At 71.9% G+C, this 225,719-nt stretch carries 198 protein-coding genes, 4 tRNA genes and 13 pseudogenes (1 of these 215 cut by a window edge); 113 read left to right on the top strand and 102 right to left on the bottom strand.

Annotated elements, in window-relative coordinates; all coding sequences use genetic code 11:
- Positions 1-352: 352 nt before the first annotated feature.
- Positions 353-1,771: an IS4 family transposase gene (locus ACXKR8_RS17275; protein WP_458267007.1), complete on the top strand. Its 1,419-nt coding sequence runs from the start codon at positions 353-355 to the stop codon at positions 1,769-1,771.
- A 261-nt stretch (positions 1,772-2,032) separates the two neighbouring features.
- Here ACXKR8_RS17275 and ACXKR8_RS17280 read toward each other — a convergent pair whose 3' ends face one another.
- The 4 genes from ACXKR8_RS17280 to ACXKR8_RS17295 all read right to left on the bottom strand — a co-directional run bounded on the left by ACXKR8_RS17280 (position 2,033) and on the right by ACXKR8_RS17295 (position 6,564).
- Positions 2,033-3,973, bottom strand: a complete 1,941-nt coding sequence (locus ACXKR8_RS17280) for an AAA family ATPase (protein ID WP_458273795.1) — start codon at positions 3,971-3,973, stop codon at positions 2,033-2,035.
- On the bottom strand, positions 3,970-4,293 hold the full coding sequence (locus ACXKR8_RS17285; protein WP_458273796.1) for a hypothetical protein: 324 nt from the start codon (positions 4,291-4,293) through the stop codon (positions 3,970-3,972). Before ACXKR8_RS17285 ends, ACXKR8_RS17280 begins: the two co-directional genes overlap by 4 nt.
- Before the next feature lie 97 nt (positions 4,294-4,390).
- On the bottom strand, positions 4,391-4,582 hold the full coding sequence (locus tag ACXKR8_RS17290; RefSeq protein WP_458273797.1) for a hypothetical protein: 192 nt from the start codon (positions 4,580-4,582) through the stop codon (positions 4,391-4,393).
- Positions 4,583-5,349: 767 nt separating this feature from the next.
- Positions 5,350-6,564: an IS4 family transposase gene (locus tag ACXKR8_RS17295; protein ID WP_458267222.1), complete on the bottom strand. Its 1,215-nt coding sequence runs from the start codon at positions 6,562-6,564 to the stop codon at positions 5,350-5,352.
- A gap of 22 nt (positions 6,565-6,586) precedes the next feature.
- On the opposite strand from ACXKR8_RS17295, the gene ACXKR8_RS17300 reads away from it, so the two are divergent.
- From ACXKR8_RS17300 to ACXKR8_RS17315, 4 genes are read left to right on the top strand one after another with little or no spacing between them, the layout of a single operon-like run.
- Entirely contained in the window at positions 6,587-7,420 is an 834-nt protein-coding gene (locus ACXKR8_RS17300; protein WP_458273798.1) for a hypothetical protein, read from the top strand.
- Positions 7,417-7,689 carry a hypothetical protein gene (locus ACXKR8_RS17305; RefSeq protein ID WP_458273799.1) on the top strand — a complete coding sequence of 91 codons (273 nt, stop codon included), beginning with the start codon at positions 7,417-7,419 and terminating at the stop codon, positions 7,687-7,689. Before ACXKR8_RS17300 ends, ACXKR8_RS17305 begins: the two co-directional genes overlap by 4 nt.
- On the top strand, positions 7,689-8,021 hold the full coding sequence (locus tag ACXKR8_RS17310; protein ID WP_458273800.1) for a hypothetical protein: 333 nt from the start codon (positions 7,689-7,691) through the stop codon (positions 8,019-8,021). Before ACXKR8_RS17305 ends, ACXKR8_RS17310 begins: the two co-directional genes overlap by 1 nt.
- Entirely contained in the window at positions 8,021-10,792 is a 2,772-nt protein-coding gene (locus ACXKR8_RS17315; protein WP_458273801.1) for a hypothetical protein, read from the top strand. Before ACXKR8_RS17310 ends, ACXKR8_RS17315 begins: the two co-directional genes overlap by 1 nt.
- 66 nt (positions 10,793-10,858) lie before the next feature.
- Here ACXKR8_RS17315 and ACXKR8_RS17320 read toward each other — a convergent pair whose 3' ends face one another.
- Positions 10,859-11,443, bottom strand: a complete 585-nt coding sequence (locus tag ACXKR8_RS17320) for a DUF5919 domain-containing protein (RefSeq protein ID WP_458273802.1) — start codon at positions 11,441-11,443, stop codon at positions 10,859-10,861.
- A 450-nt stretch (positions 11,444-11,893) separates the two neighbouring features.
- Between ACXKR8_RS17320 and ACXKR8_RS17325 the strand changes: the two genes are divergently transcribed.
- On the top strand, positions 11,894-12,067 hold the full coding sequence (locus ACXKR8_RS17325; protein WP_458273803.1) for a hypothetical protein: 174 nt from the start codon (positions 11,894-11,896) through the stop codon (positions 12,065-12,067).
- A gap of 59 nt (positions 12,068-12,126) precedes the next feature.
- Positions 12,127-12,441 carry a hypothetical protein gene (locus ACXKR8_RS17330; protein ID WP_458273804.1) on the top strand — a complete coding sequence of 105 codons (315 nt, stop codon included), beginning with the start codon at positions 12,127-12,129 and terminating at the stop codon, positions 12,439-12,441.
- Between the two features lie 67 nt (positions 12,442-12,508).
- Here the strand turns inward: ACXKR8_RS17330 and ACXKR8_RS17335 are convergent, their stop codons facing one another.
- The 4 genes from ACXKR8_RS17335 to ACXKR8_RS17350 are packed head-to-tail and all read right to left on the bottom strand — an operon-like array spanning position 12,509 to position 15,493.
- Positions 12,509-12,664 (bottom strand): hypothetical protein, encoded by a 156-nt coding sequence (locus tag ACXKR8_RS17335; protein WP_458273805.1) that lies wholly within the window; start codon positions 12,662-12,664, stop codon positions 12,509-12,511.
- Positions 12,665-12,666: 2 nt separating this feature from the next.
- Positions 12,667-13,602, bottom strand: coding sequence for a hypothetical protein (locus ACXKR8_RS17340; protein ID WP_458273806.1), 936 nt, complete (start codon positions 13,600-13,602; stop codon positions 12,667-12,669).
- A 2-nt stretch (positions 13,603-13,604) separates the two neighbouring features.
- A complete protein-coding gene (locus ACXKR8_RS17345) occupies positions 13,605-15,344 on the bottom strand; it encodes a helix-turn-helix domain-containing protein (RefSeq protein WP_458273807.1) in 1,740 nt (579 codons plus the stop codon).
- A complete protein-coding gene (locus ACXKR8_RS17350) occupies positions 15,341-15,493 on the bottom strand; it encodes a hypothetical protein (RefSeq protein WP_458273808.1) in 153 nt (50 codons plus the stop codon). Before ACXKR8_RS17350 ends, ACXKR8_RS17345 begins: the two co-directional genes overlap by 4 nt.
- A 795-nt stretch (positions 15,494-16,288) precedes the next feature.
- Between ACXKR8_RS17350 and ettA the strand changes: the two genes are divergently transcribed.
- The 4 genes from ettA to ACXKR8_RS17370 all read left to right on the top strand — a co-directional run bounded on the left by ettA (position 16,289) and on the right by ACXKR8_RS17370 (position 20,489).
- Positions 16,289-17,953, top strand: coding sequence for an energy-dependent translational throttle protein EttA (gene ettA, locus ACXKR8_RS17355; RefSeq protein ID WP_458273809.1), 1,665 nt, complete (start codon positions 16,289-16,291; stop codon positions 17,951-17,953).
- A gap of 118 nt (positions 17,954-18,071) precedes the next feature.
- Positions 18,072-18,494, top strand: a complete 423-nt coding sequence (locus ACXKR8_RS17360; RefSeq protein WP_458273810.1) for an acyl-CoA thioesterase — start codon at positions 18,072-18,074, stop codon at positions 18,492-18,494.
- Positions 18,495-18,499: 5 nt separating this feature from the next.
- Positions 18,500-19,180, top strand: a complete 681-nt coding sequence (locus tag ACXKR8_RS17365) for a serine/threonine-protein kinase (protein WP_458275006.1) — start codon at positions 18,500-18,502, stop codon at positions 19,178-19,180.
- A gap of 187 nt (positions 19,181-19,367) precedes the next feature.
- Positions 19,368-20,489 (top strand): DNA polymerase III subunit beta family protein, encoded by a 1,122-nt coding sequence (locus tag ACXKR8_RS17370; protein ID WP_458275007.1) that lies wholly within the window; start codon positions 19,368-19,370, stop codon positions 20,487-20,489.
- 471 nt (positions 20,490-20,960) lie between these two features.
- Here ACXKR8_RS17370 and ACXKR8_RS17375 read toward each other — a convergent pair whose 3' ends face one another.
- The 5 genes from ACXKR8_RS17375 to ACXKR8_RS17395 all read right to left on the bottom strand — a co-directional run bounded on the left by ACXKR8_RS17375 (position 20,961) and on the right by ACXKR8_RS17395 (position 26,644).
- Positions 20,961-22,616 (bottom strand): bifunctional aspartate transaminase/aspartate 4-decarboxylase, encoded by a 1,656-nt coding sequence (locus ACXKR8_RS17375; protein WP_458273811.1) that lies wholly within the window; start codon positions 22,614-22,616, stop codon positions 20,961-20,963.
- A gap of 96 nt (positions 22,617-22,712) precedes the next feature.
- A complete protein-coding gene (aspT, locus tag ACXKR8_RS17380; protein ID WP_458273812.1) occupies positions 22,713-24,416 on the bottom strand; it encodes an aspartate-alanine antiporter in 1,704 nt (567 codons plus the stop codon).
- Positions 24,417-24,491: 75 nt separating this feature from the next.
- Positions 24,492-25,472: a DMT family transporter gene (locus tag ACXKR8_RS17385; RefSeq protein ID WP_462100552.1), complete on the bottom strand. Its 981-nt coding sequence runs from the start codon at positions 25,470-25,472 to the stop codon at positions 24,492-24,494.
- A 216-nt stretch (positions 25,473-25,688) separates the two neighbouring features.
- Positions 25,689-26,144: a MarR family winged helix-turn-helix transcriptional regulator gene (locus ACXKR8_RS17390; RefSeq protein ID WP_458273814.1), complete on the bottom strand. Its 456-nt coding sequence runs from the start codon at positions 26,142-26,144 to the stop codon at positions 25,689-25,691.
- Between the two features lie 8 nt (positions 26,145-26,152).
- The gene (locus ACXKR8_RS17395) at positions 26,153-26,644 is read right to left on the bottom strand and encodes an SRPBCC family protein (protein WP_458273815.1); all 492 of its coding nucleotides are present in this window, start codon (positions 26,642-26,644) and stop codon (positions 26,153-26,155) included.
- A gap of 203 nt (positions 26,645-26,847) precedes the next feature.
- On the opposite strand from ACXKR8_RS17395, the gene ACXKR8_RS17400 reads away from it, so the two are divergent.
- The 3 genes from ACXKR8_RS17400 to ACXKR8_RS17410 all read left to right on the top strand — a co-directional run bounded on the left by ACXKR8_RS17400 (position 26,848) and on the right by ACXKR8_RS17410 (position 31,706).
- The gene (locus tag ACXKR8_RS17400; protein WP_458273816.1) at positions 26,848-27,912 is read left to right on the top strand and encodes an AAA family ATPase; all 1,065 of its coding nucleotides are present in this window, start codon (positions 26,848-26,850) and stop codon (positions 27,910-27,912) included.
- A gap of 10 nt (positions 27,913-27,922) precedes the next feature.
- Entirely contained in the window at positions 27,923-29,794 is a 1,872-nt protein-coding gene (locus tag ACXKR8_RS17405) for a vWA domain-containing protein (protein ID WP_458273817.1), read from the top strand.
- A 166-nt stretch (positions 29,795-29,960) separates the two neighbouring features.
- Positions 29,961-31,706: a bifunctional 3'-5' exonuclease/DNA polymerase gene (locus tag ACXKR8_RS17410; RefSeq protein ID WP_458273818.1), complete on the top strand. Its 1,746-nt coding sequence runs from the start codon at positions 29,961-29,963 to the stop codon at positions 31,704-31,706.
- A 45-nt stretch (positions 31,707-31,751) separates the two neighbouring features.
- On the opposite strand, the gene ACXKR8_RS17415 is transcribed toward ACXKR8_RS17410, so the two are convergent.
- Positions 31,752-32,075, bottom strand: coding sequence for an ArsR/SmtB family transcription factor (locus ACXKR8_RS17415; protein ID WP_458273819.1), 324 nt, complete (start codon positions 32,073-32,075; stop codon positions 31,752-31,754).
- 94 nt (positions 32,076-32,169) lie between these two features.
- Between ACXKR8_RS17415 and ACXKR8_RS17420 the strand changes: the two genes are divergently transcribed.
- The 4 genes from ACXKR8_RS17420 to hrpA all read left to right on the top strand — a co-directional run bounded on the left by ACXKR8_RS17420 (position 32,170) and on the right by hrpA (position 38,612).
- The gene (locus ACXKR8_RS17420; RefSeq protein ID WP_458273820.1) at positions 32,170-33,147 is read left to right on the top strand and encodes a quinone oxidoreductase family protein; all 978 of its coding nucleotides are present in this window, start codon (positions 32,170-32,172) and stop codon (positions 33,145-33,147) included.
- Positions 33,148-33,265: 118 nt separating this feature from the next.
- Positions 33,266-33,604, top strand: coding sequence for a DUF4190 domain-containing protein (locus tag ACXKR8_RS17425; RefSeq protein WP_458273821.1), 339 nt, complete (start codon positions 33,266-33,268; stop codon positions 33,602-33,604).
- Positions 33,605-33,633: 29 nt separating this feature from the next.
- Complete coding sequence (locus ACXKR8_RS17430) at positions 33,634-34,116, top strand: GNAT family N-acetyltransferase (RefSeq protein WP_458273822.1); 483 nt, start codon at positions 33,634-33,636, stop codon at positions 34,114-34,116.
- A 557-nt stretch (positions 34,117-34,673) separates the two neighbouring features.
- On the top strand, positions 34,674-38,612 hold the full coding sequence (gene hrpA / locus ACXKR8_RS17435; RefSeq protein WP_462100685.1) for an ATP-dependent RNA helicase HrpA: 3,939 nt from the start codon (positions 34,674-34,676) through the stop codon (positions 38,610-38,612).
- Positions 38,613-38,634: 22 nt separating this feature from the next.
- On the opposite strand, the gene ACXKR8_RS17440 is transcribed toward hrpA, so the two are convergent.
- Positions 38,635-39,090: a MarR family winged helix-turn-helix transcriptional regulator gene (locus tag ACXKR8_RS17440; protein WP_458273824.1), complete on the bottom strand. Its 456-nt coding sequence runs from the start codon at positions 39,088-39,090 to the stop codon at positions 38,635-38,637.
- Between the two features lie 143 nt (positions 39,091-39,233).
- On the opposite strand from ACXKR8_RS17440, the gene ACXKR8_RS17445 reads away from it, so the two are divergent.
- The 3 genes from ACXKR8_RS17445 (at position 39,234) to ACXKR8_RS17455 (ending at position 42,319) form a co-directional block, all read left to right on the top strand.
- Positions 39,234-40,304 carry a hypothetical protein gene (locus ACXKR8_RS17445; RefSeq protein ID WP_458273825.1) on the top strand — a complete coding sequence of 357 codons (1,071 nt, stop codon included), beginning with the start codon at positions 39,234-39,236 and terminating at the stop codon, positions 40,302-40,304.
- A gap of 84 nt (positions 40,305-40,388) precedes the next feature.
- Entirely contained in the window at positions 40,389-41,246 is an 858-nt protein-coding gene (locus tag ACXKR8_RS17450) for a MerR family transcriptional regulator (protein ID WP_458273826.1), read from the top strand.
- A gap of 92 nt (positions 41,247-41,338) precedes the next feature.
- Positions 41,339-42,319 carry an aldo/keto reductase gene (locus ACXKR8_RS17455; RefSeq protein ID WP_458273827.1) on the top strand — a complete coding sequence of 327 codons (981 nt, stop codon included), beginning with the start codon at positions 41,339-41,341 and terminating at the stop codon, positions 42,317-42,319.
- 58 nt (positions 42,320-42,377) lie between these two features.
- Here ACXKR8_RS17455 and ACXKR8_RS17460 read toward each other — a convergent pair whose 3' ends face one another.
- A complete protein-coding gene (locus tag ACXKR8_RS17460; protein ID WP_458273828.1) occupies positions 42,378-42,662 on the bottom strand; it encodes a GlsB/YeaQ/YmgE family stress response membrane protein in 285 nt (94 codons plus the stop codon).
- A 69-nt stretch (positions 42,663-42,731) separates the two neighbouring features.
- Positions 42,732-43,970 (bottom strand): PP2C family protein-serine/threonine phosphatase, encoded by a 1,239-nt coding sequence (locus tag ACXKR8_RS17465; protein ID WP_462100553.1) that lies wholly within the window; start codon positions 43,968-43,970, stop codon positions 42,732-42,734.
- Between the two features lie 104 nt (positions 43,971-44,074).
- Between ACXKR8_RS17465 and ACXKR8_RS17470 the strand changes: the two genes are divergently transcribed.
- The 4 genes from ACXKR8_RS17470 (at position 44,075) to ACXKR8_RS17485 (ending at position 48,661) form a co-directional block, all read left to right on the top strand.
- A complete protein-coding gene (locus ACXKR8_RS17470) occupies positions 44,075-45,004 on the top strand; it encodes a PrsW family intramembrane metalloprotease (RefSeq protein ID WP_458273830.1) in 930 nt (309 codons plus the stop codon).
- A 94-nt stretch (positions 45,005-45,098) separates the two neighbouring features.
- A complete protein-coding gene (locus ACXKR8_RS17475) occupies positions 45,099-45,914 on the top strand; it encodes an SGNH/GDSL hydrolase family protein (protein WP_458273831.1) in 816 nt (271 codons plus the stop codon).
- Between the two features lie 105 nt (positions 45,915-46,019).
- Positions 46,020-46,283 carry a heavy-metal-associated domain-containing protein gene (locus ACXKR8_RS17480; RefSeq protein WP_458273832.1) on the top strand — a complete coding sequence of 88 codons (264 nt, stop codon included), beginning with the start codon at positions 46,020-46,022 and terminating at the stop codon, positions 46,281-46,283.
- A gap of 74 nt (positions 46,284-46,357) precedes the next feature.
- Entirely contained in the window at positions 46,358-48,661 is a 2,304-nt protein-coding gene (locus ACXKR8_RS17485; RefSeq protein WP_458273833.1) for a heavy metal translocating P-type ATPase, read from the top strand.
- Positions 48,662-48,914: 253 nt separating this feature from the next.
- Here the strand turns inward: ACXKR8_RS17485 and ACXKR8_RS17490 are convergent.
- Both ACXKR8_RS17490 and recD2 read right to left on the bottom strand, forming a co-directional pair.
- Positions 48,915-50,205 (bottom strand): annotated as a pseudogene (locus tag ACXKR8_RS17490) (citrate synthase).
- A 176-nt stretch (positions 50,206-50,381) separates the two neighbouring features.
- Entirely contained in the window at positions 50,382-52,616 is a 2,235-nt protein-coding gene (gene recD2 / locus ACXKR8_RS17495) for an SF1B family DNA helicase RecD2 (RefSeq protein ID WP_458273835.1), read from the bottom strand.
- A gap of 495 nt (positions 52,617-53,111) precedes the next feature.
- Here recD2 and ACXKR8_RS17500 point away from each other — a divergent pair, with 495 nt between their 5' ends.
- From ACXKR8_RS17500 to ACXKR8_RS17510, 3 genes are all read left to right on the top strand, one after another.
- Positions 53,112-53,567, top strand: a complete 456-nt coding sequence (locus tag ACXKR8_RS17500; RefSeq protein ID WP_462100554.1) for a VOC family protein — start codon at positions 53,112-53,114, stop codon at positions 53,565-53,567.
- Positions 53,568-53,683: 116 nt separating this feature from the next.
- The gene (locus ACXKR8_RS17505) at positions 53,684-54,172 is read left to right on the top strand and encodes a glutathione peroxidase (RefSeq protein ID WP_458273837.1); all 489 of its coding nucleotides are present in this window, start codon (positions 53,684-53,686) and stop codon (positions 54,170-54,172) included.
- Positions 54,169-54,624: a GNAT family N-acetyltransferase gene (locus tag ACXKR8_RS17510; RefSeq protein ID WP_458273838.1), complete on the top strand. Its 456-nt coding sequence runs from the start codon at positions 54,169-54,171 to the stop codon at positions 54,622-54,624. The genes ACXKR8_RS17505 and ACXKR8_RS17510 overlap by 4 nt, the downstream gene beginning before the upstream one ends.
- An 18-nt stretch (positions 54,625-54,642) precedes the next feature.
- Here the strand turns inward: ACXKR8_RS17510 and ACXKR8_RS17515 are convergent, their stop codons facing one another.
- The gene (locus ACXKR8_RS17515; RefSeq protein WP_458273839.1) at positions 54,643-54,999 is read right to left on the bottom strand and encodes a DUF2218 domain-containing protein; all 357 of its coding nucleotides are present in this window, start codon (positions 54,997-54,999) and stop codon (positions 54,643-54,645) included.
- A 93-nt stretch (positions 55,000-55,092) separates the two neighbouring features.
- Here ACXKR8_RS17515 and ACXKR8_RS17520 point away from each other — a divergent pair, with 93 nt between their 5' ends.
- Complete coding sequence (locus tag ACXKR8_RS17520; protein ID WP_462100555.1) at positions 55,093-55,626, top strand: MarR family winged helix-turn-helix transcriptional regulator; 534 nt, start codon at positions 55,093-55,095, stop codon at positions 55,624-55,626.
- Here ACXKR8_RS17520 and ACXKR8_RS17525 read toward each other — a convergent pair.
- Positions 55,598-56,483, bottom strand: a pseudogene (locus tag ACXKR8_RS17525) (EamA family transporter); the annotation flags it as partial. The gene ACXKR8_RS17520 and the pseudogene ACXKR8_RS17525 overlap by 29 nt on opposite strands.
- 163 nt (positions 56,484-56,646) lie before the next feature.
- On the opposite strand from ACXKR8_RS17525, the gene ACXKR8_RS17530 reads away from it, so the two are divergent.
- On the top strand, positions 56,647-57,414 hold the full coding sequence (locus ACXKR8_RS17530; protein ID WP_458273840.1) for a trypsin-like serine peptidase: 768 nt from the start codon (positions 56,647-56,649) through the stop codon (positions 57,412-57,414).
- Between the two features lie 35 nt (positions 57,415-57,449).
- Positions 57,450-58,376 (top strand): LysR family transcriptional regulator, encoded by a 927-nt coding sequence (locus ACXKR8_RS17535; protein WP_458273841.1) that lies wholly within the window; start codon positions 57,450-57,452, stop codon positions 58,374-58,376.
- 39 nt (positions 58,377-58,415) lie between these two features.
- Here the strand turns inward: ACXKR8_RS17535 and ACXKR8_RS17540 are convergent, their stop codons facing one another.
- Positions 58,416-58,979, bottom strand: coding sequence for a ZIP family metal transporter (locus ACXKR8_RS17540; protein ID WP_462100556.1), 564 nt, complete (start codon positions 58,977-58,979; stop codon positions 58,416-58,418).
- A gap of 882 nt (positions 58,980-59,861) precedes the next feature.
- Between ACXKR8_RS17540 and ACXKR8_RS17545 the strand changes: the two genes are divergently transcribed.
- Positions 59,862-60,437: a hypothetical protein gene (locus ACXKR8_RS17545; RefSeq protein ID WP_462100557.1), complete on the top strand. Its 576-nt coding sequence runs from the start codon at positions 59,862-59,864 to the stop codon at positions 60,435-60,437.
- Between the two features lie 15 nt (positions 60,438-60,452).
- On the opposite strand, the gene ACXKR8_RS17550 is transcribed toward ACXKR8_RS17545, so the two are convergent.
- The 3 genes from ACXKR8_RS17550 to ACXKR8_RS17560 all read right to left on the bottom strand — a co-directional run bounded on the left by ACXKR8_RS17550 (position 60,453) and on the right by ACXKR8_RS17560 (position 63,230).
- Entirely contained in the window at positions 60,453-60,896 is a 444-nt protein-coding gene (locus ACXKR8_RS17550; protein WP_458273844.1) for a DUF6278 family protein, read from the bottom strand.
- A gap of 29 nt (positions 60,897-60,925) precedes the next feature.
- Positions 60,926-62,371: a restriction endonuclease gene (locus ACXKR8_RS17555; protein WP_458273845.1), complete on the bottom strand. Its 1,446-nt coding sequence runs from the start codon at positions 62,369-62,371 to the stop codon at positions 60,926-60,928.
- Positions 62,372-62,603: 232 nt separating this feature from the next.
- Positions 62,604-63,230 carry an ArsR/SmtB family transcription factor gene (locus tag ACXKR8_RS17560; protein ID WP_458273846.1) on the bottom strand — a complete coding sequence of 209 codons (627 nt, stop codon included), beginning with the start codon at positions 63,228-63,230 and terminating at the stop codon, positions 62,604-62,606.
- Positions 63,231-63,327: 97 nt separating this feature from the next.
- Between ACXKR8_RS17560 and ACXKR8_RS17565 the strand changes: the two genes are divergently transcribed.
- Entirely contained in the window at positions 63,328-64,584 is a 1,257-nt protein-coding gene (locus ACXKR8_RS17565; protein ID WP_458273847.1) for an MFS transporter, read from the top strand.
- Positions 64,585-65,114: 530 nt separating this feature from the next.
- Here ACXKR8_RS17565 and ACXKR8_RS17570 read toward each other — a convergent pair.
- Positions 65,115-65,918: pseudogene (locus ACXKR8_RS17570) on the bottom strand (hypothetical protein); the annotation flags it as partial.
- 241 nt (positions 65,919-66,159) lie between these two features.
- On the opposite strand from ACXKR8_RS17570, the gene ACXKR8_RS17575 reads away from it, so the two are divergent.
- Positions 66,160-66,756 carry an HD domain-containing protein gene (locus tag ACXKR8_RS17575; RefSeq protein ID WP_458273848.1) on the top strand — a complete coding sequence of 199 codons (597 nt, stop codon included), beginning with the start codon at positions 66,160-66,162 and terminating at the stop codon, positions 66,754-66,756.
- Here the strand turns inward: ACXKR8_RS17575 and ACXKR8_RS17580 are convergent.
- The 4 genes and pseudogenes from ACXKR8_RS17580 to ACXKR8_RS17595 all read right to left on the bottom strand — a co-directional run bounded on the left by ACXKR8_RS17580 (position 66,747) and on the right by ACXKR8_RS17595 (position 72,657).
- Entirely contained in the window at positions 66,747-67,322 is a 576-nt protein-coding gene (locus ACXKR8_RS17580) for a DUF6461 domain-containing protein (RefSeq protein ID WP_458273849.1), read from the bottom strand. The two genes, ACXKR8_RS17575 and ACXKR8_RS17580, sit on opposite strands and share 10 nt — an antisense overlap.
- A 94-nt stretch (positions 67,323-67,416) precedes the next feature.
- Positions 67,417-71,371, bottom strand: a pseudogene (locus ACXKR8_RS17585) (ABC transporter ATP-binding protein).
- 61 nt (positions 71,372-71,432) lie between these two features.
- Positions 71,433-71,834 (bottom strand): PPOX class F420-dependent oxidoreductase, encoded by a 402-nt coding sequence (locus ACXKR8_RS17590; protein ID WP_462100686.1) that lies wholly within the window; start codon positions 71,832-71,834, stop codon positions 71,433-71,435.
- 238 nt (positions 71,835-72,072) lie between these two features.
- Positions 72,073-72,657 carry an SACE_7040 family transcriptional regulator gene (locus ACXKR8_RS17595; RefSeq protein WP_458273851.1) on the bottom strand — a complete coding sequence of 195 codons (585 nt, stop codon included), beginning with the start codon at positions 72,655-72,657 and terminating at the stop codon, positions 72,073-72,075.
- An 88-nt stretch (positions 72,658-72,745) separates the two neighbouring features.
- On the opposite strand from ACXKR8_RS17595, the gene ACXKR8_RS17600 reads away from it, so the two are divergent.
- The 4 genes from ACXKR8_RS17600 to ACXKR8_RS17615 are packed head-to-tail and all read left to right on the top strand — an operon-like array spanning position 72,746 to position 78,758.
- On the top strand, positions 72,746-74,377 hold the full coding sequence (locus tag ACXKR8_RS17600; RefSeq protein ID WP_458273852.1) for a carboxyl transferase domain-containing protein: 1,632 nt from the start codon (positions 72,746-72,748) through the stop codon (positions 74,375-74,377).
- A gap of 15 nt (positions 74,378-74,392) precedes the next feature.
- Positions 74,393-76,561, top strand: coding sequence for an acetyl/propionyl/methylcrotonyl-CoA carboxylase subunit alpha (locus tag ACXKR8_RS17605; protein ID WP_458273853.1), 2,169 nt, complete (start codon positions 74,393-74,395; stop codon positions 76,559-76,561).
- Complete coding sequence (locus ACXKR8_RS17610; protein ID WP_458273854.1) at positions 76,561-77,556, top strand: hydroxymethylglutaryl-CoA lyase; 996 nt, start codon at positions 76,561-76,563, stop codon at positions 77,554-77,556. The genes ACXKR8_RS17605 and ACXKR8_RS17610 overlap by 1 nt, the downstream gene beginning before the upstream one ends.
- Before the next feature lie 14 nt (positions 77,557-77,570).
- On the top strand, positions 77,571-78,758 hold the full coding sequence (locus ACXKR8_RS17615) for an acyl-CoA dehydrogenase family protein (protein ID WP_458273855.1): 1,188 nt from the start codon (positions 77,571-77,573) through the stop codon (positions 78,756-78,758).
- 76 nt (positions 78,759-78,834) lie between these two features.
- Here ACXKR8_RS17615 and ACXKR8_RS17620 read toward each other — a convergent pair.
- Positions 78,835-79,272, bottom strand: a pseudogene (locus ACXKR8_RS17620) (universal stress protein); the annotation flags it as partial.
- A gap of 536 nt (positions 79,273-79,808) precedes the next feature.
- On the opposite strand from ACXKR8_RS17620, the gene ACXKR8_RS17625 reads away from it, so the two are divergent.
- Complete coding sequence (locus ACXKR8_RS17625) at positions 79,809-80,573, top strand: HAD family hydrolase (RefSeq protein ID WP_458273856.1); 765 nt, start codon at positions 79,809-79,811, stop codon at positions 80,571-80,573.
- Here ACXKR8_RS17625 and ACXKR8_RS17630 read toward each other — a convergent pair.
- Complete coding sequence (locus ACXKR8_RS17630; protein WP_458273857.1) at positions 80,546-81,424, bottom strand: GNAT family N-acetyltransferase; 879 nt, start codon at positions 81,422-81,424, stop codon at positions 80,546-80,548. The two genes, ACXKR8_RS17625 and ACXKR8_RS17630, sit on opposite strands and share 28 nt — an antisense overlap.
- 659 nt (positions 81,425-82,083) lie before the next feature.
- On the opposite strand from ACXKR8_RS17630, the gene ACXKR8_RS17635 reads away from it, so the two are divergent.
- The 3 genes from ACXKR8_RS17635 to ACXKR8_RS17645 all read left to right on the top strand — a co-directional run bounded on the left by ACXKR8_RS17635 (position 82,084) and on the right by ACXKR8_RS17645 (position 84,551).
- The gene (locus tag ACXKR8_RS17635) at positions 82,084-83,502 is read left to right on the top strand and encodes a GlxA family transcriptional regulator (protein ID WP_458273858.1); all 1,419 of its coding nucleotides are present in this window, start codon (positions 82,084-82,086) and stop codon (positions 83,500-83,502) included.
- Positions 83,503-83,704: 202 nt separating this feature from the next.
- Entirely contained in the window at positions 83,705-84,307 is a 603-nt protein-coding gene (gene orn / locus ACXKR8_RS17640) for an oligoribonuclease (protein WP_458273859.1), read from the top strand.
- 168 nt (positions 84,308-84,475) lie between these two features.
- A tRNA-His gene (locus tag ACXKR8_RS17645) sits at positions 84,476-84,551 on the top strand.
- Positions 84,552-84,672: 121 nt separating this feature from the next.
- On the opposite strand, the gene ACXKR8_RS17650 is transcribed toward ACXKR8_RS17645, so the two are convergent.
- Entirely contained in the window at positions 84,673-85,428 is a 756-nt protein-coding gene (locus ACXKR8_RS17650) for a GntR family transcriptional regulator (RefSeq protein WP_458273860.1), read from the bottom strand.
- Between the two features lie 144 nt (positions 85,429-85,572).
- Between ACXKR8_RS17650 and ACXKR8_RS17655 the strand changes: the two genes are divergently transcribed.
- The 3 genes from ACXKR8_RS17655 to ACXKR8_RS17665 are packed head-to-tail and all read left to right on the top strand — an operon-like array spanning position 85,573 to position 86,215.
- Positions 85,573-85,833: a hypothetical protein gene (locus ACXKR8_RS17655; RefSeq protein ID WP_458273861.1), complete on the top strand. Its 261-nt coding sequence runs from the start codon at positions 85,573-85,575 to the stop codon at positions 85,831-85,833.
- A complete protein-coding gene (locus tag ACXKR8_RS17660) occupies positions 85,830-86,018 on the top strand; it encodes a hypothetical protein (RefSeq protein ID WP_458273862.1) in 189 nt (62 codons plus the stop codon). The genes ACXKR8_RS17655 and ACXKR8_RS17660 overlap by 4 nt, the downstream gene beginning before the upstream one ends.
- On the top strand, positions 86,015-86,215 hold the full coding sequence (locus ACXKR8_RS17665; RefSeq protein WP_458273863.1) for a hypothetical protein: 201 nt from the start codon (positions 86,015-86,017) through the stop codon (positions 86,213-86,215). The genes ACXKR8_RS17660 and ACXKR8_RS17665 overlap by 4 nt, the downstream gene beginning before the upstream one ends.
- A gap of 77 nt (positions 86,216-86,292) precedes the next feature.
- On the opposite strand, the gene ACXKR8_RS17670 is transcribed toward ACXKR8_RS17665, so the two are convergent.
- Both ACXKR8_RS17670 and ACXKR8_RS17675 read right to left on the bottom strand, forming a co-directional pair.
- Positions 86,293-87,267 carry a slipin family protein gene (locus tag ACXKR8_RS17670; protein WP_458273864.1) on the bottom strand — a complete coding sequence of 325 codons (975 nt, stop codon included), beginning with the start codon at positions 87,265-87,267 and terminating at the stop codon, positions 86,293-86,295.
- A gap of 173 nt (positions 87,268-87,440) precedes the next feature.
- Positions 87,441-88,483 (bottom strand): annotated as a pseudogene (locus ACXKR8_RS17675) (LacI family DNA-binding transcriptional regulator).
- 389 nt (positions 88,484-88,872) lie between these two features.
- On the opposite strand from ACXKR8_RS17675, the gene ACXKR8_RS17680 reads away from it, so the two are divergent.
- The 9 genes from ACXKR8_RS17680 to ACXKR8_RS17720 all read left to right on the top strand — a co-directional run bounded on the left by ACXKR8_RS17680 (position 88,873) and on the right by ACXKR8_RS17720 (position 98,653).
- Positions 88,873-90,396, top strand: coding sequence for a GH1 family beta-glucosidase (locus ACXKR8_RS17680; protein ID WP_458273866.1), 1,524 nt, complete (start codon positions 88,873-88,875; stop codon positions 90,394-90,396).
- 185 nt (positions 90,397-90,581) lie between these two features.
- Complete coding sequence (locus ACXKR8_RS17685) at positions 90,582-90,842, top strand: hypothetical protein (RefSeq protein WP_458273867.1); 261 nt, start codon at positions 90,582-90,584, stop codon at positions 90,840-90,842.
- A 297-nt stretch (positions 90,843-91,139) separates the two neighbouring features.
- The gene (locus ACXKR8_RS17690; RefSeq protein WP_458273868.1) at positions 91,140-92,267 is read left to right on the top strand and encodes a LacI family DNA-binding transcriptional regulator; all 1,128 of its coding nucleotides are present in this window, start codon (positions 91,140-91,142) and stop codon (positions 92,265-92,267) included.
- 12 nt (positions 92,268-92,279) lie between these two features.
- Positions 92,280-93,269 (top strand): ABC transporter permease, encoded by a 990-nt coding sequence (locus tag ACXKR8_RS17695; protein WP_458273869.1) that lies wholly within the window; start codon positions 92,280-92,282, stop codon positions 93,267-93,269.
- Between the two features lie 47 nt (positions 93,270-93,316).
- Complete coding sequence (locus ACXKR8_RS17700; RefSeq protein ID WP_462100558.1) at positions 93,317-94,402, top strand: ABC transporter permease; 1,086 nt, start codon at positions 93,317-93,319, stop codon at positions 94,400-94,402.
- Between the two features lie 55 nt (positions 94,403-94,457).
- Positions 94,458-95,588, top strand: a complete 1,131-nt coding sequence (locus ACXKR8_RS17705; protein WP_462100559.1) for an ABC transporter ATP-binding protein — start codon at positions 94,458-94,460, stop codon at positions 95,586-95,588.
- Positions 95,585-96,796: an ABC transporter ATP-binding protein gene (locus ACXKR8_RS17710; protein ID WP_462100560.1), complete on the top strand. Its 1,212-nt coding sequence runs from the start codon at positions 95,585-95,587 to the stop codon at positions 96,794-96,796. Before ACXKR8_RS17705 ends, ACXKR8_RS17710 begins: the two co-directional genes overlap by 4 nt.
- A 133-nt stretch (positions 96,797-96,929) precedes the next feature.
- The gene (locus tag ACXKR8_RS17715; protein ID WP_462100561.1) at positions 96,930-98,468 is read left to right on the top strand and encodes an ABC transporter substrate-binding protein; all 1,539 of its coding nucleotides are present in this window, start codon (positions 96,930-96,932) and stop codon (positions 98,466-98,468) included.
- A 17-nt stretch (positions 98,469-98,485) separates the two neighbouring features.
- Entirely contained in the window at positions 98,486-98,653 is a 168-nt protein-coding gene (locus tag ACXKR8_RS17720) for a hypothetical protein (RefSeq protein WP_462100562.1), read from the top strand.
- Between the two features lie 65 nt (positions 98,654-98,718).
- Here the strand turns inward: ACXKR8_RS17720 and ACXKR8_RS17725 are convergent.
- A pseudogene (locus tag ACXKR8_RS17725) lies at positions 98,719-99,527 on the bottom strand (spermidine synthase).
- 768 nt (positions 99,528-100,295) lie between these two features.
- Between ACXKR8_RS17725 and ACXKR8_RS17730 the strand changes: the two are divergent.
- Positions 100,296-101,653 (top strand): annotated as a pseudogene (locus ACXKR8_RS17730) (tetratricopeptide repeat protein).
- A gap of 43 nt (positions 101,654-101,696) precedes the next feature.
- Here the strand turns inward: ACXKR8_RS17730 and ACXKR8_RS17735 are convergent.
- From ACXKR8_RS17735 to ACXKR8_RS17770, 8 genes and pseudogenes are all read right to left on the bottom strand, one after another.
- On the bottom strand, positions 101,697-102,587 hold the full coding sequence (locus ACXKR8_RS17735; protein WP_458273876.1) for a carbohydrate ABC transporter permease: 891 nt from the start codon (positions 102,585-102,587) through the stop codon (positions 101,697-101,699).
- Between the two features lie 1,007 nt (positions 102,588-103,594).
- On the bottom strand, positions 103,595-104,923 hold the full coding sequence (locus ACXKR8_RS17740; protein WP_458273878.1) for an ABC transporter substrate-binding protein: 1,329 nt from the start codon (positions 104,921-104,923) through the stop codon (positions 103,595-103,597).
- A 304-nt stretch (positions 104,924-105,227) separates the two neighbouring features.
- A complete protein-coding gene (locus tag ACXKR8_RS17745; protein WP_458273879.1) occupies positions 105,228-105,935 on the bottom strand; it encodes a ThuA domain-containing protein in 708 nt (235 codons plus the stop codon).
- On the bottom strand, positions 105,905-107,338 hold the full coding sequence (locus ACXKR8_RS17750) for an aldehyde dehydrogenase family protein (protein ID WP_458273880.1): 1,434 nt from the start codon (positions 107,336-107,338) through the stop codon (positions 105,905-105,907). Before ACXKR8_RS17750 ends, ACXKR8_RS17745 begins: the two co-directional genes overlap by 31 nt.
- 176 nt (positions 107,339-107,514) lie before the next feature.
- Positions 107,515-108,741 carry an ROK family transcriptional regulator gene (locus ACXKR8_RS17755; protein ID WP_458273881.1) on the bottom strand — a complete coding sequence of 409 codons (1,227 nt, stop codon included), beginning with the start codon at positions 108,739-108,741 and terminating at the stop codon, positions 107,515-107,517.
- A gap of 133 nt (positions 108,742-108,874) precedes the next feature.
- Positions 108,875-109,513: a histidine phosphatase family protein gene (locus ACXKR8_RS17760; protein WP_458273882.1), complete on the bottom strand. Its 639-nt coding sequence runs from the start codon at positions 109,511-109,513 to the stop codon at positions 108,875-108,877.
- A 469-nt stretch (positions 109,514-109,982) separates the two neighbouring features.
- A pseudogene (locus ACXKR8_RS17765) lies at positions 109,983-111,020 on the bottom strand (IS4 family transposase); the annotation flags it as partial.
- 257 nt (positions 111,021-111,277) lie between these two features.
- A complete protein-coding gene (locus ACXKR8_RS17770) occupies positions 111,278-111,958 on the bottom strand; it encodes a TetR/AcrR family transcriptional regulator (protein WP_458273883.1) in 681 nt (226 codons plus the stop codon).
- A gap of 203 nt (positions 111,959-112,161) precedes the next feature.
- Here ACXKR8_RS17770 and ACXKR8_RS17775 point away from each other — a divergent pair, with 203 nt between their 5' ends.
- The 8 genes from ACXKR8_RS17775 (at position 112,162) to ACXKR8_RS17810 (ending at position 120,165) form a co-directional block, all read left to right on the top strand.
- Positions 112,162-113,073 carry a phosphatase PAP2 family protein gene (locus ACXKR8_RS17775; protein WP_458273884.1) on the top strand — a complete coding sequence of 304 codons (912 nt, stop codon included), beginning with the start codon at positions 112,162-112,164 and terminating at the stop codon, positions 113,071-113,073.
- A 58-nt stretch (positions 113,074-113,131) separates the two neighbouring features.
- The gene (locus ACXKR8_RS17780) at positions 113,132-114,349 is read left to right on the top strand and encodes a hypothetical protein (protein ID WP_458273885.1); all 1,218 of its coding nucleotides are present in this window, start codon (positions 113,132-113,134) and stop codon (positions 114,347-114,349) included.
- Entirely contained in the window at positions 114,346-115,917 is a 1,572-nt protein-coding gene (locus ACXKR8_RS17785; RefSeq protein WP_458273886.1) for a hypothetical protein, read from the top strand. The genes ACXKR8_RS17780 and ACXKR8_RS17785 overlap by 4 nt, the downstream gene beginning before the upstream one ends.
- A gap of 3 nt (positions 115,918-115,920) precedes the next feature.
- A complete protein-coding gene (locus ACXKR8_RS17790; RefSeq protein WP_458273887.1) occupies positions 115,921-117,258 on the top strand; it encodes an AAA family ATPase in 1,338 nt (445 codons plus the stop codon).
- Between the two features lie 132 nt (positions 117,259-117,390).
- On the top strand, positions 117,391-117,741 hold the full coding sequence (locus tag ACXKR8_RS17795; RefSeq protein WP_458273888.1) for a hypothetical protein: 351 nt from the start codon (positions 117,391-117,393) through the stop codon (positions 117,739-117,741).
- A gap of 144 nt (positions 117,742-117,885) precedes the next feature.
- Positions 117,886-118,512: a bifunctional DNA primase/polymerase gene (locus ACXKR8_RS17800; protein WP_458273889.1), complete on the top strand. Its 627-nt coding sequence runs from the start codon at positions 117,886-117,888 to the stop codon at positions 118,510-118,512.
- 51 nt (positions 118,513-118,563) lie between these two features.
- Positions 118,564-118,636, top strand: a tRNA-Lys gene (locus tag ACXKR8_RS17805).
- Positions 118,637-119,295: 659 nt separating this feature from the next.
- Entirely contained in the window at positions 119,296-120,165 is an 870-nt protein-coding gene (locus ACXKR8_RS17810) for a hypothetical protein (RefSeq protein ID WP_462100563.1), read from the top strand.
- An 80-nt stretch (positions 120,166-120,245) separates the two neighbouring features.
- Here ACXKR8_RS17810 and ACXKR8_RS17815 read toward each other — a convergent pair whose 3' ends face one another.
- From ACXKR8_RS17815 to ACXKR8_RS17825, 3 genes are all read right to left on the bottom strand, one after another.
- On the bottom strand, positions 120,246-122,222 hold the full coding sequence (locus ACXKR8_RS17815; protein ID WP_458273891.1) for a S53 family peptidase: 1,977 nt from the start codon (positions 122,220-122,222) through the stop codon (positions 120,246-120,248).
- Between the two features lie 174 nt (positions 122,223-122,396).
- Positions 122,397-123,518 (bottom strand): non-hydrolyzing UDP-N-acetylglucosamine 2-epimerase, encoded by a 1,122-nt coding sequence (wecB, locus tag ACXKR8_RS17820; RefSeq protein WP_458273892.1) that lies wholly within the window; start codon positions 123,516-123,518, stop codon positions 122,397-122,399.
- 4 nt (positions 123,519-123,522) lie between these two features.
- The gene (locus ACXKR8_RS17825) at positions 123,523-124,896 is read right to left on the bottom strand and encodes a hypothetical protein (protein WP_458273893.1); all 1,374 of its coding nucleotides are present in this window, start codon (positions 124,894-124,896) and stop codon (positions 123,523-123,525) included.
- A 205-nt stretch (positions 124,897-125,101) separates the two neighbouring features.
- On the opposite strand from ACXKR8_RS17825, the gene ACXKR8_RS17830 reads away from it, so the two are divergent.
- Together ACXKR8_RS17830 and ACXKR8_RS17835 are read left to right on the top strand one after the other, a co-directional pair.
- Positions 125,102-126,112: a hypothetical protein gene (locus tag ACXKR8_RS17830; RefSeq protein ID WP_462100564.1), complete on the top strand. Its 1,011-nt coding sequence runs from the start codon at positions 125,102-125,104 to the stop codon at positions 126,110-126,112.
- Positions 126,051-128,234 (top strand): Ig-like domain-containing protein, encoded by a 2,184-nt coding sequence (locus tag ACXKR8_RS17835; protein WP_462100565.1) that lies wholly within the window; start codon positions 126,051-126,053, stop codon positions 128,232-128,234. Before ACXKR8_RS17830 ends, ACXKR8_RS17835 begins: the two co-directional genes overlap by 62 nt.
- 98 nt (positions 128,235-128,332) lie before the next feature.
- On the opposite strand, the gene ACXKR8_RS17840 is transcribed toward ACXKR8_RS17835, so the two are convergent.
- Entirely contained in the window at positions 128,333-128,641 is a 309-nt protein-coding gene (locus ACXKR8_RS17840; protein ID WP_462100566.1) for a YkvA family protein, read from the bottom strand.
- Between the two features lie 219 nt (positions 128,642-128,860).
- Here ACXKR8_RS17840 and ACXKR8_RS17845 point away from each other — a divergent pair, with 219 nt between their 5' ends.
- Positions 128,861-130,225, top strand: coding sequence for a hypothetical protein (locus ACXKR8_RS17845; protein ID WP_458273896.1), 1,365 nt, complete (start codon positions 128,861-128,863; stop codon positions 130,223-130,225).
- Between the two features lie 32 nt (positions 130,226-130,257).
- On the opposite strand, the gene ACXKR8_RS17850 is transcribed toward ACXKR8_RS17845, so the two are convergent.
- A complete protein-coding gene (locus ACXKR8_RS17850) occupies positions 130,258-130,689 on the bottom strand; it encodes a hypothetical protein (RefSeq protein ID WP_458273897.1) in 432 nt (143 codons plus the stop codon).
- Between the two features lie 156 nt (positions 130,690-130,845).
- Here ACXKR8_RS17850 and ACXKR8_RS17855 point away from each other — a divergent pair, with 156 nt between their 5' ends.
- Positions 130,846-131,280, top strand: a complete 435-nt coding sequence (locus ACXKR8_RS17855; RefSeq protein WP_458273898.1) for a cupin domain-containing protein — start codon at positions 130,846-130,848, stop codon at positions 131,278-131,280.
- An 84-nt stretch (positions 131,281-131,364) separates the two neighbouring features.
- Entirely contained in the window at positions 131,365-133,134 is a 1,770-nt protein-coding gene (locus tag ACXKR8_RS17860) for an oleate hydratase (protein WP_458273899.1), read from the top strand.
- 31 nt (positions 133,135-133,165) lie between these two features.
- On the opposite strand, the gene ACXKR8_RS17865 is transcribed toward ACXKR8_RS17860, so the two are convergent.
- Entirely contained in the window at positions 133,166-133,531 is a 366-nt protein-coding gene (locus ACXKR8_RS17865; protein ID WP_458273900.1) for a chorismate mutase, read from the bottom strand.
- Between the two features lie 112 nt (positions 133,532-133,643).
- Here ACXKR8_RS17865 and ACXKR8_RS17870 point away from each other — a divergent pair.
- Positions 133,644-133,717, top strand: a tRNA-Lys gene (locus ACXKR8_RS17870).
- A gap of 120 nt (positions 133,718-133,837) precedes the next feature.
- Here ACXKR8_RS17870 and ACXKR8_RS17875 read toward each other — a convergent pair.
- The 4 genes from ACXKR8_RS17875 to ACXKR8_RS17890 form a co-directional block, all read right to left on the bottom strand.
- Positions 133,838-134,578 (bottom strand): hypothetical protein, encoded by a 741-nt coding sequence (locus tag ACXKR8_RS17875; RefSeq protein ID WP_458273901.1) that lies wholly within the window; start codon positions 134,576-134,578, stop codon positions 133,838-133,840.
- 121 nt (positions 134,579-134,699) lie between these two features.
- Positions 134,700-135,374: a response regulator gene (locus ACXKR8_RS17880; protein ID WP_458273902.1), complete on the bottom strand. Its 675-nt coding sequence runs from the start codon at positions 135,372-135,374 to the stop codon at positions 134,700-134,702.
- The gene (locus ACXKR8_RS17885; RefSeq protein ID WP_462100567.1) at positions 135,371-136,390 is read right to left on the bottom strand and encodes a sensor histidine kinase; all 1,020 of its coding nucleotides are present in this window, start codon (positions 136,388-136,390) and stop codon (positions 135,371-135,373) included. Before ACXKR8_RS17885 ends, ACXKR8_RS17880 begins: the two co-directional genes overlap by 4 nt.
- 62 nt (positions 136,391-136,452) lie before the next feature.
- Positions 136,453-137,139 (bottom strand): sensor histidine kinase, encoded by a 687-nt coding sequence (locus ACXKR8_RS17890; RefSeq protein WP_462100568.1) that lies wholly within the window; start codon positions 137,137-137,139, stop codon positions 136,453-136,455.
- Between the two features lie 123 nt (positions 137,140-137,262).
- Here ACXKR8_RS17890 and dctA point away from each other — a divergent pair, with 123 nt between their 5' ends.
- From dctA to ACXKR8_RS17915, 5 genes are all read left to right on the top strand, one after another.
- Positions 137,263-138,591, top strand: a complete 1,329-nt coding sequence (gene dctA, locus ACXKR8_RS17895; RefSeq protein ID WP_458273904.1) for a C4-dicarboxylate transporter DctA — start codon at positions 137,263-137,265, stop codon at positions 138,589-138,591.
- Between the two features lie 191 nt (positions 138,592-138,782).
- Positions 138,783-139,682 (top strand): ABC transporter ATP-binding protein, encoded by a 900-nt coding sequence (locus ACXKR8_RS17900; protein ID WP_458273905.1) that lies wholly within the window; start codon positions 138,783-138,785, stop codon positions 139,680-139,682.
- Entirely contained in the window at positions 139,679-140,566 is an 888-nt protein-coding gene (locus ACXKR8_RS17905; RefSeq protein ID WP_458273906.1) for an ABC transporter permease, read from the top strand. The genes ACXKR8_RS17900 and ACXKR8_RS17905 overlap by 4 nt, the downstream gene beginning before the upstream one ends.
- 10 nt (positions 140,567-140,576) lie before the next feature.
- On the top strand, positions 140,577-141,728 hold the full coding sequence (locus ACXKR8_RS17910) for a sensor histidine kinase (protein ID WP_458273907.1): 1,152 nt from the start codon (positions 140,577-140,579) through the stop codon (positions 141,726-141,728).
- On the top strand, positions 141,725-142,384 hold the full coding sequence (locus ACXKR8_RS17915; RefSeq protein ID WP_458273908.1) for a response regulator: 660 nt from the start codon (positions 141,725-141,727) through the stop codon (positions 142,382-142,384). The genes ACXKR8_RS17910 and ACXKR8_RS17915 overlap by 4 nt, the downstream gene beginning before the upstream one ends.
- Here the strand turns inward: ACXKR8_RS17915 and ACXKR8_RS17920 are convergent.
- The 3 genes and pseudogenes from ACXKR8_RS17920 to ACXKR8_RS17930 form a co-directional block, all read right to left on the bottom strand.
- Positions 142,341-144,143, bottom strand: coding sequence for a putative bifunctional diguanylate cyclase/phosphodiesterase (locus ACXKR8_RS17920; protein ID WP_458273909.1), 1,803 nt, complete (start codon positions 144,141-144,143; stop codon positions 142,341-142,343). The genes ACXKR8_RS17915 and ACXKR8_RS17920 overlap by 44 nt on opposite strands.
- A 165-nt stretch (positions 144,144-144,308) precedes the next feature.
- Positions 144,309-144,733: pseudogene (locus ACXKR8_RS17925) on the bottom strand (OsmC family protein).
- Positions 144,734-144,818: 85 nt separating this feature from the next.
- On the bottom strand, positions 144,819-145,247 hold the full coding sequence (locus ACXKR8_RS17930; protein WP_462100569.1) for a GNAT family N-acetyltransferase: 429 nt from the start codon (positions 145,245-145,247) through the stop codon (positions 144,819-144,821).
- Between the two features lie 345 nt (positions 145,248-145,592).
- Here ACXKR8_RS17930 and ACXKR8_RS17935 point away from each other — a divergent pair, with 345 nt between their 5' ends.
- From ACXKR8_RS17935 to ACXKR8_RS17945, 3 genes are all read left to right on the top strand, one after another.
- The gene (locus ACXKR8_RS17935; RefSeq protein ID WP_458273912.1) at positions 145,593-146,447 is read left to right on the top strand and encodes an SAM-dependent methyltransferase; all 855 of its coding nucleotides are present in this window, start codon (positions 145,593-145,595) and stop codon (positions 146,445-146,447) included.
- Between the two features lie 12 nt (positions 146,448-146,459).
- Positions 146,460-147,257 carry an SAM-dependent methyltransferase gene (locus ACXKR8_RS17940; RefSeq protein WP_458273913.1) on the top strand — a complete coding sequence of 266 codons (798 nt, stop codon included), beginning with the start codon at positions 146,460-146,462 and terminating at the stop codon, positions 147,255-147,257.
- A gap of 75 nt (positions 147,258-147,332) precedes the next feature.
- On the top strand, positions 147,333-148,256 hold the full coding sequence (locus ACXKR8_RS17945) for an LLM class F420-dependent oxidoreductase (protein WP_458273914.1): 924 nt from the start codon (positions 147,333-147,335) through the stop codon (positions 148,254-148,256).
- 231 nt (positions 148,257-148,487) lie between these two features.
- Here the strand turns inward: ACXKR8_RS17945 and ACXKR8_RS17950 are convergent, their stop codons facing one another.
- The 3 genes from ACXKR8_RS17950 to ACXKR8_RS17960 all read right to left on the bottom strand — a co-directional run bounded on the left by ACXKR8_RS17950 (position 148,488) and on the right by ACXKR8_RS17960 (position 151,876).
- A complete protein-coding gene (locus ACXKR8_RS17950; RefSeq protein ID WP_458273915.1) occupies positions 148,488-148,934 on the bottom strand; it encodes a DUF779 domain-containing protein in 447 nt (148 codons plus the stop codon).
- A 2-nt stretch (positions 148,935-148,936) separates the two neighbouring features.
- Entirely contained in the window at positions 148,937-150,460 is a 1,524-nt protein-coding gene (exaC, locus tag ACXKR8_RS17955; protein WP_458273916.1) for an acetaldehyde dehydrogenase ExaC, read from the bottom strand.
- Positions 150,461-150,568: 108 nt separating this feature from the next.
- On the bottom strand, positions 150,569-151,876 hold the full coding sequence (locus ACXKR8_RS17960) for a helix-turn-helix domain-containing protein (RefSeq protein WP_458273917.1): 1,308 nt from the start codon (positions 151,874-151,876) through the stop codon (positions 150,569-150,571).
- A 414-nt stretch (positions 151,877-152,290) separates the two neighbouring features.
- Here ACXKR8_RS17960 and ACXKR8_RS17965 point away from each other — a divergent pair, with 414 nt between their 5' ends.
- A complete protein-coding gene (locus tag ACXKR8_RS17965) occupies positions 152,291-154,186 on the top strand; it encodes a coagulation factor 5/8 type domain-containing protein (protein WP_458273918.1) in 1,896 nt (631 codons plus the stop codon).
- A 115-nt stretch (positions 154,187-154,301) separates the two neighbouring features.
- Here the strand turns inward: ACXKR8_RS17965 and ACXKR8_RS17970 are convergent, their stop codons facing one another.
- The 3 genes from ACXKR8_RS17970 to ACXKR8_RS17980 all read right to left on the bottom strand — a co-directional run bounded on the left by ACXKR8_RS17970 (position 154,302) and on the right by ACXKR8_RS17980 (position 156,005).
- The gene (locus ACXKR8_RS17970) at positions 154,302-154,484 is read right to left on the bottom strand and encodes a hypothetical protein (protein ID WP_458273919.1); all 183 of its coding nucleotides are present in this window, start codon (positions 154,482-154,484) and stop codon (positions 154,302-154,304) included.
- A gap of 106 nt (positions 154,485-154,590) precedes the next feature.
- Positions 154,591-155,355, bottom strand: coding sequence for a hypothetical protein (locus ACXKR8_RS17975; protein WP_458273920.1), 765 nt, complete (start codon positions 155,353-155,355; stop codon positions 154,591-154,593).
- Positions 155,352-156,005: a hypothetical protein gene (locus tag ACXKR8_RS17980; RefSeq protein WP_458273921.1), complete on the bottom strand. Its 654-nt coding sequence runs from the start codon at positions 156,003-156,005 to the stop codon at positions 155,352-155,354. The genes ACXKR8_RS17975 and ACXKR8_RS17980 overlap by 4 nt, the downstream gene beginning before the upstream one ends.
- 580 nt (positions 156,006-156,585) lie before the next feature.
- Here ACXKR8_RS17980 and ACXKR8_RS17985 point away from each other — a divergent pair.
- Entirely contained in the window at positions 156,586-157,905 is a 1,320-nt protein-coding gene (locus ACXKR8_RS17985) for a sensor histidine kinase (protein WP_458273922.1), read from the top strand.
- Positions 157,869-158,512, top strand: a pseudogene (locus ACXKR8_RS17990) (response regulator). Before ACXKR8_RS17985 ends, ACXKR8_RS17990 begins: the two are co-directional and overlap by 37 nt.
- Positions 158,513-158,540: 28 nt before the next feature.
- Here the strand turns inward: ACXKR8_RS17990 and ACXKR8_RS17995 are convergent.
- Positions 158,541-159,098 carry a TetR/AcrR family transcriptional regulator gene (locus ACXKR8_RS17995; RefSeq protein WP_458273924.1) on the bottom strand — a complete coding sequence of 186 codons (558 nt, stop codon included), beginning with the start codon at positions 159,096-159,098 and terminating at the stop codon, positions 158,541-158,543.
- 83 nt (positions 159,099-159,181) lie between these two features.
- Between ACXKR8_RS17995 and ACXKR8_RS18000 the strand changes: the two genes are divergently transcribed.
- From ACXKR8_RS18000 to ACXKR8_RS18010, 3 genes are all read left to right on the top strand, one after another.
- Positions 159,182-159,625, top strand: coding sequence for a nuclear transport factor 2 family protein (locus ACXKR8_RS18000; RefSeq protein WP_458273925.1), 444 nt, complete (start codon positions 159,182-159,184; stop codon positions 159,623-159,625).
- 60 nt (positions 159,626-159,685) lie between these two features.
- Positions 159,686-159,976 carry a hypothetical protein gene (locus ACXKR8_RS18005; protein ID WP_458273926.1) on the top strand — a complete coding sequence of 97 codons (291 nt, stop codon included), beginning with the start codon at positions 159,686-159,688 and terminating at the stop codon, positions 159,974-159,976.
- 103 nt (positions 159,977-160,079) lie between these two features.
- Positions 160,080-161,294 carry an FHA domain-containing protein gene (locus ACXKR8_RS18010; protein ID WP_458273927.1) on the top strand — a complete coding sequence of 405 codons (1,215 nt, stop codon included), beginning with the start codon at positions 160,080-160,082 and terminating at the stop codon, positions 161,292-161,294.
- A 12-nt stretch (positions 161,295-161,306) separates the two neighbouring features.
- Here the strand turns inward: ACXKR8_RS18010 and ACXKR8_RS18015 are convergent, their stop codons facing one another.
- From ACXKR8_RS18015 to ACXKR8_RS18025, 3 genes are all read right to left on the bottom strand, one after another.
- Complete coding sequence (locus tag ACXKR8_RS18015) at positions 161,307-162,104, bottom strand: hypothetical protein (RefSeq protein WP_458273928.1); 798 nt, start codon at positions 162,102-162,104, stop codon at positions 161,307-161,309.
- 71 nt (positions 162,105-162,175) lie between these two features.
- Positions 162,176-162,949, bottom strand: coding sequence for an SDR family NAD(P)-dependent oxidoreductase (locus tag ACXKR8_RS18020; protein WP_458273929.1), 774 nt, complete (start codon positions 162,947-162,949; stop codon positions 162,176-162,178).
- A complete protein-coding gene (locus tag ACXKR8_RS18025) occupies positions 162,946-163,650 on the bottom strand; it encodes a DUF4386 domain-containing protein (RefSeq protein ID WP_458273930.1) in 705 nt (234 codons plus the stop codon). The genes ACXKR8_RS18020 and ACXKR8_RS18025 overlap by 4 nt, the downstream gene beginning before the upstream one ends.
- 77 nt (positions 163,651-163,727) lie before the next feature.
- On the opposite strand from ACXKR8_RS18025, the gene ACXKR8_RS18030 reads away from it, so the two are divergent.
- From ACXKR8_RS18030 to ACXKR8_RS18055, 6 genes and pseudogenes are all read left to right on the top strand, one after another.
- Positions 163,728-164,207: a MarR family winged helix-turn-helix transcriptional regulator gene (locus tag ACXKR8_RS18030; protein ID WP_458273931.1), complete on the top strand. Its 480-nt coding sequence runs from the start codon at positions 163,728-163,730 to the stop codon at positions 164,205-164,207.
- Between the two features lie 200 nt (positions 164,208-164,407).
- A complete protein-coding gene (locus tag ACXKR8_RS18035) occupies positions 164,408-167,584 on the top strand; it encodes a chitobiase/beta-hexosaminidase C-terminal domain-containing protein (protein WP_462100570.1) in 3,177 nt (1,058 codons plus the stop codon).
- A gap of 140 nt (positions 167,585-167,724) precedes the next feature.
- Positions 167,725-169,475: pseudogene (locus tag ACXKR8_RS18040) on the top strand (RNA ligase family protein).
- Complete coding sequence (locus tag ACXKR8_RS18045) at positions 169,475-171,727, top strand: poly(A) polymerase (RefSeq protein WP_458273934.1); 2,253 nt, start codon at positions 169,475-169,477, stop codon at positions 171,725-171,727. Before ACXKR8_RS18040 ends, ACXKR8_RS18045 begins: the two are co-directional and overlap by 1 nt.
- A 43-nt stretch (positions 171,728-171,770) precedes the next feature.
- Positions 171,771-172,634: a patatin-like phospholipase family protein gene (locus ACXKR8_RS18050; protein ID WP_458273935.1), complete on the top strand. Its 864-nt coding sequence runs from the start codon at positions 171,771-171,773 to the stop codon at positions 172,632-172,634.
- 11 nt (positions 172,635-172,645) lie between these two features.
- Positions 172,646-173,719 (top strand): 1-acyl-sn-glycerol-3-phosphate acyltransferase, encoded by a 1,074-nt coding sequence (locus ACXKR8_RS18055; protein ID WP_462100571.1) that lies wholly within the window; start codon positions 172,646-172,648, stop codon positions 173,717-173,719.
- Here the strand turns inward: ACXKR8_RS18055 and ACXKR8_RS18060 are convergent.
- The 5 genes from ACXKR8_RS18060 to ACXKR8_RS18080 form a co-directional block, all read right to left on the bottom strand.
- Positions 173,703-175,205 (bottom strand): WGR domain-containing protein, encoded by a 1,503-nt coding sequence (locus tag ACXKR8_RS18060; protein WP_458273937.1) that lies wholly within the window; start codon positions 175,203-175,205, stop codon positions 173,703-173,705. The two genes, ACXKR8_RS18055 and ACXKR8_RS18060, sit on opposite strands and share 17 nt — an antisense overlap.
- Positions 175,206-175,240: 35 nt before the next feature.
- Entirely contained in the window at positions 175,241-175,795 is a 555-nt protein-coding gene (locus ACXKR8_RS18065; RefSeq protein ID WP_458273938.1) for an ATP/GTP-binding protein, read from the bottom strand.
- A 31-nt stretch (positions 175,796-175,826) separates the two neighbouring features.
- Positions 175,827-176,798: a transglycosylase SLT domain-containing protein gene (locus ACXKR8_RS18070; RefSeq protein WP_458273939.1), complete on the bottom strand. Its 972-nt coding sequence runs from the start codon at positions 176,796-176,798 to the stop codon at positions 175,827-175,829.
- A gap of 73 nt (positions 176,799-176,871) precedes the next feature.
- Complete coding sequence (locus tag ACXKR8_RS18075) at positions 176,872-177,108, bottom strand: hypothetical protein (protein ID WP_458273940.1); 237 nt, start codon at positions 177,106-177,108, stop codon at positions 176,872-176,874.
- A 109-nt stretch (positions 177,109-177,217) separates the two neighbouring features.
- Entirely contained in the window at positions 177,218-177,421 is a 204-nt protein-coding gene (locus ACXKR8_RS18080) for a cold-shock protein (RefSeq protein ID WP_380505530.1), read from the bottom strand.
- A gap of 338 nt (positions 177,422-177,759) precedes the next feature.
- Here ACXKR8_RS18080 and ACXKR8_RS18085 point away from each other — a divergent pair, with 338 nt between their 5' ends.
- Complete coding sequence (locus tag ACXKR8_RS18085) at positions 177,760-177,978, top strand: hypothetical protein (protein ID WP_458273941.1); 219 nt, start codon at positions 177,760-177,762, stop codon at positions 177,976-177,978.
- An 82-nt stretch (positions 177,979-178,060) separates the two neighbouring features.
- On the opposite strand, the gene ACXKR8_RS18090 is transcribed toward ACXKR8_RS18085, so the two are convergent.
- From ACXKR8_RS18090 to ACXKR8_RS18130, 9 genes are all read right to left on the bottom strand, one after another.
- A complete protein-coding gene (locus ACXKR8_RS18090; RefSeq protein ID WP_458273942.1) occupies positions 178,061-178,750 on the bottom strand; it encodes a LysM peptidoglycan-binding domain-containing protein in 690 nt (229 codons plus the stop codon).
- Between the two features lie 522 nt (positions 178,751-179,272).
- Entirely contained in the window at positions 179,273-179,659 is a 387-nt protein-coding gene (locus ACXKR8_RS18095; protein ID WP_458273943.1) for a hypothetical protein, read from the bottom strand.
- Between the two features lie 377 nt (positions 179,660-180,036).
- Positions 180,037-180,360 (bottom strand): DUF6968 family protein, encoded by a 324-nt coding sequence (locus tag ACXKR8_RS18100; protein WP_458273944.1) that lies wholly within the window; start codon positions 180,358-180,360, stop codon positions 180,037-180,039.
- A 126-nt stretch (positions 180,361-180,486) separates the two neighbouring features.
- Complete coding sequence (locus ACXKR8_RS18105) at positions 180,487-180,714, bottom strand: hypothetical protein (protein ID WP_458273945.1); 228 nt, start codon at positions 180,712-180,714, stop codon at positions 180,487-180,489.
- Positions 180,715-180,726: 12 nt separating this feature from the next.
- Positions 180,727-180,906: a YegP family protein gene (locus ACXKR8_RS18110; RefSeq protein WP_458273946.1), complete on the bottom strand. Its 180-nt coding sequence runs from the start codon at positions 180,904-180,906 to the stop codon at positions 180,727-180,729.
- Between the two features lie 252 nt (positions 180,907-181,158).
- A complete protein-coding gene (locus ACXKR8_RS18115) occupies positions 181,159-182,709 on the bottom strand; it encodes a cellulose binding domain-containing protein (protein ID WP_458273947.1) in 1,551 nt (516 codons plus the stop codon).
- Positions 182,710-182,967: 258 nt separating this feature from the next.
- Positions 182,968-184,212: an FG-GAP-like repeat-containing protein gene (locus ACXKR8_RS18120; protein ID WP_458273948.1), complete on the bottom strand. Its 1,245-nt coding sequence runs from the start codon at positions 184,210-184,212 to the stop codon at positions 182,968-182,970.
- 66 nt (positions 184,213-184,278) lie between these two features.
- Entirely contained in the window at positions 184,279-184,944 is a 666-nt protein-coding gene (locus ACXKR8_RS18125; protein ID WP_458273949.1) for an SCO2400 family protein, read from the bottom strand.
- A gap of 164 nt (positions 184,945-185,108) precedes the next feature.
- A complete protein-coding gene (locus tag ACXKR8_RS18130) occupies positions 185,109-185,987 on the bottom strand; it encodes a LamG domain-containing protein (protein ID WP_458273950.1) in 879 nt (292 codons plus the stop codon).
- A 202-nt stretch (positions 185,988-186,189) separates the two neighbouring features.
- On the opposite strand from ACXKR8_RS18130, the gene ACXKR8_RS18135 reads away from it, so the two are divergent.
- Genes ACXKR8_RS18135 through ACXKR8_RS18145 form a run of 3 tightly spaced genes read left to right on the top strand, consistent with a single transcriptional unit; the run spans position 186,190 to position 188,580 of the window.
- Complete coding sequence (locus ACXKR8_RS18135) at positions 186,190-186,636, top strand: nitroreductase family deazaflavin-dependent oxidoreductase (protein ID WP_458273951.1); 447 nt, start codon at positions 186,190-186,192, stop codon at positions 186,634-186,636.
- A 10-nt stretch (positions 186,637-186,646) separates the two neighbouring features.
- Entirely contained in the window at positions 186,647-187,288 is a 642-nt protein-coding gene (locus ACXKR8_RS18140) for a hypothetical protein (protein WP_458273952.1), read from the top strand.
- The gene (locus ACXKR8_RS18145) at positions 187,285-188,580 is read left to right on the top strand and encodes a nucleotidyl transferase AbiEii/AbiGii toxin family protein (protein ID WP_458273953.1); all 1,296 of its coding nucleotides are present in this window, start codon (positions 187,285-187,287) and stop codon (positions 188,578-188,580) included. The genes ACXKR8_RS18140 and ACXKR8_RS18145 overlap by 4 nt, the downstream gene beginning before the upstream one ends.
- Before the next feature lie 62 nt (positions 188,581-188,642).
- Here ACXKR8_RS18145 and ACXKR8_RS18150 read toward each other — a convergent pair whose 3' ends face one another.
- On the bottom strand, positions 188,643-190,853 hold the full coding sequence (locus tag ACXKR8_RS18150) for a hypothetical protein (protein WP_462100572.1): 2,211 nt from the start codon (positions 190,851-190,853) through the stop codon (positions 188,643-188,645).
- 42 nt (positions 190,854-190,895) lie between these two features.
- Positions 190,896-192,374 carry an arginine--tRNA ligase gene (argS, locus tag ACXKR8_RS18155; protein WP_458273955.1) on the bottom strand — a complete coding sequence of 493 codons (1,479 nt, stop codon included), beginning with the start codon at positions 192,372-192,374 and terminating at the stop codon, positions 190,896-190,898.
- Positions 192,375-192,390: 16 nt separating this feature from the next.
- Here argS and ACXKR8_RS18160 point away from each other — a divergent pair, with 16 nt between their 5' ends.
- Together ACXKR8_RS18160 and ACXKR8_RS18165 are read left to right on the top strand one after the other, a co-directional pair.
- On the top strand, positions 192,391-192,732 hold the full coding sequence (locus ACXKR8_RS18160) for a hypothetical protein (protein ID WP_462100573.1): 342 nt from the start codon (positions 192,391-192,393) through the stop codon (positions 192,730-192,732).
- Positions 192,733-192,817: 85 nt separating this feature from the next.
- Complete coding sequence (locus ACXKR8_RS18165; RefSeq protein ID WP_458273956.1) at positions 192,818-193,492, top strand: hypothetical protein; 675 nt, start codon at positions 192,818-192,820, stop codon at positions 193,490-193,492.
- A 97-nt stretch (positions 193,493-193,589) separates the two neighbouring features.
- Here the strand turns inward: ACXKR8_RS18165 and ACXKR8_RS18170 are convergent.
- From ACXKR8_RS18170 to ACXKR8_RS18180, 3 genes are all read right to left on the bottom strand, one after another.
- Positions 193,590-193,663: transfer RNA gene (locus tag ACXKR8_RS18170), tRNA-Lys, on the bottom strand.
- Between the two features lie 100 nt (positions 193,664-193,763).
- The gene (locus ACXKR8_RS18175) at positions 193,764-193,913 is read right to left on the bottom strand and encodes a hypothetical protein (RefSeq protein WP_462100574.1); all 150 of its coding nucleotides are present in this window, start codon (positions 193,911-193,913) and stop codon (positions 193,764-193,766) included.
- Positions 193,910-194,440 carry a GOLPH3/VPS74 family protein gene (locus ACXKR8_RS18180; protein ID WP_462100575.1) on the bottom strand — a complete coding sequence of 177 codons (531 nt, stop codon included), beginning with the start codon at positions 194,438-194,440 and terminating at the stop codon, positions 193,910-193,912. The genes ACXKR8_RS18175 and ACXKR8_RS18180 overlap by 4 nt, the downstream gene beginning before the upstream one ends.
- 181 nt (positions 194,441-194,621) lie before the next feature.
- Between ACXKR8_RS18180 and ACXKR8_RS18185 the strand changes: the two genes are divergently transcribed.
- The 3 genes from ACXKR8_RS18185 to ACXKR8_RS18195 all read left to right on the top strand — a co-directional run bounded on the left by ACXKR8_RS18185 (position 194,622) and on the right by ACXKR8_RS18195 (position 197,973).
- The gene (locus ACXKR8_RS18185) at positions 194,622-195,689 is read left to right on the top strand and encodes an LLM class flavin-dependent oxidoreductase (RefSeq protein ID WP_458275011.1); all 1,068 of its coding nucleotides are present in this window, start codon (positions 194,622-194,624) and stop codon (positions 195,687-195,689) included.
- Positions 195,686-196,579 (top strand): 1-aminocyclopropane-1-carboxylate deaminase/D-cysteine desulfhydrase, encoded by an 894-nt coding sequence (locus ACXKR8_RS18190; RefSeq protein WP_458273958.1) that lies wholly within the window; start codon positions 195,686-195,688, stop codon positions 196,577-196,579. The genes ACXKR8_RS18185 and ACXKR8_RS18190 overlap by 4 nt, the downstream gene beginning before the upstream one ends.
- Positions 196,580-196,713: 134 nt before the next feature.
- Positions 196,714-197,973, top strand: a complete 1,260-nt coding sequence (locus ACXKR8_RS18195; protein ID WP_458273959.1) for a carbohydrate-binding protein — start codon at positions 196,714-196,716, stop codon at positions 197,971-197,973.
- A 101-nt stretch (positions 197,974-198,074) separates the two neighbouring features.
- On the opposite strand, the gene ACXKR8_RS18200 is transcribed toward ACXKR8_RS18195, so the two are convergent.
- Together ACXKR8_RS18200 and ACXKR8_RS18205 are read right to left on the bottom strand one after the other, a co-directional pair.
- Positions 198,075-198,302: an acyl-CoA carboxylase epsilon subunit gene (locus ACXKR8_RS18200; RefSeq protein ID WP_458273960.1), complete on the bottom strand. Its 228-nt coding sequence runs from the start codon at positions 198,300-198,302 to the stop codon at positions 198,075-198,077.
- A gap of 15 nt (positions 198,303-198,317) precedes the next feature.
- A complete protein-coding gene (locus ACXKR8_RS18205) occupies positions 198,318-199,955 on the bottom strand; it encodes an acyl-CoA carboxylase subunit beta (protein WP_458273961.1) in 1,638 nt (545 codons plus the stop codon).
- Between the two features lie 267 nt (positions 199,956-200,222).
- Between ACXKR8_RS18205 and ACXKR8_RS18210 the strand changes: the two genes are divergently transcribed.
- Entirely contained in the window at positions 200,223-200,882 is a 660-nt protein-coding gene (locus tag ACXKR8_RS18210) for a hypothetical protein (protein ID WP_458273962.1), read from the top strand.
- A gap of 160 nt (positions 200,883-201,042) precedes the next feature.
- Positions 201,043-201,732 (top strand): thiol:disulfide interchange protein DsbA/DsbL, encoded by a 690-nt coding sequence (locus tag ACXKR8_RS18215; protein ID WP_462100576.1) that lies wholly within the window; start codon positions 201,043-201,045, stop codon positions 201,730-201,732.
- Between the two features lie 31 nt (positions 201,733-201,763).
- Here ACXKR8_RS18215 and ACXKR8_RS18220 read toward each other — a convergent pair whose 3' ends face one another.
- Positions 201,764-203,425 carry an MFS transporter gene (locus ACXKR8_RS18220; protein ID WP_458273964.1) on the bottom strand — a complete coding sequence of 554 codons (1,662 nt, stop codon included), beginning with the start codon at positions 203,423-203,425 and terminating at the stop codon, positions 201,764-201,766.
- 118 nt (positions 203,426-203,543) lie between these two features.
- On the bottom strand, positions 203,544-204,947 hold the full coding sequence (locus ACXKR8_RS18225; RefSeq protein ID WP_458273965.1) for a hypothetical protein: 1,404 nt from the start codon (positions 204,945-204,947) through the stop codon (positions 203,544-203,546).
- A 249-nt stretch (positions 204,948-205,196) separates the two neighbouring features.
- On the opposite strand from ACXKR8_RS18225, the gene ACXKR8_RS18230 reads away from it, so the two are divergent.
- On the top strand, positions 205,197-205,811 hold the full coding sequence (locus tag ACXKR8_RS18230; RefSeq protein ID WP_458273966.1) for a DedA family protein: 615 nt from the start codon (positions 205,197-205,199) through the stop codon (positions 205,809-205,811).
- Between the two features lie 36 nt (positions 205,812-205,847).
- Here the strand turns inward: ACXKR8_RS18230 and ung are convergent, their stop codons facing one another.
- The 10 genes from ung to ACXKR8_RS18280 all read right to left on the bottom strand — a co-directional run bounded on the left by ung (position 205,848) and on the right by ACXKR8_RS18280 (position 214,724).
- A complete protein-coding gene (gene ung / locus ACXKR8_RS18235; protein ID WP_458273967.1) occupies positions 205,848-206,540 on the bottom strand; it encodes a uracil-DNA glycosylase in 693 nt (230 codons plus the stop codon).
- Positions 206,541-206,602: 62 nt separating this feature from the next.
- Positions 206,603-207,379, bottom strand: a complete 777-nt coding sequence (locus ACXKR8_RS18240) for a TetR/AcrR family transcriptional regulator (RefSeq protein WP_458273968.1) — start codon at positions 207,377-207,379, stop codon at positions 206,603-206,605.
- Between the two features lie 90 nt (positions 207,380-207,469).
- Entirely contained in the window at positions 207,470-208,306 is an 837-nt protein-coding gene (locus tag ACXKR8_RS18245; RefSeq protein ID WP_458273969.1) for a class F sortase, read from the bottom strand.
- Complete coding sequence (locus ACXKR8_RS18250; RefSeq protein WP_458273970.1) at positions 208,299-209,018, bottom strand: hypothetical protein; 720 nt, start codon at positions 209,016-209,018, stop codon at positions 208,299-208,301. Before ACXKR8_RS18250 ends, ACXKR8_RS18245 begins: the two co-directional genes overlap by 8 nt.
- Before the next feature lie 199 nt (positions 209,019-209,217).
- Positions 209,218-209,997 carry an HAD-IIA family hydrolase gene (locus ACXKR8_RS18255; RefSeq protein WP_458275012.1) on the bottom strand — a complete coding sequence of 260 codons (780 nt, stop codon included), beginning with the start codon at positions 209,995-209,997 and terminating at the stop codon, positions 209,218-209,220.
- Between the two features lie 89 nt (positions 209,998-210,086).
- Positions 210,087-210,791, bottom strand: coding sequence for a phosphonatase-like hydrolase (locus ACXKR8_RS18260; RefSeq protein WP_458273971.1), 705 nt, complete (start codon positions 210,789-210,791; stop codon positions 210,087-210,089).
- 2 nt (positions 210,792-210,793) lie between these two features.
- A complete protein-coding gene (locus tag ACXKR8_RS18265; protein WP_458273972.1) occupies positions 210,794-211,915 on the bottom strand; it encodes a TIGR03364 family FAD-dependent oxidoreductase in 1,122 nt (373 codons plus the stop codon).
- 130 nt (positions 211,916-212,045) lie between these two features.
- Positions 212,046-212,822 carry a GntR family transcriptional regulator gene (locus tag ACXKR8_RS18270; protein WP_458273973.1) on the bottom strand — a complete coding sequence of 259 codons (777 nt, stop codon included), beginning with the start codon at positions 212,820-212,822 and terminating at the stop codon, positions 212,046-212,048.
- Positions 212,823-212,908: 86 nt separating this feature from the next.
- The gene (locus ACXKR8_RS18275) at positions 212,909-213,661 is read right to left on the bottom strand and encodes a class E sortase (RefSeq protein WP_458273974.1); all 753 of its coding nucleotides are present in this window, start codon (positions 213,659-213,661) and stop codon (positions 212,909-212,911) included.
- Between the two features lie 61 nt (positions 213,662-213,722).
- Positions 213,723-214,724: an adenosine deaminase gene (locus ACXKR8_RS18280; protein ID WP_458275013.1), complete on the bottom strand. Its 1,002-nt coding sequence runs from the start codon at positions 214,722-214,724 to the stop codon at positions 213,723-213,725.
- Positions 214,725-215,055: 331 nt separating this feature from the next.
- Here ACXKR8_RS18280 and ACXKR8_RS18285 point away from each other — a divergent pair.
- The 7 genes and pseudogenes from ACXKR8_RS18285 to ACXKR8_RS18315 all read left to right on the top strand — a co-directional run.
- A pseudogene (locus tag ACXKR8_RS18285) lies at positions 215,056-215,901 on the top strand (RNA-guided endonuclease InsQ/TnpB family protein); the annotation flags it as partial.
- Positions 215,902-215,962: 61 nt separating this feature from the next.
- Positions 215,963-216,328 carry a zinc ribbon domain-containing protein gene (locus ACXKR8_RS18290; RefSeq protein WP_462100687.1) on the top strand — a complete coding sequence of 122 codons (366 nt, stop codon included), beginning with the start codon at positions 215,963-215,965 and terminating at the stop codon, positions 216,326-216,328.
- A 111-nt stretch (positions 216,329-216,439) separates the two neighbouring features.
- Entirely contained in the window at positions 216,440-216,802 is a 363-nt protein-coding gene (locus tag ACXKR8_RS18295) for a hypothetical protein (protein ID WP_458273976.1), read from the top strand.
- A complete protein-coding gene (locus ACXKR8_RS18300) occupies positions 216,799-218,058 on the top strand; it encodes a hypothetical protein (protein ID WP_458273977.1) in 1,260 nt (419 codons plus the stop codon). The genes ACXKR8_RS18295 and ACXKR8_RS18300 overlap by 4 nt, the downstream gene beginning before the upstream one ends.
- Positions 218,055-218,687, top strand: a complete 633-nt coding sequence (locus tag ACXKR8_RS18305; protein WP_462100577.1) for a hypothetical protein — start codon at positions 218,055-218,057, stop codon at positions 218,685-218,687. Before ACXKR8_RS18300 ends, ACXKR8_RS18305 begins: the two co-directional genes overlap by 4 nt.
- Positions 218,684-218,806 carry a hypothetical protein gene (locus ACXKR8_RS18310; RefSeq protein WP_462100578.1) on the top strand — a complete coding sequence of 41 codons (123 nt, stop codon included), beginning with the start codon at positions 218,684-218,686 and terminating at the stop codon, positions 218,804-218,806. Before ACXKR8_RS18305 ends, ACXKR8_RS18310 begins: the two co-directional genes overlap by 4 nt.
- Positions 218,807-218,839: 33 nt before the next feature.
- A complete protein-coding gene (locus ACXKR8_RS18315; RefSeq protein ID WP_458273979.1) occupies positions 218,840-219,352 on the top strand; it encodes a hypothetical protein in 513 nt (170 codons plus the stop codon).
- Between the two features lie 21 nt (positions 219,353-219,373).
- Here ACXKR8_RS18315 and ACXKR8_RS18320 read toward each other — a convergent pair whose 3' ends face one another.
- On the bottom strand, positions 219,374-220,735 hold the full coding sequence (locus ACXKR8_RS18320) for a DUF445 domain-containing protein (RefSeq protein ID WP_462100579.1): 1,362 nt from the start codon (positions 220,733-220,735) through the stop codon (positions 219,374-219,376).
- A gap of 48 nt (positions 220,736-220,783) precedes the next feature.
- On the opposite strand from ACXKR8_RS18320, the gene ACXKR8_RS18325 reads away from it, so the two are divergent.
- The 5 genes from ACXKR8_RS18325 to ACXKR8_RS18345 all read left to right on the top strand — a co-directional run.
- Complete coding sequence (locus ACXKR8_RS18325) at positions 220,784-221,932, top strand: aminotransferase class V-fold PLP-dependent enzyme (RefSeq protein WP_458273981.1); 1,149 nt, start codon at positions 220,784-220,786, stop codon at positions 221,930-221,932.
- Between the two features lie 158 nt (positions 221,933-222,090).
- Complete coding sequence (fxsA, locus tag ACXKR8_RS18330) at positions 222,091-222,306, top strand: FxSxx-COOH cyclophane-containing RiPP peptide (RefSeq protein ID WP_458273982.1); 216 nt, start codon at positions 222,091-222,093, stop codon at positions 222,304-222,306.
- A gap of 8 nt (positions 222,307-222,314) precedes the next feature.
- The gene (locus ACXKR8_RS18335; RefSeq protein WP_458273983.1) at positions 222,315-223,556 is read left to right on the top strand and encodes an FxsB family cyclophane-forming radical SAM/SPASM peptide maturase; all 1,242 of its coding nucleotides are present in this window, start codon (positions 222,315-222,317) and stop codon (positions 223,554-223,556) included.
- Positions 223,557-223,863: 307 nt separating this feature from the next.
- Positions 223,864-224,682 (top strand): aKG-HExxH-type peptide beta-hydroxylase, encoded by an 819-nt coding sequence (locus tag ACXKR8_RS18340; RefSeq protein ID WP_462100580.1) that lies wholly within the window; start codon positions 223,864-223,866, stop codon positions 224,680-224,682.
- A 74-nt stretch (positions 224,683-224,756) separates the two neighbouring features.
- On the top strand, positions 224,757-225,719 hold the 5' portion of the coding sequence (locus ACXKR8_RS18345) for a TIR-like protein FxsC (protein ID WP_458273985.1). It continues 303 nt past the right edge of the window; the window shows 963 of its 1,266 coding nt (coding positions 1-963); its start codon is at positions 224,757-224,759; its stop codon lies off the right edge, out of view.

Below are 225,719 nucleotides of genomic sequence, written 5' to 3' on the forward strand. Positions count from 1 at the left end.
CCCCGGGCGTGCAGCCGGGACAGGTACATGCACAGCCGCTCCGGGGTGCCGTGGTAGATCACCCGCCTGTCGTTGGCCCAGGCGTGGTGCCTCCAGCGGTCCGACCCGGCCAGCCAGGTGCGGAAGGTCAGCGGAGGGATCTCCGCCGCGACGGCGACAGGGCACGCAAAATGATGTGCTCGACGGTTCGTGGACCGGGCGCGACACAGGCCGCCGCCAAGGCAGACGGGCGGTCGTTCGCAACACCAGTGCGTTAAGCCTGTGACCTGCGGCGCAACCCCGGCGTGAACGTCGAACGGGACTCCTGATAGATCATCTTGCTGCCAAGCTCGGATGATCATCGGGAGTCCCGTTGCGCGATCAGTCTGCCACCACGCCCGCCATGCAGGTGATCCCGGGGGTCTACGCGCCGGGCCACTTGGGCGAGTTGACCCAGATCGTGGATTTTGCCCTGGTGGACGCCGTGCTGGAGGAGACCGGGGCGCGGGAGAAGCGGCTGCGGCTGCTGCCCGCCCGCGTGATGGTGTACTTCGTCCTGGCTCTCGCGCTGTTCGAGCACGCCTCGTACCGGGCGGTGTGGGGAAAGCTGACCGCGCACCTGCCCGCGGCCGTGATCGTCCGGCCAGCCGTCTCCTCGCTCGCCCGGGCGAGGCGCCGCCTGGGTGCCCGCCCCCTCAAGGTGCTGTTCGAGACGCTGGCGGGTCCTGTCGGCGAGCGCCACCGCCCCGGCTCCTTCTACCGGGGGCTGCGCACAGTGGCCGTCGACGGCACCAGTCTGCACGTGCCCGAAGACGCGCAGGTCACCTGGCTCTATCCCAAACGGGTCGGCGAGAAGAGGGAGTTCGGCTACCCGCTGCTACGCCTGCTGGTGATCGTCGAGTGCGGCACCCGGGCTCTGCTGGGCGCGGCCTTCGGCCCCGAGGCAACCGGTGAACTACCCTACGCCACACGCCTGTTGCACGTGCTAGACGCGTCGATGCTGCTGCTGGCCGACGCGGGCTTCGACGCCGTGCACTTCCTGGCCGACACCGCCGCGACCGGCGCCCACTTCCTGGTGCGCTCGGGCGCCAGCCGCTGCCCCACCGCCCTTCAACACCTCGCAGACGGCTCCTACCTGGCCCGCCTGCGCGCCCCCTACCGGGCCGGCCTGGGCTACTCGCCCCTGCCGGTGCGCGTGATCGAGGCCGAGGTCACCGTGACTCTGTCCGACGGCACCGTACGCACCGAGCAGTGGCGCCTGCTCACCAGCCTCCTCGACCACACCACCCACCCCGCAAGCGAACTCCTGCACCTCTACCACGAGCGATGGCAGGCGGAGACCGCCTATTTTTCGATCAAGGCCAGCATCCTGGACGGCCGCGTCCTACGCTCGCGCAGCATCGACGGCCTCGACCAGGAGGTCTGGGCACTGCTGACCGCCTACCAGGTGCTGATTCGCGCCGCTGCCGACGCGATCACCGACCAGCCCGCCCTGGATATGGACCGCCTCAGCTTCACCGTGCTGCTGCAGGCCGCCGCAGACACCGTCCTGACCGCCGCCGGCACCACGATCCAGGACAAGGCCGACCTGGTGGGAAGGATCGGCGCAGCGATCCTCGCCGACCTGTGGCCCGCGCACCGCCGACAGCGCGTCAAGGCCCGCAGCAAGAAGAACACCACCAGCAAATACGCCCCGAACGCGGGCAAGCACCCCCAGAGCGCACCCACCTACACCTTCAGCGCCAAGATCGGAATGCTGGAGAACGGACTCACTGCCCGCCCACGACGCTGACAGCCACGCAGGCCACGGTTGCACCGCAGGTCAACGCCCTAACGCACTGGTGTTGCGGTCGTTCGGAGGTGGGGATCATGATCAGTTCCTTCCTGGATTGAAGATCCACAGGTGTCCGATGGGGTGTCCGATGGGGGGTGTCCGATCGGGTGTCCATCGGACACCTACTCCCATCGGACTCCGTCGGACTTTTGCTGGTCAGAGGGTGTCCGATGGGAGTCCGATGGAAATGATCAGCAAAAGTCCGACGACCCCCCTCCCTTAGGGGGTCGGACTGCCGGACTCGAACGACAGAAGGGAAGTCGGCGGACCCACCCGAACGCCCCCGGTGCCGCCGGGCTGTGCGTCCTCCGGGCTGCGCACCTTGAACTTCTGGGTGGGCCTGCCGTCCGCGTCCACGATCCGCAGGAGCAGCTTTTCGGCCTCCAGCGCGGACCATGCTTCGTAGAACGTGGACTTGCTCATGGGCGCGGGCACGCGCTTGCCGTCCTGGGTCACTCCGGTGATGGCGACGCTCTTGGCCTCCGCCTTGGTGGCACCGTTGCCGTCCGCCCACAGCCGGTGGAAGATCTCCACCAGTTTGCGCTGGCTGCCCAGCTCCAGGTCCGGGAGGAGGTCCTGCGTCTCCTGCGCGGTGTCCGCGTCCTCCTGGACCAGCACGACGGACGTATGGGGCGGCGGGCAGAACGGGTCCCGGCTATCCCCGTTGGCGGAGAGTGTGACGACCTCCAGGACGAACGTCTTGGAGGTGCCCTCCGGGCCGTCCTTCTCCTTGGTGTTCTCCAGGACGTAGCGGGTGGTCCCGTTCTTCTTCTTGGTCATCATGAACTCCGTGTTCAGAGCCCCCATGACCGCGCCGCCGCCGCTGCCACCCTCCCCGCCCTTCGGGGTGTGGTGGACCAGCATCACGCACGCCCCGGTGGCCCGGCGCAGGTCGTCCAGGCGCTCAATGACCGCCCCCAGCTCCGTGTTGTCGTTCTCCGTGACGCCCACGGTGACCCGGCGCTGGGTGTCCAGCACGACGAACACGGCCCCCAGTCGCTTGCACACCTCCGTGTACGCGGCCCACTCCTGGCCCATGACCTGGAGCGGCCGGGGCAGGAACCTGACGCCCGTCATGCGCTTGCCGTGGTGCTGCTCCCATGCCTGCTTCCGCAGCTTGAAGCCCTCCGCGCCCTCCGCGACGATGTAGACCACCGGCCCCTTGGTGACCGGCTGCCCGTGCCACGGCGTCCCGGTGCCGATGCACCCGGCCATGTCCAGGGCCACCAGCGACTTGCCGGACGCCGGCTCCCCGTTGATCCGGTCCAGGGTGTTCAACGTCAGCACGCCCTGGATCAGCGGCTCCGGGTCCGGCAGGTCGTCCAGCCCTTCGGAGTCCAGGAGTTCGGCCAGCAGCGCGTCCACGGGATCCACGGCCAGGGCAACCGGTACCCCGGCGTCCACGGACCAGCCAGCGGCCAGGTGGTCGTATACGTCGTCCAGTCCGTCGCGGGCTTTGACGATCCTGTGCGGGATGCCCAGTGCCTTCAGCGACGCGGCCACGTCCTCCGCATGCTCCCGGCCGGGCTCCCCGGCGTCGGCCCAGACGGTGACCATCGACGCGCCCCGGAGGTCCTCCGCGAACCCGGGGTCCCACTTGCCCGCGCCGCCGCTGTTGGTGGTCGCGGTCACTCCGGCGAAGATCAGCGCGCCTGCGCACTTCTCCCCTTCGGCGATGTGCACCTCTCCACCGGCCGCGCACTCCTTCCTGACGTCGGGCAGGTGCCAGGGGACGCGGCGGATGCCGGCGACGGACCAGGACCCGTCAGGGGCCTTCTGGCGGATCTTCTTTCGCCCGTCCGCGCCGACGGTACGGACGACGGTGAACAGCAGCTCCCCGTGCTCATCCGTGTAGTCGGCGTTGAACTCCTCCGGGAACGAGGACACCCAGTCGGGCACCGGTCCAGGGGTCGGCTCCCCCTGGCCCGCCGGACCGTCGAACAGCGCGCTCATGGGCAGCCGCAGGGCGTCGGCCACGTCGCGGGTGCTGCACCCGGCGTGGCAGTGGATCAGCGTGCGGTCTTCCTTCCGGGTGACCGCCAGGGCGTGGCCGCCGTGCTTGGGGCACTCCCACCGGCCGCTGCCGTCCGTGGTGCACCCGGCGGCGGTCAGGGCCTGCTCAACGGTCAGGTGGCCGTTCTGTTCTGAGGTGATCGTCATCGCGCACCCCCGAGGTGGGCGCTGATCTCGCCCATGAAGTCGTCCATCGCGTCGGCGGTGACCAGGGCGTTGATCGGGTCCCGTGCATGGCACCCGCAGACCGCGCAGTTGAGCAGGTCGTCATCGGGCTCAGGGAGGCGGTGCCAGTAGCCGGCGTAGCCGCACTCACCGCAGGCCAGGTCCGGGAACTCCGTGCCGGGGGTGCGGTGCCGGGCGTCCCGCGCGTACTGCTCATCCCGGGCGGCGCGCTCCTCCGGGGATGCCTCTCCGATGGGAACGAATCCTCGGGACCTGCCGTCGAACGGGTCAGTAGTCGTCATCGCGTACCTCCGCCGGACCCGGTACCGTTGCAGGTGGCGAACCAGTTCTGAGGGGTCCCCAGGTGTCCAGGCCGGGGGGCCCTTTCGCTTGTGTCGGTCACTCTGACGCACCCCCGGCCGGCCGGAGCAGCCTGGCCAGCTTGGCCCGCTGCTCATCCGTCAGGGGCGGGGCCTTGGCCACCAGCCTGTTGATCAGGGAGTCCACCGACTGCGCGGCAGCGGTGCCCTTGGCCGCATTGGCGGCCAAAGACTCGCGCCCGGCCGCAGACAGGGTGTAGGTGCGTGCCATGTCGAAGATCCCCACTGTGGGTTCCTCGGCTGCCGGGAGACCTTGCGGGGTCCGGCTTCTCACGTGGCCTGACGGGGTGGGCGACGCCTCGCCCCCGGGCTCTCCCCGGACTGCCCCGCTCACCGTGATGGAACCGGCGAGAGTAGATCTTGTGCGTCGGCATCTGCGGGGAGCCGTCCCCGCTGCCTTTTGCGACCCATCCGGGGTCACGCCATAAATGTAGGTCCTACATTCCTCGGCTGTCCATCAATCCCGGCCGCCGGAGTGTGAAGATTTCGTGTGGCCGATTTAATTAAACCACTCTAGGCGCACTGCCTCTGACCTGGTGATTTAGTTAAATCAGATGCCTCCAGGATATCGGCTCCGCATTTCTGGACAATGCTTTCAAAGAGCCTACTCTGAGTTTATGGAATCTCTTTCGGTCGCGGAAGCGGCCACTTCGCTGGGCATGACGACCCAGGCAATTTACGACGCGATACGCAGGGGCGAGCTCAACGTCGCTTGGCTAGGCCGCGGCGGTGAAGTGTTCGAGTGTTCGTGATTGTTCGTCAAGGTTGTTGTGGGTGCAGAGGGTGACGACGGTTGCCGGGTTGCCGGGTCGGTGTGCCTGGGGGAAGAGCTGCAGCTTGACGGTGTGTGTGACGCGGGTGGTGGCGGGCTCGTCGGGTTTCAGGGTGCGGTATCCGGTGCCGCTGCGCTTGGCGGCACGGGGTGCGGCGCGTCCGGGTCGGGGTGTGACGGCCTGGCGGATGAGGTCGGCGCGGACGTCACGGGCCTTGGCGGCCAGCTGGCGAGGGGGGAAAAGCCGTCCCGACGGTGCGTCGGACGGCGGCGAGGGTGTTCTTGAAGCTGATCTCCGCGGCGGGAACGTGGGCCTGCTCGGCGGAGTCGAGGGCCAGCTCGTGGACTGCCTGGTAGACGCAGAGCATCGCCCACAGTTCCTGCTCGACCATGGCGGGGCTGTTCGAGCGCAGGGTGGCGGTGCGCCCGCCGCGCTGTTCGATCTTGATGTGCTTGAAGATCGTCTCGCTGGTCCAGCGGGACGTGTAGAGCTCGGCCAGCTCCTGTGCGGGCGCGGTGACGGGGTCGAGCAGGGTTGTGATCAGGCAAAACAGCTCCGAGGTCTCCTCCGTGGTCCCGTCGGGGCCCCAGGTGGTCGTGGTCACGGTGTACTCGATGACCCGCACCGGCATCCGCTCGCCCTTGCGTCGCCCGCGCAGTTCGCTCAGGTAGGTGCCGTCGGGCAGCACCTGGACCAGCGGCAGGGCGAACGACTGCGAGACGCGCCACAGGAGTTGGGCCCCGGTGGCCGCGGTGTCGGTGCACAGGCCGTAGGCGGGGAAGCCCCGGTCTGCCAGCAGCAGCATCTCTGGCCCCAGCAGGGGCAGCAGCCGCAGCGCCAGGGTCCGCTCGCCGACCGCGAAGGAGTCGAAGACGGCCCCGATCATCGCCTTGGTGCCGCACTCCACCAGGGCCAGCAGTCGTACCTGCGGATACGGCCCCGGGCCGGCGGCGTTCGAGGAGCGCGTGTACGCGGCGGTGTTCTTCTCGCTGTCGGGGACGTCGACCAGGGTTCCGTCCATGGAGGCCAGGCGCAGTCCGCGCCAGAACGCCCCCGGTGTGGCGGGCGTCCCCCTGGCGCCGGCGACCCGGTCGAACAGCAGCCGCAGCGGACCGGGCCCCACCCGCGCCCGCGCCTCGGTCAGGGCTCCCGTGGTCGCCGGCCGCCAGGTCTCGCCCGCACGGCGCGGCCAGTTCTCCACCAGCTCGCGCAGCACCAGCCCGTAGCCGTAGCCGGTGAACAGCCACATCGTCAGAACGAAGTTGACCATCAGCGACGAGGGCAGGGACTTGGTCCGCTCCTCCCGCGCCCCGGCCTCATCGACGACGAAGTCGACCAACTCGGGCGTAAAGGTGCGCGACAGCAGCCCCATCCGCAGCCGCTCCGGGTAGCTCTCACCAGCTATGTGATCACGTGGCACAAGATCCAGACCTTAGCCGATCATGAGCTTCCCAAGCGACGTTGGGGGCGAGCTGGCCCGCGTGGACGGCCCCGGGCCGATCCAGGTGGCCGCCGCCAGTGTCCGAACAGTCCAGCTGGCCCGCAGCCGGGACGCGGCGGCCCAGGTGCCGCAGGGCGTCACCTCGTTCGCCGGGTACATCCGGGACCGCCTCCGGCCTCCGGCCTTCCACACCGTCACGCTGTCCGACGGGAGGACGGAGCCGGCCGGTGCCCAAGCAGCCGGCCGCCGGGGGCAGGACGTGCCCATGGCCCTGTCCGGCCTGCCCCGTGAGGCCTCCGAAATCTGGGGCCGGTCCGTCCTCCTGGCCGCCGCCGTGCCCGTCTCTGCCGGCGTCTGCCGCTGGTGCATCGCACGCATGAACGCCCACGTCAGCGGAGACCTGCCGCCCCGGAACGACCAGGCGACCCGGGTCCTGCTCGGCAGTCCGCCCTGTGCCAAGGACGCGGCGGTCCTGGTGGACGAGCGTGCGCAGCACAGGGCGCGCCTGGCCGCCCTGGCGCAGCAGGAGGAGCGGGCGCGCAGGGCGCGGACGGACGCCATCGTGGCTGCCGCCATCGGCCCCTCGCGGATGCGCAGCCCCGCCAGGCCGGCCGTGGCGCAGGTGAAGGCGGGCCGGGCGGCCCCGGACAACTCCCTGGCGAGCCGTGTCCTGGCCGCTGTGGACCGCGCCGGGGCCATCAGTCCCAAGACGGTCCGGGCAGCTCTCCACCTGCCGCCGGGCTCCGCCAAGAACACACTGGACAGCCTGGTCAGGATGGGCGTGCTCCGCCGCCGCGACGGCGACGGCCTGTACGTGCGGGCCGGTGCCCGGTGAACGCGCCGAAGCCGGTGCCGCCTGCCGGAGTTGTCCGCCGCCGGGTCCGTGTCCGTCCCGCTCTCCCCCTGCCGCTCACCGACTCCGCCAAGGTCCTGGCCGTGGTGTCCGCGTCCGGCCACGGGCTCACGGCCGGCGTCGTCGCTGCACGGACCGGCCTGGCCCCCGGCCGGGCTCTGGTCGTGCTCCAGGCGCTGGTGACACGGGGCCTCCTGGTGGACCTCGGTGGCTACAGCGGCTACGCGATTCCCAGGACGGAGGCCGCCTGATGGACCACCAGGAGCTGCTGGAGCAGGCCCGGGAGGCACTGGCCGGGCTGACGGCCGATCACGATGCCGCTGTGGCCCAGGTCGTCGCGTTCGTCCGGGAGCAGACCGGGGAGACGATCGCCGTCCGCAAGCCCGGCGTCATGGACGCCAGCCTGAGTGACCTCTTTTCCATGGAAAATCAGGCCCGGAGCTACCTGGAGGCGATGAAAGCTATCCGCCGCTGGGTCATGCCCGGTGACCCCAGGCCGCTGGGGAACCGGCTCAAGGTCATCCCGCCGGAGGAGGCGGAGCTGATCACCGGCCATCTGCGGGACGCCGGGGTGCTGGGCTGATGGCGCTGGGCAGCCTGATCGGCGCGGCGTTCGTGCGGGTCTCCGCCGACACCGCGCCGGGCGAGAAAGCGATCCGGGGACTCAGCGCCATCGGGTCCACCGCGCTGACCACGGCGCTGCTCCCGGCCGCCAACGTGGTGGCCGTCGGAGTGGGCGCCATCGCTACGTCCTTCATCGGCGCGGGAGTCGCGGCCGGGGCGTTCGGCGCGGCCGTGCTGCCCCAGCTGAAGGCCGTCCAGGCCGCCGTGGCGCTGAGGACTGCCGCCACGGCGGCCCAGCAGAAGGCGGACGCGGCGGCAGCCCAGGCCCATGGCCTGGCGACCGGTCAGGGCGTGGCCTACGAACGCGCCCTCACTGCTGCTGCGCAGGCCCAGCAGCGCGTCCAGGCCCTGGCGGCGGCCGGGTCCAAGGGAACGGCCCAGGCCCGCAGGGACGCGGCCCAGGCCACGCTGAACGCCAACGCCCTGGCGGCCGGCGGCGGGAAGCAGTACACCGACGCCCTGGCCAAGGCCAAGACGGCCACCGCCGCCGCCAAGACGGCCCAGGACACCTACAACGAATCGTTGGGCGGACTGCCCCCGGCGAGCAAGCAGGTGGCCGATGCGCTGACCGGGCTCCAGGACGCCAGCAAGAACTGGTCGGCGTCCCTGGCCGGGAGCACCATGCCGATCTTCACCCTGGGCATTCAGAAGATCCAGGCGCTGCTCCCCAAGCTGACCCCGATCGTCCAGAGCACGTCCGGGGTCCTCATGTCCTTCCTTAGCAACCTGGGGGCGGGCACCGCCGGGCAGGTGTTCGACCATTTCGGCAGGGATATCGCCGCGATCTCCAGCGGGTCCCTGGGGGACTTCCTGACGATCATCAAGAACGTGGCTACCGGATTCGTGGGGCTACTGGACTCCTTCACCCCGATGGCTTCCAAGGTCACCGGGGGGCTGGTCCAGCTCACGGCCAGGTTCTCCGACTGGGGAGCGACCGCCGGCAGCAACTCGGGGGTGCAGTCGTTCTTCGCCAGCGCCAAAAAGGACGCACCGATCGTCGGCCACGCTCTGGAGCAGATCGCCGCCGCCGCCGGACACGTGGCCGGGGGGATCGGACCGCTGTCCGGGATCGGGCTGAAAGTCGCTGAGACGTTCGCCAAGATGGTCAACGCCCTGCCGGTACCGGTGCTGAACCAGGTGATCAACGCGATCGTGGCGCTGAAACTGGCGATGCAGGGGTACGCGGTCGTGACCGGGATAGCCGGGACGGCCACCTGGCTGTTCTCCACCGCGACCGGTGCCAGCCGGGTGCAGATGGCGCTTCTCCGGGTGCAGATGGCGCTGGTGGGTATCCAGTACAAGCTCCAGGCCGCGTGGACCGCGATCGTGACGGCGGCCACCTGGTTGTGGAACACGTCCCTGGTGACCAGCCTGGTGTCCCTGGTCACCAGCACCGCGTCCATGATCGCCCGGAACGTGGTCCTGGCAGCCTCCGCTGTCGTGACCGGGATCGTGACCGCTGCCACCTGGCTGTGGACCGCTGCCCTGGGCCTGGGCCCCCTGATCGCCAGTACCGCCGCCCTGGTCGCGCGGAACGTGGTCATGGCCGCGTCCGCCGTGGGTGTCGGCCTGATGACCGCCGCCACGTTCCTCTGGACGGTCGCCCTGGGACCGGCCATCGCTGCCATCTGGGCCATGACTGCCGCCCTGCTGCTCTCGCCGATCACCTGGATCGTGCTGGCCATCGGCCTGCTGATCGCGGGCGTCGTCCTGATCGCCACCAAGACGACGTGGTTCCGGGACCTCTGGGCCTCGCAGTGGCTGCTGCTGCGGACCACGGGGACGACCACCTGGGGGTGGATCTCCGCCGCCCTGATCGCCATCGGCAAGGCGGCCGGATTCCTCTGGACCGGCGTCCTGCGCCCGTTCTTCCGCACCTTGCTGGACGGCTTCCTGGCCACACTGATTGTGCTGGTCAAGGCCGCCGTGGACGCGCTGGGCTGGATCCCGTTCGTGGGCTCCGGGCTGAAGCGGGCGCTGGCGGAGATCGACAAGTTCCGCGACGACGTGAACCGGGCCCTGAACGGGATCGGGTCCATGAAGCCGGTGACGGTCGTCGTCCGCTTCGGCAACGGGCCTGCCCAGGGCACCGTGACCGGCCACACCTACACCTCGACCACCGGCTACACATACGCCCGGGGTGGAGGCGTGGGACCGGGCGGTGAGCCGATCCGGGAGCAGCCGTCCGGCTATGCCGACAGCGGGTCGTCCCCAGCTCTCCGGCTGCTCCCGGGCACCGGCTCCCCTGCCGAACCCGGCCGGCATCCGTTCGCAGCAACGGCGTTGGCGTTCCCAGCCTTCACGCTCCCGGCGCTGGCCCTGGCGCGCCTACAGGTGCTGGTCCGGCTGTCGGTCGCGGCGGCGGCAGCCCGGCGGCAGGCCAGCGCCCGCACCCTGCTGGCGGCAGCCTCCGCCGCCGGGAGCAGCAGCAACCGGGCAGCCGCAGCCGCTCCCGGGCTGCGGCTGGTCACCTCCGCCCCGTCCACAGCGGCCCCGGCGGAGATCACGGCCGGGATGCCCGCCGCCAACGGCGTGGACCGGTGGCTGTCCGCCGCTCCGCCACGGTCCCGTACGCGATCCGGGCGACCGGCTGGGGCCGCCGCCCGCGCAGCCGGTCCCGCCGCACCCGCTCCGCGCACGGTGAATCTGACGCTCACGCTCACGGGCGTGATCCAGAGTCAGCGCGAGCTGGCCCAGGCCCTGGACGACGCCCTGGCCAGCATCGCCTGAGCAGCGCGACGCCCCGGCCTACGTGGTACCCGGCCGGGGCGTCGCGCTGCTGGACGTCCTGCGGGACTACTCGGGGACGACCGGCCGGCCGCGCTCCCAAAGTTCTTCAGCGTGGGCGGCGAAGCGGTCGAACATGCCATCGGCGTCACGCCTGCGCAGGTGCATCATCGGGCTGTCATGGCCGACCAGACGGGCAAGGTGGGGCGTCACCAGGGCCTGGGAGTCGAACCGGAAGACCGACAGGCTGACGTGGTTCGGACCATCCTCCGGAGCGCTGTAGCGGGCCTCTACGGCACCCAGGTCCCGCAGCTTGGCCAGGTTCTCCAGGGTGATCCGGATACGGGTAGACACGCTCAGGGCCGTGTCCTCGATCGCCTCGCGCTGGTGGGTCGTCTCGCTGTCGGGATCCCCCAGCAGGAAGCGGACACGGCACCCGGCCTCCGCCTTCCGCCGCAGCGTGGCCAGGAAGTTGGGCTGCTCCAGCCAGACGAAGTAGTTGGTGTATCCGGCGAACAGGAGGTCGGCCCCCGCATCGGCGACCAGCTGGCCCCAGACCGTAGCCGGGCAGGCCGACCGGTACGGGTAGACGGCCTGGATCTCCCGGTCCGCGCCCGTCTTGACCGCTGATCGCACGACGTTCGGCCAGAGCATCTGTTCGTCCACTCCCAGCAGCTCGCTTACGTCGGCCCGGTTCCTAGGGTGCGGCAACAGGGCCTCATCCGTGATCCACCTTTCCACCGTTTTCGGAGCCACACCCACGCGGGTGGCCACCTGGCGGGGGGTGAGGTGACGATCACTCATAGCGGAACGTAAGGCCGTGTTCAAGGTGTTCCCCCGGGACGTTTGGGCGTTCTCCGACGGTAGCGCCCTCACGGTCCAGCTGTCCGCCCGTCGGTCCGGATTCATCTGCCGCTGACCAGAACGATTGACGTCAGGACTGGCAACGCGGGAGGTCAAAGTGTGGTGGTACACGTCAACAGCGCAGAGATGCAGCGGCTGCGGCCGGACGGATGCGATGGTCAGGGCGACGACGCGGCGGTGCCCGCCCTGCGACGGCCTCCGGGCCCTGCTCCCCGCCCTCCCGGCGACGGAGGCGGACCGGTGACGGCGGAGGAGCGGCCGGGGCCGTGCGGGGAGTGCGCCCGGCTGCGGGAGCAGGCACGGGCCGCCGTGCTGACCGGGGACCGCTCCCGGCTGACCGACGTGCGAGTCCTCCAGCGGCGGCACAGCGTCTCCGGCCACGGGCAGGCGGAGGCGGCCCGCGCGACAGCCTGACCCCGGACAGCAGGAAGCCCCCGCAGGCGCGATGACCTGCGGGGGTTCACGCTTGTGCCATGGACCGCCACATCTCGCGCCGGGTCGTCGGTGCGCTCACCATGGCCGCCTCCGACATCCCCGTGGACGACGCGGTCTTGGAGGGCCTACTGCACGACCTGTTCGAGGCCGACATCTCCGTTCCGGAGCCGCACACCGTTCAGGACGTGGCTGACGCGCTGGCGGACGCCATGCGGGCCCCGCTGGGACAGATGGTCGTGGCGTTCTGCGTCGCGTTCGTGGCCCTCGCGCAGATCAACGATGCGGGAGTGACTGCCATGTCGTCGGAGGACCTGCTCCAGTCAATCGCGCTTACCTGGGAGAGGGACGGCTGAGCGCCGTACCGTGGCAGCACGAAGCCCCCTGCCTCATTCACCTAGGCAGGGGGCTTCGTGCTGCGGGTCAGGCTCCGAACGCGGCCAGGACGGCCGCCAGGGCGGTGCCCCAGCCGACCACCAGCGCCATCCCGGCGATGGCGAGGCCGACGGGGACGAGGTGCTTGCGCCCGGTCAGGGCGGCGACGCCCAGCAGGATCAAACCGACTCCGGCGATGGTCATTTTCAGATCTCCTTCGTGGTGGTGGTGCGGATCAGGCGGCGGATGTACTCGGAGCTGGGAGCGGCGAACCCGGCGTCCTGCACCAGGCTGCGGAGTTCCGGAACCTCGGTGGTGCCGGTGCCGATCAGGTTCCGGAGCAGTTCCGTGCGGCCGGTGACGTCGGTGCCGAAGTGCTGCGCCACCGGAACCAGGGCCGGAACAGGTTCCGAACCCGGGCCGACCTGCGCGGGAGCCGTTTCGACGTCGCTCCAGTCGATGGCCGGCGGAACCTGGTTCGGAACCAAGGCCGGAACCTGTTCCGCCGTGACGACCGGCGTGTCCGGAAGGACCGATGCCCGACGGGCGTCCGCGTAGGCCTGCGCCCTGGCCGTCTGCGCGTCCAGGTCGGCCTTCCGCTTCGCCCGCGCGGCCTTGGACAGGTCGGCTGCGACGTCCACCCTGTCCTGCTCGGACAGCTTCGGCTCGAAGCACCTCATAACCACGACCCACAGCACCTTCGCGACGGCGGACACCAGCGCCCCGCCCACGGCGAGAGCCCAGTCACCCGTCTGCGCGCCACGCCAGAACAGCACGCCCATCGTGGCCGCCAGCAGTGCCCAGCCCACCCGGCGCACCAGCGCGAGGTTCTCGTCATCGTGCAGGACCAGCGGTTCGACCAGCAGGCACGTGGCCCACGACAGGTCGAACACCACGGCCGCGCCGTAGCCGAAGCCGCCGTGCAGCACCAGGCCGATGGTGTGCGTGGACCAGATCACGGAGGCGGACGTCAGCAGCAGCACCAGGGCGACGACCGCGCGCAGGCCCACGGCCCGCCAGTCGGTCGGCGGGACCGGGCGCGGCTCGAAGCGCTGCCACTGCTCGACCGAGTAGGGGTTGCCCTCGTCGGTGAACGCGGTGGTGTCGGGGAGCCGGACCGGCTTCGGGGTGTAGGTCTTCATGGTCAGTTCTCCTCTGTGGCGTTGATGCTGGTCAGGGCGGTGTATTTGCCTGCCTCCTGGAGGACCAGGCCGTCGGCCACAAGGCGCTTGCAGGCCTGGCCGGTGGACGACTTCGGAGCGTCCAGGGCGTGTGCCAGCTCGGTGACACCCAGCGGGGTGCCGAACGTCTCCAGGGCGTCCAGCACCCGGTCCGCCAGGGTGCGCCGGACAGGCGTCTGCGGGGCCGGGACGGCCGGCGCGTAGGTGGGCATCGGCGGGACATCCGCTGCCTTGGACAGCGGCACCGTGGCGGCGGCAGGGACAGCCACCGACCGACCGGGAACGACCGTGCGGAACACGTCCTCCGGCAGCCAGTACGCCTGCGACTCCTCCGGGCTGGTGTGCCTGGCCGACTTGATCAGGAGCGCGCCGTCACCGGCCAGGGTGTGCGGTGCCCAGCCGTTGCCCACGTCCTCCTTGAACACCACCGCTGCCTCCTCCGAACTGATGAGCTGGAGGCAGATGCGGACGTTCAACTGGGAGCGCAGCGCGGTCGGCAGGTTGGACGCCTTGGGGAACTGGGTGCTCCACACCAGGTAGACACCCAGCGCCCGGCCCTGTTCCGCCACGGTCAGGAAGCGGTCCCACTGCGCGGCCGTGAAGCCGCGCACCAGGACGTTGCCCTCGTCCACCAAGAGCACCAGGGCGGGATCCTGCGCCGTCTCGCGCCAGGTGGACGTCCCCTGATCACGCATCCGGTCCGCGCGCCGGGGGAACTCCGTCTCCAGCAGCCAGTCCACCCGCGCCACCGCGTCGGGCACGGTGGTGACCCGGTGGGCCTTGCCCGCGTAGTGCTGGCTTTCAAGGCCCTGCTTGAGGTCCCAGACGTCCAGGTCAGCGTCCACGGCCGCGATGACGTGCGCTCCGATCAGGCGCTGCACGCAGCTCTTTCCGGAGCCCGACGTGCCGAAGACGCCGATGCGCTGGCGCACGTCCAGGGTGATCTCATCGCCGTACACGGTCTGGGACAGCCGCATCGGGTCGGCCAGGCGGACCGGGCCGCGCGGGGCGGTCCACGGCAGCATCCTGGCCACCGCGTTGAACCGGACGTGCAGGTACAACCGGTCGTCCCGGCCGCCGGGCTGGAGCCGGATCTTGGTGCCGGTCGGCTGTCCCAGGTGCGCCTGGATCGTCGGCAGCTGCTTGCGGACGGCCGCCGGGCTGGACCCGGCCGGGACGCGAAGGGCGATCCGCGCTCCGCCGGCCACGCGCCGCACCTGGCGGCGGCGCAGGTACCCGCCGTCCGACCGCGTGGTGGCGTCCTTCGAGAGCGCGGCGTTGCGGGCCATCGCGTCCCACCGGGACGACTCCAGGCGGATGGCCAGCAGCCGGTACCGGGGATGGAACCGGAAGGCAGCCCACAGCCGCAGCATCCCGGCCGTGCGGCGCAGCCGGGCCGCTCCCAGCCGCAGGCCCTTCGCGGCTGCGGCACGGGCGGCCGGCGACTTGGCCAGGACACAGGCGCAGCCGACGCCCACCACGGCCAGGACGACCATGGGTGCAGCGGAGGCGAGCGTGGCCGCATGGTGGGCCGTCTGTCCGTCCGTCCGTAGTGCCGGAGTCGCGTGTGCGCCCCCGCTGATCTGCGCGGACGGGTACGGACGGACAGGCGTACGGACGGACGCGGACGGACGCGCGAGCTTGGACGCCAGCGCGTGCAGCTCCGCGCGCCAGTCGGTCGGGCCGGGCGTCGGCGCGGTCATCGCGCGGCCTCCGCTTCGATCAGCTCGCGCAGCTTCCGGGCGGCAGCGTTCAGAAGGTCGGTCTCGTCGGTCAGCCGCGCGGCGGCGGCCTCCAGCTCGCGGATCACCAAGCCGTCATCGCGCGGCGGATCCGGGGGGATGATGTCCATGTGATCAGGGCCCTTCCCTGGTCAGGAGGCCGCTGGGGATTCGAGCCCCGGCGGCCTCCGCCGTGCGCCAGCGATTTAGGTTCTCGCGTTCGGTGCTGGCGCTGGCTGGCGGAGAACGTCCTCAGCTCGGTCGGCCGGGGTGATCCGCTGCTGCTGACCGGGCGGATGCGGGTCAGGGAGTGGGACAACGGGGAGGGGAACCCGCGGGGCGTCGCGGCAGAGATCGAGGCGACGGCGATCGGGCACGACCTTTCCCGGGGTACCTCCGCCTTCCGGCGGTCGGTACGGGGGCGTCCCGAGCTGGTGGCCAGGGCTTCGTCCCGAGCCGTCGACGACGGGACGGGGCCGGACCGCCCGGCCGGCAGCCCGGGAGACCGCGAAAGGGAGCGCGAGCGGGAGAGGGGCGGGGCGGGGATCTTGACCCCGAGCGGGGCGGAGAACGGGGCGGGGAGCAGGGCGGAGAACGCGATGGGGAACGGGGCGGGGAGCGGGGTCGGGGGCCCGGTGAAGGGCCGCTGGTCGAGCCGGGCCAGGTGCCGGTTCCGGGCCAGGTGCAGTTCCAGGTCCCGGCCCGGGCGGCGGGTCCGACCCAGGCTCCGCCCCTGGCCCAGGCCCCCGCTCCGCCATCGGTTCCGGTGCTGGTCGGGGCCCAGGTGGGGGCGCCGGCGAAGGCCGAGGACGGCTCCGACCGGAGTGGCTGACGCTCCCTGCCGCACCGGGATTCGGGCGGTGGGCCCCGGTGCGGCACAATGGAAGGCTGTAACCAAAACCCCCTACGACGCCGGACGGTTCCTCTTGGCTGAGTACATCTACACCATGCGCAAGACCCGGAAGGCCCACGGCGACAAGGTCATCCTTGACGACGTGACGTTGAGCTTCCTGCCTGGCGCGAAGATCGGCGTCGTGGGCCCCAACGGCGCGGGCAAGTCCACCGTGCTGAAAATCATGGCCGGACTTGAGCAGCCCTCCAATGGCGAGGCCTTCCTCTCCCCCGGTTACTCCGTCGGCATGCTCCTGCAGGAGCCCCCGCTGGACGAGACCAAGACCGTCCTGGAGAACGTCGAGGACGGTGTCAGGGAGATCAAGGCGAAGCTCAACCGCTTCAACGAGATCGCCGTACTGATGGAGACCGAGTACTCGGACGCCCTGCTCGACGAGATGGGCAATCTCCAGGAGGATCTGGACCACTCCAACGCCTGGGACCTCGACGCCCAGCTGGAGCAGGCCATGGACGCCCTCGGCTGCCCTCCCGGCGACTGGGCGGTGACCACCCTCTCCGGTGGTGAGAAGCGCCGTGTCGCCCTCTGCAAGCTGCTGCTCGAGGCACCTGACCTGCTGCTGCTGGACGAGCCCACCAACCATCTGGACGCCGAGTCCGTCAACTGGCTGGAGCAGCACCTCGCCAAGTACGCCGGCACCGTGGTCGCCGTGACCCACGACCGGTACTTCCTGGACAACGTCGCCCAGTGGATCCTGGAGCTCGACCGCGGTCGCGCCCTGGCCTACGAGGGCAACTACTCCACCTACCTGGACACCAAGGCGACCCGCCTCAAGGTCGAGGGCCAGAAGGACGCCAAGCGCGCCAAGCGCCTGCGCGAGGAGCTGGAGTGGGTCCGCTCCAACGCCAAGGGCCGTCAGGTCAAGTCCAAGGCCCGGCTCGCCCGGTACGAGGAGATGGCGGCCGAGGCCGACAAGATGCGGAAGCTGGACTTCGAGGAGATCCAGATCCCGCCGGGCCCGCGTCTCGGCAACATCGTGGTCGAGGTCACCAACCTCTCCAAGTCCTTCGGCGACAAGCTGCTGATCGACGACCTCAGCTTCACCCTGCCCCGCAACGGCATCGTCGGCGTGATCGGCCCCAACGGCGCCGGTAAGACCACCCTGTTCAAGATGCTGCTGGACCAGGAGAAGCCGGACTCCGGCACGGTCCGCATCGGCGACACCGTCAAGGTGTCCTACGTCGACCAGAGCCGCGCCAACATCGACCCCAAGAAGACGCTGTGGGCCGTCGTATCCGACGAGCTGGACTACATCAACGTCGGACAGGTCGAGATGCCGTCCCGCGCCTATGTCTCGGCCTTCGGCTTCAAGGGCCCGGACCAGCAGAAGCCCGCCGGGATCCTCTCCGGCGGTGAGCGGAACCGCCTCAACCTGGCGCTGACGCTCAAGGAGGGCGGCAACCTGCTGCTCCTCGACGAGCCCACCAACGACCTGGACGTCGAGACCCTCGGCTCGCTGGAGAACGCGCTGCTGGAGTTCCCCGGCTGCGCCGTGGTCATCTCCCACGACCGGTGGTTCCTGGACAGGGTCACCACGCACATCCTCGCCTACGAGGGCGAGTCCAAGTGGTATTGGTTCGAGGGCAACTTCGAGTCCTACGAGAAGAACAAGATCGAGCGTCTCGGCGCCGATGCGGCCCGCCCGCACCGCGCGACGTACAAGAAGCTCACTCGCGGCTGACCAGCGCGACACCTGTCCGCAACACCGCCGGGGCAGGCTTGCGAGCAGGATCCTCTGCTCCACTCCCTGCCCGACCCACCGCAAGCCCGCCCCGGTCCCCTGTCTCTGGAGAACTCCCGTGTCCCGCCACATATACGCTTGTCCGCTGCGCTGGTCCGACATGGACGCGTTCGGACATGTCAACAACGTGGTCTTTCTGCGCTACCTCGAGGAGGCGCGGATCGACTTCACCTTCACCAGCGCCGGCGAGGTCGGGGAGAAGGCGTTCTCCGAGGGGTCCGTGGTGGCCCGCCATGAGATCGACTACCTCCGGCCGCTGGTCTACCGGCCCGAGCCGATCACCATCGAGACCTGGCTGACCCGCCTCGGCCACGCCTCCTTCACCGTGGCCTACGAGATCAAGGACGTGGACACCGTCTACGTCCGGGCCTCGACGATCGTGGTTCCCTACGACCTGGCGGCGGCCCGTCCGCGGCGGCTCACCGCGGGCGAGCGCGCCTTCCTGGCCGACTACCTGGAAACCGCCACGGTGGCTGCGTGACCACGATGACCGCGCTGCAGCTGGCCGACCCCAGGGACGCCGCCGAGATCAGCGCGTTCCTGGCCAGGCTGCTGCGGTACGACAAGGCCGCCGCCGTCCGACTGCGGACGGCGAACGGCGCGCTGGCGGTGTTCGCCCGGCTGCCACTGGGTGAGAGCGGCCCGCTGGTGATCCGCACGGCAGCGCTGGCAAGCCCCGGGCCGGCAACATCCGCGTCGACACCCGAGGGACGCGAGGACGTCGGCCAGCTGGATCTGACCGTGTCGGCGGGCCAGTTGCTGGACGGGATCGACGAGGCTGCCGCCGAGACGCTCCCGCTGCCCGCAGCGATCACCGGTCCGGCCTGGGCCGGGCTGCTGCCGCCGCGTACCTCCTGGGAGCATGTGGACGACCTGGCCACCGCCCCGCTGACCGCGGCGGTGCAGGCGGCGGTGACCGAGTTCCGGCGTGAGAGCACTGATCCCGACGGCCTGGCCGAGGCCATCTGGTCCCGCCAGGTGCACGCCAGCGGGCTGACCCTGCGCGCCCTGCATGCCGCCCACCTGGTCGGCCTGCTACGGCAGTCCGAGACGGTGGCCCTGCACCGGCACCCGGCCTGGCTACGGCTGACCGCACCGCGCGGATCCGTGATCATCCGCCGGGCCCCGGCCATCGGTTCCGGGCTCGGGCTGACGCCTACACGCTGAGCACCGCCCGCTGAGCACCACCCGCTGAGCCCCAACACCGGGCCCCACCCACCGGGCCCCGACGTACGACCAGAGCGCGCGACTCCGACGCGCTGAGCTGCGGCGATAACGTCCTGCTTGACCCTCGACCTGGTCGAGGCCCGAGAGTCCAGGACGTGGAGAGCACGTGGTGAGCGAGAACGAGAAGATGGACAGCATCGGCGAGATGGCCCGTGACAGCGGGCTGACGATCAGCGCCCTGAGGTTCTACGACGGCGCCGGCATCCTCGTCCCGGAGTGGGTCGATCCGGACAGCGGCTACCGCTGGTACGCGCCCGGGCAGCGGCAGGAGGCCCGGCTGCTGGCCAGGCTGCGCCGGGTGAGTATGCCGCTGGCGGACATCCGACTGGTACTGGCCGGCTGGTCCGGCCCTGACACCGCCCTGGTCGGCAAGCTGCTGGACGCCCATCTGCTGCGCCTCGAGGACGGTCTCGACGACGCCCGCCGCGAACTCTCCGCAGTCCGAGCACTACTCGCGCTGAGGGAGCACCCCATGACCACCACCAGTACCACTGCACCGAGCCCGACCCTGCGCCTCGCCTTCCCCGCCCTCGAACTGGCCGCCGCCCTCGACACGGTCCGCTTCGCGGTCAGCAGCGACCCGGAGCTGCCCATGCTCGGCGGTGTCCACATCGACGTGGACGGCGCGGAGCAGGCCCTGCGCCTGGTCGCCACCGACCGCTACCGGCTGGCCGTGGCACAGCTGAAGGTCGAGACCACGCCGGACACCACGAAGCAGGTCATCGTCCCCGTCGCCCTGGTCGACGCGATGCGGGCGCTGCTGACGGCCGCGGGCGAGGCGGCGCTGACCCTGGACGGGGACACGATCGCCTTGGAGGTCGGCGGAAGCCGGGCCGCCGGGGTCTGCCTGGACCACGACTTCCCCGACTACCGCAGGCTCACCCGGCTCCCCGCGGGGCGGCGGGTCGCCGTGGATGTGGCCGCGCTGCGCGAGTCGCTGGTCAGCGGCCCCACCGTTCCCGACCCGGACAGCAGGGGTGGCGCGGGCGGCACGGACGGCGCGGACACCGAGGTCTCGCTGCTGGTGCTCACCGCCGACGGTTCGCTGACGGTCGCCCAAGCCCAGACACAGGCTCAGCCCGGCGTCGGCGTCAACCGCGAGTTCCTGCTCGACGCGCTCGCCGCCTCGGCCCGGGACCAGCTGGTCCTGGAGCTGGGCAGTCCGATCGCCCCGCTGGCCGTGCGCCTCCCCGAGGGTGAGGACCAGAACAGCTTCTCGCTGCTGATGCCGGTCCGCCTCGACGGCTGACCGCCGTCGACGGGGGTGAGGGGGTGAGGCTGGGCTCGGGGGCTGGCAGGTGGGGAGGCGGGCTGAGGGCAGGGGGCACCGGACGGGGGCACCGGCAGGGGGCACCGGCAGGGGGCACCGGCAGGGGGCGCGGGCAGGGGGCGCGGGCTGAGGGCGCGGGCTGAGGGCCGGGGGCTGAGGGCCGGGCGCGCTGGCCGGGCCGGCGGTCAGCCCCCGCGCCGCACGGCCCGTCCCCGCCGAGTCGCAGAGCTGGTGAACGTCGCGGACAAGAACCGGCGCGACCTCTCGGCGTTGGCGGGACACGTCCGGCGGCGCGGCGGGGTTGACCACCAACCCCGCCGCGCCGCCAGCCCCGCCGTCAAGCCAGACCCTCCGTCAGCCAAGCCCCACCGCCAGCCCCACCGTCAAGCCAGACCCGCCCTCAGGCCGGCCCGCCGCCAGCCAGGCCCCGCCCTCAAAACCCAGCCCCCGTCACCCCGCGACCGACACCCGCCACTCCTCCTGGTAGTCCGCGAAGATCTCCTTCAGGTGATGGCCGATCTTCAGGTAGTCCAGGTCGTCCAGGTTCGCCAGCGACACCCGCACCGACCACTCGGGTCCGTCGAAGCCGCCGCCGTTGAGCAGTACCACGCCGGTCTGCTCGGCCAGCCGGAACAGCGGTTCCACCGGCTCGTACGTGGCCAGCAGGTAGTCCGCGAAGGCCTTGCCGCCGACTCGCTCGGCCTCGGCCAGCAGGTCCAGCTCGATGTAGTAGCCGGCCCGCTGCGGGTCCTCGGCGATGCGCATGCCGGAGCCCTCCATCAGCAGTTCGAGCCGCTGCCGGACCACGGCCTGCACCTTGGCCTTGTACTCCTTGCCCTCGGGCAGCAGCGCGAACAGCGAGAACAGCATCATCTGCACCTGCTGCGGCAGGCTCAGCCCGGCGGTGTGGTTCAGCGCGACCTGCCGCGAGTCGGCCACCAGCCGGTCGATGAAGCGGATGTTGTCGGGCTCCAGCGTCAGCGTCCCGTAGCGCTTGCGCAGCCGCTGCCGCTCGCTGTCCGGCAGCGCCTTGATCTGCTCGTCGATGACGTTGTCCCGGTGCAGGCCGATCACGCCGAGCCGGTGCCCGGTGCAGCCGTAGTGCTTGGAGTAGGAGTACACCAGCAGGGTGTTCCGCGGCAGCTCAGCGGCGATGGTGCGGAAGCCGTCGACGAAGGTCCCGTAGACGTCGTCGGTGACGATCAGCAGGCCGGGGTTGGTGGTCTCGACGATGGTCTTGATCTGCTGGGTCACCCGGGCCGAGAGCGCCAGCGACGGCGGGTTGCTGGGGTTGACGATGCAGACCAGTCGGACCGCGGGGTCGGCCAGCTTGGCGACCTCCTCCTCCGGGTAGCGCCACTCGCGGACGCCGGTCTCGGTGAAGTTGGACGCCTCCACCTTCACCACCTCGAACTCGAAGGTGTCGAGCTCCGGGATCTCGATGTAGGGGGTGAACACCGGCACCATCAGGGCGATCTTGTCGCCCTTCTTGAGCACGCCGTTCTTCATCAGCGAGTCGAAGATGTAGCACATCGCGGCGGTGCCGCCCTCGGTGGCGAACAGGTCGAGCTCGGCCCCGGCCGGCGGCCGGGCGTCCATCAGCTCCTCCTGCAGGTAGCCGCGGACGATCTGCTCGCCGTGCACCAGCATCCGGTCCGGCACCGGGTAGTTGTCGCCGATGATGCCGTCGGTCAGCTCGTGCAGCCAGGCGTCGCGCTCGAAGCCGAAGCGGGTGGTGGCCAGCTCCAGGCAGTCCTTGAGCAGGGTGATCCCGGGCAGCTCCGGGTGCGCGGCGGCGTACGCGTCGAAGCGCGCGGCGGTGCCGTGCAGCTCGGGCATGCCGCCGAGGTTGTCGGCGGTCCAGACCCGGCGGCTCTCGGTGAGGGCGAACGCGCCGAGCGCGAAGTACGCCTCGCGCGGCCCGGTGGCGATCCAGTTGGGGTTGCCGCGACCGGCGTTGAGCATGGCCTTGGTGCCACGGCCCTTCTGCACGGGCTGTCCGGCCTGGTACTTCTCGGCGAGGGCGATGAACTCGCCCTTGAGCTCGAACGGGCTGAGCTGGGAGAGGCGCTGCATCTCCGCGCGGCTCACACTGGTCTTGGGCACAGGGATCTCCAACGGGGTGTCGACCGAAATATCGAACGAGATGTCGAACGAGGAGGGGAAGCGAAGAACTGCGGAAAGCGAGGAACTGACCGAAGGTCAGGCCAGCAGGGCGACGATGATCGCGCCCCAGATCGTCAGCAGCACGTTCCCGACGGCGTACGGGATGGTGTAGCCGAGCGTCGGCACCTGCGACTCCGCCGCCTCGCCGACCGCGCCGATGGCCGCCGTCGTGGTCTGCGACCCGGCGATCACGCCCATCAGGATCGGCGTGCGGATCTTCAGCACGAAGTGCCCGAACAGCAGTCCGACGATCAACGGGATCACCGTCGCGACCGCTCCCCACAGCAGCAGGCTCCAGCCCGCCGTCGCCAGTCCGCTGCTGAAGCCGGGGCCGGCGTTGATACCGACGATGGCGACGAACATGCAGAGCCCGAGGGTGTCCATGAACCACTGCGCGCCGGGCGGGACATTGCCGTAGGTCGGGTAGCGGCCGCGGATCCAGCCGAAGACCAGGCCCATGATCAGCGCGCCGCCGGAGGTGGACAGGCTGATCGGGACGCCGCCGATGGTGAGCGCGGGAATACCGATGCAGCCGCCGAGGAAGATGCCGAGGCCGACCCAGATCATGTCGGTGGCGAAGCTGGTCGGCACCGGCTTGCCGATGGCCTGTCCGGCCGGGTCCACCAGCCGCTTGGGCCCGGTCAGCACCAGCGTGTCGCCGCGGTCGATCTGCGAGTTCAGGCGGTAGGGGAACTCGCTCCCGGAGCGGTACACCTTCTCGATGAAGACGCCGACCATCATCGGCTCGGCCCGCAGCTCGGCGATGGTGCGTCCGATCTGCTCCTTCTCGGACACCACCACGTGCAGCGTCTCGGTCTGGTAGCCGAGCAGTTGGATGTCGTCGGTCTCCGGGCCGATGTGACCGACCGGGTCGAAGGTGACCAGGTCCTCGCGCAGCGCGCTGACCGCCAGGACGTCCCCGTCGGCGATCACGGTCTGCTGGTCGTGGTCCAGGATGCTGCCGGCGCGGCGGACCCGGGTGATGTAGATCCGCCGGCCCAGCTGCTTCTGCTGGTCCTCGAAGTCGTCGATGGTGCGGCCGACGATGCCGGACACCGCGACGGTGAAGGCCCGCAGCACCACCTCGTAGTAGCCCTCGCCGAGGTCGGGGTTGCCGGTGGGGACGTCCAGTTCCTTGGCCAGGATCGCGCTGTCGCGCTTGAGGTCGCTCTTGAGCAGCCGAGGGGCGATGTTGGCCAGCAGGACCGCGCAGAGGATGGTGCCCAGCGGGTAGGTGACGGCGTAGGCGACCGGGACCAGGTTCTGCTGGGCGCTGATCTGATCGTGGGTCAGTCCCGGCAGGTTGCCGATGGCGTCCTGGGCGACGCCGATGACGGCGGACTGGGTGAGCGCGCCGCCGAGCAGCCCCGCGCCAAGACCGGTGCCGTAGCCGAGCATGGTGGCGAAGCCCCAGCAGACCAGCAGGCCGGTGACGCAGACCACCAGGGCGACGGCGGCCTGCGGCAGCCCGTCCTTCTTCAGTCCGCGGAAGAACTGCGGGCCGACCTTGTAGCCCAGGGCGAACAGAAACATGATGAAGAAGACCGACTTGACCGTGCCGTTGACGGCCACATCGGTGGCCCAGCCGGTGAAGAGCCCGGCGACGAGGCAGCCGGTGACAACGCCGAGGCCGATGGCCTTCCAGTGCAATTTCCCGAGGAGGAAGCCGATCGCCACCGTGAGGAAGATCAGCAGCTCTGGATAGGGCTTGAAGATGTGGTTGGTGAGCCAATGCACCACAGGAGTCGGCCACCCTCTCTTGTCGCATGGGGCTCCTGCCTGGATGCCCTGTTCGACAATAAGCGGCCTTATGTCTTATATGTCCGCATTGATGGCCGTTGGAGTGACCGTGGCGTCCACGCCACCACCGCCGTCCGTCGCCCCGTCACCACCGTGGCGCCCCGCCGCCGTACGTCCCCAGGTCGTGCCGACCAGGACCAGCACCGCGCCCACCGCGCCGAGCGCCCCCAGCTTGTCGCCGCCGACCTCCACGCCGATCACCGCGGCCCACAGCGGCTCGGTCCCCAGCAGCAGGCTGACCCGCGAGGGCGAGGTCCGCCGCACCGCCCACATCTGCACGAAGAACGCGAAGACCGTGCACACCAGCCCCAGGTAGAGCAGGTCCGCCCACTGGCCGCCGTCGAACGAGGCCGCCAGCCGCCAGGGCGCGGGGCCGGAGAAGGGCGAGATCAGCAGGAACATCACCAGGCAGGTGGCCAGCTGAACAAAGGTCAGCGCACCGGACTCGGTCTCCCGCACCGACTTCATCCGGTGCATCACCACCACATGCAGCGCGCGGATGATCGCCACGCAGAACACCAGCAGGTCGCCGAGCCCAGGGCGCTGGAACCCGGCCCCCTGGGTCAGCAGCGCCACGCCGACCACCGAGAGCGTGGCGGCGCAGACAAAGGCCGGGGACGGACGGGTCCGGGCGAGCGCGCTCTCCGCGAGCGGGGTGAACACCATCGTCAGACTGATGATCAGACCGGCATTGGTGGCCGAGGTGTGCACCACCCCGACCGTCTCCACCAGGAAGATCGTGCCCAGGATCAGCCCCAGCACCACCCCGCCGCGCACCTCGGGCCAGGTCAGCCGGCGCAGCCGCGGTGCGACCAGCACGGCCATCGGCAGCAGCGCGACCAGGAACCGCAGCACCAGCAGCGGAACGACGGTCGGTCCGGTGGCGATGGTCTTGACCGAGAGGTAGCTGGACCCCCAGATCGCGGCGACCAGCAGCACTGGCAGGTCGATCATCCAGAGGCGGGGAGTGCGCGACGGCGTGGACATGAGCGCCATCCTGGGGGTACGAAGCACCCGCGCGCCGGTATTTTCATCATCCAGTCGGATCAACCCATCCCCGGGGTTCCGACCAGGGTTCCGACCAGGGTTCCGACCAGGGTTCCGACCGGGGTTCTGATCTGGACTCCGATCCAACTCGATCGACATGACCCCACTCCCATCGACCTCGACCCGTCCGCATCGACACAGCCCCGGGCCCGCGACAACCGGGGCCTACTCCCCCGCCCAGCGCTCCCCCGCCAGCGGCCGCAGCACCGCCAGCGCCTCCGCCCGCGGCACCTCCGCGAAGAACAGGGTGTCCGCGTCCTCCACCGCCGGCTGCGCCAGCGCCAGTACCGCCCGTCCCGACTCGGTGATCCCGACCAGCTTGGCCCGGCTGTCCTTGGGATCGGGCAGCCGTTCGACCAGGCCCTTGGCTTCCAGCGCCCGGACCACCTGACTGGTCGTCATCGGGTCGGTACCGGTCTGATCGGCCAGCGTCCGCTGGCTTGGCGGCCGCTCGCCCGCAGAGCAGAGCCATCCGGTGGAGGCGAGCAGCACGAACTGCACATGCGTCAGATCGAGCGGACGCAACACCGCAGCGATCCCCCGCTGCCAGGCCAGTGTCGCCCGCCACAGCAGAAACCCCGGACTGTCCCCGGGTCCTGCTGGCCGCCCGTCGACCGCCATGGCGCCACCTAGTCCTTTCCAGTCGACGCGGAAGCCGTCTGCAGCTCCGCGCCTTCGGCCTGCGCACCCTCGGCGAGGGTGCGTTCGGCGAGTTCGGCGAGTTCCGCGAGCCGCCGCATCGCCTGCGGCAGCCCCGCCGCGACATTCTTCCCGATCACCCTGGCGAACAGCGGCGACAGCAGTCCGGTGATCTCCACCCGGTGCACCAGGGTGGCGGTGTCGCCCGCCGTCTCGATCCGGTGCGAGAAGCGCAGCTTCGCCAGCGGCAGCCGGGTGACATCGATGAAGGACACCTCCTCGGTGACCTCCTCCAGCCGGAACTTCGTCCTCGGCCCGCCGACCGGCTTGAGCGTCCCGGTCGTTCCGGCGGCGAAGACGCCGTCCACGCGGGCGTACTCGGTGCCCTCGTCCCAGGTCGGCCAGGAGGCCGGGTCGGTGTAGTGCGCCCACAGCTGGGCGGGGGTGGCGGTGGTGGTCTGGGTGTGCTGGAACTCCCACATGGCGGTCTCCTTGTGCCCGGAGCAGCTGCTCCGGCCCGGTTTTACTAAGTGTATTTACTATATGCGCGCTTACTATCTCCTGTCCAGCCCCCGCCCCACCCGGATCCGAACGAAAACCAGGTGCGTCCCACCACCCCCGCCCGGACACTGGGATCTCCGCCCCCCACCAATCGCCCCACCGACCACCCCACCGAAGGAGTCCCGTGCAGGGAGCCGTCACCGTGTCGCCCGCCCAGGTCCCCGAGCTGCTGCTCGGCCTGGCGACGGTCCGCCCGGTCTTCCTCTGGGGCGCCCCCGGCATCGGCAAGTCCTCCCTGGTCCGGCAGTTCGCCGACTCCCTGGGCCTGCACTGCGTCAGCCTGATCGGCACCCAGCTCGCCCCCGAGGACCTGATCGGGGTCCCGCAGATCACCCCCGAGGGCCGCTCCCGGTTCTGCCCGCCGGAGTCGATCGCCCGCGACGAGCCCTACTGCCTGTTCCTGGACGAGCTCAACGCCGCCACCCCGGACGTCCAGAAGGCCTTCTACTCGCTGATCCTGGACCGCCGGATCGGCTCCTACGAGCTGCCGCCCGGCAGCATCGTGATCGGCGCCGGCAACCGCGCCACCGACGGCGCGCTGGCCCGCCCGATGGCGTCCGCGCTGGTCAACCGGCTGGCCCACATCCATCTGCGGGCCAGTGTCGGCGACTGGATGACCTGGGCGGCCGGCAGCGGCATCCACCCCTGGATCACCGACTACCTGGTCGACCGCCCGGACCACCTCTGGTCCGCGCCGCCGAAGACCGAGGAGCCGTTCTCCACCCCGCGCGCCTGGCACATGCTCTCCGACGCGCTGCACTCCTTCGGCCCGACCCTGGACGAGGCCACCCTCAAGGTGCTCGCCCACGGCATGCTGACCCCGGCCCACGCCGTGTCCTTCTGCGGCTACGCGAAGATCGTCCGGCACTCCTTCGGCCTTGAGGCGATCCTCAAGGGCGACGCCTCCTGGCCGAACCGGGTCGAGGACCGCGACCTGCTCTACTACCTCGCCGACGCCTTCCGGGGCCGCCTGGTCAAGGAGCTCCCGGCCAGCAAGGAGCACGCCTCGGCGAGCGTCCGGCAGACCGCCTACCGGTCCAAGTCGCTGCTGGTGCAGCTGGCCGAGATCTCGGTCGAGGTCGCCCAGACCGTGATCGCGGACGGCCCGGACGGCAACCCGGTGCTGCCGTCCTGGTTCCTGATCGAGGCCGCCCGCGACCTGCCCCGGCTGGTCGAGGCACGCCGATGAGCGGACGCCGATGAGCGGACGCCAGGCGCGGGACGAGCGGGCGGACCCGGCGGCGGTCGCCTTCGTCGCCGGGATCGCCCTGCTCAAGCGCAACCCGGCGCTCGCCGCCGTCCCCTTCGAGATCTGCACCGTCAGGGACACCCACACCAAGGACGCCCACGGCAGGGACACCCACGGCAGGCAGGCCGTCGCCGTCGCCGTCGCACCCTGCGAGCACCACCCGGCCGACGGCTGGGCCGTGATCAGCTCCAACGGCCTGCTGCACCACAACCGGCGCCGCCGCGCCGAGCCCGAGGAGTGGGCCTGGGCGCTGGCGCACAGCGTGCTGCACCTCGGCTTCGGGCACGTCCCCGCGGCCCGGGGCCCGCGCGACCAGCCGGACGCCTGCGAGCTGGCGGCGCGCTGCGCCGTGGTCAACCGCTTCCTGGCCACCTTCAGCATCGGCCGCGCCCCGGACGACCTGCCGGCCCAGTACCCCGGCGACGACGAGGAGCGGCTCGCCGCCCGCTGGCGCCGCGACGGCATCCCCGCCGCCTACGAGCGGTGCGGGGTCGGCGGCAGCGGGCCGGACCAGCTGCTGCGCCCCTGGGCGCGTTTCGGGCACGACCCCGAGGACTGGACCGCCGCCTTCGCCCACGCCCTCACCCGTACCGTCTCCGCCGCGATGGACGTCGCCGCGGGCCGCCGGGAGGAGCTGACCGGCGCGCGACTGCCTCAGCGGCCCTGGGAGCGCGCGCTGAACTGGTTCGTCTCCTCCTACCCGCTGCTCGGCGGGCTGGCCGCCGGAATGACCCTGGTCGCGGACGCCGAGCTGTGCCGGGCCCATGACATCTCCATCGCCGCCGTCAACGCCGAGGCCGGGGAGATCTACGTCAACCCGCTGCGGCGCCACAGCGACGAGGAGTGGCGTTTCATCCTGGCCCACGAGATGCTGCACGCCGCGCTGCGGCACGGCGGGCGCACCGGCGGCCGGGACCCGTACCTCTTCAATGTCGCCGCCGACTACGTGATCAACGGCTGGCTGCTGGAGATGGGCGTCGGCGAGATGCCCGAGGGGCTGCTGCACGACCCCGAGCTGCACGGACTCTCGGCCGAGGAGGTGTACGACCGGATCGTCCGGGACCAGCGGCGGATGCGGCGGCTGGCCACCCTGCGCGGCAAGGGCATCGGCGACATCCTCGGCGAGCCGCTGCACCGGCTGCCCAACGGTGGATTTGTCGACCTGGACGAGTTCTACCGGCGCGGACTGCAGCAGGGCTTCGAGCTGCACACCCGTAGTCGCGGGCTGCTGCCGGCCGGGCTGGTCGAGGAGATCCGCGCGCTGGCCCAGCCGCCGCTGCCCTGGGATGCCCGGCTGGCCCGCTGGTTCGACGAGTTCGTGCCCCGTCCCGAGCCGGTGCGCTCCTACGCGCGCCCCTCGCGCCGGCAGGCGTCCACGCCGGACATCCCCCGCGCCGGACGCTACTTCCCGCCGGAGGAGGTCGCCCGCTGCACCTTCGGGGTGCTGCTGGACACCTCAGGGTCGATGAGCCGGATCCTGCTCGGCAAGGCGCTGGGCGCGATCGCCTCGTACGCGGCCTCCCGCGACGTTCCGGCCGCCCGGCTGGTGATGTGCGACGCGGCCGCCTTTGACGCCGGCTACCTGCCGGTCGACGAGATCGCCGGGCGGGTACGGGTTCGCGGGCGCGGCGGCACGGTGCTGCAGCCCGGTGTGGACCTGCTGCAGCGGGCCCAGGACTTCCCGGCCGCCGCGCCGCTGCTGATCATCACCGACACCGACTGCGACACCCTCCGGGTCCCGCGCCGCGAGCACGCCTACCTCGTCCCGCGCGGCGCGACCCTGCCGTTCACCCCGCGCGGCCCGGTCTTCCACCTGAGCTGAGCCGAAGCCGTCCCGTGGAACCCGTCCCGTGGAACCCGTCCCGCCCCTCGGCCTCCCGCCCCTCGGCCTCCCGCCCCTCGGCCCCCGGCCCGCTGTCGGTGCTCAGTGGTACGTTCCGCAGAACAGACCCACGGACATACCCAGGAACAGCAGGAGAGGACGGCAGGTGGCGGAACGGGTCGCGGTCGCGGCGGACCAGGACGGCCCCGGCGGGCGGTGGCAACCGCTCAGCGAGAGCGGTGCTCCGCTCGGCGAACCGGTCAGGGTCCGCGATCTGGCCGCCGCCCTGGCCGAGGGCGAGGCCGCCGCGTCCCCGCGCTGGGTCTGGGCCGCCACCGACGAGGTGTACGGGCGGCTGCTGCCCCGGCTGCCCGCGTCCCGGCTGGCCCGCTGCCACGACGTGAAGCTGGTCGAGCCGCTGCTGCTCGGTATGGAGGACCGCTACGGCCAGCCGCGCTCGCTCGGCGCGGCCTGGGCCAGGCTGCACCACCAGCCGGTCCCGGCCGACCTGCCGGAGGGCTCGGCCACGTCCGACGAGGACACCCTGTTCGCCCCGGACCGCACCCGGCTGCCCCCCGGCGTCGACCCGCTGAACGCCCTGGTCGAGGTGCACGCCGAGCAGCAGCGCCGGATCACCGCCGCCGCCGAACCGGGGCGCACCCGGCTGCTCTGCGCGGCGGAGTCGGCCGGCGGGCTGGTCGCCGCCGAGATGGCCTTCGACGGCCTGCCCTGGAGCGCCCAGGTGCACGACGAGCTGCTCTACGACCTGCTGGGCTCCCGCCCGCGCGGCGGCGCGCTGCCCGCCAAGCTCGCCGCCCTCTCCTACGACCTCCAGCAGGCGCTGGGCGGCAAGCCACTGAACCCCGACTCCCCCGGCCAGGTGATCCGGGCCTTCGCCGAGCAGGGCGTCAGCCTCACCACCACCCGCAACTGGGTGCTGCGCGACCTGGACCACCCGGCCGCGCCGCTGCTGCTGCGCTACAAGGAGCTGTCCCGGATCCACGCCGCCCACGGCTGGGCCTGGCGCGAGACCTGGGCCCGCGACGGCCGGTTCCGGCCCGAGTACGTGGTCGGCGGCGTGGTGTCGGGGCGCTGGGCCAGCCGCGGCGGCGGCGCGCTGCAGATCCCGCGGATCCTGCGCGGCGCGGTGGTCGCCGACCCCGGCTGGCGGCTGGTGGTCGCGGACGCGGGCCAGCTGGAACCGCGGGTGCTGGCGGCCATGTCCAACGACCCCGGCATGATCCGCGCGGGCGCGGCCGGGGACCTCTACGCGGGCCTGGCCGCCGAGGCCTTCCACGGCGACCGGGCCCGCGCCAAGCTGGGCCTGCTCGGCGCGATGTACGGGCAGACCAGCGGCGAGACCGGCCAGCTGGTCGCGGTGCTACGGCGGCGCTTCCCGCAGGCCATGGGCCTGGTGGAGGCCGCGGCCAGGACCGGCGAGGCGGGCGGCGTGGTGCGCTCCCAGCTGGGACGGGTCTGCCCGCCGCCGTCCGCGAGCTGGCTGGACCTCACCGAGGGGGCCGGGCCGGCCACCGACGCGGGCGACGACAGCGCCGCCCGGGACACCCGCTCGCGGGGCCGCTTCACCCGCAACTTCGTGATCCAGGCCAGCGCCGCGGACTGGGCCCTGGCCCTGATCGCCGGGCTGCGCCGCCGCCTCGCCGCGATCCCGGTCGCGACCGACGGCGACCGTCCCCGGCTGGTGTTCTTCCAGCACGACGAGGTGATCGTGCACACCCCGGCCCAGCTCGCCGACGCCGTCCGCGAGGCCGTGGCCGGGGCCGGGGAGGAGGCCCGGCGGCTGGTCTTCGGCGCGACCCCGGTGCACTTCCCGCTGGACACCCATGTCGCCAACAGCTACCTCGACGCCAAGGGCGGCACCGACGACGAGGACGAGGACCCGGACGCCTGACCCGGCGTCAGCGGCTCGACGTCAGCGGCCTTCAGCGGCCTGGCGTCAGCGTTGCGGCGTCAGCGGCATGACCAGCGCCCACAGCCCGGGGAAGCTCGCCTCCACCTCGGCCCGGCGCAGCCGGTTCACCCGCCGCGCCCCGGCGTCCCGCTGCTCGACCAGGCCCGCCTCGCGCAGCACCGTGAAGTGGTGGCTCAGACCCGCCTTCCCCACCGGCACGTCGAAGCTGCCGCAGGCCCGGGACCAGTCCTCGCTGCCCGCGAGCTGGCGGACGATGGCCAACCGCACCGGGTCGGCGAGCGCGGCGAACACCGCCTCGACCGGTACGTCGTGCGGATCGTTGTGCCGCGGCGCGGTGCGCTGGCCCATGACGCCCCTCCCGGAAGTCCCTTGAAGTGTTCGATCAAATGCGTACACTCGCTAGTGTTCGCAATTCATCGAACAGTCTAGCCGGGAGTCAGCCATGCGCGCAGTAGTCGTCGAGGAGTTCGGGACGCCGGAGGTGCTGCGGCTCCGCGAGGTCCCGGAGCCGGTGCCGGGCCCGGGACAGGTCGCCATCACCACCGCCTACGCCGGAATCAACTTCGCCGAGATCCAGGCCCGCTCCAGCGGCTACCGGGTCAGCGGGCTGCCCTTCGTCCCGGGCCTGGAGGCGGCGGGCCAGGTCCGCGCCGTGGGCGCGGGCGTGACGGAGCTTCAGGTCGGGCAGCCGGTCGTCGCGCTGCTGGCCGGCGGCGGCTACGCCGAGGTCGCCCTCGCCGAAGCCACGCAGACCCTTCCGGTCCCCGACGGGCTGAGCCTGCGCGAGGCCGCCGCGCTGCCCTCCGTCCTGCCCACCGCCTATGCGCTGATCCACCACGCCGGGCGGCTCCGCGCGGGCGAGAGCGTGCTGGTCCAGGGCGCGGCCGGCGGCGTCGGCAGCGCGCTGGGCCAGGTCGCCAGAATCGCCGGGGCGGGCAGGATCTACGGCGTGGTCTCGCACCAGGACAAGGTGAAGTACGCCCTGGAGCTCGGCTACGACGAGGTCTTCGTCGGCGACGACTTCGACCGGCAGCTGGCGACGGCCACCGGCGGCCGGGGCGTGGACCTCGCCCTGGACCCGGTCGGCGGCGACACCTGGCAGCGCAGCGTGGCCTCGCTGGCCCGCTACGGCCGCGCGGTCGCCTTCGGCAACGCGGGCGGGGCCGCGCCCTGGACGGCGTCCTTCGCCGACCTCGCGCCGCGGGCCCTGAGCGTGTCCGCCTTCAGCATCCTCGGCCTGGCCGCCGCCGACCCGGCGGCGCTCCGCGCCCTGACCACCGCCGCGTTCGCCCTGGCCGCGAACGAGGGCGTCCGGCTCCCGGTCACTGCCGAGTTCCCGCTCGCCGCGGTGGCCGAGGCCCACCGCCTGGTCGAAAGCCGAGCCAGCACCGGCAAGCTGCTGCTCGCGGTGAACCCCTGACGAAGCCGGCCCCGGCCGAGCCGGTCCCGAGCGGGCGGGGCATGGTCCGGGCCGCCGGGGGCAGCCGAAGGTCAGTACCGGCCAGCCGCGGCCGGTGCCCGACCGGAAGGCTCCGTCCATGCCCCGCCTCGACCGACCCTGGCAGCAGCGGATGCAGCAGCAGATGCAGCAACGCCCCCGCAGCGCCATGTTCAGCAATGTGCAGGTCTCCGAGGACACCGCCCGCGGGCTCTCGATCGCGAGCATGGTCTGCGGCATCCTGGCGATCTTCGCGGCCCCCTACCTGCTCGGCCCGATCGCCCTGGCCCTCGGCGGCATCGCGCTCCAGGGCGCGCCCGGCCTGAGCGGCAACCACCGCGGAATGGCTATCTGCGGCTTCATCCTGGGCGCCGTCGCCATCGTGCTGTTCGTGCTGTCGCTGATCTTCGGCCTGTTCAATTTCGGCATGGGCTGGTAGCCGATAGCCGGGACGGCATAATCCCCTGCGTGATCTCCACCGGCCGACTCCGCCTCGAACCAGCCTCCGCAGAAGCCGCGGGGCAGCTCGCGTACGGGGGCGACGGCGGCTGGACCTGGCTCGGCGGCGGCCCCGAGGAGGGGACCCGGGGCATGGCCGGGATCGTCGCCCGAGCCGCCGAGGTCGGCTGGCACCGGCCGCCGTGGGGGCTCTACGTGGTGGTGCACCCGGCGGACGGCCTCGCCGTCGGCAGCGTGGGCTTCCACGGGCCTCCCGACGCGAACGGCGCGGTGGAGATCGGCTACGACCTGGTGCCGCAGGCCAGGGGTTTCGGCCTCGCCACCGAGGCCGCCCAGGCGCTGACCCGGTACGCCTTCACCCACCCCGCCGTCCGCAGCGTCCTCGCGGTGACCAGGCCGGACAACCTGCCGTCGCAGCGGGTGCTGCTGCGCGCGGGATTCGTCCGGACGCCGGACCTGGAGGGGCTGCGGCGATATCGGGTCGACAGGTGAGGGGGCTGCTTGCGTAGGGTGGGGAGTGCAATGGGTACCCCGCAGAGCTCCGCAGCCGTCGACTCCTCGCCAGTCGCCCCCCTCCCCCCCGTCTCGTCCGACGCCCCCGCCGCCCCGGACGGCCCCGGGACCAGCGCCCCGGCGCCGACGCACGCCCGGACGCCCCGGACCCGGCGCGGCCGCGCCGCGCGCGAGGTGGACGCGGACGCCGAGGCGGTGGTCGTGGCGACGCGACCCGCACCCCCGCCGAGGCCGGCGCAGGCCCGGAGCCCACCGCCGGTGGTTCCGCCGAGCCCACCCCTGATGGTTCCGCCGTGCACTCCGCAGGCAGGGAGCGCGGTGCACGCGCCGAGCGCGCAGAAGGCACCCGTACCGCCGCCGAAGGCACCCGCGCCCGCGGCCGTGGGCGTGGCCGAACCCGCGCCGCCACCGCCGACGCACCCGCCGACGCCGCCACCGCCACCGCCACCGCCACCGCCGACGCCACCGCCCCCGCCCCCACCCCCACCCCCGCGACGGACCCCGCGCCGCAGGGCACGGCCACCCCCCTCTCCGACCTGGTAGCCCGCCTGCAGACGCTCACCCTCCGCGACGAGGAACGCCTGGGCCGCCGCCTCGAAGGCCTGCGCAAGCTGCGCGAGCCGGAAAAACGCGACCGCGCCCAAGCGGCCCTCGCCGCCGAGATCGAGGCCGCCGAGCTCCGGGTCGAGAACCGCCGCGCCTCGATCCCGACCCCGACCTACCCGGAGTCGCTGCCGGTCAGCGCCCGCCGCGAGGACATCCTGGCCGCGATCAGGGACCACCAGGTCGTGATCATCGCCGGTGAGACCGGGTCGGGAAAGACCACCCAGATCCCCAAGATCTGCCTGGAGCTGGGCCGCGGCGTCCGCGGCCTGATCGGGCACACCCAGCCCCGCCGGATCGCCGCCCGTACCGTCGCCGAGCGCGTCGCGGAGGAGCTGGGCACCGAGCTGGGCGAGACCGTCGGCTGGAAGGTCCGCTTCACCGACCAGGTCGGCCCGGACACGGCCGTCAAGGTGATGACCGACGGCATCCTCCTCGCCGAGATCCAGAACGACCGGCGGCTGCGCCAGTACGACACGCTGATCATCGACGAGGCGCACGAGCGCAGCCTCAACATCGACTTCATCCTCGGCTACCTCAAGCAGCTGCTGCCGAAGCGTCCCGACCTCAAGCTGGTGATCACCTCCGCGACCATCGACCCGGAGCGCTTCGCCGAGCACTTCACCGACGCCCGCAGCGGCGAGGCCGCCCCGATCATCGAGGTGTCCGGACGGACCTTCCCGGTCGAGGTCCGCTACCGCCCGGTGATCGAGGAAGGCGAGGAGGGCGCGGAGGAGCCGGACGCGATCGACCGCGACCGCGACCAGGTGCAGGCCATCTGCGACGCGGTCGACGAGCTGAGCAAGGAGGGCACCGGCGACATCCTGGTGTTCCTCTCCGGCGAGCGCGAGATCCGGGACACCGCCGACGCGCTGGAGAAGCAGAACCTCCGCCTCACCGAGGTGATCCCGCTCTACGCCCGGCTCTCCTCCGCCGAGCAGCACCGCGTCTTCCAGTCCCACACCGGCCGCCGGATCGTCCTGGCCACCAACGTCGCCGAGACCAGTCTCACCGTCCCCGGCATCCGCTACGTGATCGACCCCGGCACCGCCCGCATCTCCCGCTACAGCCATCGCACCAAGGTCCAGCGGCTGCCGATCGAGGCGGTCTCGCAGGCCAGCGCCAACCAGCGGAAGGGCCGCTGCGGCCGTACGTCCGACGGCATCTGCATCCGGCTGTACTCGGAGGAGGACTTCCTCTCCCGTCCCGAGTTCACCGACCCGGAGATCCTGCGCACCAACCTGGCCTCGGTCATCCTGCAGATGACCGCCGCCGGGCTCGGCGACATCGGCGCGTTCCCGTTCCTGGAGCCGCCGGACCGCCGCAACGTCAAGGACGGCGTGGACCTGCTCCAGGAGCTCGGCGCGCTGGTGACCAACACCAAGGTCAACACGCTCACCCCGCTCGGCCGCAAGCTCTCCGCGCTCCCGGTGGACCCGCGCCTCGCCCGGATGGTGCTGGAGGCCGAGAAGCACGGCGTGGTCCGCGAAGTGATGGTGATCACCGCCGCACTGTCGATCCAGGACCCGCGCGAGCGCCCGGTCGAGAAGCGGGCGCACGCCGACCAGCTGCACGCCCGCTTCACCGATCCGACCTCGGACTTCCTCACCTACCTCAACCTCTGGCGCTATCTGAAGGACCAGCAGAAGGAGCTGTCCTCCAGCCAGTTCCGCCGGATGTGCAAGTCGGAGTTCCTGAACTACCTGCGGATACGCGAATGGCAGGACATCGACGCGCAGCTGCGCCAGGTGGCCAAGTCGCTCGACATCAATATCGGCCACCCCGCCGACGAGGTGGACGGCGACGCCGTGCACCGCTCGCTGCTGGCCGGGCTGCTGTCGCACATCGGCCTCAAGGACGCCGAGAAGCAGGAGTACTTCGGCGCCCGCAGCGCCAAGTTCGCGATCTTCCCGGGCTCCGCGCTCTTCAAGAAGACGCCGCGCTGGGTGATCGCCGCCGAGCTGGTGGAGACCTCCCGGCTGTGGGCCAGGATCGCCGCCAAGGTCGAGCCCGAGTGGATCGAGGAGCAGGCCGCCCACCTGCTGAAACGCAGCTACAGCGAGCCGCACTGGGAGAAGGACCGGGGCCAGGTCGTCGCCTTCGAGAAGGTCACCCTCTACGGGGTGACCCTGGTCGCCCAGCGCAAGGTCGGCTATGGCGCGATCGATCCGGAGCTGTCCCGCGAGCTGTTCATCCGGCGCGCCCTGGTCGAGGGCGAGTGGCGCACCCACCACCGCTTCTTCCATGACAACCGCAAGCTGCTGGACGAGGTCGAGGAGCTGGAGAACCGGGCCCGCCGCCGCGACATCCTGGTCGACGAGGAGACCCTGTTCGACTTCTACGACCAGCGGATCGCCTCCGACATCGTCTCCGGCGCGCACTTCGACAGCTGGTGGAAGAAGACCCACCGCACCCGCCCCGAGCTGCTGACCTTCACCCCCGAGCTGCTGGTCAACGACAACGCGGCGACGGTCACCGAACGCGACTACCCCTCGGTCTGGCGGCAGGGCGACATCGAGCTGCCGCTGACGTACCAGTTCGAACCGGGCGCGGAGGCCGACGGGGTAACCGTCCACATCCCGCTGGCCCTGCTGAACCAGGTCCGGGCGACCGGCTTCGACTGGCAGATCCCCGGCCTGCGCGAGGACCTGGTGACGGCGCTGATCCGGTCGCTGCCCAAGGCGCTGCGCCGCAACTTCGTACCGGCGCCCGACTACGCCAAGCGGCTGATGCAGGGCCTGGGCCAGCGCGACCCCGCCACCGCGTCCACCGAGGACAAACCGCTGGTGGAGCTGCTGGAGTGGCAGCTGCACCGGCTCCGCGGCATCCCGGTCCCGCGCGACAGCTGGGCCCTGGACGCCGTCCCGGACCACCTGCGGATCACCTTCCGGGTGGTGGACGACAAGAACCGCAAGCTGGGCGAGTCCAAGGATCTGGACACGCTCAAGCTGGACCTCAAGACCCGGACCCAGGCCGCGATCGCCGAGGCGGCCGGCGGCCTGGAGAAGCGCGGCCTGACCGACTGGACCATCGGCGAGCTGCCGGACGTCTTCGCGCAGAAGCGCGGCACCCAGACCGTGAAGGGCTATCCGGCGCTGGTGGACGACGGCGCGACCGTCTCGGTCCGGCTGCTGGACACCCCGCGGGCGCAGCAGCGGGCGATGCTCGCCGGGACCAGGCGACTGCTGCTGCTCGGCCTCCCCTCCCCGATCAACTCGATCCAGGGACGCCTCGGCAACGGCGCCAAGCTCGCCCTGGCCGCCAGCCCGCACGGCAGCACCGAGGCGCTGTTCGCGGACTGCCTGACGGCGGCGGCCGACAAACTGATCGCCGACGCGGGCGGCCCGGTCTGGGACGAGGCGTCGTACCGGCGGCTGCGCGACGCGGTCCGCGCCGACCTCTACGACGTCACCGCCGACACCGTGGTGAAGACCGCCAACATCCTGGCGGTGAACCACCGGGTGGCCGAGCGGCTGAAGACCATCGGCAACAGCCTGGCCATGCTCACCGGCATCACCGATGTCCGGGCCCAGCTGGCCGAGCTGATCCACCCGGGCTTCGTCGCCGAGACGGGCCACCGCCGGCTGCCGGACCTGCTGCGCTACCTCAAGGCGATCGAACGCCGGCTGGTGAAGCTCCCGGACGACCCGCACCGCGACCGCGACCGCACCAGCGTGATGCTGCGGATGCGGGACGCCTACGACGAGCTGCTGGCGGTGCTGCCGCCGGACCGGATGGACGAGGAGGGCACCGTCCAGATCCGCTGGATGCTGGAGGAGCTGCGGGTCAGCCTCTGGGCGCAGCCGCTGGGCACCCCCTACGCGGTGTCCGAGCAGCGCATCCTGCGGGCGATCGACGCGATCAAGGGCTGACGGGCCCAGGTGCTCAGTGGGATCAGCGCTCGGCCGGTGCCTCCAGCACCGGCCGCAGCCGCGTCAGCAGCCCGAACAGCACCACCCGCTCCTCGTCGCTGAGCAGGTCCAGCGCCTGGTGCGTGGTCTGCATGTCGGCGCGGACGGCGCGGATCGCGGCCTCGCCGGCCTCGGTCGCCAGGACGATCTTGATCCGCCGGTCGCTGGCGCTGACCTCGCGCCGGACCAGGCCGCGGACCTCGAGACGGTCCACCAGACCGGTCACATTGGAGGCGTCGCAGACCAGCTGCTCGGCGATCCCGCGCATCGGCAGCGGCTTGCGCACCAGCACCGCGAGCGCCTTGGCCTGCACGGACGTCAGTCCGTGCCGCGCGGCGACGGCGGCGAAGTCCTGGAAGTAGGCGTTCCCGATGGCGGCGAACTCCTCGATGAGGCTCGCCTTGCTCGGCACGACGGCGGACGCGGGAATGCTGTTCATACCGCCGAGCCTACTGCAACAACTTGACATCATCAATGATTTAGGTCGACGCGGAACCGGAGGCCGAACCCCTGCCCGCCGTGTGCATGCCCGGCACCGGACCGATAATCTCCCTGCACCATCAACGGTGGGGGGAGCCTGACGTGGGAAGCAGCTGGAACGTGATCACCGTCGGCCGGGGCCGCCGGCGGCGGCAACTGGGCTGGGCCGGCACCGTCACCCTGATCGCCATCGGGGTGGTGATCTTCCTCCCGGCCACCGGCGACAGCCCCACCGGCACCCTCTCCCTGGTCTCCGCGCTCCCGTTCTGGCTGCTGGCCCTCAGCTGGCCGGTCTGGCGCGCCCCGGCCTCCGCCCTGCCGGAGGGCCTGCGCCGACGCCGCCGGCACCGCCGGATCTGCTGGCGGGCCTCGATCGTGCTGCTGTTCCTCTCCTCCTTCGCGCTGATCACCTGCGCCTACTGGGGCTGGCGGCGGGACCACGGGCCGGTCCTGCAGGCCGCCCTCTACTCGAACACGGCCGACCTCTGCGGCAACGTCACCCTCTGGCTGTTCCTGCTCGCGCCGATCCCCGGACTGCTGGACGTCCCGCTCTGGCGGCTGTATCCGGCCCCGATCCGGCGCAGCGCCCTGCTCGGCGCGATGGAGGAGGCGCTGGCCCGGCCCAGGCGCTTCCGGCGCACCCCCGAGGACCAGCGCCCCGCGCCCGGCTACGATCCCGACGCGGGCTGGCTCGGCCGCCCCCGCCCGGTGTTCGCCCGCATGCCCGACCCGCTGCCGGGCGAGCCGCTGACGATCCGTCCGGTCTCGCCGACCCGCGGCCGGGGCATCCGGTCCGAGGCCCGCGCCGAACCCCGGTTCCCCGGCTGGCAGGAGCACGGCGCCATCAGCTGGGACGGCCGGGCCCTGTTCTTCACCGACGCCCGCCGCCGCCACCTCCGGGTGCCGATCGAGGACGCCGCCGAGCTGGTGCAGGTGGCGGAGAGCCGCGAGTACGGCCCGCTGGATGTGCTGATGCTGCTGGACGCCCAGGGGAAGTACCTGGTCAAGCTGCCCGCGACCGGCTTCAGGCGGCATGAGGTGGCCGCGCTGGCCGCCGCCGCGGGGCTGCCCTTCGCTTGCTACGACCTCGGCAGCTCCGACGAGAGCGGCGCCAGCCTCCACCTCGCCCTCTTCCCGGCCAGGCGCGGGGCGCCCACCCTCCGCCTGCGCTGAACGACTGAACAACTCACTTCGGCCCTTGACCCTGTCCCTGGGGCAGGCCCGAGGCTGGGGCCACGACAGGAAGGCGCAAGCACCATGCACCCCACTCCGCCGCCCCGGCCGGGGGAACCGCTGCTCAGCATCGGCGTGTTCGCCCGCCGCTCCCGGCTCTCCCAGAAGGCCCTGCGGCTGTACGACCGGCAGGGGCTGCTGGTCCCGGCCGATGTGGACCCCGACAGCGGCTACCGCCGCTACCGGGAGGGCCAGCTCGCGACGGCACGGCTGATCGCGAGGCTGCGGCGGCTGGACATGCCGCTGACCCAGGTCGCGGCGATCACCGCCGCCCCGGCGGCGGAGGCGGCGGGGCTGGTACGGGCGTACTGGGACAGCGTGGAACGGCGGACCGCCGGGCAGCGCTGGCTGGCGCTGCACCTGTCGGCGCAACTGTCCGGCAACCCAGCAGAAGCAGGAGAATCCAAGATGTTCACCATCGAGGTACGAGACGTCCCGGCCCAGCAGGTCCTGACCGAGCAGCGCCATGTCGGCGTCGCCGACCTGCCGCGCTTCATCAGCGAGGCGATGGGCCGGCTGATCACGACCGCCGAGCGGTTCGGCGGCATGGCGGGCCCCGGTCTGGCGATCTACCACGGCGAGGTCAACGAGGACAGCGACGGCCCGGTGGAGATCTGCGTCCCGGTCAACCTCCCGGCTGGCGCGGACACCGCCCAGGTGGCGCTGCGCGAGGAGCCCGCCCACCGCGAGGCGTACACCAGGATCAGCAAGGCCCAGGTCGAGTTCCCGCAGATCCTCTCCGCCTTTGACGCGGTCGGCCAGTGGCTCGCCGGCCAGGGCAAGCAGGGCAGCGACTCCCCGCGCGAGGTCTACTTCACCGACTGGGACACGGCGGGCCCGAACGACGAGGTCTGCGACATCGCCTTCCCGTTCGCGCAATAAGAGGGTCCTCCAAGCCGCGGCTTGACTTCGAGCGCACTCCAAGGGGCAGGGTGTAGCTGTCAGGCGAGCACCGACCAGGGAGAGCAGCGACCATGCGCACCACCACACTCGGCAGCAAGGGCCCGCAGGTCGGCGCCATCGGACTCGGCTGCATGGGGATGACCCATGCCTACGACCCGGAGGGCCGGGACGACGCGGTGTCCGCCGACGTCGTGCGGCAGGCGGTCGACCTCGGCGTGACGCTGATCGACACCTCCGACGTCTACGGCCCGTTCACCAATGAGGAACTGGTCGGCAGGGCGCTGGCCGAGGCCCCGGGCGGCAGTCTGCGCGACCGCGTGGTGCTGGCGACCAAGGTCGGGCTGACCTTCGACGGCGGCACCCTCAGCTCCGGCGCCGAGCTGGTCAGGAACGGCCGCCCCGAGCATGTCCGCGCGGCCATCGACGCCAGCCTGGGCCGGCTCCGCACCGATCGGGTGGACCTCTACCAGCTGCACCGGGTGGATCCGGACGTCCCGATCGAGGAGACCTGGGGCGCGCTGGCCGAGGCCGTGACGGCTGGAAAGGCGCTGCAGATCGGCCTGTCCGAGGTGTCGGTCGAGGAGATTGCCCGGGCCCAGGCGGTGCACCTGGTGGCCTCGGTCCAGTCCGAGCTGTCGCTGTGGACCAGGGACGCGCTGGCCGAGGTGCTGCCGTACTGCGAGCGCGAGGGCATCGCCTTCCTGCCGTTCTCGCCGCTCGGACGGGGCTTCCTGACCGGCAGCATCAGCTCCGTCGACGACCTCCCGGCCGACGACTGGCGCCGCACCCTGCCCCGGTTCCAGGCCGACGCGCTGGCCGCCAACCAGGCCCTGGTGCAGGCGGTCCGCACGATCGCCGAGCGGCACGGCGCGACCCCGGCCCAGATCGCCCTGGCCTGGGTGCTGGCGCAGGGCCGGTACGTGGTGCCGATCCCGGGCACCAAGACGCCGAAGTACCTGGTCGACAACGCCGGCGCGGCCGAGGTGGCGCTGACCGCGGACGACCTGGCGCAGCTGGACGCCCTCCCGGCGCCCACCGGCACCAGGTACTGAGCCTGAGCCGGTCAGGGCCAGGTGCGGAGCTGCTCCGCACCGGGCCCTGACGTGTGGGTCAGCTCCGGCCGGCGGTGCTGCCGCCGCGCACCTTCGGCCAGACCGCCGCGCCCGCGCCCACCACCACCAGTGCGCCGATCAGCTGCAGCAGGTGCCGGATCCAGTCGATGCCGCTGGTGTGGCGGACGCCGATGACCGAGGAGAGGTAGTTGCCGAGCAGCGCGCCCAGCACACCGCAGATGACGGTCAGCCAGATCGGGATGGCCTGCTTGCCGGGCAGCAGCATCTTCGCGATGACGCCCAGCACGGCACCCACGATCAAAATCCAGATGATCTGAAACATGTAGGACTCCTTGGCTAGACGTTGGGCCAAGCCTCGGTCCGCATCATCGGGAGCGCACCCCGGCGCACCCTATTCGGGTGAGTGCGCCTCACCGTCGCCCACGCCCACGCCCGCGCCACCGCCCACACCACCGCCCGCGCCCGCGCCCTCCCCCGCGCCCCCGCGCGCCAGCAGCAGCAGCAGGACCGCGTCGTCCCGCAGCCCGCCGCCGGTGTGCCGGAGCAGGTCGGCGTAGACCCGGGCCACCGCCGCCTCCGGATCGGCCGCGCTGCCCGCGACCAGCCCGGGCGCCCGCTCGGTCAGCGGGTAGAACGGGCCCTCGCCGCCGCGCCTGGCCTCGATCACCCCGTCCGTGCAGAGCAGCAGCACATCGCCCTCGGTGAACGGCACGCTCCAGCTGGTCGGCGCGCCCTCGGCCAGGTGGGCCAGACCGAGCGGGACCCAGGGGTCGGGCGGGTCGAGCACCGCCGCCGTCCCGTCCGCGCGGATCCGCAGCGGCGCGACATGGCCGCAGTGCAGCAGTTCGACCCGGCCGGGCTCGCGGAAGCCGACCAGCAGCGCGGTGGTGAACTCGCCGCTGGGGACGTGCCGCAGCACGCTCGCCTCCAGCCTGCGGGCGACCCCGGCCAGATCGTGCTCGTCGTAGGCGGCCTCCCGGAACGCGCCCAGCACCACGGCGGCTGCCTGGACCGCTGCCAGGCCCTTGCCGCGGACGTCGCCGACGATCGCGCGTACGCCGAACGGGGTGTCGAGCACCCCGTAGAGGTCGCCGCCGATCTTCGCGGAGTCGGCGGCGGAGACATAGTGCGCGGCCAGCCGGATGTCGCCGACCTGCGGCCCCGGTGGGCGCAGCAGGGCCATCTGGGCGGCCTCGGCGACGGTGCTGACGGCGACCAGGTGCCTGGTCCTGATGATCCGCAGCCGCGAGATCACCACACTGGCGGCGGAGAGCGCGATGAAGGCGATCAGGGTGCCGTAGTAGAGCCGGGCGTCGGCGGGCTCGTCCAGGCCGTCGTAGCGGCTGAGGCCGATCAGCACGCCGAAGCCCAGCAGGCTGGTCGCCACCACCTCCAGCGGATAGAGCGTCAGCGCGGCCAGCGGCGGGACCACCGAGATCAGCGAGGCCAGATAGGTCTGCCGCCCGGCGAACACGTCCGCCACGGCGATCAGCAGGGTGGCGCCGATCGGGGCGATCATCCGGACCCACAGCCGGGCCTGCAGCAGTGCGGCGGAGTCGTACCTGATGGCGGGACTGGACGTGGCACCGCTGCCGCGGTGTGCCGCCCGGTCGCCGTACCGCCATCTCACAGCTGCGAATCTATCGGAATCACCAGATATCCGACATATAAGTGATGAACCATGACATAGTGCTGGCGCGTCACCCCGCCATGCCTGCAGGAGGGCCCACCGCCATGTCCCGTCCCCTCGCCGACCGGGCCCGCACCCGGCACTGGCGGACCTGGTTCTTCAGCGGTCTCGGGCTGTGGGCCGCGACCGTGCTGATCACCTACTGGACCGGCAACTCCAACCTGGTGCCCACCATCGTGCTGCTCGGCAGCTTCCTGGTGCCGGGCAGCTTCGTGGTGTGGGCCTACGAGCGCTACGGCACCGACCTCGGCGAGAGCCGGATCATCACCTGCTTCGCGGTCGGCGGGATCATCGGGGTGCTCGGCGCCTCGCTGCTGGAGTACTACCTGCTGGACTCGTCCGTGTGGGTCTATGTCGGCGTCGGCCTGATCGAGGAGGCGGTGAAGCTCTGGGCGCTGATCCTGATCACCCGGCGGGTGCCGGCCACCGGGCTGCGGCACGGGCTGGTGCTCGGGGCGACGGTGGGCTTCGGCTTCGCCGCGTTCGAGACGGCCGGCTACTCCTTCAACGCCGTCCTCACCGTGCACGGCATGTCGCTGCGCGACCTGGTCTCCACCGAGATCCTGCGCGGGGTGCTGGCGCCGGTCGGCCACGGGCTGTGGACCGCGATCCTGGGCGGGGTGCTGTTCCGGGAGCGCAAGGACGGCCGGTTCCGCTTCAACGCCCCGGTCATCGCCACCTACCTGGGCGTCTCCGCGCTGCACGCGCTCTGGGACAGCTCGCACAGCCTGGCGGTCTGGATCGTGGCCAAGGCGACCTCCGACAACCGGCAGCGGTCGCTGTTCCGGCTCGGCTACCTGTCGGATCCGACCCAGCACCAGGTCGACCTGTTCGCGGTGTTCTCCACCCTGGGCCTGGTCATCACCGCCGGTCTCGGGCTGCTCTGGCTGCGGGTGCTGATCGTCAGCGCCCGCCGGGCCGGCCACACCACCGGACCGCAGCCGCCGCCGGGCTGGGCGGCCTACCGGCCCTGAACTCCTATTCCCGGCCGCCCCGTGGCCCATCTCACCACCGCCGGGGGTGACCTACGGTCGCGTAGGTCACTTCATGAGGTGAAGTATTTCCGCCATGCCTGCGCAGACACCCTTTCCGATACCCGGCTCCTACGTCGCTCTCGGCGACAGCTTCACCGAGGGCCTCAACGACCCCGCCCCGGACGGCGGTTACGCCGGCTGGGCGGACCGGCTGGCCCAGCTGCTGGCACAACGCGGCGCGGGCGACGCGGGCGAGCAGGACGGCGAGGACGGGCAGCCAGGCTTCCGCTACGCCAATCTGGCCGTGCGCGGGCGGCTGCTGGACCAGATCGTCGCCGAGCAGGTGCCGGTGGTCGCCCGGATGCGTCCCGACCTGGTCAGTTTCACCGCGGGCGGCAATGACATGCTGCGGCCCGGCAGCGACCCGGACGAGGTGGCCGAGCGGTTCGAGGCGGCCGTGGTCCGGCTCCGCGAGTCCGCCGGGACGGTGCTGATCTGCACCGGCTTCGACACCCGGGACACCCCGGTGCTGAAGCATCTGCGCGGCCGGATCGCGACCTACAACTCCCATCTGCGCGCCATCGCCGACCGCCACGACCTCGCCGTCGCCGACATCTGGGCGCTCCGGGCCACCCGGGACCGGCAGGCCTGGAGCCCGGACCGGCTGCACCTGTCGTCCGAGGGGCACCGGCGGGTCGCGCTGCTCGCCGCCCGCGCCCTCGGCCTGCCGACCGAGGACCCGGAGGCGCCGTGGCCGGACGCCCCCGCGTACACGGCCGCCGAGCTGCGCCGGGAGAACCTGCACTGGGCCAGGGAGCACCTGCTGCCCTGGGTCGGCCGCAGGCTGCGCGGGGAGTCCTCCGGCGACCACCAGGAGGCCAAGCGCCCGGATCTGCTGCCGCTGCGTTGAGCTTGACGGCGTTTCCCGGGGACGAATGGCGGCATATCGCTCCTTGCTCGTTACTCTCTGTACCGTCATGCTCTGCCTCATCCCGGGGGAATACCCCCTAGGGGTATGATGTTGTCAGAGCAGCAACGCCATGCAACGACCCTCCTGGAGGAAGTCATGTCCACCGCCGTCTTCACCGTCTCCGGCATGAGCTGCGGCCACTGCGAGAAGTCGGTGAGCGAGGAGCTCACCGCCCTCCCCGGCGTCACCGCGGTCAGCGCGGACGCCAAGGCCGGCACGGTCACCGTCGCCTCCGACCAGCCGCTCCCCGACGACGCCGTCCGCGCCGCCGTGGACGAGGCCGGCTACCAGCTGGTGGGCCGGGCCTGACGGTCCCCACAAGGCCCGGCCCCTCCCTGCCGCCGGTACCGGGCAGGGGAAACCGCACGGAGGAGAGCAGAGCCATGAGCAGCACCGCCACCCCCGCCACCGCAGGCTCGGCCACCGCACGACCTGGCGCCGCGCCCGCCCGGGTCGAGCTGGCCATCGGCGGGATGACCTGCGCCTCCTGCGCCGCGCGGATCGAGAAGAAGCTCAACCGGATGGACGGCGTCGAGGCCACCGTCAACTACGCCACCGAGAAGGCCAGCGTCAGCTACGCCCCCGGGCTGACCGTGGACGATCTGATCGCCACCGTCGAGCGGACCGGCTACACCGCCGAGGCCCCGCGTCCCGAGCCGGCGGCCGACGCGGCGACCGACCCGGCGGCGGCGGACGCCCCCGACGAGCCGGCCGGGCTGCGGCAGCGGCTGCTGGTGACTGCGGTGCTCAGCGTCCCGGTGGTGCTGCTGGCCATGGTCCCGGCGTTCCAGTTCCGCGACTGGCAGTGGCTGTCCTTCGCGCTGACCGGGCCAGTGGTGGCCTACGGCGGGCTGCCGTTCCACCGCGCCGCCTGGACCAACCTCCGGCACGGCGCGGCCACCATGGACACCCTGGTCTCGCTCGGCACCCTGGCCGCCTTCGGCTGGTCCACCTGGGCGCTGTTCCTGGGCAGCGCGGGGATGCCGGGGATGACCCACGGCTTCTCCTTCACCCTCAGCCCCGCCGACGCCGGCTCCACGCTCTACCTGGAGACCGCCGCCGGGGTCACCGCCTTTCTGCTGCTCGGCCGCTATCTGGAGGCCAGGGCCAAGCGCAGTGCCGGGGCCGCGCTGCACGCGCTGCTGTCCCTGGGCGCCAAGGAGGCCGTGCTGCTGCGGGACGGGCGCGAGGTCAGCGTGCCGGTCTCGGCGCTGGCCGTGGGCGATCTGTTCGTGGTCCGCCCGGGCGAGAAGATCGCCACCGACGGGGTGGTCGCCGAGGGCAGTTCGGCGGTGGACACCTCGCTGCTCACCGGCGAGTCGGTGCCCACCGAGGTCTCCCCCGGCGATCCGGTGACCGGCGCGACCGTCAACTCCGGCGGCCGGCTGGTGGTCCGGGCCACCGGTGTCGGCGCGGACACCCAACTGGCGCGGATGGCGCGGCTGGTGGAGCAGGCCCAGCACGGCAAGGCGGCCGTGCAACGGCTGGCGGACCGGATCTCCGCGGTCTTCGTCCCGGTGGTCCTGGTCATCTCCCTTGGCACGCTGCTGACCTGGCTGCTCGTCAGCGGCAGCGCCACCGAGGCGTTCACCGCCGCCGTGGCGGTGCTGATCATCGCCTGCCCGTGCGCGCTGGGCCTGGCCACCCCGACCGCGCTGATGGTCGGCACCGGGCGCGGCGCCCAGCTGGGCATCCTGATCCGCGGCCCCGAGGTGCTGGAGTCCACCCGCGCGGTGGACACGGTGGTGCTGGACAAGACCGGCACGGTGACGACCGGTCAGATGGCGCTGCTGTCGGTGCACACCGTCGCCGGCACCCCGGCGGCCGCCGCCGAGGCGCTGCGGCTGGCCGGGGCGCTGGAGCACGCCTCCGAGCACCCGATCGCCCGCGCCGTCGCCGAGGCCGCCGCGGCGGCCGCCGAGGACGGGCTGCTGCCGCCGGTCGAGGACTTCCGGAACATCCCCGGACGCGGCGTCCAGGGCGTGGTCGAGGGCCGCGCCGTGCTGGCCGGACGGGAGCAGTTGCTGGCCGACCACGCGCAGCACCTGCCGGGGCCGCTGCAGGCCGCCTGGGAGGCCGCTGAGGCTGCTGGGCGCACCGCTGTCGCCGTGGGCTGGGACGGGGCCGCACAGGCCGTCCTGGTGGTCTCCGACACGGTTCGGCCGAGCAGCGCCGAGGCGGTCCGCCGGCTGCGCGCGCTGGGGCTCACCCCGGTGCTGCTGACCGGGGACAACCGGGCGGCGGCGGCGGGCGTGGCCCGCGAGGTCGGCATCGACCCGGAGCGGGTGATCGCCGGGGTGCTGCCGGAGCAGAAGGCGGCCGAGGTGCGCCGGCTCCAGGCCGAGGGCCGGACCGTCGCGATGGTCGGCGACGGGGTCAACGACGCCGCCGCGCTGGCGCAGGCGGACCTCGGTCTGGCGATGGGCACCGGCACCGACGCGGCGATCGAGGCCGCGGATCTGACACTGGTCCGCGGAGATCTGCTGACGGCGGCAGATGCGATCCGACTGGCCCGACGGACCCTCGGGATCATCAGGGGGAACCTGTTCTGGGCCTTCGGCTACAACGTCGCGGCGCTGCCGCTGGCGGCGTTCGGGCTGCTCAACCCCATGATCGCGGGAGCGGCGATGGCCTTCTCCTCGGTCTTCGTGGTGAGCAACAGCCTGCGTCTACGGCGCTTCCGGTGACGTCACGTCAGCACTACTCTGCGACATGAGAGCGGAGTCACAGGGGACCGGCGTCACTTCACTCCCCCAGTTATGTGTTACAACACGTGAACCGGGGTTCCGGCGGACCCCGCGAGTCGGCCTCCGTCGCTGGGTGGCCGACAAGCGCACGGCGCGGCCGGGGGGTGGTTGAGCGGCCTCCCCCTACGGTCCGCGCCGTGCGTCTTTTCCGCCGGTCCCGAGCGCCCGCTGAAGGCCGGTCGGGAGCCTGGATTCAGCGCTGGGCGAGGGCGACGTAGTCGCGGGTGTCGATGCCGGTGTAGATCTGCCGCGGGCGACTGATCTTGTTGCCCGGGTCCGTGATCATCTCCTGCCAGTGGGCGATCCAGCCCGGCAGCCGACCGAGCGCGAACAGCACGGTGAACATGCTGGTCGGGAAGCCCATGGCGCGGTAGATCAGGCCGGTGTAGAAGTCCACGTTGGGGTAGAGCTTGCGCGAGATGAAGTAGTCGTCGGTGAGCGCGTGCTCCTCGAGCTTCAGCGCGATGTCGAGAAGTTCGTCGCTCTTGCCCAGCTGGGCCAGGACCTCGTGGGCGGCGCCCTTGATGATCTGGGCGCGCGGGTCGAAGCTCTTGTTAGACGCGGTGGCCGAAGCCCATCAGCTTCACCCCGTCCTCCTTGTTCTTCACCTTGCGGATGAAGGCGTCGACGTCGCCGCCGTCGTTCTTGATCGCGGTGAGCATCTCCAGCACCGCCTGGTTGGCGCCGCCGTGCAGCGGGCCCCAGAGCGCGTTGATGCCGGCCGAGATGCTGGCGAACAGGTTGGCCTGCGAGGAGCCGACCATGCGCACGGTGGAGGTGGAGCAGTTCTGCTCGTGGTCCGCGTGCAGGATCAGCAGCTTCTCCAGGGCGTTGACCACGACCGGGTTCAGCTCGTAGTCCTCGGCCGGCACCGCGAAGGTCATCCGCAGGAAGTTCTCGACGTAGCCGAGGTCGTTGCGCGGGTAGACGAAGGGGTGGCCCTGGGCCTTCTTGAACGCGTAGGCCGCGATGGTCGGCAGCTTGGCGATCAGCCTTATGGCCGACAGGTCGCGCTGCTCGGCGTCGAAGGGGTTGTGGCTGTCCTGGTAGAACGTGGACAGCGCGCTGACCACGGACGACAGCATCGCCATGGGGTGGGCGTCGCGCGGGAAGCCCTGGTAGAACCGCTTGACGTCCTCGTGCAGCAGGGTGTGCTGGGAGACGTCGCGCTGGAACGCGGTCAGCTCCGCGGCGTTCGGGAGCTCGCCCTTGATCAGCAGGTGGGCGGTCTCCAGGAAGGTGCCCTGCTCGGCGATCTGCTCGATCGGGTACCCGCGGTAGCGCAGGATCCCCTTGTCGCCGTCGATGTAGGTGATCGCCGATTTACAGGCCGCGGTGTTGCCGAAGCCGTTGTCGAGCGTGGTCAGACCGGTCTGGCTGAGCAGCTTCGAGATGTCGAAGCCCGCGTTGCCGACGGTGGCGTCCACCACCGGGTACTCGTACTCGTCGCCGTGGTAGCTGAGTACTACAGAGTTGTCGCTCACGTATTCCCTCACCAGCGAAATGAACCTCTTCAAGGGGTGCCCTGACTCCCTACACTGTCCCCCATTTGCCGTACAAAGGTGCAGGCAGGGTGCTCCAAAAGAGCCGGGACCCACCAAAATCGGGCCTTCGAGCGTTCACTTCTTGACAGCGGATCGACAGCGGAGCCATGGCGGGGTCAGCCGGAGCGCAGCCGGTGATCCAAAGCCGTATGCCTACGACCTGCGGAAACAGCGCGGACCGCCTGAGCGAGCGCGCGCCGCGATCCCACCAGCACCACGAGTTTCCTGGCCCTGGTGACAGCGGTGTAGAGCAGGTTCCTTTGGAGCATCATCCAGGCGCTGGTGGTGACCGGAATCACCACGCAGGGATACTCGCTGCCTTGGGAGCGGTGGATGGTGACCGCGTAGGCGTGCGCCAGCTCGTCCAACTCGTCGAAGTCGTACGGGACCTCCTCGTCCTCGTCGGTGAGCACGGTGAGCCGCTGCTCCTCCAGATTCAGCGCGGTGACCACGCCGACCGTGCCGTTGAAGACGCCATTAACCCCTTTGTCATAGTTGTTGCGGATCTGGGTCACCTTGTCGCCGACCCGGAAGGTACGGCCGCCGAAGCGCCGCTCCGGCACGTCCGGGCGGGACGGGGTGACCGCGGCCTGGAGCAGGGTGTTGAGGTTCCCCGCCCCGGCCGGGCCGCGGTGCATCGGGGCCAGCACCTGGATGTCCCGGCGCGGGTCGATCCCGAAGCGGGCCGGGATCCGGCGGGCCACCACGTCCACGGTGAGCCCGGCGGCCAGCTCGGTGTCCTCCTCGGGGAAGAGGAAGAAGTCGGCCAGGCCCTCGGTGATCGGCTGCACCCCCTCGTTGATCCGGTGCGCGTTGGTGACCACGCCGGACTGCTGGGCCTGCCGGAAGATCCTGGTCAGCCGGACCGCGGGGACCGGGCTGCCGGGCGCCAGCAGATCCCGCAGCACCTCCCCCGCGCCGACCGAGGGCAGCTGGTCCACATCGCCGACCAGCAGCAGGTGCGCGCCCGGTGCGACCGCCTTGGCCAGCTTGTTGGCCAGCAGCAGGTCCAGCATCGACGCCTCGTCCACCACCACCAGGTCCGCGTCCAGCGGCCGGTCCCGGTCGTAGGCGGCGTCACCGCCCGGCTTCAGCTCCAGCAGCCGGTGCACCGTGGACGCCTCGCAGCCGGTCAGCTCGGCCAGCCGCTTGGCGGCCCGGCCGGTCGGCGCGGCCAGCACGATCTTCGCCTGGCGGGCCTTGGCCAGGGTGACGATGGAGCGGACCGTGAAGGACTTGCCGCAGCCGGGGCCGCCGGTGAGCACCGCGACCCGCTCGGTCAGCGCCAGCTTCACCGACTGCTCCTGCTCGGGCGCCAGATCGGCCCCGGTCTGGCCGCGGAGCCAGGTCAGCGCCCGGGTCCAGTCGACCGAGGCGAAGGCGGAGAGCCGGTCCTCGGGCGTCCGCAGCAGCCGGAGCAGCTGGCCGGCCAGGCTGATCTCGGCCCGGTGGAACGGCACCAGGTAGACCGCGGTGACCGGCTCGCCGCCGTCCACCTCGGGCGGGACGGTCTCGCGGACCACCCCCTCCTCGGTGACCAGCTCGGCCAGGCACTCGATCACCAGGCCGATCTCCACCGCGAGCAGCTTCACCGAGTCCGAGATCAGCTGCTCCTCGGGCAGGAAGCAGTGGCCCTGGTCGGAGCTCTGCGACAGCGCGTACTGCAGCCCGGCCTTCACCCGCTGCGGGCTGTCGTGCGGGATGCCGACGGCCTGGGCGATCCGGTCGGCAGTGAGGAAGCCGATGCCCCAGACGTCGGAGGCGAGCTTGTAGGGCTCCTCCTTGACCACGCCGATGGAGCCGTCGCCGTACTTCTTGTAGATCCGGACGGCGAGCGAGGTGGAGACGCCGACGCTCTGCAGGAAGATCATCACTTCCTTGATCGCCTTCTGCTCCTCCCAGGCGGCGGCGATCATCTTGGTCCGCTTGGGGCCGAGCTTGGGGACCTCGATCAGCCGCTCCGGCTGCTGCTCGATCACGTCCAGGGTGTCCACCCCGAAGTGCTCCACGATCCGGTCCGCCAGCCGCGGGCCGATGCCCTTGATCAGTCCGGAGCCCAGGTAGCGGCGGATGCCCTGGACCGTGGCCGGCAGCACGGTGGTGTAGTTCTCGACGGTGAACTGCTTGCCGTACTGGGAGTGGTTGCCCCAGCGGCCCTGCAGCCGCAGGCTCTCGCCGACCTGGGCCCCGAGCAGCGCGCCGACCACGGTGAGCAGATCGCCGGCGCCGCGGCCCGTGTCGACCCGGGCGACGGTGTAGCCGGTCTCCTCGTTGGAGTAGGTGATCCGCTCCAGGACGCCGGTGACCTCGGCGAGTTGGATCTGCGGAGCGTTCGCCTGCGGACCCGCCATACCGCGTCCCCCCTTTTACGCCTGGTTGTGCTGGAACCGTACCGCCGGGGTCCGACAGGCGGGGACCGGCCGCCCTTGGGACGATCGGAACCGACCTCCGCGGCACTTGTCAGTGGCGGGGGCAAGACTGATGCCGCACCCGCTCGTCCCCTCCGCCGAGAGACCCAAGGAGCACAGCGTGATCAGCACCTCCTTCACCCCCGGAGCACCCATCTGGCTCGACCTCAGCAGCACCGACGTCGACGCCACCACCGCCTTCTACACCGGCCTCTTCGGCTGGACCACCGCCTCGGCCGGCCCCGACACCGGCGGCTACGGCTTCTTCGAGCAGGACGGCCTGATGGTGGCCGGCTTCGGCCCGTCGATGGACCCGGGCGACCCCGGCGCCTGGACCCGTTCTTCGGCACCGCCGACGTCGAGGCCACCACCAAGTCGGTCGAGCAGGCCGGCGGCGAGGTCCGGCTGCCGCCGATGGACGTCATGGAGTTCGGTCGGATGGCCCAGTACACCGACCCGACCGGCGGCAAGTTCGCCGCCTGGCAGCCCGGGACGAACAGCGGCTTCGGCGTCACCGACGTGCCCGGCAGCGTCTCCTGGGTCGAGCTGCACACCACCGACGGGCCGGCCGCGATCAGCTTCTACCAGCAGGCCCTGGGCTGGTTCGTCAAGGAGCAGCAGATGGGCCCCGGCATGGTCTACCACGTGGCCTCCGTCACCAGCGACGGCGAAGGCTTCGGCGGGATCATGGCCCTGGACCAGTTCCCGGCGGTGCTGTGGCGGCCCTACTTCGAGGTCGCCGACTGCGACGCGGTGCTGGACCGGGCGGTCGAGCTCGGCGCCACGCCGATGATGGCGGCGGAGACCGTGCCCGGGGTCGGCCGGATGGCCGAGCTGGTCGACCCGAAGGGTTCACGCTTCGCGATCATCGCCAGCGAGGCTCCCGCTGCCTGAGCCTGCCGGGCCTGCCGGGCCCGCCTGAGCCCGGGCGGGCCCGCCGGGCGGGAAGATCTCGTGATGGGGCACTGTTGTCGCGGACGCACACCTGTGTCCCATCACGGAGGTCCCGCATGAGCCTGTACGACATCCCGCTGCGCACCCTGTCCGACGAGCCGACCACCCTGGGCGCCTACCAGGGCAAGGCCGTGCTGCTGGTCAACGTCGCCTCCAAGTGCGGCCTGACCCCGCAGTACGCCGGCCTGGAGCGGCTGCAGCAGCAGTACGCCGCGCGCGGCTTCACCGTGCTCGGGGTGCCCAGCAACCAGTTCGCCGGGCAGGAGCCGGGCACCGCCGAGGAGATCGCCACCTTCTGCTCGGCCAGCTACGGCGTCTCCTTCCCGCTGCTGGAGAAGACCGACGTCAACGGCGACGCCCGGCACCCGCTCTACGCCGAGCTGACCAAGGCCGCCGACGCCGAGGGCGAGGCCGGGGACATCACCTGGAACTTCGAGAAGTTCCTGCTCTCCCCCAAGGGCGAGGTCGTCGGCCGCTTCCGCCCGCGCACCGAGCCGGAGGCGGCGGAGGTCGTCGCCGCGATCGAGGCGCAGCTCCCGGCATGACCGACCTGCTCTTCCGGCGGGCAGGCAGCGACGACCTGCCCGCGATCGTGGCCCTGCTCGCCGACGACGCGCTCGGCGCGACCCGGGAGACGCCGGGCGATCTGACGCCCTATCGGGCCGCCTTCGCCCGCATCGCCGCCGATCCGCAGCAGCGGCTGCTGGTCGCGGAGCGGGACGGCGAGGTGGTCGGGACGCTGCAGCTGACGCTGATCCCGGGGCTCTCGCTGCAGGGCGCGACCCGGGCCCAGATCGAGGCGGTCCGGGTCCGCGCCGACGAACGCGGCAGCGGGCTGGGCACCCGGCTGATCGAGCACGCGGTCGAGGAGTCCCGCAGGCTGGGCGCGGCCCTGGTCCAGCTGACCTCCAACGCTGGCCGGACCGACGCCCACCGCTTCTACAAGCGGCTCGGCTTCACCGGCTCCCACCTGGGCTACAAGCTGGACCTGCGGTAGCCCGGCGGCTGCTCCCGGCTACGCCTCGCTGCCCGGGGCGTGGGCCGGGACCTCCTCCTCGTTGCGCTGGACGGTGCCGGCCTCGCCGCTGTCGCGGTGCCACTCGGCGACCAGCTCGTCCTTGGTGCCGAAGCGGACCAGATGGCGGCCGACCACGCCCTCCAGGTTCTCGATGTTCTCGGGCTCGCCCTCGACGGTGAGCAGCAGGACGCCGGGCTGGGCGGCGAGGACGGCGGTGCCCGTGGAGAAGACGAGCGAGCCGAGCCCGGTCTCCTCGTCCCAGGTGGTCTCGAGCTTGCGGCCGAAGTGGGAGGCGAGCTGCTTGGCGTAGCGGTGCGGGCGTTCGGTGCTGACGCGGGCTTCCGAGCGGGACATGGCTGACCTCCAGTAGAGTCTGACTTAGGTCAGCCTAACGGAAAATGTGAGCTTGGCTCTCTATTTTTCGACCTCATCCCCACAGGAGCCCCCGTGAGCAGCCCCGTCCCCGCCGAGGTCGAGCTCGCCGACGCCGTCCTACGGGCGGCCAAGCGGATCCGCCGGGGGACGTTCCACCAGCTGGCGCCGTACGGCATCAACCCCTCGCAGGGGCGTGCGCTGGAGGTCCTCGCGCGGGGCGCGCAGCACGGCGACCGGATGATCCGACTGAACCAGCTCGCCGACCGGCTGCACATCGCCCCGCGCTCGGTGACCACGGTGGTGGACGCGCTGGAGGCGGCCGGGCTGGTCGAGCGGGTGCAGGACCCGCAGGACCGGCGGGCGATCCTGCTCCGGCTGACCGCGGCGGGCGAGCAGACCGTCGACCGGATCGGCCAGGTCAGGCAGCAGGTCGCCGAGGAGTACTTCGGGGCAGTCGGCCCCGAGGACCGGGCCGCCCTGCTGCGGCTGCTGCGATCGACGGACGAGGCGTACGAGCAGACCCATCCCCGTCATCCGCACGGGCACCACCACCCGCACGAGCACCCGCACCAGCCCCACCAGCCGCACGAGCCGCACCAGGGCTGAACGAGGCCAGGCCGATGCCCGCGATCACCAGCACCGCGGCGCAGCCGGCCAGCGGCGTGATCGGCTCGTCCAGCAGCAGCCAGGCCGAGGACATCCCGAACACCGGCACCAGCAGCGAGAACGGCGCGACCACCGAGGCCGGGTGGTGCCGCATCAGATACCCCCAGGCGCCGAAGCCGAAGAGGGTCGAGATCCAGGCGACATAGAGCAGCGAGCCGACCCCGGCCAGGTCCAGCGACCGCAGTGCGGCCAGGTCGGCGTGACCGCCCTCGAACAGCAGCGAGAGCACCAGCAGCGGCAGCGGCGGGACCGCGCTGACCCAGACCATCCAGCGGAACACGTCCGGCGGGGCGGCCCGACGGGTGATCACATTGGACAGCCCCCAGGCCACGGCAGCCGCGACCACCAGCGCGAACGCCCCCATCGGCCCGCTGCCGCCGGCGCCGGAGCCGGCCTGGTCCAGCGCCGCCACGGCGATGCCGGCCACCCCGATTGCCGAGCCCCAGCAGCCGGCGGCCGCCCACCCGCTCCCCCAGCAGCAGCGCCGCGAAGACCGCGGTGAACACCGCCTGGCTCTGCAGCACCAGCGAGCTGAGCCCGGCCGGCATCCCAGCCTGCATCCCGATGAACAGCAGCCCGAACTTCACCACGCCAAGCACGATCCCGACCGCGACCACGTACTTCCAGGCCACCCTCGGCGGCCCGACGAAGAAGATCGCGGGTACCGCTGCCACGGTGAACCGCAGCGCGGAGAACAGCAGCGGCGGAAAGTGGGCCAGGCCGACGTCGATGACGGTGAAGTTGACGCCCCAGACCGCGGCGACGGCGACGGCCAGGGCGAGGTGACGGGGCGGCAGGGCGGAGAGGTGCTTGGGCATGCAGCGATCATCGCGGCCGCCATTGTTCAGCACCAGCAAATTGTTCTTCAGCCATCCATTCAGCGTTGCTGAACAATGGTCCGTCACCCGCTTGCCCCCGGTCGGTGGCGACGGAGGGCAGTCTGCCCAAGAGTATGTACATATGACGCATCGTTCGCTTGCGCTTGCCGCCCTCGTCAGCGCGGGGCTCGGCCTGGCCGCCTTCTCGGTTCCCGCGGCCTCCGCCGCCATCCGTCCCGCCTCCACCCCCTTCACCGGCACGCCCAGGGTCGGCGCCCTGTTCAGCACCGTCGGCGGGAAGCTCAACAGGCACTTCTGCTCCGCCTCGGTGGTGGACAGCCCCGGCCACGACCTGCTGGTCACCGCCGCGCACTGCGTGGTCACGCCGGGCAGCGGCCGGGTCGGCCGCGGCCTGGTCTTCGTCCCCGGCTACCACAACGGCCTCCAGCCCTACGGGCAGTGGACGGTGACCCGGGTGACCGCCGACGCCAAGTGGTCGGTCCACGGCGACCCCAACTTCGACGTGGCCTTTCTGACGGTCGCTCCGGGCGCAGGCGGGGTGAAGCTGCAGGACACCGTCGGTTCCGAGGCCATCGGCTTCAACACCCCCCGCAGCGGCCCCGCCGTCGCCGTCGGCTACCCCAGCCGGACCGATCAGCCGGTCCGCTGCGCCAGCGCCCTGCGCGGCTTCGGCGCGGCGCAGCTGGAGTTCGACTGCCCCGGGATGCCCGGCGGCACCAGCGGCGGCCCGCTGCTCACCGGGGTCGGCGCGACCGCGAACGAGCGCGGCACGGTGGTCGGGATCATCGGCGGCTACCAGGAGGGCGGGCTGACCCCGGACATCTCCTACTCCCCGTACTTCAACGCAGGCATCGCCGCCGTCTACCGGGCAGCGGTCAACCAGGGGTAGGTCGTCAGCCGACCCGACCGCATAGCATCGCCCGCATGATGGATCTCGGGCGCCTGCGCGCACTGCACGCCGTCTCGGTGCACGGCTCGGTCGGCGCGGCCGCGGCGGCCCTCGGCTTCACCCCGTCCGCCGTGTCCCAGCAGATCACCAAGCTGGAGCGGGAGACCAGGACCACCCTGCTGGAGAAGCGCGGCCGGGGGGTGGTGCTCACCGACGCCGCCCAGGAGCTGGCCGGGGCCGCCCAGCGGGTGCTGGCCCTGGTCGAGCAGGCCGAGGTGTCGCTGGAGCAGCGCCGGGGCGCGGTGTCGGGACGGCTGTCGCTGGCGGCCTTCGCGACCGCCGCGCGCGGCCTGCTGCCCGGCGTGCTGGCGGGGCTCGCGGCCCGGCATCCGGAGCTGGAGCTGCGGCTGCTGGAGAGCGACCCCTATCTGATGGCCGATCTGGTCGCCAGGGGCGAGGTCGACCTGGCCGTGGTCCAGGACTGGCCCAACACCCCGCTGTCGGTGCCCGAGGGCGTCGCCAGGCTCTCCCTCGGCGAGGACCCGGTGGACGTCCTGCTGCACGCCGACGACCCGCTGGCCGCGCTGCCGGTGCTGCAGGTGAAGGACCTGGCCGGGCGGCCCTGGACCAGCGTCCCGGCCGGGAACATCTGCCACGACTGGCTGATCAGGACCATGCGGGAGGCCGGGGAGGAGCCGGACATCCGCTACCAGGTCGGCGAGTTCGATACCCAGATCGCGCTGATCGCGGCCGGGCTCGGGCTCGGCCTGGTCCCCCGGCTCGGCCGGGGGACGCTGCCGCCGCAGGTGGTGGCCCGGCCGGTGCTCCCGGCGCCGACCCGGCGGGTCTTCGCGCTGTGGCGGGAGCACGCCTCCCGGCGGCCGGCGATCGCGGCGGCGCTGGAGGCGCTGCGGGAGCAGTGGCCGCACCGCGACTCCGCGCCGGAGCCGGGCGGCCGCTGACGCGGGGGGCTGCTGATGCGGGGGCTGCTTGACCAGGGGTCAGTGGGCCAGGCCGATGACCAGCCACATGAAACCGGTCCCGGCGATGGTGCAGAGCAGGGTGGAGCGGGACGGGTGCGGGCTGTGCGCCTCGGGGAGGATGTCCGAGGTGGCCAGGTACATCAGGAAGCCGGAGAAGAAGCCCAGGTAGAGCCCGACCACATGCTCCGGGATGCTGAACAGCAGGGTGATCCCGGCGCCCAGCACCGGGGCCAGCGCGTCGCAGCCGAGCAGCACCAGCGCCCGGCGCCGGTCGTTCCCGTACAGCCGGGTGATCGTGTAGGTGTTGAAGCCGTCGGCGAAGTCATGGGCGATCACCGCGATCGCGATCACCGTGCCGAAGTTGCCGCCGACCTGGAAGGCCGCGCCGATGGCGAACCCGTCCATCACGCTGTGCAGGCAGAGCGCGGAGGCGGCAGCGAGGCCGAGCTTCTCGCTGCGGCCGTGGACGTGGCCGGCCGAGTGCCCAGCGTGCTGGTGCTCGGCGTACTCGGACTCATGGGCCCGGTGGATCGCCACCGAGCGCTCCACCACATGCAGCACCAGGAAGCCGAGGACGAACATCAGCAGCCCCTGCGGGACGCCGAACAGGTCCGCTGGGCGCGGCGTTCAACGCCTCGGGCAGCAGGTCGAAGCCGACCACACCGAGCATCAGGCCGGCGGCCAGGCCCAGCACCAGATGCCGCTTGTCGCCGACCCTCCCGGCGACCAGGCCCCCCACCAGGGTCATCAGGAAGGCCCCAGCGGCCACCAGCACCGGCATCCCGCACGCTCACTCTCGTTGTGTCCTGCCCCGCGCGTCCGGATCCGTCCCGTGCGTCACGCCCAGCACACGGTAATGATAATGCTTGTCGTTTAACCGGGGACCGGAGGGGGCGGAGGGGCTGAGCCGCCGGAGGCCAGGAGCGGGGAAGGGCGGCGGCGCCCTGCCCAGTCGCCGCCGCCCTCAGGAGAGGCCCAACCCGCGCCCTCGGCACCATCCTGGGCGACCCCGCGCCACCGCGCGCCCGGGGCTGCGCCGGACGGGTGCCCTCGTGCACCCTTACCCCCGCCTGCCGCGCTGCGTAGGCTGTGCTGATGCGGCTGCCGGGGGGGCAGGCGCGGGTTGACGGGGGCTGCGATGCATGACCTCTCGGAGGACGGAAGAGCACACGGGGCGGGCCGGCCCCTGCTGCTGACACTGGGTCTGGCCATCGGCCTGCTGCTGGGCCTGTCCGGCTGTGCGACGGGGGACGCCGGGGGGCAGCACGGGGGCGGCCCCGACTCACTGCGGGTCAGCTCGCCTGGGGGCAGGGGGTCGACCGCCCCGGCCTCCTCGATCTCCTCGGCTTCGGTCCCGGCGACCCCCACGGCGGGGGCCACGCCGCAGCTGGCCGCGACCGTCCTACGGCAGTTGAAGCGCGCGCCGGGCGTGAGCACGTCCACGCACGCCCCCAGTGCGATGTCATGGGCGCCGCGGGCGCCGGGCGCCGTCGTCCCGAGGTCCCGGCTGCGGGCTCGGCCGGTAGCTCGGCTTCCGGCTCGGCTTCGGTCTTTCTGCCGCTGGGCTCCTGTGCGGCCGCCGATCCGGCCGCGGGGGCCGGGGCCTATCAGCAGGTCGGCTGCGCCGGAGGGGACGCCGTGGCGAAGGTGGTCGGCCGGCTCCCGGTCGGCGCGTCGGTGGCGTCCTGTCCGGCCGGCACCGACTTGGCGCTGCAGCTGAGCAGCACCACCGGGAACGGAACCGCGGCGCTGCCCAGCGGAATCGCCTGCCTGCGCAACCTCCGCGCCCCGCACCCCGGCGATCCGGGAGGCGGCGGCGGGGTCGGCATCGTCCCCGGCGACTGTCTCCGCGGTGCGGGCGGCAGCAGTGTGCAGGAGACCGCCTGCGACGGGACCGGCCCGCACGCCCCGGACTACCGGGTGAACCGCCTGGTGGCGAACGCGCGTGACTGCCCGGCGGGCACCAACGCCTACATCACCGTCCACAACCCGGGCGCCCCGGAGCAGACCGCCTGCGCGGTGCGGCTGCGGCAGGGCTGAGGGACTGACCCGGCGTCAGCCGCTGTGCACCCCGGCGTAGGCGGCCGACAGTTCCGGCGAGCCCTCCGCCGCCCAGGTGCGGCCCATGGCCACCGCGTCGACCTCGCGTCCGTTCGCCAGCACGACCCTGGGGCTGCCGTCCGGGCGCAGCTCCCAGCCGGCCCCCTCCACCGTGCGGACGATCACCGTGCCGAGGTAGAGGCCGGCGTCGTTGCCGAGCCACTGGGACACGTCCGGGTCGTCCCGCCAGTCCGGCACCAGTTGGTCCAGCGCGTGCAGCGAGGCGGCCGAGTCGTCCAGCCGCAGCCCGGCGTCCAGGGCCCGCTCGCGCAGCAGCGCGCACTCGGAGAGCATCTCGCCGAGGCTGCCGGGGGTCTCGGTGTCGGCGCCGTAGCGGATCGGCGCGTCCCGGGCCGGGTCACGCCGAGTACGCCATCTGTCGAGGAATACAAAGCCCATGCGACCAGAGTGACAGCAACAGGTCCGGTTTACCCCCCAAGTTCCGCCCCGAGATGGGCCCGGACCAGCGAGCGCAGTTCACCGCCGTCGATCAGCCGCAGGTTGGGCAGGGACGCCGCCGCCACCACCGCGTCGACGTCGAAGCTGCCGGTGGTGGCCCAGACCCCGCCGTCGGCCTGCTCGTCGGCGACGACCTCGGCGACGTCGCGCACCGCGTCGGCCCGCACCGTCGAGGGGCGGCGGGCCGCGAAGACCACGTAGGAGGTGTCGGCGAACTCCCTGCCGTCGCCCTGCGCGACCGCGAGCAGGCCGTCCTGGCCCTGCAGGCGCAGATCCCAGTCGTCCAGGCCCATCAGTTCGAACAGCTCGGTGATCAGCGCGGTGAACTCGCCGGGTGACAGGTCCTCAGGGGCGGGCGGGCCGGACCGGCCTATCGCGAAGGGCGTCACGGCCGTGGGGCCGAACGGGTCGTCGGAGAGCGCGCAGGGCAGCGCCCGCAGCCGTTCCACCGCCTCCGCGTTGGCGGCCGGGAGCAGCGTCCCCGCGAACAGGTCGGCCCGTCTCGCGTCCACGCTGACCAGGCAGGACTCCCCCGCCTCGGCGGTGACGGCGCGTCCGTTGACGACTATCCCGTCGAGCCGGGACTCGGTGTCGGCGGCGAGCAGCGCGTCCAGCGCCCGCAGCACCAACCGGGCCAGCAGCTGGTGGTAGCGGGCCAGGGTCTCCGCGCGGGGCCGCTCCACCGCGTCCACGCCCCCGTCCGGCGCCACCTGGAACCGCAGCGCCGAGGGCACCACCGTCGGCCCCGGCAGCACCAGGTCGACCACGGCGGTCCTGGTCAGCTCGCGGTAGGAGACCCGGGCCGGGACCTCAAGGCCGGGCAGCCGCCCGGCCGCCGCGAGCGCGCGTTCCAGCACCGACTCCACGGCGGCGGGGCGGCCCTCCTGGTAGGAGCTGCGGTAGCCCTCCAACCGCTCGTTGTAGTCGCGCACCTGACGGGCCCGCTGCTGCTCCTCCTGCTCATGGACCAGTCGGGCCTGCTCGGCCCGGCCGCGCAGTTCCTTCTCCTGGCCCCGGTACTCGCGCAGGGCGCGCTGGTGCCGGAGCCGAGCGGCGGCCAGCTCCTGCTGGTAGGGGCCGCTGAGCAGCGGGCGTCCCGGGGCGCCGGCCGCGGCCGGGCCCGGATCGGGCGCGTAGTCGGCCCAGCGCGGCGGCTCGACCACGGCCTCGGCCGGGAGCGGACGCGGCTCGTAGGGGCGGCGCAGGGCGTCGAAGTCGACGGCTGGGGACGGCTCGGCGGCGAGGGCGAGCAGCTCCTCCAGCCGCTGCTCGGCGTCCTCGGCGACCTCGGTGTACTGCTTGGCCAGGTATGCCCGCCCACCGCCGGCAGCAGCCCTCGTCCGAGGCCCTCCGGGCCACCCCTCCTGGCCTCCGCCCCTGTCGGACCCGTCCCACCCGTCGCGCCCGCCTGCCATCGCCGCTCCCCCGTGCCCCGATCGCCCCGCCAAAGGGCCAAGCATCTCATCAGCCAGGCCGTGCATCTGGTCCAACAGATCTTCGAGATGCGTGAGCGGCCCCTCCTCGTCCTCTTCCATCCCACCCGCCTCTCCGGCCCCGGATTCACTGAGACGGCCATAGTGCCCGAAAGGTACGGTTCCGGTCATTGGGGGGATCAGATGGCGGGATGACGCCGGTTCAGCCGCCGCGTCAGTTGCCGGTCCCCTTGGCGTCGCCGTAGACCGCGAGCAGGATGTTCAGCGGGACCCCGCCGTCCTGGTCGGGGTCCTCCAGGAACTCCGCCGCCAGCGCTTCCAGCCGTTCCCTGAACTCGACCGCCCGGTCCCGGGTGATCCGGATGTCGCTGAAAAGCAGAAACGGCCTGCGATAGGCCTCCTCGGGCGGGAGGTCGGGGTCCATCTCGATCCGGCCCGATCGCAACGCGCTCATGAAGCGGTCCCGATAGCTGCCGATCGTGGCGTCGAACAACGCGGCGGTGTCGTCGGTGTGGGCCGGCTGCCCCAGCAGGTCGCGGCTGAGCCGCAGGTCGGACTGGGCGGCGACATAGCGCTGCTCGGTGATGCCGGAGACCTGCCGGGTCTCGGCGACCCTGATCAGCCCGCGCTCCTCAAGGTGCTTGATGTGGCGGTAGAGCTTGGTCTGCGGCTCACCCAGTTCGGCGGCCAGTTCCTTGGCGGTCCAGCCGCGCAGAGCCGGGCCGGCGCGGCCCATCATCAGCTGCAGGACGGACACCCTGACCGGATCGGCCAGGGCTTTGAGGGTGTCGATGTCGTCGACGATCCGCAGGCCGGGAGTGGGAGTCGGGGGCTGGTCCATGAGCACTATCTTGCCAGCTGCTCACGAGTGCGCAATCATTCACGTAAGAGTGAATGCTCTCCAAAGGGTGAGCGTTCACGCAACGGGGAGGATTGCCATGTCCGACACCACGGTCAGCACCGACAGCAGTACCGCCGCCATCGTCCCGCTGCGGCGCAACTGGCGCTTCCAGACCCTGTGGGTCGGCTCGGCCGCGGCCATGACCGGCGTCTACGCCACCGACATCGCCTACCCGCTGGTGATCCTCGCGCTGACCGGCTCACCCGCGACAGCCGGACTCTTCGGCTTCGTCCAGGCCGCCGCGACCGTCCTCTGCGGCCTCCCGGCCGGGCAGCTGGTCGACCGCTACGACCGCCGGCTGGTGCAGATCGCGGCGGAGGCGGTCCGGCTGCTGGCCACCGCGGGCATCGCGCTCAGCTTCGCCCTGCACACGGTGACCCCGGCGCAGCTGCTGATAGTCGGCGCGCTCGTCGGCGCGGCCCAGCCGTTCGTCGGCGCGGCCAGGATGCTCACCGTGCGCAGCGTGGTCGCCCCCCAGCAGCTCACCGCCGCGCTCACCCAGGACGAGGTCAGGGGCAGCGTCGCGGAACTGGCCGGCCCTCCGCTGGGCGGCCTGCTCTACGGCCTGGCCCGGATGCTGCCGTTCCTGTTCAGCGCGGTCGCCTTCGCGCTCTCCCTGCTCTCCGCGCTGATCGTGCGCCCCGGCGATGCTGCGGCCACTCCGCGCAAGGCCGACGCCAGGACTGCGGACGGGGGCCTCTTCGCCGGGATCCTGGCACTGTGGCGGGACCGCACCGTCCGCGCGGTCGTGGTGCTGCTCTTCTTCCTCAACGCGGCCGGGGCCCCGCTCGGCCTCGCCGCCGTCTACCGGCTGACCAGGGAGGGCGCGCCGTCCTGGAGCATCGGCCTGGCCCTGGCCGGCTCCGCGCTCGGCGGGCTGGCCGGCCCCGGGCTGGTCCGCGGCCTGCACCGGAGGTTCCGCCCCGGCGTCCTGCTGCTGGGCGTGGTCGGCTCGGAGGTCCTGCTGATACTGCTGCTCGGCCTGGTCAGCGGCCCCTGGCTGATAGCGCTGGTGCTGTTCGGGACGATGCTGGGGATCCCCTCGGTCATGGTCCTGCTGGACATCCTGATCTTCCGCCAGGTCCCGGACGAGGTCAGGGGACGGACCCTGACGTCGATGATGACCCTGCTCGGCCTGGGCATCCCGCTGGGCACCGGCAGCCTCGGCCTGCTGCTCCAGTACCTGGGCGGTACCGGCGCGCCGGCCGTCCTGGCCGCGGTCCTGGCCTGCGGCACGGCCTGGGCCGCGCTCCAGCCCGGCCTGCGGGCGGCCCGCTGGCCGGCCGAGGCCTGAGCGGTCGCCGCGGGGGCGGCTGTCGCCAGGCCGGTTGCCGCCCGGGCGGCGCGGGGACGGGCGGTGCTCGGACGGGCGGTGCGGGGACGGTCCACCCCGTGCGCCACCGCCGCCATCGGCAGCGCAACCAGCAGCAGCACCGAGCCGAGCACCCACCCCATCGCGGTGAACCCGGCGTGCACCGAGAGCAGCGTCCCGGCGATCGGCCCGCAGGCCACCCCCAGCGAGGAGGCGGAGCCTGCCAGCACCGCCCAGCGGCCCCCGGCGTCGAGGCGGGCGGCGAGGGCCAGCAGATAGCTGAGGACGAAGGGGTAGACCGAGTTCCAGCTGATCTCGCCGGCCGCGAAGGGCAGCGCGCTGTGCGCGGTGCTGCTCAGCGCGACGCAGCCGCCGATGGCGGCGGTGCCGAGACCGATCGGCAGCGCGCGTCCGTACCGCGGGCCCAGCGACCCCGCGGCGACGGTCCCGAGCAGGCCGGCGCCCAGGGCGACGGCGAAGACCAGTCCGAGCAGAGCCGGCGAGAGACCGGCCCGGTCCAGGCCGATCCGGCCACTGACCCCCCAGAGCGAGTTCTGCGCCAACGACCAGAGAAACATCCCAGCAGCGAGGACCGCCCCGGCGGCGCGGGGTGGGGCGGGCGAGGCGGTCGGGCCGGGCTGCGGGGCGCGGGTCAGCGAGGGGGCGCGGGTCGGCGCCGGGGCGGTGGCGGCTGCGCCGCGGGCAGCGGCGGGGGCGAGGACAGCGACGGTTGTGGCGCCAGCCTTCCCGCTTGCGGTCCTCCCGCCGGAGGCCCTCCCGCCGCCGACCGTCCCGCCGCTGCTGACGTCAGCCAGGCGGCCGGTCCAGCACAGGGCGAAGGCGCCCCACGCGGCCAGGCAGGCGAAGGGCAGGCGGTGGCCGCCGCCCAGGTGGGGCAGCGTCAGATAGAGTGCGCCGGCCACCGCCGAGGTGACCAGCAGGCCCAGCACCGTGGCACGGTGCGGATCGCACCTGGCGGCGATCCCGGCCGCCGCCGCGGCGGTGACCGTGCCCGAACCGAGGCCCCCGACCAGACAGCCCACCAGCAGCAAACCCAGCTCCCCGCCCGGCGCCACCGCGGCCAGCGCGAAGCCGCCGATCAGCAGCCCCAGACCGAGTCGGGCCGGACCGGCCCCCCTCGGACCGCGACGGGCCAGCGCGAACCCCGCGCCCGCCGCGGCCAGCAGCATCGCGCTGCCGACCGCGCCGGCCTGAGTGGGCGTCAGCCCGAAGTCCGCCCCGAGCCGCCCGACCAGGGTCGGCAGCAGATACGGGGCGAGGTAGCCGGAGGAGAAGAGCGCGACCAGGGGAAACATGGGCGGGCCTCGCGGTTCGTGCGTGGGCGGATCGGTGGAGCGCCCTGGAACGCGAACGACGAGAGGTGCGCAGAGAGGTTTCTACCAAACCGCACAGGCTCCACAAAAGAGGCTTTGACCTGCCGAAACACTCCGTTGCGAGGCTGTGGCTGCGCCGATGCGGATCCGAAACCGGAAGCCCAAAATCCGCATCGGAACGCGCCCTGAACGCACCGCCTGCGGTCAGTACCCTGACCCGGTGATGACCAACACCCTCCTGTCACGGGCCATGAGCGGGAGCACCGGCGACCCACCGCTGCTCCCGCTGCCGGATGATGTCGCGGACCTGCTGTCGCGGCTGCAAAGTCCGCCACGACTGGCGGCTCACCTGCGGGCCGTCCATGACGTCGCACACCAGTTGGTCGACTGGGTGGAGCAGAGCCACCCCGCCGTGCGCTTCGACCGTGCGGCAGTGCTCTTCGGGGCGGCGACGCACGACGTGGGAAAGACGCTGCACCTCGCTGAGCTCTCCGGGCCCGGGTCGGCGCATGAAGAGGCCGGGCGGACGCTTCTGCTCGGCCAAGGCGTCAACCCGGAGCTGGCCCGCTTCGCCGCGACCCATGCGTCCTGGACGGAGCCGCGCGTCGGCGTGGAGGACCTCCTGGTGAGCCTCGCCGACAAGATCTGGAAGAACAAGCGCGTTCCCGACCTGGAGGATCTCGTCGTGGCCCGGATGGCCGAAGCGACCGGCCGGGCGGCCTGGGAGGAGTTCCTCGCGCTCGACGAAGTCCTCACCCGCATCGGCGACGGGGCCGACCAGCGCCTGGCGTTCCAGGCGTCCTTCCCGGTCTACGGCTGAGGTCGGAGCGCCCGCAGATCCGGGTGGCCGTTCACTGCCACCGTGGGCAGTTCCTCCGCCAGCAGCCCCCGGGGCAGCGAGATCCCGAAGTGCCGCTCGATCACCCCCATGACCAGCGCCACCCGCTGGGTCCGCCGAGCGGCCCCCACCTCCAGTACCGAGCCGTCCGGCCAGAGGACGCCGGCGCTCTCCAGCGCAGGGTTCAACAGATCGGGGCACTTGCCACAGCGCCGGCCCTCCTCGGTGAGCCCGAAGGAGCAGGCCAACTCCCCGTCGGACGCCCAGGAGAACATCGACGGCGGGTGGCTGACCTGCGGATCGAGGTTCACCGCGTCGCCACCGCCCCGGGAGAGTTCGGCCAGCACACTGTTCCGGTTGCCCCGGGACTCGCCGTACTCGGCCGCGAAGGCCCAGCCCTTCGCCACCCCCAGCTGCGCGATCCCGACGTTGGAGTCGACAAGCAGGCCCTCGATCTCGGCCGCGGTCGCCCACACCGGCGCCACAGCCGGGTCCGCGCCCAGCCGAACCCCCAGCTCCCTGGCGGTGATGCCCCGCACAAACGTCACGCTGAAGTACCACGGCGCATCCGCCAGCCATCGCATACCGCTGCCCCTACTGCCCCTACTGCCCCTCGTCCGTCGTCCCTCGATCCGTGGGAACCTACCGCACCGCCGCGGGCTCCTCCTCGCCGGCGAAGGCACGCCAGAGGCGGGCGTAGGGGCCGTCCAAGGCGAGCAGCTCCTCGTGCGGGCCGTCCTCGACGATCCGGCCGTGGTCGAGGACGACCACCCGGTCGGCGCGGGCGGCGGTGCTGAGCCGGTGCGCGATCACGATCGTCGTCCGGCGGCCCCGGCCGTCGTCGCGCTGGGCCAGCCGGTCCGCGGCGCGGTTGACCGCGGCCTCGGTCGCCAGGTCGAGCGCGGCGGTGGCCTCGTCCAGCAGCAGGATGTCCGGGTCGACCAGCTCGGCCCGGGCCAGCGCGATCAGCTGGCGCTGGCCCGCGGAGAGGTTCCGGCCGCGCTCGCTGACCCGGTGCAGATAGCCGCCGCTCAGTCCGGCGATCATCTGGTGCGCGCCGACCGCCCGGGCCGCCGCCTCGACCTCGGCGTCGCCGGCCTCGGGACGGCCGTAGGCGATGGCGTCGCGGACCGTCCCGGCGAAGAGGTACGCCTCCTGCGGGACGACGCCGAGCCGGTGCCGGTAGCCGGTCAGGTCCAGCTCGCGCAGATCCATTCCGTCCACCCGGACCGCGCCCCCGGTGACGTCGTAGAACCGGGCCAGCAGCTTGACCAGGGTGGACTTCCCCGCCCCGGTCTCGCCGACCAGGGCCACGGTCTGGCCGGCCGGGATCCGCAGGTTGACGGAGGCCAGGACCTCGGGCTTGCGGGCCCGGTCCGAGACCGGCTCCGCGGAGCCCTCCGCGCTGTTGTAGGCGAAGTGGACGTCGTCGAAGTGCACGTCCCCGCGCAGCCGGCCGACCGGCCGCGGCTCAGCTGCCTGCGGGGTCGAGGTGGGGGTGCGCAGCAGCTCGCGGATCCGGCTGAGGCCGACCGCCGCCTGCTGATAGCCGTCGAACACCTGCGAGAGCTGCTGCACCGGCGAGAAGAACAGGTCGATGTAGAGCAGGTAGGCCACCAGCGCGCCGGTGGTCAGCGTGCCCGCGCCGACCCGGTGCGCGCCCGCGATCAGCACCAGCGCCGCGGCGACGCTGGACAGGAACTGGACGAAGGGGAAGTAGATCGCGATGTAGAGCTGGGCCCGGGTCCGGGTGACCCGGTAGTCGTCGCTGCGCTCGGCGAAGCGGGCCCGGTTGCGGTCCTCGCGCAGGAAGGCCTGGACGATGCGCATCCCGGCGACGTTCTCCTGGAGGTCCGCGTTGACCGTGCTGATCTTCTCGCGGGCGACCTGGTAGGTGGCGGAGGACTTTCTTCCGGAACACCAGGGTGGCGACGACCAGCACCGGGAGCACCGCGAACACGTACAGCGCCAGCTGGACGTCCAGGACCAGCAGCACCACGAAGATGCCGAAGAAGGTCAGCAGGCTGACCACCGCGGTGACCACGCCGGTCTGCAGGAAGGAGCTCAACGCGTCGACGTCGGTGGTCATCCTGGTCATGATCCGGCCGCCGAGCTCGCGCTCGTAGTAGTCGAGGCCGAGCCGCTGCAGATGGGCGAAGATCCGGATCCGCAGCGAGTAGAGCACCCGTTCCCCGGTGCGTCCGCTGACCTGGGTCTCGGCCGACTGGACCACCCAGTCGAGCAGCACCACGACCAGCGCGGTGAGCGAGGCCGCAATCACCGCCCCCGAGGCCGCCTTGGTGACGCCCTCGTCGATGCCGTGCCGGATCAGGATCGGCAGCGAGAGCGAGGCCAGTGCGTCCAGCGCGACCAGCAGCAGGGCCAGCAGCAGCGGACGGCGGAAGGGGGCCAGCATCCGGCCGAGGTTGAACTGCGGGTCGGGGCGGCAGGCCTCGTCCAGGTCGATGTCCGGGGTGCCGTCGGCCGGGGGCAGGGCGGCGACCCGGGCCAGCAGTTCCGGGGTGGCGGGCATCCCGCCGAGGGCGCTGTGCATGCCCGGGCCACCGCGTGCGGGGCCGCCGGGGCCGCCGCCGGCAGCCGCGTCCCGCTGCTTGCCGCCGGTGCGCAGCAGGGCGTCGGCGTCGGGCTCGGGGAAGCGCTCGCGGTCCCACAGCTCGGGAGTGGTGCTGGGGGTCGCCGGGCGCCGGACGCGGTCCTCACCTGCGACGATCGCGACCTCACCGACGGCGATCGCGGCCACCGGGTCGGCCGTGCGGAGGTCTCCGGCCAGGGCGTCGGGGTCGGTCAGCAGCGACCGGTAGAGCGGACATCGGGCGTCCAACTGCTCATGGGTCCCCACGTCCACCAGCCGTCCCCGGTCGAGCACGGCGATCCGGTCGGCGAGCTGCAGGGTGGAGCGGCGGTGGGCGATGAGCAGCGTGGTGCGGCCGGTCATCACGGTGCGCAGCGCCTCGTGGATCTCCGCCTCGATGCGGGCGTCGACCGCCGAGGTGGCGTCGTCCAGCAGCAGGATCCGCGGGTTGGCGAGGATGGCCCGGGCCAGGGCGACGCGCTGCCGCTGGCCGCCGGAGAGGGTCAGCCCCTGCTCGCCGACGACAGTGTCGTAGCCGTCCGGCAGCTCCAGGATGAAGCCCTCGGCCTGGGCCGCGCGGGCGGCCTCCTCGACCTCGGCCCGGCCGGCGTCGGGGTGGCCGTAGGCGATGTTGGTGTGCACCGACTCGGAGAACAGGAAGCTGTCCTCGGGGACGATGCCTATCGCGGCCCGCAGCGAACGCATCGTCAGATCCCGGACGTCATGGCCGTGGATCCGGACGCTGCCGGCATTGACGTCGTAGAAGCGGGGGACCAGCATCCCGACCGTCGACTTGCCCGAGCCCGAGGCGCCGACCAGCGCCACCGTCTCGCCCGGGGCGAGGGCCAGGGTGAGCCCCTGGAGCACCGGCTCGGCGGTGCCGCCGTAGGTGAAGTCGACCTGCTCGAAGGCGAGCGCGGGAATCCCGTCCCGCTGCTCGGTCTCGGCCGGGTCCAGCTCGGTGGCGCCCTCGCGCTCGGTGACCACCGGGCGCTGGTCGATCAGCTGGAACACCCGCTCGACGCTGGCACGGGCCTGCTGACCCATGGTGAGCAGCATGGTGAGCATCCGCACCGGGCCGGTCATCTGTGCGACATAGGTCGAGAAGGCGACAAAGGTGCCCAGGGTGACCTCGCCCCTGACCGCCAGCCAGCCGCCCAGGGCCAGCACCGCGACCTGCCCGAGCGCGGGGATGGCCTGCATCGCCGGGCTGTAGCGGGCGCTGAGCTTGATGCTGCGCAGCCGCATCGCGAACAGCCGCCGGCCGGCTCGCTCCAGCCGTCCCAGCTCCTGCTCCTCCTGGCCGAAGCCCTTGACCACGCGGACGCCGGACACCGCGCCGTCGACGGCGCCGGCCACGGCGCCCGCCTCCTGCTGGGCGGTCCAGGTCGCCGGAAACAGCTTCTTCCGGCTGAGCTGGGCGAACCACCACAGCGCCGGGGCCATCGCGATGGCGATCAGGGTGAGCAGCGGCGACAGGAACAGCATCACCACGATGGACAGCAGGAACAGCAGCAGGTTGCCGGTCATCATCGGCAGCATCGACAGCAGGCCCTGGATCAGCTGCAGGTCGGAAGTGGCCCGGCCGACCACCTGTCCGGTGTCCAGGTTGTCCTGGCGGGTGCCGTCCAGCCGGGAGAGCGAGTCGAACAGGTCCTGGCGCAGGTCGTGCTGCACGTCCAGGGCGAGCTTGCCGCCCCAGAAGCGGCGGACCAGGGTCGCCACGAAGACCGCGACCGCGGCCAGGATCAGCGCGATCGCCCACGGGGTGAGCGGCTTGGTGTGGGTGGTGATCACGTCGTCGATGATCAGACGGGGGATCAGCGGGACCAGCGCGCTGACGCCCATTCCCAGCAGCGAGGCCCCGAAGGACAGCAGCACGTTGCGCTTGTAGCGCCAGCAGTAGGAGCTGAGCCGACGGAGCCAGCCGGGCGGGGCGGGATCCGTGGTGGGGTGGCCGTTCGGGGCGTCGTCGCTGGTGGGGAGCTTTTGAGCCTGGGGCATATTTAGCGATGCTAACTGTCTAGAAGGAGAGTCGTCCACTGGGTTGCGCACTGCGAGCCGACTACTGACTACCCCAGCCGTAGATCCGTTCGACCTGCAGCCGGACGACCAGTCGGCGGTCGGCCACCATGGCCGCACGGTACTCGTCGTCCCAGTCCGGGTGCTCACCCAGGATCTGACGGTAGACCTCGACCAGTTCGTCCACTGTCGCATCACCGGGATCGGCGGCCACCGGCGTCAGTTCGACGGTGCCCTCAGCGACGGCGTAGGCGCGCTGGTCCTGGCGGGTCACGTAGTAGCTGGCGCGCGGGTCCCGGCGCAGGTTGGCGACCTTGGCCCGGTCCGCGGTGGTGGAGATGCGGAGCAGTCCGGTGGCCGGGTCATAGGTGTGGCTGACGTTGGAAAGCTGGGGGCGCCCGTCGCGCTTGAGCGCCACCAGCGCGCCTCCGTGCGCCCGCGCGATGAGCTGTTCAAGGCTCTGCTGCTGCGGGGTCTTCGTCTGCTGCGCGTTCTGCTCTGGGGTCTGCGCTGGGGTCTGCGCTGGGGTCTGCTCTGACACGGTTCGGCCTCCCGGTCGGCTGCGGGTGTGACAGTCCGGATCTCTCAGCGTCCAGCCTCCCCCGATCTGTTCCCGGCCGCACCGGTCCGCGGCAGCGCCCGCGCCCGCCTTTGGTCCTAGGCCGCTGGGGCCGGGCCCGCGGTCAGGGGGTGGCGGCGCCCGCGCCGAGCGCGCCCAGGGCCAGCCGGTGCAGCAGCAGCGCCATCGCGCCGCGGTCGGCGGTGGCGCTGTGCGGGGTGGAGTTGAGCAGGCCGAACACCGCGTGGACCGAGGCCCGGGCCTGCTCGCCGAGGCCGGGGAAGGTGTCCCGGGCGACGTCCACCCACAGTTCCACGTACTGCCGCTGCAGGCTGCGGACCCGGTGCCGTTCGAGGTCCGGCAGGTGCAGCAGCTCCCGGTCGTGCAGGGTGATCAGCGCGCTCTCGTCCAGGGCGAAGTCGATATGTCCACGCAGTAGCGAGTCCAGCGCGGCGCGGGGGTCCTGCGCCTCGGCCACCCGGCGCCGGCCCTCGTCCAGCAGCCGTTCGCTGATGCCGACGAGCAGGTCGGCGAGCATGGCGTCCTTGCCCGCGAAGTGGCGGTAGAGACCGGGGCCCGATATGCCCACGGCCTTGCCGATCTCGTCGACGCCCACGCCGAGGAAGCCGCGCGCGGCGAAAAGACGTGCGGCTTCGCGCCGAATCTGCTGGCGGCGCGGGTTCTCGACGGGGCTCGGCGGTGTCGGCATCCCGCCATCCTAGACAGCGGTGTTATCGGACGTTAACGTGGCCAGCACCAAGTTAACGTTCGTTAACTGCAAAGGAGCCCCTGGCCGGATGACGCTCGCCGCCGCACCCGCACCCGTCCTGGACACCGGAGCGGATCCGCACTCCGCCGGGTTCCGGGCCAATGACGCCGCCCAGCGCGCGCTCGTGGACGAGCTCCGCGCCCGGCTCGCCGCCGCCGCGGAGGGCGGCGGCCCGCGCGCCCGGGAGCGCCACACCGCCCGCGGCAAGCTGCTGCCCAGGGACCGGGTGGACACCCTGCTCGACCCGGGCTCGCCCTTCCTCGAGCTCTCCCCGCTCGCCGCCGACGGCCTCTACGGCGGGGACGCCCCCGCCGCCGGGCTGATCACCGGGGTCGGCCGGGTGGCCGGCCGCGAGGTGGTGGTGGTCGCCAACGACGCCACGGTCAAGGGCGGCACCTACTACCCGATGACCGTCAAGAAGCACCTGCGGGCGCAGGAGATCGCCCAGGAGAACCGCCTCCCCTGCCTGTACCTGGTGGACTCGGGCGGCGCCTTCCTGCCGATGCAGGACGAGGTCTTCCCGGACCGGGACCACTTCGGCCGGATCTTCTTCAACCAGGCCCGGCTCTCGGCCGCGGGCATCCCGCAGCTCGCCGCCGTGCTCGGCTCCTGCACCGCGGGCGGCGCGTACGTCCCGGCCATGAGCGACCAGGCCGTGATCGTCCGCAACCAGGGGACGATCTTCCTCGGCGGCCCGCCGCTGGTGAAGGCCGCCACCGGCGAGGTGGTCACCGCCGAGGAGCTGGGCGGCGGCGAGCTGCACTCGCGGACCTCAGGGGTCACCGACCAACTGGCCGAGAACGACACCCACGCCCTGGCCATGCTGCGCACCATCGTGGCCGGGCTCGGCCCGCGTACGGCCCGCCCCTGGCCGGTGCGCCCGGTGGAGCCGCCCGCGGTCGACCCGGCCACCCTCTACGGCGCCGTGCCGGCCGACCCGCGCACCCCCTACGACGTGCGCGAGGTGATCGCCCGGCTGGTGGACGGCAGCCGCTTCGCCGAGTTCAAGCCCGAGTACGGGCCGACCCTGGTCACCGGCTTCGCCCAGCTGCACGGGCATCCGGTCGGGATCGTCGCCAACAACGGCATCCTCTTCTCCGAGTCCGCGCTCAAGGGCGCGCACTTCATCGAGCTCTGCGACCAGCGCGGCATCCCGCTGCTGTTCCTGCAGAACATCTCCGGCTTCATGGTCGGACGGCAGTACGAGGCCGGGGGCATCGCCAAGAACGGCGCCAAGATGGTCACCGCCGTGGCCGGCACCCGGGTCCCCAAACTGACCGTCGTCATCGGCGGCTCCTACGGGGCCGGCAACTACTCGATGTGCGGCCGGGCGTACTCACCCCGCTTCCTGTGGATGTGGCCCGGAGCCAAGATCTCGGTCATGGGCGGCGAGCAGGCCGCCTCGGTCCTCGCCACCGTCCGCCGGGACCAGTACGAACTGCGCGGCGAGGACTGGCCGGTCGAGGCGGAGGAGGAGTTCCGCCGCCCGGTCCGCGAGCAGTACGAGCAGCAGGGCAACGCCTACTACGCCACCGCCCGGCTCTGGGACGACGGCGTCATCGACCCGCTGGACACCCGCACCGTGCTCGGCCTGGCCCTCAGCGCCTGCGCCAACGCGCCCCTGCCCGAGCCCCGCCCCTACGGCGTCTTCCGCATGTGACGAAGGGTCACCTCCATGTTCGACAGCGTGCTGGTCGCCAACCGCGGCGAGATCGCGGTCCGCGTCATCCGTACCCTGCGGCGGCTCGGCGTGCGCTCCGTCGCCGTGCACAGCGGCGCCGACGCCGACAGCCCGCAGGTCCGGGCCGCCGACACCGCCGTGCTGCTGGGTCCTGAACTGAGTTCCTCCTCGGCCGAGAGCTACCTCCATATCGAACGGATCATCGACGCCGCGCGGCGCAGCGGCGCCCAGGCCGTGCACCCCGGCTACGGCTTCCTGGCCGAGAACGCCGGCTTCGCCCAGGCCTGCGCCGACGCGGGCCTGGTCTTCATCGGTCCCTCCCCCTCCTCCATCTCGCTGATGGGCGACAAGATCCACGCCAAGGCGGCGGTCCAGGCCGCCGGGGTCCCGGTGGTCCCCGGCAGCGAGGGCGACGCCCTGGACGACGCGCAACTGCTGGAGGCGTCGCTGGCGATCGGCCTGCCGGTGCTGCTCAAGCCCTCCGCCGGCGGCGGGGGCAAGGGCATGCGCCTGGTCCGGGACGCCGCGGCGCTGCCCGAGGAGATCGCCGCCGCCCGCCGCGAGGCCCGCGCCTCCTTCGGCGACGACACCCTGCTGGTGGAACGGTGGATCGACCGCCCCCGGCACATCGAGATCCAACTGCTGGCCGACACCCGCGGCAACGCCGTCCACCTCGGCGAGCGCGAGTGCAGCCTGCAGCGGCGGCACCAGAAACTGATCGAAGAGGCCCCCTCCGTCCTGCTCACCCCCGAACTCCGCGCCGCCATGGGCGAGGCCGCCGTACGCGCGGCCAGGGCCTGCGACTACGCGGGTGCGGGCACCGTCGAATTCATCGTTCCCAGCAGCGATCCCTCCTCGTACTTCTTCATGGAGATGAACACCAGGCTCCAGGTGGAGCACCCGGTCACCGAACTCGCCGTCACCGCCGACGGGGCCCGGCTGGACCTCGTCGAACAGCAACTGCTGGTCGCCTCGGGCGAGGCACTGGCCTTCGACCAGGAATCGGTCGCGTTCCAGGGCCACGCCATCGAGGCGCGGATCTGCGCCGAGGACCCGGCCCGGGGATTTCTGCCCACCGGCGGCCGGGTGCTGCTGCTGCGCGAGCCCGCGGGCGAAGGGATCCGGGTCGACTCCGGACTCGCCCCGGGCATCACTGTCAGCAGCAGCTACGACCCCATGCTTTCGAAGATCATCGCTCACGGTCCCGACCGGGCCACCGCTCTGCGAAGGCTGCGCGCCGCCCTCGCCGAGACCCGGATCCTCGGGGTCACCACCAATGCCGGCTACCTGCGCCGACTGCTCTCACAGCCTGATGTGGTCGCGGGTCGCCTCGACACCGGCCTGGTCGAGCGCCACCCAGAACTGACCCTAGCCACCACCACTGACAATTCGGCTGGAAGTGCCGTTGACCTGCCCCTTCCCGATCTGATCCTGGTGGGCGCGGCGCTGGCCCGGCAGACGGCGCTGGCCCCGGCGGAGTCCGCCGACGGCTGGACCGACCCGTTCTCGATCCCCTCCGGCTGGCGCACCGGCGGCCGGCCGGCCTGGACCAGGCACCAACTGCGCTTCCCTGGCGGGGAGCCGACCACGGTGGCGGTCCGCGCGGCGTCGGATCCGGCCGGGGCTTCCGCTGAAGCCACTGCTGCGGACCCGGCCCGATTCGAGGTCAGGGTCGGCGAGGGCGCGCCGTTCACCGCGCGCGCCGTGGTCGACGGCGAGCAGCTGCGGCTCACCGTCGACGGCGTCACCCACAGCTTCACCCATGCCACTGACAGAGCGGTGCACTGGCTGGCCACCGGCGGCGACAGCTGGGCGGTCCACCCCTACGACCCGGTCGAACAGCTGGCCCTGGGCGCGGCCGGCGCCGGCGCGGCGGCACTCAACGCGCCCATGCCCGGCACGGTGACCGTGGTCAAGGCGGCCGTGGGCGACCTGGTGGCCAAGGGCCAGCCGCTGCTGATCCTGGAGGCGATGAAGATGGAGCACGTCATCACCGCCCCCTACGACGGCACCGTCGAACAGCTGCGGGTGACCGCCGGCGGCACGGTCGCCATGGACGAACTGCTCGCCGTGATCACCCCGACCGCGGCGGACGCCGGGACCGCCCCGACCGCCCCTGAAGCCGCGACCGCTCCGACCGCCCCGACCGAGGAGGTCTCCTGATGACCGCTCAGGAACCGACGGAGACCATGGAATCGGCAGAGCCGACCGTGACCGAGCTCGGACTGCCCGACCGGGCCCCGCTCCCGGGGCTGCCCAGCAGCGTGCGGATCCACGAGGTCGGGCCGCGCGACGGGCTGCAGAACGAGTCGGTGACCCTCTCCCCCGCGGTCAAGGCCGAGTTCATCACCCGGCTCGCCGCGGCCGGCCTGCGGACGATCGAGGCGGCCAGCTTCGTGCACCCGGCCTGGGTGCCCCAACTCGCGGACGCCGAGCAGCTGTTCCCGCTGGTCGGCGGGCTGCGCACGCGGTATCCGGGGCTGCGGCTGCCGGTGCTGGTGCCCAATGAGCGCGGCCTGGACCGGGCGCTGGCCCTCGGCGCGGCCGATGTCGCGGTCTTCGCCAGCGCCACCGAGAGCTTCGCCCGGCGCAACCTCAACCGGGGCGTGGACGAGTCGCTGGAGATGTTCGCGCCGGTGGTCCGGCGCGCGACCGAGGCCGGGGCGCCGGTCCGGGGCTATCTGTCGATGTGCTTCGGCGACCCCTGGGAGGGCCCGGTCCCGGTCGCCCAGGTGGTCGCGGTGGGCCGGGCGCTGCTGGAGCTGGGCTGCGCCGAGCTGAGCCTCGGCGACACCATCGGCACCGGCACCCCGGGCCAGGTGGTCGCGCTGCTGGACGCCTTCGCCGCCGCGGGGGTCGGGCCCGAGCGGCTCGCCGTGCACTTCCACGACACCTACGGCCAGGCCCTGGCCAACACCCTGGCCGCGCTCCAGCGCGGCGTCAGCACCGTCGACGCCTCGGCCGGCGGTCTCGGCGGCTGCCCGTACGCCAAGAGCGCCACCGGCAACCTGGCCACCGAGGACCTGGTCTGGATGCTGCACGGCCTGGGCATCGGCACCGGCGTCGACCTCACCGCCCTCGCCGCCACCAGCGGCTGGCTGGCCGCCCAGCTGGGCCGTCCCAGCCCCTCCCGCACCGTCCGCGCCCTCACCGGCTGAAGGAGAGAGTTCGCATGCTCGACCACCGCCTCGCCCCGGAACACGAGGAACTGCGGCGCACTGTCGCCGAGTTCGCTCACGACGTCATCGCCCCCAAGATCGGTGAGTACTACGAGCACGAGGAGTTCCCCTACGAGATCATCCGCGAGATGGGCCGGATGGGGCTGTTCGGCCTGCCCTTCCCCGAGGAGTACGGGGGCATGGGCGGCGACTACCTGGCGCTGTGCCTGGTGCTGGAGGAGATCGCCCGGGTCGACTCCTCGGTGGCGATCACCCTGGAGGCCGCGGTCTCGCTGGGCGCGATGCCGATCCACCGCTACGGCACCGAGGAGCAGAAGCGCACCTGGCTGCCCCGGCTGTGCTCGGGCGAACTGCTCGGCGCCTTCGGACTGACCGAGCCCGAGGGCGGTTCCGACGCCGGGGCGACCAGGACCACGGCCCGCTACGACGCGGACACCGACGAGTGGGTCATCAACGGCTCCAAGTGCTTCATCACCAACGCCGGCACCGAGATCACCGGCCTGGTCACGGTCGCCGCGCTCACTCTTTCGGGGGAAACGGACGAGCAGGGCTCGCCGCGGCGGGAAATCTCCACCATCATCGTGCCGACCGGAACACCCGGGTTCTCGGCATCGAAGAAGTACTCCAAAGTCGGCTGGAACGCCTCGGACACCCGGGAGCTCTCCTTCGCCGACTGCCGCGTCCCGGCCGCCAACCTCCTCGGTGAGGCAGGCCGTGGCTACGCCCAGTTCCTCCGGATCCTCGACGAAGGCCGTATCGCGATCGCTGCCCTGGCCACCGGCCTGGCCCAGGGCTGTGTCGACGAGTCACTCAGCTACGCCGCCCAGCGGCGGGCTTTCGGCAGGCCCATCGGCGCCAACCAGTCCATCCAGTTCAAGATCGCCGACATGGAGATGCGCGCCCACACCTCACGGCTGGCCTGGTACCACGCCGCCTCCCTGCTGGTGCACGGCGAGCGCTTCAAGAAGCAGGCCGCGATCGCCAAACTCCACTCCTCCGAAGCCGCGGTCACCAATGCCCGCGAGGCCACCCAGATCCACGGCGGTTACGGCTTCATGAACGAGTACCCGGTCGCCCGGTTCTGGCGCGACAGCAAGATCCTTGAGATCGGCGAGGGAACGTCCGAGGTGCAGCGCATGCTGATCGCCCGTGAGCTGGGCATGAGCGACAGCCGCCCGTAGCGGCGCGCCGCGCCGAGGCCGAGAACCCTTGAGGCCGAGAACCCCTGAGGCCGAGAGCCCCTGAGGCCGAGAGCCCCTAAGGAATCACCACGACCGGTCGGTTGGCCCTGCGGGCCAGCCGGCCGGCCACCGAGCCGAAGAGACGCCCGAGGAACCCATGGGTGCCGCCGACCACGATGGCGTCGGCCGCGTACTCCCTGGCGACCTCCTCCAGCTCGTGGCAGATGTCCCCGCCGCGCTCCACCAGCACCCAGGGGACGTCGCCCAGGAAGTCGGAACACGCCAGCTCCAGGCCGAGGACCTCGGTGCGGTGGTCCGGCACGTCCACGAACACAGGAGGCTCGCAGCCGGCCCACACCGTGGCCGGCAGCCGGTTGGCCACATGCACGATCACCAGACCGACCCGCGAGCGGCGGGCCATGCCGACGGCGTAGGCCAGCGCGCGCTCGCTGGAGACCGAGCCGTCGAAACCGACGACGACACCATGGAGGAAGGCGGGGTCACAGGGGCGGACCGTCTGCGACTGCAACTCGAAACCGGGCATGGACGATGGGGATCCCGTCGGGGACTCGGAGCGGGACTTGGGCAGCCCGGGACGCTTCACCGGCGGCTCGGTGGGGCGGGCCGCGGGGTTGCCCTCGGTGGGCTCGGGGAGCTCATAACCAGCCATGGCTATGGTCGTTTCGGCGAGGTGGGATAAGGGGGCGGGGATCATGTGCCACCACCTGGGCAGCGAACGGAACGAGCCGAGTGGTGACGAGTACGACCTCTTCCCTTCAGGGTACGGCGACAATCTGTTTCAGCCCATACACACAGCGCTTGGATCGCGGGGGTTACCGCTAACGGCGGGCGCGTACGCCGGAGCGCTCACGCCGCCGCAGCGCTCCCGCGCATTCGCGCAGTGCTCCGGGCGTGCATGGAGCATGCCTGAGGAGCCGCGCATGTGCAACGGTGCCCGCAGCACCGGGCGGGTCGGTCGCGCAACCGGTTTTCGGTCAGACCTCGTCATATGCCTCGTGCATATGCCAAAACCCTGGGACGATGCGGCTTATGTCGCCCTTGCTGCTTTTCGACCTCGACAACACCCTGGTCAACCGGAACAAGGCATTCCAGGGCTGGGCCGAGCGGTTCCTGGTGGACCGCTCACTGCCTCCTGGCGACCTCGACTGGTTCACCGTGCTTGACTGCGGGGGCTACGTCGACCGGCGGGTCCTGCTGCGTGCGGCGACGGACCGCTACGGGCTGTCCGAACGGATGGAGGCCATGCTCGAGGAGTACCGGACCACCGTCACCGCGCTGATCCACTGCCCGCCGGCCCACCATGACGCGCTACGGGCCGCCCGCGCGGCCGGCTGGACCCTCGGCATCGTCTCCAACGGCGCCACCGACCAGCAGCTGGCCAAGATCGAAAGCACCGGCCTGGCCGAGCTGGTGGACGGCTGGATCATCTCGGAGGAGGCCGACTGCGCCAAGCCCGACCCGCGGATCTTCACCATGGCCGCCTTCCGCTGCGGGATCGACACCGGAACGGACTGGACCGCCGAGGCCTGGATGGTCGGCGACCACGCCCCCGCCGACATCGCCGGGGCCACGGTGGCCGGGATCCGCAGCATCTGGCTGGCCCACGGCCGGGCCTGGCCGGAGACCGGCTACCGCCCCACCCGCAGCGCGGCGAGCCTGCCCGAGGCCGTGGCCGCGGTCATCGCCGGCCCGGACGGCCAGAACGGCCCGGATGACCCGCGCCACCATCCGTCCCGGCACCGGCCGGACCGCCACCACCCGTATCCCTACGTACGCGAGGTCGTCCCCGGGTAGCGCCACCAGGTGGTCACCGCCTGCTCGACGAAGCCCAGCTTGCGGTAGAGGGGCTCACCGAGCAGGGTCGCCGTCAGCGTCCCCGGCCGCTCCGGGTGGGCCCTGAGCGCCGCCTCCAGCAGCGCCCTGGCGACACCGTGCGAGCGGTGCTGCTCCAGCACCGCGACCCAGTACAGGCCGACCGCCGTTCCGTCGTCCCAGCTGACGCAGGCACCGGCCGCCTCACCCCGGCGCCGCGCCAGCCAGGAGCGGCGTCCCCGCACCGCGCCCAGCGCCGCGGGGAACATCCGCCCCCGGCGCAGCGGCATCCGCCCCGGCATCGGGAAGCCCTCGACCACCACCCGCTCCAACTCGGCGAGCTGGTCCTCGGCCAACGCCTCCCCCACCTCCACCGGCTCCGGGTTCGGGTACGGCTCCGGGTTCGGGTACGGCTCCGGGTTCGGGTACGGCTCCAGGCCGGGGTTCGGGGCCGGGTCGGAGCCGAAGGCTCGGCCGGTCACCGCCGCGGCGGCCGCGGCCGCCGGAGCACCCGGCGGCCGGACCATGACCGCCATCGCCAGCGCCCGTTCGCAGCCGTGCCCGGACAGGTCGAGCACACCGTAGGGGTCCTCCAGGCAGAGACTTCCGGTCTCCCAGTCGCGGAACAGCGAGAGCAACTCCCGGGTCAGCGCTCCCGGGTCGGCCGGACGCCGGGTGAGCACCACCCGGTGGCTGTCACCGGGGTCGCCCTCGCAGCGGACCGCCGTGTAGCCGTCCGCCGTGCGGTGCTCCCAGCCCTGGGCGCCGGCCATCGCCAGCCAGTGCGTCGCGGCGTTGTCATTGGCCAGTTCGAGGCCACTCCTGCGGTCCATCCGACTGACCCTACCCGGCCTGCTACGGCCGACAACTGACACCCGCTCATCGGCAGTTGAGGACGAACGCAAGGCGATCCAGTCCCTCGCGCCACTTATTTCCCCCCACTGTGCCGGTTCATGCGCCCCGTGCGCGCCCCCCGTGCCTCCATGCACCCTGCTGTGCTCCCCATAGCTGCTTTTCGGTCAACTTCATGGAGTCTTCACACGATTGGCCATAACCGCAGCCCAGCGCCGGGCGCTGAGCAGCGGACTCTCCCGGATCGAACGGACGACCATGCGACAACTGGCCAGCACCTGACACGCCCCCTTCCCCGACAGCCCGTCGGATGCCACCCTCGGTGATCGAATGCTTCACGCCAAATTGCCTTATCGACATAGCGTCGAATGATGAACTTGTCGCACCAGCAAGGCTGAACACAGTAGATTCGATCTTGGCGAGAGCGGGGGCCTCGAAGTGCAGCGCAGGACCGAAGCAGCAGCATGACGCCGCAGGCGGCGACCGTGCGATCGGCAGTCCCGGAGGTCGACCGGGCTGCCCGGTCGGGGTACAGGTCGCGCCGGTGGCGCACACGACCGAGGGGGGCCGGAGCGCCTTGAGCAGGGTCAGCAGGAACGCCGCAACAGCCGCCGGGGCGGGCGACGGGGGTCCGAGCGGCGTGGGGGGTCCAGGCACCCCGGGTTCCGCCGCCGGAGAGCCGTCGCTCCCCGTCCCGGCGCGCAAACTCTCGGGACGGCGGCGCCCCGAGATCGTCGCCGTGCTGCTGTTCAGCGGCGCGCCGATCTTCGAGAGCTCCATCCCGCTCTCGGTGTTCGGCGTCGACCGGCAGGACGCCGGAGTCCCCCGCTACCGACTGCTGGTGTGCGCAGGCGAGGAAGGGCCGCTGGCCACCACCGGCGGCCTGACCATGACCGCCCCCTTCGGCCTGGAGGCACTCGCCCGGGCCGGCACCGTGGTCGTCCCCGCCTGGCGCTCCGCCGCCCAACTCCCGCCCCCCGAAGCGCTGGCCGCCCTGCGCAAGGCGCACCACGAGGGCGCGCGGATCATCGGCCTGTGCACCGGGGCCTTCGTCCTGGCCGCCGCCGGGCTGCTGGACGGCCGCCCGGCCACCACGCACTGGATGTACGCGCCTACCCTGGCCAAGCGCTACCCGCAGGTCCAGGTCGACCCGCGGGAGCTGTTCATCGACGACGGCGACGTCCTGACCAGCGCGGGAACCGCCGCCGGGATCGACCTCTGCCTGCATGTGGTGCGCACCGACCACGGCGCCGAGGCAGCCGCCGCGCTGGCCCGCCGACTGGTCGTCCCGGCCCGCCGCACCGGAGGACAGGCCCAGTACATCGACCGGGCTTTACCTGAGGAGATCGGCAACGACCCGCTCGCCGAGGTCGTGACCTGGGCCCTGGACAACCTCTCCAAGCAGTTCGACGTGGAGGCCCTGGCCGCCCGCGCCTACATGAGCAGACGCACCTTCGACCGGAGGTTCCGCTCGCTCACCGGCAGCGCGCCGCTGCAGTGGCTGATCTCGCAGCGGGTGCTGCAGGCGCAGCGGCTGCTGGAGACCACCGAGGCTTCGGTGGACGAGGTCGCCCGCCGCTGCGGCTTCCGCTCACCGGTGGCGCTGCGCGGGCACTTCCGCCGCCAGCTCGGCGTATCGCCCGCGGTCTACCGGACCACCTTCCGGTCCCGGCGCCCGGTCCCGGCCGGCACCGGCGGCGTCCCCTCCCCCGGGCTGCCGCCGACCCCGCCCGGTGCGGTCGACGACGGCTTCGGCCAGCTCGCAGGCTGCCTGCCGCCCGGAGCCGTGCCGGCCCAGCCCGGCTCCCCCGACGGCCGGGGCGCCCCGGCGCGGCCGGCCCGTCCCCAGGAGCGCAACCGGCAGGGCGGCGGCCGTCCCGACTCCGCGGACCACGCCGCCGCGGAGGACGGCCGGGCCGAGGGCGGGGCCCGCGGCCGACGCGAGGGACCCGCCGAACCGCGCGGCGGCAACCGCCATCCGGCTCCCCCGGGCGGCCTGTCCGCCCGCGGGCATCCGGACGCCGCCTGGGCGGCCGCCCAGCGCCACGCGACGGAGTAGTCGGCCGGGGGGACACCGTCGGAAGGGCCGGGGAGGCCGCGCAACCGGGCCGTGCAACCGGGTCGGGCAGTCGGGTCGGGCAGTCGGGAATGCGCCCCGCCGGGTCGTGCCGGGTTTGCTTTCACAGGGATCCGACAGATGATCGACCCAGCGGGGCCGCCCGGTCCCGCTCCGCGCACATCCACCCAGGACGGTGAAGCACGTGAACGATCGCATGGTCTGGATCGACTGCGAGATGACAGGGCTCAGCCTCGAGACCGACGCACTGGTCGAGGTCGCCGCTCTGGTCACCGACTCCGAGCTCAACATCCTGGGCGAGGGCGTCGACATCGTCGTACGTCCCCCGGCCGAGGCGGTCGCCGGCATGCCGGACATCGTGCGGGCCATGCACACCTCGTCCGGGCTGCTGGAGGAGCTGGAGCAGGGAGCCACCCTCGCCGAGGCCGAGGCCCAGGTGCTGGCCTACATCCGCGAGCACGTGCCGGAGGCCGGCAAGGCGCCGCTGTGCGGGAACTCGGTCGGCACCGACCGCGGCTTCCTGGCCCGCGACATGCCCGCGCTGGAGACCCACCTGCACTACCGGATCGTGGACGTCTCCTCGATCAAGGAGCTGGCCCGCCGCTGGTACCCCCGGGCCTACTACAACAGCCCCAAGAAGGCGGGCAACCACCGTGCCCTCGCCGACATCAGGGAGAGCATCGCGGAGTTGAGGTTCTACCGCGAGGCCGTGTTCGTTCCGCAGCCGGGCCCGGACACCGACACCGCCCGGGCGGTGGCCGCGCGGCACCAGCTGCCCCCGGCCTGAGCTGCTCAGGAGCCCGTCCGGAGCCCGTCCGGAGCCCGTCCGGAGCCCGTCCGAAGCGGCTCCGCGGCGCGCCCGCGACGCTCCCGCCGGAACCCGCAAACCGGTCGTGAGCACCCTTCCCGATCCTGTAGAGTTACCTCCGTCAGCGCGACAAGCGCGAGACGGATGGTGGGTATAGCTCAGCTGGCAGAGCACCGGGTTGTGATCCCGGGTGTCGCGGGTTCAAGTCCCGTTACTCACCCCATCCAGAAGGGCCCCTTGACCTGTGAAAAGGTCAAGGGGCCTTCTGGTGTCCCACCCTGTCCGCGGCAGACGCGGCCCACGCGGCAGGTACGGCGGGCCCCGCAGTCGCGACGGACGGACCGTCAGCCCTGGTCGATGGTGATCTCGTAGGCGATCTCCCAGCGCACGTCGGGGATGACGACGTCGGCGGTCTCCAGCGGGCGGCCGTCGGTGTCGTAGTAGGTGCGCTCGATGATGGTCAGCAGTTCGCCGACGGAGATGCCGAGCAGGTTCGCCTGCTCCTGGGTCGCGCGTGAGGGCCGGGGCACCTCTATCGCGTTGGTGACGGAGACGCCGATGGAGCGCATCCGCTCGACGACGCCCCGGCCCGCCAGCGGACCCGACTCGGGCAACAGGATCGGGCTGCCGTCGGTGACGGCCATGGGCTCCCAGGATTCGGAGAGTTGAACCGGCATGCGATCAGCGAAGAACTCGTACTGGGTACGGACGCACAGATCCCCCTCGGTGATGCCGAGGCGCACCGCGATCTGCTTCGGCGCGGGCACGCGCACGACCGTGTGCGACTCCCAGGTGCCGGTGCGCCCCTGCTCGCGCATATCCGCGCGGAAGGGGCCGCTGCGGTGCTCGCGGGGACGGGAGCGGACCATCCGCAGCCGGTCGCGCGGCGAGCGGACGAAGGTGCCGGAGCCGGCCCGTCCCTCGAGCACGCCCTCGATGATCAGTCGCTCGGTCGCACGTTGGATCACATTGGCGCCGACCTCGTAGTGCTCGGCGAGGATGCTGCGACCGGGCAGCTTGTCCCCGACGGCCCACTCGCCGGACTGGATGCGGGTGCGCAGGTCGTCAGCTACCTGGAGGTACGGGGCCTCTCGTGGCATACGGCTCTCCGTGGTGCCCGCACGTGCGCCGGGGGCGCGCGTGGGAGCGGTGGACTTCACCGGACATTGACAACCTAATCCATTAGGTCCAAGCTGATGCATCAGGAATACTATACGTGATCACGCGCGTACTAGGGGAGAGCAGTGGGCTCACGAACCGCACGGGCGATCGATGTGGCCGCCCGGCTCTCAGCAGCCACGGGCCACCAGGCCCGAACCGACGAGCAACCCTCCCACACCCGGATCACCGTATCGATTCCCACCGAGCTCTCCGAGGTGGCACGACAGACCGTGCTGGCCGCCCTCGCCGCGCTCCCGCCCACGGACATATACGGGCACGACCGCGCCGAGGACGACTCGCAGACGATCTGGGTCGAACTCCGTGACAGGAGGAACCTGCCATGACCACAGTTCCGCCGGGGGAGGCGCCCCGCGGCTACCTCACCCCCGAGTGCAGCGTGGGCCGGACCGATCCGGAATTCCGGCACGGCTGCCCGTCCTGCCAGGCCCCCGGCTACCAGCACCCGGTGCTCGGCTGGATAGCCGTGCCCTGCGGATGCGCCTGCCACGCCGACGGGAGTGCCTCGTGAAGGACATCGAGCCGCCCACCGGCAACGCCGCGGGCTACTGCCACCGCTGCGGGAAGTGGTCGGCGGAGGCGCGGATCATCGCCGAGATCCACTGCGACGCCGGAGCCGGCGGCACGGTGGTCCGCTGCCAACCCTGCGACCTCCGCCCGACCCGACGCACCCCCAGCGCCACCGACCCCCGCCGCTATCCGGCGTAGCCGGGCTCGGCCTACTCGGGCTTGGACTCCTCCGGCCCGGACTCCCCCGGCTCGGCCGACTGCCCCGCCCCGGCCTGCTACTCCGGCTTGGACTCCTCCGGCTTGACGCCGTTGGACTCCGCCACCGGCGGTGTCCCGCCGCCGAGTTCCAGCTCCAGCGCGGCGACGTCCGTCTCCGGGATCTCCGGGACCGGGGGGATGCCGCCCGCGGCCAGTTCCGCCGCCTCCGCCTCGTGCTTCGCGGCCAGCGCCGCCGCGGCGGCGACCGCGGACACCAGCGGCGGCGACTTGGAGGACTCCGGGGTCGCGCCGTCCAGGAAGCGCAGCAGTTCCACCGGGAACGGCAGCACCAGTGTGGAGTTCTTCTCGGCGGCCACCTCGACCACGGTCTGCAGCAGGCGCAGTTGCAGCGCGGCCGGGGTGGCGCTCATGATCGCCGCCGCGTCGGAGAGTTTGCGCGACGCCTGGAACTCACCGTCCGCGGTGATGATCCGGGCCCGCCGCTCGCGCTCGGCCTCGGCCTGCCGGGACATCGAGCGCTTCATCGACTCCGGCAGCGCGACGTCCTTGATCTCCACCCGGTCGATGTGGATGCCCCAGCCGGCCGCCGGGCTGTCGATCATCAGCTCCAGACCCTGGTTCAGCGGCTCCCGGTTGGTGAGCAGCTCGTCCAGCTCGCTCTTGCCGATGATCGAGCGCAGCGAGGTCTGCGCGACCTGCGACATCGCAAAGGTGTAGTTCTGCACATTGACCGTGGCCAGCACCGGGTCCTCGACCCGGAAGTAGACCACCGCGTCCACCCGGACGGTGACGTTGTCCCGGGTGATGCCCTCCTGCGCGGGCACCGGCATGGTGATGATCTGTACGTTCACCTTGCGCAGCCGGTCCGCGACCGGGATCAGCAGGGTGAGTCCGGGCTGCTTGACCCCGCGGCGCACCTTGCCGAAGCGGAACACCACCCCGCGCTCGATCTGCTGCACCACGCGGACCCCGGTGGCCAGCCACAGCGCACCGGCCCCCAGCACGCCCAGCACGACATCCACCACGATCATCTCGTCGTCACCCCGGTCCAGCGAAGGAAACCAGGCCGCGGTCCGCAGCCGCTTTCCACGCTACTCGCCGAGCAGCCCGGCCGGAACAGCCCGGCGGGAGCAGTGATCCCCAAGCCCCGGCAGGCGGCTCAGCACGGCTCAGCACGGTTCGGGTCAGCGCGACTCGGCCCGGCTCAGGCCGACTCGCGCCGGATCAGCTCGGTGGTCAGGATGACCTGCCGGTGGGTCCGGCCCGGCGTCGCGATCTCCTCCAGCAGCAGCCGGGCCATCGCCCGGCCCATCTCCTCGCTGGACTGCCGGACCGTGGTCATCGGCGGGTCGGTGTGCCGGGCCAGCGGGGAGTCGTCGAAGCCGACCAGGGCAACGTCCTCGGGGATCCGCCGGCCCTGCTCCCGCAGCACCCGCATGGCGCCCAGGGCCATCAGGTCGGAGGCGGCGAACACCGCGTCCAGGTCCGGGCACTGCAGCAGCAGGAGCCGCATCGCCAGGGCGCCGGACTCCTCGCTGAAGTCGCCCCGGCCGACCAGGTCGTCGCTGTAGGGCAGCCCCGCCTCGGCCAGGCCCTTGCGGTAGCCCTCCAAGCGGCTGCGCGCGCCCTCCATGTCCAACGGCCCGGTCACGGTGGCGATCCTGGTGCGGCCGAGGCCGGCCAGGTGCCGGACCGCGGCCCAGGCGCCGCCGGTGTTGTCGGGGTTGACGTAGCTGAGCGACTCGAGTTCGGAGCGGCGGCCGCCGAGGACCGCGGGCAGGCCGGTCCGTTCCAGCAGCTCGACCAGCGGGTCCTCGGAGTGCACCGACACCAGCATCACCCCGTCCACCCGGTGGCCGCTGAGGTAGGCGGCGAAGCGCTCGCGCTCCTGGGCGGTGCGGATCAGGATCAGCAGCAGCTGCATGTCGGTGTCGGAGAGCTCGCTGGCGACCCCCGGATGATCTCGGCGAAGAAGGGCTCGGACGCGAGCCGGGTCTCGGTCTCCGGGATGACCAGGGCCACCGCGTCGGTCCGGCTGGTGACCAGGGTCCTGGCGGCCCGGTTGGGGACGTAGCCGAGCTCGGCGATGGCGCGTTCGACCACGCTCCTGGCCTGGTCGCTGACCCCGGGCGCACCGTTGACCACGCGGGACACCGTGCCCCGGCCGACCCCGGCGAGCTGCGCCACGGCCTCCAGGGTGGGACGGGCCGATCCCCGTCGCGCAGGCCTCGCACCGACATGGGCCATCGCACGTCCTCCTGAATTCCACTCCGTGGGTGTCGCACCCCAGGGTCAGAGAGACCCTAGCCGTTCCCACGCGAGGAATCCGCTGACCTGCACCGGATCTTCATGGGAGCGCTCCCATCCTAGGCGCAACCGGAGTCGATCACCAGCCCCGGCCGGGACATGCCCGCGTGGAACATCCTGCCCAGGGGGACGCCTTGACACCCTCCTGGCGAGGCACGACCATGGCGTCAGGGATTGGGAGCGCTCCCAGGTTGTTGCACCATCCTGGCGGCAGCTCTCCCCAGGTGACACCAGCACGACCGACACCCGCCCCACCCCGGGGCCGAACGCCGGCACCGTGCGCCGCCGCCCGTCCCGTGAACCGCACCTACCCTTGGGAGCGCTCCCGTATGACCGCAGTACAGCCGCTCGCCGCAGCCGCCCGCCGGGCCGATACCCGGGCCGAACCCCTGGTCGAGCCCCATGTGCAGTCGTCCCCCGCCGACGACGGACTCCTCCGCTTCCCCACCGGCTTCCTCTGGGGCGCCGCGACCGCCTCCTACCAGATCGAGGGAGCGGCGGCCGAGGACGGCCGGACCCCTTCCATCTGGGACACCTACAGCCACACCCCGGGCCGGGTCCGCAACGGCGACACCGGCGACACCGCCGCCGACCACTACCACCGCTACCGCGAGGACGTCGCGCTGATGGCGGGCCTCGGACTGAAGGCGTACCGCTTCTCGGTCTCCTGGTCCCGGGTGCAGCCCACCGGTCGCGGCCCGGCCGTCGAACGCGGTCTGGACTTCTACCGCAGGCTTACCGACGAACTGCTCGGCGCCGGGATCACCCCGGTCGCCACCCTCTACCACTGGGACCTGCCGCAGGAGTTGGAGGACGCCGGCGGCTGGCCCGCGCGCGACACGGCCGAGCGCTTCGGCGAGTACGCCGCGCTGATGGGCGAGGCGCTGGGCGACCGGGTCCGCTACTGGACCACCCTCAACGAGCCCTGGTGCAGCGCGTATCTGGGCTACGGCTCCGGGGTGCACGCGCCGGGGCGCACCGACCCCGCGCACGCGCTCCAGGCCGCGCACCACCTCAACCTGGGCCACGGCCGCGCCGTCGCCGCGCTCCGGGCCGTCCTCCCGGCCGCCGCCGACCCCCAGCTCTCGATCACCCTCAATCTGCACCAGATCCGCCCGCTGACCGGCAGCGCCGCCGATGCGGACGCCGCCCGCCGGATCGACGCGGTCGGCAACCGGGTCTTCCTCGGCCCGATCCTGGACCGGGAGTACCCGGCCGACCTGCGCGAGGACACCGCGCACCTGGTCGACTGGGACGAGCTGGTGCACCCCGGCGACCTGGCCGCCATCTCCGCCCCGATCGACCTGCTCGGCGTCAACTACTACGCGCCCACCCTGGTCTCGGCCGGAACCGGCGCAGTGAGCCCGGACAACGCCCGCAGCGACGCCCACGGCCGCAGCGACCACTCGCCCTGGCCGGGCGCGGAGAGCGTGCTCTTCCACCAGCCGCCGGGCGAACTCACCGCGATGAACTGGAGCATCGACCCCTCCGGGCTGCACGAGCTGCTCACCAGGATCGCCGCGGAGCACCCGCGGCTGCCGCTGATGATCACCGAGAACGGCGCGGCCTTCGACGACTACGTCAACCCCGAGGGAGAGGTGCGGGATCCGGAGCGGATCGCCTACCTCAGCTCCCATCTCGCGGCGGTGCACGCCGCGATCGCCGAGGGCGTGGACGTGCGCGGCTACTTCCTCTGGTCGCTGATGGACAACTTCGAGTGGGCGTACGGCTACGGCAAGCGCTTCGGCGCGGTCTACGTCGACTACCCGACCCAGCGCCGCATCCCCAAGTCCAGCGCGCACTGGTACGCGGACACGATCCGGCGCAACGCGGTCTCCCGGTCGGCCCCCTGACCCCGACCGGGCCGTGTGGGCGGCGCGGTGGGCCATGCTGCCTCCCCGGTGGTCCGCGTCGCCCACACGAAAGGACGTTCCTGCGGCGAGCGTCGTAACGGAGCGTGGCGGCGGTCGTTCCTCCTGATGGAGCGACACGTCGGCCTTCGGCGTGCGCCGACCACCCCGTGAGGGAGTCCCCCACCATGGCCACGCCTCTGCGGAACCTGCGTCGCGCGAGCGCCCTCGCGCTGCTGCCGGCCATCGTCGGCACCCCGGCCTGGGCGGCCGCCGACCCGCGCCCGCGCCCGGCCGTCCAGGAGGTGAGCCGGCACGTCCCGGTCGCCAGGGAGAGCGACGGCGGGACGGACGGCAGCATGCCCGGCATCGTCCCGATCGGCCTCGGCCTGCTACTCACCGGCGCTGCCTTCTACAAGCACCGGGGCCTGCCGAGCAGCGGTCACTGACCCTTGCAGTAAGCGCTTCCTGCTGCTGGTTCGGCAGATCGGCACGTAAGGCCGATCCGCCCGAAACTTTCGAGAAGTGAACCAAGGCGCCCAGCTGAAGCTCCATCACTTGGCCTTCTCAGCAGGATGTTCGTTAACTTCCTGAACACACTGAGGTCATTTCGGCCACAGTTCCTGAAGAAAAGTCACATCACCGTAACGGCCATGACATCCACTCTTGCGGCTGGAATGGCCCGGCCCTACCTTCAACCCAGAACATCCGAAGTAAGCGCTTACGGAAACCCGAGGACCCACCCGATGGATGCACGAGCCAGCTCCGGTGCGACGCCGACGATCTACGATGTCGCCCGCCGTGCCGGGGTCTCGATCGCCTCCGTCTCCCGGGTCCTGAACGGCCGGGACAACCCGCGTCCCGCCACCAGGGACCGGGTGCTGAAGGCGATCAGCGACCTCGGCTTCGTCCCCGACGGAGCCGCCCGCGCGCTCAGCAGCCGGCTCAAGCAGGTCGTCGGCGTGGTCTTCCGGCGGGTCTACGGGATCGACGACGGCGGCATCTTCGAGGACGAGGCCGAGAGCCTGCTCTTCGGGGACCAGATCAACCGGGGCATCGAGATCGTCGCGCAGCGTCGCGGTTACGACCTTCTCGTCAGCTCGGTCAACATCGACGAACACACCCTGCCCCAGCGGATCATGACCATCGCCGGCAAGTGCGACGGCCTGATCCTGCACGACCAGGTGCTCTCCCCGGCCGGCATCGCCAACATCGCCCGTACCGTGCCCGTGGTCACCCTGGCCGGCGCGGAGGGCGGTTCGGTGGTGAACGTCCGCGGGGACAGCGCCGGCAGCATGCGGGAGATGGCACGGCACCTGGTGCAGGACCACGGCTACCGGCGGCTTGCCTACATCGCCGGCCACGCCGACAGCCCGGACAACATCGTCCGCAGCCGCAACTTCACCACCGAGGTGCAGGCGCTGGGGGGGGAGTGCCTGACCGGCCCCGCCTGGCAGGGCGACTACTCGGCCGGGGGCGGGGTGCAGATCGTCCGCGGCCTGATCGCCCTGGGCGCCACCCTCCCCCGCGCCATCGCCTGCGCCAACGACCAGACCGCGCTGGGCGTGATCTACGCCCTGGCCGAGAACGGGCTCGACGTGCCCGGGGACGTCGCCGTCACCGGGTTCGACGACCTGCCGTTCGCCCGGCACCTCCGCCCCCAGCTGACCACCGTGCGCCAGCCCATCAGGGAGATCGGCGCCAAAGCCTTCGAGGTCCTCCACAGCATGATCACCGCCGATGACCCGGCGCTCACCGCGTCGCTGTCCGACAGCGCGTCGCGCGACTTCGTCCTGCCGACCCAGCTGATCCGCCGCGAGAGCTGCGGCTGCCCGCCCGACCCCAGCCCGTCCGTATGGCGCCAGATCTCCTGAGAGGAGCCGACGATGACCACCCTCCTGCGCCGACTCGGCTTCTACGCGATAGCCGCCTTCGCCGCCGTCACGCTGAACTTCTTCCTGCCGCGGATGCTTCCCGGCGACGCCCTGCAGGCCGTCCTGGCGAACATCAGGACCTCCAACATCACCCCGGCCCAACTCAAGGCGCTGGCCGCCCAGTACGGCCTCAACAGCAAGGAAAGCCTGCTGTCGCAGTACTTCGGCTACCTGGGCCACCTGTTCCACGGCGACCTCGGCACCTCGACCTCCAAGTCGGTCGCGGTGTCCTCGGTGCTCGGCAACGACCTGCCCTGGACCATCGGCCTGGTCGGCTCGGCCACCGTGGTCGCCTTCCTGCTCGGCACGCTGCTCGGGATCGTGGTCGGCTGGCGCCGCAGCGGCTTCCTGGACGCACTGCTGCCGGTGGCGACCTTCTTCCAGGCCATCCCCTACTTCATCCTGGCCTTCCTACTGCTGCTCACGGCCGGCTTCTACTGGAAGCTGTTCCCCTTCGCCGGCGGCTATGAGACCGGACGCAACTCCGATCTGACCCAGGGCTGGAACACCCCCTTCGTCACCAGCGTGATCGAACACGGGACGCTGCCCGCCGCGACGGTCGCCCTGGCCTCGGTGGCCGGCTGGATCATCGGGATGCGCAATATGATGATCACCACCATGGACGAGGATTACGTCCTGGTCGCGGCGGCCAAGGGCCTGCCGCAGTGGAAGGTCGTGATGGTGGCGGCGCGCAACGCGATCCTGCCCAGCATCTCCAACTTCGCCCTGTCGATCAGCCTGGTGGTGACCGGCTCCATCGTCACCGAGATCGTGTTCTCCTACCCGGGCGTGGGCTATGAGATCTACAACGCCGTGCTCAACACCGACTACCCGATGATGCAGGGCATCCTGCTGGTGGTCACCTTCACGGTGCTGGGCGCGAACCTGCTGGCGGACATCGCCTATGTGATCCTCGACCCGCGCGCCCGCAAGGAGGCCTGACCGATGGCCGTTCCCACCCTGTCCTCCGCCCCGAGACGGTCGCGGCCGTGGTCGCCCCCCGCGCCAAGCGCGGTTCGCGCATACCCCGCTCCCCCAAGGTGATCATCGGCGCTTCGATCCTGGTGCTGTTCGCGCTGGTCGCGGTCTTCGGACCGATGCTCGCCCCGCACGCCCCCGACTGGCAGGCGTCCACCACCACCAGCACCCCGCTGCCGCCGTCCGGGAAGTTCTGGCTCGGCACCGACCAGCAGCAGCACGACGTCTTCTCGCAGGTCCTCGCGGGCGGCCGGGACACCCTGCTGATCTCCTTCGTGGCCGGTCTGATCGCCACCTGCCTGTCCGTCCTGGTCGGCGTGACGGCCGGCTATGTCGGCGGCTGGGTGGACGAGGTGCTGTCGATCCTGGCGAACATCTTCCTGGCGCTGCCCGGGCTGCTGATCCTGATGGTCGCGATGCGCCCGCTACCGGTGAAGGACACCGGAAACCCGCTGCTGATCGGCTCGGTGATCGCGCTGACCGCCTGGGCCTGGGGCGCCCGGGTGCTGCGGGCGCAGACCCTGGCGCTGCGCAACCAGGACTACGTGGAGTCGGCCCGGGTGATCGGCGAGCGCAAGCCGCGGATCATCGTCTTCGAGATCCTGCCGAACCTGCTGCCGATCCTCGCCTCCTCCTTCATCTTCACCGTGGTCTACGGGATCGGCGCCTATGTCTCGCTGTCCTGGCTGGGCGTCATCAGCCCGGCGACCACCACCTGGGGCACCATGCTCAACACCGCCCAGTCGGACAGCGCGCTGATCGCCGGCTACTGGTGGTGGTACGCGCCCCCCGCGCTGTGTGTGGCGCTGGTCGGGATCGCGCTGTCGCTGCTGAACTTCGGCATCGACGAGATCATCAACCCCCGGCTGCGCTCGGCCCGTACCAACCGCAAGGGCGTCAAGTACACGCTCGGGCTGACCCCGGTGCTGCGCACGGCCGGCGTCCCGGCCGGGGCGGAAACCGAGGTCAGGGCCGAGGCCGGGGTCGGGTTCGAGCCCACGCCGACGCACCGCGCCGACCAGCCCGGCCAGACCGACCAGCCCGACCTGCCCGGCCAGGCCACCGCCCGTGCCGCCGCGGAAGGAAAGTCCCAGTGAACCTGCCCACCGCCCCCTGCTGGCCGCCCCTGCTGCGACCGCACCGTCCGACGCGGTGCTGGAGGTCCGCGGCCTCTGCGTGGACTACGGCGTCGGCGCCAACGCCGTCCGCGCCGTCACCGACGCCACGCTGACCCTGCACCGGGGGGAGGTGCTGGGCCTGGCCGGTGAGAGCGGCTCCGGCAAGTCCACCCTGGCCTACGCGCTGACCAGGCTGCTGCGGGCGCCGGGCGTGATCAGCGGCGGCGAGGTGCTGTTCCACAACCGGCCGCAGGGCTCGGACGGCAGCACCTACGCCGAGACCGTGGACCTGCTCGCCGCCGACATGGTGAAGCTGCGTCAGATCCGCTGGTCCCAGCTGGCCGTGGTGTTCCAGAGCGCGATGCACGCGCTCAACCCGGTGGCCCGGATCGACGCCCAGCTCACCGATGTGCTCAAGGCGCACCGCAAGCAGATGGACTCCGCCGCCCGGCGCGAGCGCGCGGTGGAACTGCTGCGGATGGTCGGCATCAGCGCGGACCGGCTGCGCAGCTATCCGCACGAGCTGTCCGGCGGGATGCGGCAGCGGGTCATGATCGCCATGGCGCTGGCGCTGGAACCGCAGGTGGTGATCATGGATGAGCCGACCACCGCCCTGGACGTGGTCACCCAGCGGGAGATCCTGGAGGAGCTGATGCAGCTCAGGGAGCGGCTCGGCTTCGCCATCGTCTTCATCACCCACGACCTGTCGCTGCTGATCGAGCTGGCCGACTCCATCGCCATCATGTACGCGGGGCGGATCGTCGAACGGGCCGGCGCCCATGAGCTGTTCCACACCCCGCGCCACCCCTACAGCCTGGGCCTGCTCAACTCCTTCCCGGCGCTGCACGGCGAGAAGGTGCGGATGGAGGGCATCCCCGGATCGCCGCCCTCGCTCACCGCGCTCCCCGGCGGCTGCGCCTTCCACCCCCGTTGCCCCTACGCCATGGACCGCTGCCGTACCGAGATCCCGGAACTGGCCGTGCCCTCGGCCGAGCGGGCCGGCGCCGCCGCCCTGGCCGGGGACCGCACCAGCGAAACCCGGGTGGCCGCCTGCTGGCTGCAGGACGGGCTGCAGTCGCCGCCGGAACCGCTCGGGCTGAGCTTCCCGGCCCATGGCGGGAGCGCTCCCGCCGCCCCTACCAGCACCTTTGGGAGCGACCAGTGACCGCCGACCGCACCGACCCCGTCGTGGTCCATGGACCGAAACGCCCCGGCGTCCCCGCGCTGGAGGCCCGCCGGCTGACCAAGCACTTCCCGATCCACCAGCTCGGCCCGTCCCGGAACCGGCCGGTGGTGCACGCCGTCGAGGACATCTCGCTGGCGCTGCCCGAGGCCACCGTCACCGCCGTGGTCGGCGAGAGCGGCTCGGGCAAGTCCACCCTGGCCCGGCTGCTGACCCAGCTGATCACCCCCACCTCGGGGCAGCTGCTGCTGGACGGCGAGCCGGTCGGCCGCAGCGGCCGGGCCCGGCGCGAGTACACCCGCAAGGTGCACCTGGTCCTGCAGGATCCTTTCTCCTCGCTCAACGCCGTGCACAGCGTGCGCTACCACCTGGAGCGCCCACTGAAGCTGCACCGCCGCGCGGGCCGGGACGAACTCGACGCCAAGGCCAAGCAGTTGCTGGAGCGGGTCTCGCTCAGCCCGGCCGACCGCTTCATCGACAAGTTCCCGCACGAGCTGTCCGGCGGCCAGCGCCAGCGCGTGGCCATCGCCCGCGGCCTGGCCGTGGAACCGCGGGTGCTGCTCGCCGACGAACCCGTCTCCATGCTGGACGTGTCGATCCGGCTCGGTGTGCTCAACCTGCTGGACGAGCTGCGCGAGCGCGAACGGCTGGCCATCCTCTACGTGACCCATGACATCGCCTCGGCCCGCTACCTCGCCGACACCGCGGTGGTGATGTACGCGGGCCAGGTGGTGGAGTCGGGACCGGCCACCCAGATCACCGACGCCCCCGCGCACCCCTACACCCAGCTGCTGCTCAGCGCCGCGCCCGACCCGGCCAGGACCACCCCGCCGGTGCTGCGCGGCCGGGGGTCGCCACCGAGCCTGGTGAACCCGCCGAGCGGCTGCCGCTTCCACCCGCGCTGCCCCTTCGCGATGGCGGTCTGCGCCACCACCGCACCGCCGGCGCTGCCGGTGGCCACGGACCAAGTCGCCGCCTGCTGGCTGCACTCCACCGAGCGCACCCCGGCCGAGTCGGCCCCGCTCAAAACCCACCGCGTCCAGCCCTGCTTAGACACGTCAGACGAAGGAGTCGACATGGGAGACCCCGAGAGACCCTGGCGGCGCCGGGGACCGCCCGGCGCCGTCGGGCCCGACCACGGACGAGGTGCAACTCGTCCGAGGCCACCGTCCGCACCGCAGTTCGGATAGCAGCACCAGCAGTCACAACGATCGATCTCGCTCGGAACCACCCCAGTCAAGACCAATCACGCCATGGCAGAAATCGCCATGGTCGCTCACCACTGGCCACCACCGAGTCGGCCGGACACAAGGAGCGTACGCAATGAGTCGCAACACCACCATCAAGGCCCTGGCCGTGGTGGCCGCGGTCGGTCTGGGCCTCACCGCCTGCACCAGCTCCGGCGCGAAGCCGGCCGGCAAGAGCAGCAGCAGCAGCGGAAGCGGCGCCGTCCAGACCCTGGTCATCGAGGACAAGCCGGTCCCCTCCTTCAACGAGGACTTCAACCCGCTCGACAGCAATGCCTTCGGGTCCAACGAGAATGCCAACTCGCTCATCTACGAGCCGCTGTTCATGTTCAACAGCCTGAAGTCCGAGCAGGCCCCGATCCCCTGGCTCGGCAAGAGCTACACCTGGTCCAACGACAACAAGACGCTGACCCTCGCGCTCCAGTCCGGGGTGAAGTGGAGCGACGGCCAGGCCTTCAGCTCGGCCGATGTGAAGTTCACCTTCGACCTGCTGCAGAAGACCCCGGCCGCGAACTCCGGCGGCGTCCCGGCGACCACCAGCATCACCACCCCCGACGCCGACACCGTGGTGCTGAACTTCGCCACCGCGCAGTCGGCGAACTTTGTCGCCATCGGCAACCAGATCATCCTGCCGGAGCACCTCTGGTCCAGTGTCAGCAACCCGGCCACCGCGGTCATCCCCGGCGCCAAGGCCATCGGCACCGGCCCCTATGTGGTCGACAAGTTCAGCCCGCAGAACGTCACCTTCAAGGTCAACCCGAGCTACTGGGGCGGCGCCCCCAAGGTCAAGCGGATCTCCTTCCCCGCCTACGCCACCAATGACGCCGCCGAGCTGGCGCTGGCCTCCGGCAAGATCGACCTCACCGGCAACGACATCAACAATGTGCAGACCGCCTTCGTCGCCAAGGACCCGGCGCACAACCACCTGTTCCAGAGCGCCGCACCGTACTTCCCGGCCGGCAACACCGTGTCCCTGCTGCTCAACAACCAGAGCAAGACCGCCCCGGCGCTCGGCGACGTCGCGGTGCGCAAGGCGATCAGCGCCGCCCTGGACCGCCAGTCGATGGCGACCCAGTGCGAGACCAACTACGAGCTGCCCGCCTCCTCCTCGGGCGGGCTGACCCTGCCGATCGACCAGGGCTCGCTCTCCAGCGCCCAGACCAACGACCTCAAGCCGACCGCCGACAGCGCCCAGGTCGACTCGCTGATGACCGGGGCCGGCTACGCCAAGACCGGCGGCAAGTGGACCAAGGGCGGCAAGACCGTCAAGTTCACCATCATCGACCCCAACTCCTTCAGCGACTACTGGTGCGATGCCCAGGCCATGGTCAAGGGCCTGAACGCGCAGGGCTTCGACGCCTCCGCCAACGGGGCCTTCGACTACAACAGCTGGAACACCGCGATCACCACCGGCAAGTTCGACGCGGCCCTGCACTGGGGCCAGGGCGTGACCGCGTTCCAGCGGCTGCAGTTCTCATCCTGGACCCCAACACCACCGCCGCCGTCGGCCAGACCGCGGCCGGTGACTTCGACCGCTACGACAGCCCCAAGGCCAAGGCCGCGATCGCCTCGTTCCAGAACGCGACCAGCCCGGACGCCGAGAAGGGCGCGCTGAACACGCTGCAGCAGGTGATGTCCGACGACGTCCCGGCGATCCCGGTGCTCTACGGGGCCTCCTGGTACGAGTACAGCTCGGCGAACTTCACCGGCTGGCCCACCTCCGACAACCCCTACATCAACCCCTCGCCGAACAGCCAGGCGTACGAGTACCTGATCCTGCACCTGACCCCGGTCGGCTGAGGCCGGTCGGCTGAGGCCGGTCGGCCGACGGTCAGAGTCGGCCGACGGTCAGAGTCGGCCGACGGTCAGCTGAATACCTCCGGCGGCGGTGCGGGCGAGGGGCTCGCGGCGCTGTCCGGGACCGGAACGGCCCCTGCCTGGAAGTCCACCAGGCGGGGGCCGTGCTCGATCCGGCCCGGGTACGGGTCGGTGGCGATACGCCGGGTCAACTCGTCCAGCGGCAGCGGCTGCTGGGCGGCGACCAGGACCAGGTTGCCGAAGCGGCGGCCGCGCAGCACCACCGGGTCGGCGATCAGCGCGACCTCGGCGAAGACCGCGCGCAGGGTGGCCACCTGGCCGCGGGCGAAGTCCAGCCGCCCGCCGTCGGTGATGTTGACGGTGTAGCGGCCGTCCGGGCCCAGCGCCCTGGCCGCGAGCTGCGCGAACTCCACCGAGGCGCAGTGGGCCGGGATCCGCGCGCCGCCGTAGATGTCGGCGACCACCAGATCGGCCTGCGCCTCGGGGCTGCGGGCCAGGATGTCGCGGGCGTCCCCGCCGCGTACCCGGAGCTGCCAGCTGCGGTCCAGCGGGAGTTCCCGGCGCACCAGCTCGGTGAGCGCGGTGTCGATCTCGGCGGCCTGCTGCCGCGAGCGGGGCCGGGTCGCGGCGGTGTAGCGGGCCAGGGTGAGCGCTCCGCCGCCCAGGTGCAGCACGCTGATCGGCTGCCGCGGGGCGGCGGCGAGGTCGACCAGGTGACCGAAGCGGCGCTGGTACTCGAACGACAGGTGGGTGGGGTCGTCCAGGTCGACGTGGGACTGCGGGGTGCCGTCCAGCAGCAGCGTCCAGGCGTTGGTGCGGTCCCGGTCGGGACGATCGCGGCGAGCCCGGAGGCCACCTGTGCGGTGCTTCCCTCCTGGGCGGACTTCTGCTGAACCGATTCTCTACTGCTGCGCTGCTGCTTACGGGCCACCTGGCCAGTATGCGGGGCCGACGGTGCGGGCGAGGTGCGCGGAGCCGCTTGGGCCAGGCGCGCGGAGCTGTGGTCAGACCCCGTCCGAGCCGCTGGCGGCCAGGGTCCTGGCGGCCTCGCCGAGGGCTGCCCTGAGCTGGGCCGGGTCGGTGAGCGCGCGTTCCGGGGAGGGTGGCAGCAGCCAGTTTCCCGTCGTCCTCCGGCGGGGCCTGGGTACAGGAGACCCCGGGCAGGTGCCAGGCGTCGAGCGCCCCCATCGGGACCACGAAGGAGAGGGTGGAGTCGGCGTCCTCGCGCAGCACCGGGCCGCAGCCGCCGCGCAGCCGGAGGATGTCGACGGTCTCCAGGCCCTGCCGCTCCGGCACCTTCACCAGGTCGCAGGACGGGATCGAGCTGTGCTGGTCAGTGCCCATGTGGTGGGTGCCCCCGCTGAACATGACGCCTCCTTCGGTGACCGCGTCGACCACTCGCCATGGGGCGGTGCTGCGGTCTCTCCCCCAGCACAACGCGTCAGCGGGCCCGGGGCCACGGGTGCATTGCTTGGCGGGTCATGGCATTTTGTAGCAGATCACTCGCCTTATGTCCGATTTGTAGGGAAACTCAGCGTGTTCGAATGATGACGGGGGGTACTGTCGTGCCGTCCAACGCCTTCCGAGGCGACTGGGACGAACCACCAGCACCAGGGGGCTCGCGATGACCAACACCCTCGACACCACCCTCGACCGGACCGTTCCGCACCAGGCCAACACCGTGATGCGGACGCTCCGCGGGGACCGCTCCGCGGGCGAGTTCGCCGCAGCGGTGCGCCGGTCCGCCCGTGAGATCGGCGAGTACGTCTCCTGCGACGCCCGCTATGTCGGGCGGGTCGAGTCCGGCGAGATCCGCTGCCCCAACTACGCCTACGAACGGGTCTTCCGCCATATGTTCCCCGGCTCCTCGCTGGAGGATCTGGGTTTCGCCCCGCGCAGCACGGTCAGGCGCAGGGCGAGCGCACCGGAAGCACCGCCCCGGAACCACGAGGAGAACGACGACGTGCATCGACGCACGTTCCTGTCCGGCGGAACGGCCGCCTTCGCCACCGTGCTCGGTCTCGACCAGGGCACAGCGGTGGGCGCGGTCGTACCCGACCCGGTAGCGCTCGGGACCAGGGTCGGCGCCGCCGACGCCCGGAAGGTCGAGGAGGCGGTCCGCGAGATCCGGCTGCTCGACGACATCCACGGCGGGGACACACCCTCTACGACAGCGCGGGCCTGGTCCTGCGCACCGCCTACCAGCTGCTCAACTGCGGTTCCTACGCCCGCGGGGTCGAGCAGCGGCTGCAGTCCGGCGCCGGGGAGCTGGCCATCTCGGTCGGCTGGCTGGCCCACGACTCGGGCCGGCTGGCCGACGCCCGCTCCTTCTACTCCGAGGCCCTGGCCACCGCGCGGATGGCCGACGACTCCGGCCTGGAGGCGCATGCCTTCTGCAACAGCGCCTTCCTGGCCCGCGACGCGGGCCGGCCGCGGGAGGCGGTGCGGGCGGCCCAGGCCGGCCAGCAGGCCGCGCTCACCTCGGGCTCCGACCGGCTGCGGTCGCTGCTGGCGATGCGCGAGGCCGGCGGCTGGTCCCAGCTCCAGGACCGGGGCTCCTGCCTGCGGCTGCTGTCGCTGGCCCGGCGGCTCTACGACAACGGCCCCTCCGACGACGACCCGGAGTGGATGTCCTTCTACGGCGATGCCGAGTTGGCGGGCCTGGAGGCGCAGTGCTGGTCGGCGCTCGGGGAGTGGGACCGGGCCGCGGCCTGCGCCCGTACCGCCATAGAACTGCAGCAGCCGCACTTCGTCCGCAACCGGGCGCTCTACACCGCCGAGCTGGCGCACGACCAGCTCGGCCGGGGCGAGCTGGCCGCGGCGGCGGACAGCGGCTGCGAGGTGGTGTCGCTGCTCGACCAGGTCCGCTCCACCAGGATCAGGGAGATGGTCGCGGGCACCGCCCTGCGGCTGCGCCCGCACCGCGCGGTGCCCGAGGTGGCCGAGTTCGTCAGCCGCTACGACGCCGCGCTGGCCGGCTGAGCCGGGCAGGCCCGGGCCGGGGTCGACCGGCTCCCGGCCGGGCTCACTTGAGGCCGCCGGTGACCAGGTCGATCCGCCAGTAGCGCTGCAGGCAGAGGAACAGCGCGATCACCGGGATCACCGAGAGCAGGGTGCCGGTGATCACCAGCGAGTACAGCGACGCCTGGTTGGAGCCGTGTCGCAGCAGGCTGTAGAGGCCCACCGTCAGCGGGAACTTGCTGTCGCTGGTCACCATCACGAACGGCAGCAGGAAGTTGTTCCAGATGGCGATGAACTGCAGCAGGAACACCGTGATCAGTCCGGGCAGCATCAGCCGCAGCCCGATCGAGCGGAACAGTCTGGCCTCGCTGGCGCCGTCGATCCGCCCGGCGTCCAGCAGCGAGTCCGGGACGGCTGCGGCGGCGTAGATCCGGGAGAGGTAGATGCCGTAGGGATTGAACAACTGCGGCAGGATCACCGCGAAGTAACTGTCCGTCAGCCCCACCCGGGCGAGCAGCAGGTACTGCGGGATGGCCAGCACCACCTGGGGCAGCAGCACCCCGGCCACGATGGCGTTGAACAGCACGGTGCGGCCGCGGAAGCTGTACTTGGCCAGCGCGTAGCCGGTGGCGGCCGAGATCGAGGTGGCGAGCACCCCGCCGACCGCCGCGTACAGGAAGCTGTTGAGCATCCAGTGCCAGAACACTCCGCCGTCGTAGCTGGAGAGGCCCTTGATGTTGTCGACCAGGCCGGAGCCGAAGGAGGGCAGATAGGTGGCGGTGGAGAACAGCTGGCTGCGCGACTTGGTGGAGCCGATCAGGATCCACAGCGTCGGCACCAGGCAGTACACCGCGCCGAGGAAGAGGATGACGGTGGGCACCAGGGCGATCCGCCGGCGCCGCTGCGGCGGGGCGGCGACCGGGGTGGCCACGGCGGGTTGCAGGGTCGCGGTCATCGGTCGCCCCCGTCGGACCAGGAGGTCGCGCCGAGGCGGGAGCGCACCAGGCGTCCCACGCCGAAGGAGACGGCCAGGATGCCGACCGCGAAGATGATCGAGGTGGCGGCGGCCTGGTGGATGTCCGAGTCGACGAACGCCTCGGTGTAGATCTTCATCAGCGGCACCCAGGTCGAGGAGATGGCGTTGGACAGCGGTTGCAGCGTGTTCGGCTCGTTGAACAGCTGGAGCGCCGCGAGCACGGTGAACAGCGAGCACATGGCGATGGCCGGCCGGATCAGCGGGACCTTCACCCGGAGCGCGATCTGCAGTTCCGAGGCGCCGTCGATCCTGGCCGCCTCGTAGATCTCCGGCGGCAGGGGCGCGCAGCGAGGTGTACATCACCACCATGTTGAAGCCGACCGCCCCCCACACCGCGATGTTGGCGACCGAGAAGAACACGGAGGTGGTGCCGAAGTAGTCGAAGACCCGGCCCCCGATCGGGCTGGTCGCCGGAAGGTAGAGGAAGCCCCAGAGCAGGGTGGCGATCACACCGGGCACGGCATAGGGAAGGAAGATCGTCAGCCGGCTGAAGCGGGCCAGCCGGACCCGGGGGCTGTCCAGCAGCAGCGCGAAGAGCAGGGCGAGCAGCACCGTCCCCGGAATGGTGATCGCGCCCACCTCCACCATCCGCAGCACGCTGTGCCACAGCTCCGAGTCGTGGAAGGCGGTGGAGTAGTTGTCGAACCCGGCCCAGACCGTCCTGCTGCCCGAGGCCAGCAGGCCGCCGCTGACCTTGCGGGCCTGGAGGCTCAGGATCAGCGCGTAGACGCCGGGCGCGGCCACGAACAGCAGGAACAGCAGGATCGCGGGCAGAACCAGCAGATAGGGCAGTCGGCTGCGGCCCGCGTGGTAATCGCCGCGGGGGCCTCGTCGTGGAAGGGGGATCGCCATCACCGTGTCGTCTCGTTCGCAGGGGCGCTGATAGGAGCGGGGGTGGGGCTGGGGAGAGCCCCACCCCCGCAGGCTCAGTGGAGGCCGAAGCCGAGCTTCTTCATGTCCGCGGTGGTGCTGTTCTGGATGGCGTCCAGGGCGGCGTCGAAGGAGGTTCCGGACTGCAGTGCCGCGCCGAACTTGTCACTGTAGGCGGCAAAGGTGACGGTGACGTCCGGTCCCCACATCGAGAAGCTGCGGGCGCCCGGGGCGACGTTCTTGACCTGGGTGTAGTAGTCGGGCTGGTTCGGGAAGAACGCGGGCGGGGTGTCGAGGATCGGCAGCGACCGTCCCGAGGTCGCGGCCGGGTAGATGTTGATGTACTTGACCTGCGCGGTCAGCGCGGTCGGGTCGGTGTTCAGCCAGGAGGCGAACTGCGCGGCCTGGGCCGGGTGCGCCGAGTCGGTGGTCACGGTGATGGCCGAACCGCCCCAGATGCCGGTGGTCTTGTCGCCCGCGGTCCAGGCCGGGAGCGGGGCCACGGCCCACTTCCCGCTGGTGGACGGGGCGATGCCGCCGATCTGGGCGGGGGCCCAGGCGCCGGAGATCCAGGTGGCGAGGGTGCCGGAGTTCATCTCCTTGTTCCACTGCGGGGAGAAGGAGGGGTTCTTCTGGACGACCCCCTTGTTCACCAGGCCCTGCCAGTAGTCGGCGACCTTCTTGGTCGGCGCGCCGTTGATGTCGACGTGCCAGGAGTCGCCCTGGGTGGTCCACCAGTCGGCGCCGGCCTGCTGGGCCAGGCCGGTGAACCAGCCCGGGTCGGCGGCGTCGAAGTTGGTCATATAGGCGCTGGGGTCCTTCTGGTGCAGGGTCGCGGCCTCCTGTGCGTACTGGTCCCAGGTGGTCGGCACCGCGAGCCCGTACTTCTTGAACAGGTCGGCGCGGTAGAAGAGCATCAGCGGGGCGAAGTCCTGCGGGATGCCGTAGACCTTGCCCTGGAACCGGACCCCGGCCAGCGTGGTGTCGTCGAAGTCGGCGACCGCCTGGGTGGTGTCGGCGGTGATGTCCTTGACCACGCCGTTGGCGACCAGGCCCGGCAGCGACTGGTACTCCACCTTGGCGATGTCCGGGCCGTGCTTGGCCTGGTGCGCGGTGATCATCTTGCTGACCAGCTGGTCACCGCCGGCCGGGTTGCTGAGGGTGACATGGATGTCCGGGTGGGCGGCGTTCCAGAGGGCGACCACCTTGTCCATCCCCGGGTCCCAGGCCCAGAAGGTCAGGTCGACCTTTCCGGCGGAGGCCGAGGCCGAGCCGGATGCCGCTCCGGCGGGCTTGTTGCCACTGCTCGATCCACTGCCGCAGGCGGCCAGGAGCATGGCCCCCGCCAGTGCGGCTCCCGCGACTGTCACACGTCTGCTGTTCATCGGCCAGTTCTCGCTTTCCTCGGCGCTGAGGTCCGGGTAGCCACTTTGACTGAGACTTAAGTTAAGTCGCTATACATGGGGGGTCAACAGATCGGACAGATCAGTTTTCGCCACTTCAGGCGATTATTCGAGCCATTCGCGCGAGCATGCCTGGTACCCGGCCCGCTGTCAGGAGCGGGTCGGGTACCAGGCCGTTCATACGGCCGCACGGACAGCCGCGCAGGCAGCCGTTCATGCGGCTGTGCGGGCAGCAGCCCAAGCCGCCGTGCAGGCAGCCGTCCGCACGGCACCGGGACGCGGCAGGTCAGCGCGCTGCCCACAGCAGGCCCCGGGCCGTGAGCGTCCGCACCGTGGGTTCCAGCAGGTCGGACGGGCTGTGCCCGATCGCGGAGAAGAACACCCGCCCCAGCCCCCACAGCCGGGTCCACACCACCGGCATCCCCACCGCCGCGTCGCCCTGCCCGGCCCCCTCCGGATCGATGACGGTGCTGGCCAGGGTGGTGTTGTGGGCGTCCGTCAGCATCCAGTACTGCTCGGTGTGGACGGTGAAGTCGGGCAGGCCTGCCACCACCGGGTGGTCCGCCTGCTCCGGCTCGATCCGCACCCCGTAGCTGAGGTGCTCCTCCGGATGGTGCAGGAACAGGCCGCCGACCATGCGCAGATAGTCGGTGTCGTCGGTGAAGGTGCCGACCATGCCCCCGTGCCAGCCGGCGAAGCCGGTGCCCGCGCGGACCGCGGACACCAGGCCCTCGCTCTGCTCCGGGGTCAGTGTGCCGATCGACCAGCACTGCACGATCAGATCGGTGCCGGCCAGCAGCTCCCGGTCGCGGTAGACGTCCAGATCCTCGGCGACGGTCACCGCGAAGCCGGCCTCGGCGAGCGCGGGCAGAAAGATCTCGGTGCACTGCACCGGCGCGTGCCCCTCCCAGCCGCCGCGCACCACCAGGGCCCGCTTCGGAGCGCCCGGCGGGCGCTCCCCGCTCACGCGCGGCCCGCCGGATCGGCGGTCCACGCGGGCAGGCTGAGCGGAGTGCGCTGGACGCCGATCCACTGCCGCCTGGTGAAGCCGCCCATCTGGTCCTCGGCGCCGTGCCTGGCATGGGCGTCGTTGATGTGCACCTCGCCCGCCTCCAGCCGCTCGGCCACCCCGAGCCCGCGGACCAGGTCGGCGGTGAACACCGAGTCCATCAGCATCGGCAGGCCGTTGGCCAGCGCGATCGCCTCCTCCTCGGTGTCCACCACGGTCACCGGGAGCACCGGGCCGAAGATCTCCTCGATGAAGGCCGGCATCTTCGCCGTGACGTTGGCCAGCACCGTCGGACGGTAGAACAGGCCGTCGTAGCTGCCCCCGGTACGGATCTCCGCGCCCATCGCGACCGAGGCCCCGACGATGTCGTGGTGCACCCGGTCCCGCTGCTTCTCGCTGATCAGCGGGCCCTGCTCGACGTCGCCGCCGAGCGGGTCGCCGACCCGCAGCGCGGCGGCCCGGCGGGTGAGCGCGTCCAGGTACTCGTCGGCGACGGCGCGCATGACGATATGTCGGCTGGCGCTGATGCAGGTCTGGCCCTGGAACTCCAGCGAGGCGACCATCGCGCAGGAGGCGGCGAGGTCCACGTCGGCGTCGTCCAGCACCACGAAGGCGTTGCTGCCGCCCAGCTCCAGCCGGATCGGCCGCAGCGTGGTCGCGGCCGAGGCGGCGATGGCGAGGCCGACCTCGCGCGAACCGGTGAAGTCCATCAGGTCGAGCCCGGTGTGCTCGGCCAGCGCGTGCCCGGCCTCCGGGCCGTCCCCGGTGACCACGTTGAACACCCCCGGCGGCAGCCCGGCCCAGTCGGCGGCCTCGGCCAGCAGCTGGCCGCCGATGACCGGGGTCAGCTCGGCCGGCTTCAGCACCACGGTGTTGCCGAAGGCCAGTGCGGGGGCCACCGCCCGCAGCGCCAGGTTGACCGGGTAGTTCCAGGGGGTGATCACCCCGATCACCCCCAGCGGCACCGCCCGGGACATCGACAGCTTGCCGGCCTTGTAGGGGGGCAGCAGGTCACCGGCGTTCTCGGTGGCCTGGATCATCGAGATCTGCAGTTGCCTGATGCCGGTGGAGACCTCGTCGTCGGCTTTCGCCCGCACCCCGCCGGTCTCCCGCATGCTTTGCCGGACCAGCTCCTCGTAGTGCGTCTGCAGGTACTCGGCGAAGCGCCGGAGCCCGGCCGCCCGCTCGGGTGCGCCGAGTGCGGCCCAGCCGGGCTGGGCGGCGCGGGCGGCGGCGACCGCGCGGTCGACGTCCGCCGCACCGCCGAGGCCGTAGCTGCCGATCACGGCGCCGGTGGCCTTGTCGGTGACCGTCGCGGTGCGCCCGGACGCCGGCGGGCAGAAGACCCCGTCGATGTAGAGCTGGCCTGCCGCGGGCGAAGACGTCATGAAGGCTCCATGGAGGCGTGAGGGACTCTTTGACTAAGACTTAAGCTAAGTAGCGAGAAAGCAAAAGTCAACGCCCTGCCCACACCTGTGCGAACCCACGCCCTCAGACCATCGCGGCGCCGTCACCTCACCGGTGCCGTCACCTCACCGGCGGCCTCACCTCACCGGCGGCCGCCTCAGACCGCGGCCGCCAGCATCGCGCTGCCGCCCGAGGTGAGCAGCCTGGACACCGGAAGCGTCGCCGCGCCCATGGCCACCGCCTCCTGCCCGAGCTGGCCCACCTCGATCCTGGCCCGCCCGTACAGGTACGACAGGGCGTGCCGCTCGGCGGACTCCCGCACCGTCGGCAGGATCACCGGGCCGATCACCAGACCGGCCCAGCCGGACAGCACCACCAGGTCCGGGTTCAGCAGGTTGATCAGGTTGGCGATCCCGATCCCCACGTACTCACCCACCCTGACCAGGGTCTCCATCGCCGCTGGCGAGCTTTCGGCACGGGCGGCCAGCTCGGCCAGCCTGGCCTCGGTCCCGGTCCCGCGGAACGGCTCGCAACCGACCGTCGACTGGTAGCGGTAGAGCGCGGCCTCGGCCCCGACGTACGCCTCCAGGCAGCCCTGCGAACCGCAGCGGCAGGGCAGCCCGCCGGCGTGGATGACGGTGTGGCCCCACTCGATGGTGGCCGGGTTGGACGCCTCGAAACCGGCCTCGGAGCCGGGTGCGAGGGCGGCCCCGACGCCCACCCCGATCAGTGCGATGACGGCACGGTCGGCGCCTCGGCCGACGCCGCGCCACATCTCGGCCTGGCCCAGCGTCCGGGCGCAGTTGTCGATGAAGAGCGGGGCCTCGATGCCGGGCCGCAGCATGTCCCCCAGCGGCACCCCGGACCAGCCCAGCGTCGGCGCGTACACCAGCGTGCGCCCCGGCGCGTGCGCGTCCGGCTGCACCGCCCCCGGTACGCCGACCCCGACGCCCAGCAGCTCGCGCGGGTCGATGCCGGCCTCGGTGGTCACCTCGGCGACGCCCTGGATCACCAGCCGGGCCACCAGCTCCGGATCGAGCCGGGTGTCGGCGATCGGGTACACGGCGGTGGCGAGCATGGTCAGCGACCAGTCGAACAGGCCGATCCGGATATGGGTCTCGCCGATGTCCACCCCGATGACCTGCCCGTACTCGGGCCGCACCCGGAGCACGGTACGCGGCCTGCCGCCGTCCGAGCTCTCCGAGCCGGCCTCGGTCACCAGTCCGTCGGCGATCAGGTCGGACACCACATTGCTCACTGTCGCCGAGCTGAGCCCGGAGATCCGGGTCAGCTCATTGCGGTTGCCGGATCCCTGGAGATAGAGCCGGGAGAGGAGTGCCGACCGGTTGTGCCATCGCAGGTCGCGCGTCGTGCGTTTAGCCACTGGAGTCACCGGGCCAGTCTGCCAGTTCAGCTGTTCGGAAAACCGGTCGAGTGCCAGGTCCGGCCCTCAGCCGCGGCAGATCGGTGGCATTCGTCAACATTCGGTCGGCATTCGCTTGGCATACGGACCGCATTCAGCGGAGATGCGAGCCGTCGTTCCACATCTCGACCGCCCGGGCGCCGTACTCCCAGTTCAGCACGGACAGCGTGGCCGGGCCGAGTTTCAGCCGCTGGGCGTACCCGGCGGGCAGGCCGAGCCAGCGGGCGGTGAGGATCCGCAGGAAGTGTCCGTGCGCGAAGACCAGCACGTCGTTGTCGGCGGGATTCATGGTGGTGGTGTCCGGGTCGGGGACGCCGCCGTGCGCCTCGGTCCAGGCGATGAAGGCGTCGGCCCGGGCGGACACCTGGTCCAGGGTCTCGCCGCCGGGGACGCCGTCGCGCCAGATCAGCCAGCCGGGGCGGAGGTCCGCGCGGATCGCCGGGCCGGTCAGCCCCTCGTACTGCCCGTAGTCCCATTCCAGCAGGTCGGGGTCGGCGACGGCGCGGTCGCCGAAGCCCGCGAGCCCGCAGGTCTCACTGGCCCGCAGCAGCGGACTGGTCCGAACCGCCGCGGCGGGGAGGCCGTCCCAGGGCGCGCGCTTCAGCCGGTCGCCGAGCAGCCGCGCCATCTCCCGGCCCTCGTCGCTGAGCGGGACGTCGGTCCGTCCGGTGTGCTGCCCGCTCGCGGACCACTCGGTCTCGCCGTGTCGGACCAGCAGGATGCGCGAGGGCACGGGTGTCTCCTTCGGGGGCGGGTGGGCACTGCTCCCCCATGATCCCTGATCGACACCGGTCCCAACACCAGTGCGTTAGGGCGTTGACCTGCGGTGCAACCGTGGCCTGCGTGGCTGTCAGCGTCGTGGGCGGGCAGTGAGTCCGTTTCTCCAGCATTCCGATCTTGGCGCTGAAGGTGTAGGTGGGTGCGCTCTGGGGGTGCTTGCCCGCGTTCGGGGCGTATTTGCTGGTGGTGTTCTTCTTGCTGCGGGCCTTGACGCGCTGTCGGCGGTGCGCGGGCCACAGGTCGGCGAGGATCGCTGCGCCGATCCTTCCCACCAGGTCGGCCTTGTCCTGGATCGTGGTGCCGGCGGCGGTCAGGACGGTGTCTGCGGCGGCCTGCAGCAGCACGGTGAAGCTGAGGCGGTCCATATCCAGGGCGGGCTGGTCGGTGATCGCGTCGGCAGCGGCGCGAATCAGCACCTGGTAGGCGGTCAGCAGTGCCCAGACCTCCTGGTCGAGGCCGTCGATGCTGCGCGAGCGTAGGACGCGGCCGTCCAGGATGCTGGCCTTGATCGAAAAATAGGCGGTCTCCGCCTGCCATCGCTCGTGGTAGAGGTGCAGGAGTTCGCTTGCGGGGTGGGTGGTGTGGTCGAGGAGGCTGGTGAGCAGGCGCCACTGCTCGGTGCGTACGGTGCCGTCGGACAGAGTCACGGTGACCTCGGCCTCGATCACGCGCACCGGCAGGGGCGAGTAGCCCAGGCCGGCCCGGTAGGGGGCGCGCAGGCGGGCCAGGTAGGAGCCGTCTGCGAGGTGTTGAAGGGCGGTGGGGCAGCGGCTGGCGCCCGAGCGCACCAGGAAGTGGGCGCCGGTCGCGGCGGTGTCGGCCAGGAAGTGCACGGCGTCGAAGCCCGCGTCGGCCAGCAGCAGCATCGACGCGTCTAGCACGTGCAACAGGCGTGTGGCGTAGGGTAGTTCACCGGTTGCCTCGGGGCCGAAGGCCGCGCCCAGCAGAGCCCGGGTGCCGCACTCGACGATCACCAGCAGGCGTAGCAGCGGGTAGCCGAACTCCCTCTTCTCGCCGACCCGTTTGGGATAGAGCCAGGTGACCTGCGCGTCTTCGGGCACGTGCAGACTGGTGCCGTCGACGGCCACTGTGCGCAGCCCCCGGTAGAAGGAGCCGGGGCGGTGGCGCTCGCCGACAGGACCCGCCAGCGTCTCGAACAGCACCTTGAGGGGGCGGGCACCCAGGCGGCGCCTCGCCCGGGCGAGCGAGGAGACGGCTGGCCGGACGATCACGGCCGCGGGCAGGTGCGCGGTCAGCTTTCCCCACACCGCCCGGTACGAGGCGTGCTCGAACAGCGCGAGAGCCAGGACGAAGTACACCATCACGCGGGCGGGCAGCAGCCGCAGCCGCTTCTCCCGCGCCCCGGTCTCCTCCAGCACGGCGTCCACCAGGGCAAAATCCACGATCTGGGTCAACTCGCCCAAGTGGCCCGGCGCGTAGACCCCCGGGATCACCTGCATGGCGGGCGTGGTGGCAGACTGATCGCGCAACGGGACTCCCGATGATCATCCGAGCTTGGCAGCAAGATGATCTATCAGGAGTCCCGTTCGACGTTCACGCCGGGGTTGCGCCGCAGGTCACAGGCTTAACGCACTGGTGTTGACACCGGTCCACGGGTCAGCCCCGCGGGCCTCGGGCCCGAGCTGCCGACCCCGGGTCAGAGCTGCCGACCCCGGGTCAGAGCTGCGGGCGCCGGGTCGGAGCTGCGGGCGCCGGCTCAGGTCTGCGGGACCGCCGTCAGCTCACGCAGGCCGGCCAGGATCAGGTCGAGGCCGAAGGTGTACTGCCCGGCCCCGTCCTCACGGGCGGCGGTGAGCTCGGCGGCGAGGCCGCAGAGGGTGGGGTAGAGCCCCGGCGACAGCGCGGCGAAGCGCTGGCGCATCATCTCCATCCGCTCCGGGTCGCCGCACTCGCGCACCTCGTGCATCGCCGAGCCGATGGTGTAGCGGAGCAGGGTGCCCGCGGCCCGGGCGGTCTGCTCGCGGCCGAGGCCCGACTCGTCCAGCAGCCCCAGGATCCGGTCCATGGTGGCGGCCGCGGCGTCGGCGAAGTCGCCTTCGGCCTTCCCCTCCGCGAGCAGGTCGAGGACCGAGGGACGCCCGGTGAGCAGCTCGTACATGGCGACGCAGACCGCGCGCAGCTGGCCGTCCCAGCTGCCGGTGGTGCTCGGCGGCCGGTAGGCGGCGAGGACGTGCTCGCGGGCGGCGCGGAAGAGCTCCTCCTTGCCGCGGAAGTAGGTGTAGAGCGCCATGGTGCCGACCCCGAGGTCCTCGGCGAGGGCGCGCATGGAGAAGGCCGGCAGGCCCTTGGCGTCCAGCAGACCGAGGGCGCGGTCGACGATGAGGTCCGCGCTGAGTGAGTTGCGCGGGGCGCGGCGGCGGGGCTCCGACGAGGACATGGCTTCCTGGCTGGTGGCTGACGGCAGACGGGTGGCTGCGGGTAGGGCGGTGGTTTCGTTCGGGAGCTTACAAGGCTGCGGTAGCAGCCTGGTAAGGCTTCCGTAGGAGGGGGACGCGCTCGGGACGGGGGGTGGTTCTGCGTCCTTCTAACGTACAGCGTACGGTAGAGCGTACGCTTTCGTTCGAACGTCCGGAGTCCGCCATGACCGTGCCGACTGTGCCGCCCGCCAGCTCCGCCAGGAGAAGCGGTCGATGGCAGCTGGAGCTGCTGCTGCTCGGGATCCTCTACCTGGCCTACGACGGCAGCAGGCTGCTGGTCGGCGGCGGGTTCGACGAGGCCGTCCAGGACGCCCGCGGCCTCTTCAACGCGGAGCAGTGGCTGCACCTGGACCCCGAGCGCTGGCTGAACAGCACCTTCAGCAGCGAGAAGTGGCTCGGCATCCCGGCCGACTTCTCCTACGCCACGCTGCACTACCTGGTCACCCCGGCCGTGCTGCTCTGGCTCTGGCGCCGGCACCGCGAGCAGTACCGCCGGGCCAGGACCTGGCTGGCCACCACCACGGTGCTGGCGCTGGTCGGATTCATCCTCTTCCCCGCCGCCCCGCCCCGGCTGCTGCCCGCGGCCTACGGCTTCACCGACACCATGGCGCAGCACGCCTCGATCGGCTGGTGGAGCGGCGCGGCCAGCGCGCCCAAGGGGCTCGGCTCGATGACCAACGAGTTCGCGGCGATGCCGAGCCTGCATGTGGGCTGGGCGCTGTGGTGCGGTCTGATGCTGTTCCGCTTCTCCGGCGACCGCACCCTGCGCACGCTGGGGCTGCTCTACCCGGTGCTGATCACCCTGGTGGTGCTGGGGACCGGCAACCACTACCTGTTCGACTGCCTGGCCGGGGCGCTGCTGGTCGGCGTGGGCGCGCTGCTGAGCCGGCCGCTGCTGCGGTTCACCGACGGGGTGCGGGCCCGGCTGCTGTTCCTGCGCTACGCGCCCCGGCGGAGCCCGGAGCAGCACCCGGTGCCGGACTACCGGCTGCCCGCCCCCTCGGCTCCCGCCTCGTCCAAGCCCGCGGACGCAGCCGGACCTTCCGTCACCACGCATGCCCCGGTGCTCCATTGATGCCCCATTGACGCACCGGTCCCGATTGTCAGTGCCGGATGCAAGACTGATCCGCACCATGAACGACTTCACATCAGGGCACCGCACACGGCTGGAGCGCAGGCTCGCCGGGCTGCGCGGCGACGCTCCGCAGCGCAGTCTGGACGCCCGCGCGCTGGCCGCGCTGGCCGCGAACCCCGGCTGCAGCCGCCGGGCGGTGCTGGACGCCGCCGGGGTGGACAAGGCCGCGCTGGCGAGCCGGCTCGGGCATCCCGCGCCCTTCGGCCAGTCGCCGTTCGCGATCGGCCGCGGGATCGGCTTCGAGCGCCGGGTCAAGGCCGACGGCTGCACCGAGCTGCTGGAGCTGCTCCGGGCGCTGCTGCCGCTGCCGGCCCCCTACGGGCTGCCCGAGGACGACTCCCCGGTGGAGTTCGCCGAGCTGGTCACCGACCACACGCTGCCGGCCGGCCGGGTCGCCAGCACCCGCGAGGCGCTGCTGAAGGCGGCGGCCCGGCCGGGGGTGTGGACCGTGCTCGACCATCCGCTGCTGCGGCTCGAGGTGGCCGGCTCGGTCGCCCACCTGGAGCCGGATCTGGTGGTGGTGCGCCCCGACGGCCGCTGGACCGTGGTGGAGATCAAGTCCTTCCCGATCCTGGACGGCGGCGCGGAGCCCGCGAAGGTGGGCGCCGCGGCCCGGCAGGCCGCCGTGTACGTGCTGGCGCTGCGGGAGACCGCGGCGGAGCTGGCCGGGGTGCCGGCCGACCGCGACCCCTACGCCGAGCCCGAGGGCCTGGCCGGCGCGCCCGACACCACCGCGCTGCTGGTCTGCCCCAAGGACTTCAGCAACCGCCCCACCGCCGCCCCGGTCGACGTCCGCAAGCCGATGGCGGTGACCCGGCGCCAGCTGGACCGGCTGACCCGGATCGAGCAGCTGCTGGAGGTGCTGCCGCCCGGCGCGGACCTCGGTCCCGAGCGCGGGGAGCATGAACTGGTGGCCACGGTGGGCACCCTGGACGCGGTCTACTCGCCGGACTGCCTCGCCGCCTGCGAGCTGAGCTTCCACTGCCGGCAGGAGGCGCGGTGCGCGGGCTCCCTGGAGACGCTGGGCCGGGGCGTCCGCGGCGAGCTGGGCAGCTTCCGCACGGTGGAGCAGGCGCTGAACGCCGCCGCTGGGGCCGAAAACGAAGGCGACGGGAGCGACCAGGCCGACGACGGCGACGCCGAGTCGGCCGCGCGGCTCGCCCGGGCCGCCGCGCTGCGCGGCGAGGCGCTGCACCCCGGCGCGGTGCGGGGATGAGTATGCTCACCACCCTCGCCCGGATGGAGGCCGTCCGCAGCGGGCGGGCCGAGCCGTTGGCGACCGTGCGGCACCGGCATCTCACCGAGCGGCCGATGGTGGTCGTGCCGCTCGCCGCCGCGGGTGAGGCCGGGGCGCCGCTGGCGGTGCTGCTGGGGACGGACCGGGAGCGGCCGGTGCTGCTGACCGTGCCGCAGCCGCTGGACCGGGACCGCCGCTTCGCCTTCCTCGCCGATCTCGCCGCCGAACTGCTGCCCCATGTCGAGGGCTTCGGCGAGCAGGTCGAACTGCTGTCCAGGGAGGTCAAGGACCCGGCGACGGGCGAGAAGACCGAGGTGGTCCGCGAGCTCTGCGCGGACGCGCCGCAGCTGCTGGTGCCCAGCTCCGGCGGCGTCGAGTTCCTGGGGCTGCTGGGCCGGTCCACCCGGTTCCGGCGCACCGCCGAGGACCCGGAGCCGGGTCCTTACCCGGCGCCCGCGCGGGTGCCGCTGCTCGGCCGCTGGCTCACCCACTTCCGGGACCGGGCCCAGGTGCCCGGCTCCTCGCTGCTGCTGGCGATGACCGACCTGCTCGGCCGGCACTGGGCCACCGGCCAGAGCCGTCTCGAGGACCAGCACCTGGGCGCGCTGCTCGGCTGGATCGCGCCCCCGTCCGGGCTGACCGGGCCCGAGGCCGCGCTGCTGGCCGAGACCGGACGCGATCCGCACGGCCAGCTGATCTGCCCGCCCGCGGGGCCGGCCACCGACCCGCGCTTCGACAGCGGACTGCTCGCCCCGGCGATCACCCGCTACGACGCGGCCCGCACCCTCGGCGACGGCAGGGCGGAGGCAGAGCGCGAGCAGGAGATCAACGAGCTGCTCGCGGCGGTGCTCCGCCCCACCTGGGACCGGATGTGGCAGGGCCTGGACCTGCTCCGCGCGCTGCCCCCGGCCGGCCACCTGGACGAGCGCTGGGAGGGCGACCGCTGGTCCTACACCTCGCACCGCGACCGGGTCGCCGCCGGCGAGCCGCCGCAGCCGGTCCGCGACGACGCGGTCACCGCCGCCCGCAAGCTGGCCCAGCGCGAACGCGAGCAGACCCGGCTGGACATCCAGGAGGCCCTGGACGACCCGCTGGCCATGGCCGAGCACCGGCTCGCCGGGGAGGCCCTGGCGGGTGAGGTGGTCGAGGTCGAGCTGGTGTACGACAGCAGTGGCCGCAGCCCCAAGCCGCGCCCGCTGGTCACCGTCCGCACCGCCGACCGCCCGCACGGCGATCCCGGACGGGAGCTCTACCGGGCGAACGGCCCGAGTGCGCAGAAGGCGGAGCTGGTCGACCAGGACCCGGCCGCGGGCACGGTGACCGTGCGGCTGGTGAACGGCATGGGCCGGAAGAAGGAGCCCGAGCCGGGGAGCGTGCCCGAGCCAGGTGACCGGGTGTGCTTCACCCTGTTCGAACTGACGGCCCGCCAGTCCGCGCCGCTGCCCGACCCCGAGGACACCCCGTGGACCCACGGCGGCCCGCCCCGCAGCTCCGAGCCGGCTACCGCACCCGCTCTCCCCAGCGCCGTCCCCAGCGAAGGGCCGTGACCCTTGACCCCCGACAGCCGTAATCCCGGCGCCGAGGCGGACCGCGCCGTCGCCGCGATCCTGGACGCCACGCTGCACGGCGCCGAACGCGGCACCGTGGTCGACTCCCCGCCCGGCGCGGGCAAGTCCACGCTGGTGGTGAAGGCCGCCCGGGAGCTGGTCGGGGCCGGCGAGCGGCTGATGATCGTGGCCCAGACCAACAGCCAGGTGGACGACCTGGTGGACCGGCTGGCCACGGCCGACCCCGCGCTCACCGTGGGCCGACTGCACGGCAGCGATGCCGCGCCGGCGCCCGAGGCGCTGCGGCATCCGGCGGTGACCGCCTCCACCAAGCCGGCCGATCTGGCCGACTGCTCGGTGGTGGTCTCCACCGCGGCGAAGTGGCAGTGGGTGAAGGACGTCGACCCCTGGCGGCACGCCATCGTGGACGAGGCCTACCAGATGCGCTCGGACGCCCTGCTCGCCGTCGCCCGGCTGTTCGAGCGGGCCCTGTTCGTCGGCGATCCGGGCCAGCTCGACCCGTTCTCCACGGTCGGCACCGACCAGTGGGCCGGGCTCAGCTACGACCCGTCCAGCAGCGCCGTGATGACGCTGCTGGCGCACAACCCGAGGATCGTGCCGCACCGGCTGCCGGTGTCCTGGCGGCTGCCGGCCTCGGCCGCGCCGCTGATCTCCGCCGCCTTCTACCCCTATGCGCCGTTCCGCTCCGGCACCGGTCCTGGTGAGCGGCTGCTGGCGCTGGCCGCCGCCGGCGAGGGGTCGGCAGTCGACCAGGTGATCGACGTGGCCGCCGAGTCCGGCTGGGGCCTGCTGGAGCTGCCCGCCCGGCACACCGTGCGGACCGATCCCGAGGCCGTCCGCGCGGTGGCCCGGATCGTCCGCCGGCTGCTGGACCGGCGCGGGACGACCCGCTCCGAGCGCGGCGACGCGCCGCTGACCGCCGACCGGATCGCGGTCGGCACCGCCCACCGGGACCAGGCCGCCGCCGTCCGCGCGGCGCTCACCGCGCTGAACGTCCCGGTCAGCGGCGCGGACGCGGTGACCGTGGACACCGCCAACCGGCTCCAAGGCCGCGAGTACGACGTCACCGTGGTGCTGCACCCGCTGTCCGGACGGCCCGACGCCACCGCGTTCCACCTGGAGACCGGACGGCTGTGCGTGCTGGCCTCGCGCCACCGGCACGCCTGTATCGTCGTGGCTCGGGCCGGTATCGCGGACCTGCTGGACGAGCACCCCTCGACCGAGCCGGTCCAGCTTGGCGTCACAGTGAAGTTCCCGGACGGCTGGACCGCCAACCACGCCGTCCTCGAGTACCTGAGCGAACACCGGGTATCCGTCTGAACGCATCCGACCTGCGGGAACACCCGACAGTGGGGCCCTGTTCCCACGATGGCCGCGTACCCCGACAATGGACTGTCGTCCTCGCACGAAACACCGGCGAACAGCAGCGAACAACAGCACGGAGGTGCAGCCATGCCCGACTCCCCCACCGAGCCGCAGCCGCGGCGGAGGCTCCGCCCGGCCCCGCTGCTCTTCGAGCCCGGCCAGGTGGAACCGGAGGAGGAGCACTTCTTCGACCTGGAGGCGATCGACGACCCGCGCGAGCTGCTGAACCGCTCCACCGAGCTGGCGCTCGCCTTCCGCGCCGCGGCCGAGCGGGCGACCGAGTTCCAGGCGGTGGCCGCCGCCCACCTCGCGGACACCCGGCGCTTCGACAGCCTGAGCTTCGAGGAGATCGCGGTCCGCGCCGACTGGACCCCGGACTACGCCGCCAAGATGGTCGAACACGGCCGGGGGCTGCTCCGCCAGCGCCGCCACAGCTGATCGCCGCGGCTCACAGCTGATCCGGAACGGGACGTACCACCTGGCATATGCCGGTGAGGATACGCCGTACCCGCTCCATCTGTCCGGCGTTCCGCTCTTCCCACCCGGTTTCCTTCCACCCCCGGCAACTCTGAAGGGGTGGACATGTGGACGCACCAGTCGATCGAGTACGTGACCGTCTCCGGGGAAGCCTGGCTGGCCTCGGCGAGCGAGTACCCGCGCAGCATGCGGGCGCTGTGGGAGTCGCGCCCCTGGGCCCCCACCGTGCTGCCCTGCGGGCGCACCTTCGACGTGGTCAACCTGCCCGGCCTGTTCGGCCGCCGGGTGCTGGACGAGCTGTGGGAGTCCGGCCCCGGCTGCGGCCCGGTGGCCACCCACCGCGGCCGGATCCTGGTCTTCTGCCAGGTCGGCACGGCCCAGCGGCTGCGCACCCTGCTGGTCTGGGAGGAGTGGGCCCGCGGCGTGCCGCCGGTGCTGTGCCACGGCACCGGCGACGCGATCACCGTCCCGCCGATCCAGCGCTCGGTGGACGCCCCGGAGGGGCCGAACCGCTGGATCGTCGCCCCCGACACCCGCGAGCCCTGGCTCCCCGGCGCCTCGGTACTGCTCTGGGCCTGTGTCCGCGCCGCCCGCGGCACCGCCGCCGGAACCCGCACCACCTCCGACCCGGCCCCGGCCCCGATCACCCTCCCGGCCCCGTCCGGCGCCCCCGTCCCGGCGGCGGCTCCGTACCCGCTCCAGCTGGTCGACACCGGGACGCCCCCGGCCTGAATGAATTCGGCAAGCACCCCCGGTGTCATGTAATGTCTTCCACGTCAGCACGCGCCGCTAGCTCAGTTGGTTAGAGCAGCTGACTCTTAATCAGCGGGTCCGGGTTCGAGTCCCTGGCGGCGCACAGACAAGCAGTAAGGGCTTCCTCGCCACGGTGAGGGAGCCCTTACTGCTTTACCAGGGCCGGTAGCCTGGCGGCGTCCGTTCGCACGCGCCTGAATCACCCGGGGACACCAACATGGCCGCCGACTCCGCACGCCAGGACCTCCTGCCCAGCTACCTCGCCGGTTTGGACCGGGCCGCGCTGGTCGGCCTGCTGACCGAGGCAGCCGCAGCGGACCAGGGACTGGCCGAACGGCTGCGCGCGGCCGCGGTGCGGGAGAGCCTGCGGACCGGCAGCACCGACCCGGCCGCGCTGGCCCGGGCGGTCGAGACCGCGCTGGAGCCCGTCGGCCCGCTGGACCGGCCCGGCGCGCGACGCTACGCCGAGCAGGTCGAGGACGCGGTCGGGCTGCTGCGACGGGCGCTGGACGGCGGCGCCGGCCCGGTGGTGGTTCCGCTCGCGGAGCAGGCGATCGTCAGCTTCGGCGAGGCCGTGGCCGCAGCCGGAGCCGGTGCCGGTGCCTGGGCCGACGACCCGTCAGGGGCCTTGCGCGGCGCGGCGGACCGGCTCGCCGGGCTGCACCTGGCCGCCTGCGAGCAGGCCCGGCCGGACCCGGTGGAGCTCGCCGAGTGGCTGGCCGAACGGCATCTGACCCTTGACCACGGCAGTGCCCGTCCGGCGTGGCCGCCTATGCGGAGCTGCTGGGGGAGGTCGGCCTGGCCGCCTACGGGTCGGCCCTGGGCCTCGCCTGGGGCAAGCAGGGCGGCGGGGCGCACGCGCTCGCCCGGCGGATGGAGGAGCTGCACACGCTGCGCGGCGACACCGACGCGCTGGTCGAGGTGCTGGCCACCGACCTCAGCCACCCCAGCCGGCATCTGCGGATCGCCGAGCTGCTGGCCGCCTCGGGCCGCTTGTCCGAGGCGGTGGACTGGGCCGAGAAGGGCCTGGAGGCGGCCCCCGAACAACGCACCCACGACGCCCCGCTGATGGTCTTCCTCAGCACCCACTACGGTGCGGTCGGCCGCCGCGAGGACGCCGTGGCCCTGCACCGGGACCAGTTCCTGCGCCGTCCCGACCCGGCCGCCTACCGGGCCCTGCTGGACGCCGCCGGACCCGAGGGCTGGACCGGGGAGCGCGAGTGGGCGCTGGCCGAGTTGCACCGCCGGGCGGCCGTCACCACCGCCCGCAGCTGGGAGAACCCGGCCGGCCGACTGATCGAGGTGCTGGTCGCCGAGGGCGAGCCGGACGCCGCCTGGGCGGCCGCGGTCCGGTACCGCGCCCCGCACCACGCGCTGCTGCGGCTGGCCCAGCTGCGCGCCGCCACCCATCCGGCCGAGGCCGTCCCGGTGTACCGGCAGGAGGTGGACGAGCAGATCGAGGCGATGACCCGCGAGTCCTACCGGGCCGCGGTGGGCTGGATCGTCCGGCTCCGGGAGCTGTACCAGCAGATCGGGGTCCCGGAGGAGTTGGGAGCGCTGCTCTCCGAGATCCGGGAGACGCACCGCGCCAAGGGCAACCTGATGGCCGACCTGGACGCCAAGGGGCTGTAACCGGGGGCGGCAAAGGCCGAGGCCCCGGACGGTTGACCGTCCGGGGCCTCGGGGTACCGCTCAGCTCAGTTCACGGGAGCTCAGTGGTGGTGTCCGTGGTGCTGGTAGGAGCGGAGGTAGCCGCCGGCCGGGGAGCCGACGCCGGTGACGTCGTCGTAGCCGCGGGTCGCCGACAGCGAGGCGTCCTTGCCCAGGGTGCGGAGCGAGGTGATCAGCCCGCCCGAGGCGTCGGTGCCGTTGGCGAAGTCCACCCGGACGTCGGCCAGCGTGGTGCCGGCGCCGTACGGGTGGTCGGTGACGTCGTGGTAGGCCGAGGTGCCGTACCGGGAGTAGATCGCCGGGTCGGCGAAGCCCAGCGGGAAGCCGTTGGCCTGCTCGGCCAGGGCCTGGATGCCGGCGATCAGCGGGCTGGCGAGGCTGGTGCCGCCGATCCGGAACTGGCTGTACTTGGTCGTCCCGTCCGGGAAGGCCTGGGTCTGGCCGATCAGGAACCCGGTGGTCGGGTCGGCGTCGGCGGCGATGTCCGGCACCACCCGCTTGACCCCGCCGTTCAGGGTGGACAGCGCCTTGGGCACGATGCCCTTCTGGTAGAACGGCTGCGCGGTCCTGGAGCTGGTACCGCCGCCGGCGCCGCTGGTGAACGGGCCGGGGAAGTTGGCCCAGCTCTTGCCGTCGGCCGCGAGCACCGACTTCTCGGTGCCCCAACCGGTCTCGAACTGGTACTTGTTGTGCTTGTCGACGCCCAGCGAGGTACCGCCGACGGCGGTCACCCACGGCAGCGAGGCCGGCATGTCCGACTGCTTGGTGCCGCTGGCGGCCACCTCGTCGCCGTTGTCACCGCTGGAGAAGTAGAAGCCGATGCCCTCGATCGCACCCCGGGTGAAGGTGTCGTTGTAGACCGAGTCGAGCGCCGGGTCGCTGGCCAGCTCGGGCTCGCCCCAGGAGTTGCTGACGATGCTGGCGAGGTGGTTGTCGACGATGTTGTTCAGCGCGGCCACGAAGTCGTCGTCGAAGCAGGAGCCGGCGCCGACGTAGGTGATGTTGGCCTTGGGGGCGATCGCGTGCACCGCCTCCACGTCCAGGGACTGCTCCCCGTACCAGCCGGAGGCGTCGCACTCGTCGGCCCCGGTGTTGGTCCACTCGGCCGCGTCGACCTGCTTCAACTGGTTCTTCGCGTAGGGCGCGTCACCGTTCTTGGCGGCGTACTGCTTGGCGTCCGAGACGATGGTCGGCGAGTCGTAGGCGTCGACGATGGCGACGGTGACGCCCTTGCCGGTCAGCCCGCTGGCGGTCGCGCCGTAGGCGGAGCGCAACTGCTTGCCGGTGTAGCCCTTGATCACGTAGGGCTGCGTCTTCCCGTACGCCTTGGGGGTGCCCTTGGCCGTCTTCGATCCGTAGTAGCTGGAGAAGGGGCCGGAGTTGACGAAGGCCGCGGCCGGACCCGGCAGGGTGTCGGTCGGGGTCACGCTGTCGTGCGTGGCCTTGGTCGGGTTGGTGCTGAGGCCGTCCACCGAGAGCACGGCCGAGGCGACCGAGGCCGGGACCGTGGCCTCGGTGGTCGGGGCGCGGTAGACGTGGCCGTCCTTGGCGTACGAGTGCAGCTGCACGGCGAAGGCCCGCTGGGCCGCGGCGGCGTCGCCCTGGACCGTGAGGTAGTGCTGGTTGGCACCGGTGACCTTGAGCCCGGCCGAGGTGAGCCACGCCTTGACGGCCGCGATCTGCGCGGAGGTGGCGCCGAAGCGCTGCTGCACCTGCTTCGCGGTCAGATAGTGGCCGTAGGAGGCCGACGAGGGGTCGGACACGGCTGCGGCGAGCGCCGCCTGCCCGGCCTGGTTCTGTCCTGCGAGGTACACCTTGGCGGTGACGGCGGCGGAAGGGGCGGTGGCCCCCCGGTCCGCGGACGCCTTCGCCCAGGCGGGCCGGCTGCCGGCCAGGACGGCGCGGCCCTGCGGGGAGGCGGCCTGGGCCGGAGCCCCGGCTGCCACGGCCGCGGCGAACAGGGGCAGGGTTGCTGCCACTGCTATGCCGGCGCGCCGACGTGATCCCTTGATGTGCATCAAAGACCCTTCGGATCGATGGGAGGCAAGGACCGCAGCCCACGTGTGACGGGTGCGGTGCTGTTGAGCAAACGATTCAGGAGGTGAAGCGCTCACGACACAGAAGCGTGTCTACGACGATCGGTCAAGAGTGCGCTCAGAAAAGTTGGACCCTCACGTGCGCACCGCCCCGGATCAGGTCAGGGGTCCCGAAGCGATCAGGTCCTCGACGAGTTCCGCGATCCGGCGTCCGGACCCGCCGTCCCCGTACGGGCAGGGCAGCGCGGCCAGCCGGGCGTGCAGCGCCGGGAGGTCGGCCAGCCAGTCCCGGGCCACCGCACCGATCCCGGGGCCCGGTGGCACCAGTCGGGCGAAGTCCGGCATCGACTCGGGCCGTTCGGTGGAGCGGCGGACCACGATCAACGGGCGCTTGAAGACCGTGACTTCCTCCTGGACGCCGCCGGAGTCGGAGACCACCAGCGCGGCCTGGGCCAGCAGCGAGAGAAACTCCTCGTGGCCCAGCGGCTCGGTGACGGTCAGTCGGCTCAGCAGCGGCGCGAGTCCGTGCTCGCGGGCCGCGGCCTGGGTGCGCGGATGCAGGGGCAGCAGGACCGGGCGGTCCGGGGTGACCAGGGCGTCCAGCTCGGTCAGGATCGTCGCCAGAATGTCCGGATCGTCGGTATTCTCCGGGCGGTGCAATGTCACAAGAATGTAATCGTCGGCACGGAGCCCGCGCTGCGTCAGGTACGCCGCCCGCTGCTCCGGTCCCGGCAGCATCGCCCGCGCGGCCTCGACCACCGTGTTGCCGGTGACCCGGATCAGTTCGGGGTCGATCCCCTCGGCCCGCAGGTTGGCCGCGTTGGCGCCGGTCGCGGCGCAGAGCAGGTCGGCCAGGTGGTCGGTGAGGACCCGGTTGTGCTCCTCGGGCATCCGCCGGTCGAAGCTGCGCAGCCCGGCCTCCACATGCACCAGCGGGATGCCGCGCCCATTGGCGGCGAGCGCGCCTGACAGGGTGGCGTTGGTGTCCCCCTGCACCACCACGGCCTGCGGCGGGTCCTCGGCGAACAGCGTGTCCAACTCCCGGGCGGCGGCGGCGATCTGCGCGGTGCGCGGCAGACCGCCGACGGTGAAGGTCCGCTCGGGCTCGGGCAGCCCGTACTCCTCCAGGAACGCGCCGCTCAACTGGCTGTCGTAGTGCTGACCCGTGTGCAGCAGCCGCACCCGACCGGTCAGTTCGCGCATCACCGGGGCCAGTTTGATCAGCTCAGGGCGGGTGCCCAGCACCACCGCGGTGCCGCCGCCGCTTCGGCTTGGCACCGCGCTAGTCCGAACGCCCGCGGCGGCGGGCCACTCCGCAGACCGCCAGACCGGCCGCGGCGAGCGCGCCGGCCAGACCGAGCAGCGGACCCGCGGGGAGGTCGGCGCCGGTGGCGGCCAGCGTGCTGCGGACCTTGAGCACCACGGTGTGGGAGATCAGCTGGCCCTTGGTGTTGCGGCTGACGTAGGTGAGGCGGTCGCTGCCGGTGAAGCCGCGGTCGGGGGAATAGACCAGCTTGTTGCCGGGGCCGACCCTGACCGTTCCGTGGTCGGGCGGATCGATGACCCGGGGGTGGGCGTTCCGGCTCGGGCCGGGGCCGGGCGGGACCGGGATGACCACCTCGCCGCCGTCCGGGACGTCCACCGGGGGCTGCGGCGGCGCGGGGATCGGATCGCAGGTCAGCCTGAGGTCCGCGCCGCTGACGTCGTCGCCGTTCGAGGTGTTCGCCGCGGCCTTGACGCTGGACGGCGAGTAGCCGCCCGGGGCGGCCAGGACCGCCCGGTAGTTGCCGGGGGCGAGATCGGCGAAGCGGTAGCCGCCGTCCGCGCCGACCTTCGCGGTCACCGGTTGGCCGTCGGTGCCGATGACGGCTGCGCCGCCGGCGGCGCGACGCAGGGTGACGGTGGTGCCGACCGGGGTGCCGCAGTCGGAGCTGACGGTGCCCTCGACATTGGTGGCCAGCGAGGATGTCCATAGTTGGAAGATGGGGAAGCCGATCTGCACGCTGTAGGTCAGCGTGAGCCGGGTGACCGGAACGGTCGGCTGGAACCAGCCGGACGCGCCGTTGGTGTCGATGAAGTTGCCCACCAGCGTGGCGGTGTCGGGGTGCCACACCGGAACGTCGTTGAACGGCCCAGGACCCACACAGCTCGACGGCTTGGGGCTGTTGGTGCAGTAGTTGAAGGCACCCTGCCAGCCGAGTTGGGCCGAGCTGAGCGGTTGGCCGTTCGCGCCGAAGGCCTCGACCTGGACCCGGTCCGCGTCCACGTCACCGAGGGTGAAGGCCCAGGTCCCGGCGGGGGTCGGAGCGGCGAAGTCCAAGCTGGTGACGGAGGGGGTCTGGCCCGTCGCGGCGGCGATGTTGACGTAGGGGCGGCCCTGCGAGCTGCCGTAGCGCCTGCCCACGGGCGTGCTGCTGCCGAGGAAGGCCGACTTGCCGGACTGGACCGTCGCCGCGCTGCTGGTGGTCCGCACCGCGGCCGCCGCGAAGCCGTCGAGCGGGACCTGCATGGTGCTGGGAGGGGCGGTCGGTGTCCAGGTGCCGTACACGGCACCCGAACCCGGCGATGGGGCCGCGGCGGCGAGGGGGCCCGTCCACAGCACCAGGGGGACGGCTGAGGCGAGAGCGAGACGAAGCGCAGCAGAGGTGTGAGACACCGTCACATGCTCAGTCGGGCGACCGGAACGAGCGACGGGACACGCCCGAATAATCATGGAATTAGCTCTTATGGCCCGCCCGCCGCAGCGAGAACCAGCCCGGCGTTCACCTGGACGTCGGCAGCGCGAGGCCCGGCGTTGGCCCGCGCTCCCTACGGTCCACGGTGAGAACGTCTGTTCCACCCGAAGAGAGCGAGTCGCGGCCATGAACAGCCCGATACGACCCCGTCCGCACCGGCTGCTGGTCAGCGCCGCCTGCCTGGCCCTGCTGTCCGGAGCGACGGCGGCCGTCGGCTCCACCGCCGCCAGGGCCGCCGACCCCGTCGGTACGTTCGCCGCCGGGGACGTGGTGGTCTACCGGGTGGGCGACGGCAGCACCGCCCTGTCCGGCGCCGGCGCCCCGGTGTTCCTGGACGAGTACTCCCCGGCCGGGGCCCTGGTCCGCTCGGTGGCGCTGCCGACGACGGCGAGCGGCGCGAACAAGCCGCTGGTGTCCAGCGGCTCGGGCACCTCCGAGGGCGGTCTGACCCTCTCCGCCGACAGCGACTACCTGGTCGCCACCGGCTACGGCGCGGCGGTCGGCGCCACCGGGCTCTCCTCCTCGGCGGCCGCCACGCTGCCCCGCACCATCGCCAGGGTCGACGCCTCGGGCACCGTGGACAGCAGCACCTCGCTGACGGACTTCGCCGACGGCAACAACCCGCGCAGCGCGGTCAGCAACGACGGCCAGGAGTTCTGGGTCGGCGGCGCGGCCGGTGGCGTGCGCTACGCGGCGCTCGGCGCGTCCGCCTCCACCGCGCTGGTGGCGAGCACCTACAAGAACGTGCGGCAGCTGGCGATCGCCGGCGGGCAGCTCTACACCTCGGCCGATCCGACCAAGGCCTCGGTGACCGTCGCCACCGTGGGCAGCGGCCTGCCGACCACCGGACCGCAGCCGGTCACCAACCTCCCCTTCGCCGCCGCTGCCGCGCCCACCGGCCCGTACAGCTACGCGCTGCTGACGCTGGGCACCTCCGGCGGCGCCCCCGACACCCTCTACGTGGCCGACAACGCGCTCGGAGCCATCGTCAAATACGGTCTGATCGGCGGGAGTTGGGCTCAGCTGGGCTCGGTGCCCGTGCCCTCGGTGACCGGCCTGACCGCCAATGACGACCATGGCACGGTCACCGTCTTCGCCACCAGCAGCGGTTCCGCGGGCACCTCGGGGACGCTCTAACCGGGTCACCGACGCCAGCGGTACCGGCGGCACGCTGACCGGCAGCGCCACAGCGCTGGCGGCCACCCCCGCCAATGAGGCGTTCCGCGGGGTGGCCTACGCTCCCGGCACGGTCACCGGCAGCGGTGGCGGCGGCAACGGCGGCGGGATCCCGGTGACCCCGCCGCCGACGGTCACCACCCCGCGCAGCGGGCTGCCCGCCGCCCTGGGCGACCCGACCAACGCCACCCTGCCGGTCAGCGTCGGCGACCCCGACCCGACCGTCACCGCCGACCGGCTGACCGTGGCGGTGACCTCGTCCAACCCCGCGGTCGCCCCGGTCTCCGGCATCACCGTGACCGGCAGCGGCGCCGACCGCACCCTCGCGGTCACCCCGGCCGCGGTCGGCTACAGCACGCTGACCCTGACCGTCAGCGCCACGGACGGCACCAGCAGCAGCACCCAGATCCAGTACGGCGTCTCCGCCGACCTCGGCGATCCCAGCCAGCGCTACTTCTCCGGCGCCGGCAACGCCTCCGCCGCGATCGACGTCGGCGGCGGCTACATGCTGGTCGCCGACGACGAGAGCAACGTCCTGCGGCTCTACGACGAGACCCGCTCGGGCCCGCCGGTGCGCAGCTTCGACTTCACCGGGCAGCTGCCGTCAGGCAAGGCCGAGGCGGACCTGGAGACCGCCGCCCGGGTGGGCGACACGATCTACTGGGGCGGCTCGATGAGCAACAACAGCAGCGGCGGGGTGGAGAGCTCCCGCAGCACCATCTTCGCCACCACCGTCACCGGCTCCGGTGCGGACACCCAGCTCAGCTATGTCGGCGGCTACACCGGCCTGCAGAGCGACCTGACCGCCTGGGACCACGCCGACGGCCACGGCCTGGGCGCCGACTACCTGGGGTTGACCGGCTCGGTGCAGTCCGGGATCGGCGGCCACGAGAACGACGCCCTGAACGTCGAGGGGATGGAGTTCGCGCCCGGCAGCAGCAGCACCGCCTACCTCAGCTTCCGCGCCCCGCTGGAGCCGACCAGCAACCGCCACCTGGCCCTGGTCGTCCCGGTCACCAACATGGACAAGCTCGCCGCCGACAACTCCGGCAGCGTGCACGCCACCTTCGGCGCACCGATCCTGATGGACCTCGGCGGCCTCGGCATCCGCGACATCCGCAAGAACGCCGACGGCCAGTACCTGATCATCGCGGGCACCGCGGACGGCAGCAACGACCGCTTCGTGCTCTACAGCTGGGACGGGCAGCCCAACGACCCGCCGCTGGCCACCGGCACCACCCTCCCGATCGAGCCCGCGGCCGGGAACCAGGGCTCCTGGGAGACCGTGGTCAAGGTCCCCGACCCGCTGACCGCGGGCGCCCCGCTGCAGCTGCTGCAGGACAGCGGCGACGTCGCCTGGTACGGCGACACCCACACCTCCAAGTCCGGGCTCGGCCCCGACCTGATGAAGAGCCTCGGCCAGACCTTCGACTACACCCCCGGCACCCGGCTGGGCAGCACCACCACGCTGTCCACCCCGGCCAGCACCACGGCCCCGGGCGCCGGACAGCCGGTCAGTTACACCGCCAAGGTCGTCGGCCCGGCCGGCACCCTGGGCACCCCCGGCGGGAACGTCAGCTTCAGCAGCGGCACCGGCAGCGCCGCCGTCGGCTGCGCGGCCGTCCCGGTGGACGCCGACGGCAGCGCGACGTGCACCGTCAGCTTCCCGGCGACCGGCGAGCGGACCATGACCGCGAGCTACAGCGGGGACGACTCCTTCGCCGGGTCCAGCGCCAGTGACACGGTGTCAGTACGCCTGGCCACCACGGTCTCGCTGACGGTGCAGCCGCGCGCGGTGGTGGCCGGCCAGCCGGTGGTGATCAGCGTGGGGGTGAGCGCCAGTCGGAGCCTGGCCCTGCTGCTGGCCGGTGGGAAGGTCACCCTCACGGTGACCGACGCCAACGGCGCAACCGTCCCGTGCCCCGGGCTGATACTGCCGGGCCTGGGCGGGATCTGCGCGCTGCTGCCGGGTCAGCTGAGCGCGGCGAAGGGCCCGTACCGGGTCAGCGCGGTCTTCGCTGGGAACCCGCAGTTCGCCGCGAGCAGCGCGAGCAGCAGCTTCACCGTCAGCGCTCGCCGCTAGCGCTCGCCGCTAGCGTGAGGCGATGGCCACCTTCGGGCCCGGCGGCAGGTCGCCGCGCTTCCACTCCACATAGCGGCCCGACTCCCGCATCAGACCGGTCATGAACCAGAACACCACCGCGGTGTCGTCGGTCCAGCCAGTACCGGGATGAAGTCGGGGATGGCGTCGATCGGGCTGACCACGTACAGCGCCATCAGCAGGAAGAAGCCGAACAGCCGGGCCCGGGTCACCCCCCGGTAGCGGCCGAAGGTGACGTCCTTGACCAGGAACGGGGCCGAGGCGACCCGGCGTACCAGCCCAGGTGCGCCGGGCCGCCGGGTCTCCCGGTAGAGGCCCCAGGCGGACCGGCCGACGGACATCCGGTCCAGGTGCCGCCGCTTGGCGGCGGGTACGGGCGTCTTCTTCATGGCTCCCTGTCGCTCCCTCACTGACGGCGGGTCGGCTCCCGCGCTCACCTACCCTGCGCTCCGGCCCGCAAGCGCCACCGTCAGCACCGCCCCCGCTGCGGCGGCCCCCCTCGACACCAACACCCCTGCTACCCCTCGCACTTCGCCCGGCCCCGCCACGTCCGTCCGGGACCGATGGCCCCATTGTCCTTGGCCGGACGGTGTGGAAGCATCCCGGCCATGCGATCGGGGCACACGTCACCGGACCGGGACTCCAACGACGCCCGCAGGGCGCAGGTGACGCAGCTGGAGGAGCAGTCGCTCAGCCTGTTTCAGCAGGGCCGCACGGCCGAGGCCGTTCCGCTGCAGGAACGGGCCGTCGAGCTGGTCCACGCCGTCATCGCCGCCCAGGGCGGGGCCACCGCGGACGACCTGGTGATGCTGGGCTCACTGCAGTACGGGCTGGGTTCGGGCCTGCGCGCGGTGGGCCGTCCCGACGACGCGGTGGCCGCCCTCGACGCGGCCGAAAAGGCCTACCGCACCGTGCTCGACAGCGGCCGGCCGGACATGGTGCAGCGGATCACGGATGTGCAGGTGCGCCGCGCCAGAACGTTCCAGGAGCTGGGCCGGGTCACCGACTCGATGCTCGAAATGGGAGGCGTGGTCCGGGCCGCACTGTCGGCGGGACCCGGCGACAATGTGTTCGAGTACGCGCTGGGCCTCAGTCGGCTGCTGTACACCAACGCCCTGGTGCTGGGCCAGTACGGCGATCCGGATCTGATCCTGAGTTCGGCGGACACCGTGGTGCGACTGATCACCTCGAACGGCCTGAAGGTGAACATACTCCAGGGCGATCGCGCCTACTACATCGATGTGCTGCGCAGCGCCGCCACGATCGCGATGCGCGAGCACGCCGGGCAGGGGCGCGCCGAGATCGCCGCGTCGGCCGGGCGGATCGCGGTCGACACCTGGGCCGAGGTCGACCGGTCGGAGTTCCCGACGCTGATCCGCGAGACGCGCGAGATGCCGGCCATGTACCGCGTCTCGATCGTCCGGGCCGCGGCGTACTACGGCAAGCTCACCGAGGCGCTCGGGCAGCAGGAACTGTCGCAGCGCTACCGCGACTTCGCGCGCGACGTGGACGCCGGCCTGGCCGGCCGGGCCGAGCAGAACTGGCTCGGGGTCGGGACCGGGCCGATGACCATGGGCACGGCACTGCACCAGGCGCGCGAACTGCTCGGCGTCGGGCAGGTGCCGGACGAGGTCATGCTGCTCGGCGGCCCGAACAACGCACGGGACAGGTTCACCACCCACCAGCGCTGCCCACGCGAGCAGTGGGCCGCCTCGGCCGGGGAACTGGCCCGGATCGTGGCACTGCTGGAGCGGCATCCGCAACTGGTGGCCGTGCTCGGCCTGGAGGCGCACATCCTGTACGCGTCCTCCTACTCCGTCGCCGAGGACCTCACGGCGTGGCACCTGGCCCACTCACGCCAGTGGATGCACCTGCTCCGGGATCTGATCAAGCCGTTCGAGCAGGCGAACGACCAGCCCATCTGCCAGGACCTGAAGCGCTGGATGGACGTGCCCTCGACACCCCGACCATGACGGTGCCGCTCGGCCGGATTCCGGTGCAGTCGTCATTCCAGGGCGCGCAGCGCGCTGGAGGCGTCCACCTGTTCCAGGCGCTCCAGGCAGACGTCGATCTCCGCCACCAGGTCGTCCGCACTGGACCGGAACTCCAGCGGCCCGGTGGTCAGGAGCTCCATGCCGTCCTCCCCGTCTTCGGACTCCAGCGCAGCCCTGATCGTGAAGTCCACGCCCCGAGCATCGAATTGCACCGACAACTCGCAGCTCACCGATCCTCCGTTCTTCAGCACCAAGGCATGGCCGTCGAAGTAGGCCGGCCGGTCGCGATCGCCTGAGTGCCATACCGGGCCGAGCGCCTCACAGCGCACCACCGATCCGGCCGGAGCCAGCGCCTCCCATCCCCTCGCCACCTTCCTCAGCCTGACGTGCGCGTCCTGAAGGGCCACCGCAAGCGCGAAGGCCCCACGCCCGGACTCGTCCACCTGATACTCCTCGTCTCAAAGTTCGAACCTCCACTCGACAATTCTTGCCGGGCCGAGAACATCAGCACATCCCGCGCGGGCAACCGTCGGTCGCCTGGGTCGACCTGTTACCTTTTTGTCCTGATTTGGGTTGAAAAGGCGAAGGGCTTCCGTGTCATGGGCAGAATCGCTCGGTTGGCAGCCGTCGGAGTGACGGCCATCGCGTTGACCTCGCTGAACCTGGGGGCGGCCGAGGCGACCCCGGCCGGTGGGGTGACCGCGCGGATCCTGTGGCAGCACACCGCAGGGGGCCGGGACTTCGTGCTCCGCGAGATCACCATCGCCCCGGGCGGCAGTACCGGCTGGCACTTCCACGACGGCACCCTTTTCGGAGTCGTGCAACAGGGCACACTGACCCACAACGCACACGACTGCTCAGTCGACGGCGTCTACCACGCGGGCCAGCCCATCCAGGAGCCGAGCGGCGCCGACCACGTCCACCTCGGCCGCAACCTGGGTGCCACCCCGGTGGTGCTCGACGTGCTCTACGTCGACCCCGCGGACAGCCCGCTGTCCGAGGACGCGCCCAACCCGGGCTGCGACTTCCAGTAGCTCTGGCCCACGCGCCACGCGCCACGCGCCATGCGCCTGTGCCACGCCTACGCGCCATGCGCCACGCGCCACGAAAGGACAGCGGTGTACTACAGCAGCGGAAACTACGAGGCGTTCGCCCGCCCCCGCAAGCCCCAGGGGGTGGAGGACAAGACAGCCTGGTTCGTCGGCGCGGGCCTCGCCTCGCTGGCCGGCGCCGCGTTCCTGATCCGTGACGGGCAGATGGCCGGGGACCGGATCACCGTCCTGGAACGGCTGAAGCTGCCGGGCGGCGCGCTGGACGGCATCAAGGAACCGGCCAAGGGCTTCATCATCCGCGGCGGCCGCGAGATGGAGGACCACATGGAATGCCTGTGGGACCTGTTCCGCTCGATCCCGTCGCTCGAAGTCCCCCACGCGTCGGTGCTCGACGAGTTCTACTGGCTGGACAAGGACGACCCCAACAAGTCGCTGCAGCGCGTCACCGAACGGCAGGGACAGGACGCGCACACCGACGGGTTGTTCACCCTCAACGACCGTGCGCAGAAGGACGTCCTCAAGGCCTTCCTGGCCACCCGGCAGGAGCTTGAGGGCAAGCGCATCAACGAGGTGTTCGGCCAGGACTTCCTGGACAGCAACTTCTGGCTCTACTGGCGCACCATGTTCGCCTTCGAGGAGTGGCACAGCGCGCTGGAGATGAAGCTGTACCTGCACCGCTTCGTCCACCACGTCGGCGGCCTGCCCGACCTGTCGGCGCTGAAGTTCACCAAGTACAACCAGTACGAGTCGATGGTGCTCCCGCTGACCCGCTGGCTGATCGACCAGGGTGTGACGCTGCGGTTCGACACCCAGGTGACCGACATCCACTTCGACCTCACCGGCGACCGCAAGCAGGCGACCCGGATCGAATGGCTCAGCGCGGGCGAGCCCGGCGGGGTCGACCTCGGCAGTGACGACCTCGTCCTCACCACGATCGGCTCACTGACCGAGAACTCCGACGCCGGCGACCAGCACACCCCGGCCCGTCTCGACGAGGGCCCGGCGCCGGCCTGGGACCTCTGGCGCACGATCGCGTCCCGGGACGAGTCCTTCGGCCGTCCCGAGGTGTTCTGCGGCAACATCGCCGAGAGCAAATGGGAGTCCGCCACCGTCACCACGCTCGACCCGCGGATCCCGCGCTACATCCAGAAGGTCTGCAAACGCGACCCGTTCAGCGGCAAGGTGGTCACCGGCGGCATCGTGACGGCCAGGGACTCCGGCTGGCTGATGAGCTGGACCGTCAACCGGCAGCCCCACTTCAAGGCGCAGCCCGCCGACCAGATCGTCGTCTGGCTCTACGGGCTGTTCCCCGAGCGGCTCGGCGACTACGTCAAGAAGCCGATGCAGGACTGCACCGGCCTGGAGATCACCCAGGAGTGGCTCTACCACCTGGGCGTCCCCACCGAGGACATCGACGAACTCGCCGCGACCGGCGCCAGGTGCGTGCCGGTGATGATGCCCTACGTCACCGCCTTCTTCCTGCCCCGCCGGGCCGGCGACCGCCCCGACGTCGTCCCGGCGGGCGCGGTCAACTTCGCCTTCATCGGGCAGTTCGCCGAAACCACCCGGGACACCATCTTCACCACCGAGTACTCGGTGCGGACCGCGATGGAAGCCGCCTACCAGCTGCTGGGCATCGACCGCGGCGTGCCGGAGGTGGCCAACTCCACCTACGACGTACGCAAGCTGCTCGCCGCCGCCAACTACCTGCGCGACGGCCACCCCGTCCGACTCCCGGGCCCTTCCGTGCTGCGCAATCACCTGCTGCGCAAGCTGGACGCCACCGAGGTCGGCGAACTCCTGACCCAGTTCAACCTGATCCCCGAGGCGGACTGAGCCCTCAAGCCCCCCAGGCCCCTCAGGCTCCTCAAGCCCCGGCGATCCGCTCGTGGTGGCGGATGACCTCGGCGATGATGAAGTTGAGGAACTTCTCCGCGAAGGCCGGGTCCAGTCGGGCGTTCTCGGCCAGCAGCCGCAGTCGCTCGATCTGCTCCCGCTCCCGGGCCGGGTCGGCCGGCGGCAGCCGGTACTCCGCCTTCAGCCGGCCCACCTCCTGGGTGCACTTGAACCGCTCGGCGAGCATGTGGACGATCGCCGCGTCGATGTTGTCGATGCTGCCGCGCAGGCGTGCCAGCTCCTCCCGCGGATGCGGGTCCGCCTCGGCCTGGGCGGCCACCTGGGCGGCGGTCGTGGCGCCGGTCTCGGCGGTGCTGGCTGTCGTGCTGTCGGTCATGCGGTCCCCCGTCGGGCGGCTCGGTTCAGGGTCTTCGATCATGCGCTCTCGCAGCCCAGGATACCGATTCGGCATTTGGCTCCGGATCATGTAATCTCTTCCAGGTCAGCACGCGCCGCTAGCTCAGTTGGTTAGAGCAGCTGACTCTTAATCAGCGGGTCCGGGGTTCGAGTCCCTGGCGGCGCACAGCGAAGCAATCGCCTGACCAGGCCGTTCTTCCTTCGGGAAGAACGGCCTTTGGCGTTCCAGGGGTCCGGTGCTAGCGAGGGGCTAACCGCGGCGTCGTCGACCCAGCGGCGACAGACCTCAGTGCGGCCGGTGACCGGTGACCGCCTGCCAGCGCTCATGCTCGGCCTCCAGCTCGGAACGTGCGATCTCTATTCGACTGTCGGCCTGTTGCCGTTCGGTCACCTGAGCCAGCTGCGCACGAGCGGTCTCCTGAGCGGACGTGTCCGCTCGGGCCTGCTGCAGGGCGATCTCAGCCTCGGCCATTTCGTCCTCGCAGCGCTCAAGGAAAGTCTTCTCCGCCGCTGCCTCATTCTCTATCCGCACAGCGAAGCGTCGCACCTCTCCTTCCTCGTGCAGCTCGTGCGGGAATGACTCGAAACGCACCCGCCCGTCCGGCCGTGTGACATAAATGTGGTGATTGCGCTTGGCCTCCTCGAAACGGACCCGGAGCCCAGCGAGAGGCACGACCTCGCCCTTGACCAGGAGCACGTGCTTGTGGAGCACCAGGTCGCCAAGCTGTTCGAGCAGAATGCCTCGCCCAGGCTGGCGCAGTGTGCTGAGCCGGCGGTCGATAGCACGGATGCGCCGGCGATACCGGGCCTCGGCGTTTCGAACTTTCGTCTCGGCTCCAGATCGTTCCCGGTGATCGTCTCGTTCCAAGCCGCGCACACGACGGCGGGCCTTGGCCAGGCTCTTCCGCTCGGCGGTATATGCCGCCCCGAAGGCGTAGGCCCAGCCGCCCGGGTAGCGGTACATCTGCCACCCGACGTAGGCCCCAATCGCAAGCGGAAGCACGAGCAGCCAACCAACCGTCCCCATCGTCGCCCTCCCTCCGGAGCCGACCCTGCAGCAACTGACCAGGCTGCCAGATCGCCGCGCTCGGCGGGCCAGAACGGTGAGCTGAGTTGACGCCGGGTCAGGCGGCGGTCCAGCGGCCGGGTCAGGAAGCGGTCCAGCGGTAGATCTGTTCCGGGCGGCCAGCGCCGCCGTAGACGGGGGCGCGGGAGACCAGCCGCTGCGCGGTGAGGTAGTCGAGATAGCGGCGGGCGGTCTGCACCGAGACGCCGACCCCGGCGGCGGTCTGCGCGGCGGAGAGCCGGCCCTCGGCGCGCAGCAGGGTGAAGACCGCGCGCAGCGTGGCCTCGGTCAGCCCCTTGGGCAGCGGCTGACCGGCGGTCTGGTGCAGGGCGGCGAAGGTCCGGTCCACGTCGTCCTGGGCGAGCACGTCCGGGGCCTCGGCCGCACGGCGGCGGAACTCCGCGTAGGAGTTCAGCTTTTCCTGGAACGAGGCGAAGGAGAAGGGCTTGAGCAGGTACTGCACCACGCCGAGGGAGACGGCGGCGCGCACGGTGGCCAGATCCCGCGCCGAGGTGACCGCGATGACGTCGACCTGGTCACCGCGGGTCCGCAGGATCCGGCACAGCTCGATGCCGGTCAGATCGGGCAGGTTCACGTCCAGCAGCAGCAGGTCCACCGGTCGGGTGGCCACCATCCGCAGCGCCTCCTGGCCCAGGTGCGCCACTCCGGTGACGGCGAAGCCGGGCACCCGCTCGGTGAAGGCACGGTGCGCCTCGGCCAGGATCGGGTCGTCCTCCACCACCAGGGTGTTGATCACTCGGAGCCTCCCTCGACGGCCACGGCGGCGTCGAGGGCCTCAGCGGCCTCGGCGACCGCGCCACGGCCCGGCGTCGGCAGCCGTACGGCCAGCGCGGCGCCGCCCAGGGTCCGGTCGCGGTCGGCTTCGATGGTGCCCCGGTTGCGGGCCACGCTCTGCCGCACCAGGGCCAGCCCGATCCCGTGCCCGGCCTCGTTCTTGGTGGTCCAGCCCCGGGTGAACAGGTCCTCGATCCGGGCCGGGTCGATCCCGGCCCCGCTGTCGGCCACCCGGACCAGCAGCTCCCCTTCCTCATCCCCGTCCGCAGCCGCTCCCCCGGTCCGCAGCGACACCGAGACCCGGCGCGGGGCCGGCGAGGCCAGCACCGCCTCCACCGCGTTGTCGATCAGATTGCCGATGATGGTGACCAGGTCGCGGGTCTCGAACGGCAGTTGCGGGGCGGCGGTGTCGTCGCTGACCGTCACCTCCACCCCGCGTTCGGCGGCCTGGGACACCTTGCCCAGCAGCAGCGCCGCCACCGCCGGGTCGCCGACCGACGCCATCAGCCGGTCGACCAGCTGTTGGGAGGCGGCCAGCTCGGCGGTCGCGAAGCGGATCGCGTCGCCGGGACGGTCGAGTTCGATCAGGGTGACCACGGTGTGCAGCCGGTTCGCGGCCTCGTGCGCGGTGGCCGAGAGCACATCGGCGAAGCCCCGGGCCGAGTCCAGTTCCCCGGCCAGGGCCCGCAGTTCGGTATGGTCGCGCAGGGTGACCACGGTGCCGAGGGTGCGCCCGTCCCGCCGGGCCGGCGACTGGTTCACGGCGAGCACCCGGTCCTCGGCCACATAGGCCTCGTCATGGGCCTCCAGGCCGGAGCCGAGCAGCCGGACCAGCGCCGCGTCCAACCCCAGCTCGGTCACACAGCGCCCGGTCGGGTCCTTGTCCAGGCCGAGCAGCCGCACCGCCTCGTCGTTGGCGAGCAGCACGGTGCGCTGCCGGTCCAGGACGAGCAGCCCCTCGTGCATGGCGTGCAGCACCGCGTCGTGGTGTTCGTAGAGCCGGGTGATCTCCTGCGGGCCCAGGCCGAGGGTCTGCTTGTTCAGCCGCCGGGCCAGGCCCCAGGTGCCGAGCCGACCAGCGCGACCGCCCCGGCGGCGATCGCCAGGATCAACGGGAGCTCGCGGTGCGCCGTCGCCGACAGCCGCTCCAGGGTGATGCCGACCGAGACCAGGCCGACGACGCGGTGCCCGGGACCGTAGATCGGGGCGACCGAGCGCACCGACGGGCCCAGGGTGCCGGTGTAGGTCTCGGTGAAGGGGTGGCCGGCCAGGGCGGGGGCGGTGTCCCCCAGGTAGTGCCCGCCGATCTCGCCGGGCGTCGGGTGGGTGTAGCGGATCCCGGTCGGGCTCATCACCACGATGAAGTCCACGGCGGTGGCGTGCTGCACGCTCAGCGTCATCGCCTGGAGCTGCGTGCTCGGATCGGGGCCGCTGACGTCCGCCGCGATGCCGGGGGCGTCCGCGATGGTCTCGGCGAGCGCGAGGGTCTCCGAGCGCGCGTGAGCGGTCTGACCGGAGTGCGCCACCGCGATCGCCGCGGCCGTGCCGCCGACGGTGAGCAGGGCGACCGTGCCGAGCTGGAGCAGCAGCACCTGCATGGCGATGCTCAACCGCAGGGCGCGGGCTCTCAGGCTCCGGTACGGGGTGGGGCGCGGCATGCCGCCGAGTCTGGCACCCCGCTGGTGGGCGGACCAGGCCCGATGCCGGGCGGCCGGAATTTCGAACATAACGCGCACGGTCGATCGGGCACCTCCCGCATGCGCGTAATGCGCGTAATACAGACCCGGCGATGTGGCGCACGCCACATTCAGACCACCACCCGCTGCCCCCACCCCGCCCAAGGAGTTCCGATGTCCGAGTCAGCAACGGCGCCGACCCCACGATCGGCCTGGTACCGCAAGCTCTATGTCTGGGTCCTGGTCGGCATCGCCGCGGGCGCCGGGGTCGGCGCCGCGTGGCCGAAGACCGGCGCCGGACTGCAGCCGCTGGGGACCGTGTTCGTCAGCGCGATCTCCATGGTGGTCACCCCGATCATCTTCGTGACCATCGTCGGCGGCATCGCCGGGGTGGCCGACCTGCGCAAGGTCGGCCGGATCGGGGTCAAGGCGCTGCTCTACTTCGAGGGGATGACCACGGTCGCGCTGCTGCTCGGCCTGGTCGCGATCGACGTGTTCCACCCCGGCAGCGGGATCCACGCCAACGCCGCCAACCTGAAGCTGACCGGCGCCGCCGCCGACTACGCCGCGACCGGCCAGGCCCAGGGCTTCTGGTCGCTGCTGACCGAGGTGGTGCCGTCCAGCGCGGTGAACGCCTTCTCCAGCGGCAACGACCTGCAGGTGGTCTTCTTCTCGATCCTGTTCGGCGTGGCGATCAAGCTGGTCGGCGAGCCGGCCGCGGGAATCGCGGCCGGGGTGGAAAAGCTCGGCAAGGTGATGTTCGCGGTGCTGCGGATCGTGATGTACGCGGCCCCGGTCGGTGCGTTCGGCGCGATGGCCTTCACCGTCGGCAAGTACGGGGTGCACACCCTGACCAGCCTCGGTTCGCTGATCGGGCTGACCTACGCGACCAGCGCGGTGTTCGTCGTGGTCGGGCTCGGCACGGTGTGCGCGCTGTGCCGGCTGAACATCTTCTCGCTGCTGCGCTACATCAAGGACGAGCTGCTGATCGTGCTGGGCACCTCGTCCAGCGAGACCGTGCTGCCGCAGCTGATGCGCAAGATCGAGAAGGCGGGCGTGCCCGAGGACGTGGTCGGTCTGACCGTGCCGACCGGCTACTCCTTCAACCTGGACGGCACCTGCATCTATCTGACCCTGGCCGCGCTGTTCATCGCCCAGGCCACCGGTACCCACCTCTCGCTGGCCAGTCAGCTGGGCATTCTGGCGATCATGCTGCTGATGTCGAAGGGCGCGGCCGGGGTCACCGGTTCCGGGTTCATCGTGCTGGCCGCGACCCTGTCCTCGACGGGTACGATTCCGGTCGCCGGCATCATGCTGATCTTCGGCATCGACCGGTTCATGTCCACCTGCCGCGCCCTGACTAACGCCTGCGGCAACGCGGTGGGCTCGTTCGTCGTCGCCGCCTGGGAGGGAGTGCTGGACCGGGACAAGATGGCGCAGACGCTGGGTTCCGGCACCCCCGCGCTCGAACCCGTCGCCGACCCGGCCCTCGAACCCGTCTGAGCCGGCCACCCAACGACCCACCCGCACAGAGCCACCGCCGCCCGGGCCCATCCCCCAGCCCGGGTCACCCCCGCCCCGGAGCCACCCCCATCCGCCCCGGGGCCCGCCCGCCCGTCCACCGTTCGGTGGACGGGCGGGTTCAACCGTTCGCCGCTCATGGCGAAGGGGTCCCCGCCGCCAGCATGGAGGCCATGGGGACAGCGACAGTGACAGACGCAGGCACAGCAAGCACGGCAGACGGAGACGCAGCGATCCGGGCCCGCGGGCTGCGGAAGGCCTACCAGGGCGTGGCCGCCGTCGACGGCGTCGACCTGGACGTGCGGCGCGGCGAGATCTTCGCGCTGCTCGGCCCGAACGGGGCCGGGAAGACCACCACCACCGAGATTCTTGAGGGCTACCGGGACCGGGACAGCGGCGAGCTCAGCGTGCTCGGCGTCGACCCCCGGCGGGCCGGCTCCGGTTGGCGGCAGCGGATCGGCATCGTGCTGCAGCAGAGCGGCGACTTCGACCTGCTGTCCGTGGAGGAGGTGCTGCGGCACTTCGCCCGCTACTACCGCACGCCCCGCGACGTGGACGAGGTGATCGAGGCGGTCGGCCTCACCGAGAAGCGCCGCAGTCGCACCGGCCTGCTCTCCGGCGGCCAGCGGCGCCGGCTGGACGTCGGGCTCGGCATCCTGGGCAACCCCGAACTGCTGTTCCTGGACGAGCCCACCACCGGTTTCGACCCGGAGGTGCGGCGGCAGTTCTGGGAACTGGTCAGCGGGCTGCGCGACGGCGGCAGCACCGTCCTGCTCACCACCCACTACCTGGACGAGGCCGAGCACCTGGCCGACCGGGTCGGTGTGATCAGCCGGGGCCGCCTGGTCGAGGTGAACACCCCGGCCCGACTGGGCGGCCGGCAGCACGCCGCGGCCGTCGTCAGCTGGACCGACGCCGAGGGCCCGCACAGCGTCGCCACCGCCGAGCCGACCCGGACCGTACGGGAGCTGTCGGCCCGGTTCGGCGACGGCGAGATCCCGGAACTGGCGATCACCCGGCCCACGCTGGAAGACATCTATCTGCGCATGATCGAGGGGGAACAGCAGTCATGACGACCACCACCACCGCTCCGACGACGCACGCCGCCACCACCACCGGCACCGCCACCAGCACGACAGCAGCGGCGCCGGCAGCAGGCGCCGCCCCGTCCGCGCTGCGGCTCGGGCTGGCCCGCGGCGGTCTGGAGACCCGGCAGTTCTTCCGCAACAAGGGCCAGATGTTCTTCACCTTCTCGATGCCGGTGGTGATGCTGCTGCTGCTCGGCTTCATCTACCGGGGCACCGACCCGGACAGCGGGGTCAGCACCCAGCAGATCTTCACCACCGGCATGATCGGCGTCGGGATCATGGGCTCCAGCCTGCAGAGCCTCTCGCTGCAGATCGCGGGTGAGCGCCGCAACGGCACGCTGAAGCGGCTGCGCGGCACCCCGCTGCCCAAGTCCTCGTACTTCATCGGCAAGTTCGTGATGGTGCTGGTGTCCAGCGTCGGCCAGGGCGTGGTGCTGCTCGGCGTCGGCCGGCTGTTCTTCGGCGTCCGACTGCCGGTGGACGCGGCGCACTGGCTCACTCTGGGCTGGGTGTACCTGCTCGGCGTGGCCGGTTGCTCGCTGCTGGGCATCGCCTACAGCAATCTGATGCGCAGCGCCGACTCCGGAGCGGTGGCCATGCTCCCGATGATGGTGCTCCAGTTCATCTCGGGAGTCTTCGTGATCTTCAGTCAGCTACCGCATACCCTTCAGGTGGTGGCCTCCTTCTTCCCGCTGAAGTGGATCTGCCAGGGCATGCGCTCCGCGCTGCTGCCGCAGGCGTACGCGCAGACCGAGCCGGCCGGCGGCTGGGAGCACGGCCGGATCGCCCTGGTCCTCGCGGTCTGGGCGGTGGCGGGGCTGCTGCTCTGCCTGAAGACGTTCCGCTGGAAGGGGCGCGAGGACGGATGAGCGAGGACGGATGAACGAGGACGGCTGGATCCACAAGGTCGTCCTGATCTGGCATGTCTCCTTCGGCATCCTGATCGTGGCCACCGCTGTGAACCTGCTCGGCGACCACGCGAGCCGGGTCGACTACGTCCTGCTCGGCGCCCTCGTCCTCGCGTACGCCGCGCTGCTCGGGCCCGGGCTGGCCCGGCAGTCGGGTCCGCTCTGCGTGGCCTACCTGGTGATCGCCATCGCACTCACGCTGGTTCTCGGCTATCTGGACCCCAACGGCCTGGTCCTGCTCTACGCGCTCTTCCCGCAGCTCTTCGGGGTGCTGGAGTCGCGGCGGATCCGTACCCCGGTGATCGTGGCCCTGTTCGCCGGCGCGGTCGCGGTGGCGCTGCGGCACGAGGAGCTGAGCACCGCGCTGGTCCAGGTCGGCATCGCGCTGCTGGTCAGCCTGCTGATCGGGATCTCCACCCAGGTGATCATGCGCGAGGCGGAACGGCGCGGAAAGCTGATCGCCGAGCTGGAGGCGGCCCGCGCCGACCTGGACGAGGCGCAGCACCGGGCCGGGGTGCTGACCGAGCGGCAGCGGCTGTCGCACGAGATCCACGACACCCTGGCCCAGGGCTTCACCAGCCTCATCATGCTGATCCAGGCCGCCGACGCGACCGTGGAGACCGACCCGGCGGCGACCAGGAAGCGGCTGGCCCTGGCCGAACGCACCGCCAGGGAGAACCTCGCCGAGACCAGGGCGCTGGTCGCCGAACTGGCCCCGCTCGAACTGCGGTCGGCGCCGCTGGACACCGCCGTGCACCGGATCACCGCCAGGCTCGGCGAGGAGCTGGGCATCACCACCGAGGTACGGATCCAGGGCACGCCCAGGCTGCTGCCGCCGGACGTCCAGGTGGTGCTGCTGCGGGCGGCGCAGGAGTCGCTCTCCAACATCCGCAAGCACGCGGACGCCGACACGGTGACCGTCCGGCTCGACTACGGCGGTGCCGGAGTGGTGCTGGAGGTCCAGGACAATGGACGGGGTTTCACCACCACAGGCGACACCAGCACCACCCCCGGCTACGGCCTCCGCGGCATGCGGGCCCGGGCCGAGCAGGTGCACGGCACAGTGGACATCAGGAGTGCCCCGGGCGCGGGCACCACGGTACGGGTGGAGGTGGTCCCATGACAGCGTCAGGAACCGTACGGCTGCTGCTCGCGGACGACCACCCGGTGGTCCGGGCCGGGCTCAGCGGGATGCTGGCGGCCGAGGCCGACCTGGAGGTGGTCGGCGAGGCCGAGAACGGCGCCGAGGCCTGCGCGCTGGCCGCCGAACTGCTGCCCGACGTGGTGCTGATGGACCTGCGGATGCCGGTGATGGACGGCGCCACCGCCACTGCCCGGCTGACCAGGGAGCTGCCCGGGATCCGGGTGCTGATCCTCACCACCTACGACACCGACGCCGACATCGTCCGCGCGGTGGAGGCCGGGGCCAGCGGCTATCTGCTCAAGGACACGCCGCGGCTGGAACTCGCCGCCGCGGTACGGGCGGCGGCCCGCGGCGAGACCGTGCTGGCGCCCGCCGCGGCGGCCACCCTGCTCAACCGGGTCCGCACCCCGGCCACGCCGCCGCCCCCGCCGGTGCTGCTGACCGCGCGGGAGACCCAGGTGCTCGCCCTGGTCGCGCTGGGGCGGACCAACGCCGACGTCGGCCGGGAGCTGTTCATCGGCGAGGCGACCGTGAAGACACATCTGATCAGGGTGTTCGCCAAGCTGGACGTCGACGACCGGACCGCCGCCGTCACTGTCGCCATGCGGCTGGGGCTGCTGCCAGCAGTGCGGTGATCCCCTCCGGCGCCATCGCCCGGCCGAAGTGCCAGCCCTGGGCGCTGTCGCAGCCGGTGGCGCGCAGCAGCTCGGCCTGGAGCTCGGTCTCCACGCCCTCGGCGGTGACGGTCAGCCCCAGCGCGTGGGCCAGCCGCACCAGCGCGGAGACGATCTGCTCGTCGGCGCCCGCCGGGGAGCCCTCCTGGAAGCCCTCCAGGAAGCCGCCGTCCAGCTTGAGCACATGCACCGGGAGCCGGCTGAGGTAGGCGAGGTTGGAGTAGCCGGTGCCGAAGTCGTCGATGGCGATCCGGACGCCCATCGCCTCCAGCGCGTGCAGCGCCTCCAGCGGACGCCCGGCCGGGCCGAGCACCGCGCTCTCGGTCAGTTCCAGCTGCAGCAGCCGGGACGGCAGCCGGGTCTGGCCCAGCACCTCGGCCACGTCGGCGACCACGTCCGAGTCCCAGAACTGACGGGCCGCCAGGTTGACGCTCATGAACAGCTCGGCCTCGGGGAAGGCCTCCAGCCAGGCCCTGGCCTGGACGCAGGCCGTCTCCAGCACCCAGCGGCCGAGCGGGACGATGGCGCCGGTCTCCTCGGCGATGCCGATGAAGCGGTCCGGGCCGATCCGGCCGAACTCCGGGTGCTGCCAGCGCACCAGCGCCTCCACCCCGCGCAGCCGGACCTGCCCGGAGCCGTGCTGGAGCTCCACCAGCGGCTGGTACTCGACCACGAACTCGCCCCGCTCCAGCGCGGGCAGCATGGTGGTGGCCAGTATCTGCCGGGTCGTCCGGCGGGCGATCCGCTCCGGGTCGTAGAGCGCCCAGTGCGCCCTGCCGTCGCTCTTCACCCAGCTCAGGGTGGCGTCCGCGTCCTTGACCAGCTCGGCCGGGGTGGTGCCGGGGACGGGCCGCTCCACCACCCCGACGCTGGCGGTGGCGACCACCCGCTGGGTGCCCAGGTCGTAGGGGACGGCCAGCAGCTCCACCAGTTCGGCGGCGAGCGCGGTCAGCTCCTCGGGCCCGGCGCTGCGCGGGACCAGCACCGCGAACTCGTCCCCGCCCATCCGCGCCACCAGGTGCCCGCGGCCGGAGAAGCGCTGTTCCAGCCGCTCGGCCACGGCGACCAGCAGATCGTCGCCGACGTGGTGGCCCAGGGTGTCGTTGACGGCCGCGAAGCCGTCCAGATCCAGGTAGCAGAGGCCGATCCGCTGGTCGGCCTCGGTGAAGGCTCCCGCCAGCCGGTCGAAGAAGAGGGAACGGTTCGGCAGCCGGGTGAGCGGGTCGTGCATGGCCTGGTAGTGCAGCCGGTCGCCGAGCCGCCGGGCCTCGGAGACGTCCTCGACCATGGCCAGGGTGTACTGCGGTCGGCCGTCGGCGTAGCGGATCAGCGAGATGGTGACATTGGTCCAGACGGCGTGGCCGCGCTGGTGCTTCAGCCGCTTCTCCAGCCGGATCCGGTCCCGGTCGCCGCGGAGCAGCTCCAGGTAGGAGCGGCGCGGATCGTCCTCCACGTCCAGCAGCTCATGGATGTGCAGCCGCATCAGCTCGGGGACGGTGTGGCCGAGCATCTCCGCCAGGGCCGGGTTGGCCTCGATGATCCGGTCGTCGGCGTCGACCAGGGCCATCCCGATCCCGGCGTCGGTGAACGCCGCCCGGAACCGGCTCTCGCTGGCGTGCAGCGCCTCGGCGAGCTGCACGGCGTCACCGACAGGCCGCACGGCGCCGCCGCCCGCACTGTCGCTGCCCCCGTTGTCACCACTACGCACAGTAGTGATCATAGGCGGCGGTCCCGGGCCCGGCCACCGGCAACGGAACGATTCACTCCTCCGGGGAAGGACCGGGGGCGCACGCAGGTGACGTACGCGCCGTGGCCCGAGCCGGAAACGCCGTGGCCCCCGCCGGGAACGGCGGGGGCCACGGGTACCGGCAGCGGCTCGGGGAGGTCAGGCCAGACCCGCCGTCAGCGTGATGGTCGTGCCCGAAAGCGCCTTGCTGACCGGGCAGTTGGCCTTTGCGTCCTCGGCCGCCTTGACGAAGCCCGCCTCGTCGAGACCGGGCACGGTGCCGGTGACGGTGAGGTGGATGCCGGTGATCCCGGTGCCGGGCTGGAAGGTCACCTCGGCCTGGGTCTCCAGCTTGGTGGGCGGGGTGCCGGCGCCGGCCAGGCCGTGCGACAGCGCCATCGAGAAGCAGCTGGAGTGCGCGGCGGCGATCAGCTCCTCGGGGCTGGTCCTCCCGTTGGCGGTCTCGGCCCGCGAGGCCCAGGTCACCGGGAACTCGCCGACACCCGAGGTGACGAGCGAGACATTGCCCTTGCCTCGAGCAGAGAGCCTTCCCATTCCGTACGTGCGACGCGAGTGGTAGCCACGCTGGGTTTCCTCCTGGATCAGTGCTGAAGTCCGGCCGTGTGCCCTGCCCACCCTAGCCGCGCGGGGCGTTCGTGACCGGCCGCCTCACCCGTCACTGCCGACATCCGGCCGGAAGCCCAGTTCCTCGTTGATCGCGATCATGTGCTGGTTGGTCAGCGCGCAGACCGTCTCCACCTGGTCCACCTCCGGGTGCGCGCCCAGCAGCCACTGCAGCATCGCGGCCTTCACCCACAGGCCGAGGCCGCGCCCCCGGTGCTGCTTGAGCACCGCGGTGTCGGACTGCCGGGCCCGGGTCGTGCCGGCGGTCAGCAGGATCTCGCTGAACCCGGCCACCACCTCCTCGCCCCCGGCGTCGAGACCGAGCGCGGCGACGGTGAGCAGGGTCTGTCCGCGCTGCTCGGCCTCCTGGTCGAGCGCGCGGACCCGGTCCTCGTCCCAGTCGGCGCCGTCGCATAGCCAGTCGGCGCCGACCCCGCCCGCCCAGCCGCACCAGGGGCCACTCCCCCAGCGCACCAGGTGGTAGCCTCGCTCGCGGCCTTGACGATGGAGCGCAGGGAGTCCGGATCGCACTCCTCGACCCGCAGCTGCATCCGGACGGTCTCGATCGGTGTCTGCTCCGCCTTGTCGCCCACGCACAGCCTCCGTCGGGGCGCCCGAGGGCGCCGTCGTCCCCAAAGAATGCGCTTCCCCGACCCCCCGGCGACAGGTGCCGCCGAGTGTGAGTCGGATCACGTCATATTCCTGCCACACACCCATCGAGTAGCATGCTTCCGATCATGCAGGTGATGCCCTGTCACCATGGCTGACTGCCTGGTCCATTGGGAACTTCAGAGAAAGCCAAGGGGGCCGAGGAGCGACATGACTGCTGACAACTGGGACTGGGCGGCGTCGGACGGCAGTCTGCCGCCGAGCGTCGACCTGCGCACGGACATACCGCACCCCGCTCGGATGTACGACTACTACCTGGGCGGCAAGGACAACTTCCCGGCCGACCGGGCCGCCGCCGCGGCAGTGGTCCAGTTGCTGCCGAGCGCCCCGGCCGGCTCCCGTGCCAACCGCCGCTTCCTCGGCCGCGCCGTGCGCCACGCCGCGGACCTCGGCATCCGCCAGTTCCTGGACATCGGCACCGGCATCCCCGCCTCCAACAACACCCATGAGGTGGCCCAGGCCGCCGCCCCGGACGCGCACGTGGTCTATGTCGACAACGACCCGATCGTGCTCACCCACGCCCGTGCCCTGCTCCGCGGCACCCCCGAGGGCCGCACCGCCTACATCGACGCCGACTTCCGCAACCCCGAGTCGATCCTGGACTCGCCGCAGACCAAGGGCCTGCTCGACTTCTCGCAGCCGATCGCGCTGCTGGTGGTGGCCCTGCTGCACTTCTTCCCGGACTCCGAGAACCCGCACGCGCTGCTCGACCGGTACAAGGAGGCCCTGCCGCCCGGCAGCGCGCTGATCCTCACCCATGGCACCGGCGAGCTGATGGACCCCGCGATCGCCGCCAACATCGAGGCGACCTACGCCAAGTCCGGTCTCAACATCGTCTCCCGCACCCACACCGAGGTGCTCGGCTTCTTCGAGGGCCTCGACCTGGTCGAGCCCGGGGTGACGCCGGTGCACGAGTGGCGTCCCGACCCCGACAACGAGGACGACCGGCTGATGACCCGCGAAGAGGTCGCCGGCTACGCCGGAGTCGCCCTCAAGCGCGGCTGAACGGCCGGGGACATGGTGAGCCTGCGCGCCGACATGCCGCATCCCGCACGGATGTACGACTACTACCTGAGCGGCAAGGACAACTTCCCCGCCGACCGGGCCGCAGCCAACCGGGTCGTCGCGCAGTTTCCCCACGTACGGTCCACCGCCCTGGCCAACCGCCGCTTCCTCGGCCGGGCGGTGCGGCTGGCCGCCCAGCTGGGCATCCGTCAGTTCCTGGACATCGGAACCGGGATGCCCAGCGCCCACAACACCCATGAGGTGGCCCAGTCGGTCGCACCCGACGCGCGGGTGGTCTACGTCGACAACGACGTGCTGGTGCTGGCCCACGCCCGGGCCCGGCTGCAGGGCAGCCTGCAGGGCCGCACCGCCTGCGTCGAGGCCGACTTCAGGGACCCGGCGGCGATCCTGAGCTCCCCCCAGGTCAGGGAACTGCTGGACTTCTCCCGGCCGGTGGCCCTGATGGTGGTCTCGATGCTGCACTTCCTGACCGACGCCGACCGCCCCGAGGAGATTCTGGACGAGCTCAAGGCCGTGCTGCCGCCCGGCAGTGCGCTGATCCTCTCCCACGCCACCGGCGAGCACCTCTCGATCGACGTCGCCAGCGCGGTGCTGCGCACCTACGCCACCGTCGGCGTGAGCCTGACCTCGCGGACGCACCCGCAGGTGCTGCGCTACTTCGACGGCATGGAGCTGGTCGCCCCCGGCCTGGTCCCGGTCCACGAGTGGCACGCCGAGGAGCCGGAGGACCTGGCCCTGACCTGCACGGAGGTCGCCGGCTACGCGGGGGTCGCGCTGAAGCGGGGCTGAGCCGGGCCGAGCCGGGGCCGAAGCCGGGCTGAGCCGGGCCGGGTTCCCGCTCACTGATCGTGCAGGATGGGTCCCATGGACCTCCGAATCTTCACCGAGCCCCAGCAGGGCGCCTCCTACGACACGCTGCTGCGGGTCGCCAAGTCCACCGAAGAGCTGGGCTTCGACGCCTTCTTCCGCTCGGACCACTACCTGCGCATGGGCGAAGGGGACGGCCTGCCGGGACCCACCGACGCCTGGATCACCCTGGCCGGACTGGCCCGCGAGACCTCCCGGATCCGGCTCGGCACGCTGATGACCGCGGGCACCTTCCGCTGGCCGGGCGTGCTGGCCGTCCAGGTCGCCCAGGTCGACGCCATGAGCGGCGGGCGGGTCGAACTCGGCCTCGGCGCGGCCTGGTTCGAGCAGGAGCACGCCGCGTACGGGATCCCCTTCCCGGACAAGCGGATCGACCGCTTCGAGGAGCAGCTGGCGATCGTCACCGGGCTGTGGCAGACCGAGGTCGGCAAGACCTTCGACTTCGACGGCGTCCACTACCAGCTCAAGGACTCCCCGGCGCTGCCCAAGCCGGTGCAGCAGCGGATCCCGGTGCTGGTCGGCGGGACGGGCCCGAAGCGGCTGCCGGCCCTGGCGGCCCGCTACGCCACCGAGTTCAACCTGCCCTTCGCCTCGGTCGAGGACACCGGCACCCAGATCGCCCGGGTCCGCGCCGCCTGCGAGGCGGCCGGCCGCCCGGCCGACGACATGGTGTACTCCAACGCCCTGGTGTCCTGCGTCGGCCGGGACGACGCCGAGGTGGCCCGCCGGGCGGCGGCGATCGGCCGGGAGGTGGCCGAACTGAAGGCGAACGGCCTGGCCGGCACCCCGGCCGAGGTGGTCGACACCATCGGCCGCTACGCGGAGACGGGCAGCAGCCGCTTCTACTTCCAGATCCTGGACCTCTCCGACCTGGACCAGCTGGAGCTGATCGCCACCCAGGTCGCCCCGCAACTCGGCTGACCGGCCCCACGCAGGCACGGCGCGGGGCCCGGGCGGGGCGGTGGGGTCCACCGTTCCCGCCCGGGGTCCTGCTCCGCGGCCGACCGGCCCCGACGACCTGACTGCCGCGGCGGCCCGCGCCGTCGGCCCCGAAGGCCGCTGCCACAGCAGCTTCCAGGCACGGGCGGACTCCGCTTACCACGTCAGACCGTCGCCAAACCCATCAACACGCAATGTTCATCCGGGAGTTGCTCACCCGGAATCCGGACCGCGCGGGTCCGCCGCAAGGCCGGCCACCAGATCCGCCGCCGCGTCCGCCGCGTCCAGCACCGCCACCTCCTCCGGAGTCAGCAGCCGGGACCGGATCAGGAAGCGCATCCCCTCCGGCGCCTCCAGCGAGAAGCCGCCGCCGCGCCCCGGCACCACGTCCACCGTGAGGTGGGTGTGCCGCCAGAGCGCGAACTGGTCCCTGGACATCCAGAAGGTGACCGGCTCGGTCACGCCCTCCACCCGCAGCGCGGCCAGCAGCACGTCCGAGGCGCCGGTCCGGAACTCGCCCTCCAGATAGCACATCGGCGAGCTGCCGTCGCAGCAGCCACCCGACTGGTGGAACATCAGCGGGCCGTTGACGGCGTAGAGCTTGCGCAGCAGCTCCTCGGCGGCGGGCGTCACCGCCACCCTGGAGAGGTCCTCGGCCATGGCTAGAAGAACCCGAGCTTCTTGGCCGAGTAGCTGACCAGCAGGTTCTTGGTCTGCTGGTAGTGGTCCAGCATCATCTTGTGGTTCTCGCGGCCGATTCCGGAGCCCTTGTAGCCGCCGAAGGCCGCGTGCGCCGGGTAGGCGTGGTAGCAGTTGGTCCACACCCGGCCGGCCTGGATCGCCCGCCCGGCCCGGTAGGCCGTGGTCGAGTCCCGGGTCCAGACGCCCGCGCCGAGCCCGTAGAGGGTGTCGTTGGCGATCCGGATCGCGTCGTCGTAGGTGGCGAAGGGCGCGACCGAGACCACCGGGCCGAAGATCTCCTCCTGGAAGATCCGCATCGCGTTGTTGCCCTCGAAGATGGTCGGCTGGACGTAGTAGCCGCCCGCCAGCTCGCCGTCCATGTCCGCCCTGGCGCCGCCGATCAGGATCTTCGCGCCCTCCTGCTGCCCGATGTCCAGGTAGGAGAGGATCTTCTCCAGCTGGTCGTTGGACGCCTGCGCGCCGATCATCGTGGTCGGGTCCAGCGGGTGGCCCTGGACGATGGCGCGGGTGCGCTCCACCGCCGCGTCCAGGAACTCGCTGTAGTGGCCCTCCTGGATCAGCGCGCGGGACGGGCAGGTGCAGACCTCGCCCTGGTTCAGCGCGAACATGGTGAAGCCCTCGAGCGCCTTGTCCAGGAAGTCGTCGTGGGCCGAACTCACGTCGTCGAAGAAGATGTTGGGGCTCTTGCCGCCCAGCTCCAGGGTCACCGGCTTGATGTTCTCGCTGGCGTACTGCATGATCAGCCGCCCGGTGGTGGTCTCCCCGGTGAAGGCGACCTTGGCGACCCGGGCGCTGGACGCCAGCGGCTTGCCGGCCTCCACCCCGAAGCCGTTGACGATGTTGACGACGCCGGGCGGGAGCAGGTCCGCGATCAGGCTCATCCAGTAGTGCAGCGAGGCCGGGGTCTGCTCGGCCGGCTTGATCACCACCGCGTTGCCGGCGGCGAGGGCCGGGGCGAGCTTCCAGGTCGCCATCAGGATCGGGAAGTTCCACGGGATGATCTGCGCGACCACGCCCAGCGGCTCGTGGAAGTGGTACGCGACGGTGTCCTCGTCGATCTCGGCCAGCGAGCCCTCCTGGGCCCGGATCGCCCCCGCGAAGTAGCGGAAGTGGTCGATGGCGAGCGGGATGTCGGCGGCCATCGTCTCCCGGATCGGCTTGCCGTTCTCCCAGCTCTCGGCGACCGCGAGGGCCTCCAGGTTCTGCTCCATCCGGTCGGCGATCCGGTTCAGGATGTTCGCCCGGTCCCCGGCGGAGGTGCGGCCCCAGGCGGGGGCGGCGGCGTGCGCGGCGTCCAGCGCTGCCTCGACGTCCTCGGCGGTGCCGCGGGCGACCTCGCAGAAGGTGTGTCCGTTCACCGGCGACGGGTTCTCGAAGTACTGCCCCCGCTTCGGCGGCACGAACTCGCCGCCGATCCAGTGGTCGTAGCGCGGCAGGTAGCTCATCTTCGCGCCGGATTCTCCCGGCGCAGCGAAACGGGCCATGGTGGTCGACCTCCGTCAGCCTGCTTGCCGGCCGCCCCTCATTGGACGTCCGGCCCTACGGCCGCACGGTAGACCCGCGGACGTTGCAGCAACGTTGCAGCCCGTGGATCACCGTCGGGCTGCCAGGTCCTGCCCCCACTCGGCCCGCAGCCGCTGGATCCGGCCGAGGGCGACCGCGCGTTCCGGGGACGCGTACGGGACGGCCTCGGCGTAGCGCTCCCAGATCTGGAGGTCGTGGAGCCCCGGCCCCTCGGCCCAGTCCCGGAGCAGGTCCGGACGGGGCGAGGCGAGGACCGCGCAGCGGAGCCGGCTGTCGAGCCAGTTCCGGTGGCCGACCACGGCGGGGGCCTCCGAGGAGGGGAGCAGCGGGCCCGGGTAGTCGGCCAGCGCGCCGGCCAGGTCGCCGCGGTGCAGCGCGGCGGCGACGTCGAGGTAGTCGGCCTGGAGCGGTCCGGTGAGCCGGTAGGGGCGGGATCCGAGCAGACCGCCGACCACGTGCCGGAGCCGGTTCAGCTCGACCCTGACGGTGGTGGGGCTGGCCGAGTCCCCGTACAGCAGGGAGGTCAACTGTTCGCCGGTGAGCCCCTGCTGATGCAGGGTCAGCGCGATCAGCAGCTCGGTGTGACGGCGGGTCAGCCCGACCTCGGGCGCCCCGTCCAGGCGCAGCACCCCCTCGTTGAGCCCCAGCGCCCGCAGCCGTCCGCCCACCGGGTCCGTTTCCCGCGGGGCGTCCGACGGGCGTCCCGGCACCCAGAGCGCCGCCTCGCAGGCCCGCGCCGCCGCCCGGACCAGGGCCAGGCTGTGCGGGTTGGCGACGATGTCGCCGCCGGTGACGTCGATGACGCCGAGGATCCGCCCGGTCGCCGGATCGTGGATCGGCGCGGCCGCGCAGGTCCAGGCCTGAACCGACTGGCGGAAGTGCTCGGTGGCGAAGATCTGGACCTCGTGGTCGAGCGCGATCGCGGTGCCCGGGGCGTTGGTCCCGGCATGGGCCTCGTCCCAGAGCGCGCCCTCGACGAAGTTGATCCTGGCCGCGCGGGCCCGGGCGGTGCGGTTGCCCTCGACCCAGAGCAGCCGACCGGTCGCGTCGGAGACCGCCATCAGATGGTCGCCGTCCTCGGCGGCGGTGCCGACGATCTGCCGCAGCACGTCGATGACCTGGGCCAGCGGGTGCGAGTCGCGGTAGGCGGCGAGGTCGCCGTCGGTGAGGGTGACCGGCGGGTCGACGGCCTGGTCGACCCGGGCGACCGAGGAGCGCAGCCAGGACTGGGCCACCACCTCGCGCAGCCCGGTGCCGGCCGCCCCGGCGGCCAGCTTGTGCGTGCTGACGAAGGCGGAGTGGGCGTGCCCGATCTCCCGCGCCCGTGCCTGCGGGTCCGCGCCGACCCGCGCCAGCCAGCCACTGTTGCCGCTCATCAGCTACCGATCAGCTCCTGCCCTCTCCTACATCCTCTCTCTGGATACTGTCGCCGCCCCGGACCGGGCGCAACGCCCCGCGCAGCCCGCTTCACCGGCCGAACTGGTGGCCGAGCAGGCGTCGACCACCACCTGCCTTCACTACTTGAACGTTTTGGTCGTACGTACAGGAGCGACCGCGTCCCATCAGCGGCCTTGCCGGAAACCCTTGAGAGCGCTTCCAGACCAGTCGCGCCAAGGGTCTTCCGCTGCCGCTCCCACCCCTGTTCAATCGTTCCGGAACTCGGTGTTCAGTCTTGACAGGCCGTCACTCCGGCAGCAGTGTACGTCCCCGAGAGAGCGCTCTACCGCGATGGCGGCCACCCGCGCATCGTCGCATCACTGGCTTCACTTGGAGAAGGCAGGTCGTCGTAAATGTCACCGTTCAGGGCCGCTGATAGTGAACTTCCCGATACAGAACCGCAACTCGCCGGGCCGCGGGACGGCGCCGGGCTGAGCCGCCGCGCCTTCGCCGTCGCCGCCCTCGCCACCAGCGCGATTCCGCTGGCCGTGGCCGTCGCCGGACCCGCCGCCGCGGCCGGTACCGCCGCTGGAACCGCCGCGCAGCCGGCCAAGGCGCCGAAGCCGCCCAAGGTGCCGCCGACCCCGGACTTCGGCCCCAACGTCCAGATCTTCGATCCGACCACCCCGGCCGCCACCATCCAGGCCGCGGTGGACGCCGCCGCCGCGCAGCAGGTCCCGGCCGAGTTCGGCACCGGCCGCTTCGCCTTCTTCTTCAAGCCCGGTACCTACAACGCCGACATCCAGCTCGGCTACTACACCTCGGTGGCCGGCCTCGGCCTCTCCCCCGACGACGTCACCATCAACGGCGAGGTCCGGGTCGAGGGCCAGCAGCAGTCCGACGGCAGCTTCAACGGGCTCACCAACTTCTGGCGCTCGGTCGAGAACCTCGCCATCGTCCCCACCGGCGGCATCAACTGGTTCGCGGTGTCCCAGGCCGCGCCGATCCGCCGGGTGCACGTCAAGGGCAGCCTGTTCCTCTTCCCGCGCCAGGGCGGCTACACCAGCGGCGGCTTCATCGCCGACTCGGTGGTGGACAGCCAGGTGATCAACGCCTCCCAGCAGCAGTGGCTGACTCGCGACAGCCAGGTCGGCAGCTGGTCCAACGCGGTCTGGAACCAGGTCTTCGCCGGGGTGATCGGCGCACCCGCGCAGTCCTTCCCCAACCCCCCGTACACCACCCTGCCGACCAGCCCGAAGAGCCGGGAGAAGCCCTTCCTCGCGGTGGACGCCAAGGGCCGCTGGCAGGTGGTGGCACCCCGGCTGCGGCACAACGCGCTCGGGACCACCTGGAACGGCGGAGCCCCCACCGCCGCTCGGACCATCTCCATCGACAAGTTCTTCATCGCCAAGCCCAGCGACTCCGTCCACAGCATCAACAAGGCCCTGGACCAGGGCAAGCACCTGCTCTTCACCCCCGGCATCTACACGATCGACCGGACCATCCGGGTGAAGAACGCCGAGACCATCGTGCTCGGCATCGGCTTCCCCACCCTCAGCCCGGTCGGCGGGGTCGTCCCGATGACCGTGGCCAGCACCAAGGGGGTGCAGATCGCCGGGCTGCTGTTCGACGCCGGCGAGGACAACTCCCCGGTGCTGCTCCAGGTCGGCGACAAGCGCGGCGGCTGGAGCGACGCGGGCGACCCGACCTCGGTCCAGGACGTGTTCTTCCGGATCGGCGGCGCGGGCCCGGGCAAGGCCACCACCGCCCTGGTGGTCAACGCCGACAACGTGCTGCTGGACCACATCTGGGCCTGGCGCGCCGACCACGGCTCGGGCGTCGGCTGGACGGTCAACACCGCCGAGACCGGGGTGGTCGTCAACGGCGACAAGGTGCAGGCCACCGGCCTGTTCGTGGAGCACTTCCAGAAGTACAACGTGATCTGGAACGGCGAGCACGGCAGCACCATCATGTTCCAGAACGAGCTCCCCTACGACCCGCCGAACCAGGCCGCCTACCAGCACAAGGGCATCCTCGGCTGGGCCGCCTACAAGGTCGACAACTATGTGAAGCACCACGAGGCCTGGGGTCTGGGCAGCTACTGCTTCTTCAACGTCGACCCGACCATCCACGTCAGCCACAGCTTCGAGGTCCCGCTCACCAAGGGCGTGGTCTTCCACGACCTGCTGACCGTCTCGCTCAACGGCGACGGCGTGATCGACCACGTCATCAACGACGTCGGCGACCCGGCCCAGGGCACCGCCACCGTCCCGGTGAACGTGGTGCTCTACCCGCCCGCCGCGAGCTGATCCAAGCCGCGACCCCCAGAACCAGGCGGACCGCCGAACCGGGACCCGACCCCCGGCCCGGCGGTCCGTCTCCACGTCCGGGCCCGCCGGCCCGCCCGGCACCTCAGGCCCTGGATCACCGCGGCCGCCGGCGCGGTCGCAGGAGGAGGTCGAGGACCTGCCGGGCATCGCGTCGCCGCCGGCGGTCGGGTGCGGCAACAGCCGTCAGAGCGACGATGATGACCGTCGCCCCGTACAGGACGGCGCCAGCCGTGCCCGCCCCTGCTGTGGTGGTGGCAATGGTCGCGAACGTATGCATGCGAGCCTCCCGGGACCGGGGCCAGGACGGCCTCACCGTCCCAACCCCGGAGTTCAGTGGTGACTGACCGTGCGGGTCGTCGGAGCAGCCTCGGTCCGAGCGGTGCTCAGGCGAGGGCCTGTTCGAGGCGGCGGGTGAAGCTGGGGCCCGGACAGGCGGCTATGCCGTCCACATCGATGGCGGGGTCGTCGTTGTCCGGGTCCGGGCCCGGACGCACGACCAGGCGGTCTAGCTCGCAAGCGAGTTGGGCGAAGGGCACCGGTGTGCTGCGGACCGGTCCGGGAGCGGGGAGCAGATGCGGAAGGATCTGGGGCCAGCCACTGATAGCGGGGAGGGTGGGTGGCGGGTTGTGCGGCTTGGCGAGGGCGATGGCCTGAGTGAGCCACCAGAAGGCCTCGCGACTGTCGCCCCGCAGGACACGGTGCAGGTACAGGCAGGTCGCGGCGGTCCGGTTGCCGGCGCCGGCGGCCACTTTCCACCAGAACGAGGCGCTGATGGGGTGGGCGGACAGGTGCAGCAGGCAGCCGAACAGCAGGGCTCCCTCGATCTGCAGGTCAAGGTCGAGGTGGGAGCCAGTAAAGGGCTGTTGCCGACGCCCGGGCGGTTCCTGCTCATGGGCGAAGCCGACCAGGACGGCCATCGCTCCGGGGGCCGACAGTGTGGTGCGTGCGGCCTCGTCGAGAAGGTCGCGAGCCTCGTTGCGGGGGTACCGGTTCCCCGCTGCCCGGGCACGGGCCTGCCTGACCCGGGCCGCGATTGTTCGCAGGGCTTCGGGGACGTCCGCCTCCGCCGCCTGGTGGATCTCACGAGTGCGGGCGGCGAAAGCGGTCAGGCGCTCGACGGCCTCGTCCAGGTCGGAGTGCTGGGTCATGAGGTGACTCCCGTGCGGCGTCGGGCTCCGGGGGAACGGGCGGGCAGGTCGGGCTTGACGAGTCGCCGCAGCTGCATCTCGCCGCCGATGTAGGCCTTGGCACGGTGGTAGTTGCGGTCCACGGTGCTGGGGGCAGTCTGCAGGAACCATGCCACGAAGAGCGTGGAGCGCCCCGCGGCCTTGAGGATGAGGATGTCGAACTGACGCGGCATCAGCAGTCGCAAAGTACGGTAGAGGCCGACGTCGGTGTCGGCCTCTGGCCCCTGCAGTGACTGCCGCATGTCGTCCAGCAGTTGGCGGGCCAGCCGGGCCTGCTTGTCGAAGGGAAGCTCCAAGCCCATCAGATGGGCCTCCACCACCACCGCCTGGACAAGCAACTCGAAGCCTGCCGCCGCGGTGTCAGGGACCTGGCGGGTGAAGGAGGACCAGTCCGCGGCGATCTCGGTCAGTACCGACAGCGCCACGGCACGGGACCGCTCGCCGTCCTCCAGAATGGTCTGCGCGAAGACCAGGAAGTTCGCGTAGTGCGTCGCGATGTAGGCCTGGCACTCCAGGGTCAGGCCCAGCGGGTCCTCCAGCGAGGAGAACCACTCCTGCAGCCAGGCACGGTCCGCCGGTTCCAGCCCGAAGCCGGTGAAGTCCTCGTTCATCGTGACTCCCGAGCGGTGCCGGACCGGGCGCAGGCACGGGCGAGGGGCGAGTGGGGCGAGAGGAACTGAGGGAAGTTCATCGGACTCGATTCGGGTCGGGCGTGCGACCGGGTAACGCAAGTGCCGGCCGGGGCTCGCGATCGGGCCCGGGACCAGACAAGCGCGTCGAACGCCTGATTCACTCACGAGCGAACCAACGATTTGCACCGCTCGAACACACGCAGACACTTGGCGTCACCCCGTGGTCCATCAGATGGACACTGATACGTGCACGTCAGATATGTCCCCCCTTTGCGGGGGGACAACAACGACCGGCCTCGCCGGAGGATCGCCTGTGATGCAGATCACGGTTTGCGCGTGGATACCCTACGCATGCCAAGGCCGGTGGCAACGTGGACTTCTGGGGCCCGATGAACCACAGAGACGGCAAGGGAGGCGAGGGTGGGGGAAACTCCACCCCCGGATCCGGTGCCCAGGGCCCCTGCGTCCGCTGCCGCCCGCCCCGCAGACTATGGGCAGCAGATTCGGACAGTGCGGCGACGAGGGCGGGGACAGCATGAGCGGGACAACGGTCGATGACATGCGGACGAAGGGGCGCGCCTCGCGCTCCTGGCTCGGGGAGCGGCTCACCAGCACCCGTCGGGGCCTGGTGCTGCATCTGCTCGGGTATCCGGGCATGCTGGCGCTGATCTTCGCCACCCTGGCGATCGGGTTCCTCGGACTGGGCGTCGGGGTCTTCCTGCTGCCCGCCGCCATGGCCACCGTCCGGGGCATCGCCGACCGGCGCCGACACCGGCTCCGGCAGTGGACCGGGGTCGAGATCGCCAGCCCCTACCGTCCCCGCCCCGCCGACCTGCCGGACGGGTGGCCGGACGGCTGGGCCGGCTACTGGCGCCGCTGCCAGTGGCTCCTCACCGACGCCGCCACCTGGCGCGACCTGCTCTGGCTGCTGGTCGACCCGATCGTCAGCAGCTTTCTGGCGCTGCTGCCGCTGGCGCTGATCCTGGAGGGCGTCTACGGCTTCGTCATCACCGCCTTCGCCGGGCCGATGACCCGGGCCGGCTACAACGACTGGTACCTCTTCCTGCATGTGCACAAGGGCCACACCGGCGACGTCGCGGCGACCTCGGCGATCGGCGTGCTGCTGATCGGCCTCGGCCTCTGGTCCGCCCCCAAACTCCTCACCCGGTACGGACGGTGGAGCACCAGGCTGCTCTCGCCCACCCCGGCCGCGCTGCTGGCCCAGCGGGTCGAGCAGCTCACCGTCACCCGCACCGACGCGGTGGACTCCCAGGCCGCCGAGCTCCGCCGGATCGAGCGCGACCTGCACGACGGGGCGCAGGCCCGGCTGGTGGCGATGGGGATGAACCTCGGGGCGGCCGTGCAGCTGCTGGAGCACAACCCGGAGCAGGCCAGGGCCATGCTGCTGGAGGCCCGCGACTCCTCCGCCAAGGCGCTCACCGAACTGCGCGACCTGGTCCGCGGCATCCACCCGCCGGTGCTGTCCGACCGGGGCCTCGGCGACGCGGTGCGGGCGCTGGCCCTGGACAGCGCGCTCACCGTCGAGGTGACCGTCGACCTGCCCGGACGGCTGGACGCCCCGGTCGAGTCCGCCGCCTACTTCGCCGCCGCGGAGGCCCTCGCCAACGCCGGCAAGCACGCCGAGGCGGAGCACGTCTGGATCGACCTGCACCACCACGACGGCCGGCTGCTGATGACCGTCAGGGACGACGGCGTCGGCGGCGCCGACGTCAGCAGGGGGACCGGGCTGCGCGGGATCGAACGCCGACTCGCTACCTTCGACGGAGTCCTCGCCCTCAGCAGCCCGCTGGGAGGGCCGACCACCATCACTGTGGAGCTGCCGTGCGTGTTGTCCTCGCCGAAGACCTCTTCCTCCTGAGGGACGGCCTGGTCCGGCTGCTCGAGGCCTACGGCTTCGAGATCGTCGCTGCCGTCGACAACGGCCCCGACCTGCTTCACTCCCTCCGGGAGCTGAAGCCGGAGGTGGCCGTGGTCGACGTCCGGATGCCGCCCACCTTCACCGACGAGGGCCTGCAGGCCGTCCTCCAGGCCCGGCGCGAGTCGCCGGGCCTGCCGGTGCTGGTGCTGTCCCAGTACGTCGAGCAGCTGTACGCCAGGGAGCTGCTGGCGGACGGCACCGGGGCGGTCGGCTACCTGCTCAAGGACCGGGTGTTCGACTCCGACCAGTTCGTGGACGCGGTCCGCCGGGTCGCGGCGGGCGGCACCGTGATGGACCCGGAGGTGATCGCCAAGCTGCTGGCCCACAACGCCCGGGCCGAACCGCTGTCCGCGCTGACCCCGCGGGAGCGGGAGGTGCTGGCGCTGATGGCCGAGGGGCGCTCCAACGCGGCGATCGCGGCCCGGATGGTGGTGAGCGAGGGGCAGTCACCAAGCACACCTCCAATATCTTCGCCAAGCTGGGCCTGCCGCCGTCCGAGGTCGACAACCGCCGGGTGCTCGCGGTGCTGGCCTACCTCAACACCTGACCCCCTGCTGGGCCCGCCGATGGTGGATTCAGCCGGCCGCGGCGGCCAGCAGCACCGCCGCCGCGGCCCGTGCCTGCCGGGCCGGGGCGGTCGAGCGGCTGATCGCCGCCGTGGTCATCGCGCCCTCGGCGAGCAGGGCCAACTGCTGGGCCAGGGACGCGTCCTGGACCAGTTCCGCGAGGTAGAGCCGGAAGCCGGCCTTGTGGTCGGCCACCGCGTCGGCGACGGCGGGCGAGGTCGCCCCCAGCTCGCCGAAGGCGTTGATGAAGGCGCAGCCGTGGAAGTCCGGCTCGGCGAACCACAGCGACAGCCAGTCGAAGACGGCCAGCGGGCGGGCGGTCCGGTCGGGCTCGGCGTCGACATGGGCGGCCAGGGCGGCCAGCCAGCGGGCGTCGCGGCGCCGCAGATAGGCCTCGACCAGGTCGCCCTTGGAGGGAAACAGCTGGTAGAGCCGTTTGAGGGAGAGTCCGGAGGCGCTGCGGATCTCGTCCATGCCGACAAGTTGCACGCCTCTGGCGTAGAACAGCGCCTCGGCCGCGTCCAGGGCCCGGGCGCGTACCAGGGCCGGTTCCGCTGCTACCGCCATCCGCGCCTCCACTTGAGAACCACCGTTCTCCAAGCGTACCGTGGCTACGGGAGAACGGACGTTCTCAACCCTGGAGGAGCAGCATGCCCGCAGACGTGTCCGAGAGCCGCCCGCCGCTGCCCCCGTTCACCGAGGAGACCGCCCGCGCCAAGGTCCAGGCCGCGGAGGACGCCTGGAACACCCGCGACCCCGAGCGGGTCGCCCTCGCCTACACCGAGGACTCCGAGTGGCGCAACCGCGACCGCTTCCTCACCGGCCGCACCGAGATCGTCGCCTTTCTGCGCGACAAGTGGCAGCGCGAACTCGACTACCGGCTCCGCAAGGAGCTCTGGGCCTTCACCGGCAACCGCATCGCTGTCCGCTTCGAGTACGAGTGGCACACCGCCGAGGGCCAGTGGTGGCGCAGCTACGGCAACGAGAACTGGGAGTTCACCCCCACCGGCCTGATGCACCGCCGCTACGCCAGCATCAACGACCTCCGCATCAAGGAGAGCGAGCGCCGGGTGGGACTTGAGCCTCAGCGGTAGGCCCCCAGCACTCGTCCACCTCGGTATTGTGGCTACCAACCGAGCGATCCGGAGGATGCCATGAGCAGTGCGCATGACCATCCCTTGCCCACGCACCGCTCCCAGCCGGAGCACCCGCTCCGGACGATCCGCGACATCCGGGAGTCCCTTCCCGAGGATCAGCTCACGCATTTCGACGCCGAACTCGCGGTCACCGACCTGGACGAGCTTCCAGTCATGCTGACCCGCTGGGCCACTTCCGCGCATGACGGCTTCGAGGAGTTCCTCCTCTCGGCTCCCTTCGAGGGCCTGGAATTCGGCGCCCGCCCTTATGACGAGCCGCCGAGCGGCGAACCGGCGCGGCTCTGGTGAACCCCTGGGAGCACTGCGGCTGACGGCAGGCCCGCGGTGATCCCCTGGGCCGAACGGGCGGCGGGGTTGCCGAGTGGGGCGGGGCTCTGCTAGCTTGCCCGGCATGGGAACAGAGTCGCACCTCTCCCTGGATCCTGCGGCTGCGGACTTCGCCGTGGATATGTCCAATGTGATGAAGACCGCGGACCTCTGCAGCGGCCGACCGGTCGATCTGGCGCGGTTCGTGTGCCTGATCGACGGGCTGATCGCATACACCCGGGACGAGACCGTCCAGGTCTACGCCGTGGCCGACGCCTCGCTGCTGCGTGACCGGCGGCTCGGCGACGACGAGCGGGCCACGCTCAGGCACTGGTACCAGCAGGGGCTGATCGAGGTGATGGACGTGGCCGACGACCGGCTGATCGAGCTGGCGGACACCACCGGCCAGGCCGTCGTCAGCCGGGACAACTACAAGGAGTACTGCCGCAGTTACCCCTGGATCGCGGGCAACACCGACCGCTTCTTCCGGCCCTGCCCCGGCCCGGACGGGGTCGGCGTGGGGGTCGAGCGGCGGGTGATGCCGGTGCCGGGGGAATGGGAGATCGCCCGCAAGGAGGAGGAGCACCTGCTGCTCGGCGCCGGTATGTACGACCGCAGCGGCGGCACCGGACCGCGCCGGGCGCTGCTGTCCCGGCGCTGGAGCTGCCCGGAGGGGGACTGCCCGCTGTTCGGGACCGAGCGCGGGGACTACCAGCCGGTGCCCAAGTACCGCCACGGCGTGGTGCTCTGCCCGACCCACCAGCTGCGGCTGCTCGACATCGGCCCGTACCCGCGCCGGGTCCAGGTCAAGGCGCGGGTGGACGGCACGGTGCGGACCCGCTTCCTGGTGGCGCCCAAGCAGGAGGTCGCCGTGGGCCGGATGCCGGGCGGCGAGGGCATCGCGCTGGCCGGCTGGGTGCACACCGGCGACGAGGGCGGCGGGAGCCGGGTCAGCCGCAGCCATGTGACGCTCCGCTGGGACGGCTGGAAGCTCCGCGCCTGCGACACCAGCCGCAACGGCACCACCATCCGCCGGGTCCGCCCGGCCGCGGAGGAGTTCCGGCTGCCGCCCGGCGAGTACCGGCGGCTGCGCCCCGGCGACGAGATCGTGCTCGCGGACGGCATCGAACTCATCGTCAGCGGACGGGAGTTCATCTTCGAGGAGGCGACCGAGGCGGAGACCCCGCCGCCCGACCTGGCGGACCGGCTCCGCGAGGAGGCCCAGCAGGAGACCGAGTTCGCCCTCGACAGCAGCCTCTTCGACCTCCCGGGCACCATGGACGGGCCCGAAAGCCCCTGAAGCCCCTGCGGGTCAGCCCTCGGCCGCCGGGTCGCTGCCGTAGAGGCCGGACGCGGCCAGCGCCTGGGTGGCGGCGCAGTCGGCCTGGTCGTCCAGCGGCGCCGGCCAGACCTCGACCAGGCTGCTGATGGTGGCGGACGGGGCGAGCCGCAGGTAGTCGCAGATCCCGTCGACCCGGACGGCGCCGGCCAGCACCCCGTCGGCCGAGGTGGTGGCCGGTTGCAGCTCCGGCGCCGAGGCCGCGCCCGGCAGCGCGGCGAACTGGGCCCGGAGCAGCTGCTCGGCACCGACCGGGGTGGCCGGGAAGTCATTGGGCCGCTGCGAGGTGGCTGCGGTGTCCACCCGGCCCCGGTAGAGGCTCAGCGCGCGGTCCACGGTGCCCTGATCGGCCGGGCAGGCCGCGTGTTCCCACGCCACCGACCAGGAGCCGACCCCGAAACTGACGCGGTAGCAGTTGACGTCCTGGTCCCCCGGGCCGGGCTGGTCCAGCCCGAGCATCAGCTCGGCCTGGTTCTGTCCCCCCGCCGCGGACAGCGACAGCAGTACCCCGCCGCGCTGCTCGGCCTGGTTCACCAGCGTGCCCTCGGTGAAGGGGCCGCCGAAGGTGTCCCCGGGCGAGTAGAAGCCGGTGGCCAGGTCCTGGCGGAGGTCCGCGCTGATCTCGTCGGCAGCGCCGTCGGTCCGGAGCACGCTGACAGGCGGATGCTGGTGGCTGTGGACGGTGTGGGCGGCATAGACGTCGCCCGACACCGTCAGCGCCGCACCGAGCACGCACGCCGCGACCACCACAGCTGTCCTTGGTCGAGCCATGAGCCACTCCCCCTCGTACCAACCACTCACCGGCGCAAGCAGACTACTCGGCCCCGCCGACCCCGCGACGGTCAGTGGGTGATCCGGCCGCCGGCCACATCGACGGTGAGGCCGGTCAGCCAGGAGGCCGCGTCGGAGGCGAGGAACAGGGCGGTGGCCGCCACATCGTCGGTGCTGCCCAGCCGCCGCAGCGGGTGCAGCGCCGCGACCTGCTCCTGGACCGCGGCGGGCATCCGCGCGAGCAGCTTCTCGGTGCCGATGGAGGAGGGGGCGATGCAGTTGACGCGGACGCCGTGCGGGCCCAGTTCCGTGGCCAACTGCCTTGTCAGCATGACCAGTCCGGCGTTGGCCACGCCATAGGCGAGGTTGGCCTGACTGGGCTGGCGGCCCGCGGCCGAGGACATGGTGATGATCGATCCTGTGCCCCGTTCGACCATGCCGCCCGCGCCGCCCAGGAACGTCCTGACGGTCAGAAAGGCCGAGGTCAGATCGGAGTCGATGACCTCGCGCCAGCGCTCCTCGGTGAGCCCAGCGGTGGGCGCCGGCGCGCCCTGGCCCCCGGCGAAGGCGGCGAGGACGTCCACCGGGCCGAGCCGGGCTTCGACCTCGGCCCGTACCCGCTCCAGCGCAGCGCTGTCGGTGACGTCGGCGACCGCCCCGATCGCGGTGCCGCCGCCGGCCGTGATCCCGCCGACGACGGCGTCCAGGGCGTCCCGGTCCCGGCCGACCACGCAGACCTTGGCACCCTGCCCGGCGAAGGCCCGCGCGGTCTGCGCGCCGATGCCGCGCGAGCCGCCGGTGACCAGGACGGTACGGCCGGACAGCTCGGAGTAGGTCGCGGTCATGCGGTCACCCCCTCGACAACCGCCACCGGAGCGGCCACGGCGGACGTACGGACCCGGGTCCGCGGCAGCACCGCGGCGGCCCAGACCAGCCACACCGTCCCGCCGAAGCGGACCACCGGGAGCAGGTACTGGAAGCCCGTCCCCAGCAGGCTCAGCGAGGCGAGCATCCCGACCGCGGCGAGCAGCAGCCCCACCCAGGCCAGGACGCGCGGCAGCAGCCCGGCGAGCAGTCCGGTCACCGACATCCCGGCGATCAGCAGCGCGAACATCACCACATACGCCGGGCCCCCGGCCAGGAACGACAGGTCGGCCAGCGCCCGGGCCAGCGCAGGCCCGGCGTCGGCGGACAGTCGGCCGCCGGTCCAGGCGAACAGGGCGCTCAGGGTCAGCGCCGAGGCCGCGAGGACCCCGCCGACCAGGGTGATCGCCGAGCCGGGGGCGGTGATCCCGAGCGCGCGCAGCCGCCGGTAGAGGACGGCCGCCGAGATGACCAGCGGAATCGACGAGGAGAACAGCAGAAACGAGCCGAGCTTGATCGCGGTGCCATGGGCCTGGGCGTACTGCAGGACGGCGAGGCCGGAGGCGTCCGGGTGCGGGGTGGAGCGGTTGGCGATGACGGCGCCGAGCGTCAGCGCGGCATAGGCCAGGACCGGGGCGAGCAGCGGCGGCCCCGACTGGGGCCGGCGGGTGGTGGCTGACATTGTTCCTCCTCAGGAGAATCGTTCCCCTCAATAATGATTACAAAGCAGAACGATTGTCAAGGAAGTACTATCTCCCCATGAACATGAACGCCCGGACCGGCGGCGCCGCCTTCCTGCTGGCCCAGCTCGGCGCCCATGCCGCAGCGGTCTTCGCCGCGCGGATCGCCGACATCGGCCTGACGCCCCCTCAGGCAGGCCTGCTGCGGCTGCTCGCCGCCACCCCCGGCCGCAGCCAGCGCGAACTCGCCGGCGACCTCGGCATGCCGCCGAGCCGCTTCGTCCCCTTCGCGGACGAGTTGGAGGGCCGGGGCCTGATCGAACGCCGGCGCAACCCCGGCGACCGGCGTCTCTACGCCGTGCATCTGACCGAGCAGGGCACCGCGCTGCTCGGCGAGCTGGGGCAGGCCGGCCGGGCCCACGAGGAGCAGATCTGCCAGGGCCTCACCCCCGAGGAGCACGGGCAACTCACCGCACTGCTGCGGCGGATCGCCGACCAGCAGGGGCTCAGCCCCGGCGTCCACCCCGGCTTCCGGACGCTCGGAGGCGGGAAGGCCTAGAACGGCTCAGCGTTCAAAAGGTGAACTCTGCGCAACTTCTTGACGGCCGGTCACGTTGGAATGACACTGCTTCACGGATCCAGGACTCCTGTATCAGGTGATTGAGAGCGCTTCCAGGGCAAAGATTCCAAGGTCTTGTGTCGGGCGAGAGCTTGCATCCTGCTCAGAGGTGTCATCAACGCTCCCTCCGTGCCGACCTGGTGATTCACTTCACGAACCCAGGCGAGAGGACCCCCACCCATGCGCAGATCCACCTCTCCCAAAAGAACGCGACCGAGGTCGCGCCAACGGGCCGTCGCGATACTCAGCGCCGTCGTGCTCGTCCTGGCCGCGCGCTGCTCGGGCTCGCCGCGAACGCGGGAACCGCCGCGGCGGACGCGTCCGACTACACCCAGAGCGTCGCCCAGCTGAACTCCACCCAGGCCCAGATCAGCTTCGTCCCCACCACGCCCGCGGTCTACGTCGACGTCCACTACCTGGTGAACAGCGGCAGCCAGCTGAACGTCCGGATGACCAACACCTCCGGCACCTGGACCCAGACCGTCAGCTCGCTGACCACCGGATCCACCATCGAGTACTGGTTCACCTACGAGAAGAACGGACCCCAGTACGACACCCCGCACTTCACGTACACCCAGGGCGGCAGCGGCACCACCCAGGTCGCCACCCCCACCTTCAACCCGGCCGGCGGCACCTACCCGACCGCGCAGTCGGTGACCCTGGCCGACACCACCTCGGGCGCGAGCATCCGCTACACCACGGACGGCTCCGTCCCCACCGCGACGTCGACCCTCTACGCCGCGCCCTTCACCGTCTCGGCCAGCACCACCGTCAACGCCATCGCGATCAAGTCCGGCCTCACCAACTCCGCCGTGGCGACCGCGACCTACACCATCAGCACCACGACCACCTCGCCCGACTTCACCCAGTCGGTCACCCAGCTGAACACGACGCAGGCGCAGATCTCGTTCACGCCGACCACCCCGGCCGTCTTCGTCGACGTCCACTACCTGGTCGACGGCGGCGGTCAGCTCAACGTCCGGATGACCAACACCTCCGGCACCTGGACCCAGACCGTCAGCTCGCTGACCGCCGGGTCGGTGATCCAGTACTGGTTCACCTATGAGAAGAACGGGCCGCAGTACGACAGCGCCCACTTCACGTACACCCAGGGCGGCGGCAGCACCGGCACGGTGCTCACCCCGACCTTCACCCCGGCCGCCGGGACGTACACCACCGCGCAGTCGGTGACCATCGCCGACAGCACCTCCGGCGCGAGCATCCGCTACACCACGGACGGCTCGACCCCCACCGCCGGCTCCACCCTCTACAGCGCGCCGATCACCGTCTCGGCGACCACCACGGTCAAGGCCGTCGGCATCAAGTCCGGCCTCACCAACTCCGCGGTGGCCACCGCCGCCTATGTGATCGGCAGCACCGCCGCCGTCGCCACGCCGACCTTCAGCCCGGGCGGCGGGACCTTCGCCACCGCCCAGTCGGTGACCCTCGCCGACAGCACCTCCGGTGCGGCCATCCACTACACCCTGGACGGCTCGGCCCCCACCGCGAGCTCCGCCACCTACAGCGCGGCGATCACCGTCTCCGCGACCACCACCATCAACGCCATCGCCACCAAGTCGGGGCTGGCCAACTCGGCCACGGCGAGCGCGACCTACACCATCGGCGCCACGGTCTGCCCGGCCCAGTCGGACACCCCGAACTTCGGCCCGAACGTCCACATCTTCGACCCGACCATGTCCAGCGCCAGCATCCAGGCGACACTCGACGCCCAGTTCGCGCAGATGAAGGACACCAACACCGCGCAGTTCTCCGAGAACCGGGTGGCCGACCTCTACAAGCCGGGCACCTACAGCGTCGAGGACAACGTCGGCTTCTACACCTCGGTGGCCGGCCTCGGGCAGAACCCGGACGACGTGACCATCAACGGTGACGTCACCGTCGACGCCTTCAACACCGAGGACGCGGGGCAGGCCACGCAGAACTTCTGGCGCTCGGCCGAGAACCTGGCCATCAACCCGAGCAGCGGCAACGACCGCTGGGCAGTGGCCCAGGCCGCGCCGTTCCGCCGGATCGACGTCCACGGCGGGCTGCAGCTCTACCCGGCCAGCTACGGCTACGCCAGCGGCGGCTACGTCGCCGACACCAAGGTGTCGGGTCAGATGGCGTCGGTCTCGCAGCAGCAGTGGTACACCCGGGACAGCAGCCTCGGCAGCTGGGCCGGCGGCGTCTGGAACATGGTCTTCTCGGGGACCACCGGCGCACCGGCGAACACCTTCCCCAACCCGCCGGAGACCACGCTGGCCACCACCCCGGTCTCGCGTGACGTGCCGTACCTGTACATCGACAGCACCGGCAAGTACCGGGTGTTCGAGCCCTCGCTCCGCACCAACGCCTCCGGCCCGAGCTGGGCGAACGGCAGCACCCCCGGCACCTCGGTCCCGATGAGCCAGTTCTACGTGGTGAAGGCGGGCGACACCGCCGCGACCATCAACACCGCGCTCTCCCAGGGCTGCAACCTGTTCGTCACCCCGGGTGTCTACCACCTCAACCAGACGCTCAATGTGACCAAGGCCAACACGGTCGTCCTCGGCATCGGCTACCCGACCTTCGTGCCCGACAACGGGGTCAACGCGATGTCGGTCGCCGACGTGGACGGGGTCCGACTCAAGGGCCTGCTGTTCGACGCCGGAACCACCAACTCGGCCGCGCTGCTGACCGTCGGCCCGAGCGGCTCGGCCGCGAGCCACGCGGCCAACCCCACCACGATCCAGGACGTGTTCTTCCGGATCGGCGGCGAGAACGCGGGCAAGGCGACCACCAGCATCATCGTCAACAGCAATGACACGATCATCGACCACATCTGGGCCTGGCGCGCCGACCACGGCAACGCGGGCACGGTCGGCTGGACCATCAACACCGCCGACAACGGACTGATCGTCAACGGCAACAATGTCGAGGCGACCGGGCTGTTCGTCGAGCACTACCAGAAGTACGAGGTCACCTGGAACGGCCAGAACGGCAAGACCATCTTCTTCCAGAACGAGATGCCGTACGACGTGCCGAACCAGGCCGCCTGGATGAGCCCGACCGGGGTCAACGGGTACGCCGCGTACAAGGTGGGTGCCAATGTCACCACCCACGAGGCGTGGGGTCTCGGCAGCTACTGCTACTTCAACATCAATCCGGCGGTGAACTCCTACCATGCCTTCGAAGTACCGAATGTGGCGGGCGTGAAGTTCCACGACGCGCTGACCGTCTCGCTCGGCTACGTCGGCACCATCACCCATGTCATCAATGACACGGGCGGGGTGACACCCACCGGCACCGTCCCGGTCAACGTGGTCAGCTACCCCTGACCTGACCTGACCGGAAGCTCCTGACTGCCGGCCGTTCCCAGCTCCTGCTGGGGGCGGCCGGCGGTATTTCGTTGGCTCCGCCGCGGCGGTGGCTCCTACAGTGGGTGACCGGAACAGACCGTCGTCGCTGGGAGCACACCGTGCGTACGCACTACCCCCGTACGCCACATCTCCCCTGGTCACCTGGGGTGGCGGCGGACGACGTACGGGTCGGCGGCGGCGCCTGGACGGCCGGGCTGCGGGGCCGCGAGGTGGTGGTCACCGAGAAGCTGGACGGCGAGAACACCACCCTCTACCGGGACGGCCTGCACGCCCGCTCACTGGACTCGGCCCACCACCCGTCCCGGACCTGGGTCAAGAGCCTGCAGGGACGGGTCGGCCCGATGATCCCGGACGGCTGGCGGATCTGCGGCGAGAACCTCTTCGCCCGGCACTCGCTCGCCTACCGGGAGCTGGACAGCTGGTTCTACGGCTTCTCGGTCTGGGACGACGAGGACCGCTGCCTGGACTGGGATCTGACCGTCCGTTACCTGAGGCGGCTGGGGATCCCCACCCCCAGCGTGCTCTGGCGAGGCGAGTTCGACGAACGCGCGCTGCGGGCGCTGCGGTTGGACCCGGCCCGGCAGGAGGGCTACGTCGTGCGCACGGCCGCAGGCTTCGACCGGGCCGAGTTCGGGCAGCGGGTGGCCAAGTGGGTGCGGCCCGGACATGTGCAGACCGACACCCACTGGATGCACGCCGCCGTGGTCGAGAACGGCCTGGGCCCGGCCGCCGCCCTATGGACCGTACGCTCCGGCGGCGCGGCCTCCGTCCCGGAGCTGCTGGCCGCCCTCGGCGGGGTTTCGCTGCCGACCACGACGGAGCAGGCCGAGCCGGTCGTGGCCGAGGCCGCCGCCAGGCTGGACCTGCTGGGACGGACCGGGGACGCCCGACTGTCCGGCGTCCTGGCCGCGCTGCTGCACGGCGCCTACCGGGGCAGCTGATGCCCCAGCTGGTGGCCCCGCTCGGGATGCCACTGTCGCGGGCCGTCGCGGACCTGGTCGGGCTGCACACCGGTCTGCAACTGCCCTATCCCGAGGAGCGGCGGCCGGGCGGACTGGTCCGGCTGGCGATGGCCGCCGATCTGGGCGTGCTGCACGCCGTCGCCGGGGCGGTCCTGGCCGGGCGCCCGGCCGGCGAGACCGCTGTGGCCCGGGAACAGGTGGAATGGTCCGCCCTGCATGCCGAGGAGGCGGGGCTGCTCGGCGAAGCGCCGCTGCGGCCGCTGCGGTCCGGGCTGCGCGAGGCGCTCGCCGACCTCGACCCCGCCGCCGCGGACCGCTGCTGGGCCGAGGCCCGCGACGCCTGCGCCGGCCGGGGCCGAATCCTCGGCGTCGACGAGGCCGTCGCCGCGACCTGGCGCTGGCGCTCCGGGGACTTCCCCCGGCTGGTGCACCTGGTCGGGCCGTCCGGTAGCGGAAAGTCCAGCTTCGCCGCGCAGTTGAAGGGGATCGACACCCGGATCTCCCTGGACGACCTGCGCTCCGCCCGTGGCTCCCGCGCCGACCAGCGCGCCAATCCTGAGCTCCTGAGGGAGGGGCTGGACCAGCTGGACGCCGCCCTGGCCGCAGGCGGAACCACGCTCTGGGACGCCACCTCGCTGAACCAGCACCAGCGCTCCCTGGTGCACGCGGTCGCACACCGCCGCAATGCGCTGACCACGCACGCGGTGCTGCTGGTCGAGGAGGAGGAACTGTTCCGGCGCAACTCTGTCCGGGCCGACCCGCTGCCGCCGGAGGCGCTCACCGCGCAGTTGCACCGGTTCGCGCCGCCCTACCCCGGCCAGGCAGCACGCACCTGGTACGTCGGCCCCGGCGGGGCGGTCGAGGACACCGATGGAACGGAGCCGTAGTGCGCACCAGTGACGAGATCTACCAACGGGTGCGCTGGGATCCGCAGTTCGACCCGGCCAGGTTCGTGCTGGGGGTGAACCGGCGCGGGGCCGCTCCCAAGCGCGTCCCGCTGCCCGCGTTCGTCCCCGGCGGCGACATCCCCTGGCACCGGGTGCTGTTCATCGAGGCGGACGGCGAAGTGGTGTGGGACCGCGCCACCGGCATGGACCGCATCGACGCGACCGAGGCCGGCCGGGTACGGGAGCCGCGCCGCCTCCGCGCGCCGTTCTTCACCGCGGTGGCGCCGCAGATCTGGGACCCGGCCGTGGGCTGGCGTCCGACCAGCGCGGATGACCCGGTGGTGGCGCCCACGGCGACGACGCTGCGGGTGCTCACCTGGAACACCCTGTGGGACCGCTACGACAGCGCCGCCATCGCCACCGCCCGCCGCCGTCCGCTGCTGCTGGCCGCCCTGGAGGCGGCGGACGCGGACGTCATCGCGCTGCAGGAGGTCGAGGCCGACCTGGCCGGTCTGCTGCTGCGCTCCCCCTGGGTCCGGGCCCGCTACACCCTGGGCACCGACCCGTCCGGGAAGGACATCGACGACACCGGGCTGCTGCTGCTCAGCCGACTGCCGGTCCGCGAGGCGGCCCGGCACAGCCTTGGCCCGCACAAGGCCGTCACCGCCCTCACCGTGCTGACCGGAGCTGGGCCGCTGGTGGTGGGCGCCACTCATCTGAGCAGCGACCACTCCGAGCGCGGGGCGGACCTGCGGCAGGCCGAACTCGCCCGGCTGGCCGAGGTGTTGGCCGGGGTGGACGGCGATCTGATCCTGGTCGGCGACTTCAACGACGGCCGGGACGGACCCGAGGGACCGGCCGCCGTGCTCGGGCTGCGCGACGCCTGGAGCGAGGTGCACGGGCCCGAGGACCGGACCCCCACCTTCGATCCCACCGTCAACCCACTGGCTGCGGTCTCCTCGCTGTCCGGCCGGGTCTCCCGGCTGGACCGGATCCTGCTGCGGACCGGCGGACCGCGCGCGACGGCGGCGGTGCTGCGCGGCAACACACCGACTGCGGACGGGCTCTACCCCTCCGACCACTACGGCGTCCAGGCCGAGCTGACGACCGGCGGCACGGTGGCGGAGCCTCCCATGGCCACGCTGTCGGCCGCGCCGAGCAACCCGGCCGAGGAGGCCCGGGCGCGGCAGCTGGCCCGTGCCGTCGCCGAGGCCCTGCCCGAGGGTGTGGTGCACCTGGTCGGATCGCGGCGGACGGGCTGCGCCCTGGCCGGGGCGGATCTGGACCTGGTGGCCGCGCTCCCCGGCCGGGTGGACCTGGCGTGGCTCCAGGCCAGGCTGGCCGCGGCCCTGCCCGACGCGACCGGGATCCGCCAGGTGACCGGCGCGCGGGTGCCGGGCCTGCGCTTGCGGTCCGGGGAGCTGGCCGTCGACCTGGTCGTGGTCGCCACCGGCTCCCTCGCGCCGGCCGAGGCGGTCGCCCGCCGGGCCGAACTGGGCGAGGCCGCCGCGATCGCGCTGAGCGCGGTCAGCGACGCGGAGGCGGTCACCGCCGCAGTCGTGGCGGATCCGGCTGGATTCGCCGTGCTGGCCCGGCAGGTCAAGGCCTGGGCGAAGGCACGCGGGCTGGACTCGGCCCCCTTCGGCGGCCTGCCGGGCCTGGCCTGGTCGGTGCTGGCCGCACGGACCGTACGCGATGCCCCCCACCTGTCCCCCCAGGAGCTGCTGCCGTACTTCTTCGGCAGCTGGGCCGCCTGGGACTGGCGCGAACCGGTGTCGCTGGCACCCCACAGCGTCAGCAGATCCGCCGCAGCGGTCTCCGTACTGACCCCGAGCGAGCCGGTCCGCAGCTGCACCGAGCAGGTCACACCCGCCACCCTGGACCTGCTGACCCAGGAGCTCTACCGCTCCTGGGAGCAGCCGGACGCCGCTCCGCCTTCCATGACGGATCGTCATAGCGCTTGGGCAGTGCTGTCCCTGGACTCAACCGACGCCGAGGAGTTCATCCGGACCCTCGGCCGGATCAGAGGCCGGGTCCGGGCCCTGCTCGCCGCCCTCGCAGACGCCGGATCACCCGACGCCCAGGCGTGGCCGAACCCCTTCCCGGCCGGCCCGACGTCCTGCTCCTACGCCATCGGCCTCGGCCGTACGCCCCCGAGCGAGGCCCGGCTCGGCCGGATCGCCGCCGACTGGAGCCGGGGGCTGCCCGGAGTCCGGCTCGTCCTGGCCGAGACTCCTCCTCCTGGGATCTGACCGGGATCTGATTTTCCCGGCGCAGGCAGGGAAGGGATGGGGAATGCCTGACGCCACCGAGACCGAGACCGAGTCCGACCTGCCCCGCACCTGCGCCTTTGTGCTGGGCGGAGGCGGGGCGCTCGGGGCCTGCGAGGTGGGGATGCTGCGGGCGCTGCTGGAAGCGGGAGTACGGCCGGACCTGGTGGTCGGCACCTCGGTCGGCGCGATCAACGGCGCCGTGGTCGCCGCGAACCCCACCACCGAGGCCGTGGAGCAGCTGGCCGGGCTGTGGAGCAGCCTCGGCCGCTCCGGGGTGTTCTCCGGCTCCGTTCTGGGACGGGTCCAGGTGGCCGCGCGCAGCCGCACCCATCTCTACTCCTCGACCCCGCTGCGCCGGCTCCTGGAGGAGTACCTGCCGGCCGAGCGGATCGAGCAGCTGCCGGTGCCGTTCCAGTGCGTCGCGGCCAGCATCGAGCGGGCCGCGGAGCACTGGTTCAGCAAGGGGTCGCTGGTCGACGCGGTGCTGGCGTCCTGCGCCGTGCCCGGACTGCTGGCGCCGGTCGAGGTCGACGGCGAGCACTTCCTGGACGGCGGGCTGACCAACAGCATCCCGGTGGGCCGGGCGGTGGCCCTGGGCGCCCGCACCGTCTACGTGCTCCAGGTCGGCCGGATCGAACAGCCGCTGCGGGTGCCGCGGCTGCCTTGGGAGGTGGCCTCGGTCTCCTTCGAGATCGCCCGCAGACACCGCTTCGCCCGGGACATGGAGGACCTTCCGCCGGGCGTCGAGGTGCACGTCCTGCCCAGCGGCGGCCCGGTCGGCCGTACTGGCGCGGCCGCACAGCTGCGGCACCGCGACTTCGGCCTCTCCGCGCAGCGGATGGACCGCGCCTATGAGGCGTCGGCCGCCTACCTGGCCGCCCGTTGAACCGCCCTGCGGTGCGGCGGCCGGCCGTGCCGAGGCGGCTGCGGACGGCGGGCAGGCGGCTGCTGACGCTGCCCCTGCTCGTCCTGCTACTGGTCCCCGCGCTCGTGCTGGTCCTGCTGGGCGTGCTGACCTGGCCGATCACCCTGCTGGTCGGGCGGCGCCAACGGCTGCTCCGCTTCTCGACCTACTTCCTGCTCTACCTCCTCGCCGACCTCTTCGGCGTCCTCGCGGCCTGCTGGATCTGGCTGCGCTGCCTCCCCCTCCCTGAGCCGGCCCGGGACGCCCGGTTGCAGACCCTCAGCTACGCCCTGCTGGCCCGGCTGCTGGGCTTCCTCCGTGGCGTCGCCGGACGGGTCTTCGGGCTGCGGACGACGGTGCGGCCGCCGATTCCACCGCTCGGCGACGAGCCGCCGTCCCCGCTGCTGGTGTTCGCCCGGCACGCGGGCCCCGGCGACTCGATCCTGCTGGTGCACGCGGTGCTCTGCGAGGCCGGGCTGCGACCGCAGGTGGTGCTGAAGGAGTTCCTGCAGTGGGATCCCATCCTGGACGTCCTGATCAACCGGGTGCCGCACTGCTTCGTCCCGCCCGGCGGGGGCGGCGAGGCGACCGCGCGGGCGATCGGCGCCCTCGCTGCGGACCTCCGTCCGGGGCAGGCGGTGGTGCTGTTCCCCGAGGGCGGCAACTTCACCCAGCAGCGCCGGAGCCGGGCCATCGCCTGGCTCCGCCGCACCGGCCAGTTCCGCCGCGCCGCCCGCGCCCAGCGGCAGCACCATGTGCTGCCGCCGCGGATGCCGGGCTCACTGGCCCTGCTCGGCGGGGCCGAGACCACCCACGCGGACGTCGTCTTCGTCGCCCACACCGGCCTGGACCGGATGGACTCGCCGGCCCACGTCTGGCGCGGGGTCCCGCTCAGCGAACCGCTGCGCGCGGGCTGGTGGCGGGTCCCCGCCGCCGAGGTCCCGGCCGGGCGCGCCGCGCAGGAGGAGTGGCTGACCGACCAGTGGTCCCGGGTCGACGCCTGGATCGCCCACGCGTGGGACCGGACCGACCCACCGGCCCCGCCCGACCTCAGAGCATCCGCTTGATGTCGCCGCGCACCCGGTAGAAGCCGCCGCGGGCGGAGGCGTGCACCTCGGTCACCACATAGCGGGCGCCGGGTATCCGGATGTCCTTGGGGAACTGCACCCGCCAACTCGGTTCGTAGCCGGGCGAGATGACCCGGATCCTGGTCCGGCTGCCGTCCTGGACGCATTCCACCACCACGCCGCCCGAGGCGCCTGCGGCCCCCGCCGCCCCCGCCGCCCCCGCCGAGACGGTGACCACCGTCTCCACCTCCGCCGAGGGCACCACCCGCTCCCAGCCGGTGGCCTTGATGTCCGCGGTCTGCGGCAGTCGGCCGCCCTCCGCCTCCTGAATGGCGTGCTCGCTGGCATCGATGCAGGCCAAGGAGCCGTCGGTGGTGACGATGTAGAGCCGCTCGTCCCGGTACTGCATGGAGTAGGCCGAGCCGCAGCCCGTGCCGAGCTTCCACAGTCGGGTGCCGTCGGCGGCGAAGCAGTAGACCGAGGAGTGGTTGTCCCCGGCGAAGACATAGCGCCCGTCGGGTGAAGTGGCGCAGGAGAACACGGCGGCGTCGCAGCGGTAGCGCGACCGCTCCGCGCCGTCCGCCTTCGCCAGCCGGTAGACCCAGCCCCGGCTGGTGCCGGCGAAGACCTCGGACGGCTCCTGCCAGCCGAAGAGCACCGACCCGTCCGTCCCGGTGTGCCAGCCCTGGGCGCCGTCCCTGGCCCCGTACATGGTCACGCCGCGGGAGTCGCCGTGGTAGACGCCCTCGTCGTCGCAACGCACCATCCAGCCGTGGCCGCCACCGCTGCCGTTCCCACCACTGCTGCCGCCGCCGCGCCGCCACTGGAACTCGTCCTCGTGGTCGACGGTGGTGACCCCGCCCTGCCGGTCGGAGACGCCGAGCACCCCGTCATGGATGTCCAGCCAGTAGATGTCGACGTCGTCGGCGATCTCATAGGCGACGTGCGGCACCTTGCCGCCCAGGTCGTAGACCCGTCCGTCGTCACAGCCCGCGTAGATCCAGAAGTCGTCCGCGACAATGCACTTGACCCCCTCCGGCAGCCCGAACCGGCCGGTCACCACCCCGTCGTGGGTGAGCGTGAAGACGTCGCCGCGCTGGTTGCCGACCCAGGCGTGCTCCTCGCCGACGAAGATGCCGAAGGCCGCCGCACCCGAGGAGAACCGCCACAGCACCGGGGCCTGACGGGCCGTCGAACGGCTACTGACGATCTCCCGCCGGGTCACCGAACGCCGCTGCCTGACCCCGCGCACGGCCGGCGCGTACCCCTTGCGCACCTTCTCGCCGACCTTGCGCGCCGCAGCGGCAGCGGCCTTCTCCACCGAGGGGTAGCCGGCCGCACGGGTCTGCCCGGGCTCGCCTATCCGCCCGAAGCAGATGGTGACCTCGGTGCCGACCTGGCGGACCTCATAGAACTTGTGCGCCCCGGCGCCCTCCTCGGAGAGCTCCAGATAGGTGGTCGATTCAACGGCAGCGGCAGTGGTCATGGCTGACTCCCCTTCAGTCCTCTATGACCAGAACCCTAGAGTCCGGCACTGACAATCGCGGCGGCCCGCTCGGCGGGCTCCCCGGCCGGGATGTCGATCAGCTCGAACCCGAAGGAGCGGTAGCTCTGCTCGTGGATCCGCTCGAACACCAGCGACTCCTCGAAGCTGATCCGCCGGGCCGCGGTGGGTTCGCAGAACCCCAGGTTGCGCAGGAAGAACACCCTCGGCTGATAGACCTGCTCGCTGACGATCCGTTCGATCTCGTTTGTGAGCACTGCTCCGAGGGGCCGTCCCAGATAGACGCTCAACGCATGCGTGCAGACCGGCGACCGGTCGTAGAACTGGACGTCCCCAGCCCCGCCCAACGCCGTCATCGCCGCCGCCGCGTCCAGCTGCCGTCGGCGCTGCAACCGGACGATGTCCTCGACGAACGACTCCCCGGTCCACGGCTCGGCCTCGCCCCGCGCCTGCCCCCGGGCGATGACCGCGGTGGCCGCCTCCTCCACCGCGCCGTACCCCAGCCGCTCCAGGCAGCCGAGGACCGTGGTCTTCCCGGCCCCGGGAGTCCCGGTGAGGATGTACCGCTTCACCGCTTCACCGCCATGGCGGCCACTCAGCCGTTCAGCCGTTCAGGCAGGGGCAGTTGGACATCAGCGCCTTGACGGTGGACACATAGCCCGGGTTCGGGATCACCGTCTTCCCGATCGTCGCGCCGGTGGCCGGGTCCGTGCTGGTGACGTAGTGCACGTTGCCCGCACCGGCGTTGTAGGCGGAGATCACCAGGTCGAGCAGGGGGTTGTCGCCGGTCGTCGGGTCAGGGGCGAGGTTGTAGTCGCCGCCGAAGTCGGAGTCCCCGTAGTAGGCGACGAGTTCGTCCAGCAGCTCGGCCCCGAGCTGGGTGTTCCCGGCCAGGGTGTGCACGTCGGCGCCGCCGCCGAACTTGCCGTTCATCCAGGTCGCCGTCGCGGGCATGATCTGCATCGTGCCGATGCCGCCGTCGCAGGCCAGGATCGCCGACTGCCAGCCGCTCTCCTGCCAGCCGATCGCCCGCACCAGGCTCGCCGGCAGCGGCGGGAGCTGGTCCGTGCCGCCCAGGCTCAGCGAGAGCGTCCTGGACTGCCCGGCCGCGTTGGCCAGAGCAGCGCCGACGTCGGCGCGGGCGGCGTTGGTCCCGGTGTAGCTCGGCTTGCAGGAGCTCTGCAGCGGCGGGGTGCCCGGGGCGGTCACCGGAGGCTGCGGCGCGACCGGACCGGCCTTCTTCTTGGGCGGCGGCACAGCGGCGATCCGCTTGGCGGCCGCCGACGACTTGCGGGGCGCGGCCTTGCTCCGCGTGGCCGAGGGGTGCGCGGACTTCTTGGCGCTCGGCGAGGCCGAGGCACTGGGCGAGCCGCTCGGCGACACCGCCGCGCCGGTCGCCGCGGCACTCGGGTCAGTGGCGACGGCCGGCCCGGTCGGCCCCGCGCCGTCGGCCGAGACCGTCGTCGAGCCGTGCCCGCACCCGGTCAGCAGCGCGGACGAGACCGCCACCGCCACCAGACCGACCGCGGCCTTCCGCACCGTCCTGCTCCATGGCTGTTCCCCCGTGATGTTCATGGTCGGTCATCCTACGAACCCCCACCCGGCAGCCAGCGCCCGGGGGCCTCCATCCCGCGCCGCGGCCCGTTCCCTACATCAGCGGGTCCGGGTGGCTGTCGATCACGGCGGCGCTGTCGTCCTCAAAGTCGAACGCGTCCAGGGCCACGTTGTACCGCTTGGCGATCTCGACGAGCTCGCGCCGAAACTGCACGAACTCCTCCGCGCCGACCTTGTGCCCGGCCTGGTCGTAGGCCTGCGTGACGACATGCTCCGGGCCGATTTCGCTCCGCACCCAGACCTTCACCTTGACCGCACTCGGAGTGTTCATACCTCCATGATCAGCTGCTGCCCGCGTGCTGGCACCCCGGGCCGGGCCAAAAGGAAGAGGCCCCGTCCACAGCTGCGGGCTGCGGACGGGGCCTCGACTTCAGGAAGGATCAGGCCGGAACGATGTTCTCCGCCTGCGGGCCCTTCTGCCCCTGAGTCACGTCGAAGGTCACCTTCTGGCCTTCGAGCAGCTCACGGAAGCCCTGGGCGTTGATGTTCGAGTAGTGGGCGAAGACGTCGGCGCCGCCACCGTCCTGCTCGATGAAACCGAAGCCCTTTTCGGCGTTGAACCACTTCACGGTACCGCTGGCCATGCTGTTCTCCTTGATGCGCACAGCCGCTCCAGCATCCGCATGGTGCGGACGCCATGCTCCCGGCACGGCTCGGCGGCGAAGGACCCCGGACAGCAAAAAGCCCGTGATCGCGATCACGGGCGAGACGAACTCGGGAACCACGACTGCTACTGGTGTCCACGCTACCGGGCATCGAACGCCACCGCACCAGGACACGGCACTCCGAGTGGACGATCAGTCCGAGTCGTTCCCCCGGCACCGGCCGTCCCGTCCCCATTCGGACGAGAATCGCAGGCCGACTGGGGTCCTGACTCGCCCGGGGGCTCGCGCCGCCCCGGTAAACATCGCAGGCTGGAGACATGGACGACACCCTCGAACCCCTCGTCATCATCCTCGGCCCGGAGCGCGGCCCGGACGGAACCGGGCGCCGCGTCCAGATCGGCAGGAACGTGATCGCCATTGCCGAGTCCCGCTCGGACGTCGACCAGCTGATGAAGATGGCCGGCCTGACCGAGTGGGTGGAACTGGACCCCTCGATCGTCGAGTGGCGCGGCGGAGGCCCGGACGAATGGCCGTGAACCGATAGGCAGCACCACTGCGGCGCGGCAGTCCCCGGTCAGGGGTTGCCGCGCCGCAGTGCTGTGGGCTTGAGGGCCGAGGTCAGCCGATGGTGAGGGTCTGGCCGGGGTAGATGGTGTCGGCGTCGGCGCCGATCACGCTCTGGTTGGCGCTGTACAGGGACTGCCAGTCGGTGCCGTGGGCGGCGGCGATGGAGCCCAGGGTGTCGCCGGACTGGACCGTGTAGCTGCCGGCACCGGTGGCCGCGGGGGCGCTCTCGGTGCTGGTGCTGGTGCTGGTGTCGGTGCTGGGGGTGCTCGCCGCGGCCGGGGCGGTGTCGTCGCTGGTGCTGGTGGTGGCCGGGGCGCTGGGGGTGGTGTCGACGGTGGCGGGGGTGCCGCCGGCGGTGAGGCCGGCCTCGGGGCCGCAGACGGGCCAGGCGCCGGGGCCCTGGGCGGCCAGGACGTTCTCGGCGACGGCGATCTGCTGGCCCTGGCTGGCCTGGTCCGCGGAGGCGGCGTAGGTGGTGCCGCCGAAGGCGGCCCAGGTGGAGGGGGTGAACTGCAGGCCGCCGTAGAAGCCGTTGCCGGTGTTGGCGGACCAGTTGTTGGTGCTCTCGCAGCTGGCGACCTTGTCCCAGGTGGAGGAGTCCGCGGCCGAGGCGCCGGTCGCGCTGACCAGGCCGACCACCGGGACGGCGGCGACCACGCCGACGGCCAGGGCCGCCCGCAGGCGGTTCTTCCTGGTGGTGGCGGTGGCAGCGGTGGTGGCGGTGGCGTGACGGAAGTTCATGGAGTCCTTTCGACAGGTCCCGGGGTCAGCACGGCGTCGGCGTCGGCGCGCAGGAGGCGCGCTACAGGTACGCCGCGACGTGACAGGAGGACGGCCGGTGGCCGTCCCCGGGGCCCGCTGCTGACCGCCTACCGGACAGGTGGAGGCGGAGACAACAAGCGAAAGCGGGCGAACCCGGGAGGTGCTCAGTGCACGTCTTCGACCGTAGGCAACAAACCCCCGGACATCAACGATCCCAGCAAAGTCCCAGCTCAGAGCACCGTTACCGGCGGTATCCAGCACCCTTTCCGACCCCTGCGGGCACCGAACCACCCCGCCAGAGGTGATCTTTGTGGTCTAGACCACTTTCCACTCGAGTGAGCTGCCCCACACGGTCGACACACGGTCAGCGGCAACCATCCGTCCGTCACTGATGATCTTCGATCCCACCCCCTCCGACCGCCCCCGTCATGACCTGGACCACACCGGACGCGTCCCGTCGGCGCCGAACGGCCGCCGACGGGACGCGGGCTCACCCTCCGGTCAGGAGCGCGAGGCGGTGGTGGACGAGGAGGCCCCGTCGCGGTCCGCGTTCTGCTCGCTGTGCAGGTAGTAGTCGTGACCGGTGACGCCGACGCCACTGGCGGTCAGGCCCGAGGAGGCGCCGTCGCGGCCGGCATGGGCGCAGGTCTGCAGGTAGGACGGGCCCTCGTACCAGCCGTGGTGGCCCTCCCAGCGGTCCCAGCCCCAGCCGCCGTGGTCCCAGCTGTGCTCGGCGCTGAAGGTGCCCTCGGTCGAGGCGCCCTCGGCGCCGGCCGAGGCGGAGAACTGACCCTGGTACTGCGAGTGGGCGCTGGCCGCGCCCGCACCGACCAGCAGGAGCGGAACGGTGGCCGCGGCCAGGACCGCGGACGTGATGAGCTTGCGCATAGAACGGATATCCCTCGGTTTCACGAACTCGAGCACGCGCTGCCTGCACCCGCCGGGGCGTGGGATGCCCCGGAAGCGGACGATCCGAGCCGTGCCCCGCCCGGGTCGCCGCTCACGACACTGCCCGCCGAGGGTCCCCATCCCGGGGACATCGGGCGTATACGTCGTAAATTCAGCCGCAGGGATGACTGGTATGACGACTACGCCGCCTGCGCGGCACCGACGCGGTCCGAGCGTCAACCGAGCCCAGCCGGTTCACTCAAACGCGTGCACACCCCCGCCCCCGGTGACACCCCCGCTGCACCCAACCAGCCCTGCCGCCCCCGCCGCTCTGCCGGCCCGCCCCGCCGCCCCGCCGAAGCGGTGGTCCGGCCGGGTCACCAGAGGATGTCGGCCAGCGCCAGCGACTCCCCGCCGTCCCCCCAGGTGAAGGTCAGCCCGTGCTCCTCGGCGGCGGCGGTCAGTTGCCGCCGCAGCATGTCGGTGGCGATGACCAGGGCCTGCAGCGAGTCGACGCCGAACATCCGGTAGACCCTGGAATCGTCGAGGCCCTCGATCCGGCACGGGCAGGCCCAGGCGGCCATCCCGGCGTCGTGGAACGGGGTGCCGAGTTGCACCGAAAAGGTGGAGCCGCGGCCGTCCGGCCACACCGCCCAGATGCTGCGGCTGGCTGCGACGGGGCCGATCTCGGAATCAACCATGCTGCTACCGCCCTGAGTTGAGGAACGCTCGGACAGAGGTGAGGCCGGCCCCCGTGTGTCGGGACCGGCCCCCACTGTCGCGCTCTGCCTGTCGTTGCCTGACGGCCCGGGTGCGCACAACCAACGCTACGACGGGGGACTGACAGGCGGCTCCGACCGGGCACTGCCCTGGACGGACGGCGGCGTGGTGCGGATGTACCGCACCGGCGCCTCCCTGATCATCAGGATGGCCTGCTCGCAGTCGGGCCGGCTGGGGAAGGTGAGTTCCATGACCGGACGGCCGGGGCCCATCGGGTCCAGCCGCAGCACCCACTCCTCGTCACCGCCACGGGCGACGGCAAAGGTGAACTCCATCGGCCCCTCCTCTCAGTCGGCCACCTTGACGTCGGCCTCGGCCGCGGCCCGCTTCACCGCTTCGCAGCCCTTCTCCGCACCGGAGCGGGTCGGGTAGCTGTCGCCGCTGGCGACGATCTCCCCGTTGGCCGCCTTCAGCCGGAAGCGCCACATGTGCACCTTGTCCTCGTAGACCTCGAAGTGCGCGGACATGCGGACCACTCCCCTCGGACGAAGGATCGTTCCTCCACGCTACGGCCGCGTCCCGGCCCCGGCATCCCGGGACGCACGAGAGCCCCCGGTGGTCGGACCCGGGGGCTCTCGTTGCCGGGGGGAAGAGGTCACCCGGCTGTGGGACGCGCTGGCCGCCTCACGGCTGGAGCGCTGACCTCAGCGTGTACGCGGCGCGGGGGTTCGGCAACGGCGGCGCGCCGAACGGGTGACGCCGCCGACAGTGCTCTACCCCTAGCCGATGAAGGCGCCGAAGGCCTTGGCGAAGTCGTACCTGGACTGCGCGATGCTGCTGCAGCTCGCGTCGGCCCAGGCCTGCGCCCCGCCCGAGCACTGCTGGTCACGGGTCGCGGACCACATCGACAGCCAGGCCAGGTGCTTGCTGCTGGCGAAGGTGGCGAGCTGCTTGGCGTCGGCGACCGTGAACACCTCGGTGTTGGTGTCGTTGACGCCGATCATCGGGGTGACCGCGACATGCTTCCAGGCGTCCGCGTCGGAGAGCCCGAAGATGCTCTTGACCTGGGCCTGGGTGGCCGTGGCCGCGTCGATGGCATAGGTGCCCATCCGGCCGCTGGGGCTGGGGGCGGCGCCGTCGCCGTAGTCCATCGCCATGATGTTGACGGCCGCCACCGAGACGCCGTTGGACTTGGCGTTCTGCAGCAGGTCGGTGCCGGACTGGACCAGGCCCGACGGCAGCACCGGCAGGGTGTAGGAGACCTCCAGCGCCTTGCCCTTGGCCTTGGCGGTGGCCTGGAGCTGGGCTATCGCCTGGTTGCGGCGGGTGATCCCGGCCGTGTCGGTGGTCGCGCCGCCCTCGACATCAAAGTCGATCTTGGTCAGACCGTAGGCGTCGATCACCTTCTGGTACGCCGCCGCCAGGGTGCTCGCCGAGCTGCAGGACTCGGCCAGTTCGGTCCCGTTCGCCCCGCCGAAGGACACCCGGACGTCGCCGCCGGCCGCCCGGAGCTGGGCGATCTGGCCGGGGACGCCGGTGCTGTCGATCGGGCTGACGCCGCCCCAGGCCGGGGTGCAGGAGGCTCCGGCGGTGACGAAGGCGAGGTTGTAGCTCTTGGCCCCACCGGCCTTGCCCGCCGCGACGGTGTCGAACGCCGGGTAGAGCGAGGTGTCGACGTACGGGGAGAAGCCGCTGGTCGCGGAACTGCCGCTGCCGGTGCCGGTGCCGGTGGTCGGCGTGGGGGTCGGCGTCACCGGGGTGGTGGCGCTGGGCGTCGGCTTCGGGCTGGTGGACTTGGTCGGCGAGGCCGAGGGGGCGGTCGACGGGGTGGCCGGGGCCGAGGTGGTCGGCTGCCCGCTCGGCGTCGGCGCGCTGCCGGTGGAGCAGCTGGCGCCGTTGATGGTGCAGCCGGTGGGAGCACCCGAGCCGGCCACCACGAAGCCCACGACGGCGTGCTGACCCGTGGCGAGGGTGCTGTCCCAGTTCGCCGGGGTGACCGTGATGTGCGAACCGCTCGCGGTGAAGGTCGCGTTCCAGAGCGAGCCGATGGTCGCGCCGGCCGGCAGGTCGAAGGTCAGCTTCCAGCCGGAGACGGTCGATCCGCTGTCGTTGCCGATGTCGTACTGCCCGCTGTAGCCGTTGCCCCAGTCGCTGGTGGTGGAGTACACCGCGCCGACCGTGGCCGCGCTGGCGCTCGAGGCGAGCGCCACGACGGTGCCGCCGACCAGTGCCGCCGCGACCGCCGAGGCCCCGATGACAGTTCCGCGGCGGGAGCGCCGACGACGCGATCCGCCGGCGGTGCTTGTACGGGAGCGGGAGTGTGACGTCATACGGGTTGCCTCCGGTGCGGTCTGCGCTGATCTGGAGGCCGGGTCGTGTGGGGGATGAACCAGCGGCGACGCCGTCCTGGCTGAGGACCGCCGCCGGCCCTTCGACCCGGCCGTCGCCGACGCTACCGGCCGGTCACCCCGGAAAACCCCGGGAATCCGCCTGCTCAGACTGCGGTAGAGCCCACTTACGACGCCGTTAAGGAATGTCCCCCTCCGCAACCGCCCAGGGGCTGACCGACCGGTCCGCGCCCCGGTCGGTCAGAAGTACAGCTCGCGCGAGTCGATCGCCATGTACTGGTCCCAGAAGTCCTTGCTGTGCGGCAGCAGGCCCTTGCCGTTCCCGGAGAACAGGTCCAGCATCGGCGCACTCGCGGCGTAGAGGTCGTTGTGGCCGTCCCCGTCCGCGTCGCCGATCGCGAAGAGCTTGGCGGCCTGGCTGACGCCGCTGGTGATCAGGTGGCGCGTACCGAGGACGCCCTTGGAGGTGCCGGGGTACAACCACAGCTTCCCCTTGGCGTCGCGGGCCACCAGGTCCGGGCGGCCGTCACTGTTGAGGTCACCCGCTCCGACCAGGGCGGTCATCGTGTTCCAGCCGGCGCCCAGCGCGCGCCGTCCGCTCAGCGTGCCCTTGGAGTTGCCCGGGTACACCCAAAGCTTCCCCTTGGCGTCACGGGCCACCAGGTCGTTGCGGCCGTCGCCGGTGAGGTCCCCGATGCCGACCAGGGCCGTCATCGTGTTCCAGCCGGCACCCAGCGCACGCCGTCCGCTCAGCGTGCCCTGGGCATTGCCCGGGTAGACCCAGAGGTTCCCCTTGGCGTCGCGGGCGATGACGTCCTCACGTCCGTCGCCGGTGAAGTCACCGTGCCGCACCAGCGCCGTCATGCCGTTCCAGCCGCCGCCGAGGTTCTTCGCCGTGTCGGAGGCGCCCAACAGCCACAGGTTCCCCTCGACCGAGCGCATCAGCAGCTGGCTGTACCCGTTGCCGAGGAAGGAACCGAAGGCGTGCGGGGTCTGGGAGTCGATCAGCTCCGGTACGTACCAGGCGATGTACTGCCGGCCGGTGTCGGCTTCGTGGCTGGTCGGCGCCACCCGCACCGAGCCCACGTGGCCGGTCATACCGGTGACGTACGAGGTGTCGCCCCAGGCGTAGTTGCCTGCCTTGTCCGCAGGTTCACTGCCCACCCGCCCGTACTTGGCGCCCTTGGGAACCGAGTAGTGCGCACCGGGAAAGAAGCTGACGTACGAGGAACTCCGGTTGGCCCAGGACCTGGCGCGGCTGCCGACCGTGCCGAGATCGCTGTGGCTGCTGTGGTAGACGGTCATCGTTCCCGTGCCGTCGGCACCCGAGAAGAGGCAGACCGCACCCTTGGGGCAGCGTTCCCCCGGCTCACCCGCGGCCGAGGCGGAGGTGGCGCCGGCCAGCGTCCCACCGAGAACCCCGAACAGGGCGGCGCCCGCCGCCAGGGTCCTGCTGAACCGGCCCGCCATCGCATTTTGTCGCATGAGCGAGAAAACTACCCGGCCCCCTCGGGCGACCGAACAGCACCCCCTCAGCGACCTCTCAGCGACCTAACTGCACCACCACAGGATCTGCGCCGTGCAAGTCGGCGTGGGTGTCGGCGAGTGCGTGGGGGCGGCGGACGAGTGGGTCGCCGTCGGCTTGCCGACCGGGGTGGACGGCGAGGCGGGCGCGCTCGCCCTCCTCGTGGCCGTCGCCGAGCGGGACGAGGAAGCGGTACTGGTGGTGCTGGCGCTCGCGCTGGCGCTGCTCGACTGCGAGGCCGACGCGGTGGGTCCGACCGAGGCCGAATCCACGGGGTCGGCGCCGTTGCCGGTCCCGTCACCGGACGTGGTGCCGGAAGGATCCGGGGCGCTGCTCCCGGCCGAGCCGACGTGGCCGGTCCGCAGATCGGCGCTGGGGTCGGTCCCGGAGGAGTGCAACGCGAACGCGCCGCCCCCCGCGATCGCGACAGCGACCACCACCGCGATCAGTGCGAGCAGCTTCCGGTCGCGCCGGGAACTGCGGTTCTCCCCCGACGGTCGTCCGCCGGCCACCGAACGGCGGATTCCGGCGGGCGGCGTGGCGTCCTCGGACCCGGAGGCCACGCCCAGCAGGGCTGCCTGGCCGTCGGAGTCCTCCGCCGCCGCGGTGACCGGGCCCTCGACGGGGCGTCCGCAACCGGGGCAGTTCAGAGCGCCGTTGAGATGGCGTCGACAGGTGGGGCAGTAGTTCATGGGGACTTCCGGGCCAGGGGGCTTGGGCTGCCGCCCAGGAGTGTCTCTGCACTTTAAACTGGCGAGTACATGATCGAACAGATGACCCAGGTGTGATTTATGAGGAGAAACGGTGCGCTATGTGCCGTGCTGTGACATAGCGCTGTGCCGCTGGTCGCACTGTGTCATCGATAGACCTGGATCTTGTCGATGGCCATGGTGATGGGGTGGGTGCCGACCGGGACCCGGCCCGGTTGGTCGGACACGCTGAGGTTGGCGATCAGATAGGCGTGCCAGCCTGCGCCGACCCCGGAACGGTCGTGGTAGAGCAGCTTCAGGGGGTGGGTGTCGTTCCCGAGGTACCAGCTGACGTCGGTGGCGCCGAAGCGTACGGCGACCGTGATCCACCGGCCGAAGCCCACCAGTGGGGAGTGCGGGAAGGCGTGGGTACCCACGCTGCGGGCGTGGTTCGCGAATTCGATGATGTCCGGGGTCTCGCTGTGCCATTCCATGATGTCGACCTCGCTGCCGTCACGCCAGGTCCACACCCCGGGCCAGGCGCCGTGGCCGCCGCCGTCCAGGCGGCCGGGGAGCTTCATCCGGACCACGGCGTAGTCACCGGTCCTGAGCTCGAAACCGTTGCCGCCCGCGGCGCCCTGGTTCCACGGCTCCGTGGTCAACAGGCCGGTCCGCCACGGGCCGAGGGCGGTCCTGGCCGTTGCCGTGACATGCAGCAGGCCGCCACTGGTCTTCATCGCGGCCGGTTGGACCTGGTCGAGCTTGGCGCCGGCGAGGTCGCTGAAGCCGTCGGGGTAGGCGGTGGTCCGGTCCGACCACACGGCGCCGCGGCGGCCCCAGCGCTGCGACCCGAACTCGTCGTCGAAGACCAGGGTCTGCTTCCGGGCCGGAGCGGCCCTGACGTTGGCGGTCCTGGCCTGGGCGGTCCTGGCCTGGGCGGCGGCGGCCGCCGATGGCACTGGGACCGACAGCAGCGGGGTCAGGACCAGGGCCAGCGCCGCCGCCAGGACGGCACGCAGCGCGGACGCATGCGGCATGGCACGCATGTCGCTCCTTCGTTCGTTTGAGGGCCGTTCGGGACGGTCCCATGCTGGCAGCGAAGGGCATACACCCCCGGTCCGCACACGCGGTACCCGCCGATCGGCCCAGCGCGCGGACGCGTCCGGGCGCCGCGGTCGCGTCTGGTGTGACTACGCTGGGCCGGTAGCCAACGATGTTCCGGACAGCGATGGATGGGATGGGGCCAACATGCCTCTTCAGGGTGAGTACGAGCCGAGTCCGACGCAGTGGGTGCGCGACCAGGTCGAGCTGTACGAAAGCTCCGGCGGGACGGAGGGGACGACCCTGCGGGATCTGCCGGTGATCCTCCTGACCACCATCGGCGCCAAGAGCGGCCGGATCCGCAAGACCCCGCTGATGCGGGTGGAGCACGGCGGCGCGTACGCGGTGGTCGCCTCCCAGGGCGGCGCCCCCAAGCACCCGGTCTGGTACCACAACCTGGTGGCCGACCCCCGGGTGGAACTCCAGGACGGCCCGGTGCGCCAGGACATGAAGGCCCGCGAGGTCCACGGGGACGAGAAGACCCTGTGGTGGGAGCGCGCGGTCGCTGCCTACCCCGACTACGCCGACTACCAGCTGAAGACCGAGCGCGCGATCCCGGTCTTCGTCCTGGAAGCCACCGGCACTGACCACTGACCACCCGCCATTGACCACCGGGTTCATCGGGGCGTTCGAGACCCATGTCACCGTGCACTGCACGGACGACATGGTGTCCCGCCTCGATGCCTGGGCGGCGACCGTGGGGGCGAAGGTCACCCACATCGTGCTCGCCCGGGGCAGGCAGCCGTCACAGCCCATGCTCACGGTCACCGGCGCGGGCACCGTGGAGGAGCAGCACCGGGCCGCCGACGGCCTGGTCGAGGCACTCGACGCGGCCGGCTTCAAGCCCGTCCGGGTCAAGATCGAAGCCTCGCCGTGGGCCGACGGCGTCCCACAGGACGACGCCCAGGCCGAACTCCTCGGCCCGGAGCAGTACTTCGAGCATCACATCAAACTCCTGCTGCCCGTCGACAGCGACCTCGACACCCTGGCCGACCTCGTCGTCCCCCATCAGGCACACCTGTCCTGGAACGCCCGGAGAATCGCGTCCGACGGCCGCCAGGAGCGGTTCGTCACCCAGCGCTGCCATCAAACGGGCCTGGTCGGGGCTGGCGCGCGGCTGGAGGCCCTGATCGCCGGACTGCGCGGCGCGGGCCATCAACTCATCTCATTGGAGCGGGAGTTCGTGGTCCACGACAGCAACACGGCAATCGACGACGGCTGGATAGCGAAGGAGGGTGCCCGGTGACTGATCCCTGGAAGGGCTTCGGTTGGCAACCCGGCGTGATTCCGCAGGCACCGCTGGACAATGAGCTCCGGGCCCAGTTGCACCTGCCGGCCACGCTGCGCCCGGTGCAGGACCCGGGTGTCGTGCAGCCGGCCATCTTCGAGCCGGCCCTCAAGCAGCACGCCAACGCGTACCGCGCGGCGGACCCCCGGTTCGCCGACGAGCGGATCGGCCGGGCCTGGTACGCGGCACGCCGTTCTGCGATGGACCTCGTCCTGGCCGCGATTGCGAACTCGCCCTGGGCGGACGCGCTGGTGCTGCGCGGCAGCGTCCTGCTGCGGGCCTGGTTCGGTGACGCCGCACGGGAGCCGGGGGATCTGGACTTCGTGGTCGTGCCGGCGTCCTGGCGGATCGAGGAGCAGCGCACCGACGACATGCTCACCGGCATCGCCCAGGCGGCGGAGTCCGCTGGGTGGAGCAGCGGTCCGGGGGTCCAGTTCGACGCCGCCGAGGCGGTGAGCGAGGACATCTGGACGTATGAGCGGGTGCCCGGCCGACGGCTGATCCTGCCGTGGACCGCCGCGGACCTGCCGGGCGGGATCGTCCAACTCGACTTTGTGTTCAACGAGCGCCTGCCCGTCGCCCCGGAGCCGCTCCTCGTCCCCGCCGCCCACGGCGACTCCGCGGCGCTGCTGAACGCGGCCACGGCCGAACTGTCGCTCGCCTGGAAGCTGATGTGGCTGCTGACCGACACCTATCCGCAGGGCAAGGACCTGTACGACGCCGTCCTGCTGGCGGAACACACGCTGTTGCGCTTCGAGGTGCTGCGCGAGGCCTTCCTGGACGCGGTTCCGGACCAGGGCACCCTCCCGGTCGATCACCAGCGGATCTCCGCACTGCCCGCGGACGCGGAATGGAAGCATTTCAGCAAGGAGTACCCCGACCTCACCGGGACCGGGACCGCCGCCGACTTCGTCGACCGCCTCAGCACCGCCCTCGAACCGACCTTCCGGGACATCGGAACCCCCGGCGAGAGCGGATACGCGCGACACGTCCGCTGGCTCGCCCCGCGGATCGTCAGCTACCGACCGTTGCTGCATGACACGAGCATGCGTGCCTTGCAGACGACCATGCGGGCCGACTGCCTGCCCATCCTCGCCGCGATCGTGATCACCCGGGAACTCCTGGGGGCACATGACCACACCATCGAGGACGCCCGCGTCATCGTCTTCGCCGATCCGGCCTGGGCCCGGCACGTCGCCCTCTACCAGCGTGTCTCGAGCTGGCTCGACCAGGATCTGGACCGGCTGTAGCCGGCGGACAGCCCACTCTTCGGGGGCCGGGGCCCCATCCCGGCCCTCATGTTCGCGGGCCCCTACCGGGGCGTGAGTGCGTGTACGAGGGTGCGGGTGGCGGCGCGGAGGCGTTCGTCGTCGTGAATGAGGCGGTCCTGGATTCCGGAGCCGATGATCCTCTGGTCGCCGTCCGCCAGGGTGCGGAGGCGTACCAGCTGGGCCGATGTGACGGTGGCGGGACTGAGGCCGGCCAGGGCCTCGATGGCGGCCATGGCCGTATTGGCGCTCGCGCCAGGGAGTGCGCCGTCGAGGATGTGGTCGATGAGTTCCGCGCGGCTGATGCCTGCCGGGGCGTCGTCGTCGGGATGCAGAGCGATGAGCGCCCGCGCGGCGGCCCATGCCTGCCCGGAACGGTCAAGCATCTTGACCAATTGATGAGCCACAGGGAGGGCAGCCGGGCCAAGGAGCGCGGCGACGTTGGCGGCGCGGATCGCGCTCCAACGCCCCCACAGGTCGGCCCCTTCGGCCAGCCCCTCCAGCACGACCGGCAGCGCGACGTCCTGATCGCCGGTCAGCTTCCAGACGATGGCGGCGGCCTCGACCGCGGCATCGAGTTGCGGTGTGGTCGCACGAGCCTGCGGGGGCTCGCCCAGGATGGCGCGCAAGGCCGGCAGCAGAGGCCGTGCCTGGTCACCGAGGGCGCCGATGGCCTGGATGGTGTGCAGGCCGCACGTGGCCGGCCCACTCAGTACGGCCGCCAGCGAGGCCAGTAACGGTTCAGCGTCGCCGATGAGGGTGTGCAGAGCGGTCGCGGCCGCCAGTCTCCCCGCCTCGGCGCCGCTTTCACCGCCCGCCTCGGCGAACGCGCGTATCCCGGCGATGACCTCCCCGTCCGCAACCGGATCGGCGATCACGGCCAGCGCCCGCGACACCGGCAGCGGGTGGTGGGGCAGCAGAGCCAGGAGTTCGGGCAACGCACCCCGCGCCGCAGGACCCCAACCGGCCAACAGCAGGGCGAGTTGACCCGGCTCGTTGCCGCTGAGGGTCGGATCAGGCAGGCGACGGCGAATCGCGCCCAGCAGCGCGGGTGTGCACGGGAGCGTCGGGGCCGGTTGGCTGAGGGGCGAACCGCACGCCACGCGCAGCGACCGGGGTCTGTCGGCAAGGCGGTCCGCAAGGAGGTCGGCCGCCTCGGGCGCACCCAGGGACACCAGCGCGGCCAGGGCCCGATCACCGGGATCCCCCTCGCGGGCCGCGAGCCGGATCAGCGCCGGTATCGCCTCGGGGACGGGATGCGCCCACGCGCGGACGGCTTCGATCGCATGGTCGGCCGTCTCCTCGTGCTCCAGCAGGAGCAGCATCGCGGGCAGCAGTCGGGCCGGCGCCGAGCGGGAACGCCGCGCCAACTCGTCCGCAGCCCATGCCGCCTCCCCCGACATGGACGTCACCGCCTCCGCATCGGCCGATTGCACGTGACCGGCGACGCCGCGTCGCAGGGCCGCGTCGACCAGGGCGATGGCAGCGTCGGTCTCCTCGCGCTCGCAGAGGCGCTCCACCAGGTACTGCAGCGCCTCCCGCTCCCAGGTGCTGCCTTTCGTGTGTTGCTCCAGCGGCATCAAGTCCAGCACCAGGGCGGCCAGTTCACCGTCCCACGGCCGGCCCGTGTCCAAACCGGCCAGGATCGCCGCGACGCGTACCGGGGCGGGCTCCTGCGCCGACAGTCCGGCGACGGCCAGGTCCGCGGCGGCGACCGGGTCGACCAGCACTCGTGCCGTGAGCAGGTCCGCGCGCACCACCTGGTCGGTCTCCGCCCGCCAACGCTCCGCCAACGCCTCCAGCGCGGGGGTGCCGGGGGCCGGTCGGCACTGGGCCACCGCCCACAGCGCGCACTGCCGGACCGCGGGTTCGCCATCCGCCAACAACGGCACCAGCAGCGGAAGTTGCTCCGTCACCGCCGTACGCGGGGCTCCCGGCACGGTGACACCGCGCTCGTCCGCACTCTCGGCGATCGCGCCCAGCAGTCCGAGGAGATCCGCACGCCGCACACCGGCTGCCGCCAGCCGGGCCAGATACGGCACCGCATACGCGGTCGCCTCGTAGACGGAGCCCTGGTGCACGATGCTGCTCCACAGCTCCTGCTCCGCCTGCGCCGCGGCCTCCTCGTCCGGACCGGCGAGCGCGCGCAGGCATGCGGGCACGTCGGCGGCGCTGCCGTAGGCGTGGTCCAACTCGGCCCAGGGAATCTGGTCGAGACCGGCGAAGACAAGGGCGAGATCCATGCGCGGGATCATGCCATGCGCCGGTGACAGCACAACCGAAGCAGCCGTCAGCGCCTACATGCGCTCGGGGGCGTTGAGGCCGAGCAGGTCCAGGCCCTGGGCGAGGGTGTCGCCGGTCAGTCGGCACAGGGCGAGTCGGTTGGCCCGCAGCGCGGGTGTGCCGGCCTTGAGGACCGGGCAGGCCCCGTAGAAGTCGGTGAACGCCTTCGCCAGTGCGAAGAGGTAACCGCACAACCGGTGCGGTTCCGACTCCTGGGCCACCTCGACGACGGTGGCGCCGAAGCCGTCCAGCAGCAGGATCAGCGCCCGCTCGGCCGGGTGCAGCGGCTGCGAGGTGTCGACCGCCTGGCCGTGCGCACCCTCCGGCGCCTTGCTGAGGATGGTGCGCACCCGGGCATGGGCGTACTGCATGTAGACACCGGTGTTGCCCTGCAGCGAGACCATCTGGTCGATGTCGAAGATGTAGTTCTTCGCCCGCGAGGTGGACAGGTCGGCGTACTTGACCGCGCCGATTCCGGCCGCCTGGACCACCCGCTCCAGCTCCGCCGGGGCCAGGTCGTGCGGCTTGTCCGCCATCGCCGCCCTGGCCGCGTCCACGGCGGCGTCCAGCAGTTCCGACAACCGCACGGTGCCGCCCGCACGGGTCTTGAACGGCGTGCCCCCGGGGCCCATGACCGTACCGAAGGGGACGTGGACGGCGTCCACCTGCTCGGTCAGCCAGCCGGCCCGCCGGGCGGTCGCGAAGACCATCCGGAAGTGCAGGGCCTGCCGGGCGTCGACCACATAGAGGATCCGGTCGGCCTTGAGGGTGTCGACCCGGTGCCGCAGGTTCGCCAGGTCCGTGGCGGCGTAGCCGTAGCCGCCGTCCTGCTTGCGCACGATCAGCGGCACCGGCTCCCCGTCCGGGCCGGTGATGTCGTCGAAGAACACGCACAGCGCGCCATCGCTCTCCACCGCGATCCCCGCCGCCACCAGTGCCTCGGTCACCTCGTCCAGGTAGCGGTTGTAGGTCGACTCACCGGCCGAGTCCTCCGGCGTGAGCAACACCCCGAGCCGGTCGTAGAGCTGCTGGAACGCGGCCGACGACACCGCCACCAGCTCCCGCCACACCGCCAGCGTCGCCTCGTCGCCGGCCTGCAGCGCCACCACCCGTTGCCGGGCCCGCTCCACGAACCCGGCATCGGCGTCGAACGCACGCCGTGCCGCCCGATACAGCCCGTCCAGCGCCGACACCTGGTCGCCCGCGTCCGCGACAGCCGGGTCGCTGCTCCGCCAGGGAGCCTCGGGGTGCTCGTCGAGGTACTGGATCAGCATGCCGAACTGGGTGCCCCAGTCGCCCAAGTGGTTCTGCCGCACCACGTCGCCGCCCAGGAACGACACCACCCGTACCAGGCAGTCCCCGATCACGGTCGTCCGCAGATGCCCGACGTGCATCTCCTTCGCGATGTTCGGACCCGAGTAGTCGATCACGGTCCGCGAACCCGCCAGCGGACTGCCGACGCCGAGCCGCGGGTCCGCCAGCCGGGCTGCCACCAACCCCCACAGCGCGGTGTCGGCCGAGGTACCCGCCCGAGGCCTCGGCCGCCTGCGCGTCACCGCGGCAGCCGAACCGCTGATGCACCTGTGGGAAGCAACCGAGCACTCTTCCGCCAGGGAGGCGATTCTCGCCGGTCTGAGCGGCTGCGCCCCGGAGACGGCCGCACTCTCCGCCATGGAAGGGCTCGACGACTGCGAACCCTCGGTTCAGTGCGCCGCAGCCCCGCTGCTTCAGGACACCCCGGCCGCCCGTGCCCGTCTGATCCAACTACGGGACGATCCGCTGGCCCCCGAGGTCCTCGGGGGAACCGTCACGGGCCGTATACCGTCCGTCATCATGAAGGGTAGTACATGAGAGTAGTAAGAATTCGGAAAGAAGTGGATCTCGCTCCTGCGTCATAGAGCGGCGAGAACCGCGCGCCGACAAGGGGGATCCGACCATGAGTATCCGAGCCGTCCACGAAGGAAAAAGGCTGGTGGCGATCGGCGCACTGGCCGCCACCGTGCTGGGCGCCGCCGCCTGCACGCCTGACGCCTCCGCGAATGCCGCGGGGACCAGGAGCGCCGGCGCTTCCGCGCAGGCGTCGACCACGGCCGCCACGCCCAGTGCGTCGGCTGCCACCACCACGCCTCCCGCCGCGACCGGTTCCCCGAGCACCGCCGCGCCCGTCACCGCCTGCGTCGGGGACCAGCTCAGCCTGAAGATCGGCGACACCGGCATGCCCACCGGGCAGGGGGAGGACTCCACCGGATCGGTGAGCATCCACATCCGCAACACCGGCAGCCCCTGCCGCATCGGCGGGTTCCCTCAGGTCACCCTCTACCCCCAGACGGGGGCGAAGTGGGTGCTCGGCCACAAGGGCGCCGAGCCGGGCAAGACCTTCACCCTGGCGCACAACGGCCTGGCCACCTTCAGGGTGATCTTCACCCCCGTCACCAGCGTGGTCCACGGCAGCGCCCACGCCTTCGTCCCGACCGAGCTCGACACCTCCCTGCCCGGGATGGACGGCTCCGCGATCGTGTCGAACTGGACGACCTCGGTGCCGATCTACGACGACCGCCGCGCCGCCCAGCCCGGCACCTTCGTGGAGGCGCTGACGAAGGGCGGCAAGTAGCCACCGCCGGTGACGGCCCGCAGGCCCTGGTACAGCGCTGCACGACCAGGGCCCCCTCGCCGAAGCGAGGGGGCCCTGGTCGAACTGACTTTCACGGTGCGCCGCCAGGGACTCGAACCCCGGACCCGCTGATTAAGAGTCAGCTGCTCTAACCAACTGAGCTAGCGGCGCTTGTTCTGTGTGCGTTCGGCTGCTGCTTGCGCTGCCGCCTGGGCACAGCAGAAATACTACCTGACCTGCGCGGGTGCTTCCGACCACCCCGGGTTGGGGGTCAGCCGGCGCCGGTCTGGGCGTCTCTGGCGGCGCGGACCGCGGCGTGGACGGCGGAGGCGATGGGGTCCTGGCGGGTGAGGGCGGTGAGGCGGTGGCGGGCCTGGCGGTTGGCGACGGGGCCGGGATACAGGCGGGTGGTGAGGGTCACGGCGTGGGCGAGGGCGGCGAGTTGGAGTGAGCGGGGCGGCGCCTGGGGGTTGTCGACGGCGTCGGCGACGAGGGCGACTCGCGTCGCGCCTTGCGGGCGGGCGCGCCCTGGTCGGGGGTGAGGACGTACTGGGTGATCGGGATGAGCCCGAGCAGCTTCCAGACCCGGCGCTGCGCGAATCCGCGTTCCACCAGCGGCTGCAGGTACGGTCCGGCGCCCCGTCGTCCGAGCCGGCTGACGCAGCCGCGCACCCGCGCTCCGCGCGGCGGGGCGGCGTAGCCGGCGAGGGTGGTGACGGCGGCGTCCAGGGCGGGGTGGCCGAGGGGACCCCGGTGGACCAGGACCAGGCGGTTGCGGTCCAGGACGACGGCCCCGGCTGCCAGCAGGTCGGCGAGGGTGGCGCCGGCCAGGGCCAGCCGGAACTGGCTGGGCTGGCGGATCCGCCCGTCGCCCGGGAACGCGGAGAGGAGCAGCAGGTCCTCGGCGAGGGTGGTGCGCGGGTAGTAGTCGTCCGTCGGGTGAACCATGGTGGGGGCTTCCCCCTGGCGCGAGGCGGTGAACCTCCCGACACGGAGAACCGCGCCCCGCGGGAACAGAGCAGCTCGCCCGCCGGTTGGCACCGGGGTAAGCGTGATGTAGGCCGTACCCCGTGGGAGCACCGTCGTGAGCCAGTCCGAGTCCGCGTCAGCCGCAACCGAGAGCACTGCTCTGAGCCTTGCCGAGCAGGTGCCCGGGCGGGCCCGGGGCACCGCTGAGACGCCGCTGTCGATCCTCGACCTGGCGACCGTCGGCGCCGGCTACACCCCCACCCAGGCCCTGGCCGCCACCACCGCGCTGGCCCGCAAGGCCGAGGGGTGGGGCTTCCACCGGTTCTGGGTGGCCGAGCACCACGGCATGCCCGGCGTCGCCAGCTCGGCCCCGGCCGTGCTGCTGGCGCACCTGGCCGCCGCGACCACGACCATCCGCCTGGGCTCCGGCGGCGTGATGCTGCCGAACCACGCCCCGCTGGTGATCGCCGAGCAGTTCGGCACCCTGTACGCGCTGAACCCCGGCCGGATCGACCTCGGTCTCGGCCGCGCCCCCGGCACCGACCCGGCCACCGCCCGGGCGCTGCGGCGCGGGGTACTGGACGAGACCGCCGAGGAGTTCCCGCAGCAGCTCAGCGAGCTGACCCGGTTCCTGGACGCCGACTTCCCGGCCGGCCACCCGTACCAGCGGCTGCGCGCGGTACCGGGTGAGGCGAGCGCGCCGGGCGGGGGCCGTCCGCCGATCTGGCTGCTGGGCTCCTCCGGCTTCAGCGCGCAGCTGGCCGGGCGGCTGGGCCTGCCGTTCGCCTTCGCGCACCACTTCAGCGCCGGCAACACCGTCCCCGCGCTGGACCTCTACCGCCAGTCCTTCCGCCCCTCCGAGGTGCTGGCCGAGCCCTACACGCTGATCGGCGTGGGCGCGGTGGCCGCCGACAGCAGCCTCCAGGCGCGGCGGCTGGCCGGGTCGGGCGCGCTGGCGATGCTGCGGCTGCGCCGCGGGCAGCCCGGGCTGGTGCCGAGCGCCGAGGAGGCGGAGGCGCACCCGTACACCCCGCAGGAGCGCGAGTTCGTCGACGCCTGGCTGTCGAACGTGGTGCTGGGCGACCAGGACGAGGTCCGCGAGGGCCTGCTGGAGCTGCGGAAGCGGACCGGCGCCGACGAGCTGATGATCACCAGCAATATCCACGGCCACGAGGCCAGGCACCGCTCCTACGAGCTGATCGCGCAGGCATACGGCCTCACCACGTGAGCCGACCGAGCCTGCCGAGCCAAACCCAGCAACCCACGTCCCCGCTCCAGGAATTGACGGACCGTCGGCTCACTGCCGCCGGGGTCGGAATGCTGCTGAAGCGGGACGACCTGCTGCACCCCACCGTCCCCGGCAACAAGTGGCGCAAGCTGCTGCCCAACCTGGCCGAGGCCCACGCCGCCGGACACACCGCCCTGCTCACCTTCGGCGGTGCCTACTCCAACCACCTCCGCGCCACCGCCGCCGCCGGCCAGGCAGCCGGCCTGCGCACCATCGGCGTGGTACGCGGCGACGAACTGCGGGGCCGCCCCCTCAACCCCTCGCTGGCCCAGGCTGCCGACTGGGGCATGGAGTTCGACTTCATCGACCGCGGCACCTGGCGGCGGCGGATGTCCGCCGAGGTGCTGGCCGAGCTGCACCGCCGCCACGGCCCGGCGCTGGTCCTCCCGGAGGGCGGCAGCAACGCCGCCGGAGTGCGCGGATGCGTGCCCCTGGGAAGGGAGTTGGCGACATCAGGAGCCGAGCTGGTCGCGGTCTCGGTCGGCACCGGCGGCACCCTGGCCGGGCTGGCCGCCGGGCTCGCCCCCACCCAGCGCGCGATCGGCTTCGCGGCGTTGAAGCACGCGCCGCTGGACGCCGAGACCGAGGCTCTGCAAGTGGAGGCTTTCGGTCGGCGCACGCCGAACTGGCACATCGACGCCGACCACTGCTTCGGCGGCTACGGCCGCACCACACCCGAACTCCTGGATTTCGTCGCAGAGTTCAAGTCCGCGCACGGCATCGGACTCGATCCCGGATACGAGGCCAAGGCCCTGTTCGGCATCTTCGCCAACCTCGGCAGCGGCGAATTCCAGCGGGGCACAACCATCGCGGTGGTGCTGGCGGGTTAAGGGAGTCCCAGGGGAGCGTCAAGAGAAATTGGTCTAGTCCTAGGTCTAGTCCATCCTATTGACGTGCTGCCGTCACCTCCCTCAGGGTGAGCACCGGTACAGACCTTTCTTCCTCTCCCCCTCGAGGAGCACCGGTGTTCCGTACAACCCCCACACGCGCGTTCGCCGCGCTCGGCGCGGCCGCACTCGCGGCCACCGCCCTGATCACCGCGGGCGGCGGCAGCGCGCAGGCTTCCGTCACCGCCTCGGCCGCCCTCAGCAGCAACTGGTATGCCGCGGCCCCGTATCTGATGCCGCTGGACAACAACCCGCCGAACCCCGTCGACGTGATGAACGCGACCGGCCTCAAGGCGTTCCAGCTCGCCTTCGTGCTCGCCCCCAACGGCGGCGGCTGTACACCGACCTGGGGCGGCACCGCCCCGGTCTCCTCCGACACCGCCGTGGCCGCGACCATCAGCTCCATCCGCGCGGCCGGCGGCGACGTCTCCATCTCCATCGGCGGCTACGGCGGCACCAAGCTCGGCCAGACCTGCGGCACCCCGGCCGCGACCGCCGCCGCGTACCAGCAGGTCATCACCAAGTACGGGCTGCACGCCATCGACTTCGACCTGGAGGAGCCGGAGTACGAGAACACCCAGGCGGTCGCCAACGAGATCGGCGCGGCGCAGATCCTGCAGCAGAACAACGCGGGCCTGTACGTCTCGGTGACCACCCCGGGCACCGCGGCCGGCACCGGCTGGTTCGGCTCGCAGATGCTGCTCCAGGCGAAGACCGACGGCTTCACCCCCAACAACTTCTCGATCATGCCCTTCGACGGCGGCTTCAACGGCGCGGCCTCGCAGATCTCGGCGCTGCAGTCGTTCAACTCCCTGCTGATGAGCACCTTCGGCTGGAGCTCGGCGACCGCGTACGCCCATGAGGGCATCTCGATGATGAACGGCCGCAGCGACAGCGGCGAGTACTTCTACCAGGCCGACTTCCAGTCGGTACTGGACTTCGCCACCAGCCACGGTCTGGCCCGCTACACCAACTGGTCGGTGAACCGCGACCGGCAGTGCACGCCGGCCGACAACAACGGCCAGACCTCCGGGGTCTGCAGCAGCGTGGCGCAGGGCGCGTGGGACTTCACCAAGTACAGCGTGAAGTTCGCCGGCGCGACCCCGCCCACCACCCCGCCGACGACCACCCCGCCCACCACCGGCACCCCCACGCCGACCCCCACCCCGACCGGCGGCGGCAGCTGCGCGTCCATCGCTCCGTGGAGTGCCGGCACCACCTACACCGGTGGGATGACGGCCAGCTACAACGGCCACAAGTGGACCGCCAAGTGGTGGACCCTGAACGACGTCCCGGGCGGCCCGGCCGGCGTCTGGACCGACAACGGCCCCTGCTGACAACGGACTGAGCAGCACCTGAACAAGGCTGTGGGCGGGCACCCCGAGAAGGGGTACCCGCCCACAGCCGCTGGCCTGAACGACAGGCCGAAACGTCAGCCTCAGCTGTGCCAGCTCACCGGCGAGCGGTAGTCCGGACGGCGCTCGGGGCGCTGCCAGCGAGCCTGCGCCTTGGCGTCGCCGCCCTTGCCCTTGGCCGGCTGGATCGCGGCACGGGCCAGCAGCACCGCGGTCAGCGCGGCGAGCTCCTCGTCGGCGAGGGTGCCCTTGACGACCCGGACCAGGGTGTCCGGAGCAGTGGCAGCGATGGGGTCGATGACAGTGGTCATGAGGGGTGCCTCCGGTTACTGGGGCGGGTTGCCGTGCTTGCGCTGCGGCAGGTCGGCATGCTTGCTGCGGAGCATGTGCAGGGCGCGGATCAGGGTGTGCCGGGTCTCGGCGGGGTCGATCACGTCGTCGACCAGTCCGCGTTCGGCCGCGTAGTAGGGGTGCATCAGCTCGTCCTTGTACTGCTTCACCATCTGCGCCCGCATGGCCTCGGGGTCGTCCGCCGCGGCGATCTGGCGGCGGAAGATGACGTTGGCCGCGCCCTCGGCGCCCATGACCGCGATCTCGTTGGTCGGCCAGGCGTAGGCCAGGTCCGCGCCGACGCTGCGGGAGTCCATCACGATGTACGCGCCGCCGTAGGCCTTGCGCAGCACCAGCGAGATCCGCGGCACAGTGGCGTTGCAGTAGGCGTAGAGCAGCTTGGCGCCGTGGCGGATGATGCCGCCGTGCTCCTGGTCGACGCCGGGCAGGAAGCCGGGGACGTCGAGCAGGGTGACCAGCGGGATGTTGAAGGCGTCGCACATCTGCACGAAGCGCGCGGCCTTCTCCGAGGCGTGGATGTCCAGGACCCCGGCCAGCGACTGCGGCTGGTTCGCCACGATGCCGACGACCTGGCCGTCCATCCGGGTCAGCGCGACGATGATGTTGGTCGCCCAGCGCTCGTGGATCTCCATGAACTGGCCGTCGTCGGCCAGGACCTCGATCACCTTGCGCATGTCGTACGGGCGGTTGCCGTCGGCCGGGACCAGGTCCAGCAGCGCCTCGCAGCGGCGGTCGGCCGGGTCCTCGGTGGGCTCGACCGGCGGGGTCTCCCGGTTGTTCTGCGGCAGCAGCGAGAGCAGGAAGCGGACCTCCTCCAGGCAGCTGCGCTCGTCGTCGTAGGCGAAGTGCGAGACGCCGGAGACCTCGGAGTGCACATCGGCGCCGCCGAGGCCGTTCTGCGAGATCTTCTCGCCGGTCACGGCCTGGACCACGTCCGGCCCGGTGATGAACATCTGCGAGGTCTCACGGACCATGAAGATGAAGTCGGTCAGCGCCGGCGAGTACGCCGCGCCGCCCGCGCACGGGCCGAGCATCACGCTGATCTGCGGGATCACCCCGGAGGCGCGGGTGTTGCGCTGGAAGATCCCGCCGTAGCCGGCCAGTGCGGTGACACCCTCCTGGATCCGGGCACCCGCACCGTCGTTGAGCGAGACCAGCGGCGCGCCGGCCTGGATCGCCATGTCCATGATCTTGTGGATCTTCTGCGCGTGGGCCTCGCCCAGCGCCCCGCCGAAGATCCGGAAGTCGTGCGCGTAGAGGAAGACCACCCGGCCGTGCACCGTGCCCCAGCCGGTGATCACACCGTCCGAGTAGGGCTTGTTGTTCTCCAGCCCGAAGCCGGTCGCCCGGTGCCGGCGCAGCGGCTCGACCTCGTTGAACGAGCCGTCGTCCAGCAGCAGCGCGATCCGCTCGCGCGCCGTCAGCTTCCCCTTGGCCCGCTGCGCCTCGGTCGCCCGCTCGCTGGGACCCGCATGAGCCTGGGCCCGGATGGCCCGCAACTCGGCAACCCGACCCCGGCTGTCGCCGCCGCCGACCGCCGGGACCACGGGGGTCACCGGGGCCGCGGCCGGCGCGCCAGCCGTGGCCGCAGCAGCCTCACGCAGATCGCTCATCGCAGAACCACCATCTCTGGAACTCCAAGTCTGTCCGGACCGGTCCGATCCTGAGAGGGCGGACCAACCCACACTTCGACCCTACGAGGCACACCCGTTCGCTGTGGGGGTCGATTCCGTACAAGACCTGACGCGAATAGCTGGCAGAGCCCGACAGGACCAGATGCCCGGCGACCTGCGGAGGTGCCTCCGACCAGCGGATCAGCGCTCGAACCCAATTCTTGGATGGTTCATACGTTTTTCACTAACCACCACTATGGTCTGCGCATGCCCACCTCCAGCCCCACCGAGCCCATCGAGCCGACCGAGTCCACCGACGGCGAGACAGCCCCCGTCGAATCGCCGGCCACTACAGTTCTGACCAAGGATCCCTTGGCTTCCGACGACGCGGCCGCCGCCCCCAAGGTGTGGACCCCGCGTCCCCATGACCTGCTCAGCCCCGAGGACAAGGACCCCGAGGACCTGACCGACAAGGAGCTGGAGGACATCACCTCCGGCGGCCTGTCGAAGGGGATCCTCGGCGGCGCGGCGGCCATCAGCGCCGCGGCCCTCGGCCTGGTCTCGATCTCCGGGACCTGGTTCAGCACGATCATCCTCACCCAGACCCAGTTCAACGCGAGCCTGAACGCGACCGGCAAGACCACCGCGACCCAGCTCGCCGAGGGCTACACCGGCCCGTGGCACACCATGGCCTGGCACAACGGCATCTTCGCCGCCGTCGCCGTCCTGGTCGGCGCCGCCGTGCTGTTCGCCGCCCAGTTCCTCTCGGTCCGGATCACTCCGAACTGGATCAAGGCCGTGGCCATCGCCGCGATCGTGCTGGGCTTCGTCGGCCTGCTGGTCTCGGCCGGCATGTACTTCGACTGGTTCACCACCGCGATCCACGTGCCGCCGCAGGCCCCGGCCAGCACCACCCCCACCGGCTGAGCCTTCCCCCACTCACCACGCCCAAGGGGCCTGCACTCGCGCGAAAGCGCTGGTCAGGCCCCTTTGCCTGCTACCCGTACGAGCGAAATCCGATCGGTCACGGCCGCGCCTGACCCGGCTCCGCCCGCTCCTTGGCCATGGTGGGCCCATGACGACGACCATGTCCGCGAACGCATCCAAGAGCCTGGTCCGCGCCTTCGCCGCGCTCGGCCTCGCCGCCTCGCTCGTCGGCCTCCAGGCCCCGATCGGCTCCGCCGCCACGACGCCCCAGGCGGGCGTCCAGTACGTGCGGATCGCCCACCCGGTGGCCGCCGCACCACGCGAGGTGGTCGAGGTGTTCTGGTACAACTGCGCGCACTCCTACCTGCTGGCCCAGCCGCTGCGGGACTGGGCCGCCCAGCAGAACCCGCCGGTGACCATCCGTCACATCCCGGCCGCCTGGTCGGACCAGCCGCAGGAGATGGCGTACGCGCGGCTCTACTACACCCTCGACAGGCTCGGCCTGGCCGACAGGCTGGAGCAGGACGTCTTCCACGCCGTCCGCGACGAGCACCAGGACCTCACCCAGGCCGACACCCGGGACGACTGGGCCGAGCAGGAGGGGGTCGACCCGCAGCAGCTGGAGGACGCCTGGAACTCCCCGCAGGTGCAGCAGGAGACCCAGGACGCCCCGGCCCTGCGGGAGCGCTACGACGTCCATGAGATGCCCAGCGTGGTGGTCGGCGGCACCTACCGCACCTCGCCCTTCCTCGCGCCCGGCGGCGTGCCCGGCACCGTCCCGGTGGTGAACTACCTGCTGCAGCGCTCGACCGCGGACGCGGCGGCCCGGGCACCGAAAAAGAAGAGGTAGCCCCGGTCAGCCGGCCAGGCCCCGGCCCCGGTCAGGCCACGGCCACCGGGGCCGGCCGGTCCTCGGCGTCCTCGGCGTCCTCGGCGTCAGCATCGGCAGAGGCAGCGGCGACGGCCGCCCCCGGCGCGCTGCCGGGTGCGCCCCGCAGCAGGACCACCGCCAGCACCGCGGAGAGCAGCATCAGCGCCGCGCCGCCGGTGGTCGCCGCGTGCATCGCGTGGACGAAGGCCTCCCGGGCGGCGGCGAGCACCTGGGCGCCCTGCGCGCCGTGGACCCCGCCGGGGAGGCCCGCGGCGACGGCCTGCGCACCGCCCAGGGTCTGCTGCGCCGCGTCGCGCGTCCCCGCGGGCAGCCCGGCCGGGAGCAGCCGCAGCGCGTCGCCCCGGTAGACCGCGGCGCCGACCGTGCCCAGCACCGCCATCCCCAGCGCCCCGCCGAACTCGGACGAGGACTCCATCACCGCGGCGGCCGATCCGGCCCGGTCCTCGGGGGCCGCCCCGAGCACCATCACCGAGACCAGCGACATCACCATCACCTCACCGCCGGCCGCCAGGCAGGCGCCGACCAGGATCAGCCACAACCCGGAGTGGACCTGGGCCTGCGTCATCACCGCCAGTCCGACCGCCGCCAGGACGAAGCCGATCGCGAGGACGTACGCCTTGTTCAGCGACCGGGCCAGGCCTGCCGCCAGCGGGGCGCAGCCGCCGACCGCGATCGAGGGCAGCAGGCACCACAGCGCGCCGGCCAGCGGGCTGAGGCCGAGCACCGACTGCAGGTACTGGGTGGTGAAGACCGCGATGCCGACCACCGCGGCCATGGTGAGCACGTTCATCAGCAGCGTGCTGCCGAAGGCGCGGCCGCGGAACAGCGCCGGGTCCAGCAGCGCGCCGGGGTGGGCGTACTGGCGGCGGACGAAGACCGCGCCGACAGCGAGGCCGAGCAGTAGGGCGCCGAGCCGCAGCGGGGAGAAGCCGTTGTTGGCGAGTTCCTTGATGCCGTAGATCACCGGCAGGATCGCGGCGAGCGACAGCAGCGAGCTGACCACGTCGAACGGCTCCCTCGTGGCACCGGCGACAGCGCCGGCAGTGGCGTCCGCGCGGGCCTCGGGGAGCAGGATCGGGCCGAGGACCAGCAGCAGCGCCATGGCCGGCAGATTGATCAGGAAGATCGAGCCCCACCAGAAGTGCTCCAGCAGCACCCCGCTGAGGACCGGGCCGAGGGCGATGCCGCCGGCCATCATCCCGGTCCAGGCGGTGACCGCCCTGGTCCGCTGGGTCTCGTCCTTGAACATGGTGCGGATCAGGCCGAGGGTGCTCGGCATCAGGGTCGCGCCGCCGATGCCCAGCAGGGCGCGGGCTCCGATCAGCATCGCCGCGCTGATGGCGTAGGCGGCGAGCACGGACGCCCCGCCGAAGGCCACGGCGCCGATCAGCAGCAGCTTGCGGCGGCCGATGCGGTCGCCCAGGGCGCCCATGGTGATCAGCAGCCCCGCCAGGACGAAGCCGTACATGTCCAGGATCCACAGCTGCTGGGTGCTGCTGGGGTGGAGCGCGGAGCCGATGAACGGGACGGCGAAGTAGAGCACCGAGACGTCCATGGAGACCAGCAGCAGCGGTAGTGCCAGGACCGCGAAGGCGGTCCATTCCCTGCGTCCTGCCAGGGCGGTGGCGGTGGTTCTGGTGACCTCGTCCATGTTCCTGTGCTCCCCTGTCGCATGCATCTTCTGCGTATGCCTTACGCACTACTGCGTAAGCTATACGCAATACAGCGGCGGGGTCAACGGCCATCCGAACGGCAGGGTCGACGGGGCTTCAGGAGAATTCCGCGAGCCTCGGCCTCACCCCCGCCAGGACCAGCAGCAACGCCGCGCCGAGCAGCGCCGGGGCGATCGCCGTCCAGCCCAACAGATCGCTGTCGGCCGCCGCGGCGCCGGCCGCGAACCGGGCCGCGGCGGACACCGACAGCTGGTCCAGCTGCCCGCTGAAGTCATAGGCGGCGAAAGCGACCTGACCCCGCGTCACCCCGGTCAGCTGGATCGACGCCTGGTCCAGCCGGCCGGCCCCGGCCAGCGCGCGCAGCCGGGCGTCCGCGGCCAGGTACTCCTGCTGGGTCCGGGCCACCCCCGGCGAGCCGGCCTGACCCGCCGTGAGCCCGCGCAGTTGCGTCGCCAGCTGGTCGAACCGGGTCTGCAGGGACGGGCGGTAGGCGTCGTCCACCAGCCAGTGGCTCTGCGCCGCCTCGGCGTCCGCCGCCGCGACCCGCGCCTGGGCGACCACCGCGAAGGGGGTGTAGCCCTGGCGGACGGCGCTGTCCACCTCCGTGGCGGCGCTCAGCAGCGCCAGCGCACCGGCCAGCGCGACGGCCAGCACGGCGGCCGTCGCCGCCAGCAGCGCCGGATTGAGCAGCCGCCGGTGCCGCCGGGCCAGGTCGAACTGCCACCGGACCAGCAGCGCCAGCGCCAGCGCTCCCAGCCCGGCCAGCAGCAGCGCCCCGCGCCGCCCGTCGGCCACGGCGGCCTCCCTGTCCATGGCGACCTGATGGTCCGCCGCCGTCAGCAGGGCCTGGATCCGGGGCAGCAGCGACTGCTGCAGCAGGCCCTCGGCCTGGCCGTAGTAGTCCAGCGCGAGAGCCGGCGGCCGGCCGGCCACCGGGTCCTGCTGGCTGGTCGCGGAGAACTCCTCGGTGCCGGAGAGCGCGTCATAGGTGCTGAGGCCGTCCAGGAAGGCCCGGACATCGGCGTCCGACGCCGCCGACCCTGCCAGCAGGGTCAGATCGCCGGCCAGCCGGCGGCGGTCCGCCTGGGCGGTGAGGGCGGCCAGCACACCGTCGTCGACCAGCACCGGGGCGGACCCGTCCGATCCACCCGACGCGCCCGATCCGCTGGAAGCCGAGTAGCCGACCACCAGGGCGTCGGCATGCTGGGCGTCGAGGTCCGCGAGCGCCTGGTGCAGGTCGGCGGCAGCGGCGGCGCGGGGCTCGGAGACGACGGCGAGTTGGCGCAGATCGGCCCGCGCGGTGGCGAAGGCGCTGAGCGCGGCGGCCAGCAGCGCGGTGATGATCAGCAGCGCGGCCACGGCCTGGAGCCGCAGCCGCAGGACGGGCGAGCGGCGGCGACCGCGGCGGCCAAGGCGTCCGAAATGTCCGGCCGCGGTGGGGTCGGACGGCCCCGCTTCATCAGTTCGGGGGAACGGCCCCGGGGCGGTGATCGTGGTCACCCCACCGAACATAGGTCCCCATCACCACGGCTCCATGTCCGCTTATGGGACGGAGGGTGAACGGAAAACCACCAGGGGTGACCAAGATGAAGGTCATTCCGGCTTCGGGTAAGAGTCGTGTTACATCGCTCACTCGGGCCCGGTTTCGGGTGTGATCATGGCACCGGTTAGCGTTGTCCTCCGACGAGAGGCAAACCTTTCTGTCATTCCTTCGTCGCCAGGTACGCGACAACACCATGAGGAGTCCGCATGAGCGAGGCGCTGGCCCTGTTCGCGTCCTCATGGTTCTTCATCGCAGCACTGCTCGCGGTGCTCTCCGACGCCTTCGTTCCCCTGGTGCCGAGCGGGACGCTGGTGATCGCGGCCACCCTGCACCTGCCGGAGACCCACACCTCCCCCTTCCTGCTCGGGCTCGGCGTGGCCATCGCCTCGTTCTCGGGGGATCTGCTGCTGCTCAGGTTCGCCCGGCGCGGCGCGTCCTGGGCCCAGCGGCGGCTGGAGGCCAAGCCCGGCGCGGCCACCGCGGCCTCGCACCTGCTGTCGGCGCTGGAGACCAAGCGGGCCCGCACCATCGTCGCGGCCCGGTTCGTCCCCGGCGGACGCACCGTCCTGGACCTCGCCGTCGGCACCACCAAGCGGCCGCCGCGCCGCTTCCTGCGCTGGTCGGCGGTGTCCTCGGCGATATGGGCGACCTATATCGTCGGCCTCGGCTTCCTCAACGAGCACACCTTCGACACCACCTGGCTGAGCTTCGCGGTGTCCTGCCTGGCCGCCACCGGGATCAGCGCGGTGATCGCCCGGGTGGTGCAGCGGCAGCGCCGACTGGCCCGGGAGACCGCCGTCGAGCCGGTCTCGGTCAGCTGACCGAGACCCCGCCCGCCCACGCCCGAGCCGGCTGAGCTACTCCGGCAGGCGCCAGTCGATCGGCGACAGGCCGAGGTCGGCGAGGCCCTTGTCGATCTGCGAGAACGGGCGGCTGCCGAGGAACAGCTTGGCCGAGAGCGGGGACGGATGCGCGCCCTGCACCACCACATGGCGGGTGGTGTCGATGAGCGGCAGCTTCTTCTTGGCGTAGTTGCCCCAGAGCACGAACACCGCGGGCTCGGCCCGGTCGTTGACCGCGCGGATCACCGCGTCGGTGAACTGCTCCCAGCCCTTGCCCTTGTGGGAGTTGGCCTCGTGCGCCCGCACCGTCAGCACCGCGTTGAGCAGCAGCACGCCCTGGTCGGCCCAGGCCTGCAGGTTGCCGTGGGCGGGGGCCGGGATGCCCAGGTCGGCGTCCAACTCCTTGTAGACGTTGCGCAGCGACGGCGGGACGCGGACCCCGCGCTTCACCGAGAAGCACATCCCATGGGCCTGGTTGTCGTCGTGGTACGGGTCCTGGCCCAGCAGCAGCACCTTGACCCGGTCGTAGGGGGTGGACTCCAGCGCCGAGAACACCTCGCCGACCGGCGGGAAGACCTGGTGCTCGGCGCGCTGCTCGGCGACGAACCCGCTGAGCTGCTGGAAGTACGGCTTGGCCGTCTCCGCGGCGAGGACCCCCTGCCAGGAGGAGGGCAGGACGAACTCGTCGACGGGCGCGGGTGACGACATGGTGAGGACCCTTCCAGAGGTGCAATGCCTACGAGCGAAACCGTAGCGGGCCGCACCGACAATCACTCAGCCAGCTTCCCCTGCAGCCGCTTGAGGCCGACCTCGACGCCGTCCAGTACGTGTTCGAGGCTGCTGCGGAACGCCTGGTCGGGGTCCGGATGGTCGTCCGCGTCATGGACGAAGCGGGCCAGCAGCGGGTACTCCCCCGCCGCCAGCGCCGCCACCAGATACGGGCCGACGCTGCGGCGGTACTCGTCCCTGGTCTGCCCGGTGCGGCGGATCAGCTCGGCCTCGGCGGTCTCGCTGAGCACCACCCCGCGGACGAAGGCGACCACGGTGCCGGTCAGGCCGACGATCTCGTCGATGTCGAGGCCGAGCCCGTCCAGCACGGCGAACAGCCGCTCGCTCCTGCGCATCGAGTTGGGTCCCATCGGCGGCCGGCTCGCCCCGATCGGCAGCACCCAGGGGTGACGCAGCATCAGCGTCCGGTAGCGCACCGCGAGTTCACGCAGGTCGGTGCGCCACTCCCCGGTGTCCACGGCGCCGATCCCGTCCTCGCCCATCACCTGGTCGGTCATCAGGTCGAGCAGGTCGTCCTTGGTCTCGACATAGCGGTACAGCGACATGGTCCCCACGCCCAGCTCGGACGCGATCCGGCGCATGGACACCGCGTCCACGCCGTCCGCGTCCGCCAGCGCCACCGCGGCGGAGACGATGGCGTCGACGCTGAGCGAGGGCTGCGGTCCGCGCCCGCCGCTGCGCGGACGGGACCAGACCGGGGCGCGCGCGGCGTCCCCGCCGGCCGCGGACGAAGGGCCGGGCTCCTGCAGCGCTGCCACCGACCGCCTCCTCGTACCCGTTCCGTTTCGGTTCCGTCCCCGGTCAGGGGAGTCGCGTACATAGTACGCAGAAAGCGGCGGGCGCAAACCTCAGGACGTCCCCGCTCCCGCCGCCGCCGATGTCGCCGGACGCACCCCGCTGAGGTGCGCGAACAGCACCACATTGCCGTCGTACTGGCCCCGTTTGCGGTCGAAGACCCCGCCGCAGGTGATGATCCGCAGCTGGGCGTCCCGGGCCGGGGCGTAGAGCTGAGCGGTCGGGAAGGCCGCCTTGGCGAAGGCCCGCACCGCGTCCACGGTGAACAGCGCGGTGCTGCCGTCCACCCGGGTGACCCCGACCTGCGCCCCCGGCTTGATCGCCGAGAGGTTCCAGAAGACGGCGGGCCCGGTCCTGGTGTCCACATGGCCGAGCAGCACGGCGGTGCCGGCCGCGCCGGGGGTGGCCGAGTCGCGGACCCAGCCGGCCGTGTCGGGCTGCGAGAACGGCGGCAGTTCGGACTGCCCCTTGCTGTCCATGCCCAGGCCGATCAGCGGCGCGGTGAGCCCGATCGAGGGCAGCGCCAGGGTGATCGGCGTGGACCGGCCCAGCGCGGCGTGCGTGGCCGGACGTCCGGCGGTGGCCGCCGTGGCGGCGGTGCTCGCCGTGGCGGGGGTGGCCTGGGCGGGGGTGGCCTGGGCGGGGGTCGCCTTCGCCGAAGCCGCTCTGGTCGCCGCCGCACCCGGGTGGACCGCGTCCGAGGCCGAACGGTCGGCGGCAGCCGCCGCGGCCGCGGCCGGGCGCATCGCCGGCCCGCCCCCGGGCCCGGCCCCCGGCCCGCCGCTGCCAGGAGCCACTCCCAGCACCGCGCCGCCGAGCGACACCGCGAGCAGCGCGCCGGACAGCACCCCCAGCGACCGTCGCAGCCGGGGCCCGAACCGGTCAGCCACGGCCGGCCCTCCGCGCCGATCCCGACCCCGCGGCCGAGCCTGACCCGGTAGCCGAGCCTGGCCCCGCCGCCGACCCGGACCCCGCCGCCGCCGCGACCGACCCGCGGAGCCGGCCGGCCAGCAGCACCAGACCGCCCAGCAGGGCCGCCCCGGTCAGCACCAGCGCGCCCTCGCCGGTGGTTCCACCGAGCACGTCGACGCCGGCCCGGGTCGCCCCCCAACCGCCGCCGGTGTCCGGCGCGACCGGATCGACCACGGTCAGACTGCCGACCGCGACCGCCTTGCCCGCGCACAGCTCCCGCACCTGGTACGTCCCCGGCACGGTGGTCCTGGCCACCTGGGCCTGCGCGTAGAGGCCGCCATCGGCGGCCAGCGCCAGGCTCACCGGGGCGACGAACCCGGACGAGGCGACCGTCCCGGCCTGGGTGCCGCCGCAGTCGGCGAAGGTGCGCAGGTCGACGATGCCGCCGGGGCGGCTGGTGCCGGGGTCGACGCTGAGCGCGGCAAGACCGGTCGCGGCGGCCTTGGCCGCCGAACGGGCGGCGGCGGCAGCGGCCGGCGCGGCCACATCGGTGGTCACCAGCGCCGCGGCTCCCCCGCCGGGCGCCACCGGACGCGCGGCCGCGGTCGCGGTCACCGCCGGGGTCAGCACCAGCAGGGCCAGCACGGATCCGGCTGCACCGACGGTGAGGGCCGCACGAAGCTTGGCCATCAGAGAGTTCCTCTCACTCCAGGGCAGCCGAACTGACGCCTCAGCAATTCACCCATACCAGATCAAAATATGATGAAATCCCTTCACCGTGCGTAGCGACATGCGCCATCCGACGGACCAATACCACGCGAACGGCCCCATCCCTCCGCCACCGGGGCGGAAGAACAGGGCTGTGGAGCGCAGCCGGGGTGACCCCGGGTCAGATCTCGTCGATCAGGTCGGCGACCGACTTCACCACGCGGGAGGGCCGGTACGGGAAGCGCTCGACCTCGCTCTGCTGGGTGAGGCCGGAGAGCACCAGGATGGTCCGCAGGCCGGCTTCCATGCCGGACTTGATGTCAGTGTCCATCCGGTCGCCGATCATCACCGTGGACTCCGAGTGGGCGTTCAGCGTGTTCAGCGCCTCACGCATCATCAGCGGGTTGGGCTTGCCGACGAAGTAGGGCTCGACCCCGGTCGCCTTGGTGATCAGCGCGGCCACCGAACCGGTCGCCGGAAGCACGCCCTCGGTGGACGGGCCGGTCTCGTCGGGGTTGGTGCAGATGAACCTGGCCCCCGCGTTGATCAGCCGGATCGCCTTGGTCAGCGCCTCGAAGCTGTAGGTGCGGGTCTCGCCGAGCACCACGTAGTCGGGGCGGGTGTCGGTCAGCACATAGCCGATCTGGTGCAGCGCGGTGGTCAGACCGGCCTCGCCGATCACATAGGCCGTGCCGCCCGGGCGCTGCCCGTCCAGGAACTTCGCGGTGGCCAGCGCCGAGGTCCAGATGGACTCCTCCGGCACGTCCAGGCCGATGCCGGCCAGTCGGGCGTGCAGGTCGCGCGGGGTGTAGATGGAGTTGTTGGTCAGCACCAGGAAGGGCTTGCCGGACTCCCGCAGACGGGTGATGAACTCGTCGGCGCCGGGGATGATCGTCCCCTCGTGGACCAGGACCCCGTCCATGTCAGTCAGCCAGGACTCGACCGGCTTGCGTTCCGCCACGTCCGTCATCTCCAGGTTCGTAAGGATTCGGCTGCCCCGACGATCACCAGGGTAGTCGGACCGCCCCGTACAGGCGTGCGGCGTTCCGCCTACCGGGACAGCAGCAGCGCCGGGAGCTCCGCCACCGAGCCCAGCACCTGGGTCGCGCCGTCCGCCCGCAGCCGCTCGGCGTCGTGCGCGCCGGTGAGCACCCCGGCCACCACCCCGGCCCCGGCCGAGACGCCGCAGCGCATGTCGTAGCCGGTGTCGCCGACCACCGCCAGCTCCCGTACGTCGTCCGCCGCCGCCGTGCGCAGCAGCGCCGCCAGCGCCAGGTCCGGGTACGGACGGCCGCGGCCGCCCGCGTCGGCGGGGCAGAGCGCCAGGTCGGCCAGCCGCTGCCAGCCCAGCGCCTCGATGATCAGCTGCTGGGTGGGGCCGGAGAAGCCGGTGGTCAGCACCACCGTCAGACCTGCCTTCCGCAGCTCCCGGATGGCGTCCTCGGCGCCCGGCAGCGGAGCGCAGTGACCGGCCCCGACCAGGGCGGCGTACGCGGTCTCGAAGGCGCGGTTGCCGCGCTGGGCCTCCTCCTCGGTGGGGACCAGGTGCCGGAACACCGAGATCTTGCTCTCGCCCATGGTGGTCCTGACATACGCCAGCATCTCCTGGTGCGCCGGGCTGCCGGCCACCACGCCCAGCTCCGCCGCCGCGACGTCGAACGCCCGCTCGACCAGGCCGTCGTCGGCGACCGTGGTGCCGGCCATGTCCAGCACCACCAGCCTGATGTCCTTCGCCTTGCTTGTTCCGCCGGTCACCGTCACCACTCCAACTCGTTCGCGGTCGCCTCGCCGATGGCCGGCGAGCAGGTCATTCCCCGGCCGCCGGGGCCGGTCACCAGCCACACCCCGGCCCGCACCCGCTCCCGGTGCACCACCCGGGTCGGGTCCAGGCACTGCGCGTACACGCCGGCCCAGCGGCGGCGGATCGGCGGCAGCGGGCGGCCCAGCAGCTCCTCGGCGAGCTGCGCCAGGTAGGCGTAGGGCTCCTCGACCACGTCGAACCCGAAGGGCTGGTCGTACTCATGGGTGTCGCCGATGGTGAGCGTGCCGTCCGCGCGCTGCACCATCAGCAGCTGCATCCGGTGCTCGGCGGCGGTGGTGTGCTGCGGCTGGGCGGCGTTCAGCGCGTCCAGCGCACCCCCGGCGTACGCGGGGTAGTAGCGGAAGCTGTCGCCGTCGGCGACGGAGGTGGTCAGCTGCTCCCCCAGCGGCTCGGTCTGCATCATCTGCAGCCGGACCCGGCGCACCGGCAGCTCAGGGGCCAGCTCGCGGACCAGTCCGCCCAACGCGGCCCCGGTGCAGAGCACCACGGCGTCGCCGCTGTGCAGCTCGCCGCGGTCGTCCCGGACCGCGTGCTCGCCGACCACCTCGCGGACCTCGCGTCCACCGAGGAAGGTGTAGCGGCCGGTGGTGCGCAGATGGGCCTGCAGCGCCCGCTGGGTGACCCGCGGCTCGACCTGGCCGTCGTGCGGGCTCCACAGGGCGCCGAGCAGGCCGCCGCGCAGGGCCGGGTTGGCCTTCCTGGTCTCCGTCTCGTCCAACAGCTCCCAGCCGCGGACGCCCGCGTCGGGCCGGGCGGCGACTTCGGCGGCGACGGCATGCTCGGCGTCCGTGCGCAGCACGGTCAGCGAGCCGCTGGCCCGGAAGCCCACCTCGGGGACCTGCTCGGCGATCCCCTCCCACAGCTGACGCGCCCTCAGCGCGGTGTCCAGATCCGGGCCCTCGGCCCGACCGCCGACCCAGACCAGCCCGAAGTTGCGGACCGAGGCGCCGCGCGCCTGCTCCTCCCGCTCCAGGTGGACCACCTGATGACCGCGCTGGACGGCATGCCAGGCATGCATGGTCCCGAGCGCTCCTGCTCCTACGACGATGACTCTCACGGGTCCGACCTTCGATCCTCTGGATGATCTGCGGGGGCTCTGCCGGTGACTCCAGCATGAACAAGTCCGCACGTTTGGACTAGACCCGTTATCAATACGTGATAGAACTAGTCATCGGACGCCGCGCTTCTCAGTGCCCGCCCAGCTCGGCCGTGAAGCTGAAGCGGTCGCCGCGGTAGAGCGTGCGCACGCGTTCGAAGGCCCGGCCCGCGCCGTCCCAGCTGCGGCGATGCAGCAGCAGCATCGGCAGCGCGGGGGGTGTGCCGATCAGCAGCGCCTCGCGCGGGGTGGCCAGCACCGTCTCGATCCGCTCCAGGCCGCCGCCGGCCGCGAGCCCGGCCGCCTCCCTGGCGTACTCGTAGAAGGAGGAGCCGGGGTCGAAGTCCTGGTCCAGCCGGGGCAGCAGGGCCACCGGGGTGTAGGTGCTCTCCAGGCCGACCCGCTCCTCGTCGGCCAGCAGCACCCGCTCCAGGTGCCAGACCTGCGCGCCGAGTTCGACGTCCAACTCCTCCGCGACCTCGGCCTCGGCGGCGAAGCGCTCCAGGCCGATCAGGCTGCGCCCGGGCAGCCGTCCGTGCCTGCGCACACCCTCGGTGTAGCTGGACAGCGACAGCGGCTGCTCGATCTTGGGCCCGGCGACCACCGTGCCCCGGCCGCGCCGGCGCAGCCTGCCCTCCAGCAGCAGCTCGCGCAGGGCCAGCCGCAGCGTCTCCCTGGCCACGCCGTAGCGCTCGGCCAGCTCGCGTTCGGTCGGCAGGGTGCCGCCCTCGCCCAACTCCTCCAGCAAATCGACCAGCTGGGCCTTGGCGGCGTAGTACTTGGGCATCCGGCCGTGCTCGGGGACGCCGCCGCGGACGGGTGCGCCGGGGCTGCGGGGCGAGCGGAAGGCATGCGGTGCGGCGGTCACCCGGCCACCGTACCCGGCCGGTGGGCCTGCCTGCGGTCCGGCCGGTCGGTCACGAGACGGGTCCGGTAGGCCACGGGGCGGTCCGGTCAGGGCGCGGTGCGCTGCTGCTGCCCGACCAGGTGGCCCCAGGCGATCATCCGGTAGAGCGAGGTGTAGTCCGGGGTGCAGGTGGTCAGCGTGAGGTAGCTGCCCGGCTTGCGGTAGCCGTAGTCCGCGCCCGGGTGGAAGGCGCTGTGCGGCACGGTCGCCACGGTGTCCACGTCGGACGGCGAGGTCTGCGGCAGGATCGAGTCGATCCGGTACCGGTAGGTCCAGCCGGCCACCTCGACCAGCACGGTGTCGCCGACCCGCAGCCGGTCCAGGTGCCGGAACGGCTCGCCGTGGGTGTTGCGGTGCCCGGCCACCGCGAAGTTGCCGGGCTGGCCCGGCAGCGCCGTCCCCGGGTAGTGGCCGATGTAGCCGTGGTTGAGCACGGTGTACTTGCCGACCCCCTCGGCGACCGGGAAGACCACGCCGAGGGCCGGGATCCGCAGCACCGCGAAGGCGGTGAGGTCGCGGGACATCCGGTCGATGCCGCTGCCGCTGGGACCGCCGACGGCCAGCGGCGGGGCGACGGCCGGGGCCCTGGCCGCACCGGCCCCGGTTCCGGCCCCTGCCCCGCTCGTGGACGGGCCGGCCGACGGCGTCTCGGCCTCGGCCTGCCACTGCCGCTCCAGCGCGGCCACCGTCGAGCGCGCACTGGCGTCCGCCGCCTGGTTGGTCCACCACAGCTCGTACGCCGCGAACAGCAGCACCACCAGGCCGAGGGTGACCATCAGTTCGCCGAACCCGATCAGCATCCGACGCACCGTCACCCACCCTCGAGCAAGCCATAACTGACGCAGCGTCAGCCCAGGCAGGCTACGCCTGGGCCGACCACCCCGCCAGATACCGGTCGATCTCGCCGAGCAGCCGCTGCTTGCCCGCGTCCTCCAGGAAGGAGGCCCGCACCCCCTGCCGGGCCAGCTCGGCCACCCCGCCCGCGTCCAGCCCGAGCAGCTCGGCGGCGACGCCGTACTCATGGTTGAGGTCGGTGCCGAACATCGGCGGGTCGTCGCTGTTGATCGTGACGAACAGTCCGGCGTCCACCATCTGCTTGATCGGGTGCTCCTCCATCCGCTGCACCACCCGGGTGGCGATGTTGGAGGTCGGGCAGACCTCCAGCGGGATCCGGTGCTCGCCCAGGAAGTCGACCAGCCGCGGGTCCTGGGTCGAGGAGGTGCCGTGGCCGATCCGCTCCGCGCCGAGCAGGTTCAGCGCGTCCCAGACCGTCTGCGGCCCGGTCGCCTCGCCGGCGTGCGGGACGCTGTGCAGCCCGGCCGCGCGGGCCCGGTCGAAGTACGGCTGGAACTGCGGGCGCGGCACGCCGATCTCCGGGCCGCCCAGACCGAAGCTGACCAGCCCCTCGGGACGCAGGTCCAGCGCCAGCCGCTCGGTGATCTCGGCGGACTCGAGACCCGCCTCGCCCGGGATGTCGAAGCACCAGCGCAGCCCGACGCCCAGCTCGGCCTCGGCCGCCTTCCTGGCGTCCTCGATGGCCTCCATGAACGCCTCACCCGGGATGCCGCGCCGGACCGAGCTGTACGGAGTGACCGTCAGCTCGGCGTAGCGGATGTTCTGCCGGGCCATGTCGGCGGCGACGCCGTAGGTCAGCGCCCGCACGTCGGCGGCGTCGCGGATCAGGTCGACGACCGACAGGTAGACCTGGATGAAGTGCGCGAAGTCGGTGAACTCGAAGTACTTCGCCAGCGCGGCCGGGTCGGTCGGCACCTGGGTCTGCCCCTCGTAGCGGGCCGCGAGCCCGGCCACCACGGCCGGCGACGCCGAACCCACGTGGTGCACATGCAGCTCGGCCTTGGGCATCCCGGCGATGAAGGCTTCCAGCCCGGTCCCTGCTGCTGCCGACGCTGGTCCCGACGTTGCTGCCGACGTTGCTCGCGACACCCTGCTGCTCCTCGTTCGTCCGACTCCGCCCGGCCTGCGGCGGGCAGCTCTCACCCTCTCACGAAGAGTCGACTCGGCCCTGGTGACCCCGGCGTTGCCTCTCGTTCTCCGCTGGGCGTGCGCATGCCCAGGCAGAGACTTGACAGCCGACGATCGCGGGTGGAGATGCAAAGCGTGGGTGATCCAGCCGTCGAAAGGGTCCAAGCCGTATACCGTTATCAGTCAATGAGCACAGGACGGGAGGGTCGCGGTGCAGCTCAGGTACAACTTCAGGCTGTACCCCACCCCTACTCAGAAAGGCTCGCTGGCCAATGTGTTCGGGTCCGCGCGGGTCGTGTTCAACGACGCGCTCGCTGCCCGCAGGGCCGCCCACGTCGCAGGCGAGCCGTTCATCCCCGCAACCGCCTTGCAGAAGCGCGTCATCACCGAGGCGAAGAAGACCGAAGAGCGTTCCTGGCTGGCTGACGCCCCGGTGGACGCGCTGATCCAGGCGCTGCGGGACCTGGACACCGCCTACCGCAACTTCTTCTCCAGCCTGTCCGGCACACGCAAGGGCCCGAAGGTCCGCGAGCCGCGGTTCCGCTCGCGCAAGGACAACCGGCAGACCCTGCGGTTCACCCGCAACGGCTTCCGGCTGCGCCCCAACGGCAGTCTGAACCTGGCCAAGGTCGGCGACGTGGACGTTCGCTGGTCGCGTGACCTGCCCTCCGCCCCGTCGTCGGTGACCGTGGTCAAGGACGCCGCTGGGCGGTACTTCGCCTCCTTCGTCGTGATGACGGACGGCACGGAGGTCCTCCCGCGGACGGACGCCGAGGTCGGCATCGACCTGGGGCTGACGCACTTCGCGGTGCTGGACGACGGCACGAAAGTGACCGCGCCGAAGTTCCTGCGCCGTGCCGCCCGGAAGCTGCGGAAGGCCCAGCAGTCCCTGTGCCGGAAGCAGAAGGGCTCACAGAACCGAAAGAAGGCCGTCATCCGAGTGGCCAAGGCTCACGCCAAGGTCGCTGACTCGCGCCGGGACCACCACCACAAGCTGTCAACCAAGGTCGTTCGGGAAAACCAACTGATCGCCGTGGAAGACCTCGCAGTAAGCGGCCTGGGCCGTACCCGACTCGCCAAGTCGGTGCACGACGCGGGCTGGTCGCAGTTTCGTCGACATGCTGGAGTACAAGGCGGCTCGCTACGGCCGGACGTTCGTCAGGGTCGACCGATGGTTCCCGTCCTCGCAGGTCTGCTCCGACTGCGGTGGCAAGGACGGCCCCAAGCCCCTTGGCGTCCGCGCATGGGCCTGCCGGAACTGCGGCGTGACGCACGACCGGGACGTGAATGCGGCCCGCAACATCAAACTCGAAGGCAAGCGCATCGTGGCCGCCGGACAGGCGGACACCCAAAACGGCCGTGGAGCGCAGGTGAGACCGGGAGCGATCCCGGCACAGCGCAGCGAAGCAGCAACCTACCCTGGTGATCTCCTCACGCCGGCATCAGCCCGCGCCGGAGACACGGAGGGAATCCCCACCCTTTAGGGAAGGGAGGATGTCAACCTCTCACGCCTGGTGCACGGCAGTGCGATAGCGTCAACGGCCGAGTGATCGGACACCGCCAAGACGAACCACTTCTGACGAACGGGGAGCGCGATGGGGGACTACTTCCAGGTCGACCTGGACATACTCGGGCGGATGACCTCCTCCCTGCAGGAGGCGGGGGACCAGATGGACGCCGCGCTGCGGCAGCTGGGCAGCGTCGAGGGCGGCCAGATCGGCACCTCCGCGCTGGACTCGTCGGCGCACCACTTCCAGAGCACCTGGCACTACGGCCTGGGCCAGCTGCAGCAGGTGATCAAGGAGACGGACGAGGGCGTGCAGGCCGCCCACGACGCCTACCAGCAGCTCGACCAGGCCATCAAGCAGGCCATGGACAAGGTCAACTCGGCCGTGGTGACCCCGCTGGGCGCCGACATCGACGGGCTGCGCCCCCACCTGGCCGGGGGTGCCAAGTGACCACCGCCACCAACGCCGACACCGGCTACCCGAACCTGGGCTTCAACCCGGTGCCCGGCGTCCCCGCCGACGTGGACGCGATCGCCTCGGTGCTGAGGACCGCCTCGGCCTCGCTCAAGGAGGCCGGCTCGCTGCTCACCCAGGTCCGGGACTCCGGCGGCGACGTCTGGCAGGGCAAGGCCGGGGACGCCTTCCGCAGCCATGTGGACGGCGACCTCGGCAAGCGGCTCGGCAAGGCGCAGACCTCGCTGGAGACCGCGCTCGGGATCTTCCACGACTGGCACGGCGACCTGGTCGGCTTCAAGTCCACCGCGGCCAAGCTGGACGCCGAGGCCGCCGCCGCCAAGCAGGCGGCCCAGCAGGCCGCGGACCGGCTGGTGACCGCCGAGGCCAACCCCGGCTTCAAACTGATCGGCCAGACCTTCACCGGCGCGGCCCTGCAGCAGGCCCAGCAGGCCGTGGACGCGGCCCAGCAGGGGGTGGACGCCGCCAACCGCGCGGTCGGCGACGCCAAGGGCGACCTGGAGGCCGTGCTGAAGCGGGCCCAGGAGCTGGAGGCGGAGCACGAGGCGGTCGCCCGCCGCTTCGCCCAGGCCCTGGACCACGCCGCCTCCGACCTGGCCCCGCACAAGCCGGGGATGTTCAGCCGGATGTGGAACGACTTCACGTCCGGCCTGGACTCGCTCGGCTCCTGGGTCAAGGACCACCTGGACGCGATCCACTCGGTGCTCAGCACCATCTCCGCCATCGCCGGCCTGGTCGCCCTGCTCACCCCGCCCCCGATCGACGCCATCGCGCTCGGCGTCTCCCTGGTCGCCGGAGCCGGCGCGCTGGCGATCGACGCGGCCAACCCCGAGTTCCGCAAGGGCATCAGCGACGCCCTGCACGGCAACTTCGACGCGGCGGCGCGGAACTCGCTGCTGACCGGCTTCGGGGATGCCATGAGCGTGGTGCCGGGCTGGGGTCTGGCCAAGGAGGGGGTGACCGCGATCAAGGCCGGAAGGGCCGCCGTCGAAGGAGCGGAGGCCGCGCCCAAGTTCATCGACCTCGCCTCGAATGTGGCGCACGCACCGGGGTTCATGGCCAAGCAGATCGCCAAGCACTCCTGGGTGGGGCCAGCCCTGGAGGGCGCCCACCTGATCGAGAAGGGCGCCGGCGCCTCGGCCCTGGTCACCCACAACATGGTCAACATCCTCTGGCACGGCAAAGGCGTGGCCACCCACCTCTTCGACGACGCCAAGGAAGCCGCCTCGTGAGCAGCATCAGCAACGGTCTCGACCCCGCGTCCGATGCCCTCTCGGCAGGAGGCGACCAGGCGACGGTGGAGCTGCCGCTCTGGCTGGAGGTGCCCAGCGGCTTCTTCGCGCTGCCGCTCACCGATCCTGCCGAGTCCATGCAGCGCGCCCAGGAGGTGCTGCTGGAACTGGCCACGGCCGAGCAGCAGGCGGTGATCCCGGCCGTGGTCGGCGCGCTGGGCGAGTTCCTGGAGGACCTCGCCGCCCGTCAGGCCGTCTACTGCGGCCTGGGCCACCATGTCTCCGAGGTGGACGGCGCCGAGGTCAGCTCCACCCTGGTGGTCTCGGTCCAGCGGACCGGGGGCGCCGGCGATCCCCGGCTGCTGCTCGGTGAGATGGTGCAGCGGCGGGCCGAGCAGGACTGGCAGGGGCAGGCGGATCTGCTGGACCTGCTCGGCCGGCCCGTGCTCTTCAGCGAGAGCACCAGAGAGTTGCCCGTGCCCCAACTGCCGGGGCCACCGGGAGCGACCCGGACGCCACGGCTGCCGTCTTCTCGTTGGAGGCACTGGTCCCCTCCGCCGACGGCACCCTGCTGGCCTGCATCGACTTCGCCACCCCCTGCGTCGGGAACGGCCCGGAGTTTCGGATGATGATGGTGTCCATCGCCGCCTCGCTGTCCTTCGAACCGCCGGAACCGATCGAACCGTCGGAGCAGGCGGATCCGTCCGAACAGGCGGCGACGAGCTCGATCCGTGCGGCGCTGGGCTGAGCCGCGAAGCAGCACCGACAAGGAGTCCAGAGCATGGCATCACCCGACGGCGACCTCGAGGGCCGCTGCCTGGCACACCTCGTACGGGAGTTCCCCTGGCAGGAGTTCGGTTACAAGGCCGGGCGCTGGGAGCGGGCCGACTCGCCGCTGGGGCTGTTCAACCACCGCCGCTGGGGTCGCAACCGGGAGGTGCTGCAGCTGATCGACCCGCGCGGGGGCCGGCCGGTCGGCGAGCTGCGGGACGCCGGCGGGGTGCGGCTGCCGGAGCCCGCCGGGACGGTGTGGATCGCCGGTGACCCGCGCACGGTCGCCGGGTACAGCCCGGTCGGGGACGGGGTCCGCGTGCTGCGGCTGGCGGTGTCGCCGTTCGTGCCGCGGCGGGAGGCGCTGGAGTTCGCGGCGACCATGCGGCCCGGGGACCGTCCGCCGTTCCCGCTGGTCCCGTACGAGGAGAGGCAGCCGCACGGCGGCCCGACCTGGCTGGCCGACCGGCCCGGGAAGCCGACCCGCGGCGACGGCTACACCTGGAACGCCACCGGCTACTGACGGCGGGTCGGGCAGGCCAGGTCAGACCAGGGTCGAGATGGTGTGGATCAGCAGCCCGGCCAGGGCCCCCACCACCGTGCCGTTGATCCGGATGAACTGCAGGTCGCGGCCGACATTGGCCTCGATCTTGCGGGAGGCCTCGTCCGCGTCCCAGCCGGCCACCGTGTCCGAGATCAGCGAGGTGATCTCGCTGCGGTAGGTGTCCACCACGTACTCGGCCGCGTCCTCCTCCAGCCAGCCGTCCAGCTTGGCCTGCATCTTGGCGTCCGTGGCCAGGCGCCTGCCGAGGCTGCGGATGCCGTCGCGGATCCGGATCCGCAGCTGGCTGTCCTCGTCCTCGGCGGCGTCCAGCACCATGCCGCGGACCGCGCTCCAGGCCGAGGCGATCAGATCCTGCACCTCGGACCTGGCCAGCAGGTCGGCCTTGGCCTGCTCGACCCTGGCGATGGTGTCCGGGTCGGTGCGCAGCTCCTCGGCGAAGTCCTCCAGGAAGCTGTCGACCGCGCCCCGCGCCGCGTGCTGCGGGTCGTCCCTGACGTCCTCGGCGAAGCGCAGCAGCTCCCGGTAGACCCGGACCCCGATCTTGTTGTCGATGAACTTGGGGGTCCAGCCGGGCGCCTCCTGGGAGATGGTCTGGATCACCGATTCGCTGTGCTCCACCAGCCAGTCGTGGGCCCGCACCACGCACAGGTCGACCACCCCGCGGTGGCCGCCCTCGTCCAGGATCCGGCCCAGCATCGCGCCTATCGGCTGGGCGATCTGCTGCTCGGCGGCCCGCCGGGTGACCGCCTCGCCGACCACCGCCTGCACGTCCTCGTCCCGCAGCACCGCCAGCGCGCCGCGCAGCGCGGCGGAGGCCTCCCGGGTGACCCGCTCGGCGCTGCCGGGGGCGGACAGCCACTCCCCCAGCCGCCGCCCGATGCCGAGGCCGCGCAGCCGGCCCCGGACCACCTCCACCGAGAGGAAGTTCTCGCCGACGAACTGGCCCAGGCTGCGCCCGAACACGTCCTTCTTGGTGGGGATGATCGCGGTGTGCGGGATCGGCAGCCCGAGCGGGCGGCGGAACAGCGCGGTGACCGCGAACCAGTCGGCCAGCGCGCCGACCATCCCGGCCTCGGCCGCCGCCTGGACGTAGCCGGCCCAGCTGCCGGCGCCGGACCTGATGGCCCAGCTGGTCAGCACATAGACGATGGTCGCCGCGACCAGGAAGCCGGTGGCGATGGTCTTCATCCGGCGCACGCCACGCCGCTTCACCTCGTCGGACGCGGTGTACCGCACCCCGGGCGGGCCCCCGGCCTTAGTGTCTGCTGGCGTACTGGCCCCTCCGCGCGTACGTGCGTCCTCGTTCGTACGGGCGACAACAGCTTCTGCGACTGGTTTCACATGCCCAGTCTGCCCTTTCGACCATCGAAGTTCTGGAGTGACCGCCGCATGTCCCCTCTGCCTGGCCCCGACGGCCTGTCCGGGTACGCCGAGCACTTCTTCGAGCCGGAGGGGTATCTGGACTTCGGCCGCTTCGGACCGCCGTCCGCCGACGTGGTCGAGACCGTCACCGCCCTGTCCGGACGGGCCGCCCACGCCGGGGCCCGGACCGTGGACGAGCTGATGGAGTACGAGCTGCGGGCCCGGCAGGCGGCAGCCCGGCTGCTCGGGGCGACCGGCCCGGGGGCGGTGGACCGGGTCGCGCTGCTGCCCAACGCCAGCACCGGGCTGTTCCACGCGGCCTTCGGGCTGCCGAGTGGCACGGTGCTGGTGCCCGCGCACGAGTTCCCCTCCAACCTCTACCCGTGGCGTCGGGCCGCCGCCCTCGGCCGGGTCCGGCCGGTCCCGCTCGCCCCGGACGGCCTCGGCCGGATCACCCCCGACCTGGTCCGCTCCGCGCTGACCACGGAGACGGTCGCGGTCGCGCTGTCGGCGGTGGACTTCAGGACCGGGTTCCGCGCCGACCTGGCCGGGATCAAGGAGGTGATCGGCCGGGACCGGCTGCTGATCGTGGACGCGATGCAGGGCCTGGGCGCCACCGTGCTGCCCTGGACCGCCGCCGATCTGCTGGTGACCGGCGGTCAGAAATGGCTCAGGGCGGGCTGGTCCACCGGCTTCCTCTACGCCTCCGAGTCGGCCCTGGAGCGGCTGGAACCGGCCCTGACCGGCTGGACCGGGGTGCAGGACGCGGGCCTGTTCGACGACGAGGAGCACCCTCCGGCGACCGGCGCCCAGCGCTTCTCGATCACCAACGCCAACCCGATCGCGGCGGGCGGCCTGGCCCGGGCTCTGGAGCTGGTCGAGCGGGCCGGCATCGAGCGCGTCGTCGCACGGATCCAGCAGCGGACGGCCGAGCTGATCGACACCGTCCGCAGCGTGGGCGGACTGGTGCACTCGCCGACCGCGGAGCACGAGCGGGCCGGCATCGTCGTCTTCACCCTGCCGCACAGTGACACCGGGACGGTGGCCAAGGACCTGGCGGCCAACGGCGTCGTGGCCACCGTCCGCCCCGGCGGCATCCGGCTGTCGGCCCACGCCTCCACCACCCTGGCGACGGTGGAGCTGGTCCACCGGGCCCTGAGCTCGCTGCCCCGCTGACACCCCCCGCTGACGGACGCCCCAGCGACGACTGACGTGCCGACGGCTGACGTGCCGACAACTGCCCCGGGTGGCGCGCCGGGAACCATCCCGTCCCAGGTGTCACAGGAGTATGCTGTGCGCTGGCAGAGAGTCACGATTCAGCGACGAAGGGGCTCATGGACGCGATCCGCTCCTATCCGGCGGACTCGGGCCTGGTGGACGTCACCGGTCTGTATACGGTGGATCTGGACCAGCTTCCCCCCACGGTGCTCACCGCGGCTCTGCGCCGAGTTGTGAACGACGTCCTGCATCCGCTGGGCGAACCGGTCGCCGCGTTCAACGCAGCCCTGGCCGACCCCCCGGCCGGGACGCACACCGCCTCAGCCGCCTGAGCCCTGCCGTGACCTCCGCGTTCCGAGGCTTCCGGCAGTACCTGCTGAAGATCCACAGCCGTTGCAACCTGGCCTGCGACTACTGCTACGTCTACGAATCGGCCGATCAGAGCTGGCGCGGCAAACCCCGGGTGATGGCGCTGGAGACCGTGCGCCGCACAGCCGCGCGGATCGCCGAGCACGCCCGGTGGAACGGGCTGACCCGGGTGTCCGTGGTCCTGCACGGCGGCGAGCCGCTGCTGGTCGGCGCGGCGCACCTGGACGCCACCCTGCGCGAGCTGGGCAGCGCGCTCGACGGGGTGTGCGAGGTCGCCTTCACCGTCCAGACCAACGGCCTGCTGCTGCGCGACACCAAACTGCTGGAGGTGCTACGGGCGCACCGGGTCACCGTCGGCGTCAGCCTGGACGGGTCCGCCGCCACCCACGACCGGCACCGCCGGCGCCCGGACGGGCGGGGCAGCCATGCGGCGACCGCCGAGGCCCTGCGGCTGCTGGGCGCCCCCGGCAACCGCCAGCTCTTCGCCGGGCTGCTGTGCACCGTGGACCTCGCCGCCGATCCGGTGGAGACCTACGAGGCGCTGCTGGAGTTCGCACCGCCGCGGCTCGACCTGCTGCTGCCGCACGGCACCTGGCAGACGCCGCCACCGCGCCTCGCCCACCGGACCCGGCCGCCCCAGGCGCCCCCGGGCACCGCAGCCGCTCCCACCGCGGAACCCACGCCCTACGCGGACTGGCTCCGCGCGGTGTTCGACCGCTGGTACGCGGCCCCGTGCCGGGAGACCGGCATCCGGCTGTTCGAAGAGCTGATGGCGCTGCTGCTCGGCGGCCGGGCCGGCAGCGAACTCCTGGGCCTGGCCCCACCGGACCTGGTGGTCGTGGAGACCGACGGCACCCTGGAACTGGCCGACAGCCTGAAGGTCTCCTACCAGGGGGCCCCGGAGACCGGTCTTGACGTGTTCCGGCACTCCTTCGCCGAGGCCGCCGCCCACGACTCGTTCCGGGCGCTCCGGCGCGGCCGGGCCGGCCTGGGTCCGGTCTGCGGCTCCTGCCCCGTGGTCGACACCTGCGGCGGCGGGCTCCACGCGCACCGCTACCACCCGGAAGGGGCCGGCGACCCCTTCGCCCACCCCAGCGTCTACTGCGCCGACCTCGCCGCGCTGACCAGGCACATCAGCGGAGTCCTCCGCCGCGACCTGGCCGCGCTCACCGCGTCTCCCACCGACGCGCCGGCCGGATCGGGACCAGTATGACAGGGACGCCCCCGACCGCGGCCGACCCGGCCCCCGCCACGCACTCCGTCGACCGGGGGACCTTCCTGGCCCTGGCCCGGGGCCGCGGTGGGGCCGCCGCCGTGGGCCGGCTGAGGGCGGGTCAGCTCAGCAAGCGCCTGCTGCTGCTGACCGCGGTCAGCAGGGCCGCGGCCGAACGCGGGGCGCCCGCCGACGCCCGGGACCGGCTCGGCGCCGTCCTGGACGAGCTGGCCCGGATCAGGGAGCGGTCCCGCGCCGACTGGGAGAGCCTGCTGCTCCAGCCCTACCTGGACCTGTGGGCGGCGGAGTGCCTGCGGCAGCTGTACGGCGCGGACGGCGCGACCGCCGGGGCGCCCGGACGGACGGCCTGGACGGCCTGGCCAGGCTGCTCGCCCCGTTCCTGCCGGCCGTCCCCGAGGCCGCGCGGCCGGTCACCCGGCTGCCCGCCGCCCGCCCGCCCGCCGTCCGCCTCGACCACGCCGGCCTGCGCCTCGACCTGTGGATCGACGACTGCGGCCCGTACCGGGAGGTCCACGGCGAACCGCTGGCCGGTCCGCTCGGCCCGGCCCAACTGCGTTCCTGGCGGGAGGCGTTGGCGGACGCCTGGGAGCTGCTGGTGCAGCGGCACCGCTGGCACGCCGAGGCCCTGACCGCCGGACTGACCACGCTGGTCCCGCTGCTGCCGCGCCCGGACGGGACCGCGGTGAGCTCCGCGGCCCGGCGGGCCTTCGGCGCGGTCGCCCTCTCCCTGCCCGCGACCCCGGTGCTGCTCGCGCTGACCCTGGTGCACGAGTTCCTGCACGCCCAGCTCGGGGCCCTGCTCGACCTGGTCGCCCTGCACGGTCCGGACAGCGGGGCGCGCTACCACGCCCCGTGGCGTCCGGACGCCCGACCGGCCGGCGCCCTGCTCCAGGGCGCCTACGCCCACCTCGGGGTCGCCGACTTCTGGCGGGTCGAGTGCGCGGGGCAGGCACCCGGGCCGGCGACGGGGCAGGCCCGCCGCGAGTACGCCCGCTGGCGGACGTCGACCCTGGCGGCGGCCGGGACACTGCTCTCCAGCGGCGAACTGACTTCCGCCGGCGCCGAGTTCGTCGACGAGCTGAGCCGGACCATGTCCGCCTGGTAGTCGTACGCACCGATGCGTAAATACGTGATGGTATGTCAATCTTCTTCTGACAGGCCTGACTCGGGGGAGGTTCAGTGCGGCCCTACTTCTTCCTGAGCTACGCGAGGGTGGACGGCCAGGACGCCTACGTCCAGCGCTTCTACGACGACCTCTGCGAGGCTCTCGTGGAACTGGCGGACCCGGACCGGGAGACCCCCACGGGGTTCCTCGACAATGCCGCCCTGCGGCTCGGCGACGAGTGGCCGAGACACCTGGAGCAGGCCCTCAGCAGCTGCCGGACCATGGTCGCGCTGTACTCGCCGGACTACTTCCGCAGCAAGTGGTGCTCGCGCGAGGCGGCCATGGTGATGGCCCGCGCCAGGCTCTACCGGCAGCGCACCCGGCTGAGCTCGTCGGCGCTGATACCCGTGCTCTGGGACCCCGTCCCGGTGCCGGACGAGGTCGCGCACATCCAGTACCTGTCGGCCGGCCTGGGCCCCCGCTACCGGGCGGACGGGCTGCGCCGCATCCTCCAGCAGGACCCCACCGGCCCCGACTACCGCGGCGCGGTCGCGCTGGTGGCCGAGCGGGTGGCCGAGGCGGCCCTGCGCGGGGAGCTGCCGGAGGTGGAACCGGCTCCGCTGCGCACCTACCCGCTCTCCTTCCAGCCGCGCACCGAACCGCTGGTCCCCGGCGCGTCGGTGGCCTTCTACGTCGCCGCGGGCACCACCTCGACCGTGCCGGAGCCGCGCCGCGCCACCCCCTACTACGGGGCCGTCCCGCTGGCCTGGAACCCGTACCGCCCGCAGGAGGACTACCCGCTCTACCAGCAGGCCCAGCGGACGGTGACCAACATGGGGTACGGCACGGCGTACCACGAGGTGGGCTCGGGGCTGGCCGGGAAACTGGGCCGGGCCTGGGACGACGACCAGGTGACGATCCTGCTGGTGGACCCGTGGAGCGCCCCGCAGCAGCCGTACCGCAGGCAGCTGGAGCTGTTCGACCGGACCGACCACCCGGCGACCGGGGTGCTGGTGCCCTGCCATCCCGCGTCGGAG

It is taken from the genome of Streptacidiphilus sp. PAMC 29251, assembly GCF_054208735.2.

What these genes read in the sequence shown, in the direction of transcription:
- ACXKR8_RS17395 (WP_458273815.1), bottom strand. Translation starts at nt 26,644, where the DNA reads ATGTGGGAGTTCCAGCACACCCAGACCACCACCGCCACCCCCGCCCAG.
- ACXKR8_RS17540 (WP_462100556.1), bottom strand. Translation starts at nt 58,979, where the DNA reads ATGTTCGTCCTCGGCTTCCTGGTGCTGCATGTGGTGGAGCGCTCGGTG.
- ACXKR8_RS17340 (WP_458273806.1), bottom strand. Translation starts at nt 13,602, where the DNA reads ATGAAGACCTACACCCCGAAGCCGGTCCGGCTCCCCGACACCACCGCG.
- ACXKR8_RS18020 (WP_458273929.1), bottom strand. Translation starts at nt 162,949, where the DNA reads ATGACCGCGACCTACTCCGAGCTGTCCGGCCGTACCGTCCTGGTCACC.
- ACXKR8_RS17425 (WP_458273821.1), top strand. Translation starts at nt 33,266, where the DNA reads ATGCCCCGCCTCGACCGACCCTGGCAGCAGCGGATGCAGCAGCAGATG.
- ACXKR8_RS17670 (WP_458273864.1), bottom strand. Translation starts at nt 87,267, where the DNA reads ATGATCGTGGTGGATGTCGTGCTGGGCGTGCTGGGGGCCGGTGCGCTG.
- ACXKR8_RS18210 (WP_458273962.1), top strand. Translation starts at nt 200,223, where the DNA reads ATGCCCACCTCCAGCCCCACCGAGCCCATCGAGCCGACCGAGTCCACC.
- ACXKR8_RS17785 (WP_458273886.1), top strand. Translation starts at nt 114,346, where the DNA reads ATGAGTATGCTCACCACCCTCGCCCGGATGGAGGCCGTCCGCAGCGGG.
- ACXKR8_RS17470 (WP_458273830.1), top strand. Translation starts at nt 44,075, where the DNA reads ATGTCCCGTCCCCTCGCCGACCGGGCCCGCACCCGGCACTGGCGGACC.
- exaC (WP_458273916.1), bottom strand. Translation starts at nt 150,460, where the DNA reads ATGGCCCGTTTCGCTGCGCCGGGAGAATCCGGCGCGAAGATGAGCTAC.
- ACXKR8_RS17475 (WP_458273831.1), top strand. Translation starts at nt 45,099, where the DNA reads ATGCCTGCGCAGACACCCTTTCCGATACCCGGCTCCTACGTCGCTCTC.
- ACXKR8_RS17960 (WP_458273917.1), bottom strand. Translation starts at nt 151,876, where the DNA reads ATGAGCGGCAACAGTGGCTGGCTGGCGCGGGTCGGCGCGGACCCGCAG.
- ACXKR8_RS18015 (WP_458273928.1), bottom strand. Translation starts at nt 162,104, where the DNA reads ATGGCTCGACCAAGGACAGCTGTGGTGGTCGCGGCGTGCGTGCTCGGT.
- ACXKR8_RS18090 (WP_458273942.1), bottom strand. Translation starts at nt 178,750, where the DNA reads ATGAACTTCCGTCACGCCACCGCCACCACCGCTGCCACCGCCACCACC.
- ACXKR8_RS17830 (WP_462100564.1), top strand. Translation starts at nt 125,102, where the DNA reads ATGAACAGCCCGATACGACCCCGTCCGCACCGGCTGCTGGTCAGCGCC.
- ACXKR8_RS17800 (WP_458273889.1), top strand. Translation starts at nt 117,886, where the DNA reads ATGTGGACGCACCAGTCGATCGAGTACGTGACCGTCTCCGGGGAAGCC.
- ACXKR8_RS17440 (WP_458273824.1), bottom strand. Translation starts at nt 39,090, where the DNA reads ATGAACAGCATTCCCGCGTCCGCCGTCGTGCCGAGCAAGGCGAGCCTC.
- ACXKR8_RS17320 (WP_458273802.1), bottom strand. Translation starts at nt 11,443, where the DNA reads ATGCTCTGGCCGAACGTCGTGCGATCAGCGGTCAAGACGGGCGCGGAC.
- ACXKR8_RS17975 (WP_458273920.1), bottom strand. Translation starts at nt 155,355, where the DNA reads ATGACCCAGCACTCCGACCTGGACGAGGCCGTCGAGCGCCTGACCGCT.
- ACXKR8_RS17715 (WP_462100561.1), top strand. Translation starts at nt 96,930, where the DNA reads ATGAGTCGCAACACCACCATCAAGGCCCTGGCCGTGGTGGCCGCGGTC.
- ACXKR8_RS17985 (WP_458273922.1), top strand. Translation starts at nt 156,586, where the DNA reads ATGCGGACGAAGGGGCGCGCCTCGCGCTCCTGGCTCGGGGAGCGGCTC.
- ACXKR8_RS17460 (WP_458273828.1), bottom strand. Translation starts at nt 42,662, where the DNA reads ATGTTTCAGATCATCTGGATTTTGATCGTGGGTGCCGTGCTGGGCGTC.
- ACXKR8_RS17900 (WP_458273905.1), top strand. Translation starts at nt 138,783, where the DNA reads ATGGGGACAGCGACAGTGACAGACGCAGGCACAGCAAGCACGGCAGAC.
- ACXKR8_RS18280 (WP_458275013.1), bottom strand. Translation starts at nt 214,724, where the DNA reads ATGCCCAAGGCCGAGCTGCATGTGCACCACGTGGGTTCGGCGTCGCCG.
- ACXKR8_RS17545 (WP_462100557.1), top strand. Translation starts at nt 59,862, where the DNA reads ATGGGCGCCGCGGGCGCCGGGCGCCGTCGTCCCGAGGTCCCGGCTGCG.
- ACXKR8_RS18310 (WP_462100578.1), top strand. Translation starts at nt 218,684, where the DNA reads ATGATGATGGTGTCCATCGCCGCCTCGCTGTCCTTCGAACCGCCGGAA.
- dctA (WP_458273904.1), top strand. Translation starts at nt 137,263, where the DNA reads ATGTCCGAGTCAGCAACGGCGCCGACCCCACGATCGGCCTGGTACCGC.
- ACXKR8_RS18120 (WP_458273948.1), bottom strand. Translation starts at nt 184,212, where the DNA reads ATGCGACAAAATGCGATGGCGGGCCGGTTCAGCAGGACCCTGGCGGCG.
- ACXKR8_RS18005 (WP_458273926.1), top strand. Translation starts at nt 159,686, where the DNA reads ATGAGCAGTGCGCATGACCATCCCTTGCCCACGCACCGCTCCCAGCCG.
- ACXKR8_RS17595 (WP_458273851.1), bottom strand. Translation starts at nt 72,657, where the DNA reads ATGCCGACACCGCCGAGCCCCGTCGAGAACCCGCGCCGCCAGCAGATT.
- ACXKR8_RS17695 (WP_458273869.1), top strand. Translation starts at nt 92,280, where the DNA reads ATGACCACCCTCCTGCGCCGACTCGGCTTCTACGCGATAGCCGCCTTC.
- ACXKR8_RS17915 (WP_458273908.1), top strand. Translation starts at nt 141,725, where the DNA reads ATGACAGCGTCAGGAACCGTACGGCTGCTGCTCGCGGACGACCACCCG.
- ACXKR8_RS17935 (WP_458273912.1), top strand. Translation starts at nt 145,593, where the DNA reads ATGACTGCTGACAACTGGGACTGGGCGGCGTCGGACGGCAGTCTGCCG.
- ACXKR8_RS17770 (WP_458273883.1), bottom strand. Translation starts at nt 111,958, where the DNA reads ATGTCCTCGTCGGAGCCCCGCCGCCGCGCCCCGCGCAACTCACTCAGC.
- ACXKR8_RS17965 (WP_458273918.1), top strand. Translation starts at nt 152,291, where the DNA reads ATGTCACCGTTCAGGGCCGCTGATAGTGAACTTCCCGATACAGAACCG.
- ACXKR8_RS18295 (WP_458273976.1), top strand. Translation starts at nt 216,440, where the DNA reads ATGGGGGACTACTTCCAGGTCGACCTGGACATACTCGGGCGGATGACC.
- ACXKR8_RS17680 (WP_458273866.1), top strand. Translation starts at nt 88,873, where the DNA reads ATGACCGCAGTACAGCCGCTCGCCGCAGCCGCCCGCCGGGCCGATACC.
- ACXKR8_RS18230 (WP_458273966.1), top strand. Translation starts at nt 205,197, where the DNA reads ATGAGCGAGGCGCTGGCCCTGTTCGCGTCCTCATGGTTCTTCATCGCA.
- ACXKR8_RS18060 (WP_458273937.1), bottom strand. Translation starts at nt 175,205, where the DNA reads ATGACCACTGCCGCTGCCGTTGAATCGACCACCTATCTGGAGCTCTCC.
- ACXKR8_RS18205 (WP_458273961.1), bottom strand. Translation starts at nt 199,955, where the DNA reads ATGAGCGATCTGCGTGAGGCTGCTGCGGCCACGGCTGGCGCGCCGGCC.
- ACXKR8_RS17840 (WP_462100566.1), bottom strand. Translation starts at nt 128,641, where the DNA reads ATGAAGAAGACGCCCGTACCCGCCGCCAAGCGGCGGCACCTGGACCGG.
- ACXKR8_RS17530 (WP_458273840.1), top strand. Translation starts at nt 56,647, where the DNA reads ATGACGCATCGTTCGCTTGCGCTTGCCGCCCTCGTCAGCGCGGGGCTC.
- ACXKR8_RS18070 (WP_458273939.1), bottom strand. Translation starts at nt 176,798, where the DNA reads ATGAACATCACGGGGGAACAGCCATGGAGCAGGACGGTGCGGAAGGCC.
- ACXKR8_RS17690 (WP_458273868.1), top strand. Translation starts at nt 91,140, where the DNA reads ATGGATGCACGAGCCAGCTCCGGTGCGACGCCGACGATCTACGATGTC.
- ACXKR8_RS17615 (WP_458273855.1), top strand. Translation starts at nt 77,571, where the DNA reads ATGCTCGACCACCGCCTCGCCCCGGAACACGAGGAACTGCGGCGCACT.
- ACXKR8_RS17605 (WP_458273853.1), top strand. Translation starts at nt 74,393, where the DNA reads ATGTTCGACAGCGTGCTGGTCGCCAACCGCGGCGAGATCGCGGTCCGC.
- ACXKR8_RS17515 (WP_458273839.1), bottom strand. Translation starts at nt 54,999, where the DNA reads ATGTCCCGCTCGGAAGCCCGCGTCAGCACCGAACGCCCGCACCGCTAC.
- ACXKR8_RS17945 (WP_458273914.1), top strand. Translation starts at nt 147,333, where the DNA reads ATGGACCTCCGAATCTTCACCGAGCCCCAGCAGGGCGCCTCCTACGAC.
- ACXKR8_RS17835 (WP_462100565.1), top strand. Translation starts at nt 126,051, where the DNA reads ATGGCACGGTCACCGTCTTCGCCACCAGCAGCGGTTCCGCGGGCACCT.
- ACXKR8_RS17500 (WP_462100554.1), top strand. Translation starts at nt 53,112, where the DNA reads ATGGCCCAGTACACCGACCCGACCGGCGGCAAGTTCGCCGCCTGGCAG.
- ACXKR8_RS17610 (WP_458273854.1), top strand. Translation starts at nt 76,561, where the DNA reads ATGACCGCTCAGGAACCGACGGAGACCATGGAATCGGCAGAGCCGACC.
- ACXKR8_RS17330 (WP_458273804.1), top strand. Translation starts at nt 12,127, where the DNA reads ATGGACCGCCACATCTCGCGCCGGGTCGTCGGTGCGCTCACCATGGCC.
- ACXKR8_RS17995 (WP_458273924.1), bottom strand. Translation starts at nt 159,098, where the DNA reads ATGGCGGTAGCAGCGGAACCGGCCCTGGTACGCGCCCGGGCCCTGGAC.
- ACXKR8_RS18180 (WP_462100575.1), bottom strand. Translation starts at nt 194,440, where the DNA reads ATGGTTCACCCGACGGACGACTACTACCCGCGCACCACCCTCGCCGAG.
- ACXKR8_RS18215 (WP_462100576.1), top strand. Translation starts at nt 201,043, where the DNA reads ATGTCCGCGAACGCATCCAAGAGCCTGGTCCGCGCCTTCGCCGCGCTC.
- ACXKR8_RS17505 (WP_458273837.1), top strand. Translation starts at nt 53,684, where the DNA reads ATGAGCCTGTACGACATCCCGCTGCGCACCCTGTCCGACGAGCCGACC.
- ACXKR8_RS17795 (WP_458273888.1), top strand. Translation starts at nt 117,391, where the DNA reads ATGCCCGACTCCCCCACCGAGCCGCAGCCGCGGCGGAGGCTCCGCCCG.
- ACXKR8_RS17555 (WP_458273845.1), bottom strand. Translation starts at nt 62,371, where the DNA reads ATGGCAGGCGGGCGCGACGGGTGGGACGGGTCCGACAGGGGCGGAGGC.
- ACXKR8_RS17910 (WP_458273907.1), top strand. Translation starts at nt 140,577, where the DNA reads ATGAACGAGGACGGCTGGATCCACAAGGTCGTCCTGATCTGGCATGTC.
- ACXKR8_RS17875 (WP_458273901.1), bottom strand. Translation starts at nt 134,578, where the DNA reads ATGGGGACGGTTGGTTGGCTGCTCGTGCTTCCGCTTGCGATTGGGGCC.
- ACXKR8_RS17365 (WP_458275006.1), top strand. Translation starts at nt 18,500, where the DNA reads ATGACCGCGCTGCAGCTGGCCGACCCCAGGGACGCCGCCGAGATCAGC.
- ACXKR8_RS17685 (WP_458273867.1), top strand. Translation starts at nt 90,582, where the DNA reads ATGGCCACGCCTCTGCGGAACCTGCGTCGCGCGAGCGCCCTCGCGCTG.
- ACXKR8_RS17415 (WP_458273819.1), bottom strand. Translation starts at nt 32,075, where the DNA reads ATGGGCCAGCGCACCGCGCCGCGGCACAACGATCCGCACGACGTACCG.
- ACXKR8_RS17890 (WP_462100568.1), bottom strand. Translation starts at nt 137,139, where the DNA reads ATGTTCGAAATTCCGGCCGCCCGGCATCGGGCCTGGTCCGCCCACCAG.
- ACXKR8_RS17390 (WP_458273814.1), bottom strand. Translation starts at nt 26,144, where the DNA reads ATGGCGGTCGACGGGCGGCCAGCAGGACCCGGGGACAGTCCGGGGTTT.
- ACXKR8_RS17285 (WP_458273796.1), bottom strand. Translation starts at nt 4,293, where the DNA reads ATGACGACTACTGACCCGTTCGACGGCAGGTCCCGAGGATTCGTTCCC.
- ACXKR8_RS17550 (WP_458273844.1), bottom strand. Translation starts at nt 60,896, where the DNA reads ATGGGCTTTGTATTCCTCGACAGATGGCGTACTCGGCGTGACCCGGCC.
- ACXKR8_RS17455 (WP_458273827.1), top strand. Translation starts at nt 41,339, where the DNA reads ATGCGCACCACCACACTCGGCAGCAAGGGCCCGCAGGTCGGCGCCATC.
- ACXKR8_RS18165 (WP_458273956.1), top strand. Translation starts at nt 192,818, where the DNA reads ATGAGTATCCGAGCCGTCCACGAAGGAAAAAGGCTGGTGGCGATCGGC.
- ACXKR8_RS17310 (WP_458273800.1), top strand. Translation starts at nt 7,689, where the DNA reads ATGGACCACCAGGAGCTGCTGGAGCAGGCCCGGGAGGCACTGGCCGGG.
- ACXKR8_RS18025 (WP_458273930.1), bottom strand. Translation starts at nt 163,650, where the DNA reads ATGTCAGCCACCACCCGCCGGCCCCAGTCGGGGCCGCCGCTGCTCGCC.
- ACXKR8_RS17420 (WP_458273820.1), top strand. Translation starts at nt 32,170, where the DNA reads ATGCGCGCAGTAGTCGTCGAGGAGTTCGGGACGCCGGAGGTGCTGCGG.
- ACXKR8_RS17740 (WP_458273878.1), bottom strand. Translation starts at nt 104,923, where the DNA reads ATGAACAGCAGACGTGTGACAGTCGCGGGAGCCGCACTGGCGGGGGCC.
- ACXKR8_RS18010 (WP_458273927.1), top strand. Translation starts at nt 160,080, where the DNA reads ATGGGAACAGAGTCGCACCTCTCCCTGGATCCTGCGGCTGCGGACTTC.
- ACXKR8_RS18115 (WP_458273947.1), bottom strand. Translation starts at nt 182,709, where the DNA reads ATGACGTCACACTCCCGCTCCCGTACAAGCACCGCCGGCGGATCGCGT.
- recD2 (WP_458273835.1), bottom strand. Translation starts at nt 52,616, where the DNA reads ATGGCGGGTCCGCAGGCGAACGCTCCGCAGATCCAACTCGCCGAGGTC.
- ACXKR8_RS18275 (WP_458273974.1), bottom strand. Translation starts at nt 213,661, where the DNA reads ATGCTGATCGGGTTCGGCGAACTGATGGTCACCCTCGGCCTGGTGGTG.
- ACXKR8_RS18125 (WP_458273949.1), bottom strand. Translation starts at nt 184,944, where the DNA reads ATGAACTACTGCCCCACCTGTCGACGCCATCTCAACGGCGCTCTGAAC.
- ACXKR8_RS18080 (WP_380505530.1), bottom strand. Translation starts at nt 177,421, where the DNA reads ATGGCCAGCGGTACCGTGAAGTGGTTCAACGCCGAAAAGGGCTTCGGT.
- ACXKR8_RS17650 (WP_458273860.1), bottom strand. Translation starts at nt 85,428, where the DNA reads ATGCCACGAGAGGCCCCGTACCTCCAGGTAGCTGACGACCTGCGCACC.
- ACXKR8_RS18085 (WP_458273941.1), top strand. Translation starts at nt 177,760, where the DNA reads ATGGACGACACCCTCGAACCCCTCGTCATCATCCTCGGCCCGGAGCGC.
- ACXKR8_RS17480 (WP_458273832.1), top strand. Translation starts at nt 46,020, where the DNA reads ATGATGTTGTCAGAGCAGCAACGCCATGCAACGACCCTCCTGGAGGAA.
- ACXKR8_RS17815 (WP_458273891.1), bottom strand. Translation starts at nt 122,222, where the DNA reads ATGCACATCAAGGGATCACGTCGGCGCGCCGGCATAGCAGTGGCAGCA.
- ACXKR8_RS18030 (WP_458273931.1), top strand. Translation starts at nt 163,728, where the DNA reads ATGAACATGAACGCCCGGACCGGCGGCGCCGCCTTCCTGCTGGCCCAG.
- ACXKR8_RS17950 (WP_458273915.1), bottom strand. Translation starts at nt 148,934, where the DNA reads ATGGCCGAGGACCTCTCCAGGGTGGCGGTGACGCCCGCCGCCGAGGAG.
- ACXKR8_RS18150 (WP_462100572.1), bottom strand. Translation starts at nt 190,853, where the DNA reads ATGATCCCGCGCATGGATCTCGCCCTTGTCTTCGCCGGTCTCGACCAG.
- ACXKR8_RS18200 (WP_458273960.1), bottom strand. Translation starts at nt 198,302, where the DNA reads ATGACCACTGTCATCGACCCCATCGCTGCCACTGCTCCGGACACCCTG.
- ACXKR8_RS17565 (WP_458273847.1), top strand. Translation starts at nt 63,328, where the DNA reads ATGTCCGACACCACGGTCAGCACCGACAGCAGTACCGCCGCCATCGTC.
- ACXKR8_RS17405 (WP_458273817.1), top strand. Translation starts at nt 27,923, where the DNA reads ATGAGCGGACGCCAGGCGCGGGACGAGCGGGCGGACCCGGCGGCGGTC.
- ACXKR8_RS18135 (WP_458273951.1), top strand. Translation starts at nt 186,190, where the DNA reads ATGCCTCTTCAGGGTGAGTACGAGCCGAGTCCGACGCAGTGGGTGCGC.
- ACXKR8_RS17335 (WP_458273805.1), bottom strand. Translation starts at nt 12,664, where the DNA reads ATGACCATCGCCGGAGTCGGTTTGATCCTGCTGGGCGTCGCCGCCCTG.
- ACXKR8_RS17510 (WP_458273838.1), top strand. Translation starts at nt 54,169, where the DNA reads ATGACCGACCTGCTCTTCCGGCGGGCAGGCAGCGACGACCTGCCCGCG.
- ACXKR8_RS18220 (WP_458273964.1), bottom strand. Translation starts at nt 203,425, where the DNA reads ATGGACGAGGTCACCAGAACCACCGCCACCGCCCTGGCAGGACGCAGG.
- ACXKR8_RS17735 (WP_458273876.1), bottom strand. Translation starts at nt 102,587, where the DNA reads ATGACCGCGACCCTGCAACCCGCCGTGGCCACCCCGGTCGCCGCCCCG.
- ACXKR8_RS17485 (WP_458273833.1), top strand. Translation starts at nt 46,358, where the DNA reads ATGAGCAGCACCGCCACCCCCGCCACCGCAGGCTCGGCCACCGCACGA.
- ACXKR8_RS17845 (WP_458273896.1), top strand. Translation starts at nt 128,861, where the DNA reads ATGCGATCGGGGCACACGTCACCGGACCGGGACTCCAACGACGCCCGC.
- fxsA (WP_458273982.1), top strand. Translation starts at nt 222,091, where the DNA reads ATGGACGCGATCCGCTCCTATCCGGCGGACTCGGGCCTGGTGGACGTC.
- ACXKR8_RS17625 (WP_458273856.1), top strand. Translation starts at nt 79,809, where the DNA reads ATGTCGCCCTTGCTGCTTTTCGACCTCGACAACACCCTGGTCAACCGG.
- ACXKR8_RS17660 (WP_458273862.1), top strand. Translation starts at nt 85,830, where the DNA reads ATGACCACAGTTCCGCCGGGGGAGGCGCCCCGCGGCTACCTCACCCCC.
- ACXKR8_RS18095 (WP_458273943.1), bottom strand. Translation starts at nt 179,659, where the DNA reads ATGCGCAAGCTCATCACGTCCGCGGTCCTGGCCGCGGCCACCGTTCCG.
- ACXKR8_RS17560 (WP_458273846.1), bottom strand. Translation starts at nt 63,230, where the DNA reads ATGGACCAGCCCCCGACTCCCACTCCCGGCCTGCGGATCGTCGACGAC.
- ACXKR8_RS17855 (WP_458273898.1), top strand. Translation starts at nt 130,846, where the DNA reads ATGGGCAGAATCGCTCGGTTGGCAGCCGTCGGAGTGACGGCCATCGCG.
- ACXKR8_RS18325 (WP_458273981.1), top strand. Translation starts at nt 220,784, where the DNA reads ATGTCCCCTCTGCCTGGCCCCGACGGCCTGTCCGGGTACGCCGAGCAC.
- ACXKR8_RS17600 (WP_458273852.1), top strand. Translation starts at nt 72,746, where the DNA reads ATGACGCTCGCCGCCGCACCCGCACCCGTCCTGGACACCGGAGCGGAT.
- ACXKR8_RS17345 (WP_458273807.1), bottom strand. Translation starts at nt 15,344, where the DNA reads ATGACCGCGCCGACGCCCGGCCCGACCGACTGGCGCGCGGAGCTGCAC.
- ACXKR8_RS17980 (WP_458273921.1), bottom strand. Translation starts at nt 156,005, where the DNA reads ATGAACGAGGACTTCACCGGCTTCGGGCTGGAACCGGCGGACCGTGCC.
- ACXKR8_RS17920 (WP_458273909.1), bottom strand. Translation starts at nt 144,143, where the DNA reads ATGATCACTACTGTGCGTAGTGGTGACAACGGGGGCAGCGACAGTGCG.
- ACXKR8_RS18100 (WP_458273944.1), bottom strand. Translation starts at nt 180,360, where the DNA reads ATGGTTGATTCCGAGATCGGCCCCGTCGCAGCCAGCCGCAGCATCTGG.
- ACXKR8_RS17905 (WP_458273906.1), top strand. Translation starts at nt 139,679, where the DNA reads ATGACGACCACCACCACCGCTCCGACGACGCACGCCGCCACCACCACC.
- ACXKR8_RS17450 (WP_458273826.1), top strand. Translation starts at nt 40,389, where the DNA reads ATGCACCCCACTCCGCCGCCCCGGCCGGGGGAACCGCTGCTCAGCATC.
- ACXKR8_RS18315 (WP_458273979.1), top strand. Translation starts at nt 218,840, where the DNA reads ATGGCATCACCCGACGGCGACCTCGAGGGCCGCTGCCTGGCACACCTC.
- ACXKR8_RS18105 (WP_458273945.1), bottom strand. Translation starts at nt 180,714, where the DNA reads ATGGAGTTCACCTTTGCCGTCGCCCGTGGCGGTGACGAGGAGTGGGTG.
- ACXKR8_RS17370 (WP_458275007.1), top strand. Translation starts at nt 19,368, where the DNA reads ATGGACAGCATCGGCGAGATGGCCCGTGACAGCGGGCTGACGATCAGC.
- ACXKR8_RS18050 (WP_458273935.1), top strand. Translation starts at nt 171,771, where the DNA reads ATGCCTGACGCCACCGAGACCGAGACCGAGTCCGACCTGCCCCGCACC.
- ACXKR8_RS17780 (WP_458273885.1), top strand. Translation starts at nt 113,132, where the DNA reads ATGAACGACTTCACATCAGGGCACCGCACACGGCTGGAGCGCAGGCTC.
- ACXKR8_RS17385 (WP_462100552.1), bottom strand. Translation starts at nt 25,472, where the DNA reads ATGGCGCTCATGTCCACGCCGTCGCGCACTCCCCGCCTCTGGATGATC.
- ACXKR8_RS18130 (WP_458273950.1), bottom strand. Translation starts at nt 185,987, where the DNA reads ATGCGTGCCATGCCGCATGCGTCCGCGCTGCGTGCCGTCCTGGCGGCG.
- ACXKR8_RS18075 (WP_458273940.1), bottom strand. Translation starts at nt 177,108, where the DNA reads ATGAACACTCCGAGTGCGGTCAAGGTGAAGGTCTGGGTGCGGAGCGAA.
- ACXKR8_RS17350 (WP_458273808.1), bottom strand. Translation starts at nt 15,493, where the DNA reads ATGGACATCATCCCCCCGGATCCGCCGCGCGATGACGGCTTGGTGATC.
- ACXKR8_RS17575 (WP_458273848.1), top strand. Translation starts at nt 66,160, where the DNA reads ATGACCAACACCCTCCTGTCACGGGCCATGAGCGGGAGCACCGGCGAC.
- ung (WP_458273967.1), bottom strand. Translation starts at nt 206,540, where the DNA reads ATGTCGTCACCCGCGCCCGTCGACGAGTTCGTCCTGCCCTCCTCCTGG.
- ACXKR8_RS18000 (WP_458273925.1), top strand. Translation starts at nt 159,182, where the DNA reads ATGCCCGCAGACGTGTCCGAGAGCCGCCCGCCGCTGCCCCCGTTCACC.
- ACXKR8_RS18250 (WP_458273970.1), bottom strand. Translation starts at nt 209,018, where the DNA reads ATGGCCAAGCTTCGTGCGGCCCTCACCGTCGGTGCAGCCGGATCCGTG.
- ACXKR8_RS17315 (WP_458273801.1), top strand. Translation starts at nt 8,021, where the DNA reads ATGGCGCTGGGCAGCCTGATCGGCGCGGCGTTCGTGCGGGTCTCCGCC.
- ACXKR8_RS17750 (WP_458273880.1), bottom strand. Translation starts at nt 107,338, where the DNA reads ATGACGTCTTCGCCCGCGGCAGGCCAGCTCTACATCGACGGGGTCTTC.
- ACXKR8_RS17630 (WP_458273857.1), bottom strand. Translation starts at nt 81,424, where the DNA reads ATGGACCGCAGGAGTGGCCTCGAACTGGCCAATGACAACGCCGCGACG.
- ACXKR8_RS17775 (WP_458273884.1), top strand. Translation starts at nt 112,162, where the DNA reads ATGACCGTGCCGACTGTGCCGCCCGCCAGCTCCGCCAGGAGAAGCGGT.
- ACXKR8_RS17290 (WP_458273797.1), bottom strand. Translation starts at nt 4,582, where the DNA reads ATGGCACGCACCTACACCCTGTCTGCGGCCGGGCGCGAGTCTTTGGCC.
- ACXKR8_RS17280 (WP_458273795.1), bottom strand. Translation starts at nt 3,973, where the DNA reads ATGACGATCACCTCAGAACAGAACGGCCACCTGACCGTTGAGCAGGCC.
- ACXKR8_RS17970 (WP_458273919.1), bottom strand. Translation starts at nt 154,484, where the DNA reads ATGCATACGTTCGCGACCATTGCCACCACCACAGCAGGGGCGGGCACG.
- ACXKR8_RS18110 (WP_458273946.1), bottom strand. Translation starts at nt 180,906, where the DNA reads ATGTCCGCGCACTTCGAGGTCTACGAGGACAAGGTGCACATGTGGCGC.
- ACXKR8_RS18290 (WP_462100687.1), top strand. Translation starts at nt 215,963, where the DNA reads ATGCTGGAGTACAAGGCGGCTCGCTACGGCCGGACGTTCGTCAGGGTC.
- ACXKR8_RS17940 (WP_458273913.1), top strand. Translation starts at nt 146,460, where the DNA reads ATGGTGAGCCTGCGCGCCGACATGCCGCATCCCGCACGGATGTACGAC.
- ACXKR8_RS17535 (WP_458273841.1), top strand. Translation starts at nt 57,450, where the DNA reads ATGATGGATCTCGGGCGCCTGCGCGCACTGCACGCCGTCTCGGTGCAC.
- ACXKR8_RS17300 (WP_458273798.1), top strand. Translation starts at nt 6,587, where the DNA reads ATGAGCTTCCCAAGCGACGTTGGGGGCGAGCTGGCCCGCGTGGACGGC.
- ACXKR8_RS17865 (WP_458273900.1), bottom strand. Translation starts at nt 133,531, where the DNA reads ATGACCGACAGCACGACAGCCAGCACCGCCGAGACCGGCGCCACGACC.
- ACXKR8_RS17720 (WP_462100562.1), top strand. Translation starts at nt 98,486, where the DNA reads ATGTCCGACGACGTCCCGGCGATCCCGGTGCTCTACGGGGCCTCCTGG.